Origin of the sequence: Scytonema hofmannii PCC 7110, from assembly GCF_000346485.2 — a bacterium.
GTDB lineage: Bacteria > Cyanobacteriota > Cyanobacteriia > Cyanobacteriales > Nostocaceae > Scytonema > Scytonema hofmannii.
This window is the reverse complement of record NZ_KQ976355.1, coordinates 115,343-308,050: the sequence shown is the minus strand read 5'-3', so window position 1 is coordinate 308,050 and position 192,708 is coordinate 115,343. Positions and strand designations below refer to the sequence as shown.

177 protein-coding genes and 10 pseudogenes (1 of these 187 running past the window's edge) are annotated in these 192,708 nt (G+C 41.6%); 95 read left to right on the top strand and 92 right to left on the bottom strand.

The genetic code is table 11. The features are described from left to right. From WA1_RS57955 to WA1_RS50270, 10 genes and pseudogenes are all read left to right on the top strand, one after another. Nucleotides 1-458 (top strand): annotated as a pseudogene (locus tag WA1_RS57955) (hypothetical protein); the annotation flags it as partial. Between the two features lie 221 nt (nucleotides 459-679). After that, complete coding sequence (locus tag WA1_RS50315) at nucleotides 680-1,018, top strand: hypothetical protein (protein ID WP_017741137.1); 339 nt, start codon at nucleotides 680-682, stop codon at nucleotides 1,016-1,018. Further along, a complete protein-coding gene (locus tag WA1_RS50310) occupies nucleotides 987-2,057 on the top strand; it encodes a DNA methyltransferase family protein (protein ID WP_017741136.1) in 1,071 nt (356 codons plus the stop codon). The genes WA1_RS50315 and WA1_RS50310 overlap by 32 nt, the downstream gene beginning before the upstream one ends. A 49-nt stretch (nucleotides 2,058-2,106) precedes the next feature. Then, the gene (locus WA1_RS50305) at nucleotides 2,107-2,397 is read left to right on the top strand and encodes a hypothetical protein (RefSeq protein WP_017741135.1); all 291 of its coding nucleotides are present in this window, start codon (nucleotides 2,107-2,109) and stop codon (nucleotides 2,395-2,397) included. 123 nt (nucleotides 2,398-2,520) lie between these two features. After that, a complete protein-coding gene (locus WA1_RS50300) occupies nucleotides 2,521-3,531 on the top strand; it encodes a DUF5895 domain-containing protein (protein WP_017741134.1) in 1,011 nt (336 codons plus the stop codon). Nucleotides 3,532-3,616: 85 nt separating this feature from the next. Then, nucleotides 3,617-4,906, top strand: a complete 1,290-nt coding sequence (dnaN, locus tag WA1_RS50295; protein ID WP_017741133.1) for a DNA polymerase III subunit beta — start codon at nucleotides 3,617-3,619, stop codon at nucleotides 4,904-4,906. An 87-nt stretch (nucleotides 4,907-4,993) separates the two neighbouring features. Next, a complete protein-coding gene (gene dnaX, locus WA1_RS50290) occupies nucleotides 4,994-6,337 on the top strand; it encodes a DNA polymerase III subunit gamma/tau (protein ID WP_017741132.1) in 1,344 nt (447 codons plus the stop codon). Nucleotides 6,338-6,946: 609 nt separating this feature from the next. After that, nucleotides 6,947-7,282 carry a hypothetical protein gene (locus tag WA1_RS50280; RefSeq protein WP_017741130.1) on the top strand — a complete coding sequence of 112 codons (336 nt, stop codon included), beginning with the start codon at nucleotides 6,947-6,949 and terminating at the stop codon, nucleotides 7,280-7,282. Between the two features lie 145 nt (nucleotides 7,283-7,427). Further along, the gene (locus tag WA1_RS50275) at nucleotides 7,428-9,521 is read left to right on the top strand and encodes a DNA polymerase (protein ID WP_148663084.1); all 2,094 of its coding nucleotides are present in this window, start codon (nucleotides 7,428-7,430) and stop codon (nucleotides 9,519-9,521) included. 160 nt (nucleotides 9,522-9,681) lie between these two features. After that, the gene (locus WA1_RS50270) at nucleotides 9,682-10,386 is read left to right on the top strand and encodes a hypothetical protein (protein ID WP_017741128.1); all 705 of its coding nucleotides are present in this window, start codon (nucleotides 9,682-9,684) and stop codon (nucleotides 10,384-10,386) included. A 19-nt stretch (nucleotides 10,387-10,405) separates the two neighbouring features. On the opposite strand, the gene WA1_RS50265 is transcribed toward WA1_RS50270, so the two are convergent. After that, nucleotides 10,406-10,804 carry a hypothetical protein gene (locus WA1_RS50265; protein WP_272819484.1) on the bottom strand — a complete coding sequence of 133 codons (399 nt, stop codon included), beginning with the start codon at nucleotides 10,802-10,804 and terminating at the stop codon, nucleotides 10,406-10,408. A 240-nt stretch (nucleotides 10,805-11,044) separates the two neighbouring features. Between WA1_RS50265 and WA1_RS50260 the strand changes: the two genes are divergently transcribed. The 5 genes from WA1_RS50260 to WA1_RS50240 all read left to right on the top strand — a co-directional run bounded on the left by WA1_RS50260 (nucleotide 11,045) and on the right by WA1_RS50240 (nucleotide 15,258). Further along, nucleotides 11,045-11,386 carry a hypothetical protein gene (locus tag WA1_RS50260; protein ID WP_017741126.1) on the top strand — a complete coding sequence of 114 codons (342 nt, stop codon included), beginning with the start codon at nucleotides 11,045-11,047 and terminating at the stop codon, nucleotides 11,384-11,386. A 352-nt stretch (nucleotides 11,387-11,738) separates the two neighbouring features. Continuing rightward, nucleotides 11,739-12,734 carry a DNA polymerase III subunit delta gene (holA, locus tag WA1_RS50255; RefSeq protein WP_017741124.1) on the top strand — a complete coding sequence of 332 codons (996 nt, stop codon included), beginning with the start codon at nucleotides 11,739-11,741 and terminating at the stop codon, nucleotides 12,732-12,734. Then, entirely contained in the window at nucleotides 12,706-13,701 is a 996-nt protein-coding gene (locus tag WA1_RS50250) for an AAA family ATPase (protein WP_017741123.1), read from the top strand. Before holA ends, WA1_RS50250 begins: the two co-directional genes overlap by 29 nt. 131 nt (nucleotides 13,702-13,832) lie before the next feature. Then, nucleotides 13,833-14,507: a hypothetical protein gene (locus tag WA1_RS50245; protein ID WP_017741122.1), complete on the top strand. Its 675-nt coding sequence runs from the start codon at nucleotides 13,833-13,835 to the stop codon at nucleotides 14,505-14,507. A 73-nt stretch (nucleotides 14,508-14,580) separates the two neighbouring features. Then, on the top strand, nucleotides 14,581-15,258 hold the full coding sequence (locus WA1_RS50240; protein WP_017741121.1) for a hypothetical protein: 678 nt from the start codon (nucleotides 14,581-14,583) through the stop codon (nucleotides 15,256-15,258). Nucleotides 15,259-15,959: 701 nt separating this feature from the next. On the opposite strand, the pseudogene WA1_RS59125 reads toward WA1_RS50240, so the two are convergent. After that, nucleotides 15,960-18,299: pseudogene (locus WA1_RS59125) on the bottom strand (heavy metal translocating P-type ATPase). A gap of 2 nt (nucleotides 18,300-18,301) precedes the next feature. Next, nucleotides 18,302-18,646 (bottom strand): ArsR/SmtB family transcription factor, encoded by a 345-nt coding sequence (locus tag WA1_RS50230; protein ID WP_017741118.1) that lies wholly within the window; start codon nucleotides 18,644-18,646, stop codon nucleotides 18,302-18,304. A gap of 573 nt (nucleotides 18,647-19,219) precedes the next feature. Here WA1_RS50230 and WA1_RS50225 point away from each other — a divergent pair. The 4 genes from WA1_RS50225 to WA1_RS50210 all read left to right on the top strand — a co-directional run bounded on the left by WA1_RS50225 (nucleotide 19,220) and on the right by WA1_RS50210 (nucleotide 21,308). Further along, entirely contained in the window at nucleotides 19,220-19,402 is a 183-nt protein-coding gene (locus WA1_RS50225) for a hypothetical protein (protein ID WP_017741117.1), read from the top strand. Nucleotides 19,403-19,570: 168 nt separating this feature from the next. After that, on the top strand, nucleotides 19,571-20,212 hold the full coding sequence (locus WA1_RS50220; RefSeq protein ID WP_017741116.1) for a hypothetical protein: 642 nt from the start codon (nucleotides 19,571-19,573) through the stop codon (nucleotides 20,210-20,212). 133 nt (nucleotides 20,213-20,345) lie between these two features. Next, entirely contained in the window at nucleotides 20,346-20,750 is a 405-nt protein-coding gene (gene ssb / locus WA1_RS50215) for a single-stranded DNA-binding protein (RefSeq protein WP_017741115.1), read from the top strand. A gap of 99 nt (nucleotides 20,751-20,849) precedes the next feature. After that, complete coding sequence (locus WA1_RS50210) at nucleotides 20,850-21,308, top strand: hypothetical protein (protein ID WP_017741114.1); 459 nt, start codon at nucleotides 20,850-20,852, stop codon at nucleotides 21,306-21,308. 110 nt (nucleotides 21,309-21,418) lie between these two features. On the opposite strand, the gene WA1_RS50205 is transcribed toward WA1_RS50210, so the two are convergent. The 3 genes from WA1_RS50205 to WA1_RS50195 all read right to left on the bottom strand — a co-directional run bounded on the left by WA1_RS50205 (nucleotide 21,419) and on the right by WA1_RS50195 (nucleotide 23,259). Next, nucleotides 21,419-21,721: a hypothetical protein gene (locus WA1_RS50205; protein WP_017741113.1), complete on the bottom strand. Its 303-nt coding sequence runs from the start codon at nucleotides 21,719-21,721 to the stop codon at nucleotides 21,419-21,421. A 53-nt stretch (nucleotides 21,722-21,774) separates the two neighbouring features. Then, nucleotides 21,775-22,740, bottom strand: coding sequence for a ParM/StbA family protein (locus WA1_RS50200; protein WP_017741112.1), 966 nt, complete (start codon nucleotides 22,738-22,740; stop codon nucleotides 21,775-21,777). Nucleotides 22,741-22,989: 249 nt separating this feature from the next. After that, nucleotides 22,990-23,259 carry a hypothetical protein gene (locus WA1_RS50195; RefSeq protein WP_017741111.1) on the bottom strand — a complete coding sequence of 90 codons (270 nt, stop codon included), beginning with the start codon at nucleotides 23,257-23,259 and terminating at the stop codon, nucleotides 22,990-22,992. Nucleotides 23,260-23,535: 276 nt separating this feature from the next. Between WA1_RS50195 and WA1_RS50190 the strand changes: the two genes are divergently transcribed. The 4 genes from WA1_RS50190 (at nucleotide 23,536) to WA1_RS50175 (ending at nucleotide 26,277) form a co-directional block, all read left to right on the top strand. Then, on the top strand, nucleotides 23,536-24,318 hold the full coding sequence (locus tag WA1_RS50190; RefSeq protein WP_017741110.1) for a ParA family protein: 783 nt from the start codon (nucleotides 23,536-23,538) through the stop codon (nucleotides 24,316-24,318). 87 nt (nucleotides 24,319-24,405) lie between these two features. Next, on the top strand, nucleotides 24,406-25,341 hold the full coding sequence (locus WA1_RS50185; RefSeq protein WP_017741109.1) for a ParB/RepB/Spo0J family partition protein: 936 nt from the start codon (nucleotides 24,406-24,408) through the stop codon (nucleotides 25,339-25,341). A gap of 46 nt (nucleotides 25,342-25,387) precedes the next feature. After that, a complete protein-coding gene (locus WA1_RS50180; protein WP_017741108.1) occupies nucleotides 25,388-25,675 on the top strand; it encodes a hypothetical protein in 288 nt (95 codons plus the stop codon). Nucleotides 25,676-25,845: 170 nt separating this feature from the next. Continuing rightward, nucleotides 25,846-26,277, top strand: a complete 432-nt coding sequence (locus WA1_RS50175) for a hypothetical protein (RefSeq protein WP_017741107.1) — start codon at nucleotides 25,846-25,848, stop codon at nucleotides 26,275-26,277. 20 nt (nucleotides 26,278-26,297) lie between these two features. On the opposite strand, the gene WA1_RS50170 is transcribed toward WA1_RS50175, so the two are convergent. Next, a complete protein-coding gene (locus tag WA1_RS50170; protein WP_017741106.1) occupies nucleotides 26,298-26,480 on the bottom strand; it encodes a hypothetical protein in 183 nt (60 codons plus the stop codon). A gap of 355 nt (nucleotides 26,481-26,835) precedes the next feature. Here WA1_RS50170 and WA1_RS50165 point away from each other — a divergent pair, with 355 nt between their 5' ends. Then, nucleotides 26,836-27,120, top strand: coding sequence for a hypothetical protein (locus WA1_RS50165; protein WP_017741105.1), 285 nt, complete (start codon nucleotides 26,836-26,838; stop codon nucleotides 27,118-27,120). A gap of 88 nt (nucleotides 27,121-27,208) precedes the next feature. Here WA1_RS50165 and WA1_RS50160 read toward each other — a convergent pair whose 3' ends face one another. After that, nucleotides 27,209-28,555: a ParM/StbA family protein gene (locus tag WA1_RS50160; protein ID WP_017741104.1), complete on the bottom strand. Its 1,347-nt coding sequence runs from the start codon at nucleotides 28,553-28,555 to the stop codon at nucleotides 27,209-27,211. A 519-nt stretch (nucleotides 28,556-29,074) separates the two neighbouring features. Here WA1_RS50160 and WA1_RS50155 point away from each other — a divergent pair. Next, nucleotides 29,075-29,911: a hypothetical protein gene (locus tag WA1_RS50155; protein WP_017741103.1), complete on the top strand. Its 837-nt coding sequence runs from the start codon at nucleotides 29,075-29,077 to the stop codon at nucleotides 29,909-29,911. Nucleotides 29,912-29,955: 44 nt separating this feature from the next. Further along, the gene (locus WA1_RS57950; protein WP_017741102.1) at nucleotides 29,956-30,096 is read left to right on the top strand and encodes a hypothetical protein; all 141 of its coding nucleotides are present in this window, start codon (nucleotides 29,956-29,958) and stop codon (nucleotides 30,094-30,096) included. 50 nt (nucleotides 30,097-30,146) lie between these two features. Here the strand turns inward: WA1_RS57950 and WA1_RS50150 are convergent, their stop codons facing one another. Both WA1_RS50150 and WA1_RS50145 read right to left on the bottom strand, forming a co-directional pair. Next, nucleotides 30,147-30,389, bottom strand: a complete 243-nt coding sequence (locus WA1_RS50150) for a hypothetical protein (RefSeq protein WP_017741101.1) — start codon at nucleotides 30,387-30,389, stop codon at nucleotides 30,147-30,149. Between the two features lie 81 nt (nucleotides 30,390-30,470). After that, nucleotides 30,471-31,052 carry a hypothetical protein gene (locus WA1_RS50145; RefSeq protein ID WP_017741100.1) on the bottom strand — a complete coding sequence of 194 codons (582 nt, stop codon included), beginning with the start codon at nucleotides 31,050-31,052 and terminating at the stop codon, nucleotides 30,471-30,473. Nucleotides 31,053-31,435: 383 nt separating this feature from the next. Here WA1_RS50145 and WA1_RS50140 point away from each other — a divergent pair, with 383 nt between their 5' ends. From WA1_RS50140 to WA1_RS50120, 5 genes are all read left to right on the top strand, one after another. Beyond that, nucleotides 31,436-31,759: a hypothetical protein gene (locus WA1_RS50140; RefSeq protein ID WP_017741099.1), complete on the top strand. Its 324-nt coding sequence runs from the start codon at nucleotides 31,436-31,438 to the stop codon at nucleotides 31,757-31,759. Between the two features lie 162 nt (nucleotides 31,760-31,921). Further along, nucleotides 31,922-32,461 (top strand): plasmid mobilization protein, encoded by a 540-nt coding sequence (locus tag WA1_RS50135; protein ID WP_017741098.1) that lies wholly within the window; start codon nucleotides 31,922-31,924, stop codon nucleotides 32,459-32,461. Further along, a complete protein-coding gene (locus WA1_RS50130) occupies nucleotides 32,458-34,461 on the top strand; it encodes a relaxase/mobilization nuclease domain-containing protein (RefSeq protein ID WP_017741097.1) in 2,004 nt (667 codons plus the stop codon). The genes WA1_RS50135 and WA1_RS50130 overlap by 4 nt, the downstream gene beginning before the upstream one ends. 623 nt (nucleotides 34,462-35,084) lie before the next feature. Further along, on the top strand, nucleotides 35,085-36,233 hold the full coding sequence (locus tag WA1_RS50125) for a hypothetical protein (protein ID WP_017741095.1): 1,149 nt from the start codon (nucleotides 35,085-35,087) through the stop codon (nucleotides 36,231-36,233). A 311-nt stretch (nucleotides 36,234-36,544) separates the two neighbouring features. After that, nucleotides 36,545-37,264, top strand: a complete 720-nt coding sequence (locus WA1_RS50120) for a hypothetical protein (RefSeq protein WP_017741094.1) — start codon at nucleotides 36,545-36,547, stop codon at nucleotides 37,262-37,264. Between the two features lie 734 nt (nucleotides 37,265-37,998). Here WA1_RS50120 and WA1_RS50105 read toward each other — a convergent pair. Continuing rightward, nucleotides 37,999-38,379, bottom strand: coding sequence for a VOC family protein (locus tag WA1_RS50105; protein WP_026134422.1), 381 nt, complete (start codon nucleotides 38,377-38,379; stop codon nucleotides 37,999-38,001). Between the two features lie 258 nt (nucleotides 38,380-38,637). Continuing rightward, nucleotides 38,638-39,207, bottom strand: coding sequence for a hypothetical protein (locus WA1_RS50100; RefSeq protein WP_017741090.1), 570 nt, complete (start codon nucleotides 39,205-39,207; stop codon nucleotides 38,638-38,640). Between the two features lie 37 nt (nucleotides 39,208-39,244). Here WA1_RS50100 and WA1_RS50095 point away from each other — a divergent pair, with 37 nt between their 5' ends. Both WA1_RS50095 and WA1_RS50090 read left to right on the top strand, forming a co-directional pair. Next, nucleotides 39,245-47,305 carry a YpsA SLOG family protein gene (locus tag WA1_RS50095; protein ID WP_017741089.1) on the top strand — a complete coding sequence of 2,687 codons (8,061 nt, stop codon included), beginning with the start codon at nucleotides 39,245-39,247 and terminating at the stop codon, nucleotides 47,303-47,305. A gap of 4 nt (nucleotides 47,306-47,309) precedes the next feature. Then, the gene (locus WA1_RS50090; protein WP_017741088.1) at nucleotides 47,310-48,059 is read left to right on the top strand and encodes a hypothetical protein; all 750 of its coding nucleotides are present in this window, start codon (nucleotides 47,310-47,312) and stop codon (nucleotides 48,057-48,059) included. Between the two features lie 242 nt (nucleotides 48,060-48,301). Here the strand turns inward: WA1_RS50090 and WA1_RS50085 are convergent, their stop codons facing one another. Continuing rightward, nucleotides 48,302-49,468 carry a sensor histidine kinase gene (locus tag WA1_RS50085; RefSeq protein WP_017741087.1) on the bottom strand — a complete coding sequence of 389 codons (1,167 nt, stop codon included), beginning with the start codon at nucleotides 49,466-49,468 and terminating at the stop codon, nucleotides 48,302-48,304. A 410-nt stretch (nucleotides 49,469-49,878) separates the two neighbouring features. Here WA1_RS50085 and WA1_RS50080 point away from each other — a divergent pair, with 410 nt between their 5' ends. After that, nucleotides 49,879-50,646, top strand: a complete 768-nt coding sequence (locus WA1_RS50080; RefSeq protein ID WP_017741086.1) for a response regulator transcription factor — start codon at nucleotides 49,879-49,881, stop codon at nucleotides 50,644-50,646. Between the two features lie 173 nt (nucleotides 50,647-50,819). Here the strand turns inward: WA1_RS50080 and WA1_RS50075 are convergent, their stop codons facing one another. From WA1_RS50075 to WA1_RS50045, 8 genes are all read right to left on the bottom strand, one after another. Further along, on the bottom strand, nucleotides 50,820-51,431 hold the full coding sequence (locus tag WA1_RS50075; RefSeq protein WP_017741085.1) for a DUF6753 family protein: 612 nt from the start codon (nucleotides 51,429-51,431) through the stop codon (nucleotides 50,820-50,822). 2 nt (nucleotides 51,432-51,433) lie between these two features. Continuing rightward, nucleotides 51,434-52,171: a hypothetical protein gene (locus WA1_RS50070; protein WP_033334653.1), complete on the bottom strand. Its 738-nt coding sequence runs from the start codon at nucleotides 52,169-52,171 to the stop codon at nucleotides 51,434-51,436. 19 nt (nucleotides 52,172-52,190) lie between these two features. Further along, the gene (locus tag WA1_RS50065) at nucleotides 52,191-53,111 is read right to left on the bottom strand and encodes a nucleotide-binding protein (RefSeq protein WP_148663083.1); all 921 of its coding nucleotides are present in this window, start codon (nucleotides 53,109-53,111) and stop codon (nucleotides 52,191-52,193) included. Nucleotides 53,112-53,321: 210 nt separating this feature from the next. Next, nucleotides 53,322-53,771 carry a hypothetical protein gene (locus WA1_RS50060; RefSeq protein WP_033334652.1) on the bottom strand — a complete coding sequence of 150 codons (450 nt, stop codon included), beginning with the start codon at nucleotides 53,769-53,771 and terminating at the stop codon, nucleotides 53,322-53,324. Between the two features lie 176 nt (nucleotides 53,772-53,947). Next, nucleotides 53,948-54,091: a hypothetical protein gene (locus WA1_RS57945; protein WP_017741081.1), complete on the bottom strand. Its 144-nt coding sequence runs from the start codon at nucleotides 54,089-54,091 to the stop codon at nucleotides 53,948-53,950. A 95-nt stretch (nucleotides 54,092-54,186) separates the two neighbouring features. Continuing rightward, entirely contained in the window at nucleotides 54,187-54,369 is a 183-nt protein-coding gene (locus WA1_RS50055; protein WP_017741080.1) for a hypothetical protein, read from the bottom strand. 120 nt (nucleotides 54,370-54,489) lie between these two features. Continuing rightward, nucleotides 54,490-54,831 (bottom strand): helix-turn-helix domain-containing protein, encoded by a 342-nt coding sequence (locus WA1_RS50050; protein ID WP_017741079.1) that lies wholly within the window; start codon nucleotides 54,829-54,831, stop codon nucleotides 54,490-54,492. Between the two features lie 183 nt (nucleotides 54,832-55,014). After that, nucleotides 55,015-55,392 carry a helix-turn-helix transcriptional regulator gene (locus WA1_RS50045; RefSeq protein ID WP_017741078.1) on the bottom strand — a complete coding sequence of 126 codons (378 nt, stop codon included), beginning with the start codon at nucleotides 55,390-55,392 and terminating at the stop codon, nucleotides 55,015-55,017. Between the two features lie 313 nt (nucleotides 55,393-55,705). Between WA1_RS50045 and WA1_RS50040 the strand changes: the two genes are divergently transcribed. From WA1_RS50040 to WA1_RS50015, 6 genes are all read left to right on the top strand, one after another. Beyond that, nucleotides 55,706-56,023 (top strand): hypothetical protein, encoded by a 318-nt coding sequence (locus WA1_RS50040; RefSeq protein WP_017741077.1) that lies wholly within the window; start codon nucleotides 55,706-55,708, stop codon nucleotides 56,021-56,023. Beyond that, nucleotides 56,024-56,515, top strand: coding sequence for a hypothetical protein (locus WA1_RS50035; RefSeq protein ID WP_017741076.1), 492 nt, complete (start codon nucleotides 56,024-56,026; stop codon nucleotides 56,513-56,515). Then, nucleotides 56,508-57,353 carry a helix-turn-helix transcriptional regulator gene (locus WA1_RS50030; RefSeq protein ID WP_017741075.1) on the top strand — a complete coding sequence of 282 codons (846 nt, stop codon included), beginning with the start codon at nucleotides 56,508-56,510 and terminating at the stop codon, nucleotides 57,351-57,353. Before WA1_RS50035 ends, WA1_RS50030 begins: the two co-directional genes overlap by 8 nt. After that, complete coding sequence (dnaB, locus tag WA1_RS50025; protein WP_017741074.1) at nucleotides 57,350-58,708, top strand: replicative DNA helicase; 1,359 nt, start codon at nucleotides 57,350-57,352, stop codon at nucleotides 58,706-58,708. Before WA1_RS50030 ends, dnaB begins: the two co-directional genes overlap by 4 nt. Beyond that, nucleotides 58,708-60,411, top strand: coding sequence for a hypothetical protein (locus WA1_RS54370; RefSeq protein WP_017741073.1), 1,704 nt, complete (start codon nucleotides 58,708-58,710; stop codon nucleotides 60,409-60,411). Before dnaB ends, WA1_RS54370 begins: the two co-directional genes overlap by 1 nt. Nucleotides 60,412-60,943: 532 nt before the next feature. After that, nucleotides 60,944-61,204 carry a KilA-N domain-containing protein gene (locus WA1_RS50015; RefSeq protein WP_272819485.1) on the top strand — a complete coding sequence of 87 codons (261 nt, stop codon included), beginning with the start codon at nucleotides 60,944-60,946 and terminating at the stop codon, nucleotides 61,202-61,204. 490 nt (nucleotides 61,205-61,694) lie between these two features. Here WA1_RS50015 and WA1_RS57940 read toward each other — a convergent pair whose 3' ends face one another. Beyond that, nucleotides 61,695-62,081, bottom strand: coding sequence for a hypothetical protein (locus tag WA1_RS57940; protein ID WP_017741071.1), 387 nt, complete (start codon nucleotides 62,079-62,081; stop codon nucleotides 61,695-61,697). A 52-nt stretch (nucleotides 62,082-62,133) separates the two neighbouring features. Between WA1_RS57940 and WA1_RS50005 the strand changes: the two genes are divergently transcribed. From WA1_RS50005 to WA1_RS49995, 4 genes are all read left to right on the top strand, one after another. Further along, the gene (locus WA1_RS50005) at nucleotides 62,134-62,382 is read left to right on the top strand and encodes a hypothetical protein (RefSeq protein WP_017741070.1); all 249 of its coding nucleotides are present in this window, start codon (nucleotides 62,134-62,136) and stop codon (nucleotides 62,380-62,382) included. A gap of 60 nt (nucleotides 62,383-62,442) precedes the next feature. Continuing rightward, nucleotides 62,443-62,583 carry a hypothetical protein gene (locus WA1_RS57935; RefSeq protein WP_158516803.1) on the top strand — a complete coding sequence of 47 codons (141 nt, stop codon included), beginning with the start codon at nucleotides 62,443-62,445 and terminating at the stop codon, nucleotides 62,581-62,583. 124 nt (nucleotides 62,584-62,707) lie between these two features. Further along, a complete protein-coding gene (locus WA1_RS50000; protein ID WP_017741069.1) occupies nucleotides 62,708-63,178 on the top strand; it encodes a hypothetical protein in 471 nt (156 codons plus the stop codon). An 852-nt stretch (nucleotides 63,179-64,030) separates the two neighbouring features. Beyond that, nucleotides 64,031-64,678 (top strand): DUF305 domain-containing protein, encoded by a 648-nt coding sequence (locus WA1_RS49995; RefSeq protein ID WP_026134417.1) that lies wholly within the window; start codon nucleotides 64,031-64,033, stop codon nucleotides 64,676-64,678. Here the strand turns inward: WA1_RS49995 and rppA (WA1_RS49990) are convergent. Both rppA (WA1_RS49990) and WA1_RS49985 read right to left on the bottom strand, forming a co-directional pair. Then, a complete protein-coding gene (rppA, locus tag WA1_RS49990; protein WP_017741067.1) occupies nucleotides 64,614-65,417 on the bottom strand; it encodes a two-component system response regulator RppA in 804 nt (267 codons plus the stop codon). The genes WA1_RS49995 and rppA (WA1_RS49990) overlap by 65 nt on opposite strands. 531 nt (nucleotides 65,418-65,948) lie before the next feature. After that, nucleotides 65,949-67,583, bottom strand: coding sequence for an iron uptake porin (locus WA1_RS49985; protein WP_017741066.1), 1,635 nt, complete (start codon nucleotides 67,581-67,583; stop codon nucleotides 65,949-65,951). A gap of 311 nt (nucleotides 67,584-67,894) precedes the next feature. Here WA1_RS49985 and WA1_RS49980 point away from each other — a divergent pair, with 311 nt between their 5' ends. Next, complete coding sequence (locus WA1_RS49980) at nucleotides 67,895-68,161, top strand: EamA family transporter (RefSeq protein WP_017741064.1); 267 nt, start codon at nucleotides 67,895-67,897, stop codon at nucleotides 68,159-68,161. 350 nt (nucleotides 68,162-68,511) lie between these two features. On the opposite strand, the gene WA1_RS49975 is transcribed toward WA1_RS49980, so the two are convergent. The 4 genes from WA1_RS49975 to WA1_RS49960 form a co-directional block, all read right to left on the bottom strand. Then, nucleotides 68,512-69,000 (bottom strand): DUF2808 domain-containing protein, encoded by a 489-nt coding sequence (locus WA1_RS49975; protein WP_017741063.1) that lies wholly within the window; start codon nucleotides 68,998-69,000, stop codon nucleotides 68,512-68,514. A 95-nt stretch (nucleotides 69,001-69,095) separates the two neighbouring features. Continuing rightward, nucleotides 69,096-69,590 (bottom strand): DUF2808 domain-containing protein, encoded by a 495-nt coding sequence (locus WA1_RS49970; RefSeq protein WP_017741062.1) that lies wholly within the window; start codon nucleotides 69,588-69,590, stop codon nucleotides 69,096-69,098. Between the two features lie 1,138 nt (nucleotides 69,591-70,728). Continuing rightward, on the bottom strand, nucleotides 70,729-71,925 hold the full coding sequence (locus WA1_RS49965; RefSeq protein WP_017741061.1) for an acetyltransferase domain-containing protein: 1,197 nt from the start codon (nucleotides 71,923-71,925) through the stop codon (nucleotides 70,729-70,731). Nucleotides 71,926-72,578: 653 nt separating this feature from the next. Beyond that, nucleotides 72,579-75,560, bottom strand: a complete 2,982-nt coding sequence (locus WA1_RS49960; protein ID WP_017741060.1) for a cation-translocating P-type ATPase — start codon at nucleotides 75,558-75,560, stop codon at nucleotides 72,579-72,581. 279 nt (nucleotides 75,561-75,839) lie between these two features. Between WA1_RS49960 and WA1_RS54365 the strand changes: the two are divergent. The 13 genes and pseudogenes from WA1_RS54365 to rppB all read left to right on the top strand — a co-directional run. After that, nucleotides 75,840-75,992: pseudogene (locus WA1_RS54365) on the top strand (CemA family protein); the annotation flags it as partial. Between the two features lie 311 nt (nucleotides 75,993-76,303). Further along, a complete protein-coding gene (locus tag WA1_RS49955) occupies nucleotides 76,304-78,277 on the top strand; it encodes a heavy metal translocating P-type ATPase (protein ID WP_017741058.1) in 1,974 nt (657 codons plus the stop codon). A 263-nt stretch (nucleotides 78,278-78,540) separates the two neighbouring features. Continuing rightward, entirely contained in the window at nucleotides 78,541-80,277 is a 1,737-nt protein-coding gene (locus tag WA1_RS49950) for an efflux RND transporter periplasmic adaptor subunit (protein WP_017741057.1), read from the top strand. Between the two features lie 132 nt (nucleotides 80,278-80,409). Then, the gene (locus tag WA1_RS49945) at nucleotides 80,410-83,532 is read left to right on the top strand and encodes an efflux RND transporter permease subunit (protein ID WP_026134416.1); all 3,123 of its coding nucleotides are present in this window, start codon (nucleotides 80,410-80,412) and stop codon (nucleotides 83,530-83,532) included. A gap of 38 nt (nucleotides 83,533-83,570) precedes the next feature. After that, entirely contained in the window at nucleotides 83,571-84,116 is a 546-nt protein-coding gene (locus tag WA1_RS49940) for a hypothetical protein (protein ID WP_017741055.1), read from the top strand. A gap of 32 nt (nucleotides 84,117-84,148) precedes the next feature. Beyond that, nucleotides 84,149-85,063 (top strand): cation diffusion facilitator family transporter, encoded by a 915-nt coding sequence (locus WA1_RS49935; protein WP_017741054.1) that lies wholly within the window; start codon nucleotides 84,149-84,151, stop codon nucleotides 85,061-85,063. A 392-nt stretch (nucleotides 85,064-85,455) separates the two neighbouring features. Further along, nucleotides 85,456-86,253, top strand: a complete 798-nt coding sequence (locus WA1_RS49930; RefSeq protein WP_017741053.1) for a hypothetical protein — start codon at nucleotides 85,456-85,458, stop codon at nucleotides 86,251-86,253. 40 nt (nucleotides 86,254-86,293) lie between these two features. Beyond that, nucleotides 86,294-87,280: an RNA polymerase sigma factor, RpoD/SigA family gene (locus WA1_RS49925; RefSeq protein WP_026134415.1), complete on the top strand. Its 987-nt coding sequence runs from the start codon at nucleotides 86,294-86,296 to the stop codon at nucleotides 87,278-87,280. Nucleotides 87,281-87,329: 49 nt separating this feature from the next. Beyond that, nucleotides 87,330-88,571: a transporter gene (locus WA1_RS49920; RefSeq protein ID WP_017741051.1), complete on the top strand. Its 1,242-nt coding sequence runs from the start codon at nucleotides 87,330-87,332 to the stop codon at nucleotides 88,569-88,571. 284 nt (nucleotides 88,572-88,855) lie between these two features. Further along, on the top strand, nucleotides 88,856-89,332 hold the full coding sequence (locus WA1_RS49915) for a DUF2808 domain-containing protein (RefSeq protein WP_017741050.1): 477 nt from the start codon (nucleotides 88,856-88,858) through the stop codon (nucleotides 89,330-89,332). A gap of 183 nt (nucleotides 89,333-89,515) precedes the next feature. Continuing rightward, nucleotides 89,516-90,001, top strand: a complete 486-nt coding sequence (locus WA1_RS49910; RefSeq protein ID WP_017741049.1) for a DUF2808 domain-containing protein — start codon at nucleotides 89,516-89,518, stop codon at nucleotides 89,999-90,001. A 246-nt stretch (nucleotides 90,002-90,247) separates the two neighbouring features. After that, nucleotides 90,248-90,949: a two-component system response regulator RppA gene (rppA, locus tag WA1_RS49905; RefSeq protein WP_017741048.1), complete on the top strand. Its 702-nt coding sequence runs from the start codon at nucleotides 90,248-90,250 to the stop codon at nucleotides 90,947-90,949. Then, a complete protein-coding gene (gene rppB / locus WA1_RS49900; RefSeq protein ID WP_017741047.1) occupies nucleotides 90,939-92,327 on the top strand; it encodes a two-component system sensor histidine kinase RppB in 1,389 nt (462 codons plus the stop codon). Before rppA (WA1_RS49905) ends, rppB begins: the two co-directional genes overlap by 11 nt. A gap of 40 nt (nucleotides 92,328-92,367) precedes the next feature. On the opposite strand, the gene WA1_RS49895 is transcribed toward rppB, so the two are convergent. The 11 genes from WA1_RS49895 to WA1_RS49845 form a co-directional block, all read right to left on the bottom strand. Then, on the bottom strand, nucleotides 92,368-92,730 hold the full coding sequence (locus tag WA1_RS49895) for a hypothetical protein (RefSeq protein WP_017741046.1): 363 nt from the start codon (nucleotides 92,728-92,730) through the stop codon (nucleotides 92,368-92,370). A gap of 610 nt (nucleotides 92,731-93,340) precedes the next feature. Continuing rightward, nucleotides 93,341-93,646, bottom strand: coding sequence for an energy-coupling factor ABC transporter substrate-binding protein (locus tag WA1_RS49890; RefSeq protein ID WP_017741045.1), 306 nt, complete (start codon nucleotides 93,644-93,646; stop codon nucleotides 93,341-93,343). Between the two features lie 41 nt (nucleotides 93,647-93,687). Beyond that, nucleotides 93,688-94,455, bottom strand: a complete 768-nt coding sequence (locus WA1_RS49885) for an energy-coupling factor ABC transporter permease (protein ID WP_026134414.1) — start codon at nucleotides 94,453-94,455, stop codon at nucleotides 93,688-93,690. Between the two features lie 404 nt (nucleotides 94,456-94,859). Next, nucleotides 94,860-95,246 (bottom strand): hypothetical protein, encoded by a 387-nt coding sequence (locus tag WA1_RS49880; protein ID WP_017741042.1) that lies wholly within the window; start codon nucleotides 95,244-95,246, stop codon nucleotides 94,860-94,862. 290 nt (nucleotides 95,247-95,536) lie between these two features. After that, on the bottom strand, nucleotides 95,537-96,217 hold the full coding sequence (locus WA1_RS49875) for a tetratricopeptide repeat protein (protein ID WP_017741041.1): 681 nt from the start codon (nucleotides 96,215-96,217) through the stop codon (nucleotides 95,537-95,539). 318 nt (nucleotides 96,218-96,535) lie between these two features. Continuing rightward, on the bottom strand, nucleotides 96,536-97,396 hold the full coding sequence (locus tag WA1_RS49870; RefSeq protein WP_017741040.1) for a metal ABC transporter permease: 861 nt from the start codon (nucleotides 97,394-97,396) through the stop codon (nucleotides 96,536-96,538). Then, a complete protein-coding gene (locus WA1_RS49865) occupies nucleotides 97,396-98,172 on the bottom strand; it encodes a metal ABC transporter ATP-binding protein (RefSeq protein ID WP_017741039.1) in 777 nt (258 codons plus the stop codon). Before WA1_RS49865 ends, WA1_RS49870 begins: the two co-directional genes overlap by 1 nt. Nucleotides 98,173-98,241: 69 nt before the next feature. Further along, on the bottom strand, nucleotides 98,242-99,246 hold the full coding sequence (locus tag WA1_RS49860; protein ID WP_017741038.1) for a metal ABC transporter substrate-binding protein: 1,005 nt from the start codon (nucleotides 99,244-99,246) through the stop codon (nucleotides 98,242-98,244). A 216-nt stretch (nucleotides 99,247-99,462) separates the two neighbouring features. Then, entirely contained in the window at nucleotides 99,463-99,792 is a 330-nt protein-coding gene (locus WA1_RS49855; RefSeq protein WP_017741037.1) for a YnfA family protein, read from the bottom strand. A 111-nt stretch (nucleotides 99,793-99,903) separates the two neighbouring features. Then, nucleotides 99,904-100,671 carry a TIGR03943 family putative permease subunit gene (locus WA1_RS49850; protein ID WP_026134413.1) on the bottom strand — a complete coding sequence of 256 codons (768 nt, stop codon included), beginning with the start codon at nucleotides 100,669-100,671 and terminating at the stop codon, nucleotides 99,904-99,906. A 31-nt stretch (nucleotides 100,672-100,702) separates the two neighbouring features. Continuing rightward, complete coding sequence (locus WA1_RS49845) at nucleotides 100,703-103,318, bottom strand: heavy metal translocating P-type ATPase (RefSeq protein ID WP_017741035.1); 2,616 nt, start codon at nucleotides 103,316-103,318, stop codon at nucleotides 100,703-100,705. Nucleotides 103,319-103,476: 158 nt separating this feature from the next. Between WA1_RS49845 and WA1_RS49840 the strand changes: the two genes are divergently transcribed. Then, on the top strand, nucleotides 103,477-103,830 hold the full coding sequence (locus tag WA1_RS49840) for an ArsR/SmtB family transcription factor (protein WP_017741034.1): 354 nt from the start codon (nucleotides 103,477-103,479) through the stop codon (nucleotides 103,828-103,830). Nucleotides 103,831-104,159: 329 nt separating this feature from the next. Here the strand turns inward: WA1_RS49840 and cysK are convergent, their stop codons facing one another. Both cysK and WA1_RS57930 read right to left on the bottom strand, forming a co-directional pair. Beyond that, nucleotides 104,160-105,101, bottom strand: a complete 942-nt coding sequence (cysK, locus tag WA1_RS49835; protein ID WP_017741033.1) for a cysteine synthase A — start codon at nucleotides 105,099-105,101, stop codon at nucleotides 104,160-104,162. Between the two features lie 92 nt (nucleotides 105,102-105,193). Then, on the bottom strand, nucleotides 105,194-105,388 hold the full coding sequence (locus WA1_RS57930) for a hypothetical protein (RefSeq protein ID WP_017741032.1): 195 nt from the start codon (nucleotides 105,386-105,388) through the stop codon (nucleotides 105,194-105,196). A 238-nt stretch (nucleotides 105,389-105,626) separates the two neighbouring features. Here WA1_RS57930 and WA1_RS54360 point away from each other — a divergent pair. The 4 genes and pseudogenes from WA1_RS54360 to WA1_RS49815 all read left to right on the top strand — a co-directional run. Beyond that, a pseudogene (locus tag WA1_RS54360) lies at nucleotides 105,627-105,975 on the top strand (MBL fold metallo-hydrolase); the annotation flags it as partial. Nucleotides 105,976-106,025: 50 nt separating this feature from the next. Further along, nucleotides 106,026-107,315 carry an NAD(P)/FAD-dependent oxidoreductase gene (locus WA1_RS49825; RefSeq protein ID WP_017741031.1) on the top strand — a complete coding sequence of 430 codons (1,290 nt, stop codon included), beginning with the start codon at nucleotides 106,026-106,028 and terminating at the stop codon, nucleotides 107,313-107,315. Nucleotides 107,316-107,444: 129 nt separating this feature from the next. Continuing rightward, entirely contained in the window at nucleotides 107,445-108,380 is a 936-nt protein-coding gene (locus tag WA1_RS49820) for a vitamin K epoxide reductase family protein (RefSeq protein WP_017741030.1), read from the top strand. A 560-nt stretch (nucleotides 108,381-108,940) separates the two neighbouring features. Beyond that, nucleotides 108,941-109,615 carry a hypothetical protein gene (locus WA1_RS49815; protein ID WP_017741029.1) on the top strand — a complete coding sequence of 225 codons (675 nt, stop codon included), beginning with the start codon at nucleotides 108,941-108,943 and terminating at the stop codon, nucleotides 109,613-109,615. Nucleotides 109,616-109,639: 24 nt separating this feature from the next. On the opposite strand, the gene WA1_RS57925 is transcribed toward WA1_RS49815, so the two are convergent. The 11 genes from WA1_RS57925 to WA1_RS49765 all read right to left on the bottom strand — a co-directional run bounded on the left by WA1_RS57925 (nucleotide 109,640) and on the right by WA1_RS49765 (nucleotide 118,755). Continuing rightward, on the bottom strand, nucleotides 109,640-109,858 hold the full coding sequence (locus tag WA1_RS57925) for a hypothetical protein (RefSeq protein WP_017741028.1): 219 nt from the start codon (nucleotides 109,856-109,858) through the stop codon (nucleotides 109,640-109,642). 54 nt (nucleotides 109,859-109,912) lie between these two features. Then, a complete protein-coding gene (locus WA1_RS61500; protein WP_336389858.1) occupies nucleotides 109,913-110,125 on the bottom strand; it encodes a cytochrome P450 in 213 nt (70 codons plus the stop codon). Next, the gene (locus WA1_RS61495; RefSeq protein WP_336389859.1) at nucleotides 110,068-110,220 is read right to left on the bottom strand and encodes a cytochrome P450; all 153 of its coding nucleotides are present in this window, start codon (nucleotides 110,218-110,220) and stop codon (nucleotides 110,068-110,070) included. Before WA1_RS61495 ends, WA1_RS61500 begins: the two co-directional genes overlap by 58 nt. A gap of 14 nt (nucleotides 110,221-110,234) precedes the next feature. After that, on the bottom strand, nucleotides 110,235-110,654 hold the full coding sequence (locus tag WA1_RS61490) for a cytochrome P450 (RefSeq protein ID WP_017741026.1): 420 nt from the start codon (nucleotides 110,652-110,654) through the stop codon (nucleotides 110,235-110,237). A 25-nt stretch (nucleotides 110,655-110,679) separates the two neighbouring features. After that, nucleotides 110,680-111,156: a signal peptidase II gene (gene lspA, locus WA1_RS49795; RefSeq protein WP_017741025.1), complete on the bottom strand. Its 477-nt coding sequence runs from the start codon at nucleotides 111,154-111,156 to the stop codon at nucleotides 110,680-110,682. A 125-nt stretch (nucleotides 111,157-111,281) separates the two neighbouring features. Continuing rightward, nucleotides 111,282-113,243 carry a heavy metal translocating P-type ATPase gene (locus WA1_RS49790; RefSeq protein ID WP_017741024.1) on the bottom strand — a complete coding sequence of 654 codons (1,962 nt, stop codon included), beginning with the start codon at nucleotides 113,241-113,243 and terminating at the stop codon, nucleotides 111,282-111,284. Nucleotides 113,244-113,979: 736 nt separating this feature from the next. Continuing rightward, complete coding sequence (locus WA1_RS49785; RefSeq protein WP_017741023.1) at nucleotides 113,980-116,313, bottom strand: heavy metal translocating P-type ATPase; 2,334 nt, start codon at nucleotides 116,311-116,313, stop codon at nucleotides 113,980-113,982. 2 nt (nucleotides 116,314-116,315) lie between these two features. Continuing rightward, complete coding sequence (locus WA1_RS49780) at nucleotides 116,316-116,660, bottom strand: ArsR/SmtB family transcription factor (RefSeq protein ID WP_017741022.1); 345 nt, start codon at nucleotides 116,658-116,660, stop codon at nucleotides 116,316-116,318. Nucleotides 116,661-116,799: 139 nt separating this feature from the next. Next, the gene (locus WA1_RS49775; RefSeq protein ID WP_017741021.1) at nucleotides 116,800-117,168 is read right to left on the bottom strand and encodes a hypothetical protein; all 369 of its coding nucleotides are present in this window, start codon (nucleotides 117,166-117,168) and stop codon (nucleotides 116,800-116,802) included. Nucleotides 117,169-117,428: 260 nt separating this feature from the next. Continuing rightward, nucleotides 117,429-118,022, bottom strand: a complete 594-nt coding sequence (locus WA1_RS49770; RefSeq protein WP_017741020.1) for a hypothetical protein — start codon at nucleotides 118,020-118,022, stop codon at nucleotides 117,429-117,431. 91 nt (nucleotides 118,023-118,113) lie between these two features. Continuing rightward, nucleotides 118,114-118,755 (bottom strand): cation diffusion facilitator family transporter, encoded by a 642-nt coding sequence (locus tag WA1_RS49765; RefSeq protein WP_017741019.1) that lies wholly within the window; start codon nucleotides 118,753-118,755, stop codon nucleotides 118,114-118,116. Between the two features lie 371 nt (nucleotides 118,756-119,126). On the opposite strand from WA1_RS49765, the pseudogene WA1_RS61165 reads away from it, so the two are divergent. Beyond that, nucleotides 119,127-119,315, top strand: a pseudogene (locus tag WA1_RS61165) (hypothetical protein); the annotation flags it as partial. Here WA1_RS61165 and WA1_RS49755 read toward each other — a convergent pair. Further along, the gene (locus WA1_RS49755; protein WP_017741017.1) at nucleotides 119,312-119,716 is read right to left on the bottom strand and encodes an ArsR/SmtB family transcription factor; all 405 of its coding nucleotides are present in this window, start codon (nucleotides 119,714-119,716) and stop codon (nucleotides 119,312-119,314) included. The pseudogene WA1_RS61165 and the gene WA1_RS49755 overlap by 4 nt on opposite strands. A 550-nt stretch (nucleotides 119,717-120,266) precedes the next feature. Here WA1_RS49755 and WA1_RS57920 point away from each other — a divergent pair. The 3 genes from WA1_RS57920 (at nucleotide 120,267) to WA1_RS49740 (ending at nucleotide 123,203) form a co-directional block, all read left to right on the top strand. Further along, nucleotides 120,267-120,434, top strand: a complete 168-nt coding sequence (locus tag WA1_RS57920) for a hypothetical protein (protein WP_158516802.1) — start codon at nucleotides 120,267-120,269, stop codon at nucleotides 120,432-120,434. Nucleotides 120,435-120,887: 453 nt separating this feature from the next. Then, nucleotides 120,888-121,391, top strand: coding sequence for a cupin domain-containing protein (locus WA1_RS49750; RefSeq protein ID WP_017741015.1), 504 nt, complete (start codon nucleotides 120,888-120,890; stop codon nucleotides 121,389-121,391). A 423-nt stretch (nucleotides 121,392-121,814) separates the two neighbouring features. After that, complete coding sequence (locus WA1_RS49740; protein ID WP_017741013.1) at nucleotides 121,815-123,203, top strand: alkaline phosphatase; 1,389 nt, start codon at nucleotides 121,815-121,817, stop codon at nucleotides 123,201-123,203. 359 nt (nucleotides 123,204-123,562) lie between these two features. Here the strand turns inward: WA1_RS49740 and WA1_RS49735 are convergent, their stop codons facing one another. From WA1_RS49735 to WA1_RS54345, 4 genes are all read right to left on the bottom strand, one after another. Beyond that, nucleotides 123,563-126,685, bottom strand: a complete 3,123-nt coding sequence (locus tag WA1_RS49735) for an efflux RND transporter permease subunit (protein WP_017741012.1) — start codon at nucleotides 126,683-126,685, stop codon at nucleotides 123,563-123,565. Between the two features lie 25 nt (nucleotides 126,686-126,710). Then, on the bottom strand, nucleotides 126,711-126,983 hold the full coding sequence (locus WA1_RS49730; RefSeq protein ID WP_017741011.1) for a hypothetical protein: 273 nt from the start codon (nucleotides 126,981-126,983) through the stop codon (nucleotides 126,711-126,713). Between the two features lie 261 nt (nucleotides 126,984-127,244). Continuing rightward, the gene (locus WA1_RS49725; protein WP_017741010.1) at nucleotides 127,245-127,979 is read right to left on the bottom strand and encodes a DUF305 domain-containing protein; all 735 of its coding nucleotides are present in this window, start codon (nucleotides 127,977-127,979) and stop codon (nucleotides 127,245-127,247) included. Between the two features lie 431 nt (nucleotides 127,980-128,410). After that, the gene (locus tag WA1_RS54345; RefSeq protein WP_017741009.1) at nucleotides 128,411-129,085 is read right to left on the bottom strand and encodes a DUF305 domain-containing protein; all 675 of its coding nucleotides are present in this window, start codon (nucleotides 129,083-129,085) and stop codon (nucleotides 128,411-128,413) included. A gap of 1,086 nt (nucleotides 129,086-130,171) precedes the next feature. Here WA1_RS54345 and WA1_RS54340 point away from each other — a divergent pair. The 10 genes and pseudogenes from WA1_RS54340 to WA1_RS49670 all read left to right on the top strand — a co-directional run bounded on the left by WA1_RS54340 (nucleotide 130,172) and on the right by WA1_RS49670 (nucleotide 137,478). Beyond that, entirely contained in the window at nucleotides 130,172-130,525 is a 354-nt protein-coding gene (locus WA1_RS54340; RefSeq protein ID WP_081403187.1) for a four-helix bundle copper-binding protein, read from the top strand. A 234-nt stretch (nucleotides 130,526-130,759) separates the two neighbouring features. After that, nucleotides 130,760-130,955: pseudogene (locus tag WA1_RS49710) on the top strand (heavy-metal-associated domain-containing protein). A 51-nt stretch (nucleotides 130,956-131,006) separates the two neighbouring features. After that, nucleotides 131,007-133,265, top strand: a complete 2,259-nt coding sequence (locus WA1_RS49705) for a heavy metal translocating P-type ATPase (RefSeq protein WP_017741006.1) — start codon at nucleotides 131,007-131,009, stop codon at nucleotides 133,263-133,265. Between the two features lie 145 nt (nucleotides 133,266-133,410). After that, nucleotides 133,411-133,932: a cupredoxin domain-containing protein gene (locus WA1_RS49700; protein ID WP_017741005.1), complete on the top strand. Its 522-nt coding sequence runs from the start codon at nucleotides 133,411-133,413 to the stop codon at nucleotides 133,930-133,932. 92 nt (nucleotides 133,933-134,024) lie between these two features. Then, nucleotides 134,025-134,645 carry a class I SAM-dependent methyltransferase gene (locus tag WA1_RS49695; protein WP_017741004.1) on the top strand — a complete coding sequence of 207 codons (621 nt, stop codon included), beginning with the start codon at nucleotides 134,025-134,027 and terminating at the stop codon, nucleotides 134,643-134,645. 133 nt (nucleotides 134,646-134,778) lie between these two features. After that, entirely contained in the window at nucleotides 134,779-135,192 is a 414-nt protein-coding gene (locus tag WA1_RS49690) for a heavy metal-responsive transcriptional regulator (RefSeq protein WP_017741003.1), read from the top strand. Between the two features lie 122 nt (nucleotides 135,193-135,314). Further along, nucleotides 135,315-135,500, top strand: coding sequence for a hypothetical protein (locus WA1_RS49685; protein WP_017741002.1), 186 nt, complete (start codon nucleotides 135,315-135,317; stop codon nucleotides 135,498-135,500). Nucleotides 135,501-135,766: 266 nt separating this feature from the next. Further along, nucleotides 135,767-135,964 (top strand): heavy-metal-associated domain-containing protein, encoded by a 198-nt coding sequence (locus WA1_RS49680; RefSeq protein ID WP_017741001.1) that lies wholly within the window; start codon nucleotides 135,767-135,769, stop codon nucleotides 135,962-135,964. Nucleotides 135,965-136,071: 107 nt separating this feature from the next. Next, on the top strand, nucleotides 136,072-136,584 hold the full coding sequence (gene fldA / locus WA1_RS49675; protein ID WP_017741000.1) for a flavodoxin FldA: 513 nt from the start codon (nucleotides 136,072-136,074) through the stop codon (nucleotides 136,582-136,584). A 12-nt stretch (nucleotides 136,585-136,596) separates the two neighbouring features. Beyond that, the gene (locus WA1_RS49670) at nucleotides 136,597-137,478 is read left to right on the top strand and encodes a hypothetical protein (protein ID WP_033334651.1); all 882 of its coding nucleotides are present in this window, start codon (nucleotides 136,597-136,599) and stop codon (nucleotides 137,476-137,478) included. Between the two features lie 72 nt (nucleotides 137,479-137,550). Here WA1_RS49670 and WA1_RS56375 read toward each other — a convergent pair. From WA1_RS56375 to WA1_RS56365, 3 genes and pseudogenes are all read right to left on the bottom strand, one after another. After that, a pseudogene (locus WA1_RS56375) lies at nucleotides 137,551-137,790 on the bottom strand (ATP-binding cassette domain-containing protein); the annotation flags it as partial. After that, nucleotides 137,760-137,999, bottom strand: coding sequence for a hypothetical protein (locus tag WA1_RS56370; protein ID WP_017740998.1), 240 nt, complete (start codon nucleotides 137,997-137,999; stop codon nucleotides 137,760-137,762). The pseudogene WA1_RS56375 and the gene WA1_RS56370, both read right to left, overlap by 31 nt. Before the next feature lie 285 nt (nucleotides 138,000-138,284). Further along, the gene (locus tag WA1_RS56365; RefSeq protein WP_148663082.1) at nucleotides 138,285-138,560 is read right to left on the bottom strand and encodes a hypothetical protein; all 276 of its coding nucleotides are present in this window, start codon (nucleotides 138,558-138,560) and stop codon (nucleotides 138,285-138,287) included. Between the two features lie 49 nt (nucleotides 138,561-138,609). Here WA1_RS56365 and WA1_RS49655 point away from each other — a divergent pair, with 49 nt between their 5' ends. Next, entirely contained in the window at nucleotides 138,610-139,680 is a 1,071-nt protein-coding gene (locus WA1_RS49655; RefSeq protein WP_017740996.1) for a PstS family phosphate ABC transporter substrate-binding protein, read from the top strand. Between the two features lie 580 nt (nucleotides 139,681-140,260). Then, a complete protein-coding gene (locus WA1_RS49650) occupies nucleotides 140,261-142,429 on the top strand; it encodes a PhoX family protein (RefSeq protein ID WP_017740995.1) in 2,169 nt (722 codons plus the stop codon). Between the two features lie 61 nt (nucleotides 142,430-142,490). Here the strand turns inward: WA1_RS49650 and arsJ are convergent, their stop codons facing one another. The 8 genes from arsJ to WA1_RS49610 form a co-directional block, all read right to left on the bottom strand. Beyond that, nucleotides 142,491-143,753, bottom strand: a complete 1,263-nt coding sequence (arsJ, locus tag WA1_RS49645) for an organoarsenical effux MFS transporter ArsJ (protein ID WP_017740994.1) — start codon at nucleotides 143,751-143,753, stop codon at nucleotides 142,491-142,493. Nucleotides 143,754-143,804: 51 nt separating this feature from the next. Next, complete coding sequence (locus WA1_RS49640; RefSeq protein ID WP_017740993.1) at nucleotides 143,805-144,824, bottom strand: ArsJ-associated glyceraldehyde-3-phosphate dehydrogenase; 1,020 nt, start codon at nucleotides 144,822-144,824, stop codon at nucleotides 143,805-143,807. A 357-nt stretch (nucleotides 144,825-145,181) separates the two neighbouring features. Beyond that, entirely contained in the window at nucleotides 145,182-145,847 is a 666-nt protein-coding gene (arsH, locus tag WA1_RS49635) for an arsenical resistance protein ArsH (RefSeq protein WP_017740992.1), read from the bottom strand. A 54-nt stretch (nucleotides 145,848-145,901) separates the two neighbouring features. Next, the gene (gene arsB, locus WA1_RS49630) at nucleotides 145,902-147,059 is read right to left on the bottom strand and encodes an ACR3 family arsenite efflux transporter (RefSeq protein ID WP_017740991.1); all 1,158 of its coding nucleotides are present in this window, start codon (nucleotides 147,057-147,059) and stop codon (nucleotides 145,902-145,904) included. 238 nt (nucleotides 147,060-147,297) lie between these two features. Then, on the bottom strand, nucleotides 147,298-147,756 hold the full coding sequence (locus WA1_RS49625; protein ID WP_017740990.1) for a phosphatase domain-containing putative toxin: 459 nt from the start codon (nucleotides 147,754-147,756) through the stop codon (nucleotides 147,298-147,300). 130 nt (nucleotides 147,757-147,886) lie between these two features. Then, nucleotides 147,887-148,588, bottom strand: a complete 702-nt coding sequence (locus tag WA1_RS49620; RefSeq protein WP_026134409.1) for an MIP/aquaporin family protein — start codon at nucleotides 148,586-148,588, stop codon at nucleotides 147,887-147,889. A 228-nt stretch (nucleotides 148,589-148,816) separates the two neighbouring features. Then, the gene (locus WA1_RS49615; RefSeq protein ID WP_017740988.1) at nucleotides 148,817-149,878 is read right to left on the bottom strand and encodes a PstS family phosphate ABC transporter substrate-binding protein; all 1,062 of its coding nucleotides are present in this window, start codon (nucleotides 149,876-149,878) and stop codon (nucleotides 148,817-148,819) included. Nucleotides 149,879-149,986: 108 nt separating this feature from the next. Continuing rightward, a complete protein-coding gene (locus WA1_RS49610; protein WP_017740987.1) occupies nucleotides 149,987-150,316 on the bottom strand; it encodes an ArsR/SmtB family transcription factor in 330 nt (109 codons plus the stop codon). 392 nt (nucleotides 150,317-150,708) lie between these two features. On the opposite strand from WA1_RS49610, the gene WA1_RS49605 reads away from it, so the two are divergent. Beyond that, complete coding sequence (locus WA1_RS49605) at nucleotides 150,709-151,098, top strand: FHA domain-containing protein (RefSeq protein WP_017740986.1); 390 nt, start codon at nucleotides 150,709-150,711, stop codon at nucleotides 151,096-151,098. Between the two features lie 68 nt (nucleotides 151,099-151,166). Here WA1_RS49605 and WA1_RS49600 read toward each other — a convergent pair whose 3' ends face one another. From WA1_RS49600 to WA1_RS49575, 6 genes are all read right to left on the bottom strand, one after another. Continuing rightward, nucleotides 151,167-151,799: a hypothetical protein gene (locus WA1_RS49600; RefSeq protein WP_017740985.1), complete on the bottom strand. Its 633-nt coding sequence runs from the start codon at nucleotides 151,797-151,799 to the stop codon at nucleotides 151,167-151,169. A 141-nt stretch (nucleotides 151,800-151,940) separates the two neighbouring features. Continuing rightward, complete coding sequence (locus WA1_RS49595) at nucleotides 151,941-152,231, bottom strand: DUF7219 family protein (protein ID WP_017740984.1); 291 nt, start codon at nucleotides 152,229-152,231, stop codon at nucleotides 151,941-151,943. 132 nt (nucleotides 152,232-152,363) lie between these two features. Beyond that, nucleotides 152,364-153,161, bottom strand: coding sequence for a phosphate ABC transporter ATP-binding protein PstB (gene pstB / locus WA1_RS49590; protein ID WP_017740983.1), 798 nt, complete (start codon nucleotides 153,159-153,161; stop codon nucleotides 152,364-152,366). Further along, nucleotides 153,155-154,078, bottom strand: coding sequence for a phosphate ABC transporter permease PstA (pstA, locus tag WA1_RS49585; RefSeq protein ID WP_017740982.1), 924 nt, complete (start codon nucleotides 154,076-154,078; stop codon nucleotides 153,155-153,157). Before pstA ends, pstB begins: the two co-directional genes overlap by 7 nt. Nucleotides 154,079-154,080: 2 nt before the next feature. Then, nucleotides 154,081-155,013: a phosphate ABC transporter permease subunit PstC gene (gene pstC / locus WA1_RS49580; protein ID WP_017740981.1), complete on the bottom strand. Its 933-nt coding sequence runs from the start codon at nucleotides 155,011-155,013 to the stop codon at nucleotides 154,081-154,083. Nucleotides 155,014-155,121: 108 nt separating this feature from the next. Next, nucleotides 155,122-156,156, bottom strand: coding sequence for a PstS family phosphate ABC transporter substrate-binding protein (locus WA1_RS49575; protein ID WP_051077006.1), 1,035 nt, complete (start codon nucleotides 156,154-156,156; stop codon nucleotides 155,122-155,124). A 440-nt stretch (nucleotides 156,157-156,596) separates the two neighbouring features. Here WA1_RS49575 and WA1_RS57915 point away from each other — a divergent pair, with 440 nt between their 5' ends. Further along, nucleotides 156,597-156,812, top strand: a complete 216-nt coding sequence (locus WA1_RS57915) for a hypothetical protein (RefSeq protein ID WP_017740979.1) — start codon at nucleotides 156,597-156,599, stop codon at nucleotides 156,810-156,812. Nucleotides 156,813-157,128: 316 nt separating this feature from the next. Then, nucleotides 157,129-157,578, top strand: coding sequence for a pentapeptide repeat-containing protein (locus tag WA1_RS49565; protein ID WP_033334664.1), 450 nt, complete (start codon nucleotides 157,129-157,131; stop codon nucleotides 157,576-157,578). 632 nt (nucleotides 157,579-158,210) lie between these two features. On the opposite strand, the gene WA1_RS49560 is transcribed toward WA1_RS49565, so the two are convergent. The 10 genes and pseudogenes from WA1_RS49560 to WA1_RS49510 all read right to left on the bottom strand — a co-directional run bounded on the left by WA1_RS49560 (nucleotide 158,211) and on the right by WA1_RS49510 (nucleotide 169,792). Beyond that, nucleotides 158,211-158,567, bottom strand: a complete 357-nt coding sequence (locus tag WA1_RS49560) for a hypothetical protein (RefSeq protein ID WP_017740977.1) — start codon at nucleotides 158,565-158,567, stop codon at nucleotides 158,211-158,213. A 119-nt stretch (nucleotides 158,568-158,686) separates the two neighbouring features. Continuing rightward, a pseudogene (locus WA1_RS61155) lies at nucleotides 158,687-159,532 on the bottom strand (TnsD family Tn7-like transposition protein). A gap of 526 nt (nucleotides 159,533-160,058) precedes the next feature. Further along, nucleotides 160,059-160,319, bottom strand: coding sequence for a TniQ family protein (locus WA1_RS49545; RefSeq protein WP_017740974.1), 261 nt, complete (start codon nucleotides 160,317-160,319; stop codon nucleotides 160,059-160,061). Between the two features lie 10 nt (nucleotides 160,320-160,329). Beyond that, a complete protein-coding gene (locus WA1_RS49540) occupies nucleotides 160,330-161,322 on the bottom strand; it encodes a TniB family NTP-binding protein (RefSeq protein WP_017740973.1) in 993 nt (330 codons plus the stop codon). A gap of 40 nt (nucleotides 161,323-161,362) precedes the next feature. After that, nucleotides 161,363-163,618 (bottom strand): Mu transposase C-terminal domain-containing protein, encoded by a 2,256-nt coding sequence (locus WA1_RS49535; protein WP_017740972.1) that lies wholly within the window; start codon nucleotides 163,616-163,618, stop codon nucleotides 161,363-161,365. Beyond that, complete coding sequence (locus tag WA1_RS49530) at nucleotides 163,611-164,270, bottom strand: TnsA endonuclease N-terminal domain-containing protein (protein WP_026134406.1); 660 nt, start codon at nucleotides 164,268-164,270, stop codon at nucleotides 163,611-163,613. Before WA1_RS49530 ends, WA1_RS49535 begins: the two co-directional genes overlap by 8 nt. 412 nt (nucleotides 164,271-164,682) lie before the next feature. After that, nucleotides 164,683-165,924, bottom strand: a complete 1,242-nt coding sequence (locus WA1_RS49525) for a TniQ family protein (RefSeq protein ID WP_017740969.1) — start codon at nucleotides 165,922-165,924, stop codon at nucleotides 164,683-164,685. 12 nt (nucleotides 165,925-165,936) lie between these two features. Further along, a complete protein-coding gene (locus WA1_RS49520; RefSeq protein WP_017740968.1) occupies nucleotides 165,937-166,998 on the bottom strand; it encodes a TniB family NTP-binding protein in 1,062 nt (353 codons plus the stop codon). Continuing rightward, entirely contained in the window at nucleotides 166,968-169,208 is a 2,241-nt protein-coding gene (locus WA1_RS49515) for a Mu transposase C-terminal domain-containing protein (RefSeq protein ID WP_017740967.1), read from the bottom strand. Before WA1_RS49515 ends, WA1_RS49520 begins: the two co-directional genes overlap by 31 nt. Beyond that, nucleotides 169,205-169,792: a TnsA endonuclease N-terminal domain-containing protein gene (locus WA1_RS49510; protein WP_272819483.1), complete on the bottom strand. Its 588-nt coding sequence runs from the start codon at nucleotides 169,790-169,792 to the stop codon at nucleotides 169,205-169,207. Before WA1_RS49510 ends, WA1_RS49515 begins: the two co-directional genes overlap by 4 nt. Nucleotides 169,793-170,082: 290 nt before the next feature. On the opposite strand from WA1_RS49510, the gene WA1_RS49505 reads away from it, so the two are divergent. Continuing rightward, entirely contained in the window at nucleotides 170,083-171,024 is a 942-nt protein-coding gene (locus WA1_RS49505) for a tyrosine-type recombinase/integrase (RefSeq protein ID WP_017740965.1), read from the top strand. A 111-nt stretch (nucleotides 171,025-171,135) separates the two neighbouring features. Here WA1_RS49505 and WA1_RS49500 read toward each other — a convergent pair whose 3' ends face one another. Next, nucleotides 171,136-171,702 (bottom strand): Uma2 family endonuclease, encoded by a 567-nt coding sequence (locus tag WA1_RS49500; protein WP_026134404.1) that lies wholly within the window; start codon nucleotides 171,700-171,702, stop codon nucleotides 171,136-171,138. Nucleotides 171,703-171,811: 109 nt separating this feature from the next. Then, the gene (locus tag WA1_RS49495; RefSeq protein WP_017740963.1) at nucleotides 171,812-172,078 is read right to left on the bottom strand and encodes a toprim domain-containing protein; all 267 of its coding nucleotides are present in this window, start codon (nucleotides 172,076-172,078) and stop codon (nucleotides 171,812-171,814) included. Between WA1_RS49495 and WA1_RS59120 the strand changes: the two genes are divergently transcribed. From WA1_RS59120 to WA1_RS49475, 4 genes are all read left to right on the top strand, one after another. Beyond that, on the top strand, nucleotides 172,059-173,732 hold the full coding sequence (locus tag WA1_RS59120; protein ID WP_201789254.1) for an ATP-binding protein: 1,674 nt from the start codon (nucleotides 172,059-172,061) through the stop codon (nucleotides 173,730-173,732). The two genes, WA1_RS49495 and WA1_RS59120, sit on opposite strands and share 20 nt — an antisense overlap. Before the next feature lie 178 nt (nucleotides 173,733-173,910). Further along, nucleotides 173,911-175,536: an IS1634 family transposase gene (locus WA1_RS49485; RefSeq protein ID WP_017740961.1), complete on the top strand. Its 1,626-nt coding sequence runs from the start codon at nucleotides 173,911-173,913 to the stop codon at nucleotides 175,534-175,536. A gap of 207 nt (nucleotides 175,537-175,743) precedes the next feature. Next, the gene (locus WA1_RS59115; RefSeq protein ID WP_201789253.1) at nucleotides 175,744-178,422 is read left to right on the top strand and encodes a hypothetical protein; all 2,679 of its coding nucleotides are present in this window, start codon (nucleotides 175,744-175,746) and stop codon (nucleotides 178,420-178,422) included. Next, nucleotides 178,419-179,240, top strand: coding sequence for a hypothetical protein (locus WA1_RS49475; protein WP_017740959.1), 822 nt, complete (start codon nucleotides 178,419-178,421; stop codon nucleotides 179,238-179,240). Before WA1_RS59115 ends, WA1_RS49475 begins: the two co-directional genes overlap by 4 nt. A 106-nt stretch (nucleotides 179,241-179,346) precedes the next feature. On the opposite strand, the gene mobV is transcribed toward WA1_RS49475, so the two are convergent. Continuing rightward, nucleotides 179,347-181,089, bottom strand: a complete 1,743-nt coding sequence (gene mobV, locus WA1_RS49470) for a MobV family relaxase (protein WP_017740958.1) — start codon at nucleotides 181,087-181,089, stop codon at nucleotides 179,347-179,349. Nucleotides 181,090-182,068: 979 nt separating this feature from the next. Further along, complete coding sequence (locus tag WA1_RS49465) at nucleotides 182,069-182,413, bottom strand: methyltransferase family protein (RefSeq protein ID WP_017740957.1); 345 nt, start codon at nucleotides 182,411-182,413, stop codon at nucleotides 182,069-182,071. Between the two features lie 206 nt (nucleotides 182,414-182,619). Between WA1_RS49465 and WA1_RS49460 the strand changes: the two genes are divergently transcribed. Beyond that, complete coding sequence (locus tag WA1_RS49460; RefSeq protein ID WP_017740956.1) at nucleotides 182,620-182,835, top strand: hypothetical protein; 216 nt, start codon at nucleotides 182,620-182,622, stop codon at nucleotides 182,833-182,835. A gap of 12 nt (nucleotides 182,836-182,847) precedes the next feature. Further along, nucleotides 182,848-183,408, top strand: coding sequence for a pyridoxamine 5'-phosphate oxidase family protein (locus WA1_RS49455; protein ID WP_017740955.1), 561 nt, complete (start codon nucleotides 182,848-182,850; stop codon nucleotides 183,406-183,408). Nucleotides 183,409-183,426: 18 nt separating this feature from the next. Here WA1_RS49455 and WA1_RS49450 read toward each other — a convergent pair whose 3' ends face one another. Then, a complete protein-coding gene (locus WA1_RS49450; protein ID WP_017740954.1) occupies nucleotides 183,427-184,524 on the bottom strand; it encodes a hypothetical protein in 1,098 nt (365 codons plus the stop codon). Nucleotides 184,525-184,611: 87 nt separating this feature from the next. Then, nucleotides 184,612-185,181 (bottom strand): hypothetical protein, encoded by a 570-nt coding sequence (locus WA1_RS49445; protein ID WP_017740953.1) that lies wholly within the window; start codon nucleotides 185,179-185,181, stop codon nucleotides 184,612-184,614. Between the two features lie 142 nt (nucleotides 185,182-185,323). Here WA1_RS49445 and WA1_RS49440 point away from each other — a divergent pair, with 142 nt between their 5' ends. Continuing rightward, the gene (locus WA1_RS49440; RefSeq protein WP_017740952.1) at nucleotides 185,324-185,956 is read left to right on the top strand and encodes a hypothetical protein; all 633 of its coding nucleotides are present in this window, start codon (nucleotides 185,324-185,326) and stop codon (nucleotides 185,954-185,956) included. Beyond that, nucleotides 185,919-186,659: a hypothetical protein gene (locus tag WA1_RS49435; protein WP_017740951.1), complete on the top strand. Its 741-nt coding sequence runs from the start codon at nucleotides 185,919-185,921 to the stop codon at nucleotides 186,657-186,659. Before WA1_RS49440 ends, WA1_RS49435 begins: the two co-directional genes overlap by 38 nt. A 654-nt stretch (nucleotides 186,660-187,313) precedes the next feature. Here WA1_RS49435 and WA1_RS49430 read toward each other — a convergent pair. After that, complete coding sequence (locus WA1_RS49430; RefSeq protein ID WP_017740950.1) at nucleotides 187,314-188,480, bottom strand: GUN4 domain-containing protein; 1,167 nt, start codon at nucleotides 188,478-188,480, stop codon at nucleotides 187,314-187,316. A gap of 798 nt (nucleotides 188,481-189,278) precedes the next feature. On the opposite strand from WA1_RS49430, the gene WA1_RS49420 reads away from it, so the two are divergent. Further along, complete coding sequence (locus WA1_RS49420) at nucleotides 189,279-189,737, top strand: TnsA endonuclease N-terminal domain-containing protein (RefSeq protein WP_017740948.1); 459 nt, start codon at nucleotides 189,279-189,281, stop codon at nucleotides 189,735-189,737. A 63-nt stretch (nucleotides 189,738-189,800) separates the two neighbouring features. Here the strand turns inward: WA1_RS49420 and WA1_RS49415 are convergent. After that, nucleotides 189,801-190,151: pseudogene (locus WA1_RS49415) on the bottom strand (four helix bundle protein); the annotation flags it as partial. 49 nt (nucleotides 190,152-190,200) lie between these two features. Here WA1_RS49415 and WA1_RS49410 point away from each other — a divergent pair. The 3 genes and pseudogenes from WA1_RS49410 to WA1_RS49400 form a co-directional block, all read left to right on the top strand. After that, nucleotides 190,201-191,418: pseudogene (locus WA1_RS49410) on the top strand (ISL3 family transposase). 36 nt (nucleotides 191,419-191,454) lie between these two features. Next, the gene (locus tag WA1_RS49405; RefSeq protein ID WP_017740944.1) at nucleotides 191,455-192,624 is read left to right on the top strand and encodes an ATP-binding protein; all 1,170 of its coding nucleotides are present in this window, start codon (nucleotides 191,455-191,457) and stop codon (nucleotides 192,622-192,624) included. Then, nucleotides 192,621-192,708, top strand: the start of a protein-coding gene (locus WA1_RS49400) for a TniQ family protein (protein ID WP_017740943.1). It continues 1,502 nt past the right edge of the window; the window shows 88 of its 1,590 coding nt (coding positions 1-88); its start codon is at nucleotides 192,621-192,623; its stop codon lies off the right edge, out of view. Before WA1_RS49405 ends, WA1_RS49400 begins: the two co-directional genes overlap by 4 nt.

The window sequence follows — 192,708 nt, the reverse complement described above, 5'->3', positions numbered from 1 at the left end:
GGGAAGCCGTCCTCCAAAAACTAATAGGAGAAAACCTTTTATTAGCACAATACAATCTCATCATTGAGACAGGAGAACAAGTAATTGGCATGGACTGGTCTATTAGCCGAAATCGAAAACACGAGCACTTAGAACAATGTTGGCACACACAGCTGAGATTATTCTTGCTAGCAGAATGCACGGCTTACAGCTATGAAAACATCAGCCTAGTGTACTATTTCGTCAATTTGGAAGAGAACCCAGTACACCAGTTTTACTGGAGCGAGCAACAGGACAATAATTTTAAGGAAAGATTGGAGAAAACTCTATCATCGCTACAACAAATAGTAACTCCTGATGGCGCAACCCCACTTACATCTGAACCCTCACAAAATCATGAAGAAAGCCTAAATCTGCTATTCCAAAGGAAAATAAGCTCTTCGCAGTACCTAGATTCCATACCAGAAGTGGAAATTTAAAATGGATACAAGTTCATTCAACCAACACCTAACATCAATAATCCGAATCCTCAATCCATAGCAATAGCCATTCAGATTTTAAGGCGATCGCATACAGAAATCCATAGTATTATCGAAAACTTAGATAGGGGCTCGCCTCTATCTGCCAAACAATCAATCGCTCAAATCATAGGTTGGCTAGCAAACGCTTTACTAATCCTTTAATCAATACATTAGTATGTATGGAAGTCAAGAAAATTGAACTAACCTCAGACGGGTGGACACTTAACATCCTATCAAAAAGAGTTGCCACAATTACAGACCCATTAGGAATCAGAAAAACATCCTACTTCGGCTTTAACAACGAAAAAGATGCGCTCGCATTTCAAAATTACATTTTAGAAAAAAGCCTTTGCACAAGAGCCACAGTTAGACAATCTGAAAGACTAACTACTAATTACGAGTGTAAAGTTTGGAGCGCAAAAACAGAATTGATTACATTCTGTGCAACCAAAGATTTAGAAACATCATCACAAGAGTCGAAAGAAGATGCAATTGTCGCTATTCAATCCGTCCGCTAACCCTAACATTGATAGCCAACTTCCCGATCGGATTGGTTCGCTTTTTAAAGTTCCTGATTTCAATAAAGCAGAAGAACTTGAAAATCTTGCAAAAGGGATGACGGATAGTATCCTACGTAAAAAAAATCCTGCCTGCGGGCTACAGCGCCCAACCAAAAGACGAAAACTAATGGCTAACTCAATGATTGAGGAGGGAATTAAGCTAGAAACCATTCAAACCTGGTTGTACAAAATGGCTGATGCTGCTAAAGAAGGAGAGTTAGACCAAAGTTTGCGGGGTATCACTAGTAAAACGCAGCTTGAAACACTGCATGAAATGATAAATTGGTCGCCTGAGAAAATTGGAGAAACTTTCAGTAGCTCCAGCAACCAAGATAAGAATAAAATTGAAACTCTTTCTAGAGCTAACATCTATACAGAACGAATGGCGCGAAATGCCATCTCAGCACTTTTGCAGTTGCACCTCCCCGAAGAAACAGATCCAGTACGCAAAAGGATAGCTGAGTTAGAACTAGAAATTGTTGGGTACAAAGGTCGAGACTATTTCCCATCTCCAGACCCCGTTGTTTCGCTCATAGTACAACTAGCAGAAATAAAACCAGGAATGAAAATCCTAGAACCTTCTGCTGGCAAAGGTAGCATTTGCGGAAAGGTTCTTGACCTCTATCCGGAGGTCAAGCTAGATGTTGTCGAAATTGACACAACCCTACGAGAACTCCTACATCTCAAAGGGTTCAATCTCGTAGGTACAGACTTCCTACAGTACCACCCAAAAGATCCTTACTCAAGGATCGTGATGAATCCACCTTTTAGCGATATGGTTAGCCACGTTGACCATGCTTATGAATGCTTGGAAGCTCGGGGAAGACTTGTCACAGTTCTTCCTGAGAATGTATTCACAAGTTCCAAGTACAAACAATTCAAAGAATGGATAGACCAAAATGCGACCCATATTGAAAAACTTCCAAAAGATGCATTCATAAGTTCTGACAACTCGACAGGAGTGCAAACCAGAATTGTGGCGATCGCAAAACGGTAACTAATAAGCACAAATATTGGTACACCAAAATCAGTAATACAGTAGAACTATGAAATTCAAACATTCGTTAACCGTTCAAATGACTCCTAATACTCTCCTAAGTTCCCATGGGAGTTCCGCACTCAAAACTTGCAGTTTCATAGAAAATGGTGAAAGTTGCAGTCTATCATTTAATGCTGCCTGTATTAAGAAACTAGATGAATTCATCGAAATCCTAATAAACATGAGAAACGACCTAGCAACACAAAGAAACCTCGAAATTCAGAGGGAATCTCAGTCACTAAAATCTACAGACTATAGCAAAACCAGCAACGGAACTTATGCCATGACGGGTCTCTGATACAAAGCACATATCGACAGTTCAAAGTACCCCCAAGAATTGGGGGTTTTATTTTCTGACAACGTTTTTGCTACGCAAAAAACACCGATGCTCGCAACACAAACAATCTAGACAATCAAAAGTATGCCTAACAAAACTGAGAATGCAAAAACCCAAACACCAAACGAAGTAAACGAAGCAAACGAACTAAACGAACCAACAGAACCAACCGAATCAAACGAACAAGAGACAGACGCTGAGTACAGACAGAAAGCTGAGAAATACAGCTTACAAGAATACACAGGCACTCTTGATTCCATACCAATCTGCCAAATCTTGAATGAAAAGGATACACCCGGATTGTTCGTCAAAGAAAAGGTCCTGGGGTTGATAGGATGGATGGGATCGGAACCAAACTACGAACACACTTTCAGAAGTGGTTCGGTTGAATCAGGGGTTTTGTTCAAAAGCCCCAAAATGCACGTTGTAACCAAATCCCTACGGTTAATTGAAGACCGTGAGACTAAAGAAATTTTAGCTAGCTACGAAACACCAGAAGGAAAGCAATTGTATGAGGAACTTAAAGAAAAGGAACAAGTGACTTTAAGAACCTTGTACCTCATATATCTAGTTGGTGACAATCAAAAACTGCTACACGAAATTCCACTGATTCTCTCAGTCAAAGGAATTGCAGCAGCCCGGTTTGGGGAAGCTTTAAAAGAATTTAGGGTGAAACTTGAAGTTGCTTACGGGCGCTTCATGAAGCAAGGGTACTCGCCCAAGGATAAGAGATTTCATTCAATGGGAATCTTTTGCCCGACGTTCACAGCATCCCTAGAACCAAAAGAGGCAACATCAAAGGAAAAGAAGTCTTGGGTTGCTGTTATCGGAAGCTATGCTGCTCCCAATGCTGATGGAAGCAATATCAGAGATTTCTTAAACGTGGAAGAAACTAGAGAACAAACGATTCACCCACTAGCAGGAAGCGAACAGTACTTCTCCAAGCCCCTTCTCAAAGCTGCTGAGAACACTCACAAACAGCTTGAAGAACCTGAAATTCCACCGGAATCCTTGCAAACATCTCAGCCCATAACACCACCAGTAGTCAAAGGAACTACAGTAGTCGATATTGACTACGAAAATCTTCCTTACTAATAGTCCCAAGAGCTATTAGCGTCAATAATCGGTGCAGTGAGATTCCTTATCTTCACGCACCCACTCACCAATAGAATTATCAACCATGAAAATCACAATACCTGCTCAAAAGCTATCTGATGCGATCGCCACTGCTTGCTGTGCGGTGGCTACAAAGCCAGCAGTTCCCATCTTAAGGAATCTGCTAATCAACGCTGACGAAGAAAACCAAAAACTATTGCTCTGCGGATTCAATCTTAGCTTGGGCATCCAAACTCGTATTGATGCAACAGTAGAGAGTGGTGGCACACTCGCATTACCAGCCGCCCTTCTAAGGGAAACGATACAAAACCTAGGGGGAGACCTCAACCTAGAGATAAAGGACAAAGCTTGCACCATAAGCCATAGCTCAGGAAAATGCAGAATACAAGGCACATCTGCTGAAGAATTCCCCAATTTACCAACAGCAGAAGGTTCTCAAATCAAAATATCTGCAAAAAAGCTAAAAGCAGCAATTGCAGCGACACTCTTTGCAACAAGCAAAAACGAAACCAAATTAGTTCTAACAGGAGTTAACTTTATATTTGATAACTCCGAATGGAGGCTTGCTGCAACAGATGGTCATCGATTGGCATTTGCTTCAATTCCTTCAACAGAAGAAAATGAAAACAATACAAACCTAGCCATTACATTCCCATACCTAAATTTAGGAGAACTAGAAAGAATTCTAGAAAAATCTCCCGACAATGGTACGTGTGAAATCCAAGTTTCCGATAACATTATACAAGTTTTTGTAGGAGAAACAAAAATAACTTCAAGGTTATTGGAAGGAACTTACCCAAGCTATCCATCACTGATTCCAACTCAATTCACATATGAACTATATGTTGATAAAAAAGTTTTGGAATCAGCACTGAGACGAGTACAAATTTTAGCAGAAAAGAAAGACAAAATTGTACAAATCGTATGGGATGTTGGAGAAGAAACTGCAACATTATACGCTCAAGCACAAGACGTTGGTGATGCCGTAGAAAGTATCTCAATCAAGAGCAAAAGCCAAACCAATGAAAACATTACCATTAGCTTCAATATAGATTATCTAAGTCAGGCCATTAAGCATATCACAACAGACGAAATACTCATCAGAGCAAATCGCTGCTCAACACCTGTAATCCTATGTCCTGTTGGCGGGCTTCTAGATCAACTTTCCCTAGTAATGCCCGTTCAAATACGGGATACAGCACAAACATCTCCTAAAGCCAAAGATAAAGATAAAAATGGTGTTGATGAAACTACCGGACAAATTGAATCTCCAAAAGGTGAAACATCACAAAACACTGCCAAAAGAAGAAGGGATAAACAGGTAAAAGAAAATGAACCTGCCATTCCAGCATAACACCTAACACAAGGCACATCCCCCAAACTAGGGGACGGCTTATTCACACAATTTGGGAAAAAATTCTCGGGAAAAGGTAAAAATCGTATGTACCAACCAATTCACCTCAAATACCGTCCACAGTCGTTTGCAGAACTCGTCGGTCAACAGGCAATCGCAACCACGTTAAGCAATGCTATCAGTTCTGTTCGGATTGCCCCAGCGTACCTGTTCACAGGTCCTCGCGGTACAGGTAAAACTTCCAGCGCTCGCATTTTTGCCAAATCTCTCAATTGCTTGGCGGCAAAAAGTCCCACCACTCAGCCCTGCGGCAATTGTAACTCTTGTCAAGCGATCGCTTTGGGGACGTCGCTAGACGTTATCGAACTAGATGCTGCAAGCAACTCTGGCGTTGACAACATCAGAGAATTGATAGAGAGATGCCAATTCGCTGCTTTAGAAAGCAGATACAAAGTCTTCATTATCGACGAATGCCACAGCCTCAGCTCTCAGGGGTGGCAAGCTCTCTTAAAAACGCTGGAAGAACCACCAGCTAACGTAGTGTTCCTCCTATGCACAACAGAAGTGCACAAAGTTCCTGCAACCATAGCTTCACGATGCCAAAAGTTCGATTTTAAGAGAATTGGTGTTAAAGCGATGGTGGAACACCTGCAACACATAGTTAAGGGAGAAACCATTGACATCACTCCAGAAGCACTGAAGCTAATAGCTCAATTGTCCTCTGGATGTTTGAGGGATGCTGAGTGTCTGTTGGATCAACTGAGTTTGCTAGATACTACCATTAACCAGAATTGGGTATGGGAGATAGCAGGGATGGTGCCTGAGCACGAACTACTGACTCTTGTAGAACAAATAACTGTAGGAAACGTAGTTGGTGTCAAAACCATTCTTGATAGCATGATCGAGGACAAAGAACCACTGGTCATTTTGGGGGAAATTATAAAATTCTTCAAAACCATGCTTATTGCACTGTGCAGCCCCAGCCCTGAAAGTGGATATCTGACAGGAATGTTTTCGGACAATTGGAGCGATACTATCAAAGTAGTTTCCTCATGGAATGAGATTTCCATACAAGAAACTATCAAACACCTAACCTCCAGGTATTCTCTTGTTAAAAGTAGCGAATTGCCACATTTGTTCTTGGAAGTCAGCGTCATGGAGATTATTAAGCTGGCTCCCAACAGTACAAATGTGCCCAATTCCGTACCACAACGAGATTTGATGTCACAACAACCTTGGCGGTTATGGTCAAGCCCAGACGACGCAATCTCGTGGGCTAAAGAACTACTACCATATGTGAGTGTGGAAGAGTTAACGGAAAAATGGAATAGAACGCCTAGCGTTAATGGCAAGAAATCTACTGAGTGGGTGAAAGAGGTGCAAAAAATGCTATTCCAGTCACCCGCAACAGTCAAACTTACCACAGTGTAACAAACGACTCCAGAACGACAAATTATTGTCCTTGACAGCAAGTAATTTGTCGTTCTACATCCGAGAACTACTGGCAATATAACTATAACAGTGACAACTATAATTTTAAATTAGAATGATAATTTTAATAAAATTCATCTAATTTACTAATAAATCTATCAACAACTGCTAATAGAAAATAACACCTTAAATGTCATATTTTAAGAAATTTTAAAACAACCCGAAGGTGCTGAATATTCTTTTCCTACCTTGAGATATGGCTCAGATGCCTCAATCAATTCAACAGACAAATTATTTGTTTTTGGTGCGTATCTCACCCTTAGAAATAAACGCAATTCTACTTCCAAGGTTTCCAATCGAGAATACTTCCACGTTGCTTTTGCGGACAAAGAATGAACCTAAATGTCGCTCCTATCCAACCGAAATAATCGGTTATGCCCTAAAAGGATTAACGAAGTTTTTGACCTCCTATACAGCAAAAAAGAATAAAACGATGAACAAAAAACCTAAAGTGCTGGTCAATCCGTACATTGAGAAGTTTATCAGTTAATCAAATTACAAATTTCTAACTTACATTAAATACATTGGAGCGACTATTTGACATTAAAAATGACTGGACAAGAATTAATGGCTCTGAGAATCACCCGTAAAGTGAGTCGTCTTTTGTTAGCTCAAAACGGAGAATGCACTCCTTACCAACTAGCAAGATTTGAGAGAGGGAAAACTCACAAACTGAGTGAATTAAATATCTCAAGAATGGTGAAATACCTAAATTCGCACAATGCGAAGATTAATCAGATTTACCAAACTCTAAAAGAATTTTCACCACGAATCATTCAGACTGGTAATTCTTTCCAAATTTTAATTGGCTCCCCAGAATGGGAACTAGCTAGTGGTACCATAGATGATTGCTTGCAACAAATCCACACTTGGGCAAGCAATTGACTTTAAAAAGATCGGGAAATCGGTGTAAAACTCCTCACTCGCTTAGCTCGCAATCATTTTTTATTCAACGTGTTGGCTACGCCCAACAGGAATCGGGGTGATTTCAATAAGACCCTATATGCATCAAAACCTGAAACCACATAGCATGAGTAAAAACAATAGCTCGTACCAATTCTCATTAATGCTTGAACCAGATCCGGTCAAAAATCAAGAGGTAGTCTTACTCGACGACAAGCGATTCAACCAATGTTTTGAAGTGTGGAAAAACTGCTCCAGATTTGGGTTTGACTTAGAAAGTTATTCAACAATACGAGACTCAGACGGAGCCTTATCTCCAAACACTGGGGAAATTAGGCTCATACAAATAGCAGTAGAGCTGTCCTCCGGTAGTTGCTTAGTTATGGTGATTGATTTGGGATGGACACCCCAGGAACGAACACATATTTATCAACATTTGGAGAAACTTGGATTTTGGAAGACTTTAAGAGAAAGATTAGCAAACCCCAAAGTAGCAGTAGTCGGTCATGCCATGCGGTTTGAACAAGCCTTTATGCTTGCCAAATACGGATTCCCCATCCGTAATATTATAGACACCCAACTCCTATCACAAGTGTATTGGGCAGGGCTAACGCAATGGTTAGACCAAGTAAACAACCGTCCCCATTCCTTAGAATCTGTATGCCTGCGGTTGGCAATTCCCATTGACAAAACTGCCCAAACCTCAGATTGGGGCTGGGGAGAATTGGGAGAAGGAAAGCTCTCCAATCGACAGATAAATTATGCTGCTATTGATGCATCTGTGGTGTTGCAAATTTATGACAAGCTCAAACCCCTAATGGAAGCGGTGGGTGCTTGGAAACATGGACTGATTGAGTGCGGCGCTTCCCCAGCATTTGCCCAAATGGAACATTACGGGATGCCTGTAGATTCTAATGTTCTGCAACAGGTCATTACTGAATATGAATCAGTATTGGAAAAATTGCTCTCTGGGCTGCAAACAACTTTCCCAGAAGCCATAGCAGTACTTAACAGTCCAAAGGCTCTGAAACCACTTATTAATGCAAAATTTCAACTCAATCTTAAAGACACATCAGCAGAAACCCTCAGCGTTCATTGGCGTATTCCGTCCCTCAAATTGCTATCCCTCATCCGTACCCAGCAAAATTACATCAACTACCTCAAAGGGATTGCTAGAAATGTGAAAGATGGTCGAGTTAAAGGAAGCTACAACCAAATTGGGCAAATGGGGCTAGGACGATCGAACTGCCATGAACCCAACCTACAAAATCCACCACACCCAGACAAAATGCCATATGAGCTAAGGCAGTTTAACCTACCAAGCGTGCGAAGCGTGTTTGTCGCTCCACCAGGACACAAATATATCATCAACGACTTGATGGGCGCTCACACTGCGATCGCTGCCCAAGCATCGGGTGACAAACTGCTTATCCAGAAGCTCAATTCGCCTACTGGAGATGCCTTCTGCGTTATTGCTGCCAAAATTGCCACTCTTCAAGGATTGGGTAAGGAGTGGACTGAAGAAAACATCAAACGCTGGAAAAACGATAAAACACATCCAAACCATCCCCAAGCCTCATTATTGAGGTCAGTCAGTAAAAATGCTCATTATGGATGTCAGAACGGATCGGGACCCAAACGACATCAAGAAACAGTGAGAGTAGGTTCTGGTATTGAGCTAAGTTTGTCAGAAGCGAAATTACACATTAGCAGCTGGAAGAAAACCTATTCAACCCTGGCGCAATTCCAGTGGCAAATAGTGCAGGATGCCAGCAAATTCAAACCCCCCGTTTTGGGGCTGGCTGAAATAGAAGCTCGCACTAATTTTGGTGTTGGCTGTGTTAAATCACTGTCAGGACGGTACGTGTTTTTACCCAAATATCCCCAAGATGTTGGAGATAGAAAGCGGCGTTCAGTACGCTTGCCAGATGCCTGTGCCGCCTACTGGACAATCACAGAAGCTACAGTTATTAAGCTTGCCAAAGCCAGATTCATAGAAATTTACGACCAACATCCAGAATGGGTTGGAAAAGTTTGGATAGGAAACTCTTGTCACGATGAGTTAGATGTAATTGCTGCTGTTGAATATGCCTGTGAAGTCGCTAAAACTACCCAAGAAGTCATGCGTTGGAGCATGAGCCAATTCATCTCACTCATCCCAGTACACAAAAACGAATCACCAGAGTCAATTATCTGCGATTCTTGGGCAGACAAACTGTAAAAGCCCTCAAAACAGTCAAAACAATAGCTGTTGTATTTTCATCAGAACAAATGCCTATAAGCCCCTGTCCCTAACTCCTTAACATTCGCAATTCTTAATAAAAAATGCTGCATAAATACGCCTATAGCATTTATGCGACACCAATTACTCAAGAATAACTATGCCAAAACCGAGACTCAGCCAACAGCAAAAAATTTGGATTCAACAATTCAAATCAAAATATTCAAATGTCGAATTGAAGAACGTTTATGAGGGTTTATCAGGTGACCGCATTGTGGTTATAGAATGGTGGGAACGACGTCCAAAAGTTATAACAGAAGAAACAGTGGTGGAAACCCAAATATTGCACCACCTCAGAGTCAAACTAAAAAAATCTGGTAGTCCACGCGAAACAGCAGATTACTCCTTTAAGATTCTCTCTAAAAAAAATGAGGAAATCGTAGAAATACCAGAAGGACAAATCTCACTATCACTACCACAAATATTTGCTGTTCATGAACCTCAAAATCCCGTAGTCATTAAGACCCGATGCAACTTAAAACCTAAGCGCAGACAACCCCGACGAAGTACACAATATAATTTACCTTTGTCAGGGGTTGCTACTAAGTTACATGAAATCAACCTGTCTGATACAGGCGAGGTTCTTAGTCAAGAGGAGCTAATGAACGAAACTGTACTTCATAATGATTCAACGGGCAAAGAAATAAGATTACCTATCACACTCGTGAAAATTCTGTCTGATAAAAAAGCGTCTCCCAGAGAATGGGAAAGCGCAATTTCGCTATATCAAGTTGGAAAATCAAGCTGCCTTATCCAATATCTGGAAGGATTGGACTACCTACGTTCCATCGGAAAAAGCATCTAAGAATTAAAATACCAGAGTTTTAAAGTTCTAAATCACTCGTCTTGTTATGAACGGCTACCACTTTTTGCTGTTTAGGCTCATCATACGCAAATGGGTCAGTACCCCTACCAATTTCTTCAATTAGGGGAACACCATCACCGTCTAGATCGCTGTAGAGAAACTTTCCTGCAACACTAGATGGTGCATGGGCAGCTATATAGTACGCCAAATTCATGACGTACTCTTGAGAACATTCGCCAGATGCCAAATTCTGCACCAATTTATCTATATCAACTTCTTTCATCTTGCTAACATCCTTCACTCCGATTTCAGCAAGATAACCGTCATGAATTTGTTGCTCTCTCTCGCTCACAGTTTCCCTTTTGGCTTGAGATACAAATAATTCTACCTTGTCAACCTCTTCTCGCAATGATTTCATATAAAAAACAAAAAACATTTGTTACTGTTATACCCCCAATCACACTTAATTAACTATAAAGATTTTAAATATTTGATAAATTCTTAAGCAGGTTCCCTCTTTAAGATGGCTGCCAAATATCTACTGCCGTAATTCCCATTTTTCTAGCTTTATCAGAAATTCATAGAAACCGCAAAGGACACATTATTTCAGACAAAGGGAAGCCTAACGGCTACACAATTGTTAGTTGCGATAAAAAATATGGGCACCATACAACTTCCGATTTCGCCAGAAGAAATGCGCTCTTTCTTAGCTCCAGAAAACCTCGCTCAACTATCACTCGTTCCTGCAACAAAATTTGTGTTACCTAATGGAACAAACACTTGTTGCGAAGAGATAGGTTCAGTCATATATATGGGTATAAGAACGAAGAGCGGAGAAATAGAAATTCATATGTTAGTCAATATGGCAGACAAAAGTGTAGAGGTTAAACAGGACCAAGTCAGTATAGAAGAATGGTTGGGCTTATGGGTTTGCTTCCTCAATTCAATCATTTATGATATGGGAGCAGTTGTTTCCGACTTGTCTAATATGAATTTTTAGACTAATATTACCACCTCAATAGACATACCCTTACAGGGTATGTCCTCTATTTGGTTAAAGTATACAAGTGTTCTGTGAGAAAATACATGAATTTTAATCGAAAACATTTCAAAACAGCTATTACAACAGCCAAATGGCTAAGTTTCCTCATTTCTATTGGAATACTCTTTCTGCCCATTGGAATATTAAAAGCTATCGGTTTCCTCAGTTTCAGCCTTGCGTGCATCGTTCTGTTAATTATGGAAGAACAAATGAAATGAATTTGAATGCGTCAAGCTAACCCTCTGGTATCAAAACCAAGAGTTAGCTTACGCTTATTTCCCTAAAATCCCTACAAAAATCCAATTTGAATATGCCCGTATATCTTTATTGGGGGGAAGATGATTTCCTCATAGAACGTGCTGTCAGAAAATTAATAGAACAGCATATAGATCCAGAATGGAAATGCTTCAACTACACCCAACTGTTACCAAATGACAAAGAAACAGTTCCTCTAGCGCTTGCAGAAATCATGACTCTTCCGTTTGGGCAAGGTTGCAAGATAGTTCATCTTCCCAACAGCACCCTTTTGGAAGGGTGTCCTGCTGATGTCTTACTTCAATTAGAGCAAACATTACAAAGTATTCCGGATAGAAACATCCTACTAATTACCAATACGAGCAAGCCAGACAGCAGAAACAAATCTGTAAAACTGCTGTTAGAACACGCGCAAGTTGAGGAATATCCCTTGATTCCTCAATGGAAAACCACGGATCTACAACAACAAGTGTGTAAATTCGCTTCCATGTTAGGTATGGAAGTCGATAAGAATGCCATCCCTTACCTAGCTGAAGCTATTGGCAACAATACAAGACTTTTATGGAACGAACTAGAAAAGCTCAAACTCTACACAAACGGAACGACTATCACCTTAAATGCGGTGAAGGCACTTGTTACGAATAATGCTACTAACAGCCTAGCACTAGCTGAGGCTTGCAGAAAAAGAGAGATTGCATCTTCGCTCAAACTCCTAAACAACCTTCTTGAGCAAAATGAACCTCCTCTCAAAATACAAGCAACACTAACAACTTGCTTTGACACTTGGCTGATCGTCAAAGCTTGCCTTGTACAAGGCTTAAAAGATGATAGCAAAATTGCGTCTACTGCGGAATTAAAAAATCCCAAACGCCTTTACTACCTCAAACAAGAGGTGGCACAAGTTAGTTTATCTAACCTAAGGAATGCCCTTTCTACACTTCTCGAATTAGAAATGGCATTGAAAGGCGGGGCTGATGACACCCGCACACTCCAAACTCACATTATCAAACTCTGCAAAGGCGATGAACAATCAACTCAGCTTATTAAATGATGAACCAGTACAACAACCCTACCAGGCTGTACAACCTGAAACTCAACTCTTCAAGCAAATTCCCAAAACCCTAAGTTGGAGCGATATTCTAGGGCAATTCGTTGCGATCGCCGTCTTGAAAAATGCTTTGGAAAGAGATCGCGTAGGAACGGCATACTTGTTCTCAGGTCCAGATGGGGTCGGGAAAACCCTCACAGCCAAGTGCTTTGTTGAGCAACTTGGATATGCAAACCCAACAGAACATCCAGATGTCCTTTGGGTTGAGCCAACATACCTACACCAAGGTCAGCAGCTGACGGCATCTATTGCAGCAGAACACGAGGTAAAAAGCAAAAGCTTGCCATTGATTAGAATAGAGCAAGTTAGAACTATTACCGAATTTTTGGGAACTTCTGCACTTATCGCAACCAAAAAGGTTGTCGTCATACAATGTGCCGAACAGATGCAAACAGCTGCTGCCAACGCCTTGCTCAAAACCCTGGAAAACCCTACTAACGGCATTCTCATCCTAATATCCAGTGAACCAAAACGGCTATTGTCAACGATCGCTAGCCGCTGCCAGCACTTGTTATTCAACCGCTTGAGCAATGAACAAATGCTTGAGGTTCTCACTAGGCTAGGGTATTCAGAAATCTTAGAGGTCAAGAGTGTCATGGGCTTGGCAACAGGTAGCCCAGGAGCGGCAATTTACCACTACAAGCAACTCAAATCAATTCCGGCAGAACTTCTATTAGAACTGAAACAACCGCCAAAAGATATTCTCAAAGTCATCAATATAAGTAGAGCAGTGGAAACATTAGAACTCCACGCTCAATTGTGGATTTTGCAATACTTACAGTGGTTGTGGTGGCAGCAAACTTCAGATGCTTCTTTGATTGAGAAGTTGCAAAATGCCAAAATGCAGATTCAAATGTTTATACAACCCAAGCTTGTTTGGGATGTACTGCTTATGGAACTTATTAACTGAGGCAAATATTCATCCTCCCCACAAAGAAAAATTTTAGGGGGGATGAAAACAATGGAAGAAGGAGCGCTCGTATTTTGGTAAGTACAATGTGTTTTTTGGTTAATCCCTCGTTTTTTCTAGGAGTTTAAGAAATGGCAGTCATTAAAAAGCTAGATTTGCTTCAAGAACTTAAAAAAAGACATCCTGATGGTGTAATTGAAGCAACAAACGAGAAGTCACGAAATTTCGTTATACTTCTCGAATTAGGTGATAAAGATTTTCGTACCCCAGAGATGATTTGTTTCTTAAAAGAATTTTTCAATCCCGCTAAAAATGACATTTTTTACGTAGTTAACCTTAAGAGCATAGATGTATTAACACCCTGTTCTGCCAGAATTTTAGTAGAGTCTGCATCCGATATTGCTTTAGAACTTAAGACCCCAGTTCTCTTTACTAATGTGCAATCAATGGCAATGGAAAGTTTAGAAAGTCAGGCTTGCCGCTTCAATCCGAACATAATTGTTTGGGCAATAGATGAAGAAGGAAAACCACACCTAGTCGGTCAAGTTCCTAATAAAGTTAAGGAGTTATTAAACTTATTACAAGAAAAAGGTTCAGCAAGCGCCAGTCAAATAGCATCTCTCCAAGAAGGAAACACTTCCAAAAAAACTGTAGGTAATCTTAGTGTTTACCTACAAAAAATGTTTAATGCTGGATTGGTCATTCGAGAAAAAGTAACTGCTCTAGAGCGTAAGGACGCTCTCGCAGGTTGGACATACATTTACAAAACTCCCCCTACCATCCTCCAGCAACTCGAGCAGGAATGAATAATTCTGACTCATTACAATCTGACAATCTCTATCAACCAAAAACTTACCATATTAACTTTCAAAAACTACCATGGCTAAAAAGAATCTTCACAACTACACCTTATTTGATGTCGCAGAGGTAGAAAAACAAACCCTTGTACAACAAAGCATACAAACTATAAGTCCCAACACACGTAAAATGATGCGTGTCATGGCAGAATTAGGCGTTAACAAATTTGTCTTCGCAAGCTTATTAGAATTTAGCGGAGTTGATATCAACCTAGTTAAGTATTTAGCAGGTCCGATTATGGTTAGCGGTTCTTCACAATCGCAGTCATTACCACCTTGGCTAATGACTGCGATTGCAGTTGACAGGCTGGACATGGTGTTTGCTGACCTGGATGCCGATTCAGTATCTGAGATAGTATCCCCAAGTGAAGTTGCTGCTGCTATCATGACTGCCTCACTAGACATACCTATCAAAAGCAACTGGGTCTCAGTGTATCTTTGGGCTGGGTATCAAACCCTCGCAAAACACAAACGATTAGACCCCAACACTAATTTCTGGAATCTCTTTGGAGACGGTTTCTTCGTTAACTACGACACAATTAAATGTGATTATGAATCACTGGCGAGAGATCTACGCGAAATGGTAGTCCGAGAAGCAGAAAAACAAGGTTGGGGAATGAAATCTAGAAAAACCAAACACCCGTCAACTCAGCCAAAAGAAGAAACCACAATAGCCAACGTACAGTTATCGTTATTCTAGGTAAAAGCAACCATCACACTCTTATTGCCGCAATAAGAGTGTGGATTACAACTCTAGAACCATTTTTATTTAAATACTAAGTAAGAGCTACGCTTTGAATCGATAGGAGTTCGTTTAAATATTCAAAGATGAAAATTCTCACAATTACTCAAATTCTCACGTTAGTTTTTATCTCCGAATTGACCATTAGTTATGGTTGGAGAAAAATTCACAAATCAAGCTACAAAACAAACCACTTATTCCGAGTGGTGACCTTGCCTATAATGCTGCATTTAATCTTCCACGACTTAATGCTATAGATAGCTGTACCAAAGCAAACAAGCACGGTTAAAGCTGCAAAAACCCCACTCGGATCGGGTAGTGGGGTTAGACCTAGCTAGGTTATGGTTTCAAGCGTTCGCCTTCTTTGTCCTAATAAAGAAGCGACGATAGGCATTGAGCCGAGATGTTTGTAAAATCATGCAAGATAGTCTGAAAACCTTGATTATAGCTACCTTTTAGCCATTCTTGAAAATTCAGTGCTACATGAAAAAATGCAAACAGACGGTTGACTGAAGATGAGATTAAGCATCCCATTCTCATTTCGTGTAATGCCAACAAATGACCCTAAGTTGGCATTTTACCAACTTAGGAATTAACTGCAACTAGAAAAAACGTTAGTTAAAACAGCAGATTTTCAAACCTTCATTTTATGTTTTTAGCTATCTTGCTTTTCCAGGTATTCTAAGCAAGCGAGCCGAGTTAGCAAGGATACCTAAGTCAGGTAAGACTTGGGCAACCGCCGCGAAGATAGGTGGTAGAAAACCTAGAGCAGCCAGTGATAACCCAGCCAAGTTATATACTGTGGTAAAAGCAATGTTTAGTTTGACCACCCGCATTGTGCGGTAAGCAATATACAGTACTTCAGGAACGAGTGTCCAATCGTCTCGCATCAGGGCGATGTGTGCAGCTTCAATTGCCACATCAGTGCCAGCTACTCCCATTGCTATGCCAATATCAGCTTGCGCTAGAGATGGCGCATCGTTCACGCCGTCGCCCACCATAATAACGGTATGCCCTTTAGCTTGGTAAGATTTCACGACAGCAATCTTGTCTTCAGGCAAGAGGTTGGCACGATAACTTACTCCAAGGCGTGAGGCAATCATCTTGGCAGTCCGTTCATTATCACCAGTAAGCAGTTCAACGTGCCGTACACCAAGGCGACGTACAGCAGCGAGCGCTCGTGGCACTTCTTGGCGTAAAGCATCAGCGGCAGCAAGTACACCAACTAAGTTATTATCAAAGGCTACAAATAACAGCGTTTTTCCTTGTACTTCCAGTTCATCAGCAATGGGAGAAGATACTGTTGTTGGCAGCATCCGGCGATTGCCAACAGTCACAGCAATGTCATTGATTCGTGCTCGTACACCCATGCCAGGTACTGCTGTAAAATCAATAGGCTCGTGCAATGTTAGTTGGCGTTGCTAGGCAGCATTACGTACTGCTAAAGCTAAAGGATGCTCAGAGTAGCGTTCAGCAGAGGCAGCAACCTGTAGTAATTGAGATTCAGAAACGTTCCCCAACGGTATTACATCTGTAATTTGCGGACGCCCCGATGTGAGTGTTCCCGTCTTGTCAATTAACAATACATCTGCACGATCTAGTACCTCCAGATACTTGCCACCTTTAATGAGGAGACCGCGTTTGGCACCTGCACCAATAGAAGCCAGCATCGCAACGGGAGTTGCCAGGGCTAAGGAGCAGGAGCAAGCTACTACCAGTACCGCCGCAGTAGCCAGGGGATCGCGACGAACAACGAAGGTGAGAGTAGCAATACCTATCACAAAAGGTAGGAAATAGGCTGAAAACTTATCAGCAATGCGCTGTACACCTGCTCGGTGTCTTTCCGCTTCCTCCACCATTTTGATGACCCGCCCAAAGGTGGTGTCTTTATCGATATGGGTAGCGCGGATGTGCAGACTGCCTAAACAGGCTATAGTGGCTGCGAACACACTAGCACCAGCACTAACCTCAATGGGTATGGATTCGCCAGTAATAGTTGCTTGGTCAACCGTTGCTTGACCGCTAAGTACTTCACCATCAACAGGAATTTTCTCACCAGGTCGGACGATGATTGTTTCGCCTAAGAGAACTTCGCCTACTGGTACTTCTTGCTCTACACCATTTCGTACAACCCGCGCCATTTTAGGAGCCATTGCGGTTAAATCTTTAACGGCACGACGGGCACGCTCCGCCGTGAACTTCTCGACATACTCTCCGATATACATGAAGAACACGACAATAGCAGCCGTAGCCCATTCACCAACAACGAGGGCAGCTATGATGCCAATGGTCATAAGAGTATGAGCGGTAATTCTCCCTTTAAGGGTTGTGCCAATGACATTGCCAAAGAGGGGAAAGCCCACAAGCAAAACAATCGCCAAACCAATGAACCAAGGGACGTGCTTGGTCAAAGCGGCAAAAAGTCCCAATCGTTCACCCACCACAATAATGAATAGAACAGTCCCAAAGACAACACCGAACAAAACTAAAATGTTTTTTTGAAAATCACTGAAAGACTGATGTGCAGGATTGTCTTTAGTTTCTGTGGGGAGCGAATACCCGGCATTTTCTACCGCTTGACGAATATCAGCTAAAGTCACCTGTGTCGGATCAAGTTGAATAACAGCTTTTTTGGAAGAAACAAAGGTATCGACTGATTTGACACCAGCTAACTTCCCGATAGCCTGCTGAACGTGCCTCGCACAATCCGCACAATCCATCCCGTTCACCGCCACTTCAAGCGTTTTCTGCAAGCTAGAGTTAAGCGTATCTTCTGGTTTTGGTGTAATAATAGAATACCCAGCGGCTTCGACTGCCGAGCAGATATCGGCTAACCCTACTTGCCTTGGATTAAGCTGAACAACTGCTTTCTTAGAAGACCAGAAAGCTTCGACTGATGCGACACCAGACAGTTTTCCTATTGCCTGCTGAACGTGCCTTGCACAATCGGCGCAGTCCATCCCGTTAACCACAACCTCAAGCGTTTGCAGGTTGGACATAATTAACATTTCTCCTTTTCGCTATAACGGGTGCATTCGTAAACCCCTTTTGCCACGTCCGCCAATAGCTCATCTATCAGGTGTAGAACAGTCGCTACTCTTGAGTCACTAAGCTGATAACGAACATAGCGTCCTTGCTGAGAACTGGTCACTAACCCACAGTCGCGGAGACATCCCAAATGATTGGAGGCATTCGATTTACTCAGACCAGTAATTTCTACAATTTCCGTCACAGTTAAAGAACCTGCCCGTAAGGCATCGAGGATAGCAAGCCGTGAAGGGTCGGAAAAACCACGTAAGAGTTTGGCTTTTAGGTCAATAGCTTGGGTTTGAGCGAGTATCACCATTGGCTTAATCAATTAGATTAATTCATCATATCATGAACTAATGATATGTTAGCGTTTATCTGGGAAAGGCAGAGGGCAGAAGGGAGTTACAAGTATTAAAGGTAACAAGTAATACCCTCAGTTCCGTCTGCCTTCTACCATTTATGTATAAAATACTACTATTTATTCAGTGTCTACAATCAGTTGGGGTCAGAATCCCCAACAGAAGTGAGCCTTCTGCCATCTGCCTTCTTCAAATAAATTTTTTAGTGAAGGATTGAATAAACATTTAAAAACACATACCAACTAATAACCAAAAGCTGGTAAAACGCTAAAAATCCGGGATACTGGCAGTAACGCTACCCCTTATGCAGTCGAGTTTCGCCGTATGTCTGCTCTGGATACCGTCTCGGATGCCTAATCATCAAAAGTTGGTAAAAATGAATGCATGAGTTATTGCATTCATGTTCAAACAAATTTTTTTGTCACAGCCAACAACCACCGCTCAATAACCTGTACGAATCCCTGTCGCCACAAATCAATCCATTCGCTATTGGTTAAATCCGATACTTTTTTACTCACTAACGCTAACCAATGGAGTGTTTTCTGCAGCAAAATCCACCCAAAATAATAAACCTTGCTCGCTTTGGCAGATTTGCGATCGCACGAGCACAACCACGTGAAATCCAAATCTTACTAACCTATCCTCATGGTGCTACCACTATTTCTTTTATCTCGTGGTTAATCACTCTTTCTAGTATTGATAACGGAGCCTAGCACGTACAAAAATGAGGAAGGTTTATTTAGGGTATCCTGCACTACCCCTAGATAAATCGAGGGGTTTTGAACCTTACAACAAATCAATCTCCGATCGTAAAAAAACCTTGTTCTTGCGCGATGCGCGAATTAGAAAACAGTATCAAAATTAACACAAAGTAAGTCTGTATGTCAATTACCATTGGTCAAAACGAAGCTTTCCTACTTGTCCCCTTCAACATTCTCCAAACCACAGCCAACAGCCTGAGAAACGCTGGAGTTGCAATCAACGTCAAGAAATCAGGGGGAATGCATCGAATCTTGATACAAAAGAAACCAGAAGGATTTTGCATTACTCAACTCATTCAGAGTTTGTCGTTAAGTCAAATCACTACTCAAGCAAATCCTTCAGCTACTTCTGTAGAAATCTCTGCCTCCAACGTAAGTCAAACACATACAGAAGAAGCAAATACGACACAAGTACCAGAAGAAGCAGAGCAACAACTCAGTCAAACAACTGGGATAGAAGCCGCACAGACACTCCTTTGTGAGCCTAACCCTGAAATTGGTAACGACGTTGTAACTATTGAAACTGAAGAAACAATCGAAACAACGGAAACAGCAGAGTCGGTCGAATCGGCAGTTGAGTCCAATGCTGCCGAATCTCTCATGGCTACATTGGACGAACTAGAACAACAATCTTTGGAACAACTGCAAGAGTGGGCAAAAGCTCACTCAATCCCTGGACACTCAAAGATGAAGCAACCCAAAACTCTAGCTAAGAAACTGGCTGGGAAAATCAAAGCTGTTCAACTCCAAGCAACAGCCTAAACAAAAACTCTCTCACTGTTATCGATAACAGTAACAAGAAAAATCTAGTTGTGCTTGCAGTCTCAGCACGCAATTAGATTTTTTTTTGGCGCATACGCGCATAAAAGAAAAACTATAAAAGGAAGTCACGAATATGTCCCAATATATCAATCAGGTTACCCTCATAGGTCGCGCCGGACAAGACCCTGACTGCCGATTCTTCGAGTCCGGTGCTGTTAAGGCTTCTGTATCCCTAGCCGTCAGGGGACAGAAGAAGGATGAAACTTTGTGGTTTGACGTTGAAGCTTGGTCAAACTTGGCTGACGTAATTGCCAACTATGTCAGAAGTGGCACAACAATTTGCGTAGTTGGGGAATTGGTTCTCGATCAATGGATTGACTCCCGAACCAACGAACTGAGAACCAAACCCGTTATTAGAGTTCAGAACCTCGAACTCTTGGGATCGCCCAGAAACCAGAACCAGCAAGCAACAACTACCCCCACTAACGGAACACCCCCAGTTCCGTCAGCAGAGGAAATAACAAACGCTAATTTCTAAATTTTCAAACCAGTTCCACCCAAAACCTCATTCATCCCCAAAAGCCTTGGAATGAATGAGGCTACGCCTACGCCAACAGAAAATACACTGGAGACCTCAATGAATAACGCAACCATGACAGTAACCATAAAATCCATCAACGAACGCTTCGATAGTGAAGGTGTCAAAATATGCTATGGGTTGTTGGAGTTCTGCTTTTACAGCAAGGACGGAGTAACTCCAACACAAATCAACTACAGGACAAAAGGCGCACCTGCTGTCCAAATAGCAGAAGCTGGCGAAGGGGCAACGGGAGTTGCAATCGGATTCCTTGATTACCAGACAATTGACAAAGGCGAATACAAAGATAAACTCACGAGCTTGGTAATCCGCAAGTTCCTCCTAACACCAACACCAACAACATCAACCGTACCCACATCATCAATTCTAATTCCAAACACAGATCGAGAACTTGTCGCTGTTGCAGCTTCCAATAACTCAAACGGCACCAACGGATATCTCGCAACGAACGACAATCACAGTACGGATAGCAACAACCCGGATGACATTCCGTTCTAGACCATTCGTACAAAAAAGTTAGTGTCAGCAAGTCGCTGGCATTAATTTTTTTCAAAATTGGAGAAATTTGCGCCACAATTGAGATAAGATTATAGCAATTATATAGTCATTCACAACTCCCAATCCAACGTAAAACTCTCCTCACCATCAACAGATTCAACTTGCGGGTTATCTGGGATATGAGTTGACTCATCCACAGTAAGCTGCTTTCGTTCTGTGGGTGCTGGTTGGTGGTTAACAACTACAGACTGTACTGGTAACACACCCTGCTTAAACGCAAAGTAGCAATCCACAATAAAGTAAAGCGTCTCAAGGTAACTTTTACCCAACCGTTGCGATTCTGCAAAAATGCGATCGCGGTAGCTGTCTTTGATTCGGACTTTTTCTGGAGTTTTGTCTTGCTGAGAAACCATACTAAAAAAATTCGTAGTTCGTAATTCGTAATTCGTAATTAAGAGTTCATCAATTACACACCATCAGTAGATCCGCTCGTTGAGAAAGAAGCTCCAATGGTTTTAGCCATTTGCAATAGCCCATAAGAATTAGCCTCCACTGGGTTATCGAGAATTTCAAACCCGTTCTGCACGAGCAGTTTTTTAAATCCAGGCAGCAAGCAACCGCCACCAATCGCCCAAATTTCATCACCTTGGTGTTTTGACTCCAGGGCGAGATTGACTGGTTTTTTCAGATAGCTTTCGTACCACTCTTTAAGACAAGTGGTGTAAACGTCTTTGATATCGATGTCGCGGCTGTACTTAGTATGTCCCATTTCAAGACAAAAGCGAATTTTTGATAAATCACCAAGCTTCCCGCCGTTGAGAGGTTTCATCTTCTTGGCAATCTCACCAATAAGAGCTTCCACACCTGCAGCGTAGGGAGTATGGACTTCTCTTTTCCCCTGAAAGTAACGAGAATAAAGCGTTGTCCCATTCCCAAAATCTACAACGGTTAATCTTTTGGGCAGTTTTCTACCAAATAGAGCACCCATACCTTCAGGTACGACTTTGAGAACCTCTACCCTGACATCAGAGGGTTTACCAGCGAGCATTGGTTGATATTCACCATTAAGCACTTCTAACAAGTCATCAGTCAAAGCAACATCATGCAAACTGACAACAAGCTTTAAGTGCCAAGTCTTACGGTGTGGTAGATGAGCCAACGCACCCAGTAAGGTTATGAGGGCGTTGTTTACTTTGTTAACGTTGCTATCGGTGTTCCGCTCGAAGTAAAATCCGGTGCGGAAAGCCGACTCCCCAACAGTGTAAGCATTGCCGTTAAAAACTACTCTACCGGGTACATCTTCCATATCTTCTCGTGAGATGTAACTGGGAATTCTGACTACATCAAAACCATCGACCAACAGTTTGACGCTGCCATAGCCGTTGTCAAAACCGGCACAAAAAATTTTTTGATTCGCGTGAATGTTCTTCATGGTAAAAGCAGTGTAATCTAGATACAGGAGCAAGCGATTAATTACAAATTACGAGTTACGAATTCTTGGCTCGTGGGGGCTAAATGGGGTACAACAACTTAATAGGTTTAATATACCCCAAGAATAACACACATATACCCTATATAGGGGTTAAATTGGAGAAAAAAGTCGTAGGGTACGCTTAGCCCCCACTTATACCCCAAAAATCCGAGAAAGTCGTAATTGCCTAATTCTTGGCTTACATCCATCTCAATATGATTGCTTCCGGTCGAGTTCTGGAGTCTTTTCTCCACGCTCTTTGTATCTCTTATCCCACACCAAGTAAATTTCTTCCCATTCGGCATCAGTTGGTGGCTGGTCTTTGGTCGTCAGTTCAAGAAAGCGAGTTAGATGACGATAACGAGGCTTATCCTTAAACAAAAGGATTAAATTCCGATCCAAAACTGGGTCGAATCCTTTGGCAAGCCAAGCAAGATACTCGGTATCAAGCATATTAAGGTCTTGAATTTGGTCGTCCATAATTATTTATAGAATGCAGTCTATTAACTTTACATTATCGTCATGACTTCATAACAGCTTATCAATCTCTGCCAACTTCTCTATCAGGAGCGATAGGCGAGCGATTGCGGAGTACAGCCGTAGCGCATATCTAAAGTTGTTCCTATAAATCAACTTTAGTGGTAAATTTTGATAACCTTCGATTTAAAAGGGACTGGGGATTGGTGAAGCGGGGGTAAGAATTTCCCAGTTCCCAGTACCGGACACAATAAATTTAGTTTTACGGCAATTCAATTTATGGCTTATAAGATAGCAATTTTTAATATGAAGGGGGGAGTGGGCAAATCTGCTACTGCAACTAATCTGGCGGATGGCATTTCCCGATTTAAGAAAAAGAAAGTTTTATTGGTCGATATCGATCCCCAAGGAACCTCTGGTGCTTCTCTTGGTATCGAAATTTGGAAACTAGAGACTCAACTCAAAGATGTTCTTCAGAGCGATTCGCCCACCGAGCGCAAGCAACTGTTCAAAGGGGCGATCGCAAAGGTATGCTCTTCCCAATTTGATGTCTTGCCATCCAATATTATGCTCGCAGTTGAGGAACTACAAATTTCTGGATTGCCGGGACGAGAGAACCTGCTGAAGCGAGTGTTGAATGAAGTGGATAGCGAGTACGACTTTACGCTAATCGATTGTCCGCCTAACATTGGCGTGTTCTCAATTAACGCGCTCAAAGCCAGTGATGGTGTGATTGTTCCTGTTGATATGAGCTACGTTGGGTTACTAGGCGTTCAAGGGGTAGAATATGCCTTTGACTTGGTGAAGAATTTTTTAGACCATCAAGTCAACGTTTTGGGCGTACTTGCCACTAAGTTTGACGGACGGCAGAAAATCAGTAAAGACGTGTTGGCTTCTTTGCAAGAGCATTTTACTGAACGCATGTTCAAAACAGTCATCCCTACAACTGTAAGGATTTCAGAAGCGCCTAGTTTTGGGGTGTCGATATTTGAACACGATCCAAAAGGTACGGGAGCAAAAGCATACAAAGACTTGATGAATGAAGCCCTAAAGCGCATTTAAAATTCTTAGAGAACCACAGCCCCCTAATTTTCGATCCCATCTATTTCCAACAACGTTGTCGGAAAAGTCTCAAGGAGTGATGAGTTTATGTCTAAACGAGGTCTCGGCAACAATCCTTTCAAAGCTGACTCGACCATCAGCATTTTTAGTCCGACTGAGTTGGCTCCAGTCGAGCGAGAACATTCCATAACCGTTAACATATCCAGCATTCAACTACCAACCCAACAACCCCGCCGCTACTTTGACCCGGAGAAATTGCAGCAACTAACCGAGTCAATCAGAACTCATGGGATACTGGAACCATTATTAGTTCGCCCAATATCAGACAATTCCTACGAGTTAGTCGCAGGAGAGCGCCGTTATCGGGCAGCCAAGGAAATCGGACTTCTTGAAGTTCCCGCAGTCGTTAGGGAAATGACGGCTGTACAGGCGATGGAACTGGCATTGATTGAGAATTTGCAAAGAGAAGACCTCAATCCAGTGGAAGAGACAGAAGGAATTATCAATTTGTTAGCAAATAAACTGGATATTCCTTCAACAGAAGTTTCTCAACTCCTACACCGCCTAGCCAAACGAGGTTCCAACAACGTTGTCGGAAATGAAGAAACACTGTTAATCGTTGAATCCGTCTTTCGCATAGTAGGGAAAATGAGTTGGGAATCCTTTGCTTCTCATCGCTTGCCTTTACTCAACCTACCTACCCCCATTCTAGAAGCACTTCGAGCCGGAAGAATTGAGTATACAAAGGCAAGAGCACTGGCACGCATTCAAGACTTAGATGTACTCAAGGAGCTTTTAAACCAAGCAATTGCAGAAAAATGGTCACTGAGTCAAATTCGTGCAGCAATTCAAGAGAAGACTCAATCGAGTCAACCAAAAGAAATCTCCCTGAAACAACAATTTGCTGAAGTCTCTAAAACATTGAAATCATCTACTATTTGGGAAGATCCTGAGAAACGCCAGCAAATACAGCAACTGATCGACGAGCTTCAAAAATTAGCAAAAAACATTACTGACAAGTAGGGGCTTAACAGCCTTTCTTTATGAAAGTTAATCTAAAGAAAACCTCATGGCAATGTTTTTCGATGGGGCAACTGATTCCCTGATTGCGTCCGTGCTCAACTCAATTGAATGGGAAATAAGGTATAACTTGCTGTCTGGCAAATGTCCTGACAGCCCAGCCTTCCGGCAAGCTATACCCGGTACAATATTGGAAGATGGAACATATCTCTCAGAAGGTTGCTTTTCAATAACGTCAAGCATCATTGCTGGCAGCCAGAAAACTACTATCAGTTGGCACACTAAGAACGGGGAAGTTCACTTTTATATTGATGAAATAACTCCAAAAAAAGATTAATCAACACTGTTTTACCAGTAAACAGCGCCCTTAAAAAACAACTGTTACACGTGTAGCGGTTGTTTTTTCTAACAATTACGATTTAGAGTCAACCATTACTTTTTATTATTTGCAAACACAACTACTACTCTCAGTTTGGGAACAATACAAAATAAACTCAGATATTAACTATGGTTGCGATTGCAAAACACGAACAAACTGAAGAAATGGTTATTTCCGATACTTACGCCTCTTCTCTTGAAATCAAAAGTAAGTATCCAGGAAAATTTCTGTGTTACTTTTGCAATGGAGAGCTATACCCAGTGAAAGCGGGATTTCGCAAACACAGGTGCGGGAATTTAGAACTAGAGATTTTTCACCGCACGCATTTTAGGCACGCAGAGGGAAATTCACAGTACTGTGTTAAATCTAGGGGACAATCCTTAGAACACATAATCTCTCTCAAGTTCTGGCAAAAGAAACTTTCCACCGCTAGTCAAGAACACTTTAAATCAGCAGTGACAATAGTTTATGAGCCATTGCTGAAAGGAATTGATGCAACAGGTCGTCCCTGTCACCAGGGGCAAGATAAGCTGAAAGTCTTACTGTCGTTATACCGATAATATTGCCGCGACTGGAACCATTATGTTGCCGCAACTGAGGCTGTAATGCTCATTTTTTCGTGAGGCGATCGCATCTTTTTTTGAAGACTTGGAACCATAAGATTGCCGAAAACCAAAAATGGAACTAAAAGCTTGCCAAAAAAATGAAGTCTTAAGATTTCATTTTTAGGTTGTCGCGTAAGGTTATTAAACAGTTCTGCCATAACGATTCCAGTTTTTTCAGGATAATAGATTCTTAATTTTTCTAGGGGGTAAGTTCTTAATTCATTCGTCCCTAAATGTAGAATCCACAAGGCTTAGGGACATTGGAAGTATAACGCTGCCGAAAAAAATTGGAAGTATAAGCGTGCCAAACGGCAATATTATGGGTATACCGACATTAGTTTAACCTAGCAATCTAATCAACTGATACTGCAAGAGCATCACAAGTCGAAATTTGCGTTTGCCAGCAAGAAGCTGTGTTTTAGAAAGTCAAGGATTCCAGTATTGGAGTCCTTGGCAAAGTCCTTTTTTAATGCTACGCACCAACTAGCTGAACACTATAGACAAATAACTCTCATGAACTTCCACTTTCAGATTTGTGGTATTTGGTTTTCCAATGCTAGTGGTAATTGTTTCAGTCCCGCAGTTCAGTTCAAAGGCTGGAGCAACGGTACAAAATCAATCACTATCAGAAGCAAAATTTGCTGTGAAACCACGGTTTGGTATCGAAACGGTAAGTTTTGGTGGAACAGCGACCACATAGCAAGACGCTGGGGAAAATACATCCCTGGTGAAGAAGAAAAAGGATACCCCGATCTATTCGAGTATCGCGGTATCCTAGGTCACCACCAATCTCTTTAATTCAGCTAAAGCTCAATAAGAAATGTCGTGGCGCATTCTAAATGCTGTCACGACATTTCTTTTTTTTACCCACCATACGTCTACCCAATTACTGCTTATCGTGCGATTTTAGAACACCCTTTGGTTCAACATATGGGGTGTTTGAAGAAGAAGGACGGTCTGGGTCGGCTACTCTAATATTCTTATAAAGACTTACATAACCAGATGTCGTTGTTGAATAATCAGTCGGTGTCGCACCTGTGGATGCAGACACTGGAGTTACTGAAGCTGGAGCTACTTCAAAAGGAGCTTGTCGAGAGTACCCAGTCAACTCATCCACCAGCTCGATAAAAGCTTCGTGCTGCGCCCAAACATCAGCGAGACGACTACCCATTCCAGAAGTATCGACAGTAGATGGTACCTCAACACCTCCATTCCATACAACAGCAATACCTTCTTTCTCAAAATATGTGTTCAACTCAGCACGCACATACTCGGCAGTCCCCCCACACAATACAATTTCATGAGTATTAGCAGGTATTGTCGAGCGAATCCACCTTGATATGGCGCGAGCATATTCATCACGAGAAAGTTTTGCTGCTGCTGACATTGCCCCAGCATCATCTGCAATTTCTTCGGATTTGCGCTTACGAGAGAGTTTCGTAAAACTCGCACTGTTGCATTCCACACCTGCTTGTACGAGTGCTTGGACTACTTTGGGATCGTCCTTGGATAAGCCAGAACATTTGCTGACAAACTTGTTAACCATCCAGGACATCCCAAATTCACTCGAAACCCCAGTCGTTATTACACCGTTGACCGAGACAAACGCACTTGCGTTGCGAAAGCCTATCATGACCAACGCAAGAGTTTTAGAACTGTACTCCTCTTCTCCTAGTGAAAATATACGATGAATAAGTACTCCGTTCCCTTCAGGATGAGCTGCAAAGTTTAACAATTTCACTTTCATTACGCCAGTCGGAGTCTCAAAACCCTTGAGGGCTTCTTTAAGTTTCAATCCCAATGCCTGACTATCAGCTACCTCCCCCGGTGGGAGCAATACCGCCACGTATGCTTCTAAGGAGCCGTCCAGCTTAAGTTTTTCCTTCACTACCCATAAAATACCGCAGATTTTCGGGACAGCGAGGGTGTACTTGAGATCCCTCAGCATCGACAAACCCCCAAAAGCAGTTCGCCCCAACAGCCCCAATGCGTAATACTCTCCTTCTATCCCTACCCAACATCTGTTCTCAGGAACACCATCTGCTTGTAAATTTGTTAGAGATTCTTTAGAAACATCTGCGATTTCCGGTTCCATGACTACCACTACTGGTTCTCCATCCGGATAGATACTCAATACTGTCTTGGTTTTGCTACCTCCTAAGTCTAGGGTGATAACTACCTTTGTCTTTGTCTTTGTTGTTTTCGCTGTATTTTTCCCAAGTGATTGTGTCATTTTTCCTATTAAGATGAACTAATATAACAATTCCCATGACCATCGCTCCGGCTACCCCTAACAAATCGCAGTGCTTTTCAACCAGGGAACCAATAAATCAAAAACTCATTACCAATTAGTATGCACTCCACAGCCCAGTAACATCATCGAACAAACTTCTTATTCTGACTCAGTATTTTTTCTGATTTTTTCAAGCATAGGACTCAACGCGACATTCTTCTGTTTCAATGGCTAGAACATCGTTTCAGTAAGCGTAAGAGCACTTGTCACACCAAAAAATTGTGTTGATTTTCTCTTACGCTCAATTGATTTTTACAAAATCATCCGGTACGCTCAATATTACAGCAATTGCTTGACAGTCATTCCCACCAACCATACCAGCAACAGATATTGCAATTAAGTAGTAATAGTCCAACGAGCGATCGCTTCACGTACACCTATTCTCAAACCTTATAGTTCGTATAGAAACTGCTACGCAAAGATCTATTGAAACTTTTACCAGTTGGAAAAAAAATATATATGTTTAGCAAAAATTTTGAGAAAGTCTCTGTCACAAAACTTGGACGCACTTATAGCGAGTACCGTACTAATGAGCCAAATAAGGCGATTACTCATAGCATCTTCATGCTGTCTCGAACCGATAAAGTCGTATACATGGGCGACCCTCAACTCCTGTTTGAGACACTGTCCCAAAACGGTTACTCTTACGAAATTACTGATACATACAGCGCTACTCAGGTGTTCCTCCATATCAAAAAAGGGCAAGCTTCTGCAAACTTAGTTATTAACAGACCAGTAGCACAGATACCACTCATCAATGGAGTCACAAAAGTACCAAGTGAGTGCGGTAGCGACTACCATACAACTTCTCCACTAGCAGCAATTGCTCAAGCACTCGCAATCCCTTCATGGGATCTTGATATGGTGGTTTACACGGGCGACCGTAACGTACTATTTGCTGCACTCAAACAAGCTGGCTATTCCTATGAAATAGCAGGCGTTTACGGAAGGTACAAAACGCTTGCTTTTGAGAATGCCGAAACATCCAGTGTGATGGCAATTGAGTGGAAAGAGCCTGCACCAATCCAACCAGACCCAAATGTGGAAATTGTTGGTGTGGAGTACAAAGGGGTCAAGTTCAGAGAACACCGCATATTTGACCCCGAAAAAGCGATCGCCTATAGTATCCAAATGCCAAAAGAGAGTCCGGACTACGTCATCTATATAGGAAGCCGCCAAGTACTCTACCAACTGCTGAAAGAGAAAGATTACACGTACAGCAGCGCAGGGGATATGTCTTCGGTGGCATCCTCCTCAGCTTCGGCGGACACCGCAGCAAACCTTTCGGCAAATTGATTATCAAGTGATGAGATCGGGAGCAACAGCGCTCCAGGAATAACATGCCTTCGCTAGTCTCCACTCTAAAAGAAACAGTTCAGCAGCCTCGAAGAGAGATTGCTGAATTGTTTTTTGGATTTTTTCCCCAAGTTATCGCCATGAGTGGTGAGAGTCGTCAGAGGGCTAACGCCCGAACTGAGTGACAACACTCGCAAACTGGAAAACAACTATGTCCGCTCAAAACAAACTCATCTTAGGCATCTACAGCATCCTCTTCGCTGGCGTTGGTATTGGCATTTTCACCATCGGACTTCCGGTAAATACCAAAGCGCTGGCGCAATACGAACAAACTTTGTTGTGCAAGACTGACAAAGTTTGCCAATAACCCATTCTCTACCCCAACAAGTTGTTGGGGTAGAAGTCTTTTTGCACTACGGGGTGAGTCAATTATTTTTTTCCACAGCGCAACAAAGACTGTCGAGTACGTTTGGAGCAAACAGGTTTTGTGTTCCTACAGAAAGAGCGTGAAGTCACCTTCCCGGATTTCCTCTCTGCTCAAACACGAACAGTATCGCTATCACGAGCCGTCGGTAAACCTAATCCCCGCATCCGTCCTCATCCCCGGTGGCTTGTAAAAAATATCTATTTCTTCAGAGTCATCTTCTTCATCATCCCCATCTACTAAGGCATTCCCCACTCCAGTGGCTTGAGGCTCAATTGAGCGATCGCTATCGTGACCGTCTCCCACAAGAGGCGTTTCTAACCCTACAGGAGCAGCAGTTGGAGCGGGGACTGCTGCATATCCAATTGTGGGAGACTGTACTACACCAAAACTCAGACCGATTGCGAAACGCAAAAATTCACCAAAGGGCATTTCATGCAATGACAAGCCGCACTCCACGCGGATGATCTCTATCTGCTGCACTAACTGAGCGATCGCTTTTCTAGCTTCTGTTTTCAATTCCTCTCCCCTGAATCCCCGCTGTTTCAATACCAAGGGCATCCAGTGAATCACAAGAGTTTCCATTGCCACCTCAGCTCGTGGTTTTCCTCCTTTGTCACTGAAATCCAAATACTCAATCAAATCTCCTTGCGGTGTTCCTTTTTCCCTCCACAACACCAGCTTTGTTCTTTCCCTTTTGTCTTCAGTATTCGCCATCTTTGAAAAATCTCACATCTCTATCGATATTTAGGTGTATATCAGTACGCTTATAAAACTTTATTGACAAATCTGTACTTAGGCAACTCTCGGCTTTTTTAAGGCTACTCTATGCTACCACTTAGATACTTAATGGCAACAGTGAGCTACCTCTCGAGTCGAAAATTGGGAGTGAAAATTGACATTTTTTCAAAAAGCAAGTAACCTCTGGCTACTCTAAAGCTACTAGTGGGCTACACTCGGCAACAGTCTTGCGCTCACTTCAAAAAATCCCTTAAAATGCCACCAAACCTTTACATAAGAAGTCTTTCTGGCTATACGAGACACAGCGTATCGGTTTAGCTTACCCTATGGTCGTATTTCACCTAGCGAGCAATATCCAGATGGTTCTCGCTATCCCCAACACTCACCCTCAAAAATGCCATTTTTTCACTATTTTCACGAGAGCGATCGCGTTTAAAAATTCCATTTCTCGATTGGGAAACCGCTATTTTTTAGGGGCAGGTGTTGTCCATCAGATAGTGAATGAATTGTTGAATGGCGAGGGCAGTGGTACATTTGCGTCAATAGCGATCGCACCTCGCTCCGTCAGCCCCAATCCTCTTAAAGAAGGACAGCCTCTGAGTGTAAACAGGCGATCGCGCTGTTGCAAAGAATCCCGCGCTGACAAACTAACTCAACAGCAACAGCTAGCAGCACAGCTTTAAAGAGGCGATCGCGCTCCTTGGACTGTCCCCGTGTATGATGTTCCCTTCACCCGCTTCCAATAACTAGGTAGTTCCACTGTTGATCGACAATTCAACCGCATGAAACTACTTTTATAAACTGAAATCAGCGTCCATAGACAGCTTGAGCTATCGGAATGCGTTTTGACTAGTCAGTACTATGTCAGCACTATCCCCACTGTTGGAACACTAGCGAGCAATATTGTAGTAGTTCCGCAGTCTTACCGAAGTCAGTACAGATATCCTTTTGCTACAACAAAAAATACTCCTTCCTCTTTTTACTCGCTTCAAGTTATGAGTGCCAAAACCAACCAATCAAAGCGCAACATAATTTTTCGGCTCAAACTTACTGAAGAAGAAAAAGAAGATCTTTCAGCTCTTGCAGAAACTGCGGGTATGGGCAAAAACCTCTCAAAATTTGCAAGATACTGCATTTTTCGCCGCCACATCGCTTCTCCTGTCCCAACAATCAACCGACAAACGTATTGGCTACTAGCACGCATTAGTGATGACCTCAATTTGATTTCACAAGCAGTAAAGCTTGCAGTTTCAACGGGACAAGCGATCGCACCTGACCCGCGTGTTGAGATTGAGAAAGCCATGCCACTGCTAGCTGAAGTAAGACTTCTGTTGTTAGGACAGGCAACCGAAACCATAATAGAGGATGGAGAAGGAGAAGCGTGATTGGCAATATCACCAAAGGAAATGGATTCTACGGGCTTTGTGCTTATGTTATGGGAAAACCCGGTGCGAAAGTTATTGGGGGGAATATGGCAGGGACGACACCAGGAGAACTTGCTTGGGAGTTTAGAAAGTTTTCTTCCCTTAACGACAGGGTGAGTCAACCAGTCCTGCACTTGTCTTTCAGTCCAGCCCCAGAAGATAGACTCCTTAGCGATTTGGAGTATTACTGCATAGCACAAGATTTGTTAGACGGATTGAAACTTAACAAAAATCAATATCTTTTGGCACTCCACTACGATGCTGAGTACCAAGGAAAAACAAGACCACACGCCCACATGATAATTAACAGGGTCAACATCGATGGAGAGTGCAATGATGCTTACAAGGACTACTACCGCACAGAATTAGTCTTACGCCAGATTGAAAAGGACTACCACCTCATTTCTCAACCTTCCAGTTGGGAAGTCAAGCACAAAAAAGCTTACCCCAAGCAAATCCAATTTGAACTTGAAACTGGAACTCCCAACGCTATCACAAAACTACAAACAGCGGTCAAAACAGCTGCATATGATAAACCAGCGATGATAGTGTTCGTAGCTCGCCTACTGAAAGATGGGATAAAAGCGGATGTCAAATACACAAACTCAGGCAAAGTCAAAGGCATCAGCTACGGGATTGGGGAGGAACACTTTGCAGGGAACGACTTAGGTCAAGTTTTTACATTCAACGGATTGCAAAAGCACTTGGGGGTATCCTATGACCACGAACAAGAAAAACTGCCCATCCAGAGCTTGTTGGAGAGCTTTAGACGGGGGAGAACAATTGATGATGCGCGGATAGAGTACTTGCAAAATTGGCTGGTGTGGAACAAAAAAGACCCTACAGCCAGTAGCTCAAGTGACGGTAACAACCAACTTTACTCAACAGTCGAAACACCAACAGATACACCATCATCCACACCAACTCTAACACCAATAGCGATAGTCACAACAGTTATGGACAAACCAGGACAAAGAAAACGCTCGCCTCAACTTGAGATAGAACCAACAGCAGAACAACCACCAGAACCAGCACAATTACAGGAGCTATTGGTAGGGGAAGAACTTGTAGAATACCAGCAGCCAATTCAATCGGTAGAACTAACTGCATCTGTTGGGACAGAAAGAGCGCCATCGCTACAATCAACTCAATTGGTAGAGTTAGAAAAACCGAACGAGCGATCGCGATCCGTTGATCGAGCACAGTCTGTGGAGCTAACACGGTCACAGTCGTCAGGACAAAGAGTGGAGTTAGCAGAAACTGCCCATCCAGCACCCAAGCGATCGCAACAACCAACCCAACCAGTAGAGCTAACACAACCCCAAGAGCCAACTCTATACAGCAAGCTTACTCCAGACGGGGAACTAACTGAACCCAAGGACACAGCTTCCCCAACACCAAGAGCCAAACGCAAACTAAAAGCACTCAAGCCAGAACGTCCAAAATCCAAACAGCTAGTTTCCCCAACAGTACCACCAATAGAAGCAGCAGAACCTCAAGAGGCGAGAGAAGAGATGGGGTTAGAAAAACCTACTTCCGCAACGACACCAACACCCGATGTACCACCGCCACCACCAACTGAAACTGCTGCAACCGCCAAACCCACCAGTGACAGTGGGGCTTCTTCCGACGAGACTCGCCTCACGGTACAAGCCCACACTGTTAGCAAAGAACAGCAGGATTACGCAAGGGCGATCGCACCAACAGTTAGATTCTTCTTTTTGCAACAGCGTCAGGGGTCAGTGGTTAGAGGCAGGCAATATGACCTACAGTTGGAAGGAGACACTATTAAAGTAAGCCGCAAATCGGGAGAGGAAATTGCTCTTGTTCCCCTCAATGGAAACAAACTGGCCGTGGGGTGTAATCTCAAAGAAAAAGATTTGGAAAACTTCCGCCAAGTGCAAAGGATATTGTCCTCGAAGCAGAGGCAACGCTCAAAAGATGGTCTAGAAATGGATTAGTCCTTCGTTATTTTTTAATTTAAGAAAATTAGAATTAAAACTTGAATTAATATTTAAGAGGCGAATCTAAAATTGGATTGAAGGTGGGACAAATAGTTTCCAAACTTTGTTAGCTGATTTAGGGACTATATAGCTTCTTCATTCCAAATTAATCTCTTATTTACAGAGGGCTTTGTCAAGCCACGCGATAAAGCATTGTTTGGAATGTGCTGCCGACCAGATAAGTGCATTTTTCAAGACAAGTGTTGATGTACTTGGACTTTGCGGAGTTGTAGAAAAAATATATACATCATTCTACATATGCAGGCAATAGGATTCCGATAAAACCATTTGCTATCAAACAAGAATGGCAACGCAAAAGCCCCCAGCACTCGCCACTGAGGTTTTTTTGCTTTGGTTGCACTTTGTCCACACGTTTTTTTGCCATGAACAATATCACGTTTGTTATGTTGAGTCAACCAGCCCTGTCAAACTTGTTATGGAAACGTTAAACTTTTTACACAGTATCGAATTACTCGCTTTCCTCACAATATCATTACGTAAAGTTCAAAGCTTTTACTGATGTAAAAAATACTTCGCTCCAAGAAGCTAGAGGAGTGAAAGTTGGGTGATCATCGGCAGCTATGGAAAAGCAACAGAACGAGGGAGCAAGATATATTGAGCTTGTGGGAAAGGATAACAAACCGCAGGCTATGTTAATTGGGTATAGCCGTGAATGGAGCAAGAATATTACTGACCGATGGAGACAACGCCCTCAAGAAGCACCGCGTGGGAACTTGAACGCTAAGGTGATCGATCACCTTAGCAAAGCGATACCATTAATTCCTGCGTATTTGCAAAATGGTTGTTTATTTCAGGTAGTAGGTACGCCAGCCTTAGTTGAAGGTTTAAAGAGTGGAACCTATACTTTGATGCAATCAGGGGGAGCATCCTTAGGTACTGTTGTGTCTGCTTCAAGTCACAAAATTGTGGGACAACTGAGATTTGCAGCTTCCTCAATGGCACCTATTGTAGCGCCGTTTGTAGCATGGTCAATCCTGAATGGAATAGCTGGAACCATACAGCTACAGCGCATTAACAAAAAGCTGGATGAGATGATGCGGAAGATTGAGCGCCTTGAAGTACGTCAAGAAGCTGAAGTAATTGGAAGAGTATTGCAAGCCACAAAAACTCTTGAGGACTTACTTACCGAGTACTCTCACACAGGTATCTTTACATCATTAATGATGCAAAGACTGGCAATTGTTGAACAGGAAGTTGGATCTGTTTTGGAACGAAACAGAATCCTAATTGATCGTTTTGCTGAGCAAGCGAAAGCATCTCGTCAAAATCGTGGAAAGCATGGTGCTGAACAAATTGCTACCCTATTGCGTGAAGAGGGACCTACAGTAATTCATGATATGCAACTGCTTGTTGGGCTTATGGGATCTCAATCCCGTCTTCATGAAGCATATTTGTATTATGCGCTACAGGAAAACCCTAATGATGTCAATCGGCGCATGGAAGATATAGAGATTCGTAACGAAGAGTTTCAGACTGTTATTTCAGGCTTTCCATCAATTACTGAACTTCGGAGTCATGCAGAACGATGTTTGGAGGAGATGAATTGGTTTGAGAAAAACCTTTTTAATCGAACAACTAAGCAACAGGTACAACAATTAAGTAATATACAAGATCCATTCGCGCCACAAAAAAGCTCCGCACTAGCTGTAGTACCTAGTTACTGTTTCTGGCAAGATGAAGACGGATTGAATATACGAATTAACCGTTGAGGAAAAGTACCGTTAATTAGCATTTTGGATCAATGCCTATTATAAAAATCTTTTACAAAATTCAAAATGAACAGGAACAGCGATCGCCCACCTACCCCATAACAAAACATTAATTAATGTAGTTTTGTAACTTTATACTACAACTAACAATGCTTATTGGGGTACAAGTCGATGCTACTAATACCCCGTACTCTTCGAGGTATGTGCATGATGTGACTGTGAGCATCATTCTCTTTTCGGAATAGATTTTCCCCATTCTTGTAAGAGATGCAATACGATAGGTGATTATTTATCTTGTACGTGCAATTTTCATGACTCAGTATAGTTATTCATATCCTGATGAAGCAGGGTTTCTCTACACCTTGCGTATGTATCTTGAGGGTAACGGAAACGAAAATATAAGTTTTCTTCTTTCAAAAGCACAGTGTCACTTTTCCTGTAGTGACAGCTATACACAAGTGGAATGGGACACATTCTGGCTCTACATTGATTTTAGAGTCCCTATACCTCAGCTTTCAAAGTTTACTCCCGAAGTAAAGAAAACAATTGAGGATGCGATTAGAGTAGTGTTCCCTCCAGATGCTGGATATATTCTCTCTTCCATCTACGTGGCTCCTTTTATAGAGTCTCCGCCGGAAGAAGAAATAACTGCTGCAAATAATGGTTCTCTTGGGAGTGTAGGAACCATTGAATATGATAAACTTCGGTTCCGCTCAAAGACGGAGACAAGAATTTACGATGCTTTAAAGCGTGCATCCGTACTTTTTTTCCCGAACGCGACAGCAGTTCTCGGCGGAAAAGACGAGAAACGAGAGCCTGATTTTCTTGTGTGTAAGGACGGAAAGTGGGGAATTCTCGAAGTAATGGGAGACCAGTACCATCCCCCAAGTACAGCGATGAGGGATCATGACCGGGCGCGGCTTTTTAAGGACTATGGTCTTATATGCATTGAGTTCTACGATGCCTGTCAATGCTATGAGAAACCTGACGAAGTGGTCGCAGACTTTTTAGTAAGGCTTAGCAGGTTGTAACACATCTTGGGTCGGTTACTACTCAATCCCGATTACAAGAGAAAAACAAGAAAAAGACATATTGTCATCTAAGCAAGGAATAGAGCTAACCTTAGTTAGGGTCTTGGTGGTAGTTACGGTTAGTTTCTTTGCTTCTAAAATACTTGGGGAGATTTATCCTAAGTCAGTACTCAGGTTTTTATCTTTTAATATTTTGGCAGTTGCTACTTTATATAGATTGAAGGAAAGGAAAACCGTCGATGGTACTACCCAAATTGAGAAAACATATATAGATTTGTTCCAAGTTCTTTACTACATAGGGTTTAGTTTAAGTATATTTACTTTATCTTTGGATTTACCTACCCCAGAACCAGTAGTTTATATATGCGACCACCTAAAAATGATTTGGGACTCAATAGCTTGGAACCAAATGTATAAGTAATACAACTCCTGGAAAATACTAGATGTGGAATGTGGGGTGCAATCGCGCTGACACCTATTACAACCAATTTACTAACTTTGCAACAATTTATAAAAAGTCCTTGGACTATTTTGTTGATAAAAATTTGGAAAACGAAACCGCATCTAGTTGACGGGGTTTGGAGTTTTTTAGCTGAAATGATGAGAAAATCTGGGCGATTCCACCAAACTGCGATTTCGTAGAATAGCTGGCGAAAAGTCTTCATTTCTCATGGTTGGGGTTTCCGTAATAACGGAACAAATTTCGTCAAATTGCCTGTAACACTTGCTCACATTTATTTTGAGAATTCGTAGAAGGTAATACAGACACCTGCCGGATCTAGGATTGCAAACTCTCTTGTTCCCCAGGGCTTCATCTCAAGCTTGCCATTGGGATGAATCATCTCGCCGCCCTTTGCCTGAAGCTCCTCATAAAGTTGCTCAATGTGCTCGACATGGACGCGAAACGTAGTCCATTCTGCAAGATGCTTATCTTCGTTCCTTTGAAGGAATATTTCTGCTGAGTCACGTTTGACAACAGCCATCGTTACAGGATTACCTTCTTTATGGATTGTTAAAAAGCCAAGCTGGTTCTCATAGAAGGCGATCGCTTTTTCCATATTACTGCCCGCCGGAATAATCGGGCTAATGTTTCCTAGTCGAGGTGAGTTGCTCATGTTGTAAATCCTTGCCAAGAGCGCTCGCATCTAGGTTCTTATCTAAACATTAAAGGCAACTCCTGTCAAGATAGAATGAAGAACTGCTGGAAAGATTGCGCCAAACCAAAAACCAAAAATGAATAGACAAAAAAATCAGTATTTTGTTAGATGAAAAAATTAGAAAAATCAGAATTTTATTAGATGCGGTGTAAGAAGAACAGGGAATACAATCTCACTGAATAACCCTTACCGCGCACCGAAGCGTACTAACCCATGTTAAGTTGTCGCAGCACCCTGTTGTTGATAGTAAGTGTCTGGATCTACATCAAAAGGTATCTCGGCTATTTCCTCACCGTTGAGAATGTCCTGACGAAGATACTGACGGCTCTTGTCTCTTGTTTGCAAGCTGTAAACCGCAGAAAGCGCTAACTGTTCTCCATAGTTAATACCTTGGGCTGCATATTGTGCAGACAGCCTTTGGAAGCTTGCTACCTCTTGTTGTTGGCGGCGCTCCAACTCTCCTAGGTAATTCATACTAACGCCAGAACGAAGCGCATTCTCCACATATTCAGGTTTGAGAGAACCATCAGGTAAAAACTGCTGTTTGTCCGACTCGGTGAAAAAGTCGTAGGCAGTGTAAACTTGCCACGGCTCTGGATCTGTTTCGTCTAACTGCTTCAATTCTTCATACCTAGCTTTCATTCTGGCGGCTTTGTCATCGATCGCTGCTTGAGACAGACCCCCAGAACGCATACCTTCTGCATAGTCCAACCGAAGGTTTCCATTCAGATCTACTTCCTTTTTGTGTTGTTCCAACCAACGCTTCAAACGAGAATATCCAGTCATAATTTAACTCCTCTATTGTTTACTTATTTAAAAGATTATGACAATTGTAACCAAACATTTTGACACTCGATTGAATCAATGGATTCATACCGATGGAAACACGAGTAATCCAGAGTCTTTACTAAAAGAAGAACTCAATAATACATTATTGGAGTTCTTCTTTCCAGGAAAAGAGTTTTCGTTCGGTCATATGGACGAATACTCAACAGAGCAAGAACTGAAAAACCATCCAGACGATCGCGTATTGCTATTGTCATCTAAATCTAGGTTACTTTACGGTCCACAAGAATGCGTGGAAGTTATCAACCAGCTTTGCCCCGACAGAAAAGACAGAGGAGCATACGGTTCTATCTTTCTTGGTTCTTGTAAAAATGCCATCAATGAAGAACTTAACATTCTGATTGTTGATGACAGCAACGGCGAGAACGGTGGCATCATCAACAACGACCAAGCTTATCGTCTTACGGGTGATTGTTACGGTCAAATATCGACAAATGTTTACCATCGGTTGACTGCCAAGGAACCAGATTCCGCTGAACCGTACCGGATAATTCAACATCGTTTCGGCTGGACATCCCAAGATGGAGACGACCAAACTTACAGATTCGGAAAAGGCACTCTTAGACCTAATAATCTAGACCATTTAGACTATAAAGACCTTAACAACAAAGTCAAAATAGATTTAGTTATCCCGCTATCTTCATTTAAAGGTACCGATAAAGATAGACCCCAGGAGCTTGGAGGACCGCTCAAACCCCAAATCAAGCCTGGACTATACAAACAAAAAATTTGGCTGGGCGAAAAATCACAGTCTGAAAGAGGAAAGACTGCTATTTCTCAGCTAATCGCATCATTCCCCAACGGAATGAAGGATTTTGCCGAGGAATTAGAAGCAAAAGCTATAAAATTGAGGTCTCTTCAAAAAGACCCAAGGAGAGTTGCTGAACTTTACTGTGAAAAATATGAAAAAAGGAAAGCTTTTACAGAAGAACAAAAGTCAGAATTATTATTAGAGTTAACTGGTGTAACAGATAAAAAAGAAGCTTTAGAAAAATTAAAAATAATCTTAAACAATAAAGACTCAAATGAAGAATTAACCCCAAGCAGTCAAAAGTGGTTAACAACAGTACAAAATTCTCTAAACTATGACGAAGATGTTGAGTCATTCCTAGAAGAAGAATTCGGAAACGAACGGGAAGATTTGTTCATGTATCAACTCATCAAAACTGATTTGATGGGTCACTGCCAGCTGCTAGAAACTGAAAAAGTTAAACAAGAGTTAGAGAGATTTCTCCAAAAAGAGTGGAGAGACATTGCTATTGGTAAAGAACTTCTGTTTGAGAGAGCAATGGTAATCCCATCCAAGGATCTCAAAAACGGTGAAATCTGCATTCCTTGGTACGAAGAAGGGGAAGAAGTTCTCAACTTTCGCTCTCCCTTTCTTAATGCTAACGGTTTGTGCGTCTCAGTCAACAAACACGTAGAAGACGTTAAAGGACCAGATGGTCGTAACTTAGACGGAGCTATTGCTGTTAGCGATGAAACCTTCGATAAAATCTACAAGCGCATAACTTCTCAGGTTAAAGAAGCGATCGCCAAAATTCAAGAACAAAGCTTTGACTACAATCCTAGCAAGTTACAAGAATATGTAAATACAGATACAAGTAGCTTAGAAATATCTGAAAAAATAGAGTTTGCTATAAATTTTAGAAACGAAATCTCTAAGTTAAAGGAATTCTTTTTAGCAGGTGTAGATGATTTTACAATAACAGTTAACAAAACAGAAAGCAGCTTTAAAGAATTTGTTTCTAACATAGATTCAATAGTTTTAGAATCAGAACAAGAACGACAAGCTCGCGACTATGACGGAGACTGCATAGGTGTTGATAAGGCGCGAAAATACCCGAATCTTACTGCAGAAGCAAAATACAGAAACCAGCTTGAAAATGCTTACGAACCTACTGTCAAGCTCAAAAAGCAATCATTTTACAGGGAAGATGGCACTCAACCAGAATTTGAGGAAATAGCAATACACATGAGCGATGGCATCAGTGTAGGAATTATTAACAATCACCTAACCGCCATTGAAGCTCTAGAGTCAGAAATAACTATCCTAAAAAACTTTGGTGATACAAAACAGAAATTGCAACTCCAATCAGACTATATAGACACAGTAGCTAATCATTACAGAAAGCTATTTAAAGATGCGAATAATGAAAATCCTAAATATCAAAAACCTATCAGGGAAGAATACGTAGACTACATGAAGGAGTTTGTTGAACTTGCTAGCGTTCAGCATAGAGACCCAGAAATCATGGAAAAGGCACTGGACATCAACACAAAGATGTACCGCAAAATGATTCAGGAAGCTGCCTTTCAAAACCAAATTGCTGTTGACTTGTTCAAAAGTGCCAAACGCCCTGAAATGGAAATTATACAAGAGAATAGGCGCTATTTATATAGAGACGTTAACTACATCAAAGATAAGAAAAATAAAGATGTCTATATTAATAGAGGAATAGCCGTCACGGGCTATTCACCAGTAGAGCTTTTGACCAACCAAGCCAATAAATATTTTGAACAAAGCCAATTAGAATCTCGTCCTGTTTCCCAATTCCAAAAATTATTTAAAGGTATAGAATATACTAATCAGCAAGAACTACAAGCTATCCTTGCTAAAAAGGAGTTTGATACTAAATTCAACGAAGCTAGCAGGCTAAAAAAACGTAAGGAAACAGAAAAGGGCCCCTATGCGATCGTAACTACAAACAACGGTGAGAAGCTAGAGATTACAAACCTGACTCGATACAACCATTCGGGAATCTGGAAGGCTAATGAAATTAATCTCCGCCTACAAGAAATTCCTGTTGAAAAACGCAGTGCTGAAAAACCTCATAAATATTTTGTATGGGCGCAGGTTGATGGGGAAACTGAGGAGGGAAAACCAAAATATCGTGCATCAGGCACCCTCAGTCAATCCACAAGCAGCGAAATCAAGATAAAACCTAATGAAATTGTTAGTAGCAGTTCCATAGAACTAAAGCCAGAACTTAGCGAAGGACAAATCAAACTTCTTTTCCAACAAGCTCAAGAAATTACTGAAAAATACTACAATTCTATTTCAGAATCCGAGCGCTTGTCAGCAGCAGCAGCTGCGTGGAATATATCGACTACCCGAGAATCTGAATCAGAAGCATCAAAGATAGAATCTGATTGTCAAGCACCATCAAAAATTACTAAAAAGACTTCTAACTTTGTATTTGCAGCTTTCCCTAAAGAAATAGTTGCACAAGTCAAAGACCTCCAATTTGATGAAGTCAGAGTTATTGGCAACTACACAACCAACACCTTTGGTGAAGAAAACAGAGATAAGATACACCAAGTCAAAATTGAATTTGATAAAGATTTAAACAGAAGAGTCGTAGAAATCCAAACCGAAAATGGCAGTTCAAAAGTTCTTGGTTGGCTAGAAGATAACACGAGCAGATTACCGATAGGTTCTACAGCAGAAGCTAAAATTATTGCTGGGGATACCTTTACTGCAACAGCAACCCTACAAATTCCAGGAAAACCAGAAATTAATTTTAAAATTGAACAGATAAAAAAATTCGCATTTGCAGGTACAACATTTAATGGAGAAAAAACAAACCTAACTATAGGTAATGTAAAAATTCCTGATGGTAACGTTGAAATAATGGCTAGCAACCAAAAAATAGGGAGGATAGAACCCAAATCTCTTGAGGAAGCTAGAAATAATGGATGGATTAAAGAAGGACAACCACTACAGCTTAAACTGAAATCGATAGTAGATAAGGGTAAGGGAGCTTACATTATAGGAGAAACTATCGAGGGGCATAATATACGAATTAAGACTGACCAAAGACTAAAAGATAAATTTGATGATAAAGAATTTAGACAAGTAAAAACACAAGCTTGTACCCCTGAGAGAACAGTGGTCATGAGCGACAGTAAAGTGGTTGGAATCGTCAGATTAAATGAGGACAAACAAAAATTAGAACAAGTCGGTGCTCTGAAAAAGGGTCAGTTGACAACAGTTCCCTGCAAAATCGAGAGCAACTTTAGCCACTGCGATGTACAGATTGATGCAAAAACCGTCCGTTATCCAGAAATCTGGACAAAAGAAAATCCAGTCGCTCAAAAAACTCAAGAAGAAACCAATCCTCAACGGGAGGCAACTAAAAAGAACAGCGAATATCTTATTAGTAAAATTACAGAACGTCCAACTATAATCTTTCAAGATCGAGAAGACAAAACGTTGGGAACCATAAGTATAGCTATTGATAATCATAAAGTAGATATTGCTAAAAAATGGTTGGAGAGCCAAGGGATTAATTTTGATTTATTACCAGCATCACAAACACGCTTAGAAGCAAAAAAGGGGTTAGTTGTTTTCACACTAGCTGAAAGTACTATATCAACAGAAAATTATGAAACCTTAATTAAAAAATTTGGAGATATTGCTGATGCTACGCGAGAAACAACAATACCTCTTATCTCAGAACAGACCGTACACTTCTACAACCCCAATCAAGGGTACACGTATGAAAAAGAAGATGGAACCTCAGATCGAGAAGAAAAAGAAGCTTTTGGTATAGTTGTTCCCGCCCAAGATGCCATCCAAGTCTACATATGGCTGGATTCTCAAGGTGTAGAAAGTAGTTATTTTACTGAGAATAATTGCGCCACATTTATTATCGAGAAGAGCCAAATCTCTGAGAAATCGCTTCATGAAATAGGATTAATTGCGGGAGAGGCTATAAATATAGGGGATATTGATGGGTACACTCTTTACGAACAGAAAGTCGCTCAACTCAACGACGATTTGAGCAAGAATGACAGCAAACTATCATTGCAATCTCCAGACAAGAGCGAATACCAAAAAATTCTTCTTTCACTACCAAATAGACCGACTGAGGTTGCAAACGAACCTGACAAAAAAAACCCGCGCACTATAGTAATTCCAGTAAAACCCCCTACAGCAGCACAAACACCAACTCAGCCATCAAACACAGTCGCTACCACCGAACAAATATACACCCGAACGCCCAGCACTGACAAACAACCGCAACAACCGCAACAACCAATATCATTACCCAACTCACGCCAAGCTGACCAAACTAAACCCATCGAAATCCTGGGTAAAATTAGCTCGGAGAAAGTTGAACAATTGCGCCAACACCTTGAAAATTATATCAAACCAGTCCTGGAGTCAGATAAATCCAACTACGCCCCAGGTCGCCTCTTAGCTTGGGTAGGGGCAAAATGGGACTTGAAGGAAAAAGACTTCAAGCCGGGGGTGCAGGACGATGCATTGATGAAACTGGTCAAGCAGGTATATCCTAATGCGGATATAGTTTTAGCGACCTACTCAGAACAACCAGGTGCTGGCATCAACTACCATCGCGATGATTCCTATGCCGCCGTCGAAGCCCGCAGCATCAACATCGGTAATTCTGATTGGGGGTACCGTGCTGCCCAAGAACAAATGACATGGACTAAGAATGAAAATACAGCAGCAACCTATCAAGAGTTTAAACTTGAGTCAGGTACGGTAACGCGATTTAACAGTAAGAACGAACACGCGGCTATCAACACTGAAGCTGGAAGATGGTCGATTAACATCTGGTCGATTAAAAATGATTTGGGCAAAGAAAATAGCGTTCGCCAAAAGTTTGAGAACTTTCTCGCCTCAAACCAACCCCCCCGTGCAGTAGTCAATACCAATGATGACCTTACCATCAAGGCTGACGAGTGGACACCGGGGGGAGAGATTAAAGTAGATCGCAGTTACGCCAACCTCAAAGAAACCACCCGTAACACATCTTCACACCTTTCAAACCAACCAAGCGTCCAAGAACTTATCTCTATTGGGAATCTGACTACAGTCCGTGCTCAAAACCCCCAAATTCCAGACAACCCTACTATATCTGGAAAACCAGTACCAATGGTTTACTCGCTACATATGCACGGTGAATCTTCCAAAGTACCAGTCAACACGACTATCGATGCTATGCGCGGGTACGGTAGGGTACACACTACCAGGGGCGTAGACTACCAAAAATCCTACGGCATCAAAGAAGGAGATATTGCGATCGCAGTCGGTAAGAATAACGAGCAAGTTGCTTTCCGAGTGGGTAAGCAGTACGAAATAACTCCTCAAATGATTCAAGACCCAGCGTACCAGCAAGCCTGGGCAAACTGGGAGAAGCATTCACCTAAAGAACTGACCCAAACTCAAGCGAATAAGAGTAAAGTCTATGGGTTATTCATGGAACCGCTAGGCGATTACATCAACGGCAAGATTGTTCCGTTCCCATCCGTACAAAAACAAACTGCCACATCTATTAATATTAGCCCCGACTCCAAAGACGGGTTGGGAGCAATCAAAGTTATTAGCGGTGGGCAAACTGGCGCTGACATGGGAGGACTCCAAGGCGCGAAAGCATTAGGACTACCCACCGGAGGTACAGCCGCCGCCGGATGGATGACTGAGAATGGCGCGAATCCTAACCTGCAAGAATATGGGCTTGTCGAGGGAGAAAAAGGAAGCACCACAGCACAAACTTACGCAAATCGCACGGTAGAAAACATTCGTCACTCCGACGGTACAGCTATATTTGGAGATAAAAGTTCTCCAGGCTCCCAACAGACAATCAAAGCCGCCGAACAGCTAAACAAGCCAGTATTGCACGTACCACTCGACACTACACTCAATAACCGTCCCGCCGCTGCACAGCAACTCCGCGATTTCGTCGAACAAAACAACGTTCAAACTCTCAACATTGCAGGTAATCGGGAAAGCAAAGCACCAGGGCTACAAGCTGCAGTGGCTGAAATCGTCCAAATGGCACTCGATCGCGAGCGCGGAACAACCGTAACTCAGCAACCAGTTACAGCACCTATTGCAACAACAACGTCACTCACTCCCAAAAGAGTCATAGCAGAAGGAATCAATATCAGTTCTGGATGCCCTGACCCACTGGGAGCTGCATTAACCAATGCTACGGTTAGGTCTAAAGAGAAGAACAAAATAAAAGGCGATTACCCAGTGTCTTTCCGAGACAATGCTGAAGTAAAAGCTGGGAAATACGAACCAGAGGTCTACACAGAAAACAAGTCAGCAGGCATCCCGTTCGCTTCAGCAGAGCAAGCATATCAGTGCTACAAAGAAACAGTGCCCTTAGGAGAACCGCGAGTGCAGCTGATGGCAGAGATTATTCAAGCCAAACTAGAACAGCATCCCAAGCTCGTTGATGCAATTACAGCTAGAGGTGGTGTTGATTGGCTAAAAAATTGTAGCCATTACGTCACCTCCACAAAAGACAACTACTGGGAAGGTAAGGGTATCAATTCACCATTTATCCGCGCATTAGTTGAAGGATACTCCAAAGTGTTGGAGAACTCAAAACAGTCATCCGTTGTGTCCTCTTCACAAGAAGCTACTAAAACATCAACTCCTTCAAATCCCGTACAAGCTGAAGAAAAACCTCAGAATTTAGAGTCAATAAAGCCAGCAACAGATATATCAAATTCATCTGTATCCACACAATTGAAAGTTGATACGACCTCTCAGAAACTCCCACAAACAGGGGTTGTGTCTGAACAACTCGAAAATTACAAGCTAACGACTCTACAAAATCTAAGAAATTGGTATGAAACAGCAAGAACGCTAGGTAAAAGCGAGAAATATCTTAATCGGATTGCTGAGATTGGACAGGAGTTTAAGACCACCAATGAGATCGGCGATAACGCTCTCATAGCCATGAACAAGGATATAAAAGAACTAGCTTCAATCAATGAAATCACTAAAATGGCTCAACGGATTGGAGACAATTTTGGAAATCGAAATGGTGATACAATAGAAGTAAAAGGAAAAGAATATGATATTTCACTCAATCCCGCCAAGAAAAACATGACAATTACCTCAAAAACAAGTGAGGTTGTTCTCAATATAGAACAAGGAATAATCAAGGAAAATTCTGTGATAGAAGATGTGAGAAAATACTTTAGCATAGCTAATCTAAAGATAGATAATGCTTTGAATAAAATTAAGATAGAAATTGTAGAACAAGGATAAAAACATGGATAAAGAGCAAAACAGCACTCTATATGCAATAGATGCCCTATCTCAACAAGTACCAGGTATTTCTAGTGCTAAGATGGCTTATTACTTGAGTGAAGTTTTAAATCAAGTCGAAGTGGATTATGAGAGTTTTCAAACCTCCAAAGTAGTGCCAGAAATTCAGCAAGCTGCTTTGATAAACCTATCAGAGCAAATCAAAGCTATTAATAATAAAGTCACAGATAACAGAACGAATACTACTCCTGATTTAGAAACATTTGAATTGGGTAAATTAGAATCGGAAAATAACCTAGAAACCAGTAATGAATCGAGACAAGTAGTTAACTCCAAGTCTCCAGATGGAAAACTAGAGACAAAACAGAACGAACTTAAGAATGAATCTCAAAATGGTAATTCTGAGGGCGTTACCATACAAAAGATAATTTCTTTGATATTAGATAGATTGTTAGAACAAGGAAGGCAAGCTGAAGCTGAAGGAAAAGAGAGAATTTATGAATCTCAGCAGTATACTGCTGCACTTCAGATAGAAGGAAACGAGCAAATCGTAAGTCTGGACAGAAACAATCCTAAAGAAGATAGTCCCAAAGAGGCTTTATTAGCATCTAAGACGACTAACGAGCAAGAGTTTAGAATTATCGTGAACACTCTAGAAAAAGATGAACTGGAAAAGTTCAATAGCTTAATAGCTGAGGAATCTGAAAAGAGAGCTTTGAACCTCCTGAAGGACAAAGATACAAAGGAACTATAAATCGAAAAAACCTGCCCATTGACCAAAAACAATCATCACAGAAACCTGCTAAAATTCTTACATCATTGGGCAGGAAACTCTTAGGACAAGCAACAATCGTTAAAGCCAGAAAATAGGAAGACACAAAAAAATCATCAAACATTCTATAAACAGCGGCTACAAAAAAACAACATGACAGTATCCATGCAAGAGAAACATGAATTGTTTCTAGAAAGTGCCTGTCTCTTTTTTTATGACTTTGCTTACTCATTGCTACCGCTCGAAAGTACTCTTTCGCTTAGATTAGCATCTATACCATAAGTTTTGCTATCACTTAATGTAAATATGATAGAGAATACAGAGCCATGACCTATTTCAGAGATGACTTCAACAGTTGCCCTATGAGCCTCAGCAATTGACTTAACCAAATGCAACCCAAATCTCATGCCCGAAACCTTATCATACCAATACGGATTGAACAAAAATGGAATTTCTTCTCTAGGAATACCTACCCCCGAATCTGCTACCTCTAATACTAAGTTATTTTCCCTATTAATTAACGCCAGCTTCACATAACCACTCTTAGTGAACTTCAAAGCGTTAAAAACTAAGTTAAATATCATTCTCCATAAGGAAATACTATCACCAAAAATTTCACAACCGTAGTGATAGCTTTCCTGTAATTGCATTTGTAAACATACATCTTTTGCAGCTGATAAAGATTTAAGCTGCTCATAAGTGCTTTCTATAATAGATATCAGGTTCACCCTTTCTATCTTATACAAATCAAGACCATTAGACGAAAGATAGGAACGTAGTGAAATTGTGTCTAATAACTTCATTAAGCTCTCATTACTTCTAGAAATGCTATCTAGAACTCCTGATATCTCATCCAAAGTGTTACCATAAACCCCTTCTTTTACGAATTGCAAAACTCTACTATTGGCCAAAAGAGGGTTATATAAATCATGAATAAGTTTTGCAAAAAAGATGTGGCTGTAAGATAACTTAGCTTCCTTATCATCAATAAACTGCTTGAATTGAAGCACTAAAGATATTCTTGCCAGCAATTCATCGTAATTAACAGGATGCAAAATGAAATTATCTATATTGATTTCTAAAGCATCAAAATGTTTAACAAAGTCAAGCTCGCATATTAATAAAAGCGGTATATGGATTTTTTTAAAATTACGAATTAAACCTAGTAAATCAAAAATCTCTGCATCAGTAAATTGTAAAGCGTCTATCAAAAGCATTTTAGGAGTTTTCTTATCTAGATATGTTATGACATCTAAAAAAGAAAAAACTTGAGAGACATGATAGCCATTTTTTTGAAGAAATAAGGACAACGAACAGGAGCAAACATCGGAACTTAAGAACAAAAGAGCTTGGTCTTGACTTTGGTTATTTTGCTCTAAAAGAGTATCCACAATATTCAGATTTCCTAGCAATAATCGTTATCATAAATACATTACTAAATGAACACCTCAGTAAAAATGCGCTTTTTTAGAAAATAGTTTGGTTTCAGTAGTTATCCTAAAAAACAAGCATTCGACATGAAAAATTAACAATATTTTTTGAGAACCTATATAGATTTGAGAAGTAACTTTAAACAAGATTTACTATGAATCCTATTTGCACTCATTAATTACAAACAACCTTGGCTGCATAAGAACCTAAACTCGAACAAAGCAAGCTCCTTAATTCGGGTAATTGTAAAAAAAGTACAAAACTCTTCTGGAACTTTATAAAAGTCTCGTAAAGATTACCATTATCGTATTCAATATGTTATTAGTAATATTACTACACCACCAAGAAAGCATAAGTTAAAAGAACCAGTATGATTCGTACCGTCTTAATTGAAGACATTGAAATAATAAGGCTGGGGATAATAACAGCGATTACAAGAACTTCAAATTCTAATATATCCGTGTGCGGGGAATCTGCCACAGGAGCAAAAGGGCTGGAGTTAGTCAAATCACTAAGACCTAACGTGGCAATCGTTGATATAAATTTGCCAGACATGAGTGGAATAGAATTAACAGAAAATATCAAGAAATTCGACAATTCAATCAAAGTTTTAATCCTATCAGGTGAAACGAAAAAAGAGATAGTAAAAGCAGCGTTCATTAGTGGAGCAGATTCGTATTGCACAAAACAGTTAGAAACTAAAAAACTTATAGACGCAGTTATAACAACTCACAGAGGCGAATCATATATAGATTCTGCTATAAGTAGAACATTGATTGGTATGTTAAACCAAGCAGACGAAAAGCCTGTTGAGAAAAAGAAAATAGTCGAAAAAGATAGTTTGACCAAAAAAGAAACAGATGTGCTGCGTTTAATGGCAGCAGGACTTACTAATGATGAAATAGCGAATAAACTGTATATATCATTAGGAACTCTCCGCAGTCACAGTCACAAAATCTATGGGAAATTAAAGGTGAAGAATAGAATGCAAGCAGTCGTCATTGGTATAGAAAGAAATTTAATTGACTACGAAGATGTTATGACCTCCAAAGGAAACTACAGCTTCGATAGCAAACAAGATATTTGTGCCACTCAGCGCTTAGAGGCGGTGCGCTCGTCGGTATATATCCCAGCTTGAACAGAAGCTCATCCCCCAACCAACCTTTGTTTGGTTGGGGGAACTTCCTCTTCAGTCTTAACTTTTTACCAATGCCAATAAATCACCAATAAAAGCTGCAATCAATCGGTTTTCTCCTAACAGTCTTAGAATCCTACCAAGCGCTTGCGCTATGGTAGGGGAGTGTAGGTGGTTTACTCAGGGAAAACAGAAATAACGCATTTCCCCTTAAGCTGTTGTCGCTGCTTTTTGCAAACCTCTATAGTATTCGCATTGATTTTTTGAATTTCCAAAGCTTGTCTACCAGCGCCAGATTTAGCCCATAATAAAAGATTTTTATCTTGCAGGCTCAATCCTTCTGGGCTGCTATAATTGCTAGCTGCAACAGCATAAATAACTCCACCTATCATTGCGCCCAAAGCCAAAACTGCCCCTAAAATTAAAGAAGCACAGTACAGCTTGATGCTGCCAAGATAAGTAGATGACAATACCTTGGGATCTGAACTTACAGATGTTGATACCTGACTCACCAGTTTTTCTGCAGCCTCTGCGATCGCTTTATTCTGCTGAACGAGGGCGACAGAAGATGCTTGCTGAAGCTTATTGTCAATCGCCACCGTCCAAGTTTCGACTAACGAGTTTAACCTTGGAGGCAACTGATCCATGAGAAATTCAAACTTTCCCAAAGAAGCCATAACCATAAACAAAGGATCTCTAGGGTTTATTCCCGACTGCTTTATCAACTGAACTATTTTTTGTTTTTCTTCTTTTGAATAATCCTGTAATGCTACATCTAAAGCGTCCATAATCAAAAAGCCAGTTTTTCACGTACAGATTCATCAGCGCTCAAGCCCAAATACCGAGAAACAGTAGAATTGTTGCTAATTTTCTCGTAGAAATCTTCCATCCAATTAAATATCATTGAGCGAAAAATTACATCAATGTCAGTGGATGAAACAGTCTCACTATAAGGCAGACTACAATCTTCCAATGCCTGATAAGCATAAATAGGTAAATTGTTCAAACATAGCTCAGCAACCTTAAATTGTGAAATAAAGCTTTGTACATCTGCCGAATCGTAATATTTAAAATATTCTCCAAAATGAAGATTTTTTACGAGCAGGTAGTCTGCCTCATTTCCGCAAAATTCCAGAAGTTCTTGAAGATATTCAACACAATCCTGGCGATGGGAAATAGGATGTACAAAAGTAACTCGGTAACCAATAGGCAGCAATTGCTCAAAGAAAAGCGTTTCTCTAACAAAAGTTTTAAATTGAGGGAGATGCTGCCCTGGTAGATCGGTCAATACAACTTCAGTCTCATCAAAAGAATACAAGTCAACTAATAAACTATCAGCGCCTCCTCTAGTAAGCTGTAGCTCTCCTACAGGCAAAAACTTGCTGTAAGAAGATAATTTATTACGTTGTCCGTTGTAGTAAGCACGAACAATAAATTGAGATTGAAGAAAGAAGTCCAAAAGCAACCTAGAAGTCGTAGATTTTCCTACTCTCGAATCGCCCGCTGTAATTAATAATCTCCTAGACATGGCTATCTTAGTCAAAAACCTAAGCTGTTTGCGCTGCTCCTAATTCTGGTGCTGATGTCGGTACTGAGATCGATTCCGGTACTAATGTAGGGGTAGATGTAGGAGATGATTCTGATACAGGAGCTTGTATCGGTACTGGGGTCGATTCCAGACCTAATAAATTTGTGGCTAGTGATACACTGTTTTCAAAAGCTAGCATCCAAGACTTAACTCGAGATTTGATAGCAATATTTGCTCCTTCATGGGTAAAAACATCACTAAAAGTCAGACTATGCTCGTCAATATAATCGTAGGGTCGATAAAACAGATCCGGCAGAGAAATTTCTTTCAAAGAAACAGATTTTCTCATTTTTTCTCGGATCTCCGAATCATTATAGCGTTCAAATTTATCCTCCTCACCATGAAATAAATTTTTGACAACAACATAATCTACTTTCTTGCCACAATATTCATGTAAAGATTCGATAATAGTAACAGAATCTTTGACTCTGCTAATCACAGAAACCATTGTTATCCTGTAATGAATTGATTTTAAGGATTCAAATAGATCTAGCTCCTTGTCAAACTTCTCAAAAAACTCGCCGGACTGAGATGGTAAATCCAACAAAGCTAAGGGAGGTCGCTTTTCATCTAAATCAATTAATAAGTAATCTCCCCCTCCACGAGTAAAAATATCAATCAATTTAACTCTTTGTTCACCAAAATGTCGATGTAATTGAGGATTCCGCTTATCTGCATCATATGCTGTAAACTGAAGTTTTTTATCCAAAAATATTTGCAACAGTCCCCTGGCAAAAGTACTCTTTCCCACACCTCCCTTGTCACCTGTTACGATAACAAACCGATTAAAGTTATTTAAAGATTCAGATGAAGATGCTTGAACTTTATTTGCGGATTTCTTTGAGATTTTTTGATTTTTATCTGATGTGCTGTTTGTCATTTTTAGAATCATCGTGTATTTTTATACAGAAGAAAGGTAGCTATGAGAAGTCAGTGTCTCCAGCGCAATGTATTTTCAAAACTAACTAGAACTAAATCATTAAGTCAAAGTTTGCCTCAAACTTCTTTGCTGAACTTACCAACCAGTTCAAATCAAACTTGTCTATCTCCTTAACAACACCTTATCCAGTAGGCATCTAGAACTCCAGCATCATCCTAAGAAAGCCTCTCGAGCGCCAAATTCAGTGTTTGTTGTTTGCAATTCACATACAGTTGGTTTATAAATATCCACACCATTATTTGAAAAATCAGCACAACATTCATCTTGGAAGGGCAGAGCATTAGTAGAATTAGACTCCCACAAACTAAAAACTAAAGGGCTAAACTCTTTGGATATCAATTCTATCTGAGAACTCATAAGAACAAGCGACTGACGAAGGGCAATTGTCGTATCTGTTGAAGCAACTCCCATATGCCTTAGAGCAAAAGGCTTCCAAAACGCTGCTACTGATTCCAAAATCAGTTCTGTGAGACTACTGTGATTAAATCTCTCGCTCAAATATGTCATAAGCATTGGATCGCAGCTCCACATTTGCTCAACGACGCTATCCTGCGAAACCTCACTCTGCGAAACAATACGCTCATTCATAGAAACCTTCATACAGTATTATCCTCGTGTATTTCACAACTCGGTTACTTAAATCCATATTGCAACGAATTACCCCGAATTGGAAACTAACAAAAATCTTAGAAACCCTCAGTATTTTTTCGTATTTTTTTCCAAGGGGTTCTCAACACCTGAATATCACGGGAGCAGGTAGCCCCGAAACACGTAGTTCAAGAAATTAAATGAAATAAATCTAATCCTGCCACTTCCAGTCCTGTCAACACACCATCGCTCGTATTTGTCTTTGTCTGATGGCGGTTGTTGACACCTGCCAACGCTACCCCAGAACGCAACAAGGGATTTTCTAGTTTCAAGGGTGCAAATTTTCCATATACGTTTTTGAGAGTGGAGTCCGGTCTTCAGAGTCTGGTAGTTAAGAGTCTAAAGCACGGGAGTCCAAACGTTGCAGTTATCTAGTGTCCGAAGTAATATAATCCGCGATCGCTCTTAGGATTTTTACTACCTGCTCTTTGTTAAAGTAAAATAACACATTTGAATCTTCTAAAAGCTGCTTGATTAACTCTGCTTTTTGGTCAAGTGGTAAAGTATTGCAAACTGTTAGAATTTGCTCTAAATTTTGTTGCTCGATCATCTTTTTCTCTATGAGAACGATTATTTGCAACTTATCATACATTTAATATCAAGCTATTTAAATTAGTATTTTCACGTAGCCAACTGCTGTCGAGTCGAATCTCTCATTTAGTTTTCAGCTTTATTCACGATTGTTCATTAAAAATAAGTCAGCAATGAGACGTAGAGCTTCTGCTTGCTCGGTAAGAGGTGCTTTGAGAATAAGCGATCGTAAGCTGCCGTCTGGGATAAAACCAAACAACTCTGATATGTACCATTTTTGAGCATCTATGGGTACAGCAAAAAGGAGAGCAAAGAGTTTCGATGCCCCCAAATCTGCCTTCCCATTACGAAAGCGAGAAACCATGACTTCCGAAATATCAGCAACCTCCGCTATATCCTTTGCTGAGATGTTAAAACGCTTGAGCATTTCATCAAACAGCTTTTGGCAAGGCTCAATTGGCTCATGGGTTATATTTGGCATTGTTTGCGTGCCTTGCTATTATGAACTATAATTTATTCGGTTAAACTATACGATATCTTAGGTCACATAGGAATGAACTATGGCGCTTAGATAGGTAACACTCTTATTTAGTCAAAAAAGTCAGCTATGTCAAGCAAAACACACATTTATTCAGGAGTGCTACAATTCATGTATAACGACTTATTAGACCGCTTCTGGCAAAGTCGCTGTATCGGTGGTTTCACGGCTTCCGACAACCCATCTTCCCAAAGCATAAAAAATTTGAGCTTTTTCATGTGGAGATGCCGCTAAGACCAAAGATGATAAGTCAGTAAGGTTACCTGACAAATACTCTACAGGATTTTTACCAGCAACCAACAGGCAAAAGTAAAGCTTAGAACCAGGAGCTAGACTTTCCATTGCTTCTAGCATTTTCTCCAAGCTCGTGTGCGTAACATCGCCACCCTTACTATTTCTAAATTGAGAAACATGGGAAGGGCTAATGTTGGCTTTGCGAGCCAAAGCTGCTCCGGTGACTCCGTACTTTTTTAGAGTTTCATCAAAAGCTCTACTGATATTCATCTTGACTTTTACATCACGTTCTCTAATAATAAACCTACAGTTCCCCTTTAGTGAAGTCAAGACCTCGCTGATGGGGACTATATCCTAAACCTGGGGGCAGAGTTTAGGAGAAAATAAACATTTATTTAATGATTATGACACATTAATCATTGTTTCGCCTATCTGTGAAGGGCGAACAACTTTAACTTCAAGATTCTTAAGGGTCGTCTAGCTTTAAGACGACACAGTAGTGTGTTGAAGTTAATTTCATAAACAGAATTGCCCTGACTTGCGAGCACAAGTGAGAGCAAAGTCCAAACAACTTACTTCTATTATGACAGAAAAACCGAAAATCGAACAGGAGCGTAAAGCCCCTCAAACTAGAGCAGAACAGGAGTACTGGAGAGCCGTTAGACTTTTAGCTCTCAAGCACGATAACTATCAATGCCAGAACTGTGGAGAAGAAGTTATTGAAATCAAGGAGATTGGTGATTGGAAGGGTGCTTTAGATAAGATTTTGGCTGACTCGTCTTTCTTCCCTAACCATAACAAGCGTCACCTATTTGGAAAATGGGTCTTGGCAAAGCTGGCGTTAGCTCAGACTACTTGCCGTATCTTGTGTATCGCTGTTCCTAATGAGGGGGTGCTTTAAATGACGAAACTCAAACGCACCACTCATAAAGCAAAAAACTTTTCTAAGGAGGAAGCACAAGGATACTGTCTAATGCCTGCTTCCCACTCCGCGATCGCTATTACCAATCGTCTTACAGGCTCTCAGTTTCGATTATGGCATTACTTAATGATGATTGACTCCGAGGCTGACCGTAACCGAAATGTTGCCAGCGCAGATGTTGAACGCCAAATACAGGATCGCCTCAAGCACGAACTAGGCGGTCAAACTGAAGTGGTTACTGCTGTAGGTCGTATCGATTTACTGACTTCCACTGAAGTTATTGAAATTAAGGAAATTAGTGATTGGAAAGAGGCTCTAGGTAAGGTCTTAGCTTACTCTGCCTTCAAACCAGAACACAGCAAACGAATTCACCCATTTGGAAAACCAGATTTGACAAAACTAGCACTAGCTCAGGCAACAGGATCGGAATTTGACGTTGTTGTAACTTTTGAGGAGGTGTGCGGTGAGTAGGAGTAAGGAGCAAGCTAAAACTAAAACCCCGCTACACCTGCGCTTAACTGCTGAGGATTGGGAAGAGTGTTGTAAAACTCTAAATCCAGCAGAAATTAAGGTTTTTATTTGGATTAGAGCATCAGACCCTTACGGTGATAGGGATCTAGAAATTAACTGTTCTGAATTAGGCAAGAGACTCGGATTGCATAAGAGTAGTGTTTCTAGAGCATTAAGAAGTTTAGACGAGAAAAAACTGATTGAAATAGAGCTAGAACAAGTTCGTGTTAAACAAAAAATATCTAACCGTAGGTTGACGCTTTTGTGCAAAGAAGAAAACGGGAGCGAAAGAGAGAAAATAGAAGAAAAAGAAACTGTTGCACCAGCGCAACGCAAGATGCACCAGCGCAACAGCAAGCGCACCAGTGCAACGCAAGATGCACCAGTGCAACAGCAAACGCACCAGTGCAACACCCAACGGACGGAATCTTCACACAGCAAGGATTCCAGCACTCCCCAAACTATTCAGACTTATTCAGACTTTATTCAAACTCTCTCAGACGAGGAGCGAGCGAGTTTTTTAAATTTTTGTCTTGAAAAAACTAAGAATCTTAGCCAGGAAGTGAATGACATTGAGGCTTGGTTAGCCCATACAACTAAAGCAGGGCAAAACCGTTGGGAAGTGTACTACGAAAAATTCACCTCCCACCAACAAAAGCAAGCTAGCAAATCAAAAAGCAATCTCAATAGCCAAGTGATGAAAAAGTTTACTGAGGAAATGGAGCAGAAATACCAGCAGGCACAAGCAAACTGGCAGAAGTCACAAGCAGAATCTTGTGAAACAGGAGGTACGGCATGAGCGAGCGCTTACCTCCCCAGAACATTGAAGCTGAAGAAGCAATACTCGGTGGTATAATGCTTGACCCCGATGCGATCGCCAGAATCTCGGCTCGTCTCGTTCCCGAAGCCTTCTACATCAGTTTTCACAGAGAAATTTATCGAGCAACGCTGCAATTGTACGGTCAGGGCAAACCCACAGATTTGCTTTCGGTTATCAACTGGCTGAGCGATCGCAACTTACTCGCTACAGTTGGTGGTAGAAACAAGCTAGCAACTTTGGTAGACCGCACGGTATCGGCTGTCAACATCGATGCCTTAACAGAACTGGTGATGGAGAAATACTTCAGGCGTCAGTTGATTAAAGTTGGTGCTGAAATTATGGAACTCGGATACGAAACAGAAACTGAGTTACCTATCATACTTGATCGCTCGGAACAAAAAATCTTTTCTCTTTCCCATCAAACTTTTAGCTCAAACACCGAACACAACAGCACGATCGCTGTGAACGCTTACTCGGAAATAGAGTCCATCACCCCCATCTACCGCACGGGAATTCACGAGTTGGATAAGTTAATCGTGGGGTTTGAGGGTGGACACCTTACCATACTTGCTGGCAGGCCGTCAATGGGGAAAAGCTTTGTCTCCTTGTTCTTAGCTCTCCAAATGATACTGCTCCACAACCGAAGCGTTGTCATTTTCTCTTTAGAGATGACCAAAAAGCAGCTGGAATACAGATTGTGGAGTTTGATGAGCGTGACACCAGCATACCAGTACCTGGGTTTGGTTCCTTTGAAGTGCGATCGCATCCGCAAACACCGTTCTGGCGATCTTCCCTTAGCTGACTGGGAGATTGTCAGCATTGCCAAAATTAGCGGTGTAGCTACAGATTTACCGCTCTATATCAACGATTCGAGGGGGATTACAGTTTCCCAAATTGCTTCCGAGTGCCGTCAGATTAAAGCAAAAGAGGGTCAACTGGGATTGGTCATCGTTGATTACCTACAAATGATGGCAGCACAAGACTTTAAAGGTGGAGGGAACCGCAGCTACGAACTGGGAGATGTTGCCAGGGGACTTTACAAAATGGCAGGGGAATTGGATGTTCCCGTACTCGCACTTTCGCAAATTTCCAGAGGAGTTGATAACCGGCAGTGCAAGCGCCCAATGATGAGCGATCTGAGCCAGTCAGGAATTTTGGAGATGGTGGCAGACAATATCATCTTTGCTTATCGAGATGAGTACTACAACCCCAATACGGATTTACAGGGAATTCTAGAACTGATTGTTGGTAAGTCAAGGCATGGCATGACTGGTACGGCAACGGTGTTCTTTGACAAGTCCTATGGAATTCTTAAAAATTTGGAGTCAGTTTGATGATTGCAAATGTAGTTCAGCAGCAATGGTTCATCTTGCGTGGTTGGTTAGATAACTCCGAGTGGGGAGACGAACCCCCAGACCCAGATGATGTTTGGGCGGTGGGCGATACGGCTTCAGCCGTTAAGCCTTTGGCTTATCGCGTTCGCCTAAAGGATGCCACAATTGAGGGAACTATACAGCTGACAAGAGACCAGCTGTTTTTAGACGCATATTTACCCCTCGTTTTAGTTCTATGGGATGGAAAATCAATACCCGTTCCGATTGAACCAGAATTGCTAGTCCGGTTAACACGTTTCATCCCACCAAGGCTCACTTGGAAAGCGCCTGAAAGCTTTAGTGATGAGTCAAAGTTAAAGCTGAAAAATAGTTCTGGGGGAAAGTGCAAGGTATGCGATCCCGAAACACCCAAGGGGAGCGAGCACTCGTATGTTGCCAAGCCCGTTTTAGAAGAACAGGCAAGCGAGAAGCCGAAGTTTGAGGCAACTGCACTCCGTGCGGTTGGACAACAGGAAACGCAACGCGATAAGCCCTTGGCTTTACGGAGTCAGCCGTATCGCAATACTTTTGATGCATCTTCAAAAGTTCTAAGGGATGAACATCTTTATTCAAGGGAAAAGATTCAAGAAGCCGCTACTCCGTCTTCAAGCTCTAACGACGTCCTCAAGTCACAACTGTTAATTGACAAACAATCCTCTACCTCAACACTCTCATTTAACGAGGGAATTCTTAACAAGGAGCTCTTAACAGGAGGTTTTGAGTGGGGATTTAACTCCACCCAAAACTTGAGACTTGTAGAAGTCGAAGTCTCTAACCCGCCGTCGCTTAATCGAGAACAAGGAACTGATGAGAGTGATGTTAAGGGAGAAATAGACAATCGGTCTACTAAAAACGGCGATGGGATCGAGAAGAAGGAAGGCGTAAGCATCACATCAAGGCAAGGAGCTTACATGAGTGTGGATGATAGGCCTTCAGCAGTTCTAAGGGATGACAAACCCTTTTCTCTAGAAAAGACTCAACAACCACCGAAATCAATTATTCATGTCACCTCAAGTTCCAGTGGCAGTTTATACCGCTACTTGAAAAACGTTCAGCTCAAATCCGGTAAAATTGCATCCTATCCTCGTGTTGTAGAACGCGATCCAGATAATCTCAATCACTGGTACTGGGGATACAATTACAAAGTCAAAGAAGACGGCTCGTGGAAATCAAAATCGCTCTCTCTTCCTAGAGATAAGGTTCGTATGGTGCGATGCATGATTGAGAGGGATGCACCTGTAGACGAAATCAGAGCTAGCCTGAAAGTTCTAAGGGATGAGTCAGGCAGTTTTCTAGAGAAAGAAGATAGTACAGATGCATCCCCTGACTCAAAAAAAGTTCTAAGGGATGACTTATCTTTTTCTCTAGAAAAACCTCAGGCTAGTGGTAGCTTGTGCTCCTACCTCAAAAAGAAGAAGCTCAAATCTGGGACAGTTGCCTCCTATCCTCGTGTTGAGGGCGATCGAGACCCAAATAACCCCGACCATTGGTATTGGAGTTATTGCTATGAGGTGTTAGTAGATGGGGAGTGGAAAGGGCGAACACTTTCAATACCCAAATGTAAAATTGTGACTGTGAGGGCGATGATTGATAGTCAAAAACCCGTAAGTGTGATTAAAGCTTTTCTAAGTAAAGAGAAAACAATCAAAGATAAAGGTTCTTAAGCTACAAGCCGAAAAAGCGCCAGTCAGAGAGATTTTCAAACTTTGTGGGCGCTGTACTTTGATTAGCTACTGTTCTTAAGTATTTTTTAACAAATGTTTGTAATTAAATGATGCTCGGAACAACCATTACGAACTTCCTCCATTTAATAAAGTTCTAGAGGACGAACATTTCTATTCTCTAGAAAAATTCAAGAAGCTACCGCTCCGTGTAATCAAAAAGCGTTTACAGCTTTTCTTGGTGCTGAGTGACTACCTATGGCTAACAACAACAAAATCCCTTTTAGGAGAGCGATAAGCCGGGGGAGGCTTGCGCCGAAGCGATAAGCGCTCTTTCAGCTTGCGCCAAGAGCGATCGAGGTTTACGGGGATTTCCTTTGACCACAGTTGTCGTCCTATCTATTCTAAGGGATGATTCAGTCAGTTTTCTAGAGAAAGAGTACCATGCAACTAAACCGACCTGTTTAGAAAAAGTTCTAAGGGATGACTTATCTTTTTCTCTAGAAAGACTACAGGCTAGTGGCAGCTTGTACAGATACCTCAAAATGGTCAACGCCGTGATAACGGCTACATTAATGCAACTGCAATGTGTGTAGCTCATAGCAAAGATGTTTCTGATTGGCTAAAAACCGACCATGCTTGGAATTTGGTTGCTGCTTTGGCACGAAAATTAGGTAGAAAACCGGTTCAAGCCAAAAACCTCAAAAGTAGTAATTCAGTATTTACAAGGGTTTCAGCCACTTATCCTACACTGCCCATAAGTGTAATCAAAGCTTTTATAGAAGGTGATGGTTAATTAACGGGTGAATATTGTTCCAATCTAATTCAAAGAGCAGGTAAGAAGTATTGGCTGCTTGCTCTTGAAGGGTTTTACAGTAGTCGTTCTATCTATTCTAAGGGATGAGTCAGCCAATTTTCTAGAGAAAGAGTACCGTGCAACTGAACCGACCTGTTTAGAAAAAGTTCTAGGGGACGACTCACCTTTTTCTCTAGAAAGACCGCAGGCCAGTGGGCTTCACAGTACTGTTAAGCGTTTCGCCCACCGAGTGCCAGATTTATCCGTCACAAAAAATAAAATCTGTTACAAGACGCGTAGCGCTCAGAACAGGGCGTCCTTGTCTGAATCCCCTGTCTTCAGGCCTCTGCCTTCTCAAACCTGTCAAGCCATGTCTTATACTCTATCCTGACAGATTAAGCGAGAGGACACCTTGAAAGGGCAACGCATCAGATACATCCGCGTCAGCAGCATTGACCAGAACCCGGATCGCCAAGTGGAACAAGTGGATTTAACGACGTTTTGTTTTCTTAGTTTCAGATGCTGTATTAGGTGGTGGAGTTGTCCATTTACAACTAAAAGTCTTTTCTATTAGCTTTTTCAAGCTAATCACTTTTACGTTTGCAGGATGAAATTCACCATCACGGCTTTGAATATTTGTAATCTCATAACCAATCTCTAAGAGTTCGTTAGTAACTAAGGTATCGCCAAAGTATCCGTATGAATCAGTTATTTGTTGGACATATCCAAAATTAGGCATATCCATTTCCCAACAAATAATATGATCGTTAATTATTAATGGATGATTAAATTCTTCACTGATTAAAAAAGTATATTTGTATTCAACACTTTTGTGAACAGATGCATCTAATTTATACTGATAAGTTTTTCTGAACAAGAAGCCACCGCTCCGTCTTCAAGCTCTAACGGCATCCTGAAGTCAAGTCCCTTTGCGCCAATTCGTCATTGCCTCATATCCCTATGTTGAAGGTACACGAGAGGAGGATAATCCAGACCACTGGTATTGGGGGTACTGCTACGAGGTGTTGGTAGAGGGGAAGTGGATTGGGCAAAGTCTCTCGGTTCCAAAACACAAAGTTTCGGTGGTGCAAAAGATGATTGGCGATCGCTTGCCTGTAAGTGCAATTAAAGCTTTTCTTAGTAAAGAAAAAAGTGGAAAAAGTCATATTAAAGACTAAAAATGCTAAGTCTTCAGTAGTATTATTTAAATTATTTGTAAAATATAAAACTTCTTGCGGGTGGCTGTTAGCGCAGCTGAAACCCCAGAGTTATCGAGGTCTACGGGAATTTCCGTAGACCAGTTAATTACCAAGATTGTTATTGGGCGAGAGACGGTCATTCAAGAAAACGCTCATAATCCTTTTCCAGAAAGCGTTTGAAAGAACTGACGAAATTCATTCACGGGTATTGGGCTTAAGTGCGTCTCGGAGAGAAGCCCTGCCGTAGGCGTAGCGTCTGTGCAAGGAGATTGCCCTGCATAGCATTGGCAGAGCTTACACGAGTGTGGATAATGCGCCTCCAAAAGTTCTAAGGGATAAAAAACTCTTTTCTCTAGAAAAGACTCAACAGCCACCGAAATCAATTATTCATGTCACCTCAAACTCTAGTGGCAGTTTGTACCGCTACCTGAAAAATGTTCAGCTCAAATCCGGTGAAATTGCATTCTATCCTCGTGTCGTAGAACGCGATCCAGATAATCTCAATCACTGGTACTGGGGATACAATTACAAGGTCAAAGAAGACGGTTCGTGGAAATCAAAATCTCTTAGTGTCCCAAGAGAAAAAGTTTACACGGTGCAGTGCATGATTGAGAGGGATGCTCCCGTAGACGCAATCAAAGCTTTTATTAAAGTTCTAAGGGATAAGTCAGACAATTTTCTAAAGAAAGAAGACTGTGAAGCTGCATCCCCTTACTCAGAAAAAGTTCTAAGGGATGAACCATTTTTTTCTCTAGAAAGATCGCAGTGTAACTAGACCCAAAAGTTTTCAGGGTGTAACTTAAAGGATAAAGTGGCAGTTTTTAAAGCATATAGTTTAGTTCTTTTTAGAAAGAATTCCTAGCTCATACTAATCCAGCAAAGAAATTATTTCTATCATCTATACAGATTATCACAAGCTTATGAAATATGTGTGAAATCTCCATCAAAACAAATACTAAAACAATAAATCATACAAAAATGAAATCAGGATGAAATCCTTGTAAATTTTCAACTAACAATAATATGTCATTGGGGAGATGTTAGTGTATTTGCAAAATATTATTAAATTGAAAGTAAATAAGCTTTGTCGCTAGATGTCATAGCGCTGGTGTAAGTCACTTCTACAATGAGGAGAATAAATATTGGACAACAATCGTACAAGACTGGGGCTGATTTCAGATTTTTTCTACCACAACATTTTTGACACATACACTCTAGAGCACCGGTACAAAAATCACAAAAACCCGGTTTCTTTAAGTTTTACCTACGAGATATCAAGCTTTGCAGGATAGAGAAACCGGGTTTTTTACCCTTTTTTTGACTACTGTACTGGCGCTCTAAGGTAATGCCACCTCGCATCTTACTTTTTCAACTTCAATTTAAGGTTGGTAAAATTTTTGAGAAACCAGCGAAATTTAGGAGCAGCATTGCTGTTTCAGCTATTATCACCCTCCTGAAATTTTTATTAATGAATAGGAGGGGAAATGCGTTGATATAAAAATACTTTCAACTAAAGATTCAGTAAAACAAAGCCTTATCTTGGCTGGTACATAAGAGAAAACTATCTGTGTCCTACAAATAAGAATTCAGTGAAAAGATGTGCCTTTAAACAATAATGAGTAAAAAGATGAACACAAAATTTACAATTTACAGTCTTGTTGCTTTGCTGACAGGCAGCACTATCACAATCCTCTCCATTACCAACAGCGTCAAAGCCCACGAGCTGATTCAGGCGCAAATTCCTAATACAAGCCCTATGCATTATAAACACGAGAAGAGGGTTGAAGTAGATAAGCCGTTTATTGAAATGATGATTCCTCATCATCAAAGCGCTATCGAGATGGCTGAAATTGCTTTGAATCGAGCCAAAAACCCTGAAGTTAGAAAGCTGGCTGAATCTATTATCGAAGAACAAACCCGCGAAATAGAGCAGATGCGGACTTGGTACAAGCAGTGGTACGGCACTGAAGTCCCTATGACTGGCATGAACATGGATATGCGTAACGAAATGGGGGAGGCAATGATGATTGCTATGCAGCAGCAAGAAATGATGGACAAGGAAATGATAGAAGCGCTGAAAAATGCGTCTGACGTCGATCGGGAATTTCTCCGTCAGATGATTCGTCATCACCTAATGGCAACGATGATGGCTGGCTTGGTTGTTAATAGTGCTAAACACCCCGAAATTAGAAATTTAGCTGAGTCTATTATCAAAAGTCAAAGTGCTGAAATTGAGCAAATGCAGCAATTGCTCCAAAGCATGAATAACTCTTAATCAAAAAACCTCTCATCAATCTCGCAAATAATGACTCAATTTCCGTAAACAAAAATGATGTGGTGTTGGGATTGGGGTGCAAAGTTTCAATTGGGTTCCCACAGCCACTACTGGCTAATTTGCGACGCAGCAAACGCATTTGATCTGCCACTACATTACTAGCAGGTTCTGCACTCACTTCCCAAAGCTGATTGCGAACCTGTTCTGTGGTCACAATTTGGTTTGAGTGCTTCATAAAATACTCTAGCAGCTGAAATTCTTTATTAGTCAGGCAAATCTCTTGTTGATGACCTGTAGCATCCCGAAAAATGACGGCACTGCTACCATAATCTAAAGTGAGATTGCCAACAGTCAGTTTTTGGGATTGGAAATGAGGAGAACGACGTTGTAAAGCTCGCAATCGTGCCAGTAATTCTGCCATACCGAACGGTTTTACCAAGTAGTCATCTGCTCCCGCATCTAGCCCAGCTACTTTATCTTCCATACTGTCTCTGGCTGTCAGCATCAATACGGGTAAAGGATTGTTTCTGTACCGCAACCGCTTGCATAATTCTAATCCTGTTGTTCCTGGCAACATCCAATCAAAAATAGCGACCGTATACTGAGTCCAGCTATTTTCTAAATATGCCCAAGCTTCAGTACCATCTATCACCCAGTCAACTAAGTACTTTTCTTGACATAAAGTTCGCTTAATAGCAGCACCTAAATCTGGTTCATCCTCTACTAGCAGCACTCTCATAAAACCTTTTAAAGATAAGTTCGATCTTCGAAAAACTAAAAAAAAGTCTGATTTTATATATTAATAATAGTTGATTTTAAGTTGATAATAGCAGAGAAAGTTTCTGAATATTTGAATTATTAATTAATGCTTTCTTACTATTGAACGAACGTTGAAGTTTCAATACTAAGAAAACCTCAATAGATCTAATTGCTATAACTTAGTAGGTGTGAATGAGACACAGTTAGTAAGTAATGAAAACTAACTGCTTGCAAGAGATCTATTGAGTTACTTTGAGTTACTTTTTATTATGGCAGCTAAGTATGAAATCAAGATGAAATATTAAGCTATATCAGAAAATTTTTATCCACAATTAAACCACAAGACCCCAGACAAAAGCTAGGGTCTTGTATTGGCTTATGTACTGTTAAACAAAATTAAAACTTGAAGAAATTTTTAGATATACCAAGGCCCATTTATAGGTAAGCTAAGGTTTATCTAATTGATAATAGCCGATTGCTAATAACTATTAATTATTAGCTGTTATCAGTTTTAAAAAGTAAAGGTGGTACGGAGTGTCCCAACGTAGATAGTGTCGTTGTCGTTATTGTGTTCTGGGTTGAAGATGACTATTACACCAGGAGTAACGGCAATATTTTCAGTAAGTTGCAATCTGTACAGCGCCTCTAGGTGATAAGATATGTCGTCATCTTCACGACGAACACCGTTTGCTTGAATGAAATCGTTGTCACTTGCTTTAGGTGGTTGACCAAAGATAAAACCAAGTACGCTTCCTTGTGAACCAAAGTCTTTAAAAGCAACGTTTGCAGCCCAGTAGTTAAAGTCTGCTTCATCGCCCTCTCTTACACCACTCTTCGCTTCGGCGTTACTGAAACCATACCAACCACCAATCGTAATTCTAGATCCTAGTCTGAGGGCAGCTTCTACGCCATAGTGGTTAGCCGTCAGAGCAGCACCTTGGAAGGGGTTATTAGCATAGACACTACCTGTAGAGCCAAAGAGGTTAATCTGTCCTCTGTTTTGGTAGGTGCGAGCATAGGTCAAACCGATATTAAATGCTTGACTGGGTTGGAAGGATATCTGACCAAAGGCTGCATATCCACCATCAATTAGACCTGACCCATCTTCAGGATTATTGGCTCTATCGGCTAGATAAGCTGCTGATACAGTAATTGGTCCTTTGGGATTCAAGTTAATTGTCGCACCTGCACCACCCTCACCTACGCGGTAAATGGGGCTGAAGCGACCATAGCGGGAGATAGCACCTCTACCGGAGCTGTTGAAGTCGGGGGTAAAGGTGTTGAGGTTTTCGTATAATAGACCACCAAATGCATCAATCTGGACGCGTATGGCGTCGCTTAGGTTAAATGCATAGTTTACTTTGTCAATCAGAATGTCGTTGTTGTCATTTCCATCAAAACTTAGACGGGTCATGTTTGTACCCGTTACATTTGTACCGTATGGGGTGATATTTCGAGCCTGCAAACGGATTTGCAACCGATCTGAGCCGTAGAAGCTGGAGAGCAAGTTTAGACGAACCCGGTCAGCGAAAATGGTATTAGATTCCAAGTCAGGAGCTGTTGCTTGGTTCACACCAGAGGGAACAGCCCTCTCATCGCTACCAAAAATATCAGATATATTGAAAATCGCTTCTCCAACGAGTTTTGTAGTGGTAGAGAATTGATTTGCTTCTAACTCAGCAGTGCGAGCTTCTAGAGCATCGACACGACCGCGCAGGGTAGCTAGTTCAGCAGAGAATTCTTCTTGCAAGCGTTGCAAAGTAGCTAGATCTTCTTTCCTTACCAAATCAGAGGTAGCTGTAGCAATCAGTTCGTTAACTCGGTCTAAACAAGCATTTAACCCTGCTGCAAATTCATAACGAGTCATAGCTCGATTCCCGCGATAGGTTCCATTGGGATAACCAGCAATACAGCCGTAGCGTTCTACTAGAGACTGCAATGCTTGGAATGCCCAGTCTGTAGGCTGTACGTCGGAAAACTGAGAAACAGATGTCACCTGACCTAGGCTGTCATTTTGTTCGCTCAACTGAACAACTGAAGTGACTTGTTCGTTGACTTCAACAGCCAAGGCACTGTTGGTGGTGAAAAATGTGGCTGCAAAAACAGCTGAACTCAGCTTTAGAACGTTCCAGAACGGTTTTGTCATGATTCTTCTCTCTCACACCAAAGTAAATATTTACAGGGTTCTTCCTATAAATAGATTCTCAGAGAAAGATGAAATTAAGATGAAATTTCAAACTTATAAGCAAAACAAATTTAGTAAGTAAGAAAAGCACTTTGTAGATTGTTTGTCAATGTTAGATTGAGTAAAAGCAATGAATGCATATCTAGATGAAATTAGGATGAAATTATAAATAACTAAATAAAATAATGGAAAGTAAAAAAAATTATTCAAATTTCATTCAAATTTCATTTTTGATTAGCAATATAGAAAACAGTGAATTTATTCATAGTTGAGTGAAGGCAGGCAAAAAAATAGGCTGCCGTGTTGATGACTGGGAATCTATGCAAGGTTGCGCTTTTTTGAGTACCTACTTGGGCTTCTGGCTGCAACAAATCTCCCTTAAATTTACAGCTGCTGGAATTGCCAAGTCCCTCGGTGCCACAAGTCCTCTGTTTGTGCTGCCATTGGCTTTCTTTATAGGGGAGAAAATTAGTTTGCGGGCAATTTTAGGTGTGTTGGTGGCGAGCGCAGGGGTGGAGCTGTTGTTTATCTACCGCTGATTGATGAAAAGCTGAAATTGTCGGCATAGCAGCTAATATACCACTTAGCACAGAGCGGATTCAAATTTACAAATAACCAGTTTGAGAAGGTGCGTTAACAAAGTGTAACGCACCCCACAGTTATAAGGTGACTTTTTAAAAGTTTTTCGAGCGTCTACTTTCTCGAGCGTCCAAGGGTGTATTTTAACGTCTTGCACTGACAAATCTAAGTGGATCGCAAATTGACGGGACTTAAGCTTTGTCGCTCGCAACACAATGAAGCCTCCCGCATCCGCTTGTAAATAGCATTTAAGATGCAGCTACCCTGTTAACTTGATAGCCTTAACTCAAGTTACGGTCGGTTGCTTTACCTAAATAGCATAGGTCTGAACAAGGGCAAGACCAAGTGGAATTTCTCCATTCAATCCAACTTGCTTGGCAGTGACTCGGTACATCCAAGTTTTACTTGAACCAGGAGGTAGGTTAGGTGTATTAACACCTCTCATAAAAACTAATAGCTTTGTTTCAGGCTCTACTGGTTGTGAGAGAACTACTGTAGCTTTTCTGTCATTAATAGAAACCGTCGTTGGAATTTTTTGACCCGATTGATTTTTTACCTCAATTCCCCTATTAATTCTTACCCCATCTGGTAAATCAATCGCTAGTTCTGCCAAGGGTTTTCCCTGTACATGAACTTCAAACTTATGAGTGGCATCTGGGGCAATAGTGTCTTGAGGATAAGCTGCACTTCCGTTCAAATGCGAAGCTTTAAAATCACCATGTTTTCCACTTGCCCAGACAGCAGGAACCGAAGATGTAATTGCCAGGGTGAATGCAGCTACATAAATTAACTTTTTCATCTCTGTTCTCCTTAATAATTAACTCTCTATTTATCAGCATGACATTCATGAATGAAATCCCAATGAAATGTCTTGTTTATCATTAAAAAAATACATTAGTAAATACGAAAATGAGCTACACCTATGGGAATTTCAGCATCAAGGTCAGACTCTTTAGCCCAGAAGCGGTAGACAGAACCATTACCAAGAGTTGACCGTTTTATATTGTTAAGGTCAATGTGGAACTTAGTGTTAGGAGCAATTGGTTCGGTGAAAACTAGCAATATAGTTCTGCCCTTGACAGAAACGTTAGTATTAATTTTCTGTTTATTCTCATATGCAACATCGATATTCTTGATGTCATTACTGATAGTTACATTGTCTGGAACAGTAATAAGTAGCTGGGTAACAGCCTTACTATTTTGAGGAACGTGTAACCGAAAAGTATGTCTAAAAATTCCCCCAATTCCCCGGCGCGTAGAAGGAAATTGTACGTTGCTATCAATATGGGGAACCTTACCATCATTTGTCCTAGCACTTACATAACTAGGAGAAATCAGAACTGCCGTAGCTAGAGCTAATACAGCAGCACATATCAATTTTTTCTTCATATTTAATTACCTATAAATCAACTATGTCAGCTAAATGTGAATTTCATCCTTGGCAATGAACATATTATTAACGGATGCATCACAATTTGGTAAAGCAAACCTTAGCTGCTCCCTTAATTCAACCGTTAATTAAGGATAAGTTAGATAGCTCACGTGTCCTTAGCAAGTTCAACTTACTGGAGATACTTTTGACAAAGAGCTATGCTCCCTCTATTTACTAGAATGACAGAACGTAATGAAATTAAGATGAAATTTTGGCTGCTTAATAAAAATTATTCATTCATGTTACGGTAGGTATTGATTGCTAAAGTATCAATGCGATTGAGCTAACAAAAAATTCAATCTATTAAAGATGAAATGCGCTTACCCTGATACTGTTAGCCTAATTTTATTCTTATCATATATTTACCATTGTGAACTGACTACTAATAAGAAATCAGGCTTTTAGTCTTACCATAGTGGGGCACAACTAAAAAGCCTGATAGGGATGTGAAAAAGAGGAGCATATTTCTAGAATTTATTATAGAAAATTTAAATGAAATTAAGATGAAATTAAGTGACTCTTGATACCTCAGTATTTTCTTATCTACAAGTCTAAATACTTATTAGATGTGTCAAGAGAGACGGTAGTCGCGTGCCTACAAGTCAATTACATTTGTGAAGGTAATTTTGTATTACGTATAGCCTTATATGAAACCTACTGTCCAAGAATTTAATACTTAATAACCGTAGATACCGTAGAAATAATTTTCAGTATTTTCACTATAAATTGTATTTAGTATCTTAATAAAGATACAGCAAATCCATCATAGGTGTTTTAAAACAACAAACAATAGTCTTGAAGTGCGGATGTTCAATATCATTTGCATTTCAAACTATAAAACCTTTAGTAAGCAAAGATTTTGTAGATACATATTGCCTAATTTCATTGATTGCTAGATATAGAAATTTAATAATAGCATTTGACCTCTGCTTAATCAGATTGTCTACTGACTTGAAAACAGGAGTATATGTTTGTAGCAAGCACATAAACTTTCAAAAGTAAACTCTATAACCATCGTCTCACAACAAAATGAAATCAAGATGAAATTGTTCACAAATAACTCTTGAAGTCGTTATTCAAGCTCAAGAGGAATTTTTACAAGTAATTCAACCACCAGTCTTTGTGTTTGGCTTTATAGTTAGCGAACCAATTACAGATGGGATATAGGATAACAAGCATGATTATCCACAAACCATAAATCTTTGGTAAATCATATCCATAATCTGCTGGCATCTGACTAGAAAATATGTAAGGCAGAATAATTGCTTTCCATCCATAATGAGGGAAGGCAAGTACGATCGCAGCAATATGAATCAGCCAAAGGTGGATAATATAAAAAAATAGAGGAACTTTGCCGAAGAGAACAAGGGGGTTAAGAATTCTAAATCTGTGGCTTTCAAACAAATGAAGTATCAGGATTGATAGACCAAGAGTCATCAATAAAAAGAGCAATGAAGGCGGATATTTATGGCAGTTGATAAATGATAGTAGGGTACGAGAAAAGCTGGACTGGAATGACCAAGGCTGAGGGTCTCCGTAAATATTAGTTGCCCGTAGGATAATAAAGGCAAGAATTAGACCTAGCCCCAGACGCCGTAGCAACTGGTTGCGTTGAGATTTTTCCAGATCAAATACTCTTCCAAATGCATAACCTATTGCCATCACTCCAATCCAAGGAATGAGGGGATAGACGATGAAAAAGTTGATTTCTGGAAAGGGTGCGAACATTTTTTGTTCGTGAAGCATCGTCCAAAGCCAACCCCATCTTCCTAATTGTTCAGCATTGAAATTATCAAACAAATTGTGTCCAACTATAAGCAGGATTCCAAGTGCTGTGATCGCTCGAGTCGGAAGATGAATGAGTGCTGCCAAGACTACCATAGACCAACCAATTGCCCAAAGCACCCCCGCGCCAAAAAAGGTTAAGTCGAAAGTCCATGCAAGTTTAATGACAGTCAACTCCAGAAATACCAACCATAGTCCACGCATGAAAAGAAAGTAGGAGAGTTTTCGCTTGTTCTGGTGGCGTTGGAAAGAAAGATAAGTAGCAATACCTACCAGGAGAATAAAAGAGGGGGCGCATAAATGAGTTACCCATCTAGTAAAAAACAGAGGGATGTTTGATTGGGTGATATCTAAAGAATTAAAGCGAACATTGGTAAAAAAGTCTCGCACGTGGTCTAAGGTCATGAGCGCCATGACCAGTCCGCGCCATAAGTCTAGCGATATTAGGCGCTTGCTTATAGGTTGTTTATGGTTCTCAGGGTCAGGGACAGAAACTATTGAACTCATCTTAACTATAATCTTGAATCTACAAGTGCTCTCTATTTGTTATGAACTGCAAACAAGGTATTTATTGTTGTTTCATTTGCAGAAATTGGGGTTTTGAGACACCCTAACCCCTAACTGTCTGATTAATATGTCACTCTGCGGAAAAAAGCTTTCCACTTCTCGCAGAACCCTTCTTACTAGGTTGTAAAACTCCTCATATTTATAAATATCGAAATAATTATAAAGTTAGTGTTTCAACACTAATGACAATTGTGAATTTTCAGTGTGAAAAATCTAACCATACTAATTGAGACAAGAAAACTGAAACCAGGAATTTTTAAACACATATTGTTGTCTATTTGTAAAGTGTATAAGACATAATTAGATGAAAGCGAGATATGACTTGCATATCATAACGAGATGAAATCAAGATGAAATTTCAAGATGAAATCAGGATGAATTTTTAATCTAAAGCAGTGACAGGAGAATTCTCTGAACCTTTGTGTCAGTACACGCAATTCCCAGAGACTTATAATGACGTGGCAATGACTACTAGCTACCGCTCTCGCATCAACCAGTTGACGACAAAATTGAGCATTACAAGGAGTCTACTCAGCTATTACTTAGCTTGACAAGTCCAAATGAAATTAGGATGAAATATTATTTATTGTGTTTCAACGAGTTAAAAAATACTTGAGAAACAACTTTTCCAGTTCAATCCAAACAAACACCAAAGCACTGAATCCAATACAAATGGCAAGCTCTGGGAAACTCAGCCAGTGGGTATTAAAGAAATCCTGTAATGGCGCTACATAAATTAACATGAGTTGTAAAACAGTCGTTAATGAAACTGCCGCAAGTACGTAGGGATTTGAGAATGGATTTAGTTGTAAAGTTAGCTGTGTGTTGGAACGAATGGCCAGTGCATGACCCATCTGAGCTAAACACAATGTTGTAAATACCATCGTTTTCCATCTTTCGGGGTCGCCTGACTGTTGGGTATAGTTATAAGCCCACACCATTAGAGCGATGGCGATCGTGGCAAAGATAATGCCAATGCGAATGATGTAGAATCCTAGCCCCCGTGCAAATATACTTTCATGAGGGTTGTATGGAGGACGACGCATTACATCAGGTTCAGGGGGTTCCATCGCTAAAGCTAAGGCTGGTAAACCATCGGTGACTAAATTCATCCAGAGAATTTGTAGTGGGGAGAGGGGGACTCCACCTAAACCAATGAGAGGAGCAGCGGCGACTGTCAAAACTTCACCAATGTTGCTGCCCAAAATGTATTTAATAAAGCGGCGAATGTTGTCGTAAACAACCCGTCCTTCTTCCACCGCATGAACAATTGTGGCAAAGTTATCGTCCAACAATACCATATCACTAGCTTCCTTACTCACATCAGTGCCAGTGATGCCCATTGCGATACCAATGTCTGCCTGTTTGAGGGCTGGGGCATCATTCACCCCATCTCCGGTCATCGCTACCAATTTTCCTTGATTTTTCAGTGCTTGGACAATTCGTAGTTTATGCTCGGGAGAAACACGGGCGTAAACATTAACTTGGTTAACTTGTTGCTCTAGTTCAGCCGTAGAAAGCCTTTCCAAGTCCTGACCGTTGAGAACAAAATCACCTTCTTTAGCGATGCCTAAATTGTAGGCAATTGCCTGTGCTGTTAACTGGTGGTCTCCTGTAATCATAATCGGGCGAATGCCTGCTTGCTGACATTGAGCAACTGCTTCTCTTACTTCTGGTCGCGGTGCATCCAACATTCCAACTAACCCCAACCAGACTAACTCTCGCTCAGTTGTATCTTCTGAGCGCTCGTCCGTAGGTATGGCATCTAAAGGTTTATAGGCAAACCCCAGCACTCGCAGTCCTTGACGCGCCATTTGGTTGTTTTGCTCAAGAATATAAGCGCGTTTTTCAGCACTCAGAGCAAAAGAGAGTTCGGTATGGAGCGCCGCAGCGAAGCGATCGCCTACTCCGTCATCATCTAGTATTTGAGATGTTGAAGTACCAACATAATAAGTTGTACAAAGCTCTAGAACTAATTCTGGCGAACCTTTAGTAAATATTAATAACTGGGGATGGGGTGTGAGGTGTGAGGAGCGGAGGGAGAATATTTGTGTTAACTCGTTTCTATCTTGCCTCTGACAAATCACGCTCATCCGCTTGCGTTCTGAGGAAAATGGAAATTCTGCAACACGGTAGAACTGATTTAGCAGGCTTGTTTGTTTCATGCCAACTTTACCCGCCAAAGATAGCAATGCTCCCTCTGTAGGGTCTCCCAAAATTTCCCACTCATTGTGCTTTTGCTGTAGCACCGCATCATTACAAAGTACACAGGTAAGTAACAGCAGTTCCAGTTCTGGATAATCGTTTGAATTTATAGCTGTAACGGCTTCCTTTATATTTGATTCTACGGTGTACTGGAGAGCGTAGCTATTCTTGTTAAGTGTGCTAAGTATACTATCTGACTTATCCTTATCGGGGGGATGTAACTCAAATGTTCCTATAGGAGCATAACCATTTCCAGTTACCTTGAAAATACGACTAGGTGTGCGAACCCACTGCACGACCATCTTGTTTTGAGTCAGCGTGCCTGTTTTATCTGAACAAATGGTGGTAACCGAACCTAATGTCTCAACTGCTGGCAGCTTGCGAATCAACGCTTGACGACGTACCATTCGTTGGGTGCCAATTGCCAAAGTAACGGTAATGACAGCAGGCAACCCTTCCGGTACAACGGCTACAGCCATGCTTAAAGAAACTTCTAACAGTTGCTCAAAGTATTTGAAGCTACCCGTCCGCAAAATACCGCCGATAATAACCAATGCCACTAAACCAAGGGAACCTGTTACCAAAACATTGGCTAACTGGGACATTCGCTGTTGCAAGGGAGTCGTTTCAGCCTCGACGGACTGGAGCAAGGCGGCAATTTTACCAAGTTCAGTTTGCATCCCTGTAGCCGTAACAAGCACTTTTGCCCGTCCTTGGACAACTTCTGTGCCTTGAAATACCATGTTGATACGGTCTCCCAAGGAAGCATTTTCTGGTAAATTACCAGCAGAGCGTTTGTGAACTGCCTCTGCTTCCCCAGTTAAAGCAGCTTCCCGGACTTGCAAATTTTGTACTTCCAGTAAACGACCATCTGCGGCAACTTGCATTCCAGCTTCCAAAAAGATAACATCCCCAGGCACTAGTTCCAATGCTTCCACCTCAAAAATTCTGCCGTCACGTACAACTCGCACTTTTGGAGAACTCAGCCGTTTGAGGGCTGCGAGGGCTTTTTCAGCGCGGCTTTCTTGCACGAAGCCAAGCAGACCGTTGAGAATGACAATAACAGATATAGCGATCGCATCTTTGGGAAACTGAGCCGCTCGCAAATCTAAAATTGCTGAAACTACTGCTACCGCCATCAGCATTACTAACATGATGTTGGTAAACTGGTCTATCAGGATAGATAGAGGTTTGCGGCTGCCAAATTCCCGTAATTCATTAGTACCGTATTGCTGCAACCGTTCCGATACTTGCTGAAAAGTCAAACCATTGTCAAGGTTGCTTTCTTGCAGTCTTAACGTTTGCTCAATTTCTAGAGCATGCCAAGGTATGGCTGTATTAGATGCAGAGTCGGATAATTCAGATTTCATGGGAGCTTGCTAACTGTGTTACTGGTTCACTTCTATACTTACATTGACAGAAATTGATGAAATCAGGATGAAATATTAGCTGCTTGAAGAAGGTTTACATTTGGGCAATGGTAATTATCAAAACTTGAAGTGAAATATTTAAAGAGCAAATTTTCCAGTTGATGTTTCAAAACTGAACTTATTTTGAATCGATGCATACAGGTTTGGTAAAATTTGATTTTCTCCTACATTTACACATCCATCAGAGAAAATTTGATATTTTACCATTATCTTATTTACCATTACGGTCTTCCAGAAAACAAGAGTCTTATTCTGTTGTTCATTGCTACTGTCCCAGTGACAATAGATACCATTTTCAAATATTGGATTTTTCGCTACCTCAATCGCAGTTCCCCTTCAGCGGTAGTTACCTATCGCAACATGAATAAATAATTTTTATTAAGTAGTCAAAATTTCATCTTGATTTTATAGTGACCTGTCATTCTAGTAAAGGAAAGGTTTGTATACCAAGGGTGAATCTGCAAGTTGTTGGCATCAATATGGAAATTCCTATAGGTATGGCTCGGTTTCGCATCTATTTTAAACACCGTTGTATTCAAGTATACAAATTTAGAGTATTCGTACACTAAAAATTTAAAAATGAGTTGCTAAATGTATGCCACTTGCCCCCCTTTTCAGATATTATTAAAAGTATGAACAGTAATTCAGATATTCATAAATAGAGCTAAACCCAGGAGGCAAAGATGGGAAAACGCAACAGTTCGGACTGCGGTGCTTGTGACCATGATAAGTACGCTCGTAACCACAATCATGACGATGATGACAGCCACGAGCATGGACACAGTCACGGGGACGGCGATTTCAATGTGAAAAAGGAAGTTGCTCCAGTTGCTGTAGTAATAGCCCTATTTGCCCTGGGTTTAGTGTATGAAAAACCTTTACATAACACGCCCTTCTCCATTGGCGAATACCTAGTTTTCATTCCGGCTTACCTTCTCAGTGGTTGGACTGTTTTGACCAGCGCCGGACGCAATATTCTTAAGGGCCGGGTGTTTGACGAGAATTTTCTAATGACAGTGGCGACTTTGGGAGCGATCGCTATTCACCAACTTCCGGAAGCCGTTGCAGTCATGCTGTTCTACAAAGTTGGGGAGTTATTTCAGGAGTTTGCAGTTGGTCGCTCTCGCCGCTCAATCAAATCTCTACTAGAAATTCGCCCCGATTCTGCCAACCTTAAAGTCAACGGTGAAGTCAAAACCGTTTCACCTGAAGCCGTTCAGATCGGTGATACGATTCTGGTCAAACCGGGAGAGAAAATTCCCTTAGATGGCGAAATTTTAGAAGGCAATTCTCAGGTTGATACTTCGGCTTTGACGGGAGAGTCAGTGCCCAGAACCGTTCAAATCGGGGAACCTGTTTTAGCAGGTATGATTAACCAGTCAGGCGTGTTAACGGTCAAAGTCACGAAACTGTTTGGCGAATCTTCGATAGCCAAAATTCTGGATCTGGTAGAAAATGCTAGCAGCAAAAAAGCTGAGGCAGAAAAGTTTATTACCCGATTCGCCCGGTACTACACACCAATTGTCGTTTTTGTCTCTCTGGCGGTGGCTTTGCTTCCCCCGTTATTTATTCCAGGTGCAACCCACAATGAGTGGGTCTACCGTGCATTGATCCTGCTAGTCATTTCCTGCCCCTGTGGTTTGGTAATTAGTATACCGTTGGGGTACTTTGGTGGAGTTGGAGGAGCAGCTAAACGTGGGATATTGGTCAAAGGTGCAACATTTCTGGATGCTCTAACAGCAGTTCAGTCGGTGGTTTTTGATAAAACTGGAACTTTAACCAAGGGTGTTTTTAAAGTCACTGAGGTGATACCTAAAAATGGCTTGAGTGAGGCAGAACTCCTGACACTGGCAGCTAAACTAGAATCCCAGTCCAACCATCCAGTCGCTAAGTCAATTCGAGATGCCTATGGTAAGCCAATTAACAACTCGGATGTGCAAGACTACGAGGAAATTGCTGGGCATGGAATTCGAGCACTAGTCCAAAATCAGGTTGCGATCGCAGGTAACGACCGCTTTCTACACCGAGAAAATATTGACCATGATGTCTGTAACGTAGAAGGAACAGTGGTGCATTTAGCGGTTGATGGGCGTTATGCCGGACGAATTATCATTGCTGACGAGCTAAAAGAAGACGCGGCTGAAGCAATTCGGTCTTTGAAAAACTTAGGGGTTGAACAAACCGTGATGCTGACAGGAGATAACCGGGCAGTAGCGGCGGGAGTAGCTCGCTCTTTGGGGCTGGACTCTTACATAGCAGATTTGTTACCTGAAGGCAAAGTTGATGCAATTGAGAAACTCCTTCGCCAAGCTCGCAAGGGTAAAAGGATTGTATTTGTAGGAGATGGCATTAATGATGCGCCCGTGATTGCTAGAGCTGACGTGGGTATGGCAATGGGGGGTATAGGCTCGGATGCAGCGATTGAAACTGCCGATGTCGTCATTATGACCGATGCGCCCTCCAAGGTGTCTGAAGCCATTCATATTAGTAAAAAAACTAACAGAATTGTTTGGCAGAATATCATCCTTGCTATGATCGTTAAAGGTATCTTTATCATCTTAGGAGCTTTCGGAGTAGCAACACTTTGGGAAGCCGTTTTTGCTGATGTGGGTGTGGCACTACTGGCCATCTTCAATGCTGGTAGAGTTTGGAGATAGGTTGCCGTCTTAGCTGATGAAGTTAAATAACTCTATCTCACGCACCATAAAATACTTTTCAAGTCAAAATTATGGAATTCTTATATATCTGTTAAAGGAGAGCTAAAAATTTCACAGCAATTTCATCTTCATGTGACAAACTAGTGCAAAGGAAGTCCTGTTAGTATGAAAAATTTATTGTATGGCTAGCAATTATAACAGGACGTAAATCCCAGCCTTGAGCCGTTACTCTAGTTCCTCATTACTTAAGGACACTCCCGATAATGCACAGCCTTGAATTTTCCCAAAAACCTACGAGACTCCGCTGTATTTCTGGAGGACTCCTGAGCCTGCTCCTGCTATCTGCTCCCGAAGTTGTTTTAGCGGGTGCTGGACATAATCACGGAAGTGGAAGTGAATTTCAAGGAGGAGGCGAACCAACAGGTTCTGTTGAAGTTGATGCCGCAACAGCCAAACGGCTAGAAATTAAAGTTGAGCCAGTCAAACGGCAGCAGCTAGCTGTTGGCATTAAAACTACCGGGCAAATTGAAAACTTGCCCAGCCAAAAAGTAGAAGTGACTACCCCAATTTCTCAGGCGAAAGTGATTGAGCTGTTGGTAGAACCTGGTGCATCAGTAAAAAAAGGTCAACCCGTTGCCGTGTTAACCAGTCCCGATTTGGTAACATTGCGTGTTGAATCTCAGGAAAAACTCGCCCAAGGTGAAGCTGACTTACAGCAGGCGCAAGCTGACTTAAGGTTAGCCCAGCAAAGCTACGAGCGATATCAGCAGATAGCCGCAGCGGAAATAGCCGAAGCCCAGAGCCTAGTGGCTTTTGCCCAAGAAAAGTCTGATAAAGACCGGCAATTAGCGGATTCAGGCGCTCTCCCCCGTCGCGATGCGCTGGAGTCCCAAACCAAGCTAGCAGAAGCAAAAGCTCAACTTACCAAAGCTTCAAGCCGTCGGGATGTTATTGAGGCGGAAAATCAACTGAAACGCGCTTCTGCTGCCGTTGATGTTGCCAAATCGCGTATCCAACTGAGCTACGCCGCTTATCGTACTAGACTGCAACAACTGGGAAACCGCGCCAACGCTAAAGGACTTGTGACGGTGACAGCTCCAATTTCCGGCAGAGTTGCTGACAGGGAAGTTACCCTTGGTCAAGCATTTGAGGATGCAGGTGGTAAACTAATGACGATTGTCAATGATAGTCGGGTATTCGCCACAGCCAACATCTATGAAAAAGATTTAGACAAAGTAAAGACTGGTCAACGAGTTAATGTCAAAGTTGCTTCTGTGCCTGACCGCACCTTCACTGGACGTATTACCGTGATTGGGTCTGTAGTAGCAGGTGATACACGTGTCGTGCCTGTGAAAGCCGAAATAGAAAATTTAGGCGGTGTGCTCAAGCCAGGAATGTTTGCCCAACTAGAAGTTTTGACAGACCAAAAATCAAGAACTATTGTAGCAATTCCCAGAACTGCTGTGGTAGAGGCAAATGGTCAAACAATGGTCTACGTACAAAATGGTCAGGCCTTCCAGTCAGCTGAAGTGACGTTAGGTCAAACATCTGGGGATTTGGTAGAAGTCACTAGTGGGCTATTCGAGGGAGATTCAATAGTTACCCAGCGTGCGCCACAACTTTACGCACAGTCTTTGCGAGGCGGTAACAAGCCTAAGGAAGGAAAGGAGAATGTTGAAGGGCATTCGCATTCAGAAGGAGAGGAAGAAGCGCATTCACAATCAGAAGAGACTAAGGCTGAAACTCATAATTACCCGCTACCTTTATGGTTAATTGGAGCACTGGGAGGCACAGCAATTGCCACTGGTGCTTTCGTGGCGGGTAATTCCTGGTCTAGTCGTCGTACCCGTTACCGTACAGTAGCAGTGGGTAATTCCGAGTATAACGCTGTTCCTTATGAAACAGAGGTTTATCTCGACAACCACAACCACAAGCAGCCAACCTTATCTTCCTCCGCTGTACAGGATGAGGATAATAAAAGTCCTCACCAGCCAAATTAACAGAAAATCACCAGAATTTAGTGCTGTTGCCAAGTGGATAGCTGTTGAGGATAGCGGGGGAGTCAAAGTCAGCGAGTGAAAATTAATTTTATCTCCTAAATTCCCTGTGACTATATCTATTTAAATCAACATATGCTTAATTCCATAGTCAAATGGTCGATCGCCCAGCGCTGGCTGGTGGTCATTACCTCCATTATAATTAGCCTGTGGGGCTTTCGTGTCCTAACTCAAATGCCGTTGGATGTGTTTCCTAGTTTTGCTCCGCCGCAAGTGGAAATACAGACCGAAGCCCCAGGACTTGCATCAGAGGAAGTCGAGTCCCTAGTGACCCGACCATTGGAAAGTGCAATTAACGGAACTCCAGGATTGGAAGTCTTGCGTTCCGCTTCTGCTGTAGGTCTTTCTGCTGTAAGAGCCGTCTTCACTTGGGATACGGAAATTTATCGCGCCCGTCAGTTGGTGACAGAGCGGTTGCAACAGGTTAGCTCTCAACTACCGCAAGGCGTAGAACAGCCAGAAGTGCTCCCTGTCAGTTCACCGTTGGGAATCATTGTCAGATACGCTTTTACCTCCGAAACCACTCCTATCATGGAGGTGTGGCGTACTGTTAATTGGTCAGTGAAAAACCGCATCCTTGCGGTTCCTGGTATCAGTAGTGTCCAAATAACTGGTGGGGAGGAGCGTCAGTATCAGGTGCTGGTTAATCCAGCGAAGCTAAGAGCGTTTAATGTTTCCCTAGATGATGTTACAGAGGCAGCCAAGGCAGCCAACGCAAATGCGCCTGGGGGATTTTTATTGACTTCAGATCAAGAAACGTTGGTTCGAGGAGTTGGGCGAATTGAGTCTATTGAGGAACTGAAAAAATCGGTCATTAAAGCGCGTGATGGCAAACCAGTGCTGCTTGAACAGGTTGCTGACATACAAATTGGTGGAGCACTCAAACGTGGCGATGGCAGTGTTGCGGGCAAGAAAGCAGTGGTTTTGACCGTAAACAAACAGCCAACGGGTGATACACCAACTATTACCAAGGCTGTTGAGGCAGCTTTGTCAGAAATCAAAGCAGGTCTGCCTAAGGATGTCAAAATTACTACCACCTTCCGCCAAGAAGATTTTATTGAAGCCTCAATCAAGAACGTTGAAGAAGCTCTGCGCGATGGTATTATTATCGTCTCTGTTGTCCTGATTCTATTTCTAATGAATTGGCGCACGGTGATCATTAGTTTGAGCGCCCTTCCCGTGTCGTTGCTATTGGGGATGATGATCCTCAATTGGACGGGACAAGGCATTAACACTATGACTCTGGGCGGACTCGTTGTTGCTATTGGTTCGGTGGTAGATGACGCGATCGTCGATATGGAAAATGTCTACCGTCGCTTGCGAGAAAACCAAATTGCCGGAAACCCCGTGCCACCGCTACAAGTTGTCTTTGATGGCTCAGTTGAGGTGCGCGTTAGCGTTCTCTTCGCTACTATCATTATCTCTGTTGTCTTTGCACCAATTTTTGCACTTTCGGGTGTGGAAGGTCGCATTTTTACACCCATGGGTGTAGCTTATCTGCTGTCAATTGCCGCTTCTACCTTGGTGGCATTGACACTGACCCCGGCGATGTGCGCCTTGTTGCTAGTAAACCGACGTTTACCAAGTACAGAAACCTGGGTGGAACGTCAAGCACATCGATTATATCGTCCAGCTTTGAGGTTTTCGATTCGTCGCCCCAAAATTGTTTTGTTAACAGCTTTAGCTAGCTTCATTGCTTCAATGGTAGTTTTACCATCATTAGGGCAAGTTTTTTTACCAGAGTTTCAAGACCGCGCCTTAGTGATTGCCGTCAGTCTTATGCCCGGTCAATCTCTAAATGCCAGTAATCAAGTGGGGTTGGCAATAGAGGAAGCTCTTAACAGTAACTCTATGATTGAATCCGCTCAATTTCGCTCTGGGAGAGCTCAAGGCGATTCAGAAATAGTTGGTACCAACTTTGGGGAACTAGATGTACAAATTAGCGAGGAGGGAGTGAAAGACCGAGAAAAGACTATTGACATGATTCGAGAGGAATTTGATAAGATTCCGGGAGTCGTGCCTAATATCGGTGGTTTTATTTCTCACCGAATGGATGAGGTACTCTCAGGGGTACGGAGTGCTATAGCAGTCAAAATTTTTGGTCCGGAAATAGAACAACTCCGTACCATTGGTCAACGAGTGCAATCAGCGATGAGTGAGGTTCGCGGTTTGGCTGACCTGCAACTAGAACCCCAAGTGCCAATTAAACAGGTGCAGATTAAGTTTGACCGCGACGCAGCTGCTCGCTATGGTCTGACGATTGGGGAACTTTCAGAGACAATTGAAACTGCTCTGAATGGGCGAGTCGTCTCCCAAGTCTTAGAGCAGCAACAAACTTTTGACCTCGTGGTGTGGTTGCAAGAAAATTACCGGAATAATATAGAAATTATTCGGGATTTATTAGTTGATACACCCAACGGACAGAAAATTCCCTTGGCTCAAGTCGCCAAAATTGACTACGGTACAGGTCCCAATACCATTAACCGCGAAAACGTCTCCCGGTTCATTGTCGTATCTAGCAACGTAGCAGGGAGGGATTTAGGTTCTGCAATTAAAGATATTCGAGACAGAGTTAAGCAAGAGGTGCAACTGCCCTCTGGGTATTATATTGAATACGGTGGTCAATTTGAAGCGCAAGAAGGAGCTACGAAAACTTTAATTTGGGCTGGAGCATTAGCTTTTGTAGCGATCTCCGTACTCCTTTACTTTGCTGTCAGATCGATTCCTGCAACCATAATGATTTTGATTAATTTACCCTTGGCATTAATTGGTGGCGTGATTTCCATTGCCTTAACTGGTGGTATTATCTCTGTGGCTTCGATGGTAGGATTTATTACCCTATTCGGAGTGGCTGCACGCAACGGGCTACTCCTGGTTGATAACTACAATCACAGATTAGCGCAAGGGCAGTCCCTGCGGGAAGTTCTCATGGAAGGTTCAATGGAACGGCTAGTTGCTATCTTAATGACAGCACTAGCATCAGCTCTTGGTATGGTACCGTTGGTGATTGGTAGTGGAGCCGGAAAAGAAATTCTCCAGCCACTAGCAGTTGTGGTATTGGGTGGTTTGTTTACCTCTACTGCTTTAACCCTGCTAGTACTTCCTGCTTTGTATATCCAGTTTGGCAAGTTTATGGTTCCAAAGAAAAAGGCTGAACCTATTATTCAGTCTCAAATTGTAGGAGAAGCAACTTTTTAATTATTAATTCACAAAATATTAATCAGGAGTCTCAATTAATGAAATTTCTCAAGACCGGCTTCATCGTTTTAGGCAGCATGGGATTACTTTTTTTAGGTGCTTGTAGTGGCAGTAATCAAGCCACTAATTCAGAAGGTAGCTCAACAAACTCAAATACACAAACAGCTGCCAACACAGAAACTACAGCTAAAGATGGGCAAGCGCACAGTAAAAATGACGGTCACGCTCATAATGAAAAAGATGGTCACTCCCATGATAGCAAAAATGGTGACTCTCATGGCGGTCAAGTTATAGAATCCGGTCAGTACCATTTAGAGTTAGTGGCCCAGAAAGAAGCTGATGGAACCCACATGGATTTCTATTTGGAAAAAGGTGAGGGTCACGAGGGTGTTACCAATGCTAATGTAACAGCTCAAATTCAACTGCCTGATGGTAGTCAAAAATCGCTTCCCCTCACCTATGATGCTAAGGAAAAACACTACCATGCTGTCTTTCCTGAAAAGGCAGCAGGTGAGTATAAAGTTGCTATTCTTTCTGATATTAACGGGGAAAAAGTGAACGGTCGCTTTACCTTCAAGCGGTAATTCGAGATGATAATAGCGACAAGAAAGCAGTCATGGCTCACCAGCACAACCACGGACACAACCACGAACCGACTAATTACAACCGTGCCTTCATCATTAGCGTTGCTCTCAATAGTGGGTTTGTCATCATTGAAGCAATTTATGGGTTAGTTGCCAATTCCCTTGCCCTGCTTGCCGATGCAGGTCACAATTTGAGTGATGTTTTGGGTTTACTACTTGCCTGGGGAGCAAGCCTTCTCTCGAGGCGCAGACCGACACTGCGTCGCACCTACGGGCTGCGTCGCTCCTCAATTTTAGCTGCTCTGTTGAACGCTATTCTCCTGCTCTTCGCCTCAGGCGCGATCGCATGGGAAGCTATTCGGCGTTTTGCTGAACCTAGCTCAGTCTCAGGCGGTACGATTATCGGTGTTGCAGCAGTCGGTATTGTTATTAACACGGTAAGTGCCTTGATGTTCCTATCTGGGCGCGAGAGGGATTTAAACATTAGAGGAGCCTTCCTCCACCTGATTGCTGATGCAGCAGTGTCTTTGGGTGCGGTACTGGCTGGCATTGCCATTGTTACAACTGGTTGGCTTTGGTTCGACCCAGTTGTGAGTTTGATTATTGTTGCTGTCATTGTTGTAGGTACTTGGCAATTGTTCCAAGAATCTCTCAACTTGGTAACGGATGCCGTACCAGCAGGTATTGAGCCGCTTGCCGTTCGCACGTACCTAGCTGAGCTTCCTGGTGTGGCTAGTGTTCACGACCTTCATATTTGGGCGATGAGTACCACCGAGACAGCGCTCACGGCTCACTTGGTTATACTTACAGGATACCCCGGCGATGCTTTTTTAATGCAGGTCAATCGAGAGCTGCACGACCATTTTGGCATTGAACACACCACAATCCAAATAGAAACTGGCGACCCGAGTTATCCATGTCCTCTTGCTCAAGAGAATGTTGTTTAAAGCTAAGAAAGAGCCAAAAATAGCGATTTTCGTACTCTCAATTTTTATTTCTCAATTTCTGACGATTAACTAGTACAGCGCGGCGGAAATAAAGCAACCATTAGTAACAGACAAAAAGCTTTTATTATAAGCTTTTGAGCCTTCTGCCCTCTGCCTCCGTACTTCTGCCTTCATGTACTAGTTGATTAAGTTTTTGATAAAAACAACAAAATCCACACAACTATTTTCCGGGTTAATATTATTTCATTTGTTAATTTTTCATCTTGATTTCATTTTGATTCCATACAATAGATGTTAGCTCCCTAAGCCTTGACTTTTACAGATTTCTAACACTTTCTAGTTGTGTCACTACTTTATAAAACTGTGCTTTTGGATATCTATTGTAAATTCAGATGAAAAAGATCAGCATTATTCCCCGATCTATCCTGCGGACTATAGGAAAATTTAAGCAGGCGTTAGATCCAAATGCAGAGTCCAAAGTTATTGAAGAGTTTCGCGCTTCTCGTTATCAAACTATTTCTTCTATCCGGTTTTTGTTAATTCTAATTATAGTTCCCCTTTTAGTAAATCAGCTTTCTAGAACTTTTGTAGTCAGTCCGCTAATTGAAAAATTTTGGAATCAAGAAAAGGTGGATATTTTTTTAAACTCTTCTCAACAAGAAACAGCCTTAGCTGAACTAAAAAGATTTGAGCAAATCCTTTACTTTGAAGCTCGAATTGGTAAAATCCCAAAACTTTCTGCTGAGGTAGTACAGAACAAGCTCAAGGAAAAAGCCACTACTATAGCAGAAGAATATAAAGCTGAAAGTATTAATGCAGTTACAAATATCTTTGCAGATGTACTCACAGCATTTGCATTCATTATTTTAATTTTAACAGCTAAGCAACAGCTATCTATTCTCAAGTCTTTTGTGAGCGATACGACTTATAGTTTAAGTGACTCTGCCAAAGCTTTTTTAATTATTCTATTTACAGATATATTTGTCGGTTATCACTCTCCGTATGGTTGGGAAATAATTTTTAAAAATATTTTAATTCATTTTGGTCTTCCAGAAAACAAGAGTTTTATCTCTCTGTTTATTGCTACGGTTCCAGTAATAATGGATACTATTGTTAAGTATTGGATTTTTCGTTACCTTAACCGCAGTTCTCCTTCAGCCGTTGCTACCTACCGCAACATGAATGAATAGTTTTTCTGTCCGAATTTTTGACACAATAAATACTACAACCATGTCAGCATCTAACACCAGAACAAAGACTCCAAATGCTAAATTCACGACAGATATAGTTCGGAGTTATCTGCAAGAAATTGGTCGTATACCATTGTTAACCCATGACGAAGAGATTTTTTACGGCAAGCAGGTACAACAGATGATAGCGTTGCAGAAGAAGAAGGAAGCCCTGAAGAGACAACTGAACTATGAACCAACCCAAAAAGAGTTAGCTGAGTACGTTCAGCTAATTGAAGCCCAATTGAAGGAAATTTTTCAGTGTGGCGCATGGGCAAAGCAAAAAATGATAGAAGCGAATCTGCGCTTAGTGGTTTCCATTGCTAAAAGATATCAGAAGCGAAATTTAGAGTTTATGGATCTGATTCAGGAGGGAACACTAGGTTTAGAGCGCGGTGTAGAGAAGTTTGACCCAACACGCGGCTACAAGTTCTCGAGCTATGCCTATTGGTGGATTCGTCAAGCAATTACGCGGGCAATTTCTCAGCAAGGACGAGCCATTCGACTTCCAATTCATGTCGGCGAAAAGTTGAACAAACTTAAGAAAGTGCAAAGACAACTATCCCAGAAATTGGGGCGCAGTCCCAGTGTGGCTGAAATTGCACAACAGATGGAATTAAACCCAGCCCAAATCCGCGAACTTCTGATGATGAATTGTCAACCTGTCTCGCTAGACAAACAAGTGGGCGATAACGAGGACACCGAATTGCAAAACTTTTTAACAGAAGCTCAAGAAACGTCACCTGAAACCTACATAACTCAAGATTTCCTGTGTCAAGATATCCATACCTCACTGACAGAACTAACTCCCCAGCAGCAACAAGTCCTAACTCTACGCTACGGCTTGAAGGATGGTTATGAACTTACACAGGCGCAGGTGGCTAAACAGCTCAATCTTAGCTGGAGGAGAGTTCGTTATGTAGAGCGACAAGCACTCAGTTATCTCCGGTGTCGTCAAGCAAATCTACGGGAGTATATTGTTAGTTAGCTATATCAGTTTCATGATATATATTTGCCAAATACTGCAAAAGCAAGTAATGGCAAAAATTATCTCGAAAAATCTTCGGATGGGCTCAGTCTACTTGACTGCTATTATGGCACTTGCTCATAGCGCCATAACATTTAAAGTTTTCGCTGTTGAAACGGCTTCAGGTCTTACAATTGCGATCGCAAACCAACCCACTACCATCAGTTCAAAAGGATTAATTTCTCGACATACTGCCGATCCCAATACCTTACCTCAATTAACTTCTGTAACCAAACCATTAAATTTGCTAGCACAGTCACAGGTAGTTACTGAACAGCCCAATCTTACGCAGTTACCGTACAGCTTAAAAGCTAGTGACCTACAGTTTGATACGACTTCTGTATCTGCTCAAGACCAGAACAACTTGTCCTACTTTACAGCCACAAATGAGGTATCAGAGGCTGTTACTCAACAACCCAACCAACCAGAAAATCCTTCACAACCCAATCGCTCGGAGAATTCTCCTCCTCCAGACAAAAGTCAGTATAACCTTTTCAATCCCACTCCTAAAGAACTGCTGCGGTCATTCAATTCTGGTCGTCCCAGCAAAACCGATACTCCCTTCACCGTTGATTCTGGACATTTTCAATTAGAGGCGGATTTTGTAACCTATACCAGGGATGTCAATAATTCAGATGGCATAGATACCAAAGCCTTCCAAATTTTCATTCCCAATATTAGAGTCGGTTTGCTCAATAACGTCGATTTTCAAATTCAGTTGCAAACGTACAATAACGTGCGTACTAAATTCCAAGATGGTACCGAAGAGGAACAATCTGGCTATGGAGACACTACTGTTGGCTTAAGGATCAACTTTTGGGGCAATGAAGGTGGTAAAACTGCATTTGGTATGGTAACTTCAGTCAAATTTCCTACCAGTCAAGATAATTTGGGTAATAATGCAATTGAGGGTGGCGTCACTTTCCCCTTTGCACTACAGTTATCTGAACAGTGGAACCTTGGAGTGCAAACTAGTTTCGCCTTAAATAAAAATAACGCTTCTTCTGGATACAATGTGGGATTTGTCAATAGCGTTATTGTGGGCTACTCAGTCACAGAAAAACTGGGGACTTTTTTTGAGTTATTCACTGACATTACTACTGAGGCTGGGTCAGAATTAGTTGCCACGTTTGATACTGGTATAACATACCTCATAGCTGAAAATTTACAGCTAGATGCAGGTGTCAATATTGGGTTAACGCAAGCATCTGACGATTTTAATCCCTTTGTGGGCTTTGCAGTGCGCTTTTGATAAGCGTTAGAGCATGAGTTAAGCTGAAGTAACCGTTAGCAGTTTCATCTGAAAGGTGATTTTAAAATCGGTCTTCAGCCATGTTGCTCCGTTGAAAACAAAAATCTTATTTGTATGTTTATTGAACTCTAGCTATCTAGTGTAACTCATTTAATAATTTTTATTAAACATTCAAAATTTCATCTTAATTTCATAGTGACCTGTCATCCTAGTTAAGGAAAGGTTTATGCACCAAGGGTGAATCTGCAATATGGTTGTCATCCTTTATCGTTTTAACAGTTAAGATGAAGAAAATTCTGATATCCACTGCTGCATTCGCTTTAGTTACCGCAGCTTCAATTTTTGACTGCTCTGCAACTGCCGCAACAGATAATAGTAGAGTGCCCAATGTTGATAATAATGTAGAATTTCCCTCTAGCAGTTGGCGGCTTGTTAAACACGTTTTTCGAGTACACGTTCCTCGAAATAACAACGCTCTTGACCAGCTAATTATTGATACCCCACCTACTGTAGCTGTAAGTAATGATATTGATGTCTTGAATGAGAAGGGTCAAACAATCAACATTAATATTTCTGTAAATGGTAGAAGAATCATAATAGGTTTTCCTGAAAAAGTGATTTCTAATACCAAGCTATTAATTGAACTTAACAAAGTTAAACAACCAACTCAAGGTCCTGCTTCCGTTTACAGACTCTCAGCTAAAGTCGTTGGCAGTGACGAAGAAATTCCGGTAGGTGTAGCTCAATTTCCCAAATTTTAATTAATAGATGTTCATGACAATTGCTGATATTTGAGCAATTATACCTAATTCTCTAAAAAATCCCTTTAACAGGCTAAAATTTCATCCAAATTTCATTTCACTATGTCAAGCTATTGAGTAACGGTGTCATTTGTCTATATAAGATTCTCATGATTGACCTACTTCATTATTTAGAGGCGTCAAATGAAAAAAATCTTAATTTATGCTGCTGCATTTGCTCTAGCTACCGCAGTCTTAATTCCTGCTGATTCTGCAAGTGCCAATTTAGATGATAGTACAGTTACCCATGTTCATGGAAACGTCCAATTTCCTCCTACTCGCTGGCGAACTGTTAGGCATACTTTCCGGTTACACGTTCCCCAGAATAGCAAGGCTCTTAACCAACTCATTATTAAGGTTCCATCCACTGTAACTGTAAGTAATGACATCAAGAAGATCGGTGTTGAGGATGAGAACGAGCAAAAAATTAACACTAATGCTTCTGTTAATGGTAGAACGATTATACTAGCTTTCCCTGAACCAGTCGCTCCTAACACTAAGTTTCATATTGACCTCAACAGTATACAACGACGAACTGGTGGGAATGGTCTTGTCTACCACTTTTGGGCTAAAGTTGTTGGCAGTGATACAGAAATTCCCATAGGTGTAGCTCGGTTTCGTCATTACTAACCCACAAGTGTAGATGGCAAATACTGATTATTAGGATTTAATCAATGAATTTTCAAGTGATAAATAGAGAGTTAATTGAGTGACTTTACGAAATTGACATAAGTACCGGAAAAAATAGCAGGAAGTCATTGTAAAAATCTCTACCAAATTTCTGCTATACTCATTGGTATTAATGCAGAGCTACCAATTGGTGTAGCTTAACCGCATGATTATTGATAAATAAATTAAAGAAGTGCAGTTGCTTTTATGAAAGTTCTGCTAGTTGAAGATGAGCCAGACCTTGGCGCGTCGATTAAGCGCAAACTGAGTCAAGAAAGATATATTGTTGACTGGGTTCTAAATGGGAATGAAGCTTGGAGTTGTCTAGAAAACCATTGGAAAAATTATACGCTAGCAATCTTTGATTGGTTATTGCCAGGAATATCAGGTTTAGAACTGCTGCATAGATTACGAGTTCGCGGCTACTCTTTACCAGTGCTAATGCTAACGGCTAAAGATAGTATGGAAGATAAGGTAGCTGGACTGGATGCAGGGGCGGATGACTATCTGGTGAAGCCGTTTGGTATGGCGGAGCTACTAGCGCGGTTGCGGGCTTTGCACAGGCGATCACCTTCCTTCCAACCTCAGCAACTTCAAGTTGGTAGTCTTATTTTAGATTACGGTAGTTGTACAGTTTGTTGTCAACAGCCTAATGGTAATCAGCAGGTCGTTTCTCTAACAAAGAAGGAATTCCATCTGCTGGAATACTTTATGAAACGTCCCAATCAAGTTGTTAGCCGCGAGCAAATTTTGAACCATCTTTATGCTTTGAATGCAGAACGTATCAGTAATGTGGTAGCAGCGCAAATCCGACTTTTACGACGCAAATTGTCAGAACATGGTTGTGATGGTTTAATCGAAACCGTCCCAAGTATGGGCTATCGTCTCAATTCTAGCAATGCAGATTAGACTATTTCGTCAGACTCGCTGGCGACTGGCTTTTTGGTATGCAGTGGTTATGGGTCTAATTTTGTCCCTATGCGGTTTTGTTGTTTATGAGGTCATCATTGACGCATACTCAGTTTCTGTTAACCAAGAACTAGAGTCTGTAACAAGCACACTGCATGATGTCATTGAACCGACTCTGAAAAAACCTGGTCGCCCGGAGCTAGTGTTCCAGCAGGTTTTACCCAATATTTGTCTAGTTGAGTCTAGTTGCCCTACTGAAATAACCTTTGAGCAAAGCCAACACATACCTGCTGAACACAGTATTTTTAGTCCTGTTTACAAAAATCAGCAATATTACATCCGTTTTGTCGATGCTTCCGAAAGGTTGATTGCTGTCGCAGGTTTTCAGCCTCATGAACTGCCATCAACTGTAAAAACACAAGTTTGGCAAACAGTCCAAGACTCGCAAGGCAATCGTTACAATCAAAAGTCTCTACCGCTTCACACTCAAGATAATCAGCTTTGGGGTTATATGCAGGTAGGGCGCAGTCTTAAAGAGCTTGATAATCGTCTCGCTGCTTTAAAATTTGTTTTGGCGTTGGGATTGCCAATTACGGTACTCCTCGTTGGCGGTTCTAGTTGGTGGCTGGCTCTTTTGGCGATGCGACCACTTGACTCTTCATACAAACAAATGCAACAGTTTACTTCTGATGCTTCCCATGAGTTGCGTACTCCTCTAGCAGCGATTAATGCAACAGTAGAAACTGTACTCGATCTGGAGTATCTATCCGAGCAAGAAGCGCGAGATACCCTAACATCTATTAAACGTCAGAGTTACCGACTTGCTGAACTAGTTCAGGATCTACTGCTACTCTCTCGGTTAGATCAGCAAACGCTGACGATAGAATTGCTACCTTGCTGTCTTAACGTTTTAATTAATGACCTTACAGAAGAGTTTTCCGCGTTAGCAAGTGCAGCTTCTTTGACACTAACATCTTCTATGCTCTACCATCAGCCATTATGTGTGATGGGGGATGAAGACCAACTTTTACGTCTGCTTTCTAATTTAATTGCTAATGCCATTCAATACACTCCCGGTGGCGGTTATGTAAATGTCATCCTTAAGCGCAGCAATGGTCATGCTGTGATTGAAGTGCAAGATACAGGCATTGGAATTGCATCCAGTGAGCAACAAGCGATTTTTAATCGCTTTTACCGCGTAAATAGCGATCGCTCACGCAGCACGGGTGGAGCCGGATTGGGACTTGCGATCGCTCACGCAATTGTTCAGACTCATGGCGGTAGCCTCCATGTGCAAAGCGAACTTGGAAAAGGTAGCACCTTCATCGTTCAATTGCCCTTAATAGTTACTCCGTTATCAAACATTCAAATAAGTTAATGAACATTGAATAACTAGTGAATAACTGGAGGACAAACTCCTAATTGCACCTTTGCAAAGCTTGGAGTCTCTCCATAATAGCTCCGCCTGCAGGTCTTGCTGGCGGAATTACACAGTCTCCTGTTTTTGACCCATCCACCTGACGGGGTATTCCTATAGTAGTCTGATTGGTAGCTCCTGTAGGAGTGGATTGCTGAAATCTTTTATAGCATTGCTGCATGGTTTGGAGTCTTGTTGAACTAGCTCCGCCAGTAGGTCTTGCTGGAGGAATGGATTCACAAGCTGATGTATTTGACTGATTGACATCTTTTGCGTATGCAAAAGAACTTACAGATACCTGAAACAAAGCTATGTCTAAGGGAATCGTTAAGATGAACGCAGTGCGAATAACAAGTGCCTTCATAGCCAAAATCCTCAAACAGTGAGTATTTGGTAGTAAATCAGGTTGACAGTCGTACCCTAGTGGTACAACCAAAGAGCCTGAAACAAAAATGAATCAAATTGTAGGTGTGAGTTTCTAATTACTAATTTACAGAATCAAAATGAAATTCTGATGAAATTGTTAATTTATTATGTAACAATTTACAAAAGTTTCTTATCAAATTTTATTATTGATTGTTGAAAAATCAATAGTAGGCTCGAACTAGATTTTTCAGTTTAAAGGAAATAGGCTTCCTGTTCTACCTGATAGCAGTACAACCAAAAAGCCTGAGACTAGTATTTGTGAAAATCGAGAAGTTACTTTCCAAGTATTAATATAAAACGTCAATATGAAATGTCAATGTGGCTGTTGATAAGTTGATTTAAAAATCAATATAAAATGTTTTGCGATCGCCAACTCATGCCTTAAAAAAATCAGGCTTATAGTGGTATAACTAGGAAGCCTGACGATGTGTGGTAGTTGAGGAGTAAACTTATTAAACCTTCTCCAGCCATTATAGAAGATTAAGATGAAATCATAATGAAATCATATCGAAAGAAATGAAGGCAAGCGATTTGTATAAGCCAGGGAATCAATCTAAATTTTCATTATGATTCTGCTGTTCGGAACGCCCCTTGTACAACCCAATGACATAACCGATCGCACCAGCCCCCACTCCTGCTTGCACAGCAAACAAGAGACTTTCAACTTCTCCACTAGGTAACTCAAATAATGAATTAAACCAAGGTTTATATTGAGGCTGTATCTCTTTGATTGCCTCTTCAGCTTGACCATCTGCACCGCCAAATTCTGCACCTTTTATTAGCACTAGCGGTGCTACTGTCAATACTACCACTGCTAAAACTAACAGCCAGTTATTCCATTTTGGATTAGTCATAAGTCAATTGTTAATAGATATTGAGCCTGGGACTGGTGGGCTCAGTTTTCCGGCTTGATTAGCTGCAACATTTCTAGTTCTTGGCGACCATAGCTAGAAAGCCAATTCCACACCAGTACTGTCAACAATCCTTCACTAATTGCTAAAGGAACCTGCGTTACGGCAAAGATTCCTGCAAATTTAAGAAAGGAACCCATAAACCCACCGATGGTAGCAGGAAATGCCAAAGCCAGTTGTACGGAAGTAACAATATAGGTTATTAAATCTGCTAGAGCAGATGCTAGAAATATCGCTAACCTTTGCTTACCACTTGGCATTACCAAGCGATATATCCAAAACGCAACAAATGGTCCTACAATCGCCATCGAAAATACATTGGCTCCCAGCGTTGTCAAACCGCCATGAGCTAGCAACAGCGACTGAAACAGGAGAACTAGACTACCCAATACCGACATGGCTAACGGTCCAAATAGCACTGCTCCTAATCCCGTGCCTGTGGGATGGGAAGAACTGCCTGTAACCGAAGGCAATTTCAACGCTGATATTACAAAGGTAAAAGCTCCTGCCAAAGCCAAAAGTAATTTTAGTTCAGGGTTAGCTTGGGTGATGCGAGTGAGCGATCGCAATCCCAAAACAAAAAACGGTAATGCTACTACCCACCAAAAAACCGCCCAACCCACTGGTAAGTAACCTTCCATTATGTGCATGGCATAAGCAGGTGGAGTGAAACCAACGATTAGGTAAAAGCTTACAGCCGCTATTAAGATTAGCGATGTCAGTTTTGATTTGAGAAGAATTCTCGCCACCATGATTACCTTCAGATGTTTATAAGGGAGTTAGTTTAAATTAGCAGGTATTTTAACTCAAGTACGATCGTCATCTCTCATCAAATTCCCATCGCTTCCTTGAGTACGAGCTGTATTTAATTGCAACTTATTAAAAACCCAAATTTTTCTCCTAACTTTCTTAATTAGCAGAGGTTACCCATCCCCAATCGAGTCCTTCCTGATACCAGTGACATGACTGTTTGGGGCTATTTTGGAAGACACTCTCCACCATCTTCTCAAAACAAGATGAAATTAGGATGAAATTTTCAATATTATTGCCACCCCAACAAAGGGTGACAGGGTGGCTTTTGTTTAATTTAGTTGACATTAAATAGGCAGAATACACCCAGCGAAGTTACAGTCCTGACGACTAGCGCTTTTAAAGCCTAATAAACCATTGGTGTCTGACCGCGCAAAGCACGTAAAAAATTCATACAATATGGGCAGTCGCAGCCAAATAATTGAATGGCAGCATTACTTTCTTCTTCAGAAAACTCCAGCATAGCTACCTTCTTATCAGACACCTGCTCTCCGTTCACAGTCTGTGCAGGCTGTGAGCGACGAGACGCTAATTCTTGCTTTGAGAGCCGTATACACACCAAACTAGTAGCACCATGTGGATGCGGTACACAGGAACGACCGTCTTTCGTTAGAAAGACAGTTTGGTTCTGGGCGGCATGGGCAGGATTGGGATTAATCACTGCTAGTATGGACATCATTGAGGCGAAAACTGTGGGGCTGCCAAGCAAAGTCAGTAGAAATTTTCTGTTCATTGGTTTCCTTGAAAAACATATTTGAGCGCTGGTTATTTAACTCACTGTCAAACCGGCGAGTGAAATTTTTCCCAGAATAGCCCCGTTGACATTTTCCATCACAAAAAAGTTTCCATCTCCGCCTAGTTAAGCTAAACATTAAATATTAGGGTAAACAAACAAATATTAGGATAAGCAAAGCCTGCCCATCCTATTCCTAGAAAATCTGTTTAATTTCAATTGAAAATAGTTCTAATTTTTGAGAAAAGTCATAAATAAATTATCTAATACTCTTCAATTTTTAGGAATAGCTACTGCTGCACTTGCTGGAGAAGAGCCTGTGTTTTTTGATAACCTTGGGTATTTCCTTGTTCGCGAAAAAGCCTTGCAGCTTGCTCTAAATCCTCAACAGCACGTTTGCTATCTCCCAAAGCATACTGAGCCAATCCCCGGTTACCGTAGGCATCAGCAAGCGTGGGACTGAGGTTGATTGCAAAATTAAAGTCTGCTATTGCTGCGGTGTGATTTCCCTGCCTAAAATTGACAAGACCCCGATTGTAGTGGGCATCTGGTAAATTTGGGTTGATTTTGATTGTCTGATTAAAATCTGCAATTGCTTTGTTGATATCTCCCAGTTCTGCATGAGCAGATCCTCTACCATTGTAAGCATCCGTATGATTGGGATTTAGACGCAACGCTTGGCTATAATCTGCTATGGCTGCTTGAAAGTTTCCTGATAGAGATTTTGCCAAACCTCGAAGACAGAAACCTTCGTGAAATCGAGGATTTAATTGTACTACAGAATTAAAATCCTCAATCGCTCCGTTGTAGTTACCTTGTGCCAGCTTTTGCACCCCCTGGTTGTAGTATTCCAGAAAATTCATCTGTTTGGTAGATGTCTGTGATTGCTGTGCATGAACAACAGCAGGTAGCGTTCCACCCAGTAAGCTTATGATTCCTAGAATGGCGATCATCCGCTTGATGTGCTTCATCGCGTTACTCCTTATGGGTGCTTTGTCTGTGACCATAAGTTCATTCTAGCTATAAACTCAAACGGTCAACTGTGCTATTAAAGGATGACTCAATGATGTTTCTATCTCTCAGACTACTTAATTAATATGACGACTATCCTCAATTTGGGAGCATTAATATTTCGAGGGTGTAATAAAAAATAGTGGCAGATGTGTTACCAACAAGGTTTATGATAAATCTGACACTGCGTTTGTTCCAATAAGGACTTGGTTTGTAATAAGTTAAAGCGATTTTTATCAAGCTTGCTAAGATTAGGGCAAGATTACTTAGTAGGTGCATTATGTATTAGATGTAACTTTCTGTCGCTTTGCCCTCATGAGTAGACCATGCTTGGGTGCAAATATCATCGCCACGACAAATAGCAGAGTTTGCAACACCACAATGCAACCTCCAGTGGAACCATCAATGTAATAGCTGATGTAAGTCCCCATGACGCTGGAAAATACTCCAGAAGCCATAGCAATGAGCATCATATGGTCAAAGCGGTCTGTTAATAAATAAGCCGTTGCTCCAGGTGTTACTAGCATAGCAACGACAAGAATAATTCCAACAGTCTGGAGTCCGGCGACAGCAGTTAAGGAAAGTAACGATAGCAAAATATAATAGAGTGCTCCTGTATTTAAGCCTATAGAACGCGCATGAGTGGGATCGAAACAAAATAACAGAAGGTCTTTCCGTAAGATAGCAATGGTTGCTAAGGTAATGACACTAATGATGACTGTTTGGATGATGTCTGGTTGAGTAATTCCTAGAACGTTGCCAAACAGGATGTGCGTCAAGTCTACAGAGCTTGGAGTTTTAGACACAAGCACTAACCCTAACGCAAAGAACCCTGTAAACACCAGTCCAATGACTGTGTCTTCCTTAATTCTCGTCTTCTCCTTAATAAAACCGATGGCAATGACTGAACCTACCCCAAACACAAATGCACCAATAGCAAAAGGAATTTTGAGAATGTAAGCAATGACTACCCCAGGCATCACAGCGTGGGAAACAGCATCCCCCATTAATGCCCAACCTTTGAGTGTCATGTAACATGATAGCACTGAACAAACGACTCCAACCAAGGCACTAATGAGAATTGCCTTCACCATGAATTCATGTTGCAAGGGTACAGTCAACCACTGTAGTAATTGCATTACAATGCCTCCTGATTTTCACTCTTGAAGCGGCTTTTGCTAAATGGCAAATCCCCTAGAGAACCACCAAAGGTACGAGAGAGATTTTCTTCTGTGAAGACTTCAGAGGTATTGCCGTAAGCTAGGATAGTGCGGTTAATGAGAATTACTTGGTCACAGAAAGTCGTAATTGAAGCTAGATCGTGGGTAGAAACCAAAATGGTGTGACCCATATTTCGCAATTCAAGTAATAGGTCAATCATAGTTTTTTCTGTTTTGATATCTACCCCTGTGAATGGTTCATCTAGCAGTAAGACTTTTCCTTGTTGCGCTAAAGCACGCGCAAAAAAGGCACGTTTTTTTTGTCCTCCTGAGAGTTCCCCAATTTGGCGATCGCACAGTTCCCACATCTGTACCCTCTCCAAACTCTCTCGAACCACCCTTTTATCTTTTGCAGAGGGAATTCTCAGTATATTCATATATCCATAGCGTCCCATCATCACCACATCGTGGACGCTTACTGGGAAATTCCAGTCCACTTCTTCTGACTGCGGCACATACGCCACCAAGTTATTTTTCTGCACTATTCTAATAGGCAAGCTGTTAATTAACACCCTCCCCGTTGTTGGCTTCACAAACCCCATAATTGCTTTAAACAGAGTTGATTTACCGCTCCCGTTCATGCCCACCAACCCACTAATTGAGCCTGCTTTGATTTGCAAAGAAGCACCATGCAATGCGACCTTGCCATGGTAAGCGACTGTCAGATTTTCTACATTAATACTGATAGATTCCATATGAGTTTTTAGTCAATAGTCATTGGTCATTAGTCATTTGTTATTCTTCCTTCTTGTTCCTCTGATATCTCAATTCCCCTGTAATCCTTTAATGAGAGTTGTGACGTTATGTTCCAGTAACTTGAGATAAGTCGATGCAGGACCATCAGGAGGGGAGAGAGAATCAACATAGAAAACTCCGCCAAATTTTGCACCCGTTTCTCTGGCTACTTGACGTTGCGCTTCATCACTCACCGTACTTTCACAGAAAACAACGGGTATTTGATTTGTCTTAACCGTATTAATAACCTTTTCAACCTGTTTGGGAGTAGCTTGCTGTTCCGAGTTAACTGCCCAGAGAAAGACTTCTTTTAAGCCATAATCGCGGGTGATGTAGGAAAAAGCCCCTTCACAACTGACCATGTACCGTTTGTCTTGTGAAACCACCGACATCTCTTTTTGCAGCTTTTGGTCAATGTCCCTAATCTTCTGGCTGTATGCCTTAGCATTGGCATTGTAGGTATCTGTGTTCGCTGGGTCTAAATCAACTAGCGCTTTGCGAATATTCTCTACATAAATTAAGGCGTTTTGTGGTGACATCCAAGCATGGGGGTTAGGTTTACCTTTGTACACATCCTCTGCAATTTCTACAGGTTGAACATCTGCACTCAGAGTGACATGAGGAACCTTAGGGATATTGTTATAAAATTTCTCCGCCCACCGTTCTAAGTTCAAACCATTATCTAAAATCAAGTCAGCGTTTTGTGCCTTAACTAGATCGCTGGGTGTCGGTTCATAACCGTGAATTTCTGAGCCCGGTTTGGTAAGAGATTCAACAATTGCTTTATCTCCCGCCACATTCCGCGCCATGTCAGCGATCACTGTAAACGTCGTCAGAATTACCTTTTTGTCTTTTGTCTTTTGATTGGTAGTATTGGTTTCTCCTAAGGTTGAACTTACCTGTGACTGGACAGCATCAGGCGGTGTGGAGTTGCACCCACTCAGCCAAAGTCCTAACAACACCCCAGATGTTACCAACCACTTCCGTGCATAGAGCAGTCTTCGTACCTGGTGACTGTTGAAATTAAATTTCATTTATAGATTTCATAATTTTCTCATTTTTCCCACTACTTTACTACAAAGGAGAGAAAAGTGAAAGAAATATGAAAATGTTTACATTAACTAGCAGTGAGTACACCGTGCATTGTTTATTTGGTGCAATGCCTACGGTTCCTTTTGAGCAACAAAACGCACTTCAGTACTATCATGTCTATAGAAGAGAAGGTGCGCTTAACAAATTTGCCATCAGCGTCAACCTCTGGGCACATACATAATCACCAACACACCCAAAAGCACTATCCACATACCAAGCCAATCAAAAGAGTCTGGTGTTATCTTATCCACCTGCCATCCCCAAAGAATGGAAAGCATGACAAAAACTCCTCCATAAGCTGCATAAACTCGTCCAAAATTGGCAGTCTGTAATGTAGGAATCACACTATACAAAGTCAGTAGACTTACTCCAGCTAGAGCAAACCAAATATTTTTACCTTCTCGTAGCCACAACCAAATCAAGTATCCTCCCCCGATTTCACACAAACCAGCTAGGATAAAGTACAACACAGACTTAATAATTTGCATAAAGCAGTTAACAAATACAAAGTTGTTACTATTAAGTTAGAGCAACTGCCACTTGCTAGTCCTATAGAAATAGGGGGATGTGGAATTCTGTGTCAGATTTGCTTTCGGTACTCAATACTCGTAGGGATTCTTAGGTTCTGGAATTGGTTTAACAGACTTAGCTTGAATAGTAAGTTGGCGTTTACCTTCCAATTCTGCTGTCATTATTTCACCTTCAATTTCCAGCCAAGTGTCTGGTGAATAAGCTTGACGGTTAGTAGTTAATTTAACAGGCAACCCCATTGGGGTGGCATCTAAGGCACAGTGGGTAATCACAAAACGTGCAATCACGAAAAAATCATCGGGCAGTGATTTTAGATGAACCACAAATCCCTGGACTTTTGCTCTCTGACCTACATAACGATCTGGTTCAGGATAGACAGTCAGTGTTTTCACCCAATCAACTAGCGTTCGGTCTTCTGGTCGAATTGAAGCTCGAAATGCTTGAGGTTTGAAGCGGTTAGCTGCAATTGAAAAGTCCGTAACATCTTGTTGATTTGCAGCATAGCTTGTCAAAGGTCGAGGAATGACCACTAGACCTACGAGAGCGATGACCAGAAGTAACCCGCTCGACCAACTAGGCGGAAACAGCGACAAATGCTGAACCTTTGGTAGAGTAGGATGCTTCCGCCAAAGTCCCCAAACTCTAAAAAGGGCAATAAATAAGAGCACAAACCCGCTAGTAATAACTAACCAGAAGTATCTAGGATGAACTAGCAAGACAAGTTTTTCAGTCAGCCAATATTTCAGTAGTAATATTCCCCAAGCAGCAAATGCTGAGACATCCAACCAGTCTACAAAGCGGAAAAATTTAGAAGATTGAATAGATTTTTTAGTCATGAAAGTAAAAACAGAAACACGTTTACTAAAATTAATTACTCTTGACTCTAAACAGTCGCATCCCATTTGCGGTTACAAGCAAGGACGTTCCCATATCTGCCAAAACAGCAACTGCTAACCCTACAACACCAAAAGTACCTAGTAGTAAAAACAGTCCCTTGGTGACGAGGGAGAGGACAACATTCTGCTGAATCACGGACACGGTACGGCGGCTCAAATCTACTGCATAAGCAAGTTTTCTCAGGTCACTGCCTACTAGCACCACATCTGCTGTTTCCAGGGCAATATCGATTCCACCCACAGCAAAGCTGACATCCGCAACAGCTAAGGCTGGCGCGTCGTTGATGCCATCACCAACCATGCCAACTACGCCAGAACGACGAAGCCGATAAATTTCTTGAAGCTTATCTTCTGGTAGCAGTTGGGCGAGATACTCTGTGAGTCCAACTTGTTGGGCAATTTGCTGGGCAACTGTTGAGCGATCGCCCGTTAACATCACGAGCCGTTTGAGTCCAACCTGCTTAAGGAGTCGCACCGCTTCACTCACTTCTAGCCGTAATCCGTCTGCTAAGGCGATCGCTCCTAGCACTCCTGACCGAGTTCCTACAAGAACAGGGGTTTGTCCTTGAGCCTCAATAGCAGCCAACAACGCTTCTGCTTTCTTTGACAGTGGAATCTCAAGCTCCGTAAACAGACGGCGGTTGCCAACGAAGTATATTTGTTCCTCCAATTGCCCCCAAATTCCTGTTCCTGGTAGAGCATTAAAGTTTTGAGGAGACTGTAACTCTAACCCTTGAACCAGTGCTTCTGTCACAATCGCTTGCGCTAAGGGATGTTCGGACTGCTGCTCTAGGCTGGCAGCAATCATCAGTAAGTGTTTTGCCACTATGTTGTCCAAGTCATAAACCTCTTGAACTACTGGCTTTCCTTGAGTGAGGGTTCCCGTTTTATCAAAGGCGAGGGTATTCATGCGCCCCGCTGTCTCTAAAGCATTGCCCCCTTTGAACAGAATTCCTTGACGGGTTGCAGCGCCAATAGCGCTGACAATGGAAACCGGAGTGGAAATAACCAAGGCACAAGGGCAAGCGATGACCAGCATCACCAGCGCCCGATAAATCCAAACGTTGAACTCTTGAGCGAAAACCAATGGAGGAATGAGAGCAATGCCAACGGCTACCAGGAGTACAACAGGCGTATAGATAGCAGCAAAGCGGTCCACCCATTGCTGCGTGGGTGCGCGGCTTCCTTGCGCTGTTTCAACCAAGTGAATAATGCGTGCAACGGTGGTGTCGCTTGAGAGATGAGTGACTTCGACCTCTAGAAAACCTGTTTGATTTAGGGTTCCGGCAAAGACACGCTCTCCTGGGGCTTTGTCCTCTGGAATAGATTCTCCAGTGATGGGCGATTGGTCAATTGCTGAATTACCAGACAGGACGATTCCATCCAATGCCACGCGCTGCCCAGGTCGAATGGTCAACACCTCACCAACCTGAATTTCCTCCACTCGAACAGATAGCTCTTGGTTGCCTCTTTTGACAGTGGCAGTGGGTGGGGTCAAATTCATTAATTTACGAATGGCATTGCGGGTACGACCAAAAGTGAAACTCTGTAGCGTTGTGCCTAGTGCAAACAGAAAAACGACTAGCGCCCCTTCAAACCAGTCCCCTAAAATTACTGCCCCAATTGCTGAAATGGTCATTAACAGATTCATATCAGCTTGGCGCAACAACAGAGCAAACCAACCCGCTCGTGCTATAGGAAATCCGGCTACCACCATGCCTATGCCATAAAAAGCCCTTGTTATCCAAACAGATAGCTGTAACTGCTGAGTGATGACCCCCAACAACAACCCTAAGCCAGAGAAGATAATGCTTTGTCCTTGACGACTAGATATCCAAAACCGCCAACCGATTAAATCTTGTTTCTGAATTTTTTCCTTTACAGACGAATCAACTGTAACAGTAGAAGCTTCTTCAACAAGTTCAACGGTATATCCCAACTCTTGTATGCGCGCTTTTATAAACTTTTCTTCAACTTGTCCTGGGTCATAGGAAACAGTGAGCTTGCCACTGGTAAACTTGATGGATGCATCGACAATGCCGGGTATCCGTAAAAGATTCGCCTGAATTGTCTTGGCGCAACTAGGACAATCCATACCCCCAACGAGTGCCTGTAGGGTTTTGGTTTGACTCTGTTGAGCCATATCAACGCTGTAACCTAATGCGGTAACACGCTCAGTGATTGCCGTTTCACTCAAAAGTTTTGGGTCGTAGTATACATTCAAACGCCCCGTTGTAAAGTTTACTTCGGCCTCAGTGACTCCTGGTAACTGCTTTAAGCTGGCTGAGATGGTTTTGGCACAGCCGCCGCAGTCCATACCACCAATTTGTACTTGTAGGTTTTTAAAATTGTGAGATGGGGCTTGTTCGACGGTGTAACCTAAAGTAGTGACACGCTCAGTGATTGCCTTTTCACTTAAAAGTTTCGGGTCGTAAGATACATTCAAGCGCCCTGTTGCAAAGTTGACTTCGGCTTCGCTTACTCCGGGTAGCGGCTTCAATCTGGCTTCGATGGTTTTGGCGCAGCTGCCGCAGTCCATACCGCCAACTAGCGCCTGTAGGGTTTTGAGGGAGGGAGTCTCGTTCATCGAAGGAACCTACTAATACTTGATTGCTCTTAATTCCAGACCAAGTCTTGGACTATCATGCAGTTAGAGACTGCCGAGTAAAGTTACACGGCTCTCTGTCCTGACCAACATATCAGTGATAACTAATATTTTCCAATAATAGCGCCTTGTGGATACTAATGCTCTCTAAAACTCAAATCACTAAAACTAAAACAACTGATTTAAAGGTCAAACTGTTCCGAGGGTTTTCCGATCACTCGCGGATGTCTATCCTCAATGCCTTGCGTTCTGGGGCATTAACTGTCAACGAGATCGTAGAAGCAACAGGACTGAGCCAGTCTAATGTTTCTAACCATCTTAGCTGTTTGCGTTGTTGCGATTTGGTTGTCCGTCAACAGCAGGGGCGTTTTGTGTACTATCAACTCAGTGATGAACGAATAGCCCAGCTTCTTGACCTGGCAGATGATATACTGGCTGATGTGGCTAAAGGTGTAAATGAATGCAGTCGCTATAACAATAAGGAAGGTGGCTAAAGATGGCAGATGTAGCAGCAGGTATGTCAATTTTAGGGTGACTTGGAAACCAGGCAGTGGCTAGGGTCAAAGTTGACCCTTAATGCTGCGGAGTCCAGAACTAGGACAACCTTTGGCGAACGCCTACGCCACTGCACGGCTAATCCTAGTAGCAAACCTTGAGGCTTTACGCGCTCGTATAAGGAACGCCCCAAGGATGTAATAGAGAATAGTCGTAGCTTATGTCTAGTTTGATTATCACCTTGGGGATGCTGTATGGAAGCTATTATGCTAATACTACTGAAGTTCTACAACCAGAGTGGTATTTTTCTGTACCTTCAATCAAATCCCTAAATTGCCAATTCTTGAAACATAGCGGTACTCAGGTAACGTTCCCCAAAAGAAGGCTGGATCATGACGATTAAACAACCTGCATTTTCTGGTCGTTTACCTACCTGAATTGCCGCATACAAAGCAGCACCAGAGGATATACCGGACAACAATCCTTCTTCTTGTGCCAGACGCCGCCCAAAAGCCATTGCCTCATCGTCGCTGACTGTAATAACTTCATCAATCAAATCTGTACGGAGAATTTCTGGGATAAATCCAGCACCAATTCCTTGAATTTTATGCGCTCCTGGTTTGCCGCCAGCAAGGACGGGACTGTTGCTGGGTTCAACTGCGATCGCCTTGAAACTGGGCTTGCGTCCTTTAATTACTTCAGCAACTCCAGTAATCGTACCACCAGTACCCACTCCAGCAACGAGGATATCTACTTCCCCATCGGTATCTGCCCAAATTTCCTCTGCGGTAGTTTCTCTGTGAATTTTTGGGTTGGCTGGGTTGCAAAACTGTTGCAGCATATAAGCATTGGAGGTGGTTGCCACAATTTCTTCGGCTTTGCGAATTGCCCCCCGCATTCCCTCAACCCCTGGTGTCAACTCTAAAGAAGCACCATAAGCTCGAAGCATGGAGCGTCGTTCCAAACTCATCGTCTCAGGCATGGTTAAAATCAAACGGTAACCACGAGCCGCCGCTACCATTGCTAGTGCAATCCCCGTATTACCTGAGGTAGGCTCCACTAAAACTGTTTTCTGTGGCTCAATCAACCCCGCCGCCTCTGCTGAGAGTACCATACTTACCCCAATGCGATCTTTCACCGAAGCAGCAGGGTTCATTCCTTCCAGCTTCACAACAATTCTTGCAACACATCCCTCTGCTTGAGGAATCCTGTTGAGATGCACTAAAGGAGTTCTTCCGATCAGTTCTGTTACGTCTTTAGCAATCCGCATGATTTAACTCCTAAGATAAAATTTTTGCCACACTGCTCTGTTCGATAGTCATTGGATACTCAGTAATAGTAGTTGACCCTGCGTGAGCGACTTCAGTCAAAGTCTCTGTGCCATCCCTGAAGTGGTGTAATTGGCAAGCAAGCTTCTCCAGAAACCGAGCTGTTAGCAATCTCAAGGTTTTTGACGCTGGCATTAACACCCTGGGTGCCTACCAGCATAATCATTCCCACTACAAGCCCAATAAAAAACAGTTGTCCGATGTCCTGCCAATCCCGACCGACAAGCACCAGAATAAACGACTAGCTGAGAACAAAACCAAAGCAACGCAGTAAACACAGACTACCTTAATCTCAAAAGCTAACAGATACATCACATAGCCACTGAAAGTCAGTTACAAAGCTCGATATTTATTTTTAGCTTTTGACATATCAGGCATGGCTGATATGATAGGATATTAGCACAGAAATAAGCGTGAATAAATGCCATGTCTCAAACTGCTCATCTCAAGGTCAAACTCTTTTGAGGATGTTTATCCGAGGCTGTGGACGGACAGATTTTCAAGACGGTGATGCGGGAATTCTGTATGACTCGGTGACACAACGGCTGTTTACATTACCAGACGAAACTCTTGTATATCCCAGTCACGATTATCGAGGTCATACTATCTACAATTGGGGAAGAGAAGCGATGGAATTCGCGATTTGCTGGACGCGAATCTCCTTCAAAGACGCTACCTAGGAAAGCCGCTCTGCGTCTACACGATCGCGCTAGCTTCATTGAGCTTATGACCAACTTGGATCTACCGGAACCCAAAAAAATGATGGAAGCCGTTCCTGCTAACAAGCATTGCGGTAACTTAGCTTCCCCTCGTTAAACCTTTAGCTCAATATTTCGTTTATAGCTTGTGAGGGAGACAAAAGTATCATGTCTGTGCTAGTTAAGACAGTAGATTGCGAATCAGCCATTCCAAGTGATACAGTGAGCGTGCAGCACCAAGTTGTAGTCGTCGGGGGTGGAGCCGCAGGCATCACAGTCGCCGCACAACTGCTGAAAAAAAATAAGCAGCTTGATGTTGCCATTATTGAACCAAGAGACAAGCACTACTACCAACCAGCTTGGACACTAGTTGGCGGCGGTGTTTACAAAGTTGAGGATACAGTTAGGGATGAAAAAAACTATATCCCTGATGGTGCTACTTGGCTCAAAGACTCTGTAGCTCACTTAGACCCGGACAACAATATAGTAATTACTAGGGAGGGAAAACGTATTTGTTATGAATATCTGGTTTTAGCTCCAGGTCTTCAAATTGATTGGCATTTAATTAAAGGGCTAAAAGAAACAATTGGGCAAGATGGCGTTTGCAGTAATTATGCTTATCAATACGCCCCTTACACCTGGGAAGTCATCAAGAACTTCAAAGGCGGTAATGCTATATTCACTTACCCTAATACTCCGGTTAAATGTGGAGGAGCGCCACTGAAGATTATGTATTTGGCTGATGATGCCTTTAGGAAACAAGGGGTTCGTCATCAGTCAAAAGTCATGTTTTGCACAGCTATGAAGGTAATTTTCAGTGTAAAAGAATTCGCGGAAACATTGCTTTCTGTAGTAGAGCGTAAACAGATAGACGTGAGATACAAACACAATCTCAAAGAAATCAAAGCTGATACTAAAACAGCGATTTTTGATGTATCAACGGATTCGGGTGTCGAAGAAGTAGCTATCCAATACGACTTACTCCATGTTACGCCACCTATGAGCGCACCTGACTTTATAAAACAGAGCAAATTAGCTGTACTTGATGGAGCTGGTCAAGGCTGGGTTAATGTAAACAAACACACACTACAGCACAATGTTTACCCCAACGTTTTTAGCTTGGGTGACGCGGCGAGTCTTCCGACATCAAAAACAGCGGCTGCTGTGAGAAAACAAGCGCCAGTTGTTGTTAATAACTTACTGACTTTAATGAACTCAAAAAACCTCGACCAAAAATACAACGGCTATACTTGCTGTCCAATAACTACAGGATACGGCAAGGTAGTACTTGCCGAATTTGGTTATGACAACAAGCTTTATCCCACATTTCCGATCGATCCAACTAAAGAGAGGTACAGTATGTGGCTGCTAAAAAAATATGGCTTCCCCTATATCTACTGGAATAGAATGTTGAAAGGTCAACCTTTTGAAGGAAAGTTGTTAGGAATTGGCTCTTGAATTTATCAGATAATTCGACCTATTGGATAGCGTAACTTTCTGGTCTATTACTAATAGTGTTGGCAAAGTCGAGTAGGGGCTTTACGTGGAACAATTTTGTTTATTTACATTTAGATTGCAAGTTTTTTTATGAAACGCAAACGTCCAATTCCCTGGATTTACCGTTGGTCTCGGTTTGCGATCGCAGCAATCGCCAGCTTGGGTGCTGCGATCACCGCCTATTTAACTGTAGTTAAGCTAGCGGGAGGATCGGCAGCCTGTCCCGTTAGTGATTGCGATCGCGTACTTTCCAGTCCATATGCCACAGTTTTTGGTTTGCCTCTGGCACTATTTGGTTTTTTAGCTTACACCAATATGAGTGTAATGGCAGTGGCTCCTTGGTTGACTCAGCCTGAGACTAAGAACAAATTGCGCTCAAAGCTGGAGAACTGGACTTGGCTGCTGCTGTTGGTAGGTGCGACGGCAATGATGATTTTCAGCGGCTATTTGATGTATTTGATGGCTTTTGAAATCAAATCGCTTTGTGTCTACTGCATCGCTTCTGCTGTTTTCTCACTCAGCTTATTTGTCCTAACACTAATAGGTCGCAATTGGGAGGACATTGGACAACTATTTTTCACTACGATTGTGGTAGGAATAATCACCCTAGTTGGTACTGTAGGTGTCTATGCCAACGTCAATAACCCCACCGCCACGACTCAATCTGGTTCAGTAGAAGCGGGTTATCCGATTACGACTATCTCTGGTGCAGCTGAAATCGCTCTAGTGCAGCATCTGAAGCTGGTGGGAGCCAAAATGTATGGAGCCTTCTGGTGTCCCCACTGTCAAAACCAAAAGCAACTCTTTGGTAAAGAAGCGGTTAGTCAATTGAATTACGTTGAGTGCGATCCTAAAGGCAAAAACGGTCGTCCAGACCTTTGCCAAGCTGCCAATATTCAAGGCTTTCCCACTTGGGAAATTAACGGCAAGTTCTACCAAGGCGAGAAAACCTTGCAGGAGCTTGCGGATTTATCTGGCTACAAAGGATCTCGTAACTTTCAGAATTCTCCACTTCCCGGACACTAATCGCTTAGTAGGTGTTAATAAACAAAAGTTACTGAATATACTTGCTCTCATTGACTTCCTCTTGTTTTCGTTTTTTTACTGCCCTTTCTCCCTGATTTTTATTACTGAATCGGTGTTCTAGAATGAGCGCGAAGCAATAGTTTATGCTGCAATGTCGTGACTCATGCTGCGACACTGAACGCGCATTGAGAACGCTTGCATAATCGCTTTATTTCATAAATAATCTCTTAGTCAAACAACAGGTTAGTGAGTTGCAAAAGCAACAATCATATTAATATTTTATGCCAATTTTTATATCAACTTATCTTAAGTAATTACGTTCAGCACAAACGAAATATAAAAAAATAATAAGTTTAGCAAAAGATAGAGCATTGTAAACGCTTTTTACATCTCATAAACTGTTATTGCAAACTTTTTTTAGGGGTTTATTGTTTATTGTGTTTTAGTTTAATTCTCAAAGTTTTATGGTTCCATCTACTAAATGAAACCTAAAACATTATTGTTTCAAACGTTTTAGAGTTGGTTCATAAAGTAAACATAAAGACAGCAGAGAACTAAGCATGACTAAAATAGCGACCAAAGTAGCATTTTCTGTTCTAGGAGCAGCAGGAATTAGTCTTTTGTCTTTGACACCAGCGAGTGCCACTATCTTGGTAGAACCCATCGTGACGACGCCGAATGAAGACTTAATAGAAACGAGAACGCTTGGACCAGAATTTCAACCCGGTGTAATTGTAGAATTTGGTATCCCAAATATAAGTAACAACTTGCTAAACGCCACCGGGCAGAATTTCGGAAGCTTCATCTATAAATTAGAAACGCTATTTTATAGTAATCCGGATTCTACTCCACCGTTTGATAATGAGTCGGTGCAATGGGGAGATGTAGATGGCGATGGGAAGATAGGTTTCTCTAATGTCCCTGGTCTGGTGGATATCTTTACAGACATTACCGTCACAGATAGCGTCATTACGTTTAGTGGTGGCATAATACCGAACGAGACCGTGTTTTTCACTCAATTCAAAACCCAGCCCGATCTAACCCCTGGTAGTGGGATCATTCCACCAGCACCGCCCCCACCAGCCGATCAAGATGGACCAATCCGGGTAAGTAGTTTTACCACCGTTTCCAAACCAACTGCCGTTCCTGAACCCTCTTTTACTTTGGGTCTACTAGTCTTTAGCATCTTAGGCGTAACTTCGGTAGTACAGCGTAAACTTCGACTAAATATCTAACGTCTGCCTCTTGGAGATCGAGCATTACGCCGCTCTTTTCGGAGAGCGGCAACAAGCAAGCAGAAATTGTATTAAATCCTGAGTACGCCGGTTACAGCCAGCGAAAGTGACAGTAGCAGATTCAGTCCCAAAACCTGAAACAGAACGCGACGCTTCTGGAGCGGAGTCGCATCGACGGCTTTGTCGTTCATAACGAGTTTCCATCCAATTAAAGATAATTTGGAAAATTGTTTCGTCCAACATATTTCTGTACTTTCATAGCTTACTTGCTGGCAGATGCAAATGAAACGGAAGATTTTAGGCTTGAGGTTGAAGATTCAGCGATCGCAGTCGCACTTTGATGCCGCACTCTGGACGGAGTGTGATGGATGCCTGGGGGATAATGGGGCAGCTTGGTATCACATCCAGTTGGAACCGTTGGGCGATCGTCGCCAGCAACAAAACTGCTTCCATCAATGCAAACCCTTTACCGATACAGATAAGCGGATCATCGCCAAAGGGAATGTACACGCCTCTGGGCAGGTTTTTCTCCAAATCCTCCCCTCCGCCCAGCGTTCCGGGTGAAAGGTTTCTGGATTCTCGAAGTACTTGGGACTGCGGTGCATCACCCACTGGCTGATCATGACGACCGTTCCGGCGGGCACAATGTAGTCCCCAAGGGGGCAATGCGCTCGGCGTAGTTCACCATCACCTTGCCATAGCCTTGAATGCGAGATTGATGGAACACAGGTTGAGCTAAACGCCGCTGCCACAGCCAAGAGTTGCCTTCATCTGTGAGCAGCTCTTCACCTAGCAGGGTTTTCAAAATCCGAAATCCCCGGCTCTTGATGAATTTCTCTCGGTCTCTCAGCACCTGCTCAATGTAGTCGGGATTGGTGATGAAGCAAGCAGGTGTTAAGCCCAGACGCATTGGCACAATGTCGGCATATTCACGGGCACACCGGGTTAAGAATCCTAATAGATCGTTTCTTAAATCAATTAAGCTGCCGACAATAGAGTTTTCTTGAGGTCCAGCGAGATCGAATATATCTTGAGTCATGGGAGTGCTCCTGATTGCATACCAGTTACCTTCGGATGTTTCGAGAGATACAGCGTTTTGGTTTTGAACCTTTCAAAGCCCTCCATAAAACGAGTCCAAGCCCAATCGAAATTGCAATGTCAGGTAGGTTAAAAGTGGGATAGCGCCAAGCTCCAATTCCAAAATCAATGTAGTCAGTTACACTTCCATCTCCTACGCGGTCAAGTAAATTTGCAAGTCCGCCACCGACACTCAGTCCAAGTGCAATCTTACTTGTAGGATAATTTCCTAAAATCTGTCTGAAGTAGAGGAGGACGATAAGGGCTAACAGACTGAGCCAGGGAACAATTGGGGAGCCTTTTAAGAAACCGAATGCGACTCCTGTATTTTCTTCCCGTGTCAGTTGAAGAAGGTTTCCAATTAAAGAGATTGGGACACCGAAGCTTAAGTGACGCTCAATCCAAAGACGTGCAACCCAGGTTATGAAAAGGGTTAGGGTGAATGTGGCAGCGATTAGAGGCATGGATATCTAAGGGTTTGATTGTGAGTACTAATTTTGTGTTGGCAAAGGCTTGCAGGCTCCAAGGTTTTATAATCTCTGGTAAAGCTGCACACAACGTCTGACAGTTCCTGCAAGTTCTGTGGTCTCTATGCCAATCTTTTACGGGTAATCCGTAAGCCATTGGCGATCGCTAAAAGTTCACTCGCCTCGTGAGCAAACACAGCAGCCGTAATTCCCAATAGACCAAGCAGCGCACCGGGAATCAAAACCGCCAACACCAAAATTGAAAACACAATGTTTTGAAAGCTAATCTGTTGGCTAGCTTTGGCAAGTTTCAAAGCATAAGCAACCCGACTGGGGTCATCTCCCATGAGCGCAATATCGGCAGCTTCAATCGCTGCATCTGTCCCGGCTGTCCCCATCGCTAAACCAACGGTTGCGGTTGCCAGTGCCGGAGCGTCATTAATGCCGTCTCCTGTCATCGCAACCGGACCATACTGCTGTTCTAGTTCTTGAATGGCTTTCACCTTGTCCTCGGGTTTGAGGTCAGCTCGAACTTCGTCAATGCCTAATTCAGCCGCGATCGCTTTAGCTGTGCGGGCATTATCTCCCGTCAGCATTGCCACCTTGACCTGCATCTTATGCAGTTGTTGAATCGCACGTTTAGCTTCTGGACGGGGTTCGTCACGAATGGCAAATAAGCCCTGAATGCGGTCTTTTGTTCCAGTCAGAACAACTGTCTTTCCCTCTGCTTGCAAACGCTCAATTTCGGGTTCCAACCTTTCTAAGGGAACACCCAGTTGCCGAAATAGCCCAGGACTGCCCACATAAATCGTCTGCCCTTCAATGTCGGCTTTCGCGCCTGCGCCCGTGAGTGACTGAAAGTTCTGCACATCTGTAATGGTAACGCCTTCTGCCTGCGCTTTCTCGACAATGGCTTTGGCAAGCGGATGTTCACTCAGATGCTCAATGCTGGCGGCACTACGCATCAGTGAGGCAGTTTCATTCGTGGTCGAAAGGACATTGGTGACAACGGGTTTGCCACGAGTGAGTGTCCCTGTCTTGTCAAACGCCACAACTCGAACCTTTGCCAGGTTCTCCAGATGAATGCCTCCTTTGATCAACACGCCTTCCCGACCGGATCGTCCAATCGCCGCAGAGATTGCAACAGGAGTAGAAATCACTAATGCACAGGGAGCAGCCGCAACGAGCAGGACTACCGCACGAACTGCCCAGGTAGTGAAGTTGGCTTTAATGAGGAAAGGAATAACTACCAACAGAAGTGCAACAACTAGGACGCTGGGGCTATAGCGGCGTCCAAAGCGGTCAATCCAGCGTTGAGCACTTGATTTGACACCCTGGGCTTCTTCAACCGTTTGAATGATTTTTTGTAGGGAGTTGGAGGCAAAGCTTGTCGTCGCCCGAACTTTGAGGACTCCGGTTGTATTAATCGTTCCAGCAAAAACTTTGTCACCAACTGCTTTCTCAACTGGAACCGACTCACCCGTCACCGCCGCCTCATCAATGCTGCTGGCTCCCTCGACAATCTCACCATCAGTCGGAATGCGTTCACCGGGACGTACCAGAAACACGTTGTCAATCTTGAGTTCCTTCGCAGGAATCCGCACTTCTCCCGTGTCCGTCAAAAGAGCGGCGGTTTCTGGTACTAAGTCTAGAAGAGCGCGAATGGCGGTGCGAGTCCGGGCAAAGGTGTATTCTTCGATCGACTCCGCTCCAGCATAAAGAAACACTAGGAATGCTGCTTCAAACCATTGCTCTAAGATGACCGCCCCTAGTGTGGCAAAAGCCATCAGCGCTTCAATACCAACTTCGCGCTCCTCAATGAATTCTTCCCAACCTTCCCGCGCCCAGTAATAAGCACCAATCAAAATAGCAAGCCCAAAGATGCTATTGGGAACATAGATCGGAACATTGAACTGACTCACGAGCCAGCCAGTCACCAAAAGTGCCCCTGCAATTAGCGCATTGCGAATCGGTGGAAAGGTGTACCACGGTCCAGAAAAGCCTTCGACCTCATCCAAATCGTCATCGTCGTGGTCTTCAATTGACTGCGCCTGGAGTTCTTCACGCTCATCTCGTTCAGTCATAGCATCACCCCTTAGCTGCTAATTTAGCATAATATCAGCAAATAATGATATGTTAATATAAAATTCTTGGATTTATCCAAATGTCTGCTAACAGTCATTGGTGACAAGTTAAGGCGATCGCGCATTAACGAATGCTCGGTTCTGTGCTAAGGTAGGACTCGCTGCAAATGTTAGCAATGCGAAACTAGCTAAGACTCCGGTAAATACTATCTTTGTAGGTGTACTCATATTCTTTTTTTACTCTCCATGTTTGTTCTGTCGATTCATTAGTTCTTGACAAACTAAAGCTATACTAAAATCTCTAGCCAGGTAGAGAGTCAAGTCGGTCAGCGCATTTTTGACTTCTGTACCCCAAAAGCAACGCCTTTTTCTCAAACTGTTGCCTCATAAGCCTTTCGCCAATTGACCTGAAAACTTAGGCTCTTCCAACCAACAGTTAGTAAAGTGGGGCAGAGTACGCGAGTATGCATTCAAGAAGAAGTCAGAATTCAGAATTCAGAATCGATTTGGTTGGGGATTCCGACCCGCAACCAATCGTTGACCACCAAATTTACAATTTTGGTGGGGGACTTAAACCCGTTTATTCATCCACCAGTCGCACAGAATTCTTACTGAATTCTGGCGACTGACTCCTGAATTCTTTCTTGTTAAACTCTACTACTTTTGGCGTGAAGTCGCTGTAGCCAAACAAGACAGCTGTAAGCGCAAAGGTTCTCTACTATTGCAAGTAATCTTTTCAGTGATGAGAGCGGATTCTGAGCAAGCGAGATGAGTTGGCGAGAATACCCAAGTCGGGCAAGGATTGTGCAGCAGCTGCAACGATGGGTGGCAAAAAGCCTAGCGCAGCCAGTAACAACCCGACAAGGTTGTACAACGCGGTGAAGGCAATGTTTCCCTTCACTACATACATAGTACGGTAGGCAACCTTAAAGAGTTCAGGTATGAGCGTCCAATCTTCGCGCAGCAGCGCTACGTGTGCAGCTTCAATCGCCACATCGGTTCCAGCTGCCCCCATAGCGATGCCGACGTCAGCTTGCGCCAGTGCTGGAGCATCGTTGACGCCATCTCCCACCATAACGACAGTATGACCTTTGGCTTGATAAGATTTCACAATGGCAATCTTATCTTCTGGCAAGAGGTTGGCGCGATAACTCACTCCTAAGCGTTCAGCGACAGCAGCGGCAGTTCGCTCATTATCACCGGTTAGTAGTTCAATATGCCGCACACCTAATTGATTTACAGCAGCGATCGCACCAGGAACTTCTGCTCGCAATGTATCAGCAGCAGCGAGAATGCCAGTTAGTTTGTCATCTATCGTTACAAACAGTAGCGTTTTTCCTTGCGCTTCCAGTTCGTCAACAATCGGGAAAGAGACTGAGGAATGCAGCATCCGTCGATTACCGACAGTCACAGCATGACTATTTACTTGTGCTCGCACACCCATGCCAGGAACGGCGACAAAATTAATAGGCTCATGCAGAGTGAGTTGGCTTTGTTGGGCAGCATTACGCACTGCCAAAGCTAGCGGATGCTCTGAGTAACGTTCAGCAGAAGCAGCAACTTGTAGTAACTCAGACTCAGAAATGTTTCTCAACGGTATCACATCAGTAATTTGCGGACGCCCCAAGGTGAGTGTCCCCGTCTTGTCAATCAACAACACGTCCGCACGGTCAAGAACCTCCAGATATTTACCCCCCTTAATCAGCAGACCGCGTTTGGCACCCGCGCCGATGGAAGCTAGCATTGCAATGGGAGTCGCAAGCGCCAAGGAACACGAACACGCCACAACCAATACAGCTGCTGTTGCTAGCGGATCGCGACGAACTACGAAGGTGAGCGTAGCAATGCCTATCACGATGGGCAGGAAGTAAGCCGAGAACTTGTCAGCTATGCGCTGCACAGAAGACCGATGCATTTCAGCTTCCTGCACTAGCTTAATTACACGCCCAAAAGTCGTGTCTGCACCCACATGAGTAGCACGAATACGCAGACTGCCCAAACTTGCTAGAGTAGCTGCAAACACATTGGCACCAGAACCAACCTCAACGGGTATGGACTCGCCTGTAATAGCCGCTTGGTCTACTGTGGCTTGACCGCTAATCACCTCACCATCAACAGGAATCTTGTCACCAGGTCGCACAATCACTGTCTCGCCAACTCGAACCTCACTCACCGGTAAAACCTGCTCTACACCGTTTCGTTCGACCCGTGCCATTTGAGGAGCCATCGCCGTCAAGTCTTTGACTGCTCGACGGGCACGTTCAGCCGTGAACTTCTCGGCATACTCACCGATGTACATGAAAAACACAACGACAGCAGCAGTAGCCCATTCTGCCACTGCCAATGCAGCTATAACGCCAAGGGTCATGAGCGTGTGAGAGGTGATTCTCCCTTTTAAGGTAGTTCGGATGACGTTGCGGAATATCGGATAGCCCCCAATCAAAACGATGGCTAAGCCAATGGGCCACGGGACGTATTTGGTCAAAGCTTCAAATAGTCCCAGCCGTTCGCCTACCACCGTGATGAATAGCACTGCACCAAAGACAACGCCAAACAAGACCAGAATGGTTCTAGTGAAATCACCGAGAGGTTGCTGTTTTGGCTTGTCTACAGTTTCCGTCGCCAGCGAATACCCAGCATCTATCACAGCGGAGCGGATGTCTGTTATGTCCACTTGAGTTGGGTCAAGTCGGACAACAGCTTTCTTGGAAGACAAGAAGACATCAACCGACTCAACACCAGGCAGTTTTCCAATAGCTTGCTGAACGTGTCGGGCACAGTCAGCACAGTCCATACCATTGACAGCAACCTCAAGAGTTTGCTGTTTCAACTCAGATCGCATCTCTACAGTGGGTGTAAGGATGGAATAACCCGCAGTTTCCACAGCTTTGTGAATCGCAGCTTCATCTACCTGAGTTGAATCAAATCGGACAACGGCTTTCTTAGAAGACCACAAGGCATCGACTGACTTGACACCGGGCAGTTTTCCGATAGCTTGCTGGACGTGTCGCGCACAATCGGCACAGTCCATGCCGTTAACAACTACCTCAAGAGTTTGCTGGTTAGACATAACTATTCTTCCTCCTGACAGTTATAGCGAGTGCATTCGTAAACCCCTTTTGCCACATCCGCTAGGATTCGATCGCTCAGATGCAGAACTGTGGCGACCCGTAAATCGCTAAGTTGATAGCGCACGTAACGACCTTCCTGCTTACTAATGACTAGCCCACAATCTCGCAAACACCCTAGGTGGTTGGAGGCATTCGACTGACTAAGACCAGTCACCGTTGCAATTTCAGTTACAGTCAATGGACCATCTCGCAGTACATCGAGAATGGCTAGCCGCGAAGGGTCAGAAAAACCGCGAAAGAGCTTCGCTTTCAAGCTGATAGCTTGAGATTGAGCATTAATAAGCATTAGCTTAAGTTGTCAGTTGTTTGTTAGGTCATATTTCAATTAAATTATCATATCATTAAATGCTGATATGACAGAGGGAATAAAAGAGCCAGAGAATTTACTCACTAGCTCTTTTATGTTTCTTTTCCTTGCTAGTCCACTAGACTGGTATGAGAGTCTGACCTCGCATTTGACGCACAGCATTTATGCACACTACGCAATCGCAGCCAAATAACGCTATTGCAGTATTACTCTCTTCCTCGGTGAATTCCACATTGGTGACTTGATTTGGTTGGAAGTTCTGCGCTACTTTCACCGCTGTTTTAGGTGCAGTCGCAGCAGTTTTGCTAAGCTGCATACATACAAAGCGATGGGTTGCTGAGTGGGGGTCACGTACACAGGAAAGACGGGTTCCCATAGAAGTTCCCGTTTGAGTTGCACTAGCCGGTTGGGTCATCATCACCATAGACAGCATAGACGCAAACAGTGCAGGGCTGGAAAGTAAGGCAAGGACAAATTTTTTGTTCATCTACTTAGAAACCTCTGTGACCACACAAGGTACGGCATCAATGTTTTCACACCAATTCCAGAAAAACGTTCTGGACTATGATGCTGGTATCGACAGCCAAGTTAAATTGCTTGGCTGTCCATCTTCACTAACATATCAGTGATAACTGATATTTCCTCAAATAGCAATAGCGCTTTGCGGATATTAACGAACTCTAAAACTCAAATCACCAAAACTAATCCCTTCTGCCTTCTGGATGTAAATGTAGCGCACTTTAAAATTCAACGCTTTACAGTACGCCATACCACTATTGTTAAGATTCCCAATCCTAAAACTACTGAAGCGGCGATCGCAGGGATATTCCACTCTTGCCTAGTCGCGCTAGCTATGGTTCTCTGTGTGGGTGTTTCAGCCTTGGACGGTGGTGCAGCCACACCCGCTGCAACCGTAACATCATACTTCATCTTAAACGGCTGGAAATTGCCTTCAGTTTTGGGCGTGCAGCTTAACTCCAATTGATAAATTCCGGTATTAGGAAAGACAATATCGGCTCCGGGAATCCCTTGATACTTTTCAGCAGCAATAGCTTTAACAGTAGGTTGTAGCACTGGTGAATCACTCTCTTTACGAGGTTGTGAGTAAACAGCCATTTGACAATTAGCTTCCTCTAGCGGCAGGATTTTTCCTCCCTTACGGGTAAGTGCAACCCAAGCTCTAGCAGGCTCAAGAGCTTTCGGGCTATGGTTAGGCTCAATGTGCCAAGTGCCAGCCACATTTCCCGATACCTGAATGTTGTGGGCAGCAGCAGGAGTGACAAATAAGGCAAGAAACAGTGTGCAACTTACAGTTTTATTGATACTTGATAGGTGAGGCATAAGTTTTTGTTTGTCACTTTGGCATGAAACAACTGCCTGCGTCAAAAGACAAGCTGTCAAACTTCACGGAAGCATATTCACTTTGGTAATATCAAGTATGTTGATTGCTTAAAGTTTGCAAACTATCTCGAATTAGAGAAATAGCACTAAAGCTCAGAAGGGTGACGACAAGTAAACTAGCTACTGCATCTGCCCACAGCCAATGCCAAAAATATACAGCAATAGCAGAAAGCAACACGCCAAAAGAACTAGCAGCATCAGCAGCACTATGTAGGAAAACTCCGCGCACATTCAGGTCATGGTGACTCTCTTCATGCAATAAATGAATATTGAAGCCGTTAATTACTATGCTCAGTACTGCTACAATTAGCATCGCTGAACCTTTTACTGGCTCTGGGGATTGTAAGTGGCCAATAACTTCCCAGACAATTAGAAGTGCGATCGCCATCAAGCTCAAGCCATTCAGCAACGCCACCCAGATTTCTACGCGCTGGTATTCAGAAGTCGCCTCACCTATGAAATGACCTTGTACAAACCAGGTTACTAACATTGTCAATCCTATACTCAATAAATCTGAAAATAAATGCCCTGAACCTGCTATTAGTGATAGGCTATTGCTCCATATACCAACTCCTAGTTCTATCAAGAAGATGCTACTCCGCAGTCCCAAAACGTACATGAGTAACCGTAATTTTCCTGTACTTTGTTTAACTTCTATTTGCAGTAAATGCATTTTTCGCACTTTAAATCAGTAGAATAATTGTCAATGCCAAAGCATTTCGTTAATGAAAGTATCATTTTGATGTAGTAACCTGAGGACTGATGACGGTTTAAGCAAAATTTGTTACTGTTAGTTCCAAATCACTATTGAGTAACTGCGATCCGTAGTCGAACAGCCCGCTCTTACGCTTTTCTGTCAATTGCAGCAGCAGTTGTCACTATTGCTCTGAAGTTTGGGCTTACCTGCTAACAGGGTCAGTGGGACTGCTTTCCCATGCCATTGAATCTTGTGTGAATTTAGTGGCAGCACTGGTGGCAGTGTGAGCTTTAACCTATGCTGCCAAACCAGCCGATGCCGAACACACGTTTGGGCATTCCAAAGCTGGGTACTTCTCCAGTGGTGCAGAAGGCACGTTGATTTTGGTGGCAGCCATTAGCATCGGCTTTGAAGCCTGGGAACGCTTGTTTCATCCAGAACCGCTCACTCAACTGGGATTGGGGTTGGCACTCTCCTTAGCAGCAACGGCAGTCAATGGTGCTGTCGCCTTCATAGCTAAACAATTCAGCATCTAACCATTTGACTCATCCAAATGTTCTGTAATAGAGCGATACAGGTTGATGACGTGACTGTCAGCCAATCTATAATAGACTTTCCGACCTTCTCTACGATAACTGACTAAACGCATAGCTTTCAATAATCGCAGTTGATGAGAAACAGCTGATTCTGTCATTTTTGTTAATGCCGCTAAATCACAGACACATAATTCTTGGCTAAAAAGAGCGGATATAAGGCGTAGACGGTTTGTATCAGCCAACATCCCAAATACTTCTGCCATCTGCTGTGCCTTGGGAGTTGGTAGGATTTCCGTCTGATTTGAACGTACATTATCTAGATGCACTATGTGAGTGTCACAGGTTGGTGCATCAGAACTAGTGAATAGGTCGAAGTCTTGCTTTCCTTTGTGCTTATCCATAGGATAACTCAATGATTTTCAATCTCAATCTTAACTTAAATTGAATAGTTATTCAGTTGTAGAACTATTCAAGTATTATATAAGAAAATTAGTTCTGTTGCCTTTTTTATATAGCTGCCATGGCTCAAAACCCTTTCAAAGCAGGTAATTGGCATGAATTGCGGATTTTTTGGTTATTTATGATACTAATACAATTGACCAATCTCTAATTCGGCTCAAACATAGTTTTTTATAATTCTTTAGGCGCTGTCAGCAAAGGACACGTTGCAGTGCATACTCACAACCCTATAGGAATTCTCTGAAATGCAAGTAAAAAACGCTACAAAAATACCTTTCAAATATTCTTGTTAGCCAATGATTATAAGTAGTTATGTTTCAGAATAAACACTAGCAAAAGAATTGTTAGTTTTCTAAAGATTGTTTGTTGGCAATCACATTTTTTGTAAAGTAAGCTTAAAAAGAAAAGTTTGGAGATGTCGAACTGAAATAAATTGACGACAAGTCAATCAAAAAGACCATTTACCGTAATAATTTAGGAGGATTTTACTTCATGATGATAATCATGAAATCTGGCAGTTTGTCAGAAGAAATCGAGCGAGTTATTCAAGAAATTCGTAGTTGGAGTATCACACCTGAAAAATCTGTGGGTTACCACAAAGTGGTGATGGGTTTGGTAGGTGATGCGACGGAGATTGACAAATATAAATTTAAAATTTGATTCCCTCTGTTGAGTAGGTTCTTCGGGTTGAAAAAGCCGTATGTGAGTCTGTGCAAATGAGGAATTTGCAGCTTTGATCGACAATGCACTCGCAATACCCTTAATATATCTGCAATCGCTGTATTGCGATTGGTGGAAATTGACAAATTGTTTACATCATTCGCAAAGGCTACTACAATCAACTCCTTGCGGTTAACATACAAGCCTTGCAAGAGTCTGTTGTAGAAGTTGTGCCGGAGTTTGCCGAGCGCGATCTAATTCAGCTTGCAGGATGCTGTCAAAGATGCTGCGAGCCGATCCTCTGCTACTTTATGGCAGTAGCATAAAAATAGAATTAATACGTATTATCACTTAAACTGTGATAAGGAACTGCACCTTTTCAACAAGCAAGTACAAACACTTACTACATCTGATGCTCAGTTTAATTTCGTCTCTTATTTAAGGAGAATTACAGTGTCACAAGTTGAAATCCCAATGCAAGACCAGTACAACAATGGTGAACAGAATTCAGTCATTCCAGAAACCACATTGATAGGAAATCCTGAAGAGCCAGTGGTACTACCAGATAAAAATCGACCTGGATACTGGCTAATCGGGGACCGAGCTAGTTTTGTCGCAACTAGTGACGATACCAACGGGCAATACTCACTCTTCGATTTCTATACTGTTCCACAGGGCGGTCCTTTTCCCCACATCCATGGTTCGGAAAAAGAGTTTGCCTACATCTTGGAAGGAGAAATCTCTTATCAACTCAATGATGAAACTTTTACAGCAACTCCTGGAACATTTGTTAATAAAAACCCCAATGAAGAAGATGTTCATACATTTGCTAATTTGGGAGACACACCATCGCGTCACTTAGAGTTTGTTTTACCTTCAGGTATAGAGAACGCATTTGCAACAGTCGGTGTACCTGGCTCAGTCTTAGTTCCAAAAACCTGGTTTAATAAGATGTAAGCCTTAGTAGACCAGGTTTTGAGATTATCAAGTTGATTGTCAATAGTTTTAGCCTATTGATAATCATTTAACAAAAAATCAAGGATTTAAAAAATAAATTTCCTTCCTTTTACGTTCATTTGATTCGCAAACCAAGATGTGTGTACACGGTAGCTTGTGGGAGTGGGAAATGCTAAAGCCAGTTGCACAGAAGTAACAATATAAGTTATCAAATCTGCTAGAGCGGATGCTAAAAATATCGCTAACCTTTTGGCAATTCCTAAGAATGTACCAGAAGGGCTGGACTGACTTGCAGAAACTTCTAAATAATTTTTTACCAAAAAAGAGTTACTATTAACCCAAAATTAATCAAATCTTTTCCCTAACTTGAACAACATCTCCTAATGTGTGAATGCAAATAAAACAAGTTCATAAGAAATTTTCATGTCCTTGAAGCACAGACAAATTATTATTCCTGCTGCCATTGCCAGTGCAGCGATACTTGCTGTAGGAGCAGCTTTCGCTCAAAACATAGCAAGAGAACGCTTACAGTCAGTTCAACAGGCTATTAATCCTGGTCGCGCCAAAAACGTCATTTTGCTGATTGGTGATGGCATGGGCGATTCCGAAATCACAATTGCTCGCAACTACACAGTTGGTGCTGGCGGTCGGCTGGCTCTTGATACGCTGCCTCTAACCGGAGCAATGACAACCTACTCAGTGTTAGAGACTAACCCTAAAAAGCCTGATTATACCCCTGAGTCAGCTTCCACAGCAACTGCTTGGTCAACTGGCTATAAAACGGCGGATGGTCGGATCTCAACTGCACCTGGCACTGATGAGGATTTGACGACAATTCTTGAGCTAGCGCAAGCAGCAGGCTACCGCACTGGGAACGTGACCACTGCCGAGCTAACAGATGCTACACCCGCAGCGCCGATGTCTCATGTGAACAGTCGAGTTTGTCAAGGTCCTGCCGATATGGCACAGTGTCCCCAGGACAAGAAATCGGCTGGTGGTCCTGGCTCAATTGCTGAGCAGTCAGTCGATCGCGGGGTTGATGTTCTTCTGGGCGGAGGTAAGGCACGTTACGAGCAGGCGATCGACGGCGGTTCGTATGCGGGTCAAACTGTAATCCAGTCGGCAATTGCCCAAGGCTACCAAGTCGTCACTGACAAAGTAGGTCTACTCGCAGTGCAGCCCGGTCAGAAGCTACTGGGTTTATTTACCAATGGCAACATGAGCGTTGAATGGACTGGTTTACCAGCTGCCAAACCCGCTAGTGGACCGCAACGTTGTCAAGAGAACCAGCGACCATCGAACGAACCTAGTCTGGCTGAAATGACGAGTAAGGCAATCGAACTTCTTGACCAACAGGTTAAGCACTCAAGGCATTCGGCTAGGGGCAGTGGGCACAAAGGCTTTTTCCTGCAAGTTGAGAGTGCTTCAATTGACAAGCGGGACCACGTATCCCAGCCCTGTGAGCAAATCGGCGAAACCGTCAACTTCGATGGTGCGGTGCAAGTGGCACTCGACTATGCCAAGCAGAACCCCGATACGCTGATTATAATTACAGGTGACCATGCTCACACCAGCCAAATCGTTGAGAACGACGCTGCACCTGCTGGGTTTTCTAGCAAATTAATCACAAATGAAGACCAGACAATGACCGTTACTTATGGAACCGGTGAGACACCAACTTCTCAGGAACACACTGGAGCGCAGATCCGAGTTGCAGCCCAGGGACCACAAGCGGCTAACGTCGTAGGCGTAATTGACCAGACTGATATCTTCCGTATCATGGCTCGTGCGCTCGGCGTGGAGGAGAGGTAACATCTATATCAGGTCAGGTGCAGGCAAAAAGCTATCCCCAACTTTCAGCCAGAATCCGCGTAGCGAAGAGCTCGCGGAGTGGCTCAATCAAGTTATCTAACAGCAAATGAAAAGATTATGTAAAATGAGGAAAATACAACTGTCAAAGTAAACAAATAAATTATACATCTTTTGGTAGATGTATTGAAAAATCTAGAGTGTGAATATCCGCAAATATCTCCGCACCAAATTCTGTTTTCCTAGTTTCTGTACCAGGATGTAACTTTCATCAAAACAAAATACACTGGAATCAGTAAAAGCTATGACTCCAGTGCAATTTGTGCCTAATGATATTTTTTGACAATGTATGGTGTTAATAATTAACGCTCAAAGACCGCTCCAACTGCCTTACCATTACCTACAACTGACGAAGTTCGTGGCAATAAAATCCTACCAAATTTAGCATACAATGCGGGTAAAACTACGAGTGTCAATGCCGTAGATGTAAACAAACCACCTAACACCACGATAGAAAGAGGTTGTAAAATTTCCTTTCCAGGACCACTTTCAAAGACTAGCGGTGCTAATCCTAAAGCTGAGGTAAAAGCCGTCATCAAAATGGCGTTGAGTCGTTCCATCGTACCTTTAACCAAGATTTCTTTAACAGGCATTCCTTCAGCAAATTTGGTGTTGTAGTTATCCACCAGCAGCAACCCGTTGCGGGTAGCCACTCCAAACAGGGTGACAAAACCAACCAAAGAAGCAATGGAAATCACACCTCCAGTCAAAGCTACAGAAAATATACCCCCTACCAAAGCCAAAGGCAAGTTAATCATAATCGTCGCGGTAGAGGGAATAGATTTGACTGAAAGGTACATAATAACCGTAATGACCACGAAGGCGATCGCACTAAATATTAAAATGTTTTGTGTAGCACGTTCTTCTGCCTCAAATTGCCCTGCATACTGGATAAAGTAACCATCTCTTATCTGTACCTGTCGCTTAACTTTGTCTTGAATTTCACTGACAATAGAGCGCACATCTCTACCGCTAGTATTAGCAGAAACCACAATCAAACGGGAAACATTTTCTCTATTAATAGTGTTAGGACCAGTGCCATTGTCAATTTTGGCAACTTGTGCTAAAGGAATTTTATTCCCGTTTGGGGTATCGACGAGTAAATTACGAATAGTATCCAGGTTTTGACGTGCATCTGGTTTTAACCAGACAACTAGGTCAAAAGTTTGTTGCTTTTCCAAAACTTGGGAAACCACCCTCCCATTAAGAGCAGTTTCCATGATTTCCGCAATTTGTCCCACTGTCAAACCATATCTACTAGCTGCATTGCGGTCAAATTTAATTTGAATTTGTTCGACGGGTACTTGAGGTTCGAGTTGTAAATCTACAAGACCTTCAACACTTCCCATAATCTCATTGACCTGTTGCCCAATGGTGCGGAGTTGTTCTAAATCAGATCCGAAAATTTTGATCGCAATAGCACTCCTAACTCCAGACAACACCTCATCCATACGGTGAGAGATGAAACCTCCTATATTCGGTGCGACCCCTGGTAATTTACCAAATTCAGACCGCAACTTTTCAATTGTTCCCTCCCTGTCTTTCATTCCTTCGTCACTTAACTCAATATCTACGTGTCCTAAGTTCACCCCTGCTGCTTCCGCATCTCCTAAGGCACGTCCAGAACGCAACTGCACGTAAGGAAATCTAGGGTCATTTTTTAGTGCCGCCTGAATTGCTTCTCCTGCTGCATTTGTAGCCTCCAAAGATGTACCCGGATAAAGTGAGATAGTATTCACCAAAGTTTGCTCCTGAAACTCTGGTAAAAACACCCGCCCCAATGAGGGAACAATCGCAATAGCTGCTACTAAACTAGCAATGGCTATAACTATGATAATTCCAGAGTATCGCAGAGAGAATCCTAATAAAGGATGATAAAGCCGCTTGAAAAATCTTGCTACCCAAGGTTCCCTTTCTGGCAATTGACCGTATGGCAGCAAGATAGCGCATAAAGCTGGAGTGACCGTTAGCGCAATGAGACTGGAAGCTACAACTGCTGCTATGTAGCCAAGACCCATCGGTATAAAAATGCTACCTTCAACGCCCGTTAAAGCAAAAATTGGGGAGAACACAATCAGGGTAATAATAGTAGCTCCAAAGACCGAATCGCGCACTTCTTGACAGCCATCAAAGACAACATCTAAAACAGGACGTGGTCTGGGGGAATGTTTATTCTCTCGCAGGTTACGGTAAACATTTTCGGCATCGACAATTGCATCATCAACAGCTGAGCCAATGGCTACTGCTAACCCTCCCAAAGTCATAGTATTCAAACCCTGTCCCATCCAATTAAGTAACATTACTCCTACTAGTAAAGACAGTGGAAGGGCAGTTAAACAAACAGCTAGGTTGCGCCAATTCATTAAAAATGGGATCAGGATGAGGGCAACAATAATGCTGCCTTCAACTAAAGCTTCTCTAACATTTTCAATCGAAGAATCGATATAGTTTTCTTGACGGAAGGTTGCAGTCACTTTAACATCTTTAGGTAAGCCTGCTTTAATCTCTGACATCGCTGCTTCTATCGCATGAGTGACAGTGGGGGTATCGGCTTGAGGCTGTTTGTTAATCATCACAATAATTGCCTTTTCACCGTTATAACTACCATCTCCTCGCTTGATAGCTGCACCAATTTGTACGTCTGCAACATCTGATATTTTGACAGGTGTTCCATTGCGGGCTGCGATCGCTGATTGCTGTAATTCCTCGATAGATTCAATCCGCCCAATGCCCCGAATTAACTTTTCTCTGTCAGGAGTGATTAAATAACCACCGGGAGCATTGACATTGGCAGCATTGGCTGCTTTCACCACGTCTTCCAGAGAAACATTAAACGCTCTTAGCTTTGCGGGATCGACCAAGACTTGATATTGCCGAACGTCCCCTCCATAAGCTACGACTTGACTTACGCCAGGGACAGCTAAGAGGCGGTTTGTCACTTGCCAATCGACAATGCGCCGCAGTTCCATTAAAGAAGTACTACGAGAAGTGAAGGCGTACTGTAACACAGTCCCGATTGGGGAACTTGTGGGGGAAATTTGCGGCGTTTCCACTCCTTCAGGTAGCTTACTTTGAGCTTGTTGCAATCGTTCTGTAACTAGCTGTCGAGCTTGATAGGTATTCGTTCCCCAGTTAAAAATGATTTTAACAACGGATATTCCCGATGCACTCGAAGAGCGTACCTCTGTCACTCCTGGAGTTCCATTGATAGCACTTTCAATTGGTAAAGTGACTAAAGATTCAACTTCCTCTGGTGCAAGCCCTGGTGCTTCAGTTTGAATTTCGACTTGGGGCGGCGCAAAGCTAGGAAAGACATCCAAGGGCATTTGGATAATTGTTTGGAATATCCATAAAGTGACAACAATTGCACCTAAAATAACTAGCCAGCGGCGAGCGATCGCCCATTTGATAATGGCACTTAGCATTGTTATTAAATATTTTTAAATTATTTTATTTCCGATTCCTAAGGTTTGAATCCTGATAACTACTGTGATGGTTCTCAATCCATTTTGGATATTCCTCTGTAAAAACGACTTCTACGTCAGGAACTGAGGTGAAAACGGATTTGATTTCATTTCCCAATTGTTGTAGCCATGTTTGATAAGCAGCATCACTAAGTTGAATACGTGATTTTGCTATATCAACCGCTGCTTGAGTGCGTTTCAGTAATGTACCAGAAACGCAACGAATGGTTGTAGGTAGCTTGGCAATCGAGTTGGGCATAGTGCTTTAATAGTCTTTGAGTATTGAGTGAAGGGACTTGAGAACGTGCAGGCATTGCTTTTGGTCTATGGCACTACTGTGCCACAATATACTATTGTAAATGCATACACCACTTATTTTTACATAGAGAAATGAAATTGAGATGAAATTGCGTTTAGTTAACCCTCTTTTTAGAGAAAGCCCTAGCTGAATGTTCAACGGCAAATGCTTACACTACTTGTAGCTTTGCATATCAATGGTAAATTACTTTACACATATTTACTAGTTTGACTTATTGTACCAAGCTTGTCGCCACTGCTTCATTTGGTCAATCTCTTTTTGCTGTGAAGTCACAATCTCCGTCGCCAATTGCTTGATTTCAGGACGCTTAGACTTATTCAAGGCATCTTTAGCCATTTCCACAGCGCCTTCATGATGGACAATCATGGCATTCATAAAGCGCAGGTCGAACTCAGCATTGGCAAGTCCCAAATCCTCATCCATTGCCATACTTTTCTGTTGTTCTTTTGACATGGGTACGACAGATTTACCTTCACCACCATAGGCAACAGGCTCTGCACTCGCTTTGGGATACCAAGCTTGTCTCCACGAACGCAACATCTCGTTTTCTTCTTTGCTTTGAGTCACAATAATGTTGCGTGCCAAACTCTTAATTTCAGAGCGTTGGGATTTTTGCAGCGCTTCTTTTGCCATTGTAATTGCACCTTGGTGATGCAATCTCATCGCATCAATGAACCGCAAATCATAGTTAGCATCAGCCGGACCATTATCCATGCTATGATTCATGCCGCTACCATGATTCATGCCGCCACTGCCATGATTCATCTGCTTGTCGTTGACATCGGTTGCGGTGGTATTTGGGGCTTGGCTTTGGTTTTGGTCAGCCGTTGTAGAACAGGCTGTCAGCACGCCGCTTGTTAAGGAAGCGAGTGCTACAAAGCTAAACGCAAAAAAACCAGTTTTCCAAGAAATAGGTTGCATAGACTTGAAATTCATCTCAGGCTTACCAAGAAGTTATATTTTTCTATTTTGAACTCTCCAGTTAACTGGAGTGTCAACTATTATGTCTTGCTAAATTAGCTGAATATTAGAGCAAAATAGCAAGTTTGCTATTGGAGCAATAGAACTGCACTAATTGTTTAGTATTGCAAAGAAAAATGAAATTAGGATGAAATTCTTGTACCTGGTAGATCGTTGTAGCGACCCATATACAGGTCGCTACATATAGGAGTTATGTCGTTGTGGGCTAGCGTTATCAGCACTATCGGTTGGTTTACAGATACTCTTTTCCCCCTGCTGACCGCTTCTAGCGCCTCTAGAATTCCAGAGTTTTCTTAGGGTTTGCGGTTAACTGCTTCACACCCCTCCAGGGTCAGCCAGCAACGGAGGCGGTAGCGCTTTCAGGTACTACCGCACTACCCGCTCAATTACTCTGAATCATTCTCTGGATTAAGAAGATTGCGTTCAGGCTCAGGGGTATTTGCAGCCGAACCTGCCGCAGCTGCCCCGACATACTCTATATTGTAGATATCTTTGAGCCAGGTGCGTAGCTGATTGATTTCGCTTACTTGCTCAGTAACAACATTGGCAGCTAGGTTGACAAATTCTACGTGGTAAGCGCGATCGGTAATCTCCCCAGCTAAGATGATAGCGCCCCAATGGTGTGAGGCTAAAGTCTTCATGAATGTGATATTGAAATCATCTCCACTTAGCGCTGATAACTGACTGATTACATTTTGACCAAACCTGTTTGGTGTTGGTGAGTATGTAATGCCATACCAGTCACTCAGCCACGACTGCATTGTTTGAATCTCTTGCTGTTGAGCGGTGATGACCTGCTGACAAACCGATTTCAAGTCTTCAAGTGTAGCTTTCTGTAAACATACCTCTGACATCTCAATCGCAAAGTTGTGACCGTCAATCAAATCCCGCAGAAGCCGAATTTCAAGTTGCGTCAGCCTGTTTCTTGGAGCAGGTTGGCTTGCTACTATCGGCTCAATCGCAATAGTAAAAGCACCTAAGGCGGGTGTCAGGGCTAGAATCACTTGTAAGCTGATGCTAGCTGTTAAACGTGGTAGTGAGTTTTTGTTGTTATGCAACATCTGTTTTATTTTTAAGGATGCCTTTTTCATCCTGAAAAAAGTAAATGAAACAGCAAAACTTACACATGAGTTACCATTACAGGAATTGGGCAGATCTAGATGGTAAAAAACCTTTGAGTTACTAAAGCGTTTGACCAACACTTTGGGTTAAGCCATGCTTAGAACTAAAGAGAGCTACTGCTAACTTCTTGTTAAAAGTGCTAGTTAATTCCTGCTTATGCCAATGTTGTAACACTAAACTTAATACTGGGAACACCAAATATAAATTAGCCTAGTGTGGCATTGGATTTGGTAATAGAAACACGAGCTTTGTAGGGAAGCAGTAGAATATTGTTCAGGTTAGCATACTAGGCTTGGCACCCAGTATATTGTTTGTTATACGTGTACTCATGCACTCCTCATGTTGTTGCCTGATTGTTGTATTGAGCTTTCAATCAAAACACTACAAACAAGAATTGTTGAACTAGAACAACCTTTTTTTCTTATCCCTAGATTTTGGGATGACCAGCGTCAACAATGTAGCAACTAAAACTAAAAACAGATTAAGATTATGTAGAGTAGAGCGCTTCTGTCTATAGATACAAATGTTTTTTATGTATTTGTAACTACCTCAGAAAAAAATTTCATCTTAATTTCATTTCTTTATGCTTAATGACTTGCAATGTTTGCAAAGCAGTGTATATTTTTGTTTTCATATGCTAATGAAATTCTGGTGAAATCTTGATCGAACAGACGCTAAAAGCGTTAGACATACAAAAATGAAATCAGCATGAAATCGTTATCCTTGTAATTCTTACTACAAATAAACAGTTATGCATAGAGAAATGAAATCAGGATGAAATGAGTATCGTTCATTAGAAATAAATAATTATCACGTCATTAGGAAGACGCGATCGCACTCATTAGTTCTTAATGTAAGGGCGAAGAGGTATAAATGCTGCCTCTTGTACAACTAATATCAAATCCGTTTGTATCGAAATTCTTTCTCTATCCTCTCTCTGGTGCGATCTGGTGCGTCTGGAGCGGTTTTTTAATCATTCAAATACTACCGGATTTGATATAGTGTCTTTTAGTAGGAGTTAGATTATGGCAGTATCTCAATCTCACCAATCCCTGCTTGAAACTTGCATTCAGAATTGTTTTGATTGCCTGCGTGATTGCGAAAACTGTGCCGATGCCTGCTTAAGTGGCGATATGGTACAGATGATGGTTCAGTGTATCAAGCTGTGCCGAGATTGCGCTGACACTTGCGATCTGTGCGCCCGTTTCATGTCTCGCAATTCGGCTCTCCATGCTCAAATGTGTAAGATCTGTGCTGAAGCTTGCGATCGCTGTGCGGCTGAGTGTGAAAAGCATGACCACGACCACTGCAAACGCTGCGCCGCATCCTGTCGCCGTTGCGCTGAATCCTGCCGTCAAATGGCTGGAGCAATGGCATAAGTTGCGTTTGCAGGCTTCAACTATGATGAAGTAAGAACATAAAACTGAAAGCGTAAGGGGCACGTCATTACCGTGCCCTTTGTCGTACAAGTTTGTAATAATGAAGCACGCTTAAACTAGGCTACCTTATCCTCCCTTTGATAGATCTTCAAAATTTGCTTTCGCTCCCCCTTGACTCTCCAGTTTGCTGGAGACTTCAAAATGAAAGTAATTCATAGCAAGAGGATTGAAATCATAACTTTACAACTTAAAGTTCCCAACATGGCGTGTTCGGCTTGTAGTGAAACGATTGCAAAAGCAGTCAAAACGGTTGACCCTGCCGCAACCGTTCAGGCTAACCCAAAAACGGGCGTTGGTCAGCATTGAGACTCAAGCATCTGAGGCGATTGTGAAACAAGCTATTACTAACGCAGGTTACTCAGTCGCCTAGCCGCCAATATTCCTAAATACCGAATACTAGTGCGTGTTAAGGAGTCACTTAATGGAAAATACTACACTTAAGTTGCTCGGCATGAGTTGTGCCTCTTGTGCCAGCAACATCGAAGATGCAATCCGCTTAGTTCCAGGAGTTGAGGCGTGCAGCGTTAATTTTGGTGCGGAACAAGCCACTGTCACCTATGACAAGAGCAAAACTAATGTAGCGGAGATTCAGGATGCAGTTGATGCAGCTGGATACTCAGCTCAGCCCATACAAGACGACGTACTTGCAAAAGAAGATGATGCGGAACGGCTTGCACGGCAAGTCGAAAATCGGGACTTGACCCGCAAAGTTTGGGTCAGCGCCATCGTCAGTGTAGTTCTGGTCATTGGTTCGCTGCCTGCCATGACGGGATTACAGATTCCTTTTATTCCCATGTGGCTGCATAATCCCATGCTCCAGCTCGTACTGACGGCTCCAGTGCAGTTCTGGGCTGGTGGTGCTTTCTACGTCAATGCTTGGAAAGCTCTGAAGCGCCATACGGCAACAATGGATACGCTGGTGGCGATCGGCACGGGGACGGCTTATCTCTACTCTCTGTTTCCCACTTTCTTTCCCCAGTGGTTCATGGCTCAGGGACTTCGACCAGATGTGTATTATGAAGCAGCGGCTGTCATCATTGCACTCATTTTGCTCGGACGACTGTTGGAGAATCGCGCCAAGGGACAAACCTCCGAAGCGATTCGCAAGCTTGTAGGCTTGCAAGCAAAAACAGCGCGGGTGATTCGCAATGGTAAAGAGGTGGACGTTCCCATTGCTGAAGTCGTTTTGGAAGATGTCATTCTGGTGCGTCCTGGTGAAAAAATCCCGGTCGATGGAGAGATCGTTGAGGGTTCTTCAACCATTGATGAGGCGATGGTAACAGGCGAGAGTGTGCCTGTGAAAAAGCAACCGGGTGATGAAGTGATTGGAGCCACAATCAATAAAACCGGAAGTTTTAAGTTTCGAGCAACACGAGTCGGTAAAGATACATTCTTGGCGCAGATTGTCAAGCTAGTGCAGCAAGCGCAAGGTTCAAAAGCACCGATTCAGCGATTGGCAGATCGCGTCACCGGATGGTTTGTGCCTGCGGTCATTGCCATTGCGATCGCCACGTTCATCATCTGGTACAATGTTATGGGCAACGTCACGATGGCATTAATTACAACTGTGGGTGTGTTAATTATTGCTTGCCCGTGTGCCCTTGGCTTGGCAACGCCAACTTCTATTATGGTGGGAACGGGTAAGGGTGCAGAAAATGGTATCCTCATTAAAGGGGCAGAAAGTCTGGAACTCGCGCACAAACTCAAGACTGTCGTTCTCGACAAAACGGGTACAATTACGCAAGGTAAGCCCACCGTCACCGACTTTGTAACTATCAACGGTACAGCCAATGGCAATGAGCTAAATCTTCTGCGCCTTGCAGCATCCGTCGAACGCAATTCAGAGCATCCTCTAGCTGAAGCGGTCGTAAATTATGCCCAATCTCAAGGTGTGCAGTTAACTGATGCACAGGAGTTTGAAGCAATCGCTGGTAGCGGTGTACAAGGGTATGTGTCAGATCAATGGGTACAAATTGGCACTCACCGTTGGATGAACGAGTTAGGAATTGATACAGGTGCATTGCAGGAACATTGGGATCGTTTGGAGTATCTCGGTAAGACGGTTATCTGGATTGCGGTAAATCGCAAAGTCCAAGGGATTATGGGCATTGCCGATGCGGTGAAACCATCTTCTGCAAACGCGATTCGCACATTACAGAAAATGGGATTGGAAGTAGTCATGTTGACCGGGGACAATCGCCGCACAGCCGAAACGATCGCTCGTGAAGTAGGTATCAAACGAGTTTTTGCCGAAGTTCGCCCGGATCGGAAAGCCCAGACAGTTGAGAAACTTCAGTCGTCAGACCAAATTGTGGCAATGGTCGGGGATGGCATTAATGATGCACCAGCGCTGGCTCAAGCCGATGTCGGGATAGCAATTGGCACAGGTACAGATGTGGCGATCGCAGCTAGTGACATCACCCTCATCTCCGGGGATTTACTGGGGATTGTTACCGCCATTCAACTCTCTCGTGCCACGATTCGCAACATTCGTCAGAATCTCTTCTTCGCCTTTATCTATAACGTCGCTGGTATTCCAATTGCAGCAGGAATTCTTTTCCCCTTCTTCGGTTGGCTGCTTAGCCCCATTATTGCAGGTGCAGCAATGGCGTTTAGTTCCGTCTCCGTAGTAACAAATGCGCTGCGTTTGCGAAATTTCCGACCTAAAACAATTGGTTGAATAAATCACAGTGAGTAGTAACGATGCTGAAGAAAGCAACATTTTTCGCAACTTTGACAGGATTGGGATTTTTGCTAGGAGCCATTTCCGGCGCATTAGCGTAGCTTGCAATGTAGTTAGATTCGCCAACGGAGGCGTTTAAATAATGAACAAAAGAGTCATCATTGGCAGTATTGCCAGTTTGGGATTAGTGCTTGGAATTGCTTCAAACTCCGCAGTTGCACAAATGTCCCACGAACAGATGCAACCATCTCAAACAAAGCAAACGGGTCAGTTCCGTCGTATCGAACAATCCTTATGGGCAAAAGGAGCCGTTACTGCTGGCGGATTAGGATTGATAGGACTGGAGTTATGGTGGTTTTTGCTGAGTAAGCCAAAGTCGCAAAAAGCACAATCAAAGCAGGGCATCCAGGAGGTAACAATTACCGTTGATGGTGGGTATGAACCAAGCCAAGTGGTAGTTAATACAGGTCAAAGAGTCCGACTCAACTTCTACCGCAAAGACCCCAGCAGTTGCCTTGAAGAAATTCGATTTCCTGATTTCCATATTGCCCAAGAGCTACGCCTGAACAAAGTGACTCCGATTGAGTTTACTCCCAACCAACCAGGAACTTACACCTTTACCTGCGGCATGAATATGTTTCGCGGTGTCTTGGAGGTTAGGTAGCGTGCAGAATAGGGGGTTTCCTCCACGCGCTGTTACCGAATCCTTCGGGGTGAAAACAGGCGAAAATAGTTAATTTTAAAGGATTTAGAATCATGGGGTTTTACTCACAAGTTATTTTACCGCGCTTTTTAGATTGGAGCTTATCAGACCCAAATTTAGCCAAATACCGTCAGGAACTACTCGTAGATGTCAAAGGAGAAGTTCTAGAAATTGGTTTTGGAACTGGATTAAATCTCGCCTTCTATCCTCCACATATTCATAAAATTACTACTGTGGATGCAAATCCTGGTATGAATGCTTTGGCAAAAAAGCGTATTAGTAACTCGAATATAACAGTTGAGCAATTAACGCTATCGAGTGAAAATTTACCAATATCAAATAATACTTTTGATAGCGTTGTTAGCACTTTTACATTATGCAGCATTGCCAATGTAGAGCAAGCACTTCAAGAAATTTACCGCATCCTCAAACCAGGTGGTAGGTTTTTCTTTTTGGAACATGGGTTAAGCGATAAACCTAACATACAGGTTTGGCAACATCGGCTCACACCTATTCAAAAAGTAATAGCGGATGGATGTCATCTCAATCGAAACATTCGGGAATTGGTAGAGGAGCAATTTGATGAGGTTGAACTTAAACAATTTACACCTGAAAAAATGCCAGATATTATGGCTCATCTATATAAAGGAATCGCAACTAAGAGCGCAGCATGAATGATCCCGATAAAAAATGGTAATTACTTGACAAGCAAAAGTGAATAATTTGACGTTTAGTCTTAACCCTCTAGTTAACTAGAGAGTTTATATGATAAAGCAAAGTAAGAGGTTTAGCGAGGGGCTGTTAAATATGTTACTCAAAGAACAAGGAAAACAAATTGGTGTTGTTGCTAAAGAAAGTGGTGTACCGATTAAAACTATTCGTTACTACGAAGAACTGGGCTTGCTCAAGGCTTCGGATCGAACTGAGGGTGGATTTCGATTATTTAACTCAAATGTTTTTGCCCGCCTAAGCTTTATCAAGCGTGCCCAGAGCCTTGGATTGAGCTTGTTAGAGATTAAAGAGTTTTTGGATGTGCATGACCAAGGGAATTTACCCTGCGACCACATCCAAGCAAAACTGAATGATAAAATTGCAGCAATCGAATACCAAATCGAACAGCTACAAGTATTGAAGATAGAGTTAGAAGGGCTGCTTTCAGGCTGGGAACCTGTTTCTGAAATACCTGAAAATACCATCTGTCCGATTATCGCTCCGACTTAAAAAATCAATCCTGTAATGAGCAGGATAATCTACCATTTTTGATTCTCTAGTTAATTAGAGAGCTTAGGCGTGCTCTGAGTTAAAAGATGGTTATACCACTGACCAACTTGGAGGTAATGAATATGCTTCTGTTCTTCCTTGTTTTGCTGGTGATTGGTTTAATGGCTGGCTATATTAGCATCAATTGTAGCGATGAAATAGGAAGCTTATTAGGCTTGTTATCAGCTATTAGTTTACTCACAAGTTTAGTTTTTGCCCCTTGGCCAATTCAGTTGTTGCTCCTTGTGCATCTCATCATTAAGCACTAGAGAAGGGGGAGTTTTGCAGTTTTGTTTTTTAAAGAGACTTTATCCTTGTAAAAATAAAAATAAATCAAAAACTAGGATTTATTGTAAGTCATTCTTATCTTACTCCCTTCCCGCTAGAAGATTACCAAACACTCAACAAAATTTTTGGCATTCCCCTTGACTCTCCAGTTAAATGGAGGATTTAAGGTGATTTTAGATGAGGTGGAGTTCTTCAATCACACATCTAACTCCACAACAAATTATCCAAAAGAAGGTTATTTACAGCTATGACACTACAACTTAAAGTTCCTAAACTGGTTTGCTCTGCTTGCGCCAAAACTATCACTGAGGCCATTAAAAAGGTTGATGCTAACGCTATTGTTCAAGCTGACCCAAAAATGAAATTAATTAACATAGAAACTCAAGCACTCAGAACAGATATTGAGACGGCGCTCGCGTTAGCAGGGTATCCACCATCTGCCTAATTTGCATTCCTATTATTCCACGATCAGCTATTAGCAGAGCATCAGATAATAGCTGAATTTTGGAACAACTCTCAAATATTTTCATGCTAATCAGTAAGGAGATAAACATGGCTAAGATTGGCTTATTTTACGGAACTCAAACTGGGAATACCCAAACGGAAGCCGAACTTATTCAGAAAGAGTTTGGTGGCGATAGCGTTGTTGATATCTACGACATTTCTAAAGTAGAATCGAGCGATTTTGAGAACTACAGCTACATCATCATTGGTTGCCCTACCTGGAATGTGGGTGAACTGCAAGACGACTGGGATAATTTCTTTGACGAGCTAGACAATATCGATTTTAGCGGCAAGAAAGTTGCTTACTTTGGGGTTGGCGACCAGAACGGCTACCCCGACTCTTTTCAAGACGCAATGGGCATCTTAGAAGAAAAGATTTCAGAACTTGGGGGTGAAACCGTCGGCTACTGGTCAACTGAGGGCTACGACTTTACGGAGTCAAAAGCAGTGCGTGACGGTAAGTTTGTTGGTTTAGCGCTAGATGAAGATAACCAATCTGAGTTAACACAACAACGCATCAAAACTTGGGTTGCTCAGTTGAAACAGGAATTTGCACTCTAGGAGGTAAGTTTCATGAAGATATTGATGACTGCGATCGCTACTACTGCAACTCTATTATTTGCACAAAGTTGCTCGACATCACCTAATACTCAAGAACCGTCAACGGCAGTTTTAGCTCAACAGCACAACGACAAGCATTCAACACAAGTGGGAAGTCACGCAGGACATTCGATGCATAGTTCAAGTGACACAAAAACAAATGCAGCGATTCAAGCAAAACTTACGGTTCCAGAAACGGTCGCAGTTAATGCTCCTGTCCCGTTAGTAATTAATGTTCAAGATGCAACAGAGAAACCTATCGACAAGTTTGATGTTTCTCACGAACAACTCATGCATCTCATCGTAGTCAGTGATGACCTTCGGTTTTTCGATCATCTGCATCCACGTTATGAAGGCAACGGGCGTTTTACCGTCAAAGCGCAATTGCCCAGATCTGGAGGGTATACACTTTTTAGCGACTACAAACCCACTGGACAACCCGCTCAAGTCTCGACACTCAAAACCCAAGTTCCAGGGAACAGTTCATCTTCCCCGGACGTAAACTTCAAGCGTAGTCAAACATTTACCAGCACCAAGGTCAATTTAGAGCTACCTACTGAAACGGTCAAAGCGGGTGAGGAAGTTGCTGTAACGTTCAATCTCAAAGGCGCTAATAATCAACCTGTCACCGATTTGCAGCCTTACATGGGGGAACGTGGACACTTGGTAATTCTGCGTCAATCCGCCTCACTCACCTCAGCTGATTACATCCATGCTCACGCGGTAAAAGATACAACTCCTGGACGGGTTCGGTTTCTGACTAGTTTTCCTCAACCTGGACTATATAAGCTTTGGGGACAGTTCAATCGCAATGGTGAAATTGTCACGGCTGATTTTTGGGCTAAGGTGAACTAATAAAGAACGGGTACTACAGTTTTGATGCATTCTAATTTCTCAAGATTTTACATCGCTTTAATTGTTGGTGATTTATGGAATCTTCTGAGTCTCAACCTTCAAATAGTAAACATCATCTAAAATGCGATTATCATGTGTCACCAACAAAATAGGGCATCCCTGCGCTTGTGCTAGTTGCTGCGTCAGTTCCACTACGTCTTGCCCTGACTTACTATCTAAAGCAGCAGTTGGTTCGTCGGCTAAAATCAGCTTGGGGTGACTAACTAGGGCGCGGGCGATCGCTACTTTTTGTTTTTGCCCGCCAGAGAGGCTGCAATAGTTACCAAACTTACAGCAAGGTTAAGAGGTACTGCTTGACGTGCTTGGTATCCTAAAACACCTGCAAGCACTGGTAAACGAAACTCAGCACTACCCAAACCGATTAAACCTCCTAAAACACCAATTGGTATGGCATAGGCAAAAGCCAAGCAAGAAAGGCGTTTTTGAAAAATGCCACCCAAAAAAGATGTATTTTTGCCCATGCGTGCTTGCTAATCTTTTTACTCAGTTTATCAGCTATCTACGCTATCGCGATCTTGGCATCTTCTGTACTTGTGATAATGACAACATAAAAAGTGCTCTGTTACTTTCGTTTCTGTTTGTAAATTTTTTGTTAACAAATCAATTTTTTTTGAAATAATTAAGATCGTGCCTCTACTTAGGAGTAATGTATGCTAGCGTCAAAAGTTTTAGAATTTACTGAGTCACAGTATGTACAGAATACACTGATTTGACTTGACATAGCAGATTGTCAAATCAAAAAATCTTCATTTTTCTTTTATGGGATGGATTAAAGCGAAGGCAGCTATGCTGAAAGCAATTAGGTGGGGATTTAAACCCGCACCGTTATTGTTGACCACCAAATCAAAGATGCGTGGTGGGGGACTTAGACCCCTTGCTCCCAAAAGTCGCGCAGCTATGCTTTGGGTATCAGGCAAAAGCGATAAATCCCTTCTGCCCTCTGCCCTCTGCCTTCTGCCTTTCTTGTTAAAACCATGTCGATGGGCAACTGAATGAGCGTTGTGAAATCTAGTGCCGTGCAAGCTTTATCTTGTACAACCCGAAATTTTTGTGTAAAGGATAAATAGCTCTATGGCTTTCAACAGGCAAGTGAAACTTGGACTTTCTTTAATATCTGTAACTGCTACAGTTGTGTCTTTGACTGCCTGTGCAGGAGAAAATCAGGCAAGCACTTCAAAAGAGATTAAGATTGATGGTTCTAGCACAGTCTATCCAATTTCAGATGCAGTTGCTAAAGAGTTTGGCAAAACTCCAGAAGGGCAGAAGGTAAGTATTGACGTGCAATTTTCTGGTACAACAGGCGGGTTCAGAAAATTTTGTGCGGGTGAAACTGATATTTCTAATGCATCACGTCCTATCCTGATTCAAGAAATGGATGCTTGTGTCAAGGCGGGTGTTGCTTTTATTGAGTTACCAGTTGCTTTTGACGCCTTGACTGTTGCTGTGAATCCCCAAAACAGTTGGGCAAAGGATGTGACAGTAGCAGAACTGAAAAAAGTTTGGAACAAAGCCGCTCAGGGTAAAGTGACTAATTGGAATCAAATACGAGGAACATATCCCAATCGACCATTAAAACTGTATGGTGCAGGTAAAGACTCTGGTACATACGACTACTTTAATGAAGCCATTGTGGGTAATAAAAGCAATAGTCGTTCTGACTATACAGGGAGTGAAGATGATAATGTTTTAGTCGATGGGATAAGCAAAGATCCAAATGCACTTGGCTATATTCCCTTTGCGTATTTTGAATCTAACCAAAATAAACTAAAAGCACTAGCAATTGATAATGGGAAAGTTTCTATTTCTCCTTCGTCTGAAGTTGTGAAAAATGCTCAGTATCAACCTTTATCTCGCCCGCTCTTTATTTATATCAATTCAAAGTCCACTCAAGATCAACCAGAATTGCGAGCTTTTGTTGAGTTTTATCTGAAAAATGCCCAGAAATTAGCAACGACTGTAGGTTATATTCCATTGCCAGATGAAGGCTATAAACTGACAAAAATTCAATATGATAAAGGTGAAATTGGCACGGCTTTTAAGGGAGTTCCAGAGCCAAATGTTACTATTGCAGAATTGTTACGCAGACAAACCAAATTCCAAACTGAGCAGGAGGCGAAAAGAGCTAGTAACAGTAATCAGTGACCAGTGACCAGTGACCAGTGACCAGTGACCAGTGACCAGTGACCAGTGACCAGGTTTACTGGTGTTGATTTACTGAATATGTGTACTTAAACAATACTTTGTCTGTGATGAATACAGATCGGGAACGGGTATTTCCCTTCCTATTTCTATAAGTCAAATACAGACAATTTTTTATGTAAAAAAATAGTTTATCTCATAATTAAGAGATTCAGGAAAATCAGAAAAAACACTTATTTTTTGAATATTTTAACCGAAGCTTAACTAAATTAGGAATTAATTTTAACTTTCATCTAGGATTCTAATTATTGAAGCAACTATTCTAACAATTAAGTGAATGGTGAAGCTTTTTGCTTATCTATCCAATAGGAATTTATGGACTCAAGGATGAGATTTATTTGAATGCGTACTAGGAATTTAATTCTTAGCGATCGCAATACTAGAAAAGCTAAGAAATAACTGTCGTACTACGTTAATGGAGACTTCAACGAAGAAGAAATTTCATATAAACGTTGAGTCGAGGTAACCATTAACAAAAGAACTTAAAGAAGCTGTCTTAAAACCATTACATGGAGCAATCAAAATGAAAGGTTCCCTTCACCCTAAAAATGATGTCACCATCAACCCATCAAATAACGAGTCAATTCTTGATGTGATTGGGCGCATGGGTATGAATCGTCGGCGGTTCATACTCACGGCGGCAGCGACATCAGCACTTACCGTTATAGGCGAAGTTTCTATTGGTGGCTTTCTCCGCACTGTAGAGGCAGCACCAATCCCAGAAGGTCTCGGCTTTGGTGGCATTGGTTTTGAGAGCATCCCACCGAATTTAAATAACCCAAGTACAGGGCTTCTGGAAAAGGATCTTGTGAGCGTTCCTGCTGGTTATAAAGCTGAAGTATTGGTTGCGTGGGGTGACCCCATCGCACCAGGCGGACCGGAGTGGAAATCCGATGTCTCTCAGGATGCTGCGGCACAAGACCAGCAGTTTGGGATGCATGCAGATGGTATGCATTACTTTCCTTTTAAGAAACGTGGTTTTTTTGGTCGCTCTCAGGAGCGTGGTTTGTTGTGTGTGAACCATGAGTATACCCATGAAGAAATCCTGCATCCTGATGGTCTGACCTTTGTTCCAGCAACAGGAACGGCTGCACAGCAAGGTTTGCCCGGTTCGCAAGTGATAATTCAGAAGGTGCGGAAATCTCAAGCGGCTCATGGTGTTTCCATTGTGGAAATTGTCAAGAGTGGTAGTAAGTGGAGTGTCGATCGCTACTCTCCTTATGGTCGTCGTATCACTGGAAATACAGAGATGTACGTTTCCGGTCCAGCAGCAGGCGATGCACTCTTGAGATCGAAGAAGTTTAACATTACACCCAACGGTTCAATTGAGACTGGAAAGGTTAACAACGGTTATACTGCATACGGCACTCTCAATAACTGCGCTCACGGATATACACCTTGGGGTACTTATTTGACCTGTGAGGAAAACTGGAACGGTTATTTTGCAAACCCTACAGGGGATGTAGAGTCTGTTTCAGGTGTAGACAAAGCTGATATTCTTGCAGGACAAAATCGCTACGGAATTTCCGCAACAGGATCTAACTACCGTTGGCATGAGGTCGATCCGCGTTTCAATGCCAGTACAAACCCACTCGAACCCCATTTATTTGGTTGGGTTGTTGAAATCGACCCATACAATCCTAAGAACACACCTGTGAAGCGTACTGGGCTTGGTCGTTTCAAGCATGAAAGCGCTCAAGTTGTAGTTGATGCAAGCGATCGCGTAGCATTTTACATGGGAGATGACGAACGCAACGAGTATATCTACAAGTTCGTTTGTGCCAGACCATTGAACAAGTACGATCGCAATGCCAACCGCGATATGCTTGATTACGGTACTTTGTACGTTGCTAAATTCAAAGACAATGGAACTGGTGAGTGGATTCCTCTTGTCTACGGTCAAAACGGTCTGACACCCGAAAATGGCTTCAGAAGCCAAGCGGAAGTGCTGATTAAGACCAGACAAGCAGCAGACCGAGTTGGGGCGACAATGATGGATCGTCCGGAGTGGACTGCCGTGCGTCCTCGGATAGGAGGATTTGAGGAGATTGAAGTTTACTGTACCTTGACAAACAACAATCGTCGTGGAACAACACCAGAATCTTCCAATAAGCCAGACGGTTCCACAGGTGCAGGAAGCGCACGTCCTCCAATTGATGCTACCAATCCACGTCCTGACAATCGTTACGGACATATCATCCGTTGGCGTGAGGATAGACGAACTGTAACAACTACCACTTTTACCTGGGATCTTTTTGTTGAATGCGGCGATAGACTCGATCCCGATCCAAATCATGTTGGTAACATCAATGGTGACGACTTTGGCGCACCAGATGGTCTGTGGTTTGATGACTTTGGTCGCCTCTGGATTCAAACTGACCAAGAAGGTAATGGTCTTGGAGATTGGAAAAACATCGGTAGCAACGTCATGATGTGTGCCGATCCTAATACCAAGCAGATTCGACGTTTCTTAACCAGTCCAACAAACTGTGAAGTTACTGGTGTCATTACTACACCTGATGGCAAAGCCATGTTCATCAACATTCAGCACCCAGGTGATGATGCAGTTGCTTCTAATCCAACCGAGTTTAGCAATTGGCCTCACAGTCAAGGTTACGGTCCTTCTGGTCGTCCGCGCTCTTCCACAGTAGTCATTACACGCGATGATGGAGGAATAATTGGGGGGCTTTAAGAGCTTGTAATTTTTTAAGATTGCAATATTTTTGTAGGGTAGGTGTCCTCGCCTACCTTATTTACTCTCCTTCACCAGCTTTCCAGGAAATTGCTTTGCTTGGTTGAGGATCTGGTAGCTTCAGAGAAACTAATGCTGCTGCTAGTACAAAGAGCATAGATGTCCACAAGCAACCTACTAATCCAAAAATTTGATAAATCAATCCTGATAGAACAGTACCTACTAATCGTCCACCAGAGTTTGCCATGTAGTAAAAGCCAACATTTAGCGCTACTTTATCATCATCAGTGAAAGCTAATACCAAGTAGGAGTGAACGGCAGAATTAAAAGCAAACACTACACCAAAAATTAAAAGTCCCCCAACGATCGCTATATTAGCAGGTACACCTAGTTGAAGAGCAAGAGCGATCGCAGCAGGAACTGCAGTCAACGTCAATGTCCAAAACTGGATAGTCTTTGATTGGGGTGGACGACCGGAACCAAATCGCTGTAGCAATGTTGGTGCTAAGAACTGAATTAAGCCATAGCCAATGACCCAGCAAGCTAAAAATCCACCTACCTGATAAAAAGACCAGCCCAAAGGTCCTCGTAAGAAAACTGGCAATCCCACAACAAACCACACATCTCTAGAACCAAACAAAAAGAATCGAGCTGCTGAGAGAATGTTAATCTCTTGGCTTTTGGAAAAAAGTTGGTTAAATTTGACTTTCTTCTTGATTATGCCCATCCCTTTGGGTAACAATAACCCAGTAAACATAATCAAGAACAGCCCCCCTGCCATAATCCATAGGGCATTCACGAAACCAGATGAAGCTAAGAGTGCGCTACCTACAAAAAAACCAACACCCTTAAGAGCATTTTTAGAACCCGTCAGTACTGCCACCCACTTGAACAAAGATGATTGAGCTTCTTGAGGCACTACCAACCGAATCGCACTTTTAGAACTCATTTTGGTCAAGTCTTTGGCAATTCCAGAAAATGCCTGAGCCACCATTACATAAAGAACCGCTATCCACTGCGCCCAATCCCGATTGAGCCATGACAGCATAACCAGGGAGAAAATCTGCAGTCCAATACCAGTATAGAGAGTTACTTTCAAACCCAGTTGAGAACCAATCCATCCACCCAAGAAGTTGGTAACAATACCGAAGACTTCATAGAAGAGGAATAGAAAAGCAATTTCTATTGGGGTATAACCAATTTGGTTAAAGTAGAGCAGGACTAGCATTCGTAGGGCACCATCAGTGATGGTAAAACCCCAATAAGCCAAGGTGACTAAAATATAATTCTTTAAATTAGCACTAGAAGCTGTTGTAGAAGCCATAAAGGTATAGTAGATACGAAATTGAGTCAAAAGCGTCTAAAAATGTAAGAGCTACTTATCGTTGAGGCTTAGAGCAACTTTACGAGCAAGTTCGACCATCCGATTGGCATAGCCCCACTCATTGTCATACCAAGCAAGTATTTTTACTTGCGTCTCATCCACAACCATTGTGGAGAGTGCATCAATAATTGAAGACCGAGGATCGTCTTTGTAATCAATGGAGACTAAAGGACGCTCTTCATAGCCCAAAATCCCTTTAAGTGGTTCTTGCTCAGAAGCTGCTTTTAATAAGCTATTAATCTCCTCTACTGTAGTGGGTCGCACGACTTCAAATACACAGTCTGTGAGCGAAGCATTGAGCAATGGCACTCGTACTGCAATACCGTTTAGCTTGCCATTGAGTTCTGGATAAATCAGCCCAATTGCAGTAGCCGAGCCAGTTGTCGTTGGAATTAGAGAGAGACTCGTCGCCCTTGCCCGACGCAAATCTTTGTGGGGAGCATCTACAATCGTTTGTGTATTGGTATTATCGTGGATGGTAGTTATAATTCCATGCTTGATACCTAAACCTTCATGAACGACCTTCACAACTGGAGCCAAACAGTTAGTCGTACAAGAGGCAGCCGTGAGAAGATGATGCTTTTTGGGATCGTAAAGGCGATCGTTAACCCCCATAACAATATTAAGTGCTTCTTCCTTAACAGGAGCAGCCACAATAACCTTCTGCACCCCTCGCTTGAAATAAGGGTCAAGAGTCGCAGAGGTTCTAAACTTACCAGAGCATTCAAGAACTATATCAACACCGAACTCTTCCCAAGAAACTTCTCCTGGGCTAGCATATTCGCTAAAACTAAGAGGTGTCCCATCAACTAATATACGTTCTCCTTCAGCTTCCACTTCAGGTGCCCAACGTCCATGGACAGAATCAAACTTGAGTAAGTGAGCAGATGTCTTTGGTCCACCTTTGATTTCATTAATATGAACAAACTCTAGTTCTGACCAACCCCACGCAGCACGCAAAGCAAGTCGTCCTATTCTACCGAACCCGTTAATACCAATACGAACACTCATCAATTTTCCTTCCACTATTTCAATCAACAAAAATCAACAAAACCTGATTTTACGGTTCAACGCTCAAGCGATGAAAAAGCAAGTGCTTATTTTCTAGCTTTTGCTCTTATTGATTCTACCACTGAGGTTCTTATATACTATACATTGTATAGTTTAAAAAATCTTGATTAGTCAATCATGTGCAATCCATTACATAAATCAATTTTTTTTGATTTATGTCTATAATTATTTGTTTGCCGCCCGATGCATTAGAGTTGAGAGGAGAGCTATATAGACCTCTCCAGAAATGATATGAGAGCACAAGGCCGTTTAGAGTATTTGAGGAACTAGCGAAAACAGCACAACTCCAAATGGTAATTATTCTTTACTTGAGTTTATGTCAAGAGCCTTATTCGCCATGGCTGTTATCTCTTTAGCTGCTTTTTCCTTACGTTCGCTATAACGGTCTGTTAGGTAGTCAACCTTATCGCGCAACAATAAAGTAAACTTATAGAGTTCTTCCATGACATCAATGACGCGATCGCGGTAAGGCGAATCCTTCATGGTTCCATCTTCATTAAACTCTTGATAAGCTTTCGCAACACTAGACTGATTGGGAATTGTAAACATTCGCATCCAACGCCCCAAAATCCTCATAGTATTTACAGCGTTAAAAGATTGAGAACCCCCGCTCACTTGCATCACGGCCAAGGTTCTACCTTGGGTTGGTCTGACTGCACCTATACTGAGAGGAATCCAGTCAATTTGATTTTTCATAATGCCAGTAATATTACCATGCATTTCTGGTGAAGACCAAACTTGACCCTCAGACCACTCACTCAACTCGCGTAATTCCTGTACTTTTGGATGAGTATCCGGTACGCTATTGTGAATTGGTAACTCACGAGGGTCAAAAAACCGAACTTCAGCACCAAAGCCCTCGATAATTCGAGCAGATTCTTCCGCTAAAAGACGACTGTAAGAACGCTCTCGCAACGAGCCATATAAAAACAAAATTCTGGGAGGATGCTCAAAATTAGCCATGAAAATTAATCAACGATAAACTTTTAACTGAGATTAAAACCCGGTCACTGGTCACTAGTCACTGCTCACTGTTAAACAGTGAGGATCGCGTAAAGTTGCCTTTTCGGGATCTCGTGGGAACCAAGCTGCTGTACGTTTGCAAAACTCAACCAACATTAACATCACTGGCACTTCAATCAAAACACCAACGACTGTAGCCAATGCTGCACCTGAATTTAAACCAAATAACATTACAGCTGTAGCAATAGCAACTTCAAAATGATTGCTAGCTCCTATCAATGCGGCTGGTGCGGCATCTTCATAAAAGAGATTCAGCTTTAACGCTGCTACATAACTAATTAAGAAAATGAAATTCGTTTGAATAAAGAGCGGTACGGCTATTAATAAAATATGTGAAGGATTGCTAACAATAAGTTCTCCTTTGAAAGCAAACAATAGTACCAATGTAATCAGTAAGGCAGTAATAGAAATAGGGGTAAGATACTTCAAAAATCGGCGTTCAAACCAATCTTGTCCTTTATTCTTCAAGATCCAGTAACGGCTGTACATTCCCGCAACTAACGGCAATCCTACATAAATGAGCACCGACAAAAATATTGTTTGCCACGGTACTGTCAAATCATTTGCTGCTAACAACCATCTACCTAGAGGAGCATATAAAAACAGCATTGCTAAAGAATTTACTGCCACCATCACCAAAGTATGTCCCTGATTGCCATAGGAAAGATATCCCCACATGAGTACCATTGCCGTACAAGGAGCTATACCGAGTAAAATTGTACCTGCAATATAAGAATTAGAAAGTGCAACGTCAGTGCCTCTAATAATGTCAGTGCCAGCGATGAGAGGACGGAATAACCACCCTAAAAAAAACTGTGCGAATACCACCATTGTGAAGGGTTTAATTAACCAGTTCACCACCAAAGTAAGAATAACTGGTTTGGGAGTACGAATGGCATTTGCCGCTTGAGAAAAATCAATCTTCACCATGATGGGATACATCATGAAGAATAAGCATACAGCAATTGGAATAGACACCTGGTAAATGCTCATACTATCTAGAGCCACTGCTACCCCAGGGAAAAATCTTCCCAGTGCGATTCCCACAATAATGCATAAAAAGACCCAAACGGTAAGGTACTTTTCAAAAAAACTAAGATTATTCCCAGCTTTTACTTGAGTTGTACGGATGTGCGGCTTGTGTGTACCCATCAAAATTTCCTTCTAAAATTTAAAGAGAACTGACTTCTAGTGAATTTTGACGTAAATTGCCGAAAATGAAAGCATCGCTTGCCTCTGAACGGCAATTTGATGAAACCGAGCTTCAGGCTAACTTAACAAACACTATCAATCATTTTAAGAAAAATTGATTGATTCGGCAAAAATTTTTTATAACTGCTAAACTAATGCTTTAGCAGTTCCTAACCAGAACTCGTGAGTCATGGCGTGGTTACTCTCCTGCCAACTCTCGCAAAAAAGAGGTTTGAGCGTCTCTGAGTTCGATTTCAGGGTTTGCACTGTAAATGGTTTGAATGGCATCCTCATACGACATACCCGTACTAATTAGATAAGCGGCCAAAGTTGTTCCCGTCCGTCGTCGCCCATTCGTACAATGAACGGCGACTGCGTTATTTAGATTATTTTGAGTATCAATAAAGTTTTGTAATTCCTGAAGTTGTTCCTGATTGGGAACAGTACCTCCTTTAATTGGCATCCAGAGATAAGGAATGTTTGCCTGCCGATACACATCTAGATTGGAAGGGTCATCCATAACAGAGATAATTGCTCCAATACCAGATTTTTGTAGTTCCGGCAGTTCTTCTGCCACGGGCTTACGAACACCTGCAAGTTTGTTGGGAATTACCCACCATACGTTTTCTGAAATAGGTTGGATTAGTTGCTGTTCCATTGTTTTAAACCTTTGTCTGATTTTTTTACAACGACTTGACCGAACAAAGTGAACTCTATTTGACAGGTGTAATTGTAGGGGCGTTGAAAATAACGCTTTTGAAACGAGAAAGCAACATTTACAAGGTTAATCAACGGTAGGATTTAAAATCTCGAAACCCGTTGGAAAGATGTCGGTAAATGACTGCTGCTAATTGCGCTCCTAAAATGGGTGCAACCCAATAAACCCAGTGATGTTGCCAAATTCCTCCTACAAAAGCTGGACCAAAAGAACGAGCCGGATTCATGCTTGCCCCTGTAATTGGTCCCATAAACGCCGCTTCTACTCCCACCGTCAGCCCAATTGCCAATCCTGCAAAGCCAACAGGGGCGCGGCGATCTAATCCAGAACCGAAAATCACGAACATCAAAATGAAGCTGAGAACAGTTTCCAGAACCAAAGATTGTAACCAATTCCCATTCAATGGCACAGTGGCTCCTAAATTAGCAACCGATCCTAAACTTACTAGTAGCAAAGCCGAAGCCGCACTTGCACCTACTAGTTGCGCTAATATGTAGGGTAAAACTTGGTGCTTGGGAAAAAAGCCACTATTCCAAAATGCTAAAGTTACAGCAGGGTTAAAGTGTGCGCCACTTATGTGACTGACAGTATAAATGAGTGATGCCACAATAGAACCAAAGACAAAGCTAATTCCAAGATGAGTAACAGCACCATTGCTGATTGTGTTAACCATAACCGCACCAGTACCTGCAAACACTAAAATAAAAGTGCCTATCGCCTCCGAAAGAGCTGCCTGCCTGCACTGAGAAAGTTCTTTGAAAAATGACCTCACTACTATAATATCTACGTCCAAAAGGTTACATTCATTTCATGTCTAAAAAAATGGAGCGTCAAGAGAAAGTTAAATATTCTACATAAAACTTCATTACATATGCTTTAAAGTACTCAATTTTTTAAATATGCTGTCCCATATGAAAAAGGCTTTCAATGGAACAGACATACTAGACGCTGTTAAACGTAATTATACCTAAGTAGCCATATTTTCTACACTCAGATTAACTTAAAACAGCTTTCGTTTCCTTAGCAATTGCCCAAGCGTCAAATCAAATTGAGATTTTCCCTCAAACACTGTTCCCACTTTGCCTTGATGTAAGTGAACGTAATCAATATGATACGCTTCTGCGGGTAAAGGTACGTAACCCACAGAGCTTGCAACTTTTGGTGCGCTCTTAATATAAAAATCTACAAACTGATAAATAGCTTGTTTGTATTCGCTGGACCAAGGATTAACATAGATAAATAGAGGTCTTGATAGTGGTTGATATTGAGCTTTTTCTACAGTCTCACGTGAAGGTAACACTGCTCCTTTGCCACTGTTTACAGGTAAAGCTTTTAACTTATTCTTGTGTTCTTCAAGATAAGCGTAACCAAAGTAACCTAAAGCATCTGGATCTTTGCTGATTCCTGCTGCCAAGACTTCATCATCTTCGCTAGCTACGTAATCTGTTCGACTCGATCTAGATTTACCAACAACTGCTTCTGTAAAGTAGTCAAAAGTACCAGACTTGTTACCTGCACCGTACAATTTTAAGGGACGGTTGGGCCATGATGCACGCACTTGATTCCAACGAGTGATTTTGCCTTGAGCCGCCGGTTCCCAAATCTTCTTTAACTCCGCTATAGTAATGTCTTTTGCCCAGTTGTTTTGTGGATTGACAACTATGGTAAGGGCATCAAAGGCAATGGGAAGTTCTATGTACCTCACACCGTTTTTCTTACAAACTTCCATTTCCTCGGTCAAAATTGGTCGGGAGGCGTTGCTGATGTCTGTTTTTCCAGCACAGAATTTTTCAAAACCACCTGTCGTACCGGAAACACCAACTGTCACTTGCACCTGATTGTTTCGGTTTGATCGATACTCTTTGGCAATTGCCTGTGTTATCGGATACACCGTACTAGAACCATCGATATTAATCGTTGGTGCTTGCGCTATCTTTGACGGCTCTCTTGCTGGCATCTGCATTTGCGATCGCTTAGTGGACGATAAGCTAGGTGCTGCCAACCAACTAGGTATCACAACTAACATTCCCATTGCAAAAGCCAACTTCACTGACCTTTTCATGGCTTATTCCTTGACATCTAAGAAGATATTTCTATCATTTCAAAAAAAATTGATTTGTCAAGCCAGCCAATGTATTTGTTTACAGAAATTTATCAAAAAAATTAATATTTAGGATAACTCTTTACAGACACGAGCAGGTAAGATCTGGCTGAAGCGGCGGAACTCTGATAAGTACTGCTCAAGGACAACAAATTGAGGTAGATTCAGGCTGTAATAAATCCAGCGTCCTTCCTGACGCGAAAGGACTAAACTTGCTTTTCTAAGGGTTTTGAGGTGAAAAGACAGTTTTGATTGGGTTACCCCCAATGCATCGCACAAGTCACACACACACAGTTCGTTGTCTTGCAGCAGTTCCACTACTCTAACCCGTAGCGGATCGGAAAGGGCATGAAACCCAGAAACAACTAAATTAGGAATGACAGCAGAGGAGGTTTGCATCAATTTATTTTGATAAAAGTGTCTCTCTCTATTCTGAACTATAAACTATGAACTTAGCTTCGTTCAAACTGATAGAAGGTTAACTTAAGCCAACCTTGGAATTGCAGGGATTGCCGATCTGCTTCGTCATTTTACAGCGCTAGGGCGAAAACAAGTGCATATATCTTCACTGCTGCAACACTCCAAGAGCAAGCATCTTACCTATGTGCTTTTATCACAACTAGGAAATTCTTTATCAACAAAATTTAAGGTATTTAGGATTGACACTAGATGATTTTAGGATCGCTTGTAAATTGCTCTCGGTCTTGTCGCACAACAATAATTATCTATAAAAGCAAAAGCAACCTCAGTAAACATTGGTAGCCGAGGTAACTGTCAACGAGGGGGTACTAATGTATTCAGAGTGCCGATTTCTGAATGTTCAAGATCCGAATGACAATCATTACACCATCAAGCTGGAACAGCAGCGCTTTACTATAGGGCGGAGTCATAAAAACGATATTGTGCTTCCCAACTCCGAAAAGATAATATCGCGACACCATTGCGTCCTAGAATGTGAGGCAAATTTTTGGTGGGTGGTCGATGAAGAGAGCGCAAATGGAACATATGTGCAGCGGTGCAATAATAACAATAACGCTACTCCAATTGATGTGCGTCAATATGGTCGATTACAACTTAACAATGGGGATGTTATTCTTATTCTAGACAAGTTGTTTGAGGGAGAAGAAGCAGTATTTTGGAGGCTAACTTTTCGAGATGTTGCATATATTGTATCTATTTGATTAATGCAAAAACAGTGCATTTCAAAGAAAATATTTTTAATACAGACCTCTTGGATTGCGACAAAAGTTCATGGAGTAACAAAAGCTGGACTACTACGGCTGGATAGGATTGAGCATTGATATTTAAATTGCTGGTTGCACGTTTCAAGCAACTGCAAAATGGTTGGAATGCCTATCTCTGCAAGTTTAGGTTCAATACTGAAATATTGCTTTAAATAGTTGATGTAGTACTGTTCTTCCTCTTTATAAGTCAAATCTGGGTTAACTCGAATCACAAAATCATAGTTCTCAATCGTCTTGTTTTTGCCGTTGCAATTTCCTTCTGTAAGATCGACTCTGTAAGAGCCATATTCCAAAAAGCAATGGGTTTGAGGAATGAAGTTTAATCCATGTACCTGAAGGATTGCATTAACACCCGTTACAATATCATCATTAAGTTGATAAAATCCAAGGTTCTTGTAAATTTCTAATTCAAGTTCTTGAGCTAATCTGGCAATAATGCCATGCTTGGTGATGCAAGTTCCTCGATTTTCCTCAAATAAAATGAGAGAATTCTCATTATTTAAGTTGAAGCCATAGGGTAAGTTTTTTACCCAATAACAAGCCTGCCAAAACGTTTTGATATCTAAATTTAAAAATTTTTCTGAGACTAGTCCTTGGGATTGAATATTGACATTCGGAAGTGTATCAATCGAATTCATGTTTTGCTACCTCCAAGTTCATTGATGAGAAACGATAAAGCAAGTTAAAAAGTGAGATCTTTAGAAAATAAAGGAATAAATTTCGAGAGAACTAATTGCACCTAGAAAAACGAGATAAGGCTGTAATGCTTACAGAGTGATTCAATTACCAATACCTACGTCATTTTCTGAGTTTATACCAATAACCAGTTCATTTTTGCTGCGTTCTAACTGTTTCCAGAGTTTCTCAATCTGCTTGTAAGCTTCTTCAGGAGATAGTTTTCCCCCTGTTTCCAAACAAGTAATGTATGTAACCTTCTGTGCAAATTCTTGGAGGTTAGCATTAAAGACTAAATTCTCTGGTTTAACTTGACCGTAGTAGCGACGGCGAGGGTAAAGGAAGTTGTTCCAGTCTTTTGATTGAGTTTGTGTCATAATAAGTACAATCTTCATCAATAACCTTGTTCTGTAGGCGTTTGCTTCATTGTTCTTTTGGAACAATGAGAAGCTTTCTTCTAAAAAACTCTTTGGCAATAAACATAAAGGCTCGCTCCCATCTTGTTAGAATTGCCCTACTGTTTTAGACTACCCAATATGTCCATAAACATAGTCAGCAGTCCGTTTTTGTTGTGGATTGCTAAATACTTCCGTTGTGATCCCATATTCTACCAATTCACCCAAGTACATGAAAGCCGTGTAGTCAGAGAGGCGAGCAGCTTGTTGCATACTGTGGGTGACTATAAGAATTGTTACCTGTTTCTTTAACTGCTCCATTAATTCTTCAATGCTAGCTGTAGCATTGGGATCGAGAGCAGAGGTTGGCTCATCAAAAAGAATCAACTCAGGACTAGTTGCTAAAGCACGAGCAATACACAACCGCTGCTGTTGACCTCCAGAAAGGTTAGAAGCCGAGTCTTTCAAGCGATCCTTGACCTCATTCCACAAAGCAGCATTCCGCAATGCTTGCTCTACCTTTTGATCCAAAGCACTACGCCGATTTTCACCTCGCACTCGCAAACCATAGGCAACATTTTCATAAATTGATTTGGGAAAAGGATTAGGTCTTTGAAAGACCATACCAATCCGCATCCGCAACTCGATAGGATCGATTTTACGACTGAGAACATTAGTCGTATCAGAATCCAGTAAAATTTCACCTTCATAGCGATTACCGGGATACAAGTCGTGCAAACGATTGAAACACCGTAACAAAGTTGTTTTGCCACATCCCGATGGACCAATTAAAGCTGTGACCATATTCTTAGCCACTACCATGTTGACATCTTTCAAGACCTTCGATGAACCATAGTAAAAATTTAGGTGATTAACAATTGCCTTGGGTTGAGTGTTGAACTTCCCATTGTCTTGAGTGACTTCTACCATTTGATCCCCTTACGAAAACGATAGCGCAAATAAATTGCAATTCCATTCATAACCAGAGTCATGGTGATGAGAACAACACCAGCCGCCGCCGCATTCAACTGAAATTCTGGTTCGGGACGCGAGACCCAGTTAAACATCTGAATTGGCATGACAGTAAAAGGAGCTTTCAACCATTCAAAGGAGATGAAAGGAAACTGATTTTTAATAGGAGAATCGGGCAAAAAGGCGATAAAAGTAAGCGCACCAATGGTAATCAAAGGTGCAGTCTCGCCAATTGCTCTGGACAAGCCGACAATAACACCTGTGAGAATACCTCCCATTGAATAGGGGAGAGTGTGATCCCAAATCATTTGCCATTTGGTTGTACCTAACGCATATGCAGCTTCACGAATGCTATTGGGAATTGCTCGAATTGCCTCGCGAGTTGTGACAATCACAACGGGCAATACTAATAATGCCAGAGTTAAACCTGCTGTCAAAACACTCTCACCTAATTTTAATCGATCTGCAAACAAACCAAGTGCTAACAGACCATAAACGATGGAAGGTACACCAGCAAGATTAGTAACATTAATCTCAATAATCGCAGACAACCAGTTTTTTTGGGCATACTCTTCCAGATAAACACCCGATGCAATTCCGAGAGGTATTGCAGCGAAAAGAGTGACTAGCATGACAAGGCTGGTGCCAACCCAAGCAGAAAGGATACCTGCTTCTTCTGGATTGCGACCGGGAAAAGATGTAAAGAACTGCCAATCCAAGCGTGATGAGCCATCAATCGCCAAACGGATTACCAGAGTTAGCAAAGTAATAACTGCTACTAAAATTGTCAATACACCAAAAATAGCAAATACAGAGTCTGCGATTTTGCGACGACTAACATTTGCATGAATTTCTTGTAGACTCTTAGAAGACATAGCTAATAAATTTCACGATAGCGCTTGCTGAGAAAATAGCCAATAATGTTGAATACAAGTGTAATCAGCATCAACGTCAATCCAACTGCAAAAATTGTTTGATACTCAAGGCTACCGTGTGGTAAGTCTCCTAAACTCACTTGTACGATATATGCAGTAATTGTGGCTGCTTCATCCATTGGGTTCCAAGTTAGATTTGGTCGCAGTCCTGCTGCAACTGCCACAATCATCGTTTCGCCAACTGCACGAGAAATTCCTAGTATATAAGCCGCCATGATTCCAGAAATCGCGGAAGGAAAAACAACTGACACAGCTGTTTGCAAGCGTGTCGCTCCCATAGCATAAGAACCTTCTCGCAAATACACGGGAACTGCTCGCATCGCATCTTCACTAATCGAGCTAACAAGAGGAAGAATCATGATACCCATGACTAATCCAGCACTCAACATATTAAAACCGGGCAAATCGGGCAAAAAATTTTGCAACAATGGCGTAACAAATAACAAAGCAAAGTAACCATAAACTACGGTAGGAATCCCTGCAAGGAGTTCCAAGAAAGGCTTAGCAACCTCTCGAACTTGCAATTGAGCAAATTCACTTAAGTACATTGCTGTTATTGTACCCAAAGGTACTGCTACCAATAAAGCAACAGTCGTTGTGACTAGTGTTCCTGAAACAAGCGGCAGAACTCCATAGTGGGCATCAGCAAACAAAGGCGACCATTGCGTGTCTGTTAGAAATTTTACAAGAGGTACTTGTTTAAAGAATTCTACAGATTCGTACACTAATAAAACAACAATTGAGATAGTCGTTGCCACTGAGGAAAAGGCAGCAAGAAAAAGCAAGAACTCAATAACTCGTTCCCTTAAATCCCTAATAACCCTAGGAGATAGCGAAGCTTGTTTTTGTTGGAGTGGTGTGGATAGACGATCCATAAAATATAAACCACAGTTGTGTATTGAGTTTGTAGTTGTGCCTCGGTGAAGACAGCATAACTACAAACTAGTAACAATCATTTACGACAATTTACAGTGTTCGCTGCTTTACTGTTTAGCTTCACGCTGTAATAGTTGTTCAATCCGCAACCCTACTGCTTCCTCTCCACCAAAAACAGTACCGACTCTACGCTTTTGAAAATGACCTGATGAAATTTGGTAAGCCTTTGCAGGTAGAGGGATGTATCGTACAGCCTTTGCGTATTTAGCACCATTGCTGATGTAAAAATTAACAAAATCTTGCACTTCTTTACGTTGTGCTGACTTCGCGTTGACGTATATAAAAATAGGTCGAGATAGCGGTTGGTAACTCCCATTCTCTACAGTTTGTAATGATGGTGATACTGGACCTTTACCACCATCAATTGGTACTGCTTTTAATCTATTTTGGTTAGCAGCATAATAAGCATAGCCAAAATAACCAAGAGCATTTCTGTCACGGCTTACGCCTTGCACCAATACATTGTCATCTTCACTAGGAGTGTAATCAGTACGACTAGCTTTGGATTTGCCATTTACGGCTTCAGTGAAATAGTCAAAAGTTCCAGAATCAGGTCCTGCACCATAAAGCTTCAAGGGAGCATTAGGAAAGCCTTGACGCACTTGATTCCAGTTGTTAATTTTACCTTGTGCAACAGGTTCCCAAATTTTCTTTAACTCAGCCACAGTCAAGCTCTTAACCCAATCATTTCTGGGATTGACAACAACAGTCAGAGCGTCATAAGCAATTGGCAATTCAATATATTGAATACCAGCCTTCTTGCAGGCATCCATCTCTTTTGCAAGTATGGGTCTTGAAGCATTAGAGATGTCTGTTTGCCCGCTACAAAACTTTTTAAAGCCACCTCCAGTACCAGAAATACCAACTGTCACTTTAACTGCACCTTGTCTCTGTTTTTGGAAATCTTCTGCTACAGCTTCAGTAATTGGGTAGACGGTACTCGAACCATCAATAGAAACTGTACCTGCTGCACCTTGAGACAACACTGAGGGCATGGACACACCAAAAGTAGTTGCTGCCAGTGTAAGTGAGATTGCCAACGTGAAGCGGTTAAGCCCCAATTTCATCCCTCTGAACACCATAAAATTTGCTCCGTGATACTCAGTTTTGTTAAATTTAGTTGGTTTGAGAACAACTGACACCTAACACCAGTGGAAGCGCTAGCTCCTTATATTTGGTTACAAATATACTGGATTTAGTTCATTATTTCAAAAAAAACTGATTTATTTATTTAAGAATTCATTAAGGTTAATAAAAATTAAAAAATTTCAGAACTCAATGAAAATTTGTACTCTACACAAATGCTCAAATGCTTGCAAGCCTTATAAAACTTTACTTTTCAGAACATTATCATAATCTGAGAGAAAAATATTTGTATTATTTTTAACTTAATTTATTACTAAAATTACATAACTTACAGCCTTTTTTTCAGTTTAAACATAATTAACAAATTAGTTTTTTTTGAATTATACTATTGTCATAACCAGTTATAACAAGTTTTTTCAAGCCAATAATTAAGCTTGTGAAACAAGTTCTAGTGCTTGAAGCGGAACATGAGCATTGTCTTTTGGTATTTGTGGGTTTTACGAAAAACTCGGAATGTACAATCTTTAACGCAGAATTGGGAATGATTCCAACAAGCATACCTCCGATAACGGCATCAATCACCGAACCTACTCCCATAGGAGTAACTATATTGCTCAAAGCTGTAGAAAATTTACCAACGAAGGTCTTATAGCTTCTGTAGGGGAGCCTTGAGTCGAGAGCGATCGCTATTCATCGGTAATCGATCTGGAGTTATCAGGAATTTTCAGACAAAGGCAAGTGCAAGAGCGCCTGTGACAGTTGTGTAGCTCCTGCTTGTGTGAACCAAGCCTACTTCTCTAAGTGAGGGTATTCGTGAAAGTCATTAAGATTTATTTAAATATTATTTTATGCTAACCATACTAAGCTTAAATTCCATTTAAGCTTCATATTATTTCCGGTATAAGAGCTTTAGCTATAGCCGATCTAAACCAAGCATTCATCACGAAAGTTATTGAGAGGTGGATAAAGTGGAAGCTATTGAACTGCTACAGCGATATGCGACAGGAGAGCGGAATTTTACCAGGGTTGACCTGGCTGAGGTCAACCTGAGTAGTGCTAACCTTATTGGTATTGATTTCAGTGGAGCCATACTATCTGGGGCAAAACTCAGTAGAGTCAATTTGAGTGAAGCCGACTTTTTATGTACCGACCTTTGCTGGGCATTTCTGCCAGAGGTAAATTTAACTAAAGCTAACCTTAGGTATGCAGATCTGTGCAAGAGTGACCTGAGAAAAGCTACTCTCTGTGAAGCAGATTTGTATCGAGCTAATCTGTCTGGAGCAGATTTGTCAGGAGCAAATCTAAGTGGAGCCAACTTAAGCTATACGAAATTGTGCGGGACAATCTTGAATGAAGTAGACTTAACTGGAGCTAATCTCAGTGGGGCTACTATGCCTGATGGTACAACACATAACTAGAGGGGATGAAGGTAAGCTGTAACCAGTAAATAAATATACGTGTGAGCTACTCCACCCCTAAAGAACCATCTGTTGCGATTTAAAATTAAATATTAGTCTCACGAACATCGTTGAAGGGGAGCTAGCTGCTAATGGTGAATACGTTTCGTTGACATCGGATGCAGCAGGTATAATTCAAAGTAAAGTGTTTCCACCGATTGTGGCTCAATGTACCAGCGTTAGTGGCGCTCGAAATGCAACGGGTCTTGTCTGTGTTACAGGATGGGATAAGTTCGCCAGAGCATCAAGCGTTTGTGCAGCAACTGGGAAAAGGAATCGAGCAATAGGTGTTTGGATCACCCCTAGTTTTTGGGTCAATACCATAAAACCGTATCGATCTCCAACTCAAAAGAAATTGAGGCTAATCAAGCTGTATCAAAAGGTTCGCATGGTGCAACGCATGATTGAGAGGCATGCACCCGTAGCAGAAATCAGAGCCTGCTTGAAAGTTCTAAGGGATGAGTCAGTCGGTTTTCTAGAGAAAAAGTACCATGCAACTGAACCGACCTGTTTGGAAAAAGTTCTAGGGGACGACTCACCTTTTTCTCTAGAAAGACCGCAGGCCAGTGGACTTAACAGTACTGTGAGGCGTTTCACCCACCGATCGCTTCTACATTCAAGACCTCATAACAAGTCGTTCCTCCCCGTTCCCTCTGAAAATCTGTATTAAGGCACGATCCCATTTTTTCTTGCCCATTCCAGCCCACAACACGCATAGCCAACTGCCTACGGGAGTACAGCCGTATCGCACCCGAACATGGACTTGCGCTCTTTGTAGTAACAAGCACGTATACGCATTGTACAAACATCGGATCGCTTAAAGCACTACGAATGAAATTGTAGAACTTTTTTATTGATTGTTGAACTTTTTTATCCCTTGTGGGTTCTGTAATGGCATAATAAAGTTCAACAATTTCAGGAGCTAAAACCCTTAATTTTCCGTTATCCATAGCAGATGCTAGAAAAATAAAGTTGAACAATAATTGGCTGATGTTGGGTTCAGTTTATCAATATATTTAGTGCAGATTGCAAAAAACTGAATAAAAAAGTTCAATAATATGAGGTTTTATTAATCGCAGTCTGTTCGGACATGGTTATTCAAAGCCTTCCACAAAGCTTCCAGCTTACGCAACATATTCCGAGAAATATTGCCATAATTGATACTTAGATTGTACGCAATTGACTGAAAATTCTGTCTGTCAGCATCTGAGCATTCCAAATACTTTTGTTCCCATAATTGACCAAATGCCACAATTGTTTCAAATCGAAACTCATCAACTTCAGTTGTGCCTGCACCACTTTTAGTATATTTAAACCCGCAGTTACACTCAAAAGTCCCTCTAGGATTCTCTATGTAAGAATATGGCGGGTCTCTATCGCTTTGTGAATGCATCGCCAATTTAACGACTACTGATTTAAGATAGTATTCGCAAGCAGGATTTAGACAAAGCCAAGGACCATTACCAAAAGGTTTATACTGTAATTTACCAGCAAAAAATTTAGTAAGGGCTTTCCAAGAAATAAATTATCCATTTTGTGGAACGGGCGTCCTCGCCCGTTTTAGACTAGTGACGGGCGGGACGCCCGTTCCACAAGAAAAAGTTGTATATTTTTTTATTTGGAAGTCCCTAAGTGAATTAGTGAGGAATCTAATCATCAATAGATGCATCACCAGGTCAAAAACCTGTATTTGCAACTGGAGAATATCAAATAGGAAACGGTTATCATAGCTTATGTCGATACCAAGGACTTCAAGAAACTCGCTCCCATAGAAGGACAACAATTTCTGACGTAAACCTTTCTCATCTACCAGACGGGATGAAGTAGCTAAACCCTTCTTTATTAAATTAACTATATACTGTATATGAAACCAATCTAATTCTTTAATTGGAAGCATTTTGAGGTCACACGTTATTAACCACTCAATGTGTGGGTTCGCAGATAAGATGAAATTCTAAGAACGAATTTATAGGGGTTTCAGCCACCCTAATTCGCGCATAAAGTGAAATTGACCATGGAGTAAGGGTTTTAGCCTGACAGTCAATTCGCACATAATATGAAATTTACTCACGACGTATCAACCAAAAGTAACACTCGAGGTATCTGGCACATAATGTTAATGCCTTTAATGCCTTCTCCAAGGTACATTAGCAAGATTTTTCTCCAATGAGGATAAGTATGCGGACAGATTAATTTGGTCAGAGGTAGCTGTTTGTGGGTAGTGTGAACGAAAATCAAAACCACATCGACACCTTGTGACAGCGGGTCTTGACCACCGAATATTTTTTTGACAACCAGGGCATTTGTTTATCAGTACACATTGATGTAGGTAACAAGCTTTGACTAAATCCCAATCCCAAATCTTACGACAATAAGCAGATTCGGTTAAACAATAAGGACATAGTTTAAGAGCATATTTATAAATGATATATTGCTGAGAATCAACAAAAGAATCTAATTGATAAGGGAGAGAAGCCATGAGTCTTAGCTGCTCCGAGGTTAATTGAATGAGCTGAGTAAGTTGGGAAGTCTCCTATTCGATTGTTGACAAGATGAATTCCTCGATTGATACGTAAGCCAGCTAGCTGCAAAATCCAATTAGGTGAATCATAATAATTACTTTCATTTAGCCGAATTAGATAACCAGCTAGACTTTCATCTTCATAAGGAGGTGGAGTTCGTAGAAGCAATTGCTCTGGCATCTTTCCCCCTTTAAGAATTTCTTAATATTTGAGAAGCTTTTAAGGATTTAGATTTAGACTTAAGCCGTTTATTAGTTGCGCCTACTTCTAAGTCTACAGTCGGAGCATGAACTGTCTCAATCGCAAATTTATCAGTGATAAAAGGATTGCTTTTCTCAGGTTTATCAGCCCGAATGGATTTCTCAAAAGCCGTTGCTAAAATATTTAAGTCAAGTTTTTCTTGATTTTGGTTAAGAGCTAAATAAGTGGCATACCGAACTAGCTTCATGATATAAGCAATGACTCCATCTGAAGCGTAGTAAAGCCTTCTGGCTGTATACACCTCGGATAAATTTGAAGCTTGAGCTAGAGGTAGCTGTGACTCTAATAAATATAAAAAAGTGCGAAACTCAGCACCACCATCTGCTTGCCATAAAAAAGAAGAGAGATAATGTCGATTAGCAAAGCGACGACTGAGTTGAGAATGAGATTTAAGTTTAAGAACTTCTTCAGCTTCAGGCAAACCAATTAAAATAATTGGTAAGTTGGTATCTAAAATCAAAGTCTTCAACCAATCAGAAACTGTTTTAAGAACTCGCTCTGAATCCCGGTCGATAAAGTGCTGAAACTCATCTAAGATAATTAATTCAACTTGACAATCTTTAAGCAAACCAATTAAACGAATCGTTTGATTACCAATTGTACCTTTATCATACGCAGGATCACCAAGTTGCCACAATAATTTAGTAACTACTGTCTTAACGGTTGCTGGGGAAGGAATAGTCACAGCTAAAATAGGAACAAGTGTGCCATCTCTTGTAACAAGCCTTGGATATTTATTAGCATAAGCTTTGTAGATTGTAGTTTTTCCGACTCCTGTATGGCCACTAAGAAACATACATTCTGGTTCAGCCTTGCCGGACGAGAAATGATGGCAATACTCTATAGCAGCAAGGATTTCCTGAAGCCGAGGGTAGAGAACATAAATGTTATTAATAATTTGAAACTTTTCGGCTAAAGTCATTTTGAAGAGAGCTTGGCTAGTTGTTTCGTCGAAAATTTACTTATTTAGGTAAACCAAGGCTTACCTCCCAACCAGTCAGGTCTGGCTTCCACTCATCAGGTTGAATAACGGACTTCTCAAAAGAAGAAATATCGGAAACTTCTTGAGAGGTAACTGATGTTTTAATTTTCTGAGTTTTAGGTTTTTTGATTTTTGTATTCTCCAAATGACTGGGCAATTCTTTTTGCTGTTCATTAGGTTCTAGGTGTTGATTCTCCAATAAGCTGAGTAAGGGATTATCCGCATAACCTAAGTCAGAAATTCCTGTAATTTCACTCCTTTGATTGAATAAGCTTGCTAACTCTTTATCAGTCGTTATACTAGAAGCTTGGGATGGATTACTTAAGTCTTCATGGTCAGATGTCAATTCGTCTACTTTTAAGTCATCACGTCCAATTCCTAACCACCTAGCCATCGATTTACGAGTTTTCCCTTTAGAGGATTTTTGCCATTCACGTTCTACAATTTCTTGGATTTTCTGTTTAGCTAAAGCCAAAGCCACAATATCAACTCTTTTTGCCTCAATAGCTGCTAAGTTTTTAATAACTTTGTGTTGCCAAAGAGTTAAACCTTGAGTGTACTCCTGATTCATTGCTGGTACAACGATAAATTGATGGTTAGTTGGGTCAAGAACATAGAGTTTTGACAAATCTGTAGGGTCATACTTAATCGTGGCTTTTTCTCTTGGTCGTAAGCCACCTCTCCTCCTCATGTCTTCTCCTTCGTAATTTGAGCGCAGTCGAGCTAATTCAGAACTGTTGTAATAAAGACCATAAAGCTCCACACCTCTTCTAGAAATAACCCGCTTTTCTACCGCTCCGACTAACACTCTTAAGTCTTGAAGAGTTGGTGGTAAAGTGGGAGGATGTTCAGCTATTCCTTGTGACCAGACTTCAGCTCTTGGTGTACAAAGTTGAGCATGGGAACTTTGATTATGAATGTCCACAATAAAGATGTGAATCATCTCTTGTAGCGCTTCGAGAGAAACTACAGCATTCTTTTTGGGGTCATAATCATACTGGGTTGTAAATTCTTGAAATAATGTCCCTGGTTGCCCCTGTAATAGTTGGGTATTATAACTACTAAACGTCCTTTCTACACTACTTTTGTACCAAGGCATATAAGGAGGTGTATATTGGATACTTATTCCTAATTGTTGACAAGCATCTTGAAAGTGTTGGCTATAAAATTCTTTCCCATTATCGACGACGAGAATTTCCATGAGTCCATAGACGTTCCAATCCTTTTTAACTGAAGGAAATTTGTCACGTACATAGTCTTTTGGATGAATGGTATGCAGTAGACACTGCATGACTGAAAGCGAACTGAACGGCTCAAAGCTGAGGTAGTAGCCTACAATAAGCCCTGAATATTTATCAACAGCACTAGTTAAAGACGGTGTACCAATAGGCATTCTTGTGTCTGTATCAACAACAAAGAAAGGGAGAAGCGTATGGTCAATTTCCACTCTTTCTAAAGGGCGCGAGGGACGTGGTCCTTCTTTAACGGGGTCGTACATTAAGCTCGCAGTTCTCTTTCCATAACGACCAACTGCTTTCTCAATGGTGTCTAACTGCTGAATTTGACGATAAATTGTGGCGCGATGGGGAATCTTTAGAGCGGCTTGTCTCTGAGATTTTCTCAAATTATTTTCAGCGAGAACGCGACAAATAATGACATCATAGATACTCGCAATACTCGGACGTTCAGGAGTTAGATATACTTCAGTAACAACTTCTTTGATAAGTTGATGTACTTCTGGAGCTATTTTGGGGTTAAAGTTCCCTTTCCCTTGATGTCTGGGAATTAATGAGCGAATATCACCACCACTGTGCAGGTAATCTTTTAGCCAACGATAAAGTGTAATAGGTGAAGGGGGATTTTTATCAGAAATGTTTTGGGCAACTTGTTGAATAATCGGAGTTAGGAAAGAGTCAGTATATGTTTCTACTTTCTGGTCTAAAACTGTAAGAACATAGTTACATTTTCGTTGAGCCTCAGCTTTGATAGCTTCCGGGATTTCTGAAAAATCTGCTGTGTGATAGTGATTAACACTTTTGAATGGTAACGTTTTCTTATTCGGAAAATTTAACTGACCTGCAAAGAAGTATTGAACTAATTCTTTTTCACTAAACCAGTTAATTTTTCCAGTGGATTCTTCAAGCAGTTTAAATTTATTGCCCTTTCTATCTTGGATAATGTACTCACAGTTATGCAGGCATAAATAAATTCCTACTTCAAATCTGTCTCTAGTCATTTTCCCAACTCCCTATAGGGTAGTTTTTTGAAGATAAGTAAATTTGACTATCGCTCTTTAGCTGATTCATTAAATCTGTTGCTAAAAATCCTAAAAAAATTAACTTTAATAAAATGGGTTTATCAATTCCTTGAGGTTGTAAATCTTTCAGAACCGTAGATAAAGGAATTGGTGATTGATTTTGAAAATAGTGATGACAAATAATCAGGTTTTGAAGTGTTATGGGGATTTTGGCGTACCGATAGAGAAGCTTAACATTATTTAAGAGAGAGCCTCGACTCATCATTTCATCAGTAATGATGATAAATTCCCACCCCAAAGACTTCAAAGTAGAAGCTATTACTGGAAATCGTCTGACATTTTTTTCATCATCAGCAAAGCAAGCGGGCTTAATTTCCACAATTTGTTGTTTAGAATTCCGTTGCACTAAAAAATCCGGAGTATACCGCCGTACTTTGTCATCTAAAATATAAGAAATTTTGAAGGGTTGAGTGCTGTAGGAGAGGACATCTGGATCGATTTCCAGAAGATACATATAATCTCTTTCATTCAGGGATTCGTACCAAATCAGTTCGCGCATCTTGAAACTGAAGAATCTACCAATGTTTTTCTTCGTCCCTGTATTGGTGATTTTTCGTGCCAAGGTAGTCAAGCTGTTTTCCTATGGGATATTCAGTATCCCCAAATGTTAATGTTCTCAATTTCACACAAAATGCAGTTAACTTCTGTGCTTAGATACACAATTTCACTTTATGTGCGAATTGGCTCTTCGCCTGAAACCCTTACTCCACGGGCAATTTCACTTTATGCGCGAAACTCATCGCCTGAAACCCCTATAAATTCGTTCTTAGAATTTCATCTTATCTGCGAACCTATAGGTTTGCACATAAGATGAAATTTTGAGAACGAAATTCTGGTAGTTCTAGCGGATTTTCTTGCACATAAAGTGAAATTTTTTGGCATGTAAAGTGAAATTTTCCTACCAAATTTGCAGATAACATGAAATTTTCCACCGATTCCAAATACTTTTCCAGCAATCTTGTTCCAAATTTTACAAGATTGAACTAAGTAACGCCAGCCGAAATCATAGTCAGATCGCAAACTTCAGGGAAATAAATCATTTGAAAGAAAATAGTGTCCTCATATACATCAATCTCGCTTAGAGAAAAAAGTATAGCTAAAGTCAATTTTTCTAAATTCAAAAAATTTGCTAACTCTTTTAAAAAAAACTGGATTTTGTTTAGAGACACAGAGAATGAATTAAACTGAGAGGGTTGACGGACAGATACCCGGACAGTTTTAATAGACAAACTTGAGAGAAGTTTCCAAAAAGAATCTTCGATAACAACTCGCAGAAAACTACAGTCTGTATGATGAAAACAATTGAACAGAAGTTGAAAGAAAAGTATAATATCTTTAATCTTCCGCTTAAATAGATAAGCTTCACCATATCGAGACTCTAGATAAGATTCATAGCCCGACATTAAGATATTAAATTTTGAATCCCAATTATTTAGTAAAGAAAAAGCCCTATTGAGATAATAGTGAGTATCTAGCCGCTGAGCTAAATCTTCTTGAGGAGCAAAACGTTGCTTGATATAATAAATTTGAGAAAATCTTTGCAGAGAAGATAAAATTTCTAGGAACGAGGGAAAAGTTAAATTAGCAACTGGATGCTCAGTCGGTAAGTACTTACTATTATCGATTGAATCACAACCAGGTATTTGACAAAGTTTATATATATGAAGTGATAGGGCAACTTGCTCGCTCTGAAGAGGTTTTGGGGAATATTCACGCCAATCAAATCCACACGTGCATTGAACAACTGAAGGTATAGACCACTTAATATCTTGGTAGCAGTAGGGACATTTATCAATTAGCAAACATTGATGGAATGGACAGACCGTAACAACCAATAAATCCCAAATTAATCGATAATAAGGTTCGGATTGTAAACACAGGGGACATAACTTAACATGAGATTTGCTTAAACTAGTAATGGAAACTACATTTCCAAAAACCCTAATAGTATTCTCAGTTTTTATCTGACCATATTTGACTGAAGGAAATGTCATTGACCATAAAACATTTTCTTCGGTTTCGCATAAGAGACTAAGTAAAGATAAATTATCTTGTTCGGGAATGAATACATTTGCATATACTCCTCTGGTCTTCAAACCTGATATTTGAAAAATTAACTTAGGATGATGATAATAGTTATTTTCAGTAAGCCGGATGATATAACCCGCTAAACTTTCATCTGGATAGGGGCGAGGTCTCCGTAGAAGCTTTTGAGTATTTGACATAACTTTTGAACTTTATCTGTGTAAAACATCAGATGCTGTTTGAGCTTTTTGACGCGGCTTGATTCTTTGGTTAGTAGCCCCGAGAAACTCTCCCGAATCTTGAGAGAATTCCTTGGACTTGAAATCTAAAAGAAATTCATCAGTTAAGAAAGGATTTTTCTTCTGTGGCTTATCAGCCTTAACAGACTTTTCATAGGCTAGAGCTAATACATTTAAGTCCAGTTTTTCTTGACTATTCTTAAGTGCTAAATGTATTCCATAACGAATCAGCTTCATGACATAAGCAATGATACCGTCAGAGGCATAGTAGAAACGTATAGCCATTTCTTCACTGGCTAAATCAGACACCTCACTCAAAGGAAGTTGCGACTCTACTGCATGTAGAAAGGTGCGAAATTCTTTTCCAGAATCAGACCAGGAAAAAGGAAGAAGATTATGCCTATTAGCAAATCTCCGGCTGAGTTGACAATTAAATTGAAAAACCGCTTCTGCTTCTGGCAATCCAATTAAAATCATTGGAACTTTCGTGTCCAAGATTAAAGCTTTTAACCAGTCCGATACAGTTTTAAGAACTTTGGCTGAATCCCGGTCGATAAAATGTTGAAATTCATCCAAAAAAACTAGTTCAACCCCACAATCTTTCATTAACCCAATCAGTCTGATTGTTTGATTTCCCGTTGTTCCTTTATCATAAGCAGGATCTCCCAACTCCCAAAGAAGCTTAGTGACAACACTTTTGACTGTCGCCGGAGAAGGAATTGTTACAGACAGTACGGGAACAACACTCCCAGTAGATGTTTCCCTTCGAGGGTAGTTCTGACAATAACTTTTCAGAATCGTGGTTTTACCAGTTCCAGTTTCCCCTTTCAAAAATAAACATTCTGGCTCATCTTTAAGATCCGACAAATGATGACAATCATCTATCGCCGATAAAATTTCTTTAAATCGAGGATACATGATATAGATGTTATTGGCAATGTATAGCCTTTCGGAGAACGTCTTTTCTTCAAAAACCTTTTTATCCGTAAGCATAAAACCTCCCGTTACTTTGGTAATCCAATGCTGATATCCCATCCAGATAAATCTGGTTGCCATTCTTCTGTTTGTTGCTCGGTAACAGTCACTTTTTTATTAACCTCAGTTGCTGATTTCTTAGAGACAGAATTTTTGGGCTTTCTTTTAGGTTTAGTCCCACGCAAGTTTTGACTCATTTCAGATAGGTTATTGTTATCAGCTAGGGGACTTGACACAGCTTCACTTTCAGTAGATTCTGGTGATGGCTCATAGTTGAAGGCACTACCAATGTCAGATATACCCGCTATATCTGGCTTCAAATTAGAAGAATTAATGATTTGGGAATTATTTACGCTCTGGCTAATAGCAAAATCGCTCTGCTGTTCTTGAGAGAATTCTTGGTCGTTTCTCTGAAATTCCTCACGTCCTATACCCTTCCACCTCGCCATATCGGTACGAGTTTTCCCTTTTTTCGATGTCTTCCATTCCCGCTCAACAATTTTTTGAATTTTCTCTTTAGCTAGGGCTAAAGCCACTATGTCTACTTTCTCTGCTTCAATTCGTGCAAGTTGCTTGATAACTTTATGTTGCCAAAGACTTAATCCTGAAGTATATTCCTGTGACAGTGCTTTCACCTCCAGGAACTGATTGGTATTAGAGTTGAAAACGAAGATTTTAGATATATCAGTCGGGTCATACTTAATCAAACTCTTTTCTGACTTCTTCATTGAAGAACGTAATTGTGCTAGTTCCCAACTGTTGTAGATAAGACCTTCAAATTCTATCCCTCTTCTAGTCAGAAGACGGGTTGTTCTATTACCGATTAAAACCCGTAGTTCTTGACCTGATGGTGGTAAAGCAGGCGGAAATTCTAAAACGGCTTGTGACCACACTTTTGAGCGAGGAGCCTTGAGTTCTGGATGGGAACTTTGGTTATGAATATCAACAATGAAAATCTGTAAAATTTCTTGTAAAGCTTCAAAAGAAACCACTGCATTCTTGAGAGGGTCATAATCATACGCTTGCAAAAGGCGAGAAAAGTTTTTACCTGGTTTATCACCCAGCAATTGAGTATTTATTGCCCCAAAGTACCTTTCTATAGCACTCTTATACCAGGGCATCTTAGGCGGAGAGTATTGGACGACTATTCCTAACTGAAGGCAAGCATCTTCAAAGTGGCTGCTGTAAAACTCCGGAGCATTATCAACTACAATGACCTCCGGTAGCCCGTAAGTGTCCCAACTATTTTCTATGCTTGGGTACTGTGAGTGCAGGTAATTTTTGGGGCGGACAGCATGTAGCAGGCATTGCATCACCGATAAATAACTTGGCGGTTCAAAAGAAGCGTAATAACCTAACGTTACTCCTGAATACTTATCCACAATAGAGGTTAACCAAGGAGTGCCAATGGGGAGTCGATGTTCTGTATCTACTACAAACAATGGCAATTTTGTGTGGTCTATTTCTACTCTTTCCAGAGGGCGAGTAGGACGTGGACCTAACTGTACTGGGTCATATAATTGAGAGGCTATTCTTTTTCCATAGCGACATGATGCTTTCTCATAGCTATCTAATTTGTAGATGGTGCGATAGATAGTAGAAATATTAGGTAGCTCCAATTTTTCTTGACCAACTGCCTCTCGCAGCCGATTGCACTGATTAAGTTCAATAGTGACTCGATTATAAACATCAGATACTCTTGCTTGTTCTGTTTTCAAATACACGCTATCAATAGCATTATTGATAATTTTTCTGACTTCTGGGTGAACTCTCACTTCGCGATTGCCTTTGGCGCTCATGTTGGGAATGAGTGAACGAATATCTTGCCCTGATGCCAAGTAATTTTTTAGCCAACGATACAGCGTCACTCTTGAGGGAGGATGACTATCTTCTATTTCTTTTGACACCTCTGAAATAATCGGTTCTAATTGACTATTCGTTAGCTTTCTTGGTGTACATGACAAAACTCTTTCTACATACTTATATCTTCTTTTAGCTGTCTCTCTTAATTCGGCACTGATTTGCGTAAAATCTACATTAATGTATCCCAATCGATTATTTTGATGATTTTTTTCTGGGGCATTCAATTCCAGAAATTCAAGCTCTCCTTGAAAAAGTGCTTGAATTAAGGTAACTGCTTTGACTTTTGACACTCTATTAGTCAGCTGGTCTTTTAGTTGGATTTCTCCACCAGACATACACTCATCAATCACTAACTCGCGACCATGCCATACTAAGTGCAGACCTTTTTTAAATTGGATTCTGGTCATTGGTTTATTAGGCGCTCCCAATTACAATCATTCGCTAACATTTGAATCAAACTTTCCCCGTTTATCGGTTGCATCATGTCTGTGACGAGACAACCACTCCACAGCAATCGCAACAACATATTCACAGTGATTCCTTTTGCTTTCAACGACAGTTGTGCATCTTTCATTAACACGGACTGATTGGCGTGAAAATATTCCCTCACATTCAAATAGTTAGACAGCGATAGCGTCACTCTTGCATACTTGTAGAGGAGTTTGATGTTATTTAATTTTGGTTGTACTCTAATCATCTTCTCCGTTACCACAACAAACTCCATATTGTGGGTTTTTGCGATAGGAGCGATATGCCGAAATAGGTGGAAATTTTTCTTTGAGTGTGCTTTTTCATCTGGTTTAACCTCCACAAGCAGCGTTTTTTGGAGTTGATTGACCAAAAAATCGGGTGTATATTTCCTTACCTTACCTTCCATTGTGTAGGTAATTGTCAAGGGTTGTTCCTGGTATGACACCACCTCTGGGTCGATTTCCAGCAGATATATGTAGTCCCTTTCAATTTGCGACTCCCACCAGACAACGGTGTTCATCTTCAAAGAAGGAAACTTCCCAATGACTTTCCGGGTTCCAGTATTCTTAATTGTTCTAGCTCTTACCAAGGGCGTTACCACCTCCATAGTCCCGCGAGAAGTGGGTCATCTCCCTACACTAGCAACAGCGACAACTTTTTCATCTTATGTGCAAAAAAATTTCATCTTATGCGCCAAAATTTCATCTTATGTGCCAGATTTTTCAATTTATCTGCAAACCTACAAACCCACAGCGAACCCACACATGGCGTTAAAATTAATTATCGAAAAGCTTCATTTTCGATAATTAAATGCAACCAGCAAATAACCCCTTCCTTAGCAGCAGCGATCGCAACCTCCTAGAAGAATGGTTGGCACTCAAACGCAACAAGAACACCAGGCGAGAGTATGGTAAGGAATTGCGAAAGTTTTTCCAAGCCCTATGCAACTGCTCGCCAACTCCCGAGTTAGTGACTCAGTTCTTGCAGATGGACAGGCATTCGGCAGCCACCTTGGTTTTGAAGTACAAAGCAGACCTGATTGACAAGGAGTTGAAAGAAGCAACGGTCAATCGTGCGATCGCAGCAATTAAATCCTTGGTCAGTTATGCTTATGAAGTGGGAAAGTGCGATTGGACTTTAACCGATATTAAAAGTGAGAAAGTCAAATCCTACCGAGATACGACAGGTATTGCTCCCGATGCTTTTAGAAAAATGCTAGCCGTACCAGACATCACGTCCCTTAAAGGCAAACGCGATTATGCTTTGCTGAGATTGTTATGGGCGAATGCGCTGCGACGAGAAGAAGTGTCGCGATGTAATATTGAGGATTTAGATTTGGAGCAAAGAACTTTGAGCATCTTGGGGAAGGGTCGGGGAACTCAGAAAGAAAGCATCGACTTACAACCCAAAACTTGTAAAGCCATTCAAGATTGGTTATTGGTGAGGAAGGAACTAGATGTGAAGCAACCGTTGTTTGTCTCGTTGCGACCAAACTACGGGCACCGTCTTACGGGAGATGCCATCCGAAAAATTGTGGTTGGCATTGCGAAGGAAGCGGGAATTTCTAAAACCATTAGTCCCCACAAAATCAGACACTCGTCGGTGACAGCAGCACTGGATGCTACTGGGGGAGATGTGAGAAGCGTACAAAAGTTATCGCGTCATAGCAATCTCAACACCTTAATGATTTACGATGACAACCGCGCTAAGGCACAGGGGAAAATCACTGGGTTGTTGGAGGATTTGGTTTGAGGGGGGGATAAGCACTCTTTCGGCTTGCGCTTTGCGAACGCTACATAACGCAATATTTTAGTTTTTGCACTATCGAGTAAGGCGATTAAACCGGTAAAGAAGTATGATTGCTTAATTACCGGACATCTTTAGCCAACCAAAAATCGTATCTACTGTTATGTCTAGGTCGATATTCTCTAATACTGACAAGCGATCGCTACCTACTAACAATTCTGGTTGTTGACCGCGTCGAAAGACTAAAATAGACCGATCTGCTGGATCGATTAACCATCCTAGCTGACAACCATGTTGTAAGCAATAAAGAATATTCCCAGTTACCCGATTTGAACTTTGTTCTGGGGAGAGGATTTCAATTGTCCAATCTGGGTACAATAAAAAATCATTGGGAACTTCCCCATCGGCATCAAAGGGAATTCTTGACCATTTGAAAACTGCTATATCAGGTACAATGGAGCGCGTGCCAAAGCTACAACGCAATTCTGGGAAGGCATAAGCAATTTTCTGGTTTTCTGTGTTCTCGTTGATACAATTGCAAAGCCTTAACTGTAAGCGGCTGTGTTTTCCTTTCGGCATTGGCTTTTGTACAATCTTGCCGTTGATGTATTCTAGGCTTGGCTTTGTTTCTGGGATCTGAAGAAATTCTCCCAAGCTCTGTGTTGGGGTAATTGTAACTGTCATGGCTCCTGCTGATTTTTTAGGTAAATATTGTTTGATTTTAGCATTAGTGGGCGATCGCTTTGCACTCATATAACCAAAAGCTGGGAACCTCTCCCTTCGGTCAAAACTGCTACAGCATAAAATCAATCAACTGTTCGTTCCAATCCTTAGTTTTTGGTTTGAGCCTGGTTGTGTGTGGTAAAACTTTGCGAATTACCAAGTAAGTTTCTTTGCCTGCAGCATCATTATGATAAGCAGCAACGACGTTGGCTGTTCGGTGTAACAATTCCAAAGGTAAAGACCGGACACTATCAGCGGCTAAGTACAGGATCTTTTGCGCTCGCGGTTGTTCCAAAACAGCGAGTGATAAAACTTTAATGGGAGATTTAACCAACACAACACGAGAAACTGCATCACTTTCAAGTCCGCCAGTGGTTAGCCCGGATTTCTCACAAGCGTTGCGTCGCTATTCCCAAAATCCTAAAAGTTTTCAGTCTACTAAAAGTATAATACTTATTATTAAGCTAAATTCTATGTTTGATATTAACTGGGGACTAATTAGAAGCGGTTCTACATTTGAAGATTTGATTTGCTCGCTCATCCGTCTTAAGGATCATGAAGCTCGTCTTTACGTCCGCCCTGGAAAAGATTATGCCCAGGATGCACGTTCAGGAGATGGACTTACTATTTACCAAATGAAGTTTCATCAAAAAGAGTCTACCTCTTCAGCTATTGCAGATGCCAAAAAAGAAGTTGAGAAAATTGCTAAATATTTAGAAACACCTGGTAAATCACAAGAAATTTGGCAGGGAGTAAAAAAATGGATATTGGTAAGTAATGTTGCATTTAATTCAAGTAACGATTTGAAATGGAATAAAGAGATTAAGCCGCTATTCGCCTGCTTGGGATTGGAAGCATCTTATTGGGAGAAATCAAAAATTGAAATACAGCTGCATCAGTATCCCGATCTAAAGCAAGCTTATTTTGGTGGAGAAACGCGAGTTTTCTTGGGAATTGCTGAAGCACGTGAACAGGTGCAACAATCGCAAGGATTCCATCATCCTCATGCCCTAAATGCTCGTTATCAGGGGCGAGAAAAAGAATTAGGGCAATACAAAAATTTTATAAATGATGCTAATAAGAAAATTCTTGTAATTCATGGAGCAGGGGGCATTGGTAAAACTCGATTTCTTCTGGAAGGCGCGGAAACTCAGGCTTTGCCAGAGGGATGGCAGGTACTTTGGGCAAATGTGGCAACGATGACAAACACCAGTTCATGGTTTATGGGTTTAATTCCCGAACGTCCTACGTTGCTTTTGATTGATGAACCTGATGATGCGACCGTGCTACAGACTCTAGTGGAGCAAATTTCTGGCGGTCGTGCTAGGACTTGGAAAGTTGCTATTGCTGTTCGCTCTCCTAACGATAAGGTTTTGAACTATCTTCAGGGAATACGGAAGCGCCAGATAGTTGAAGAGTTGCCGTTAGCACCTTTAGAAGAAAGTGCAGCAGTAGCTTTCTGTCAAGAACTCCTGGAATTTGGCTCTCTGCAAACACAGAAAGCCAATTGGAAAATAGAAGCTGCTACCTGGATTGCTCAACATTATGACTATCCAATCTGGATGGCGATCGCTATTAAATTACTGGAGAGCAAAGGCAATCTTGAAACAATGCCGCAAGAGGTAGAGGGGTTAGCATCTGAATATTTAGAAGAAATTATTCCACAGCAACAGAATCTTCCCCATGACCAAATCCAGAATCTTTTACGGTGGATAGCATTGTTTGATACCGTCAATCGAGAAGATCCTGCGGTAATGGACTGGATTCAAACAAAGGCTGGATGTAAAAATTCCACAGATCTTAAGCGATGTTTAGATAAATTAATCACCTACAACATTATTTTTGAGCGAGGAGCACGTGACCATTTATTAAAAATGAAACCAGATGTTTTAGCAGATTATATTTTGCAAGATTGGTTAATTTACAACCCAGACTCCGCACTTCATTATGAAGCACAAAAAACTACATGGTTGTTCGTAAATATAAAGTAAATAATAATACGCAAAAATCATCAGTAACCGGACATTTAGAAATAAACCTGTGTGGCGAAGCCACTGAGACTAAAGTGCAGAGAAAAAACTGATTTCCAGCTTTTTATAAACCGAAATATATATACATTGGTTCAGTTGAAATGAGACAATCAAAAAAACTCAAAAATATGTTAGAAAAATGTCTCAAATCGAAAACGCAAAAATTAAAAATATCGATCATTTAGGAATAGTTGCCGGATTAATTGATGAAATAGGAATAGTCGAAATAATTAATGAGAAATTAGGAATAGACTCTCGTGAAAAAATTGCAGCCGGAATAATAGTTAAAGCGATTTTAATCAATGGATTAGGATTCGTTTCAAGACCTTTATATCTATTTAGCCAGTTTTTTGACGATAAAGCAATTGAGATATTATTAGGAGAAAATGTAAAAAGTGATTATATCAATGATGATAAAATTGGTAGAGTTATGGATAAACTATACAAATATGGATTGAATAATCTCTTCATAGAAATTGTTTTGTCAGTGATTAAAAAATTTAAGATAGAGCTAAAATATTCCCATTTGGACGCAACATCATTTCATCTACATGGAGAATATAAAAGTGAAGAAATCAAAGAAAAAGAAGAGGGAATAACCAGAGAAAGACCGATAATTATAACTAAAGGATATTCTCGTGACCATAGACCAGATTTAAAGCAATGTGTTTTAGATTTAATAACGAGTGGTGATGGGGATATACCATTATTCATGAGAACGGGAGATGGAAATGAAGCTGATAAGGTAGTATTTGGAAAAATCTTAGTAGAGTTTAGAAAACAAATAGTTTTTGACAGTATTATGGTTTGTGATAGTGCATTATATAGCCAAGAAAATCTCCAATTAATTCAGCATCTAAAATGGATAAGTCGTGTACCGATGACAATTAAGAGAGCGCAGGAATTAGTTCAAACTGTAGAGATAGAAGAGATAGATGCAAAAGAAAGAGAGAGAAGAGGGGGCTTAAACTTAGATGGATATACATGGAAGTCACAAATAGTAAATTATGGTGGAATTCAACAAAATTGGCTGATAGTAGAAAGTCAAAAAAGAAAAGATAGTGATTTAAAAAAGCTAGATAAAAAACTAAAAAAAGAAAAAGAAAAGGTTGAGAAACTACTCAATGAAATAAAAAAGGAAGAGTTTGAAACTCCAGAGCAAGCCAGATATAAACTAAAAGGAATAAACAAAAAGCTGAAATTTAATGAAATTAAAGAAGTGAAAGTTTTTGAAAGCCAGTCAAAAAAGAATCAGACTGTTTATAGAATGGAAGGAAAAATAACTGAAAAAGTAGAAGAAATAGAAATAAAAAGAAAAGAAGCTGGAAGATTTATTTTAGCGACTAATTTAGTTGGTGAAGAGAAGTTAGAACCCTCAGAAATTATTCAAGCTTATAAAAACCAACAGTCTTGTGAAAGAGGTTTTAGGTTTTTAAAAGATCCTTTGTTTTTTGCTGATAGCTTCTTCGTTGAAAACCCAGAGCGAATCGAGACCATGTTATTTTTAATGTCCTTGTGCTTGTTAGTTTATAATCTTGGTCAAAGGCAACTAAGGAATAGTTTAAAGAGAATCAAAATCGGAGTCAAGAATCAATTAGGTAAGTTAACCATGAATCCGACATTAAGATGGATATTTCAATGCTTTCAAGGTATTCATTTTTTAAATTTAGATGGCATTAGTCAAATTATTAATTTAACTTCAGAACGTCATTTTATTTTGAATTGTCTACCATCATCTTGTCAAAAATATTATTTTATTTCTTAACTTGACCAAATTTTTATAGTCAATCAAAATTTACCAACACATAAAGGAACATTCTTGCTTCCTTCAGTTTTTATTGCTTGTATGACCAATTTTATGGTCAAATTTATTACGCTTTATTAATTGATTTTTGAAAACATATTCATTCTTTAATTATTCTTATTTTTGTGCTTTTCTTTTGTTTGTAATTTATTTATACTTCAATTTGAAGTGCGGAGTCTGGGTTACAAAACAAGACATGGTGACAACGAGCCTTCCTCCGAAGCATTAGAGATTGTTGAAGAAATCAGCACAATATTAGAGAAATATACGGAAGTTCCAAATATCCAAAAATTACTATTAAAGAGTATTGCTCGCTTTGAGTTAATTCAACAGTTGTTCAAGAATCCTATCAATCTTTTGGGAACACTCCTAAGCAAATGGGAAGATCGACTTCCAACAATGAACGTGCGTCAGAAATTAGTATACCTTAGTCTTTTGGATGAAATGTCCTTCGCTCATGTATCTGAGGTTCTGAACCTTCTAAAAGCAATATTAAATTCAAACTCAGCATCAGAAATTGTTTCAACTATTTTTGGACAACGAATTATTACCCATGATGACGTAATCCTGGGACTACCCTGGATTATTTATAATACGGCTCCCTACGCCTACACCTATAGTGAACAGATGAGAATTCTCTCTCTGCTGTGTGATTTAGTGATTAAAGAACATGATGTTGCAACTCGTAGACCGCAGGGCTTGCCCAATGATGGTAAGAGAGCAGAGACTGTTTTACCTAGAGTCATTACAGGTAGTTCAGAATTCCGTAGCAGTTTTGAAACACCTGCGTTTAAGAAAGCAAAAGAGTTATTGAACAAGATCCGTTCTCAAGGAAATATTTCTGAACCCCAAAAACTACATCTTGATGCTCTAGTTAAGCCACTATTGTCTGTCGAGCAAGAAAGCACACTTTTTAATGGGAGAACTATCAGAATTCAAAGATGGACGATTACAACAAATCAACCTGAGTGGGAAATTAGAGATTCACTTCGCACAGCAATCAAGGAAATTCTGTCAGAGCAAAAACTTCAACCACTCCAAGCAGTAATTCTATGGAATCTGCTGGCTTATACACATGGAGAAATTAATCGTGCAACTTCCTACTCTAAGGAATTTAAAGCCGTTCTGGCTAAGGATTTGCTGTTGGAAGTAGATTCCCAAAACTCGCACAGCCCTGATATCCAAGAATCCTCTGTTACCTACTCTGATGCCCACTCTAAAGAATTTCGCACTGTTCTAATTCAGGATTTACAGTGGATAGCAAATTTCCTAAAGTCACACAAGCTTGATATTCAAGAACTCACTGCTGCTCGCAAAATTTGGGATTGGCACTATCAGTTTGACCCAGATCCTGAACTGAAGGAAATAGCAATCCAGTGTGAAACTTTCTTTAAAAAGAATGAATTCTTCCCCCAGTATGCGCCTCTTCTTAGTTGGGAAAGTTACGAATCTTTAGGACAGTGGGCAGATGAAACAAGTAACAAATTAGTCATTTCAAATAATCCACAGAGCATTTATGACTTTGTTCAGAATGGCGTTAAATTTCTGGGAAATGCCGATCAAATATCTAGACTATTCATTGTAGCTTCTCATCTAGGTGCTAAAGCGCAGCAATCTCAATCTGTGTGTCAGTTTGTTGAGGGAGCATTGCAACTAGGTATTAAAACTCCAGAGTTCCAATTTGCCACAAGGCTTTGTCAAGGATGGATTTGCATTACTCGACAAAGTAATCCTCCAGCAACAATCACAGTGCTTAAGCGACTTCTGCAATGGGTTAACAGCAGCGAAAAAATTGTGCAACTCTTTCAAGCAATCTACGAAAGTACCTGGTTAATTAATATTACTGAGTCAGAAGCAGCCATTGTGCTGGAGCAGCAAGAGAATTTTTTGCAGGCTAACTCGGCTGTCCATTTTGTAGGTTTACTCGGTGGCATCTTCTTTTCTAGTTTAGAACAAATCAAAAATACGGTAGAAACGACCTTTAATCAACTTGATTGTAAGCAATTACCCAGTGCGTTAGGTGCGTTTTTGCAATCATTAAACTATGCAATGCGTTCACTCATTAAAAATATAGAGCAAGCAATTGATCCTTACCTAAAAAACTGGATTTTGGATCAAGTTTTACGTTTACCTGATATTGATGAGCTTGGTGCTACAAATGTTCATCATTTGCAAGACCTGTTAAAAATTCTTGGTAAGCCAGATTTGCAATGGCTCGTTAGTGCTGTAGAGAAACGAATTCAAAGGACCTCAGAACCCAATAGTTCTAATATCCGAATATTCCCTAGTCAAGAACGATTATCTCAATGGATTGTTCCTATTTCTTCAGAGCAAGCTAACGATACCACGATACGAAACCTCATTGCAAAACTGCTTTCATACACTAATTCTTATCCAATGTTTGGGTATAGGTTTCCTCGATATCTAGTTGATATTGATCCAACAGGAGTAATTACGGCTGATTTAGTTGTAGAGAAGCTTACAGACCCCAACGTGCGTGAAAATCCGAGCGAAATTTACCAATGGGCGAAATTTGCTGGCTACTACCCAGATAGCTATCTTGCTTGGCGTAAAATTGCCCATGAAGCCTGCTCTTTAGGAGTTCAATTTGACGAGCGTCATAAATATTCAATTTTCCACGCTTTGACTAACCCTGAGCCAAAAATGTCGATATCAACTATAGGCGAAGTCCCAGCAAACTTTGAAATGGCAGTAGAAACAGCACAACAAAGGTTAGAAGCTGAAACCGATCCAGTCCTGATTCCATTTCGGCAATGGGTTCTTCAGTTAGCAGAGGCAGAATTAAGCAGTGAAATTGAACGAGTAAAAGAGGAGAGCGACGAATGACAGCGGAAAAGTTAAAGCAACGTCTAAAGGAAAGTGTAAATGATTTAAAAAATATTGTTTATGAGTTCAATTTGTTTCCTGCCTCATCTTTACACACTGATTGTCTAGATGGAATTAGAAAATTTGATACAATGGCTAACCAGTTACTTTCTATATGCGATCTTATAGAACCTAGAGAACACGCTCGCCAACTACTGGACAAACTGCCTGCAATCACAGACCCCACCACGGATCTTGTTGACTATCATGGAACAAAAATCCCTTTTAGCAATGCTCGAATACTGGGATTTCAAGGTTATCTTTCAATGACTTGGACTATATGCGACTCAATTACAACTGCTATTGCTCCATTAATTTGTACTGAATCAACCTGTAAAGACCGGAGTAATCCGCCACAATTATTAACCCACTTTATCAAGGATAGTAAATATTCATCTTATTATAGTGCTTACTTTCTTAAAGTAAACTACGGCTGGGCTATTGGTGTTTCATATGTTATCAGAAATCATTTTTTTCATGATGGGGCATTATGGAATGGGCAAGATTTTTTTGCAGGTAAAAATTTAAAAGATGGATTTGAGATATCTACAAAAGGTTGGGAGTTTATAGAGAAAGAAATGGCAGACAAGCATAATAGATTGAGTAAGGAACAAAATCGCTTAGGCTTAACCATTCAGTGGCCTTGGCATCAAAATAATCTTTTAAAACTTTTAGAGCTTTGTAATGATGAAATTGACGAGGCTTTGAGTTGTTTAGTTGGTTGGTCTGTAGGCATGGCAAAGTTACAAGCGGGTTATCTGTTAGAAAGAGATCGTTAGTGCTATCTCACCACTTTCGATATCTAGCGTTGCTGAATCAAAGTATGAATTGTGCGATCGCTTTGCACTCATATAACCGTAGCTTGGGGAAACCTCTCCCTTCTTTTCAAAACTGCCACAGCATAAAATCAATCAACTGTTCATTCCAATCCTTAGTTTTTGGTTTGAGCCTGGTGGTATGCGGTATGAGTTCGCGAATGGCTTTGAAAGTTTCTTGACCGGCGGCATCATTATCATACGCAGCAATGACGTTGGGAATTCGGTGTAACAACTCTAAAGGTAAAGACCGAGCACTGTCTGCTGCTAAATACAATGTCTTTTGCGAGCGCGATTGTTCCAAAACAGCGAGCGATAAAACTTCAATGGGGGATTTGACAAGAACAACACGCTGGAGGATGTCGCTGGGTTGTCCACCACAAGTTAAGTGAAACCAACCTTGGGTGCGTTTGGTGCCTTTAACCAATCCTATAAAAGAATTGTTTTGACCTTTTGTTCCACGCAGGAAAGCACCAGTCACTTCTCCTTCAATTGAGCGCATGAGAAAGACAGCATTTTGTTTGGCATCGGCGTAAACTAATTTTTCTGAGTGTAAAGTTTCGATTAGGGGCAGTGGCAGTTTTCGCGTGAGAGTGAGATACTCTTGTACCGCCAACCACTTGCTTTCATCGGCGGGAGGTGGGACGAACTGGGGTTTTGGTTCTTTAGTGATAATATCTTTGGCTTGAGTGCGAGCGTGTTGGGCGACAATATTTAACATTGCCGATTCCCCAAACTGGTCTTGCAACCAGAGCACTGCTTCTTGGAAACCGCAACCCAAAACGTGCATTACCAAATCGATAGCACCGCCCCCACCCTTTTGGTTTCCTGTAAAGTCGTAGAAGCGCGTGCCAATAATACTGATAATGCGATCGCAACCCTTCCACTTGTGCTGGGCTTCGTTATCCTGGTAAAGCCCCAAATGGTAAGCGACATCTTCCAAAGGTAAGTCGCGGACAAGGTTAGCTTGGGCTTTCCATAAATCCAAGGTCAATTCAATATTTTGCAGGCGCTCGAGTAACTTCTGTCTTTCTTTTTCTGAGGCACGAGCTGTTTTGGTGAGTTCTGCTTTTTCTTTGAGCAATCGCTTGTGTTCTGTCAATTGGGAGCTGATAGTGTCAAAAGTCGGTTGTAAAGTTTCTTTGAGCTGCTTCCAATAATCGAGGGCGTTTTGATGGAGTGTTGGTTGGGGGAGAATCTCCAATAGATTGATGTGAAGCGATTTGCAATTGACTTCAGTGTAATATTTCTGAATATTCGTGTGAGTTGCCTTGCTGCCTTTGATACCCCGCTCTATGCCAAGATGTGCAACAGCGAATGCAAAACTATCTTGCAATTGCGATAACTTTTGCTGACCGCTAAAAAGTTCGCGACAGTTGAGTCTGCCGCGATGGTCGAGTGGGACAATATAGGCGTGGATGTGGGGCGTCACTTCATCCAAGTGCAGTTCTGCTCTAAGTGCGCGCTCGCCATAACGTTCCTTCAACCATTCCCTACAGGCACCTGCAAAATCATCGACTCGTTCTGTTAAGTATGCTCCAGGAACTGTGGGATTGTCGGGACGGAAGTATTGAGGACTGGCGCTCAGCAACATTTCGACTCCCAACACGGCGTTGACTCGAATCTTTTGCTCGCCAATCATTTTTTTAAACTCTGCTTCCAAGTCCTGCTCTGGGTTGCCAATCAATCTTAAGTTACTGACACAAGGATTGGCATTGGGAGTTTCGCGCTCTCTGGCGTTATGCCGAGCGCTGACTCTCAGGTCTGTCCAACTCTTAATTTTCTGTATCCGACAAATTGCATAAATCACCATAATTGCATCATCCCACAGAGCGATCGCATTTCAGCCCTTAGCTAAAGGGCTACTTGCAAAGGCGGGGCGATCGGTGAAGAAGCCAGATTGCGTAGTAAGTATATATACTACAAGAAAAGAAGAAAAGTAGACGTTACATAATAGTACAAACGCCTACAATAAATGCTTTGCGCCATTACTGACCTTGTATCATTCAACTAAAGTCTTAGCTGCATTTCCCGAAGGGAAATTTTTTCCCTGCGATAAATTCTGTTTGAGACTATCTTTAAAATAAACACGATAGCAAGAAATTTACACGAGTAAAACATATCCTAAGAACGTCATGAGCGCTTGCCTCAAACAAATACAAAAGTACAATTGCTCTTATGGTGGCAAGCAAGGTTCTCTAACTGACACCAAACAAATGACATTACACAAGTAGCTGATTGATAAGGCGATCGCAAATGGTATGAGAAGCAATTTATTTCACAATCCATGCCAAACAACAGAACATCAATAAAGATTCAGGTGTATAAGCGTATTAGTTTTGCTTATTTTCTCAAATGTGTTACTCATTATGGATCTTAAGAAATGTTATAAATAAGAAGGGTAAACGTGTATAAAAAAAATGTACAAACCCATGTGTTCCCAGTTTGACCGTAGCTTTTGTACTTCTTTACATCGGTGTATCAATCCGTTATCCTACAGAATTACTCTAGTACGTCTGGTTTCTTTCGCTTCCTAGGCTTCTTTTTCCATCATTGTGATGTAAGATTTGCGGTCAACACCCCCAATTACCAAAGCGCAAACAAAACTAATTAAGGATTGAAAAAACGCAATAGTTTAACAAGGTTTAATCTTGCTCACGCGTAAGGAATACCCTTAAACGATGTCACCCATCTTAACTATACTAGTTCCGACATCACCTAGGTAAGGTGTTCTGCTGAAAGAATAAGCTTAGAGGAGAACACCTCATTCGTACTACTAAAGTTTAATTGCCTCAATCAAGCTCGAAGGACATTGAGTGGGAAGGATTCGAGCGAGTTGAAACCCTGCAGCACTCAAAAGCAGGCTTACCTGTTTTCACGCTGTAGAGCAAATTTCCCCACATCTGCCAGTGTATTGGCTCACTCCCTGACCAAATTGCTAATCGTCGAATCGAAGTCGGTGCATCGCTACAAAGACATTCTGCCATTGGAGTCAACTGGAACTGTCTGGATTGTGTTTCTGAAAAGATTCCAGCACTTGCTAAAGCTCGAAGGAATCGATAAAGTGCTGGGGCATCAACACTGAGCGCCTCAGCTAGAGTCTCAACACTTTGAGAACCTTCCTTGAGATGATGCACCCATCCGTAATCGCTCGCTTATCGCTTACCAGTTGGCACTGCGAACCGATTGATTGGTTGATACCAAAATGGCCTTTGCAACTCCTGTATCCGCAGACAGCGATCGCACGAGTTTCCCCATACTTACCCAAAATTTTTGCTCCCAGGCACTGAAAACCAACTGAAAAAATGTATAATGAAGCCTTTGCTTTTACAAGACTACCATCATGAAGCAGAGCATCATTAAAATTTCGACACCAGCACCAAAAATCCAAGCCCAGTCCAGTTCACCTCAAGCTGACCAAACCAGCTTACCAAAAGAATTACTTGAACCAGAATCTATAGATATGCACCAACTAGTATCAAGAAGCTATACCGTTAGCTCGGGCGGTTGGAAACCATCCGATATTTTGAGAGAAATGAGATTGGATAGTTTTGAATAACGTATCTTTTGTATGGAAAGCGCAGCCGAAAGTAATAAATGGGTCAACACAATTGATTCAAAAAACCCAGAAGTTATAGCAAAAGCTCAACGCATTATTGCCAGTAACATTTACTGCACGCTATCAACTTGCTCTGTGGATGGTATCCCTTGGGCATCGCCTGTCTTTTTTGCCTACGATGACAATTTAAACATTTACTGGTCTTCAGCCGTAACATCCAATCATTCCCAAAACATCTACCAAAATAACGGACGCTTAGCAGTTGCCATCTTTAATTCAAGCGTTTCAGAAGGTACGGGTGAAGGACTGTATTTCTATGGGACTGCCTCGGAACTAGGTTCTGAGCGTACTCCTCAAGTGATGCAACTGCTCCTACATCGGACTGGCAAGCAACTGATAAGGACTCCAGAGGATTATTTGAATGATTCCCCCCGGCGCATCTATCAGTTTCAGCCGCAATCTGCTTGGGTGACGGGCAATCGCTTAGCAGTTGGCAGCCCGAACAGATTGGTTGATACTAAAATTCAGATAAACGTGGCGGATTTACAATCGGCGTTTCATAACCTAGCCTAAAGTAAGTGCGCTCGCACTTTAAGCCAAGCTTTGCCCGTCGTATCTTAACTGTGCCAAAAAAGCATCTAACCTGGATGCACTCACAACTTCTCCCAACACGCTACCCACTCTCCGTACCTGGTACACTCCCTCTCTGAGTTCTTGAAAATCAAGAATCAACCCAGCCTTTTTCGCCTCAGACAGTTTCTTTACCTCAATTGGCATCAATCCCCTCACTCGCTTCCTTTCTACTGGTGTAAGCGCCTCCCATGCCTCTTGCTTGTAATCTTCTCGAACAGCCAAAGCAACTCTTATTTGTTCCCAAGTTGTAGCTATCTGAAAGGTCTCAATTAACACCTCAACAGGAGACTGGGTGCTACACTCTGGTTCGCTTTCAACGACAGCATCATCTTCCGTAAAATCATCTTTTTCGGGTGCAGGTTCAAAAGTCCATTCACCCTCCGTCGTTTCCTCACGCACCTCAGTGTTAGTATCCGTGTTAAAGTCCTCAACCCAAACATCTGGTGTTTCTGCTTCAGCAGATGGTTCAGCACTTTCCACCAACATTAACCTTCCTTCCTTATATGCCTGCCGCAACATTATCCCTTCCGCAGCTATCTGTTGCGGCAGTAGACCTTCCGTGTCCACCATTGATTGAAATGCTACTCCGACAGCATCTTGATTGTGAACCGGGGGTACAAGCCAGTAACGGCTACCACTACCTGACTGACGCCAAACTACTGGTTTTTGCTTGGGCTGCCTGGGTTTGCTGTTGATTTTTTTAATTAGGTTTTGCACTGCTTCTTGGGTGATTTCCGTCAAGCCCAGCATTGCCTCTCGAACCTTAGCGTATCGGTCTTGCGATAACAGCTGCAGCATTGGCAACCCCAATTTAGCTAAGTCCTTTGGGGTGAATTTGCTGAACACGTTAGCTAGCTTTAAGAACTTATTTGCTTCTTTCCGCAACCAACCATAAGCCTTGAGCAAGTCACCAAACTGTCTACTGCGTAATTGCTCCTTCTGCTTGTTCAACCAAAATGCAAACTCTAGCTGTGCTTGGGTCGCAGCTTCCTGCAGGTCGAATGGGTCATCCTGAATGTGATTAACGTGGTTGGCGATCGCGTTTGTACTCACCATAACACTTGTTCCGTGGTTTGAAGTTCTTATTTGTGCCAATTTCTACAAGTTTTGATAGCTTCATTAATCACCCCAAAATTTTCTGGCTTATGCTGCCAATGGCATTGCTGATGGTCTTTGTTGCTCTGAATGGAAACCCATTGCTGCTAATGCGTAAGCCAGGACAAGGCGATAGCGTTTCGGCATTTTGGAATAATTGAGATTGCCCCAACTTCTAACCGTGCGAGTGGTTACTCCTAGCACTCTCGCCAACAGCTGGTTGCACTTGCCTCTGTAACCAGTCTCCGTTTCGTGTTCAGCTATGTGGCTTGGGTGCAAGTTGTGAATGCCAAAAAACCGTTGGCAGAATTCCCGTGGAGTCATGGGCTGCTTGGGTAAAGTTTTTAGGTTTTGGGCGTAAGCCAAAACCATCAGGTAGTGTGCGGGCATCTTTGAGTAAGTCAGTCGCCCCCAGCCTCGCACTGTCCTGGCAGTCACGCTTAAGACTTTCGCTAAAAGTTGAACACAGCCTTTCAGATACCCAGGCTCCGCTTCCTCTGCTGCGATCGCCCTTTCATCATCAAGTACTGTCAACTTGAAATGGTTTCTGCAAAATATTCTTGGGTCAACGCCCGTTACTGGTAGGCTTTCCAGCGGCTGCCATAAGTTTCTTGCCATAGTTCTTGACCGTATTCCTGCTTGTATGTCAGGTTTTTCCTTTTTCCTTGGTTAAGAGTATAGGTCTGCCGTCATACCAAAGTCAATGGTCTGCTGTCAAAAAAATCTTTTGGCATCCCGTGAGAGCTGGTAGAGTTGATGTATGGGTAAGAAAGGAACAAAATCCACCGATGGCATTGGCGAAATCTGGGACGAACCCAAGTCTCAGAAAACGACGCTGCACCTTACTCCCACAGGGAAAAAAGCAGCGCTTGAGCGTGCTAAAGCAATGGGGATTTCTTTAAGCGAAGTGCTAGAACGCTTTGGAAGAGAAACGCTAAACGTGTCAGTAGAGTTACAAAAGGAGGTAAAAGAAAAGCAAAAGTTAACTGTGGCAGAAGTGATGGAAGCACTACGTCATTTTTCCAATTACGAGATTGCCAGAATCGTATTGGCAGCTGGAACGCTTCTTAAAACCGCGCTAAAGCCCTCATCTGCAATGAAAGAATCCGAACACCCTAGCATCGCTGCTCTCGTAATAGCAGAAATTAACAAGTCGTCTCTGTCCATTGAGCAAATAGCTGAGGAAGTGGCGCTTCCATTGGAACGAGTTGTAGCGATTTCTCAAGGTAGCTATCCTTCAGACGAAGAATTGATTGCTCTAACGCTTTTGTTGACTCGTGATAATGGAGAACCTTACAGGCATGATGAACTTATAGCGATTAGACAACAAAGTTTCAATGATAACCAGGACAAACATGAAGCAGATTCTTCTGGATGCAATTGCCACAGTTGACGCTTATGCATCAGAGTTGCTGAAAAAGCAATTACCTTTCTGTGTTGATGTCGCCTTTTGTTCCTCTGACACTATTAAATTGACAGCTTCTAACAAATTAGAAGCACTTGAGTTAAGACAGATCTATAGGTATTTATCGTCTCTGGGGTCAGCTTGGGGTTGCAAAGAAATTAAAGTTTTTTGGCATGGCTCTGGAACAAAGTATTTTTCAATTTCCTGTGAAACGGTTGTAGGAAGGAACCTCAATATGTCTACGTCACCAATGATTGCGCTCCCCGGTATTCAGATAGCAGAGATGAAATTGTCTCGCCCCATTATTAAAGTTATTGACTACTTTTGTGAGCATCCCGAACTTCGTTGTGCATTAATTAGGTTGCATGACCAGCGCCAGGTTGCGATGAGTGAAAGCAGTGCCATCATGGTAACTGGCAGCCTAGAAGAAGCTGTAAGACGTCGCAGGGAACAGTATTGGCATCCGGAAGATTTAAGCGCCTTTGATCTTGTAACTCGTCAGTCTTTAACTCCCGACGATCGAGATTCGTTTGTTGAGTTCAGCTTCCGCGCCCATGCTCCTAATGGTGGAAACTGGCGACGGTTTACCAACCGTTACCGATTGGTAACAGATTCTTATGGTTTGCTGTATCACGTCAGCGAGAACGTTGGAATAGATCAGTTGAAGACAGAGCCAGCTTTAGTTAGATAGGCGATCGCGCATAAGAAAAAGTAAGCGTTATTGAAAAAGGCAAAGGGCAGAATGGTCAATTGGATGAGAATTCAGACCTCAACCAATTGTAAATGCTGTATAGATAGCGGGTTTTTCAACCCCAATTGGGTAAAATTGGGCAAGATAGAAGGCTTTGTATAAGATAGTTCTGATAGTTATTTCCTTCTGTCTCCTGCCTTGCCCAAAGAGCGTTAACAGAAGACATAATAATTGCCAATATAGAATTTCCGTAATTTACCAAGTTGCTGTACCAGGTAATGGATCGCCAGAAGTAAGAAGAAAAAAATTAGCTATAAAGAACATGAAGGAACATAAAGAGTTAAACACATCGTAGTCTTTATTTCAGTGTTTGTATGAGTGAACCAAGAGAACGAGTCAAATTGTTTTTACGGACGCATCGTGGCTGGCAGATGCACAAGTGATCGCGGATGTCTTAGGTACAACCAAGCAATCCATCATGAACTTGTGCGAGTGTTTGTGTGCATCAAATTCATACTATGCGTAATTTGTCAACACCTTCTACTCGACCGGCGCTCTAGCACAGCAGGCAGCTGCTTAATGTACTAATTGTGTAGTAAAAACACTGGGGAACCTCTCCCCAGTGACAACTAACCACCTGTAATTAATGCTTGTTTATTTGTATAGCTGGTTATACCAATTGCACTGGTTACAGCGCCATATGAGTGCTTCGGTGCTAGGATAATCTGATTTATTTATGGGTAGTTGCAGGAATTTATTGTGTATCTCTTTTTCATAAGAAGTACCTAGTAAACTAGGAGCAATTCGTATCTGCATCGTTTTTGGATCTATAGCAATTAAATTTAGATCAAAGAGAGTATGTAAATCGGCTCGCAGTAGTAATCCATTTGAAATATTATTATCCTCTGTTTTACAGTAGGGTATAATATGAGCTGCTTCTAATGCTTCCTGTGCATTACAACCGGACATAGCACAGCAATAGTTATAAGCATTAAGTAAAGCTTTACGAAATAAAGGTTGTCCTCGTCTTTGAGCGATTGATGTAATGATTCGCTTACGAAATACTTTACGTCTTTTAGGTGTATAGTAATTTTGACTTTCAAGATAGTCTATCTTGGTGTCAATTTCAGAAATTTCTGAAGTTATCGAAATTTGATTAATTACTGCTTGTAATTCTAGGTTTTGCTCCAGTCTTTGCTTTAAAGTTGGAAGACCATTAGCCGTTGTATTTACCAAATCACAAGTTTTTATACGAGCAAATAAATTCTCAAGAGGAGATATAGTACCGAAGTCAGGTAGGATTTCAAATAATTTTAAATCTGCTCCATACCCTAGAATCCTTACATATGCACTCAAAGATCGAAGTCCCATAATTCCAGGTGTCCAGGTCACTTCTGATGTGATCGGGATGATACCAAAGCCCCATCGAGGAAAATGCCCTTTTGGTACTTTTTGCAAATCTAGTTTCGTTTCATAATTTAGCCACCCCTCCTCCAAAAACCATCCTAATTTATAAGATAAAATAGAAAACGTTAAGAAGTTAGCTTTTTTATGTTCTTTAATAAGTACATCCCAAAAATTAGTTTGAATACTAAAACCAAAATATTTGTCACTGTAATACATCCAAAGTTGGTCAATTATCTGCAAATCTTCGCAAGGGATATTAGCAATATCTTGGCTTGTAATATTTTTATCTGTTGCGAACTGGAATATTAATCTTGCAGTTTCATCATCAGCTTTTAACCAATTTTTTATTAATAAAAAATTCTGCAAATGAGTGTAATCTATACCAGTGTCAGATATAAGCTTAAACTCAGACATAATGGCTATAATTCCTTCTAATTTTTCTTAAAGTATGTTGTAAAAGTATATGTGTGTGACTTAAAGGAAAAGATTGCCGTTTTTTAAAGTAAAAGCTTGCCCCCCACCGTAGAGGCTGAAAGCCTTATTATTTCGATTAATTCTGAATTATTCGTTGAATGTGCTTTGCGATCGCATTCTCGGAAACGGGAATTTGACCACAAAAGCAGCCAGGCTATAGGTTCAGCAAGCTTATCCTTTAATTTTCAGCAATCTTTTCCTTTAAGTCACACTGCTCGGTTTATGGTGCAGAAATTTTCTCAAATTATGATTCAAAGCACAGTATAGAATTAACTCTTCTCTAGTTGTAGCGAACTGCAAACATAAACGCTCAAAACTGCAAACAAGACGATTGTCAGTGTGACGATAATATTGCCAAAACTGGAACCAAAATATTGCCAAGATTTAGGCTGAAAAACTGATTGTTGAATTAAACACTCACTACTAAAATCTGCCGACAGTCATGATAATATTGCCGAAACCGAAAAATGGTACCATAAGCTTGCCAAAAGAGTTAAGTTAGGTAAACTGTCTGGAATGTTTTTGTAGCAATGGATAACATTAAGAAAATTATTTAGTGTGCGCTGCGGACTTAAGCGGTAGAGCGGGTAACGTTTCTTTTAGTCATCGCTTCCTGTTGTCGTAAGCTTGCTGTCGTAGTGTACAGCGTGTTTAACAAAAAAAGATTTCTAGAGCGTCGGCGGTGGCGCTCCAGAATGATTGAATTCTTCTTCAATGACAGGATTGAGGATCGGGGAGATGCTTACCGATGATGAATTTGGAAAATGGTGTATTGACCTGAAGTTGCCCGAATTAACTGTAAAAACGATTCAAGCAATCCGTCAGAGCGAACCGGCTCGACGAGTTGGGGGTGGAAGAAAAAATGTTTCGGGTTTTTATCCTAGCAAAAAAAACAAAAAAACTATTCAGTTCGAGTCTCATAAAGTTGAGCTTCCCTTTATCTATGAACTGGAACATTCGGACGAGGTTCTAGAATTTTATGACCAACCGCCTGCATTTAAAATTAAATATCAATCTTTATTAGGGCGTCAATTAGGATTTTTCTACACCCCAGATTTTTTTATCATTAGAAAAAATGGTGCCGGTTGGGTAGAATGCAAAACAGAAACTGAGTTACAAAAGCTGGTAGTTAAACAGCCTCATCGTTATGTAAGAGAAGAAAATGGTTGCTGGGTATCACCACCAGCTTCTGAATAGAATGGCACGAAAAAAGGCAGAGGGCAGAGGGCAGAGGGCAGAAGGATGGGGAAGAATATGTGTTTAAGTTTTCAGCTTGTTAATACTTGCGACCATAATTTTCTGCATCTCCTCAACTTCATTGGCGACAGGCGGAAAAAGTTTCTCGTCAGCTAATTTGACTCTTTGGGCAATGATCAGTTGTGTGTCTAACTCGCGAAGTGAACCCAAAGAAATATGAAGAAAATGGATGTACTCATTTTTACTACGTCTCCCATACCCTTCTGCAATATTTGAGGCAACGGAAACGGCTGAACGTCTTATCTGACGGGTCAATCCATAGAGTTCGGAATCTGGAAATTTACTGGTTAAAAGGTAACAATTAACAGCTAAATCAACACTTCGATTCCAAATAAACTGTTCTTGCGTACTTAGCGTGCTAAAATATTAATTTTATTACTAATATTTCCGAGTTAAACTAATTATGAAAAGAATAATGACCCAACTCTTAAATTTACCTGAGGTAGTAGTAGAATCAAGTCTGCAAGAGGGTCGCATCTTATTTATATCAGTACATAAAAAGGTGAAAAGTGCTGTCTGTCCACATTGTGGTATAAGCTCAGAGCATCTACATCAAAATCAAAAATATTTAGTCAAAGATTTACCAATGGGAGATAAAGAAGTAATACTAGATGTAAATAGACGAAGATTTAAGTGCAAAAAATGTCGAAAAACATTTAGTGAGAAGCTAGATTTTGTAGGAACAAAAAAGACATATACACATCGATATGCGGAAAATATTGTTAAACAAGTGATTAATAGTAATGTGAGTAGTGTTGCCAGAAATAATGGATTAACTGATGAAGAAGTAAATTCAATGATTAAGGATGTAGCGAAAAATGTGATGCCAATAGATTTAACAAATTTGAGAAGGTTAGGAATAGATGAAATTAGTTTGGTAAAAGGACAAGGTAAATTTATTGTTGTGTTAGTAGATATAGATTCAGGAAAATTAATAGGATTAGTACAAGAAAGAAAACAAATTCAAATCGAAAAGATTATGAAACAGTGGGGAGAAGAAGTTCTTCATCAAATAGAAGAAGTCAGTATTGATATGACAGGAAACTATAAATATTTAGTAGAGAAGATTTGTCCAAACGCCTTGATAACAGTAGATAGATTTCATGTTACAAAAATAATACATGAAGAGTTAAATCAAGTGAGAATAGCAGAAAAGAAAATAGCATCTGAATTAAATGTGCCAGAGAGAGAAAAAGTGTTTGAAAGTTTAAAAGGCAATAAATTTACAATTTTAAAAGCTGAAAATAAGCTGACAGAAAAGCAAAAAGATAAATTAGATAAAATTAAATAAGCTTCTCCTTTAATAGCAAAAATGCATTCATTGAAAGAAGAGTTTCACGATCTCTTTGATAAGAGCGAAGATTTAGGAACAGGAATGTTAAAGCTAATTGATTGGTTAAAGTCAGCCGAACCTTATTATCAAAAAAGTGTCAAGACAATTAAACGGTGGTTTGGAGAAGTAGTAGGATATTTTGAAAGAAGAACAACGAATGGAGTAGTAGAAGGAATCAATAATAAATTAAAGTTAATAAAGCGAAGTGGATTTGGCTTTAGGAATTTTCAGAATTTTGAAATTAGAGCTTTACTTTCTTGGCACTATGATATTGATTTAGCACGCTAAGTACGCAAGAACCCAAATTTTTGGCTCTTATTAACGATGTCTAATCCCAGGCATTTTCCCACTACATTACTGGCAGAATCACCAACAGAAAAGCTCTTGTACTTTGACAAGTATACAATGGCACACCCTCGCCTACAAGAAGCCTTTAATTTGCTCAAGCTGGCGGTTAGTAATTCTTCTGAGTCACGAATAATTTTTATTTATGGTCCAACAGGAGTTGGTAAAACTACCCTACGCTTATTAATTGAAAAGTGGTTAGTTGAGTCGTCATTACCACAACTAGAAATTGACCCTGGGTTCTTACCATATGCATCCGTTGAGGCAGTCATCCAAAAATCCGGTTTGTTTAACTCAAAAGACCATATTAAACGCTGCTTATTTGCCCTAAACGAACCACTAATTGACCACAAGATAGACTATGGTACGCGAGGTATTTATCACAACAATTTAGGGCAAATTGTGATTGAATCAAAAGTTATTGAAACTGATTTGGGATGGGCATTAGAGCAAGCTCTTAAACACGGGAAACCTAAAATCTTTTTTATTGATGAAGCTCATCATATGCTCATGGTCGCTTCTGGACGCAAGTTAACAGATTTACCTGAAGCAATAAAGTCCTTAGCCAACAGAACTGGAGTTGTGCATGGATTGGTAGGTACATACGAATTGCTGACCCTACACGATATCGGCGACCAGTTGAGCCGACGTAGTGTCTACTTACATTTTCCCCGTTACCATGCTGATATAGAACAAGATAGAGAAGTCTTCCAAAGTGTGGTTTGGGGTTTTCAACTCAGGATGCCATTACCCCAAGAACCAGATTTAGTATCCCATTGGGATTACTGTTACGAGAGAAGTTTGGGTTGTGTAGGGATTCTGAAAAACTGGTTTCAAAATGCGTTGTTCGATGCAATCACTGATGGCTCTGATTCTGTTGGACTTAAGCACCTAGAACGTCGCGCCCTATCGGTTACCCAATGCCGAAATATCCTCAAAAAAATTAAAGAAGGTGAGAAAAATCATGCACAACTCGAAGCGGAAGTTCAGCAACTGCGTGCAGAATTGGGTTTACCAATAAATGAAGATCATCTTGATAATGATATGAAAAAAGTTGAGATTCAACCACAACAGGATGACTCAACTTCTAGAAGAGTGCGTAAGAAAGTCGGAAAACCATTACCTAAGCGTCATCAAGTAGAAATATGAGTCATGTCCCTATATTAAACCTAAAAATTTACCCATCTTGGGATACGCAAAAATCTCCGATTCCACCAAGAAGTCGTTTATATA

Excerpts from the sequence above, each read along its gene's own strand:
- WA1_RS49475 (WP_017740959.1), top strand. The coding sequence starts at position 178,419 with ATGACAGCGGAAAAGTTAAAGCAACGTCTAAAGGAAAGTGTAAATGAT.
- fldA (WP_017741000.1), top strand. The coding sequence starts at position 136,072 with ATGGCTAAGATTGGCTTATTTTACGGAACTCAAACTGGGAATACCCAA.
- WA1_RS50305 (WP_017741135.1), top strand. The coding sequence starts at position 2,107 with ATGAAATTCAAACATTCGTTAACCGTTCAAATGACTCCTAATACTCTC.
- WA1_RS50240 (WP_017741121.1), top strand. The coding sequence starts at position 14,581 with ATGGCTAAAAAGAATCTTCACAACTACACCTTATTTGATGTCGCAGAG.
- WA1_RS59120 (WP_201789254.1), top strand. The coding sequence starts at position 172,059 with ATGGGAGATTTAACCAACACAACACGAGAAACTGCATCACTTTCAAGT.
- WA1_RS50065 (WP_148663083.1), bottom strand. The coding sequence starts at position 53,111 with ATGACAAACAGCACATCAGATAAAAATCAAAAAATCTCAAAGAAATCC.
- WA1_RS49545 (WP_017740974.1), bottom strand. The coding sequence starts at position 160,319 with ATGCCAGAGCAATTGCTTCTACGAACTCCACCTCCTTATGAAGATGAA.
- WA1_RS49790 (WP_017741024.1), bottom strand. The coding sequence starts at position 113,243 with ATGACTGAACGAGATGAGCGTGAAGAACTCCAGGCGCAGTCAATTGAA.
- dnaX (WP_017741132.1), top strand. The coding sequence starts at position 4,994 with ATGTACCAACCAATTCACCTCAAATACCGTCCACAGTCGTTTGCAGAA.
- WA1_RS49785 (WP_017741023.1), bottom strand. The coding sequence starts at position 116,313 with ATGTCTAACCAGCAAACTCTTGAGGTAGTTGTTAACGGCATGGACTGT.
- WA1_RS50195 (WP_017741111.1), bottom strand. The coding sequence starts at position 23,259 with ATGGACGACCAAATTCAAGACCTTAATATGCTTGATACCGAGTATCTT.
- WA1_RS49625 (WP_017740990.1), bottom strand. The coding sequence starts at position 147,756 with ATGGAACAGCAACTAATCCAACCTATTTCAGAAAACGTATGGTGGGTA.
- WA1_RS49970 (WP_017741062.1), bottom strand. The coding sequence starts at position 69,590 with ATGAAGAAAAAATTGATATGTGCTGCTGTATTAGCTCTAGCTACGGCA.
- lspA (WP_017741025.1), bottom strand. The coding sequence starts at position 111,156 with ATGCCTCTAATCGCTGCCACATTCACCCTAACCCTTTTCATAACCTGG.
- WA1_RS49920 (WP_017741051.1), top strand. The coding sequence starts at position 87,330 with ATGGCAAAAATTATCTCGAAAAATCTTCGGATGGGCTCAGTCTACTTG.
- WA1_RS50035 (WP_017741076.1), top strand. The coding sequence starts at position 56,024 with ATGACGAAACTCAAACGCACCACTCATAAAGCAAAAAACTTTTCTAAG.
- WA1_RS49695 (WP_017741004.1), top strand. The coding sequence starts at position 134,025 with ATGGGGTTTTACTCACAAGTTATTTTACCGCGCTTTTTAGATTGGAGC.
- WA1_RS49860 (WP_017741038.1), bottom strand. The coding sequence starts at position 99,246 with ATGAAATTTAATTTCAACAGTCACCAGGTACGAAGACTGCTCTATGCA.
- WA1_RS50310 (WP_017741136.1), top strand. The coding sequence starts at position 987 with ATGCAATTGTCGCTATTCAATCCGTCCGCTAACCCTAACATTGATAGC.
- WA1_RS49955 (WP_017741058.1), top strand. The coding sequence starts at position 76,304 with ATGGGAAAACGCAACAGTTCGGACTGCGGTGCTTGTGACCATGATAAG.
- WA1_RS50220 (WP_017741116.1), top strand. The coding sequence starts at position 19,571 with ATGTCAATTACCATTGGTCAAAACGAAGCTTTCCTACTTGTCCCCTTC.
- WA1_RS49865 (WP_017741039.1), bottom strand. The coding sequence starts at position 98,172 with ATGGAATCTATCAGTATTAATGTAGAAAATCTGACAGTCGCTTACCAT.
- WA1_RS50045 (WP_017741078.1), bottom strand. The coding sequence starts at position 55,392 with ATGAATATCAGTAGAGCTTTTGATGAAACTCTAAAAAAGTACGGAGTC.
- WA1_RS49640 (WP_017740993.1), bottom strand. The coding sequence starts at position 144,824 with ATGAGTGTTCGTATTGGTATTAACGGGTTCGGTAGAATAGGACGACTT.
- WA1_RS49975 (WP_017741063.1), bottom strand. The coding sequence starts at position 69,000 with ATGAAAAAGTTAATTTATGTAGCTGCATTCACCCTGGCAATTACATCT.
- WA1_RS49535 (WP_017740972.1), bottom strand. The coding sequence starts at position 163,618 with ATGACTAGAGACAGATTTGAAGTAGGAATTTATTTATGCCTGCATAAC.
- WA1_RS50185 (WP_017741109.1), top strand. The coding sequence starts at position 24,406 with ATGTCTAAACGAGGTCTCGGCAACAATCCTTTCAAAGCTGACTCGACC.
- WA1_RS49605 (WP_017740986.1), top strand. The coding sequence starts at position 150,709 with ATGTATTCAGAGTGCCGATTTCTGAATGTTCAAGATCCGAATGACAAT.
- WA1_RS50060 (WP_033334652.1), bottom strand. The coding sequence starts at position 53,771 with ATGAAGGTTTCTATGAATGAGCGTATTGTTTCGCAGAGTGAGGTTTCG.
- WA1_RS49740 (WP_017741013.1), top strand. The coding sequence starts at position 121,815 with ATGTCCTTGAAGCACAGACAAATTATTATTCCTGCTGCCATTGCCAGT.
- WA1_RS50090 (WP_017741088.1), top strand. The coding sequence starts at position 47,310 with ATGGATAAAGAGCAAAACAGCACTCTATATGCAATAGATGCCCTATCT.
- WA1_RS50280 (WP_017741130.1), top strand. The coding sequence starts at position 6,947 with ATGACTGGACAAGAATTAATGGCTCTGAGAATCACCCGTAAAGTGAGT.
- WA1_RS49520 (WP_017740968.1), bottom strand. The coding sequence starts at position 166,998 with ATGGGATATCAGCATTGGATTACCAAAGTAACGGGAGGTTTTATGCTT.
- WA1_RS49485 (WP_017740961.1), top strand. The coding sequence starts at position 173,911 with ATGTCTCAAATCGAAAACGCAAAAATTAAAAATATCGATCATTTAGGA.
- WA1_RS50170 (WP_017741106.1), bottom strand. The coding sequence starts at position 26,480 with ATGGCAGAACTGTTTAATAACCTTACGCGACAACCTAAAAATGAAATC.
- WA1_RS50230 (WP_017741118.1), bottom strand. The coding sequence starts at position 18,646 with ATGGTGATACTCGCTCAAACCCAAGCTATTGACCTAAAAGCCAAACTC.
- WA1_RS49420 (WP_017740948.1), top strand. The coding sequence starts at position 189,279 with ATGCTTACCGATGATGAATTTGGAAAATGGTGTATTGACCTGAAGTTG.
- WA1_RS57920 (WP_158516802.1), top strand. The coding sequence starts at position 120,267 with ATGATGATAATCATGAAATCTGGCAGTTTGTCAGAAGAAATCGAGCGA.
- WA1_RS61495 (WP_336389859.1), bottom strand. The coding sequence starts at position 110,220 with ATGCACCGCAGTCCCAAGTACTTCGAGAATCCAGAAACCTTTCACCCG.
- WA1_RS54340 (WP_081403187.1), top strand. The coding sequence starts at position 130,172 with ATGGCAGTATCTCAATCTCACCAATCCCTGCTTGAAACTTGCATTCAG.
- WA1_RS49930 (WP_017741053.1), top strand. The coding sequence starts at position 85,456 with ATGAAAAAGATCAGCATTATTCCCCGATCTATCCTGCGGACTATAGGA.
- WA1_RS49650 (WP_017740995.1), top strand. The coding sequence starts at position 140,261 with ATGAAAGGTTCCCTTCACCCTAAAAATGATGTCACCATCAACCCATCA.
- WA1_RS49770 (WP_017741020.1), bottom strand. The coding sequence starts at position 118,022 with ATGCCTCACCTATCAAGTATCAATAAAACTGTAAGTTGCACACTGTTT.
- WA1_RS54370 (WP_017741073.1), top strand. The coding sequence starts at position 58,708 with ATGATTGCAAATGTAGTTCAGCAGCAATGGTTCATCTTGCGTGGTTGG.
- rppB (WP_017741047.1), top strand. The coding sequence starts at position 90,939 with ATGCAGATTAGACTATTTCGTCAGACTCGCTGGCGACTGGCTTTTTGG.
- WA1_RS54345 (WP_017741009.1), bottom strand. The coding sequence starts at position 129,085 with ATGTTGCATAACAACAAAAACTCACTACCACGTTTAACAGCTAGCATC.
- WA1_RS49440 (WP_017740952.1), top strand. The coding sequence starts at position 185,324 with ATGGGTAAGAAAGGAACAAAATCCACCGATGGCATTGGCGAAATCTGG.
- pstA (WP_017740982.1), bottom strand. The coding sequence starts at position 154,078 with ATGTCTTCTAAGAGTCTACAAGAAATTCATGCAAATGTTAGTCGTCGC.
- WA1_RS49595 (WP_017740984.1), bottom strand. The coding sequence starts at position 152,231 with ATGAAGATTGTACTTATTATGACACAAACTCAATCAAAAGACTGGAAC.
- WA1_RS49540 (WP_017740973.1), bottom strand. The coding sequence starts at position 161,322 with ATGACTTTAGCCGAAAAGTTTCAAATTATTAATAACATTTATGTTCTC.
- dnaN (WP_017741133.1), top strand. The coding sequence starts at position 3,617 with ATGAAAATCACAATACCTGCTCAAAAGCTATCTGATGCGATCGCCACT.
- WA1_RS49875 (WP_017741041.1), bottom strand. The coding sequence starts at position 96,217 with ATGAAGCACATCAAGCGGATGATCGCCATTCTAGGAATCATAAGCTTA.
- WA1_RS49940 (WP_017741055.1), top strand. The coding sequence starts at position 83,571 with ATGAAATTTCTCAAGACCGGCTTCATCGTTTTAGGCAGCATGGGATTA.
- cysK (WP_017741033.1), bottom strand. The coding sequence starts at position 105,101 with ATGCGGATTGCTAAAGACGTAACAGAACTGATCGGAAGAACTCCTTTA.
- WA1_RS49690 (WP_017741003.1), top strand. The coding sequence starts at position 134,779 with ATGTTACTCAAAGAACAAGGAAAACAAATTGGTGTTGTTGCTAAAGAA.
- WA1_RS49655 (WP_017740996.1), top strand. The coding sequence starts at position 138,610 with ATGGCTTTCAACAGGCAAGTGAAACTTGGACTTTCTTTAATATCTGTA.
- WA1_RS50300 (WP_017741134.1), top strand. The coding sequence starts at position 2,521 with ATGCCTAACAAAACTGAGAATGCAAAAACCCAAACACCAAACGAAGTA.
- WA1_RS49505 (WP_017740965.1), top strand. The coding sequence starts at position 170,083 with ATGCAACCAGCAAATAACCCCTTCCTTAGCAGCAGCGATCGCAACCTC.
- WA1_RS56370 (WP_017740998.1), bottom strand. The coding sequence starts at position 137,999 with ATGGGCAAAAATACATCTTTTTTGGGTGGCATTTTTCAAAAACGCCTT.
- WA1_RS49895 (WP_017741046.1), bottom strand. The coding sequence starts at position 92,730 with ATGAAGGCACTTGTTATTCGCACTGCGTTCATCTTAACGATTCCCTTA.
- WA1_RS49430 (WP_017740950.1), bottom strand. The coding sequence starts at position 188,480 with ATGTCTGAGTTTAAGCTTATATCTGACACTGGTATAGATTACACTCAT.
- WA1_RS49890 (WP_017741045.1), bottom strand. The coding sequence starts at position 93,646 with ATGACTAATCCAAAATGGAATAACTGGCTGTTAGTTTTAGCAGTGGTA.
- WA1_RS50055 (WP_017741080.1), bottom strand. The coding sequence starts at position 54,369 with ATGATCGAGCAACAAAATTTAGAGCAAATTCTAACAGTTTGCAATACT.
- WA1_RS49615 (WP_017740988.1), bottom strand. The coding sequence starts at position 149,878 with ATGAAAAGGTCAGTGAAGTTGGCTTTTGCAATGGGAATGTTAGTTGTG.
- WA1_RS50160 (WP_017741104.1), bottom strand. The coding sequence starts at position 28,555 with ATGACACAATCACTTGGGAAAAATACAGCGAAAACAACAAAGACAAAG.
- WA1_RS50175 (WP_017741107.1), top strand. The coding sequence starts at position 25,846 with ATGGTTGCGATTGCAAAACACGAACAAACTGAAGAAATGGTTATTTCC.
- WA1_RS50270 (WP_017741128.1), top strand. The coding sequence starts at position 9,682 with ATGCCAAAACCGAGACTCAGCCAACAGCAAAAAATTTGGATTCAACAA.
- WA1_RS49405 (WP_017740944.1), top strand. The coding sequence starts at position 191,455 with ATGTCTAATCCCAGGCATTTTCCCACTACATTACTGGCAGAATCACCA.
- WA1_RS49915 (WP_017741050.1), top strand. The coding sequence starts at position 88,856 with ATGAAGAAAATTCTGATATCCACTGCTGCATTCGCTTTAGTTACCGCA.
- WA1_RS49765 (WP_017741019.1), bottom strand. The coding sequence starts at position 118,755 with ATGCATTTACTGCAAATAGAAGTTAAACAAAGTACAGGAAAATTACGG.
- WA1_RS50105 (WP_026134422.1), bottom strand. The coding sequence starts at position 38,379 with ATGAGCAACTCACCTCGACTAGGAAACATTAGCCCGATTATTCCGGCG.
- WA1_RS49950 (WP_017741057.1), top strand. The coding sequence starts at position 78,541 with ATGCACAGCCTTGAATTTTCCCAAAAACCTACGAGACTCCGCTGTATT.
- rppA (WP_017741048.1), top strand. The coding sequence starts at position 90,248 with ATGAAAGTTCTGCTAGTTGAAGATGAGCCAGACCTTGGCGCGTCGATT.
- WA1_RS57925 (WP_017741028.1), bottom strand. The coding sequence starts at position 109,858 with ATGTTGGACGAAACAATTTTCCAAATTATCTTTAATTGGATGGAAACT.
- WA1_RS49500 (WP_026134404.1), bottom strand. The coding sequence starts at position 171,702 with ATGACAGTTACAATTACCCCAACACAGAGCTTGGGAGAATTTCTTCAG.
- WA1_RS49925 (WP_026134415.1), top strand. The coding sequence starts at position 86,294 with ATGTCAGCATCTAACACCAGAACAAAGACTCCAAATGCTAAATTCACG.
- WA1_RS49725 (WP_017741010.1), bottom strand. The coding sequence starts at position 127,979 with ATGAATTTCAAGTCTATGCAACCTATTTCTTGGAAAACTGGTTTTTTT.
- WA1_RS49965 (WP_017741061.1), bottom strand. The coding sequence starts at position 71,925 with ATGAGTTCAATAGTTTCTGTCCCTGACCCTGAGAACCATAAACAACCT.
- arsJ (WP_017740994.1), bottom strand. The coding sequence starts at position 143,753 with ATGGCTTCTACAACAGCTTCTAGTGCTAATTTAAAGAATTATATTTTA.
- WA1_RS50200 (WP_017741112.1), bottom strand. The coding sequence starts at position 22,740 with ATGAAGAACATTCACGCGAATCAAAAAATTTTTTGTGCCGGTTTTGAC.
- WA1_RS49855 (WP_017741037.1), bottom strand. The coding sequence starts at position 99,792 with ATGCAAATTATTAAGTCTGTGTTGTACTTTATCCTAGCTGGTTTGTGT.
- WA1_RS49735 (WP_017741012.1), bottom strand. The coding sequence starts at position 126,685 with ATGCTAAGTGCCATTATCAAATGGGCGATCGCTCGCCGCTGGCTAGTT.
- WA1_RS50040 (WP_017741077.1), top strand. The coding sequence starts at position 55,706 with ATGACAGAAAAACCGAAAATCGAACAGGAGCGTAAAGCCCCTCAAACT.
- WA1_RS50050 (WP_017741079.1), bottom strand. The coding sequence starts at position 54,831 with ATGCCAAATATAACCCATGAGCCAATTGAGCCTTGCCAAAAGCTGTTT.
- arsH (WP_017740992.1), bottom strand. The coding sequence starts at position 145,847 with ATGGCTAATTTTGAGCATCCTCCCAGAATTTTGTTTTTATATGGCTCG.
- WA1_RS50120 (WP_017741094.1), top strand. The coding sequence starts at position 36,545 with ATGACTCAGTATAGTTATTCATATCCTGATGAAGCAGGGTTTCTCTAC.
- WA1_RS49455 (WP_017740955.1), top strand. The coding sequence starts at position 182,848 with ATGGAAAGCGCAGCCGAAAGTAATAAATGGGTCAACACAATTGATTCA.
- pstC (WP_017740981.1), bottom strand. The coding sequence starts at position 155,013 with ATGGATCGTCTATCCACACCACTCCAACAAAAACAAGCTTCGCTATCT.
- WA1_RS49460 (WP_017740956.1), top strand. The coding sequence starts at position 182,620 with ATGAAGCAGAGCATCATTAAAATTTCGACACCAGCACCAAAAATCCAA.
- WA1_RS50245 (WP_017741122.1), top strand. The coding sequence starts at position 13,833 with ATGGCAGTCATTAAAAAGCTAGATTTGCTTCAAGAACTTAAAAAAAGA.
- WA1_RS49885 (WP_026134414.1), bottom strand. The coding sequence starts at position 94,455 with ATGGTGGCGAGAATTCTTCTCAAATCAAAACTGACATCGCTAATCTTA.
- mobV (WP_017740958.1), bottom strand. The coding sequence starts at position 181,089 with ATGGTGATTTATGCAATTTGTCGGATACAGAAAATTAAGAGTTGGACA.
- WA1_RS50205 (WP_017741113.1), bottom strand. The coding sequence starts at position 21,721 with ATGGTTTCTCAGCAAGACAAAACTCCAGAAAAAGTCCGAATCAAAGAC.
- WA1_RS49820 (WP_017741030.1), top strand. The coding sequence starts at position 107,445 with ATGAAACGCAAACGTCCAATTCCCTGGATTTACCGTTGGTCTCGGTTT.
- WA1_RS50275 (WP_148663084.1), top strand. The coding sequence starts at position 7,428 with ATGAGTAAAAACAATAGCTCGTACCAATTCTCATTAATGCTTGAACCA.
- holA (WP_017741124.1), top strand. The coding sequence starts at position 11,739 with ATGCCCGTATATCTTTATTGGGGGGAAGATGATTTCCTCATAGAACGT.
- WA1_RS50210 (WP_017741114.1), top strand. The coding sequence starts at position 20,850 with ATGAATAACGCAACCATGACAGTAACCATAAAATCCATCAACGAACGC.
- WA1_RS50265 (WP_272819484.1), bottom strand. The coding sequence starts at position 10,804 with ATGAAATCATTGCGAGAAGAGGTTGACAAGGTAGAATTATTTGTATCT.
- WA1_RS50140 (WP_017741099.1), top strand. The coding sequence starts at position 31,436 with ATGGTTCTCGCTATCCCCAACACTCACCCTCAAAAATGCCATTTTTTC.
- WA1_RS50100 (WP_017741090.1), bottom strand. The coding sequence starts at position 39,207 with ATGACTGGATATTCTCGTTTGAAGCGTTGGTTGGAACAACACAAAAAG.
- arsB (WP_017740991.1), bottom strand. The coding sequence starts at position 147,059 with ATGGGTACACACAAGCCGCACATCCGTACAACTCAAGTAAAAGCTGGG.
- WA1_RS50095 (WP_017741089.1), top strand. The coding sequence starts at position 39,245 with ATGACAATTGTAACCAAACATTTTGACACTCGATTGAATCAATGGATT.
- WA1_RS49845 (WP_017741035.1), bottom strand. The coding sequence starts at position 103,318 with ATGAACGAGACTCCCTCCCTCAAAACCCTACAGGCGCTAGTTGGCGGT.
- WA1_RS49840 (WP_017741034.1), top strand. The coding sequence starts at position 103,477 with ATGCTCTCTAAAACTCAAATCACTAAAACTAAAACAACTGATTTAAAG.
- WA1_RS61490 (WP_017741026.1), bottom strand. The coding sequence starts at position 110,654 with ATGACTCAAGATATATTCGATCTCGCTGGACCTCAAGAAAACTCTATT.
- WA1_RS49775 (WP_017741021.1), bottom strand. The coding sequence starts at position 117,168 with ATGAACAAAAAATTTGTCCTTGCCTTACTTTCCAGCCCTGCACTGTTT.
- WA1_RS49610 (WP_017740987.1), bottom strand. The coding sequence starts at position 150,316 with ATGCAAACCTCCTCTGCTGTCATTCCTAATTTAGTTGTTTCTGGGTTT.
- WA1_RS49435 (WP_017740951.1), top strand. The coding sequence starts at position 185,919 with ATGAAGCAGATTCTTCTGGATGCAATTGCCACAGTTGACGCTTATGCA.
- WA1_RS49510 (WP_272819483.1), bottom strand. The coding sequence starts at position 169,792 with ATGAACACCGTTGTCTGGTGGGAGTCGCAAATTGAAAGGGACTACATA.
- WA1_RS50070 (WP_033334653.1), bottom strand. The coding sequence starts at position 52,171 with ATGTCTAGGAGATTATTAATTACAGCGGGCGATTCGAGAGTAGGAAAA.
- WA1_RS49575 (WP_051077006.1), bottom strand. The coding sequence starts at position 156,156 with ATGGTGTTCAGAGGGATGAAATTGGGGCTTAACCGCTTCACGTTGGCA.
- WA1_RS50260 (WP_017741126.1), top strand. The coding sequence starts at position 11,045 with ATGGGCACCATACAACTTCCGATTTCGCCAGAAGAAATGCGCTCTTTC.
- WA1_RS49960 (WP_017741060.1), bottom strand. The coding sequence starts at position 75,560 with ATGAAATCTGAATTATCCGACTCTGCATCTAATACAGCCATACCTTGG.
- WA1_RS49515 (WP_017740967.1), bottom strand. The coding sequence starts at position 169,208 with ATGACCAGAATCCAATTTAAAAAAGGTCTGCACTTAGTATGGCATGGT.
- WA1_RS50180 (WP_017741108.1), top strand. The coding sequence starts at position 25,388 with ATGGCAATGTTTTTCGATGGGGCAACTGATTCCCTGATTGCGTCCGTG.
- WA1_RS49525 (WP_017740969.1), bottom strand. The coding sequence starts at position 165,924 with ATGTCAAATACTCAAAAGCTTCTACGGAGACCTCGCCCCTATCCAGAT.
- rppA (WP_017741067.1), bottom strand. The coding sequence starts at position 65,417 with ATGAGAGTGCTGCTAGTAGAGGATGAACCAGATTTAGGTGCTGCTATT.
- WA1_RS50225 (WP_017741117.1), top strand. The coding sequence starts at position 19,220 with ATGGAGTGTTTTCTGCAGCAAAATCCACCCAAAATAATAAACCTTGCT.
- ssb (WP_017741115.1), top strand. The coding sequence starts at position 20,346 with ATGTCCCAATATATCAATCAGGTTACCCTCATAGGTCGCGCCGGACAA.
- WA1_RS50250 (WP_017741123.1), top strand. The coding sequence starts at position 12,706 with ATGAACAATCAACTCAGCTTATTAAATGATGAACCAGTACAACAACCC.
- WA1_RS49935 (WP_017741054.1), top strand. The coding sequence starts at position 84,149 with ATGGCTCACCAGCACAACCACGGACACAACCACGAACCGACTAATTAC.
- WA1_RS49445 (WP_017740953.1), bottom strand. The coding sequence starts at position 185,181 with ATGGCAAGAAACTTATGGCAGCCGCTGGAAAGCCTACCAGTAACGGGC.
- WA1_RS49705 (WP_017741006.1), top strand. The coding sequence starts at position 131,007 with ATGGAAAATACTACACTTAAGTTGCTCGGCATGAGTTGTGCCTCTTGT.
- WA1_RS49680 (WP_017741001.1), top strand. The coding sequence starts at position 135,767 with ATGACACTACAACTTAAAGTTCCTAAACTGGTTTGCTCTGCTTGCGCC.
- WA1_RS49685 (WP_017741002.1), top strand. The coding sequence starts at position 135,315 with ATGCTTCTGTTCTTCCTTGTTTTGCTGGTGATTGGTTTAATGGCTGGC.
- dnaB (WP_017741074.1), top strand. The coding sequence starts at position 57,350 with ATGAGCGAGCGCTTACCTCCCCAGAACATTGAAGCTGAAGAAGCAATA.
- WA1_RS49945 (WP_026134416.1), top strand. The coding sequence starts at position 80,410 with ATGCTTAATTCCATAGTCAAATGGTCGATCGCCCAGCGCTGGCTGGTG.
- WA1_RS49560 (WP_017740977.1), bottom strand. The coding sequence starts at position 158,567 with ATGGATAACGGAAAATTAAGGGTTTTAGCTCCTGAAATTGTTGAACTT.
- WA1_RS50145 (WP_017741100.1), bottom strand. The coding sequence starts at position 31,052 with ATGGCGAATACTGAAGACAAAAGGGAAAGAACAAAGCTGGTGTTGTGG.
- WA1_RS49600 (WP_017740985.1), bottom strand. The coding sequence starts at position 151,799 with ATGAATTCGATTGATACACTTCCGAATGTCAATATTCAATCCCAAGGA.
- WA1_RS49850 (WP_026134413.1), bottom strand. The coding sequence starts at position 100,671 with ATGACTAAAAAATCTATTCAATCTTCTAAATTTTTCCGCTTTGTAGAC.
- WA1_RS50315 (WP_017741137.1), top strand. The coding sequence starts at position 680 with ATGGAAGTCAAGAAAATTGAACTAACCTCAGACGGGTGGACACTTAAC.
- WA1_RS50125 (WP_017741095.1), top strand. The coding sequence starts at position 35,085 with ATGGAAAAGCAACAGAACGAGGGAGCAAGATATATTGAGCTTGTGGGA.
- WA1_RS49755 (WP_017741017.1), bottom strand. The coding sequence starts at position 119,716 with ATGGATAAGCACAAAGGAAAGCAAGACTTCGACCTATTCACTAGTTCT.
- WA1_RS50080 (WP_017741086.1), top strand. The coding sequence starts at position 49,879 with ATGATTCGTACCGTCTTAATTGAAGACATTGAAATAATAAGGCTGGGG.
- WA1_RS49995 (WP_026134417.1), top strand. The coding sequence starts at position 64,031 with ATGAACACAAAATTTACAATTTACAGTCTTGTTGCTTTGCTGACAGGC.
- WA1_RS49880 (WP_017741042.1), bottom strand. The coding sequence starts at position 95,246 with ATGAACAGAAAATTTCTACTGACTTTGCTTGGCAGCCCCACAGTTTTC.
- WA1_RS49815 (WP_017741029.1), top strand. The coding sequence starts at position 108,941 with ATGACTAAAATAGCGACCAAAGTAGCATTTTCTGTTCTAGGAGCAGCA.
- WA1_RS49450 (WP_017740954.1), bottom strand. The coding sequence starts at position 184,524 with ATGGTGAGTACAAACGCGATCGCCAACCACGTTAATCACATTCAGGAT.
- WA1_RS50165 (WP_017741105.1), top strand. The coding sequence starts at position 26,836 with ATGAACTTCCACTTTCAGATTTGTGGTATTTGGTTTTCCAATGCTAGT.
- WA1_RS49730 (WP_017741011.1), bottom strand. The coding sequence starts at position 126,983 with ATGCCCAACTCGATTGCCAAGCTACCTACAACCATTCGTTGCGTTTCT.
- WA1_RS57950 (WP_017741102.1), top strand. The coding sequence starts at position 29,956 with ATGCCTTCGCTAGTCTCCACTCTAAAAGAAACAGTTCAGCAGCCTCGA.
- pstB (WP_017740983.1), bottom strand. The coding sequence starts at position 153,161 with ATGGTAGAAGTCACTCAAGACAATGGGAAGTTCAACACTCAACCCAAG.
- WA1_RS50155 (WP_017741103.1), top strand. The coding sequence starts at position 29,075 with ATGTTTAGCAAAAATTTTGAGAAAGTCTCTGTCACAAAACTTGGACGC.
- WA1_RS49670 (WP_033334651.1), top strand. The coding sequence starts at position 136,597 with ATGAAGATATTGATGACTGCGATCGCTACTACTGCAACTCTATTATTT.
- WA1_RS49700 (WP_017741005.1), top strand. The coding sequence starts at position 133,411 with ATGAACAAAAGAGTCATCATTGGCAGTATTGCCAGTTTGGGATTAGTG.
- WA1_RS50075 (WP_017741085.1), bottom strand. The coding sequence starts at position 51,431 with ATGGACGCTTTAGATGTAGCATTACAGGATTATTCAAAAGAAGAAAAA.
- WA1_RS49985 (WP_017741066.1), bottom strand. The coding sequence starts at position 67,583 with ATGACAAAACCGTTCTGGAACGTTCTAAAGCTGAGTTCAGCTGTTTTT.
- WA1_RS49780 (WP_017741022.1), bottom strand. The coding sequence starts at position 116,660 with ATGCTTATTAATGCTCAATCTCAAGCTATCAGCTTGAAAGCGAAGCTC.
- WA1_RS49825 (WP_017741031.1), top strand. The coding sequence starts at position 106,026 with ATGTCTGTGCTAGTTAAGACAGTAGATTGCGAATCAGCCATTCCAAGT.
- WA1_RS50190 (WP_017741110.1), top strand. The coding sequence starts at position 23,536 with ATGGCTTATAAGATAGCAATTTTTAATATGAAGGGGGGAGTGGGCAAA.
- WA1_RS49870 (WP_017741040.1), bottom strand. The coding sequence starts at position 97,396 with ATGCAATTACTACAGTGGTTGACTGTACCCTTGCAACATGAATTCATG.
- WA1_RS49910 (WP_017741049.1), top strand. The coding sequence starts at position 89,516 with ATGAAAAAAATCTTAATTTATGCTGCTGCATTTGCTCTAGCTACCGCA.